Annotated in this window: 202 protein-coding genes, 1 tRNA gene, 1 pseudogene, 1 riboswitch and 1 other annotated feature (1 of these 206 running past the window's edge); of the genes and pseudogenes, 26 read left to right on the top strand and 178 right to left on the bottom strand. The window is 53.6% G+C overall.

Annotation, left to right across the window (positions count from 1 at the left end; all coding sequences use genetic code 11):
- Window positions 1-678 precede the first annotated feature (678 nt).
- The gene (locus PRECH8_RS01240; RefSeq protein ID WP_200965266.1) at window positions 679-918 is read left to right on the top strand and encodes a DUF2249 domain-containing protein; all 240 of its coding nucleotides are present in this window, start codon (window positions 679-681) and stop codon (window positions 916-918) included.
- Window positions 919-1,065: 147 nt separating this feature from the next.
- On the opposite strand, the gene PRECH8_RS01235 is transcribed toward PRECH8_RS01240, so the two are convergent.
- From PRECH8_RS01235 to PRECH8_RS01225, 3 genes are all read right to left on the bottom strand, one after another.
- On the bottom strand, window positions 1,066-1,707 hold the full coding sequence (locus PRECH8_RS01235) for a YqaA family protein (protein ID WP_200965236.1): 642 nt from the start codon (window positions 1,705-1,707) through the stop codon (window positions 1,066-1,068).
- A gap of 36 nt (window positions 1,708-1,743) precedes the next feature.
- Complete coding sequence (locus PRECH8_RS01230) at window positions 1,744-2,346, bottom strand: hypothetical protein (protein ID WP_200965235.1); 603 nt, start codon at window positions 2,344-2,346, stop codon at window positions 1,744-1,746.
- Window positions 2,347-2,671: 325 nt separating this feature from the next.
- Window positions 2,672-2,881, bottom strand: coding sequence for an LSm family protein (locus PRECH8_RS01225; RefSeq protein ID WP_242457358.1), 210 nt, complete (start codon window positions 2,879-2,881; stop codon window positions 2,672-2,674).
- Window positions 2,882-3,195: 314 nt separating this feature from the next.
- On the opposite strand from PRECH8_RS01225, the gene PRECH8_RS14410 reads away from it, so the two are divergent.
- The 4 genes from PRECH8_RS14410 to PRECH8_RS01205 all read left to right on the top strand — a co-directional run bounded on the left by PRECH8_RS14410 (window position 3,196) and on the right by PRECH8_RS01205 (window position 6,604).
- Window positions 3,196-3,570 (top strand): WGxxGxxG family protein, encoded by a 375-nt coding sequence (locus PRECH8_RS14410; RefSeq protein ID WP_242457357.1) that lies wholly within the window; start codon window positions 3,196-3,198, stop codon window positions 3,568-3,570.
- Window positions 3,571-3,713: 143 nt separating this feature from the next.
- Entirely contained in the window at window positions 3,714-4,580 is an 867-nt protein-coding gene (locus PRECH8_RS01215; protein ID WP_200965233.1) for a class I SAM-dependent methyltransferase, read from the top strand.
- Window positions 4,568-5,266 (top strand): RluA family pseudouridine synthase, encoded by a 699-nt coding sequence (locus PRECH8_RS01210; protein WP_200965232.1) that lies wholly within the window; start codon window positions 4,568-4,570, stop codon window positions 5,264-5,266. The genes PRECH8_RS01215 and PRECH8_RS01210 overlap by 13 nt, the downstream gene beginning before the upstream one ends.
- Window positions 5,267-5,413: 147 nt before the next feature.
- Window positions 5,414-6,604, top strand: coding sequence for a CapA family protein (locus PRECH8_RS01205; protein ID WP_242457356.1), 1,191 nt, complete (start codon window positions 5,414-5,416; stop codon window positions 6,602-6,604).
- A 71-nt stretch (window positions 6,605-6,675) separates the two neighbouring features.
- Here PRECH8_RS01205 and PRECH8_RS01200 read toward each other — a convergent pair whose 3' ends face one another.
- The 11 genes from PRECH8_RS01200 to leuC all read right to left on the bottom strand — a co-directional run bounded on the left by PRECH8_RS01200 (window position 6,676) and on the right by leuC (window position 23,325).
- Window positions 6,676-7,116, bottom strand: coding sequence for a MarR family winged helix-turn-helix transcriptional regulator (locus PRECH8_RS01200; RefSeq protein WP_200965230.1), 441 nt, complete (start codon window positions 7,114-7,116; stop codon window positions 6,676-6,678).
- 195 nt (window positions 7,117-7,311) lie between these two features.
- Window positions 7,312-9,747: a DNA gyrase subunit A gene (gyrA, locus tag PRECH8_RS01195; RefSeq protein ID WP_200965229.1), complete on the bottom strand. Its 2,436-nt coding sequence runs from the start codon at window positions 9,745-9,747 to the stop codon at window positions 7,312-7,314.
- 13 nt (window positions 9,748-9,760) lie between these two features.
- On the bottom strand, window positions 9,761-11,746 hold the full coding sequence (gene parE / locus PRECH8_RS01190) for a DNA topoisomerase IV subunit B (RefSeq protein WP_200965228.1): 1,986 nt from the start codon (window positions 11,744-11,746) through the stop codon (window positions 9,761-9,763).
- Window positions 11,747-11,971: 225 nt separating this feature from the next.
- Window positions 11,972-13,804 carry an ABC transporter ATP-binding protein gene (locus PRECH8_RS01185; RefSeq protein WP_200965227.1) on the bottom strand — a complete coding sequence of 611 codons (1,833 nt, stop codon included), beginning with the start codon at window positions 13,802-13,804 and terminating at the stop codon, window positions 11,972-11,974.
- A complete protein-coding gene (locus tag PRECH8_RS01180; protein ID WP_200965226.1) occupies window positions 13,797-15,518 on the bottom strand; it encodes an ABC transporter ATP-binding protein in 1,722 nt (573 codons plus the stop codon). The genes PRECH8_RS01185 and PRECH8_RS01180 overlap by 8 nt, the downstream gene beginning before the upstream one ends.
- A gap of 341 nt (window positions 15,519-15,859) precedes the next feature.
- Window positions 15,860-16,144 carry an NAD/NADP transhydrogenase alpha subunit gene (locus PRECH8_RS01175; RefSeq protein WP_200965225.1) on the bottom strand — a complete coding sequence of 95 codons (285 nt, stop codon included), beginning with the start codon at window positions 16,142-16,144 and terminating at the stop codon, window positions 15,860-15,862.
- Window positions 16,145-16,172: 28 nt separating this feature from the next.
- Window positions 16,173-16,856 (bottom strand): endonuclease III, encoded by a 684-nt coding sequence (gene nth, locus PRECH8_RS01170; RefSeq protein ID WP_200965224.1) that lies wholly within the window; start codon window positions 16,854-16,856, stop codon window positions 16,173-16,175.
- A gap of 19 nt (window positions 16,857-16,875) precedes the next feature.
- Window positions 16,876-19,545, bottom strand: coding sequence for an S-layer homology domain-containing protein (locus PRECH8_RS01165; RefSeq protein WP_200965223.1), 2,670 nt, complete (start codon window positions 19,543-19,545; stop codon window positions 16,876-16,878).
- 47 nt (window positions 19,546-19,592) lie between these two features.
- A complete protein-coding gene (locus PRECH8_RS01160; RefSeq protein WP_200965222.1) occupies window positions 19,593-21,068 on the bottom strand; it encodes an N-acetylmuramoyl-L-alanine amidase family protein in 1,476 nt (491 codons plus the stop codon).
- Window positions 21,069-21,271: 203 nt separating this feature from the next.
- Complete coding sequence (gene leuD / locus PRECH8_RS01155) at window positions 21,272-21,880, bottom strand: 3-isopropylmalate dehydratase small subunit (RefSeq protein ID WP_200965221.1); 609 nt, start codon at window positions 21,878-21,880, stop codon at window positions 21,272-21,274.
- A gap of 20 nt (window positions 21,881-21,900) precedes the next feature.
- Window positions 21,901-23,325, bottom strand: coding sequence for a 3-isopropylmalate dehydratase large subunit (gene leuC, locus PRECH8_RS01150; RefSeq protein ID WP_200965220.1), 1,425 nt, complete (start codon window positions 23,323-23,325; stop codon window positions 21,901-21,903).
- A 226-nt stretch (window positions 23,326-23,551) separates the two neighbouring features.
- On the opposite strand from leuC, the gene PRECH8_RS01145 reads away from it, so the two are divergent.
- The 4 genes from PRECH8_RS01145 (at window position 23,552) to proC (ending at window position 28,444) form a co-directional block, all read left to right on the top strand.
- Window positions 23,552-24,475, top strand: a complete 924-nt coding sequence (locus tag PRECH8_RS01145) for a LysR family transcriptional regulator (RefSeq protein WP_200965219.1) — start codon at window positions 23,552-23,554, stop codon at window positions 24,473-24,475.
- A gap of 439 nt (window positions 24,476-24,914) precedes the next feature.
- Complete coding sequence (gene proB / locus PRECH8_RS01140; protein ID WP_200965218.1) at window positions 24,915-26,030, top strand: glutamate 5-kinase; 1,116 nt, start codon at window positions 24,915-24,917, stop codon at window positions 26,028-26,030.
- Between the two features lie 300 nt (window positions 26,031-26,330).
- The gene (locus PRECH8_RS01135) at window positions 26,331-27,578 is read left to right on the top strand and encodes a glutamate-5-semialdehyde dehydrogenase (RefSeq protein WP_200965217.1); all 1,248 of its coding nucleotides are present in this window, start codon (window positions 26,331-26,333) and stop codon (window positions 27,576-27,578) included.
- A gap of 11 nt (window positions 27,579-27,589) precedes the next feature.
- Window positions 27,590-28,444 carry a pyrroline-5-carboxylate reductase gene (gene proC / locus PRECH8_RS01130; protein WP_200965216.1) on the top strand — a complete coding sequence of 285 codons (855 nt, stop codon included), beginning with the start codon at window positions 27,590-27,592 and terminating at the stop codon, window positions 28,442-28,444.
- A 774-nt stretch (window positions 28,445-29,218) separates the two neighbouring features.
- Here the strand turns inward: proC and PRECH8_RS01125 are convergent.
- From PRECH8_RS01125 to PRECH8_RS01030, 20 genes are all read right to left on the bottom strand, one after another.
- A complete protein-coding gene (locus PRECH8_RS01125) occupies window positions 29,219-29,959 on the bottom strand; it encodes a DnaD domain-containing protein (protein WP_242457355.1) in 741 nt (246 codons plus the stop codon).
- A gap of 344 nt (window positions 29,960-30,303) precedes the next feature.
- A complete protein-coding gene (locus tag PRECH8_RS01120) occupies window positions 30,304-31,521 on the bottom strand; it encodes an acetate/propionate family kinase (RefSeq protein WP_200965215.1) in 1,218 nt (405 codons plus the stop codon).
- The gene (locus PRECH8_RS01115) at window positions 31,518-32,393 is read right to left on the bottom strand and encodes a 3-hydroxyacyl-CoA dehydrogenase family protein (RefSeq protein ID WP_200965214.1); all 876 of its coding nucleotides are present in this window, start codon (window positions 32,391-32,393) and stop codon (window positions 31,518-31,520) included. The genes PRECH8_RS01120 and PRECH8_RS01115 overlap by 4 nt, the downstream gene beginning before the upstream one ends.
- A gap of 416 nt (window positions 32,394-32,809) precedes the next feature.
- Window positions 32,810-34,324 carry an AAA family ATPase gene (locus PRECH8_RS01110; protein ID WP_200965213.1) on the bottom strand — a complete coding sequence of 505 codons (1,515 nt, stop codon included), beginning with the start codon at window positions 34,322-34,324 and terminating at the stop codon, window positions 32,810-32,812.
- Window positions 34,317-34,754 carry a hypothetical protein gene (locus PRECH8_RS01105; RefSeq protein WP_200965212.1) on the bottom strand — a complete coding sequence of 146 codons (438 nt, stop codon included), beginning with the start codon at window positions 34,752-34,754 and terminating at the stop codon, window positions 34,317-34,319. Before PRECH8_RS01105 ends, PRECH8_RS01110 begins: the two co-directional genes overlap by 8 nt.
- Before the next feature lie 211 nt (window positions 34,755-34,965).
- Window positions 34,966-35,496, bottom strand: coding sequence for a cell wall elongation regulator TseB-like domain-containing protein (locus PRECH8_RS01100; RefSeq protein WP_200965211.1), 531 nt, complete (start codon window positions 35,494-35,496; stop codon window positions 34,966-34,968).
- A complete protein-coding gene (locus PRECH8_RS01095) occupies window positions 35,489-36,742 on the bottom strand; it encodes an amidohydrolase (RefSeq protein ID WP_200965263.1) in 1,254 nt (417 codons plus the stop codon). Before PRECH8_RS01095 ends, PRECH8_RS01100 begins: the two co-directional genes overlap by 8 nt.
- Window positions 36,743-36,826: 84 nt before the next feature.
- Window positions 36,827-37,450, bottom strand: coding sequence for a redox-sensing transcriptional repressor Rex (locus PRECH8_RS01090; RefSeq protein ID WP_200965210.1), 624 nt, complete (start codon window positions 37,448-37,450; stop codon window positions 36,827-36,829).
- A 20-nt stretch (window positions 37,451-37,470) separates the two neighbouring features.
- Window positions 37,471-40,329: an ATP-dependent DNA helicase DinG gene (dinG, locus tag PRECH8_RS01085; RefSeq protein WP_200965209.1), complete on the bottom strand. Its 2,859-nt coding sequence runs from the start codon at window positions 40,327-40,329 to the stop codon at window positions 37,471-37,473.
- Window positions 40,330-40,445: 116 nt separating this feature from the next.
- The gene (locus PRECH8_RS01080) at window positions 40,446-41,063 is read right to left on the bottom strand and encodes a tetratricopeptide repeat protein (RefSeq protein WP_200965208.1); all 618 of its coding nucleotides are present in this window, start codon (window positions 41,061-41,063) and stop codon (window positions 40,446-40,448) included.
- Window positions 41,064-41,137: 74 nt separating this feature from the next.
- Window positions 41,138-41,521: an aspartate 1-decarboxylase gene (gene panD, locus PRECH8_RS01075; protein ID WP_200965207.1), complete on the bottom strand. Its 384-nt coding sequence runs from the start codon at window positions 41,519-41,521 to the stop codon at window positions 41,138-41,140.
- 1 nt (window position 41,522) lies between these two features.
- Complete coding sequence (gene panC / locus PRECH8_RS01070) at window positions 41,523-42,416, bottom strand: pantoate--beta-alanine ligase (RefSeq protein WP_200965206.1); 894 nt, start codon at window positions 42,414-42,416, stop codon at window positions 41,523-41,525.
- Entirely contained in the window at window positions 42,413-43,288 is an 876-nt protein-coding gene (panB, locus tag PRECH8_RS01065) for a 3-methyl-2-oxobutanoate hydroxymethyltransferase (RefSeq protein ID WP_200965205.1), read from the bottom strand. The genes panC and panB overlap by 4 nt, the downstream gene beginning before the upstream one ends.
- A gap of 263 nt (window positions 43,289-43,551) precedes the next feature.
- Entirely contained in the window at window positions 43,552-44,346 is a 795-nt protein-coding gene (locus PRECH8_RS01060; protein ID WP_200965204.1) for a biotin--[acetyl-CoA-carboxylase] ligase, read from the bottom strand.
- On the bottom strand, window positions 44,343-45,620 hold the full coding sequence (locus PRECH8_RS01055) for a CCA tRNA nucleotidyltransferase (RefSeq protein WP_200965203.1): 1,278 nt from the start codon (window positions 45,618-45,620) through the stop codon (window positions 44,343-44,345). Before PRECH8_RS01055 ends, PRECH8_RS01060 begins: the two co-directional genes overlap by 4 nt.
- The gene (bshA, locus tag PRECH8_RS01050) at window positions 45,617-46,846 is read right to left on the bottom strand and encodes an N-acetyl-alpha-D-glucosaminyl L-malate synthase BshA (RefSeq protein WP_200965202.1); all 1,230 of its coding nucleotides are present in this window, start codon (window positions 46,844-46,846) and stop codon (window positions 45,617-45,619) included. Before bshA ends, PRECH8_RS01055 begins: the two co-directional genes overlap by 4 nt.
- A 59-nt stretch (window positions 46,847-46,905) precedes the next feature.
- Window positions 46,906-47,328, bottom strand: a complete 423-nt coding sequence (mgsA, locus tag PRECH8_RS01045) for a methylglyoxal synthase (protein ID WP_200965201.1) — start codon at window positions 47,326-47,328, stop codon at window positions 46,906-46,908.
- 22 nt (window positions 47,329-47,350) lie between these two features.
- Window positions 47,351-48,145 (bottom strand): 4-hydroxy-tetrahydrodipicolinate reductase, encoded by a 795-nt coding sequence (dapB, locus tag PRECH8_RS01040; RefSeq protein WP_200965200.1) that lies wholly within the window; start codon window positions 48,143-48,145, stop codon window positions 47,351-47,353.
- A 17-nt stretch (window positions 48,146-48,162) separates the two neighbouring features.
- Window positions 48,163-48,684, bottom strand: coding sequence for a tetratricopeptide repeat protein (locus PRECH8_RS01035; protein WP_200965199.1), 522 nt, complete (start codon window positions 48,682-48,684; stop codon window positions 48,163-48,165).
- 51 nt (window positions 48,685-48,735) lie between these two features.
- The gene (locus tag PRECH8_RS01030) at window positions 48,736-49,071 is read right to left on the bottom strand and encodes a nucleotide pyrophosphohydrolase (RefSeq protein ID WP_200965198.1); all 336 of its coding nucleotides are present in this window, start codon (window positions 49,069-49,071) and stop codon (window positions 48,736-48,738) included.
- A gap of 121 nt (window positions 49,072-49,192) precedes the next feature.
- Here PRECH8_RS01030 and PRECH8_RS01025 point away from each other — a divergent pair, with 121 nt between their 5' ends.
- Window positions 49,193-50,065 carry a YitT family protein gene (locus PRECH8_RS01025; RefSeq protein ID WP_371871157.1) on the top strand — a complete coding sequence of 291 codons (873 nt, stop codon included), beginning with the start codon at window positions 49,193-49,195 and terminating at the stop codon, window positions 50,063-50,065.
- A 4-nt stretch (window positions 50,066-50,069) separates the two neighbouring features.
- On the opposite strand, the gene PRECH8_RS01020 is transcribed toward PRECH8_RS01025, so the two are convergent.
- The 50 genes from PRECH8_RS01020 to PRECH8_RS00775 all read right to left on the bottom strand — a co-directional run bounded on the left by PRECH8_RS01020 (window position 50,070) and on the right by PRECH8_RS00775 (window position 92,963).
- Entirely contained in the window at window positions 50,070-50,939 is an 870-nt protein-coding gene (locus PRECH8_RS01020; RefSeq protein WP_200965196.1) for a sporulation protein YpjB, read from the bottom strand.
- 50 nt (window positions 50,940-50,989) lie between these two features.
- Window positions 50,990-51,667, bottom strand: coding sequence for a DUF1405 domain-containing protein (locus tag PRECH8_RS01015; RefSeq protein ID WP_200965195.1), 678 nt, complete (start codon window positions 51,665-51,667; stop codon window positions 50,990-50,992).
- 118 nt (window positions 51,668-51,785) lie between these two features.
- The gene (locus PRECH8_RS01010) at window positions 51,786-52,661 is read right to left on the bottom strand and encodes a menaquinol-cytochrome c reductase cytochrome b/c subunit (RefSeq protein WP_200965194.1); all 876 of its coding nucleotides are present in this window, start codon (window positions 52,659-52,661) and stop codon (window positions 51,786-51,788) included.
- A gap of 19 nt (window positions 52,662-52,680) precedes the next feature.
- Window positions 52,681-53,352 (bottom strand): menaquinol-cytochrome c reductase cytochrome b subunit, encoded by a 672-nt coding sequence (gene qcrB / locus PRECH8_RS01005; RefSeq protein WP_200965193.1) that lies wholly within the window; start codon window positions 53,350-53,352, stop codon window positions 52,681-52,683.
- An 18-nt stretch (window positions 53,353-53,370) separates the two neighbouring features.
- Window positions 53,371-53,916, bottom strand: a complete 546-nt coding sequence (locus PRECH8_RS01000) for a Rieske (2Fe-2S) protein (protein WP_200965192.1) — start codon at window positions 53,914-53,916, stop codon at window positions 53,371-53,373.
- A 214-nt stretch (window positions 53,917-54,130) separates the two neighbouring features.
- Window positions 54,131-54,520, bottom strand: coding sequence for a DUF2487 family protein (locus PRECH8_RS00995; RefSeq protein ID WP_200965191.1), 390 nt, complete (start codon window positions 54,518-54,520; stop codon window positions 54,131-54,133).
- Window positions 54,517-55,041 (bottom strand): gamma carbonic anhydrase family protein, encoded by a 525-nt coding sequence (locus tag PRECH8_RS00990; RefSeq protein WP_200965190.1) that lies wholly within the window; start codon window positions 55,039-55,041, stop codon window positions 54,517-54,519. Before PRECH8_RS00990 ends, PRECH8_RS00995 begins: the two co-directional genes overlap by 4 nt.
- 50 nt (window positions 55,042-55,091) lie before the next feature.
- Entirely contained in the window at window positions 55,092-56,255 is a 1,164-nt protein-coding gene (locus PRECH8_RS00985; protein ID WP_200965189.1) for a hypothetical protein, read from the bottom strand.
- A 79-nt stretch (window positions 56,256-56,334) separates the two neighbouring features.
- The gene (locus tag PRECH8_RS00980; RefSeq protein WP_242457354.1) at window positions 56,335-56,931 is read right to left on the bottom strand and encodes a histidine phosphatase family protein; all 597 of its coding nucleotides are present in this window, start codon (window positions 56,929-56,931) and stop codon (window positions 56,335-56,337) included.
- 253 nt (window positions 56,932-57,184) lie between these two features.
- Complete coding sequence (locus tag PRECH8_RS00975) at window positions 57,185-57,793, bottom strand: anti-sigma factor (protein WP_200965188.1); 609 nt, start codon at window positions 57,791-57,793, stop codon at window positions 57,185-57,187.
- Window positions 57,790-58,383: an RNA polymerase sigma factor gene (locus PRECH8_RS00970; RefSeq protein ID WP_200965187.1), complete on the bottom strand. Its 594-nt coding sequence runs from the start codon at window positions 58,381-58,383 to the stop codon at window positions 57,790-57,792. Before PRECH8_RS00970 ends, PRECH8_RS00975 begins: the two co-directional genes overlap by 4 nt.
- 539 nt (window positions 58,384-58,922) lie before the next feature.
- A complete protein-coding gene (locus tag PRECH8_RS00965; RefSeq protein ID WP_200965186.1) occupies window positions 58,923-60,014 on the bottom strand; it encodes a prephenate dehydrogenase in 1,092 nt (363 codons plus the stop codon).
- Complete coding sequence (gene hisC, locus PRECH8_RS00960) at window positions 60,011-61,099, bottom strand: histidinol-phosphate transaminase (protein ID WP_200965185.1); 1,089 nt, start codon at window positions 61,097-61,099, stop codon at window positions 60,011-60,013. Before hisC ends, PRECH8_RS00965 begins: the two co-directional genes overlap by 4 nt.
- 3 nt (window positions 61,100-61,102) lie before the next feature.
- Complete coding sequence (trpA, locus tag PRECH8_RS00955) at window positions 61,103-61,933, bottom strand: tryptophan synthase subunit alpha (protein ID WP_200965184.1); 831 nt, start codon at window positions 61,931-61,933, stop codon at window positions 61,103-61,105.
- Entirely contained in the window at window positions 61,933-63,129 is a 1,197-nt protein-coding gene (gene trpB, locus PRECH8_RS00950; protein WP_200965183.1) for a tryptophan synthase subunit beta, read from the bottom strand. Before trpB ends, trpA begins: the two co-directional genes overlap by 1 nt.
- The gene (locus PRECH8_RS00945; RefSeq protein WP_200965182.1) at window positions 63,110-63,805 is read right to left on the bottom strand and encodes a phosphoribosylanthranilate isomerase; all 696 of its coding nucleotides are present in this window, start codon (window positions 63,803-63,805) and stop codon (window positions 63,110-63,112) included. The genes trpB and PRECH8_RS00945 overlap by 20 nt, the downstream gene beginning before the upstream one ends.
- A 231-nt stretch (window positions 63,806-64,036) precedes the next feature.
- Window positions 64,037-64,834 (bottom strand): indole-3-glycerol phosphate synthase TrpC, encoded by a 798-nt coding sequence (gene trpC / locus PRECH8_RS00940; protein ID WP_200965181.1) that lies wholly within the window; start codon window positions 64,832-64,834, stop codon window positions 64,037-64,039.
- Window positions 64,824-65,861, bottom strand: coding sequence for an anthranilate phosphoribosyltransferase (gene trpD, locus PRECH8_RS00935; RefSeq protein ID WP_200965180.1), 1,038 nt, complete (start codon window positions 65,859-65,861; stop codon window positions 64,824-64,826). The genes trpC and trpD overlap by 11 nt, the downstream gene beginning before the upstream one ends.
- 39 nt (window positions 65,862-65,900) lie before the next feature.
- Window positions 65,901-67,412, bottom strand: a complete 1,512-nt coding sequence (gene trpE / locus PRECH8_RS00930; RefSeq protein WP_200965179.1) for an anthranilate synthase component I — start codon at window positions 67,410-67,412, stop codon at window positions 65,901-65,903.
- 829 nt (window positions 67,413-68,241) lie between these two features.
- On the bottom strand, window positions 68,242-68,616 hold the full coding sequence (aroH, locus tag PRECH8_RS00925) for a chorismate mutase (protein ID WP_200965178.1): 375 nt from the start codon (window positions 68,614-68,616) through the stop codon (window positions 68,242-68,244).
- Window positions 68,617-68,622: 6 nt separating this feature from the next.
- On the bottom strand, window positions 68,623-69,717 hold the full coding sequence (gene aroB, locus PRECH8_RS00920; protein ID WP_200965177.1) for a 3-dehydroquinate synthase: 1,095 nt from the start codon (window positions 69,715-69,717) through the stop codon (window positions 68,623-68,625).
- A gap of 1 nt (window position 69,718) precedes the next feature.
- Window positions 69,719-70,882 carry a chorismate synthase gene (aroC, locus tag PRECH8_RS00915; protein WP_200965176.1) on the bottom strand — a complete coding sequence of 388 codons (1,164 nt, stop codon included), beginning with the start codon at window positions 70,880-70,882 and terminating at the stop codon, window positions 69,719-69,721.
- 866 nt (window positions 70,883-71,748) lie between these two features.
- The gene (locus tag PRECH8_RS00910; protein ID WP_200965175.1) at window positions 71,749-71,910 is read right to left on the bottom strand and encodes a hypothetical protein; all 162 of its coding nucleotides are present in this window, start codon (window positions 71,908-71,910) and stop codon (window positions 71,749-71,751) included.
- 78 nt (window positions 71,911-71,988) lie between these two features.
- On the bottom strand, window positions 71,989-72,765 hold the full coding sequence (locus tag PRECH8_RS00905) for a CheR family methyltransferase (protein ID WP_200965174.1): 777 nt from the start codon (window positions 72,763-72,765) through the stop codon (window positions 71,989-71,991).
- 58 nt (window positions 72,766-72,823) lie between these two features.
- Window positions 72,824-73,267: a nucleoside-diphosphate kinase gene (gene ndk / locus PRECH8_RS00900; protein ID WP_200965173.1), complete on the bottom strand. Its 444-nt coding sequence runs from the start codon at window positions 73,265-73,267 to the stop codon at window positions 72,824-72,826.
- A 204-nt stretch (window positions 73,268-73,471) separates the two neighbouring features.
- On the bottom strand, window positions 73,472-74,446 hold the full coding sequence (locus tag PRECH8_RS00895) for a polyprenyl synthetase family protein (protein WP_200965172.1): 975 nt from the start codon (window positions 74,444-74,446) through the stop codon (window positions 73,472-73,474).
- Between the two features lie 281 nt (window positions 74,447-74,727).
- Window positions 74,728-75,477 carry a demethylmenaquinone methyltransferase gene (locus tag PRECH8_RS00890; protein ID WP_276569079.1) on the bottom strand — a complete coding sequence of 250 codons (750 nt, stop codon included), beginning with the start codon at window positions 75,475-75,477 and terminating at the stop codon, window positions 74,728-74,730.
- A 142-nt stretch (window positions 75,478-75,619) separates the two neighbouring features.
- A complete protein-coding gene (locus tag PRECH8_RS00885; protein ID WP_200965171.1) occupies window positions 75,620-76,474 on the bottom strand; it encodes a heptaprenyl diphosphate synthase component 1 in 855 nt (284 codons plus the stop codon).
- Window positions 76,475-76,634: 160 nt separating this feature from the next.
- Window positions 76,635-77,174, bottom strand: coding sequence for a hypothetical protein (locus PRECH8_RS00880; protein ID WP_200965170.1), 540 nt, complete (start codon window positions 77,172-77,174; stop codon window positions 76,635-76,637).
- A gap of 99 nt (window positions 77,175-77,273) precedes the next feature.
- Complete coding sequence (mtrB, locus tag PRECH8_RS00875) at window positions 77,274-77,501, bottom strand: trp RNA-binding attenuation protein MtrB (protein WP_242457353.1); 228 nt, start codon at window positions 77,499-77,501, stop codon at window positions 77,274-77,276.
- A gap of 104 nt (window positions 77,502-77,605) precedes the next feature.
- Window positions 77,606-77,682 (bottom strand) — tRNA-Pro (locus PRECH8_RS00870).
- 143 nt (window positions 77,683-77,825) lie between these two features.
- Window positions 77,826-78,098, bottom strand: coding sequence for a non-specific DNA-binding protein Hbs (gene hbs, locus PRECH8_RS00865; protein ID WP_200965169.1), 273 nt, complete (start codon window positions 78,096-78,098; stop codon window positions 77,826-77,828).
- Between the two features lie 244 nt (window positions 78,099-78,342).
- Complete coding sequence (gene spoIVA, locus PRECH8_RS00860) at window positions 78,343-79,821, bottom strand: stage IV sporulation protein A (RefSeq protein ID WP_200965168.1); 1,479 nt, start codon at window positions 79,819-79,821, stop codon at window positions 78,343-78,345.
- A gap of 327 nt (window positions 79,822-80,148) precedes the next feature.
- Window positions 80,149-80,862: a YphF family lipoprotein gene (locus PRECH8_RS00855; RefSeq protein ID WP_200965167.1), complete on the bottom strand. Its 714-nt coding sequence runs from the start codon at window positions 80,860-80,862 to the stop codon at window positions 80,149-80,151.
- Between the two features lie 108 nt (window positions 80,863-80,970).
- Window positions 80,971-81,156 (bottom strand): DUF2768 family protein, encoded by a 186-nt coding sequence (locus tag PRECH8_RS00850; protein WP_308808398.1) that lies wholly within the window; start codon window positions 81,154-81,156, stop codon window positions 80,971-80,973.
- A gap of 180 nt (window positions 81,157-81,336) precedes the next feature.
- Entirely contained in the window at window positions 81,337-81,615 is a 279-nt protein-coding gene (locus PRECH8_RS00845; protein WP_200965166.1) for a stage VI sporulation protein F, read from the bottom strand.
- Window positions 81,616-81,687: 72 nt separating this feature from the next.
- Entirely contained in the window at window positions 81,688-82,731 is a 1,044-nt protein-coding gene (locus PRECH8_RS00840; protein ID WP_200965165.1) for an NAD(P)H-dependent glycerol-3-phosphate dehydrogenase, read from the bottom strand.
- Between the two features lie 12 nt (window positions 82,732-82,743).
- Window positions 82,744-83,322 (bottom strand): glycerol-3-phosphate 1-O-acyltransferase PlsY, encoded by a 579-nt coding sequence (gene plsY, locus PRECH8_RS00835; protein WP_200965258.1) that lies wholly within the window; start codon window positions 83,320-83,322, stop codon window positions 82,744-82,746.
- Window positions 83,323-83,357: 35 nt separating this feature from the next.
- Window positions 83,358-84,683, bottom strand: coding sequence for a ribosome biogenesis GTPase Der (gene der, locus PRECH8_RS00830; protein WP_200965164.1), 1,326 nt, complete (start codon window positions 84,681-84,683; stop codon window positions 83,358-83,360).
- A 105-nt stretch (window positions 84,684-84,788) separates the two neighbouring features.
- Window positions 84,789-85,415: a hypothetical protein gene (locus PRECH8_RS00825; protein WP_200965163.1), complete on the bottom strand. Its 627-nt coding sequence runs from the start codon at window positions 85,413-85,415 to the stop codon at window positions 84,789-84,791.
- A 125-nt stretch (window positions 85,416-85,540) separates the two neighbouring features.
- A complete protein-coding gene (gene rpsA / locus PRECH8_RS00820; RefSeq protein WP_371871156.1) occupies window positions 85,541-86,800 on the bottom strand; it encodes a 30S ribosomal protein S1 in 1,260 nt (419 codons plus the stop codon).
- 148 nt (window positions 86,801-86,948) lie between these two features.
- On the bottom strand, window positions 86,949-87,533 hold the full coding sequence (locus PRECH8_RS00815; RefSeq protein ID WP_200965162.1) for a lysophospholipid acyltransferase family protein: 585 nt from the start codon (window positions 87,531-87,533) through the stop codon (window positions 86,949-86,951).
- Entirely contained in the window at window positions 87,526-88,224 is a 699-nt protein-coding gene (cmk, locus tag PRECH8_RS00810; protein ID WP_200965161.1) for a (d)CMP kinase, read from the bottom strand. The genes PRECH8_RS00815 and cmk overlap by 8 nt, the downstream gene beginning before the upstream one ends.
- Window positions 88,225-88,378: 154 nt before the next feature.
- Window positions 88,379-88,627, bottom strand: coding sequence for a hypothetical protein (locus tag PRECH8_RS00805; protein ID WP_200965160.1), 249 nt, complete (start codon window positions 88,625-88,627; stop codon window positions 88,379-88,381).
- Between the two features lie 64 nt (window positions 88,628-88,691).
- Entirely contained in the window at window positions 88,692-89,339 is a 648-nt protein-coding gene (locus PRECH8_RS00800) for a flagellar brake protein (RefSeq protein WP_200965159.1), read from the bottom strand.
- Between the two features lie 92 nt (window positions 89,340-89,431).
- Window positions 89,432-90,793 carry a germination protein YpeB gene (gene ypeB, locus PRECH8_RS00795; protein ID WP_200965158.1) on the bottom strand — a complete coding sequence of 454 codons (1,362 nt, stop codon included), beginning with the start codon at window positions 90,791-90,793 and terminating at the stop codon, window positions 89,432-89,434.
- Between the two features lie 68 nt (window positions 90,794-90,861).
- Complete coding sequence (locus tag PRECH8_RS00790) at window positions 90,862-91,020, bottom strand: hypothetical protein (RefSeq protein ID WP_200965267.1); 159 nt, start codon at window positions 91,018-91,020, stop codon at window positions 90,862-90,864.
- 34 nt (window positions 91,021-91,054) lie between these two features.
- Complete coding sequence (gene prsW / locus PRECH8_RS00785) at window positions 91,055-91,753, bottom strand: glutamic-type intramembrane protease PrsW (RefSeq protein WP_200965157.1); 699 nt, start codon at window positions 91,751-91,753, stop codon at window positions 91,055-91,057.
- Window positions 91,754-91,838: 85 nt separating this feature from the next.
- Window positions 91,839-92,417, bottom strand: a complete 579-nt coding sequence (locus PRECH8_RS00780; RefSeq protein WP_200965156.1) for a genetic competence negative regulator — start codon at window positions 92,415-92,417, stop codon at window positions 91,839-91,841.
- Between the two features lie 237 nt (window positions 92,418-92,654).
- Window positions 92,655-92,963: a hypothetical protein gene (locus tag PRECH8_RS00775; protein WP_207161757.1), complete on the bottom strand. Its 309-nt coding sequence runs from the start codon at window positions 92,961-92,963 to the stop codon at window positions 92,655-92,657.
- A 192-nt stretch (window positions 92,964-93,155) separates the two neighbouring features.
- On the opposite strand from PRECH8_RS00775, the gene PRECH8_RS00770 reads away from it, so the two are divergent.
- The gene (locus PRECH8_RS00770; RefSeq protein WP_200965154.1) at window positions 93,156-94,058 is read left to right on the top strand and encodes a polysaccharide deacetylase family protein; all 903 of its coding nucleotides are present in this window, start codon (window positions 93,156-93,158) and stop codon (window positions 94,056-94,058) included.
- A gap of 26 nt (window positions 94,059-94,084) precedes the next feature.
- Here the strand turns inward: PRECH8_RS00770 and PRECH8_RS00765 are convergent, their stop codons facing one another.
- Window positions 94,085-94,285, bottom strand: coding sequence for a hypothetical protein (locus PRECH8_RS00765; RefSeq protein WP_200965153.1), 201 nt, complete (start codon window positions 94,283-94,285; stop codon window positions 94,085-94,087).
- A 265-nt stretch (window positions 94,286-94,550) separates the two neighbouring features.
- Between PRECH8_RS00765 and PRECH8_RS00760 the strand changes: the two genes are divergently transcribed.
- The 3 genes from PRECH8_RS00760 to serA all read left to right on the top strand — a co-directional run bounded on the left by PRECH8_RS00760 (window position 94,551) and on the right by serA (window position 98,449).
- Window positions 94,551-95,480: a hypothetical protein gene (locus PRECH8_RS00760; RefSeq protein ID WP_200965152.1), complete on the top strand. Its 930-nt coding sequence runs from the start codon at window positions 94,551-94,553 to the stop codon at window positions 95,478-95,480.
- A gap of 315 nt (window positions 95,481-95,795) precedes the next feature.
- Window positions 95,796-96,287, top strand: coding sequence for an inorganic diphosphatase (locus tag PRECH8_RS00755; RefSeq protein ID WP_200965151.1), 492 nt, complete (start codon window positions 95,796-95,798; stop codon window positions 96,285-96,287).
- Between the two features lie 255 nt (window positions 96,288-96,542).
- Window positions 96,543-96,781 (top strand) — a binding site (T-box leader).
- An 81-nt stretch (window positions 96,782-96,862) separates the two neighbouring features.
- Window positions 96,863-98,449: a phosphoglycerate dehydrogenase gene (serA, locus tag PRECH8_RS00750; protein ID WP_200965150.1), complete on the top strand. Its 1,587-nt coding sequence runs from the start codon at window positions 96,863-96,865 to the stop codon at window positions 98,447-98,449.
- 580 nt (window positions 98,450-99,029) lie between these two features.
- Here serA and PRECH8_RS00740 read toward each other — a convergent pair.
- On the bottom strand, window positions 99,030-99,731 hold the full coding sequence (locus tag PRECH8_RS00740; RefSeq protein ID WP_200965148.1) for a transcriptional regulator: 702 nt from the start codon (window positions 99,729-99,731) through the stop codon (window positions 99,030-99,032).
- Between the two features lie 433 nt (window positions 99,732-100,164).
- On the opposite strand from PRECH8_RS00740, the gene PRECH8_RS00735 reads away from it, so the two are divergent.
- The gene (locus tag PRECH8_RS00735) at window positions 100,165-102,087 is read left to right on the top strand and encodes a heavy metal translocating P-type ATPase (RefSeq protein WP_371871155.1); all 1,923 of its coding nucleotides are present in this window, start codon (window positions 100,165-100,167) and stop codon (window positions 102,085-102,087) included.
- Between the two features lie 97 nt (window positions 102,088-102,184).
- Here the strand turns inward: PRECH8_RS00735 and PRECH8_RS00730 are convergent, their stop codons facing one another.
- The 36 genes and pseudogenes from PRECH8_RS00730 to PRECH8_RS00550 all read right to left on the bottom strand — a co-directional run bounded on the left by PRECH8_RS00730 (window position 102,185) and on the right by PRECH8_RS00550 (window position 136,120).
- Window positions 102,185-103,612: an ATP-binding protein gene (locus PRECH8_RS00730; protein ID WP_200965147.1), complete on the bottom strand. Its 1,428-nt coding sequence runs from the start codon at window positions 103,610-103,612 to the stop codon at window positions 102,185-102,187.
- Window positions 103,609-104,328 (bottom strand): response regulator transcription factor, encoded by a 720-nt coding sequence (locus tag PRECH8_RS00725; protein WP_200965146.1) that lies wholly within the window; start codon window positions 104,326-104,328, stop codon window positions 103,609-103,611. The genes PRECH8_RS00730 and PRECH8_RS00725 overlap by 4 nt, the downstream gene beginning before the upstream one ends.
- Before the next feature lie 20 nt (window positions 104,329-104,348).
- Window positions 104,349-105,575 carry a cytochrome c biogenesis protein CcsA gene (gene ccsA / locus PRECH8_RS00720; protein WP_200965255.1) on the bottom strand — a complete coding sequence of 409 codons (1,227 nt, stop codon included), beginning with the start codon at window positions 105,573-105,575 and terminating at the stop codon, window positions 104,349-104,351.
- Between the two features lie 47 nt (window positions 105,576-105,622).
- Entirely contained in the window at window positions 105,623-107,230 is a 1,608-nt protein-coding gene (resB, locus tag PRECH8_RS00715) for a cytochrome c biogenesis protein ResB (protein WP_200965145.1), read from the bottom strand.
- Window positions 107,231-107,277: 47 nt separating this feature from the next.
- The gene (locus tag PRECH8_RS00710) at window positions 107,278-107,808 is read right to left on the bottom strand and encodes a peroxiredoxin family protein (protein ID WP_200965144.1); all 531 of its coding nucleotides are present in this window, start codon (window positions 107,806-107,808) and stop codon (window positions 107,278-107,280) included.
- 51 nt (window positions 107,809-107,859) lie between these two features.
- Window positions 107,860-108,600 (bottom strand): pseudouridine synthase, encoded by a 741-nt coding sequence (locus tag PRECH8_RS00705; protein ID WP_200965143.1) that lies wholly within the window; start codon window positions 108,598-108,600, stop codon window positions 107,860-107,862.
- 82 nt (window positions 108,601-108,682) lie between these two features.
- Window positions 108,683-109,177, bottom strand: coding sequence for a spore maturation protein (locus tag PRECH8_RS00700; protein ID WP_200965254.1), 495 nt, complete (start codon window positions 109,175-109,177; stop codon window positions 108,683-108,685).
- Between the two features lie 52 nt (window positions 109,178-109,229).
- Window positions 109,230-109,826 carry a nucleoside recognition domain-containing protein gene (locus PRECH8_RS00695; RefSeq protein WP_200965142.1) on the bottom strand — a complete coding sequence of 199 codons (597 nt, stop codon included), beginning with the start codon at window positions 109,824-109,826 and terminating at the stop codon, window positions 109,230-109,232.
- A 58-nt stretch (window positions 109,827-109,884) separates the two neighbouring features.
- Entirely contained in the window at window positions 109,885-111,126 is a 1,242-nt protein-coding gene (locus PRECH8_RS00690) for a D-alanyl-D-alanine carboxypeptidase family protein (RefSeq protein WP_200965141.1), read from the bottom strand.
- Between the two features lie 719 nt (window positions 111,127-111,845).
- Window positions 111,846-112,310: a GerW family sporulation protein gene (ytfJ, locus tag PRECH8_RS00685; RefSeq protein WP_200965140.1), complete on the bottom strand. Its 465-nt coding sequence runs from the start codon at window positions 112,308-112,310 to the stop codon at window positions 111,846-111,848.
- Window positions 112,280-112,954, bottom strand: coding sequence for a DUF2953 domain-containing protein (locus PRECH8_RS00680; RefSeq protein ID WP_200965139.1), 675 nt, complete (start codon window positions 112,952-112,954; stop codon window positions 112,280-112,282). Before PRECH8_RS00680 ends, ytfJ begins: the two co-directional genes overlap by 31 nt.
- Window positions 112,955-113,089: 135 nt before the next feature.
- Complete coding sequence (gene scpB, locus PRECH8_RS00675; protein ID WP_200965138.1) at window positions 113,090-113,743, bottom strand: SMC-Scp complex subunit ScpB; 654 nt, start codon at window positions 113,741-113,743, stop codon at window positions 113,090-113,092.
- Window positions 113,712-114,488, bottom strand: a complete 777-nt coding sequence (locus PRECH8_RS00670; protein ID WP_200965137.1) for a segregation and condensation protein A — start codon at window positions 114,486-114,488, stop codon at window positions 113,712-113,714. Before PRECH8_RS00670 ends, scpB begins: the two co-directional genes overlap by 32 nt.
- 67 nt (window positions 114,489-114,555) lie before the next feature.
- A complete protein-coding gene (gene ribH / locus PRECH8_RS00665; RefSeq protein WP_200965135.1) occupies window positions 114,556-115,023 on the bottom strand; it encodes a 6,7-dimethyl-8-ribityllumazine synthase in 468 nt (155 codons plus the stop codon).
- Window positions 115,024-115,139: 116 nt separating this feature from the next.
- Entirely contained in the window at window positions 115,140-116,363 is a 1,224-nt protein-coding gene (locus tag PRECH8_RS00660) for a bifunctional 3,4-dihydroxy-2-butanone-4-phosphate synthase/GTP cyclohydrolase II (RefSeq protein ID WP_200965134.1), read from the bottom strand.
- Window positions 116,364-116,396: 33 nt separating this feature from the next.
- The gene (ribE, locus tag PRECH8_RS00655) at window positions 116,397-117,056 is read right to left on the bottom strand and encodes a riboflavin synthase (RefSeq protein ID WP_200965132.1); all 660 of its coding nucleotides are present in this window, start codon (window positions 117,054-117,056) and stop codon (window positions 116,397-116,399) included.
- Window positions 117,057-118,193, bottom strand: a complete 1,137-nt coding sequence (ribD, locus tag PRECH8_RS00650; RefSeq protein WP_200965131.1) for a bifunctional diaminohydroxyphosphoribosylaminopyrimidine deaminase/5-amino-6-(5-phosphoribosylamino)uracil reductase RibD — start codon at window positions 118,191-118,193, stop codon at window positions 117,057-117,059.
- Between the two features lie 268 nt (window positions 118,194-118,461).
- A riboswitch (FMN riboswitch) is annotated at window positions 118,462-118,627 on the bottom strand.
- A gap of 95 nt (window positions 118,628-118,722) precedes the next feature.
- Window positions 118,723-119,160, bottom strand: a complete 438-nt coding sequence (locus PRECH8_RS00645; RefSeq protein ID WP_200965130.1) for a peptidylprolyl isomerase — start codon at window positions 119,158-119,160, stop codon at window positions 118,723-118,725.
- Between the two features lie 141 nt (window positions 119,161-119,301).
- Window positions 119,302-119,901, bottom strand: a complete 600-nt coding sequence (locus tag PRECH8_RS00640) for an HD domain-containing protein (protein ID WP_200965129.1) — start codon at window positions 119,899-119,901, stop codon at window positions 119,302-119,304.
- A 90-nt stretch (window positions 119,902-119,991) separates the two neighbouring features.
- Window positions 119,992-121,320, bottom strand: coding sequence for a diaminopimelate decarboxylase (lysA, locus tag PRECH8_RS00635; protein ID WP_200965128.1), 1,329 nt, complete (start codon window positions 121,318-121,320; stop codon window positions 119,992-119,994).
- A gap of 222 nt (window positions 121,321-121,542) precedes the next feature.
- Window positions 121,543-123,126, bottom strand: a complete 1,584-nt coding sequence (locus PRECH8_RS00630; RefSeq protein ID WP_200965127.1) for a spore germination protein — start codon at window positions 123,124-123,126, stop codon at window positions 121,543-121,545.
- 76 nt (window positions 123,127-123,202) lie between these two features.
- Window positions 123,203-123,637, bottom strand: a complete 435-nt coding sequence (locus PRECH8_RS00625) for a stage V sporulation protein AB (RefSeq protein ID WP_200965126.1) — start codon at window positions 123,635-123,637, stop codon at window positions 123,203-123,205.
- A gap of 6 nt (window positions 123,638-123,643) precedes the next feature.
- On the bottom strand, window positions 123,644-124,282 hold the full coding sequence (locus tag PRECH8_RS00620; RefSeq protein ID WP_200965125.1) for a stage V sporulation protein AA: 639 nt from the start codon (window positions 124,280-124,282) through the stop codon (window positions 123,644-123,646).
- 56 nt (window positions 124,283-124,338) lie between these two features.
- Window positions 124,339-125,094 carry an RNA polymerase sporulation sigma factor SigF gene (sigF, locus tag PRECH8_RS00615; RefSeq protein WP_200965123.1) on the bottom strand — a complete coding sequence of 252 codons (756 nt, stop codon included), beginning with the start codon at window positions 125,092-125,094 and terminating at the stop codon, window positions 124,339-124,341.
- Between the two features lie 10 nt (window positions 125,095-125,104).
- Window positions 125,105-125,548 (bottom strand): anti-sigma F factor, encoded by a 444-nt coding sequence (gene spoIIAB / locus PRECH8_RS00610; protein ID WP_200965121.1) that lies wholly within the window; start codon window positions 125,546-125,548, stop codon window positions 125,105-125,107.
- Entirely contained in the window at window positions 125,548-125,901 is a 354-nt protein-coding gene (gene spoIIAA / locus PRECH8_RS00605; RefSeq protein WP_200965119.1) for an anti-sigma F factor antagonist, read from the bottom strand. The genes spoIIAB and spoIIAA overlap by 1 nt, the downstream gene beginning before the upstream one ends.
- Window positions 125,902-126,196: 295 nt before the next feature.
- The gene (locus PRECH8_RS00600; protein ID WP_242457352.1) at window positions 126,197-127,567 is read right to left on the bottom strand and encodes a D-alanyl-D-alanine carboxypeptidase family protein; all 1,371 of its coding nucleotides are present in this window, start codon (window positions 127,565-127,567) and stop codon (window positions 126,197-126,199) included.
- A gap of 191 nt (window positions 127,568-127,758) precedes the next feature.
- Window positions 127,759-129,126 carry a pyrimidine-nucleoside phosphorylase gene (locus PRECH8_RS00595; protein WP_200965118.1) on the bottom strand — a complete coding sequence of 456 codons (1,368 nt, stop codon included), beginning with the start codon at window positions 129,124-129,126 and terminating at the stop codon, window positions 127,759-127,761.
- Window positions 129,127-129,177: 51 nt separating this feature from the next.
- Complete coding sequence (locus PRECH8_RS00590; protein WP_200965116.1) at window positions 129,178-130,032, bottom strand: purine-nucleoside phosphorylase; 855 nt, start codon at window positions 130,030-130,032, stop codon at window positions 129,178-129,180.
- 50 nt (window positions 130,033-130,082) lie between these two features.
- Window positions 130,083-131,273 carry a phosphopentomutase gene (gene deoB, locus PRECH8_RS00585; protein WP_200965115.1) on the bottom strand — a complete coding sequence of 397 codons (1,191 nt, stop codon included), beginning with the start codon at window positions 131,271-131,273 and terminating at the stop codon, window positions 130,083-130,085.
- A 105-nt stretch (window positions 131,274-131,378) separates the two neighbouring features.
- A pseudogene (xerD, locus tag PRECH8_RS14585) lies at window positions 131,379-132,279 on the bottom strand (site-specific tyrosine recombinase XerD).
- 208 nt (window positions 132,280-132,487) lie between these two features.
- Entirely contained in the window at window positions 132,488-132,721 is a 234-nt protein-coding gene (locus tag PRECH8_RS00570; RefSeq protein ID WP_200965111.1) for a DUF4227 family protein, read from the bottom strand.
- A gap of 228 nt (window positions 132,722-132,949) precedes the next feature.
- Complete coding sequence (gene fur / locus PRECH8_RS00565) at window positions 132,950-133,414, bottom strand: ferric iron uptake transcriptional regulator (protein WP_200965110.1); 465 nt, start codon at window positions 133,412-133,414, stop codon at window positions 132,950-132,952.
- Window positions 133,415-133,516: 102 nt separating this feature from the next.
- Window positions 133,517-134,158 carry a stage II sporulation protein M gene (gene spoIIM / locus PRECH8_RS00560; RefSeq protein WP_200965109.1) on the bottom strand — a complete coding sequence of 214 codons (642 nt, stop codon included), beginning with the start codon at window positions 134,156-134,158 and terminating at the stop codon, window positions 133,517-133,519.
- 187 nt (window positions 134,159-134,345) lie between these two features.
- Window positions 134,346-135,527, bottom strand: coding sequence for an endonuclease Q family protein (locus PRECH8_RS00555; protein ID WP_200965108.1), 1,182 nt, complete (start codon window positions 135,525-135,527; stop codon window positions 134,346-134,348).
- A complete protein-coding gene (locus PRECH8_RS00550) occupies window positions 135,527-136,120 on the bottom strand; it encodes an NUDIX hydrolase (protein ID WP_276569076.1) in 594 nt (197 codons plus the stop codon). The genes PRECH8_RS00555 and PRECH8_RS00550 overlap by 1 nt, the downstream gene beginning before the upstream one ends.
- 100 nt (window positions 136,121-136,220) lie before the next feature.
- Here PRECH8_RS00550 and mciZ point away from each other — a divergent pair, with 100 nt between their 5' ends.
- Window positions 136,221-136,397, top strand: a complete 177-nt coding sequence (gene mciZ / locus PRECH8_RS14815) for a Z-ring formation inhibitor MciZ (RefSeq protein ID WP_200965107.1) — start codon at window positions 136,221-136,223, stop codon at window positions 136,395-136,397.
- Here the strand turns inward: mciZ and PRECH8_RS00540 are convergent.
- Window positions 136,318-137,559 (bottom strand): DUF3866 family protein, encoded by a 1,242-nt coding sequence (locus PRECH8_RS00540; protein ID WP_200965105.1) that lies wholly within the window; start codon window positions 137,557-137,559, stop codon window positions 136,318-136,320. The two genes, mciZ and PRECH8_RS00540, sit on opposite strands and share 80 nt — an antisense overlap.
- Complete coding sequence (locus PRECH8_RS00535; protein ID WP_200965103.1) at window positions 137,556-138,701, bottom strand: M20/M25/M40 family metallo-hydrolase; 1,146 nt, start codon at window positions 138,699-138,701, stop codon at window positions 137,556-137,558. The genes PRECH8_RS00540 and PRECH8_RS00535 overlap by 4 nt, the downstream gene beginning before the upstream one ends.
- Window positions 138,702-138,885: 184 nt before the next feature.
- On the opposite strand from PRECH8_RS00535, the gene prli42 reads away from it, so the two are divergent.
- On the top strand, window positions 138,886-138,981 hold the full coding sequence (prli42, locus tag PRECH8_RS00530) for a stressosome-associated protein Prli42 (RefSeq protein ID WP_200965097.1): 96 nt from the start codon (window positions 138,886-138,888) through the stop codon (window positions 138,979-138,981).
- A gap of 649 nt (window positions 138,982-139,630) precedes the next feature.
- On the opposite strand, the gene PRECH8_RS00525 is transcribed toward prli42, so the two are convergent.
- The 4 genes from PRECH8_RS00525 to lpdA all read right to left on the bottom strand — a co-directional run bounded on the left by PRECH8_RS00525 (window position 139,631) and on the right by lpdA (window position 144,772).
- Window positions 139,631-140,875, bottom strand: coding sequence for a dihydrolipoamide acetyltransferase family protein (locus PRECH8_RS00525; protein WP_200965251.1), 1,245 nt, complete (start codon window positions 140,873-140,875; stop codon window positions 139,631-139,633).
- Window positions 140,876-141,186: 311 nt separating this feature from the next.
- Window positions 141,187-142,173, bottom strand: coding sequence for an alpha-ketoacid dehydrogenase subunit beta (locus PRECH8_RS00520; protein ID WP_200965095.1), 987 nt, complete (start codon window positions 142,171-142,173; stop codon window positions 141,187-141,189).
- Window positions 142,173-143,195 carry a thiamine pyrophosphate-dependent dehydrogenase E1 component subunit alpha gene (locus PRECH8_RS00515; RefSeq protein ID WP_200965094.1) on the bottom strand — a complete coding sequence of 341 codons (1,023 nt, stop codon included), beginning with the start codon at window positions 143,193-143,195 and terminating at the stop codon, window positions 142,173-142,175. Before PRECH8_RS00515 ends, PRECH8_RS00520 begins: the two co-directional genes overlap by 1 nt.
- A gap of 152 nt (window positions 143,196-143,347) precedes the next feature.
- On the bottom strand, window positions 143,348-144,772 hold the full coding sequence (lpdA, locus tag PRECH8_RS00510; RefSeq protein WP_200965093.1) for a dihydrolipoyl dehydrogenase: 1,425 nt from the start codon (window positions 144,770-144,772) through the stop codon (window positions 143,348-143,350).
- A 279-nt stretch (window positions 144,773-145,051) separates the two neighbouring features.
- On the opposite strand from lpdA, the gene PRECH8_RS00505 reads away from it, so the two are divergent.
- On the top strand, window positions 145,052-145,333 hold the full coding sequence (locus PRECH8_RS00505; protein WP_200965092.1) for a DUF2627 domain-containing protein: 282 nt from the start codon (window positions 145,052-145,054) through the stop codon (window positions 145,331-145,333).
- Between the two features lie 41 nt (window positions 145,334-145,374).
- Here PRECH8_RS00505 and PRECH8_RS00500 read toward each other — a convergent pair whose 3' ends face one another.
- The 33 genes from PRECH8_RS00500 to PRECH8_RS00340 all read right to left on the bottom strand — a co-directional run bounded on the left by PRECH8_RS00500 (window position 145,375) and on the right by PRECH8_RS00340 (window position 172,851).
- Window positions 145,375-146,232: a hypothetical protein gene (locus PRECH8_RS00500; RefSeq protein WP_200965091.1), complete on the bottom strand. Its 858-nt coding sequence runs from the start codon at window positions 146,230-146,232 to the stop codon at window positions 145,375-145,377.
- Complete coding sequence (locus PRECH8_RS00495) at window positions 146,229-146,930, bottom strand: glycosyltransferase family 2 protein (RefSeq protein ID WP_200965090.1); 702 nt, start codon at window positions 146,928-146,930, stop codon at window positions 146,229-146,231. The genes PRECH8_RS00500 and PRECH8_RS00495 overlap by 4 nt, the downstream gene beginning before the upstream one ends.
- Window positions 146,881-147,495 (bottom strand): copper transporter, encoded by a 615-nt coding sequence (locus PRECH8_RS00490; RefSeq protein WP_200965089.1) that lies wholly within the window; start codon window positions 147,493-147,495, stop codon window positions 146,881-146,883. Before PRECH8_RS00490 ends, PRECH8_RS00495 begins: the two co-directional genes overlap by 50 nt.
- 110 nt (window positions 147,496-147,605) lie before the next feature.
- Window positions 147,606-148,745: a putative cytokinetic ring protein SteA gene (gene steA / locus PRECH8_RS00485; RefSeq protein ID WP_200965088.1), complete on the bottom strand. Its 1,140-nt coding sequence runs from the start codon at window positions 148,743-148,745 to the stop codon at window positions 147,606-147,608.
- A 241-nt stretch (window positions 148,746-148,986) separates the two neighbouring features.
- Window positions 148,987-149,409 (bottom strand): cupredoxin domain-containing protein, encoded by a 423-nt coding sequence (locus PRECH8_RS00480; protein WP_200965087.1) that lies wholly within the window; start codon window positions 149,407-149,409, stop codon window positions 148,987-148,989.
- Between the two features lie 129 nt (window positions 149,410-149,538).
- On the bottom strand, window positions 149,539-149,760 hold the full coding sequence (locus PRECH8_RS00475; protein WP_200965086.1) for a DUF2905 domain-containing protein: 222 nt from the start codon (window positions 149,758-149,760) through the stop codon (window positions 149,539-149,541).
- A gap of 246 nt (window positions 149,761-150,006) precedes the next feature.
- The gene (gene spo0A / locus PRECH8_RS00470) at window positions 150,007-150,801 is read right to left on the bottom strand and encodes a sporulation transcription factor Spo0A (RefSeq protein WP_200965085.1); all 795 of its coding nucleotides are present in this window, start codon (window positions 150,799-150,801) and stop codon (window positions 150,007-150,009) included.
- Window positions 150,802-151,076: 275 nt separating this feature from the next.
- A complete protein-coding gene (gene spoIVB, locus PRECH8_RS00465; RefSeq protein ID WP_200965084.1) occupies window positions 151,077-152,393 on the bottom strand; it encodes a SpoIVB peptidase in 1,317 nt (438 codons plus the stop codon).
- A gap of 187 nt (window positions 152,394-152,580) precedes the next feature.
- Complete coding sequence (gene recN / locus PRECH8_RS00460; protein WP_200965083.1) at window positions 152,581-154,299, bottom strand: DNA repair protein RecN; 1,719 nt, start codon at window positions 154,297-154,299, stop codon at window positions 152,581-152,583.
- A gap of 12 nt (window positions 154,300-154,311) precedes the next feature.
- Window positions 154,312-154,761 (bottom strand): transcriptional regulator AhrC/ArgR, encoded by a 450-nt coding sequence (gene ahrC / locus PRECH8_RS00455; protein ID WP_200965082.1) that lies wholly within the window; start codon window positions 154,759-154,761, stop codon window positions 154,312-154,314.
- A gap of 10 nt (window positions 154,762-154,771) precedes the next feature.
- A complete protein-coding gene (locus PRECH8_RS00450; protein WP_200965081.1) occupies window positions 154,772-155,224 on the bottom strand; it encodes a hypothetical protein in 453 nt (150 codons plus the stop codon).
- Window positions 155,225-155,324: 100 nt separating this feature from the next.
- Entirely contained in the window at window positions 155,325-156,149 is an 825-nt protein-coding gene (locus PRECH8_RS00445; RefSeq protein ID WP_200965080.1) for a TlyA family RNA methyltransferase, read from the bottom strand.
- A gap of 36 nt (window positions 156,150-156,185) precedes the next feature.
- Window positions 156,186-158,096, bottom strand: a complete 1,911-nt coding sequence (dxs, locus tag PRECH8_RS00440; protein WP_200965079.1) for a 1-deoxy-D-xylulose-5-phosphate synthase — start codon at window positions 158,094-158,096, stop codon at window positions 156,186-156,188.
- Window positions 158,068-158,481 (bottom strand): hypothetical protein, encoded by a 414-nt coding sequence (locus tag PRECH8_RS00435; RefSeq protein ID WP_308808394.1) that lies wholly within the window; start codon window positions 158,479-158,481, stop codon window positions 158,068-158,070. Before PRECH8_RS00435 ends, dxs begins: the two co-directional genes overlap by 29 nt.
- A gap of 999 nt (window positions 158,482-159,480) precedes the next feature.
- Window positions 159,481-160,377 carry a polyprenyl synthetase family protein gene (locus tag PRECH8_RS00430; protein ID WP_200965078.1) on the bottom strand — a complete coding sequence of 299 codons (897 nt, stop codon included), beginning with the start codon at window positions 160,375-160,377 and terminating at the stop codon, window positions 159,481-159,483.
- Window positions 160,378-160,386: 9 nt separating this feature from the next.
- Window positions 160,387-160,653: an exodeoxyribonuclease VII small subunit gene (gene xseB / locus PRECH8_RS00425; RefSeq protein ID WP_200965077.1), complete on the bottom strand. Its 267-nt coding sequence runs from the start codon at window positions 160,651-160,653 to the stop codon at window positions 160,387-160,389.
- A complete protein-coding gene (xseA, locus tag PRECH8_RS00420) occupies window positions 160,650-161,996 on the bottom strand; it encodes an exodeoxyribonuclease VII large subunit (protein ID WP_200965250.1) in 1,347 nt (448 codons plus the stop codon). The genes xseB and xseA overlap by 4 nt, the downstream gene beginning before the upstream one ends.
- Before the next feature lie 113 nt (window positions 161,997-162,109).
- Complete coding sequence (gene folD, locus PRECH8_RS00415) at window positions 162,110-162,958, bottom strand: bifunctional methylenetetrahydrofolate dehydrogenase/methenyltetrahydrofolate cyclohydrolase FolD (RefSeq protein WP_200965076.1); 849 nt, start codon at window positions 162,956-162,958, stop codon at window positions 162,110-162,112.
- An 18-nt stretch (window positions 162,959-162,976) separates the two neighbouring features.
- Entirely contained in the window at window positions 162,977-163,432 is a 456-nt protein-coding gene (nusB, locus tag PRECH8_RS00410; protein WP_200965075.1) for a transcription antitermination factor NusB, read from the bottom strand.
- Between the two features lie 117 nt (window positions 163,433-163,549).
- Window positions 163,550-163,777 (bottom strand): DUF2273 domain-containing protein, encoded by a 228-nt coding sequence (locus PRECH8_RS00405; RefSeq protein WP_200965074.1) that lies wholly within the window; start codon window positions 163,775-163,777, stop codon window positions 163,550-163,552.
- Window positions 163,778-163,791: 14 nt separating this feature from the next.
- The gene (amaP, locus tag PRECH8_RS00400; protein ID WP_200965073.1) at window positions 163,792-164,349 is read right to left on the bottom strand and encodes an alkaline shock response membrane anchor protein AmaP; all 558 of its coding nucleotides are present in this window, start codon (window positions 164,347-164,349) and stop codon (window positions 163,792-163,794) included.
- Between the two features lie 61 nt (window positions 164,350-164,410).
- Window positions 164,411-164,821 carry an Asp23/Gls24 family envelope stress response protein gene (locus PRECH8_RS00395; protein WP_200965072.1) on the bottom strand — a complete coding sequence of 137 codons (411 nt, stop codon included), beginning with the start codon at window positions 164,819-164,821 and terminating at the stop codon, window positions 164,411-164,413.
- 107 nt (window positions 164,822-164,928) lie between these two features.
- Complete coding sequence (gene accC, locus PRECH8_RS00390) at window positions 164,929-166,281, bottom strand: acetyl-CoA carboxylase biotin carboxylase subunit (RefSeq protein WP_200965071.1); 1,353 nt, start codon at window positions 166,279-166,281, stop codon at window positions 164,929-164,931.
- A 27-nt stretch (window positions 166,282-166,308) separates the two neighbouring features.
- Window positions 166,309-166,818: an acetyl-CoA carboxylase biotin carboxyl carrier protein gene (accB, locus tag PRECH8_RS00385; RefSeq protein ID WP_200965249.1), complete on the bottom strand. Its 510-nt coding sequence runs from the start codon at window positions 166,816-166,818 to the stop codon at window positions 166,309-166,311.
- A gap of 306 nt (window positions 166,819-167,124) precedes the next feature.
- Window positions 167,125-167,721, bottom strand: coding sequence for a SpoIIIAH-like family protein (locus PRECH8_RS00380; protein ID WP_200965070.1), 597 nt, complete (start codon window positions 167,719-167,721; stop codon window positions 167,125-167,127).
- Between the two features lie 40 nt (window positions 167,722-167,761).
- Complete coding sequence (gene spoIIIAG, locus PRECH8_RS00375; protein WP_200965069.1) at window positions 167,762-168,397, bottom strand: stage III sporulation protein AG; 636 nt, start codon at window positions 168,395-168,397, stop codon at window positions 167,762-167,764.
- 15 nt (window positions 168,398-168,412) lie between these two features.
- Window positions 168,413-169,102 carry a stage III sporulation protein AF gene (gene spoIIIAF, locus PRECH8_RS00370; RefSeq protein WP_200965068.1) on the bottom strand — a complete coding sequence of 230 codons (690 nt, stop codon included), beginning with the start codon at window positions 169,100-169,102 and terminating at the stop codon, window positions 168,413-168,415.
- Window positions 169,103-169,139: 37 nt separating this feature from the next.
- Window positions 169,140-170,321 carry a stage III sporulation protein AE gene (gene spoIIIAE / locus PRECH8_RS00365; protein ID WP_200965067.1) on the bottom strand — a complete coding sequence of 394 codons (1,182 nt, stop codon included), beginning with the start codon at window positions 170,319-170,321 and terminating at the stop codon, window positions 169,140-169,142.
- Window positions 170,322-170,346: 25 nt separating this feature from the next.
- On the bottom strand, window positions 170,347-170,742 hold the full coding sequence (spoIIIAD, locus tag PRECH8_RS00360) for a stage III sporulation protein AD (protein WP_200965066.1): 396 nt from the start codon (window positions 170,740-170,742) through the stop codon (window positions 170,347-170,349).
- A gap of 10 nt (window positions 170,743-170,752) precedes the next feature.
- Window positions 170,753-170,956 (bottom strand): stage III sporulation protein AC, encoded by a 204-nt coding sequence (gene spoIIIAC / locus PRECH8_RS00355; RefSeq protein ID WP_200965065.1) that lies wholly within the window; start codon window positions 170,954-170,956, stop codon window positions 170,753-170,755.
- Window positions 170,957-170,974: 18 nt separating this feature from the next.
- Window positions 170,975-171,493, bottom strand: coding sequence for a stage III sporulation protein SpoIIIAB (spoIIIAB, locus tag PRECH8_RS00350; RefSeq protein WP_200965064.1), 519 nt, complete (start codon window positions 171,491-171,493; stop codon window positions 170,975-170,977).
- Window positions 171,490-172,497 (bottom strand): stage III sporulation protein AA, encoded by a 1,008-nt coding sequence (gene spoIIIAA / locus PRECH8_RS00345; protein WP_200965248.1) that lies wholly within the window; start codon window positions 172,495-172,497, stop codon window positions 171,490-171,492. Before spoIIIAA ends, spoIIIAB begins: the two co-directional genes overlap by 4 nt.
- Window positions 172,498-172,587: 90 nt before the next feature.
- Window positions 172,588-172,851 carry a YqhV family protein gene (locus PRECH8_RS00340; protein WP_200965063.1) on the bottom strand — a complete coding sequence of 88 codons (264 nt, stop codon included), beginning with the start codon at window positions 172,849-172,851 and terminating at the stop codon, window positions 172,588-172,590.
- 147 nt (window positions 172,852-172,998) lie between these two features.
- On the opposite strand from PRECH8_RS00340, the gene comA reads away from it, so the two are divergent.
- The 3 genes from comA to PRECH8_RS00325 are packed head-to-tail and all read left to right on the top strand — an operon-like array spanning window position 172,999 to window position 175,059.
- Window positions 172,999-173,811: a phosphosulfolactate synthase gene (gene comA, locus PRECH8_RS00335; protein ID WP_200965062.1), complete on the top strand. Its 813-nt coding sequence runs from the start codon at window positions 172,999-173,001 to the stop codon at window positions 173,809-173,811.
- Window positions 173,812-173,825: 14 nt separating this feature from the next.
- Window positions 173,826-174,542, top strand: coding sequence for a 2-phosphosulfolactate phosphatase (locus PRECH8_RS00330; RefSeq protein ID WP_200965061.1), 717 nt, complete (start codon window positions 173,826-173,828; stop codon window positions 174,540-174,542).
- 58 nt (window positions 174,543-174,600) lie between these two features.
- Window positions 174,601-175,059, top strand: a complete 459-nt coding sequence (locus PRECH8_RS00325; protein ID WP_200965060.1) for a DUF441 domain-containing protein — start codon at window positions 174,601-174,603, stop codon at window positions 175,057-175,059.
- A 69-nt stretch (window positions 175,060-175,128) separates the two neighbouring features.
- Here PRECH8_RS00325 and PRECH8_RS00320 read toward each other — a convergent pair whose 3' ends face one another.
- The 5 genes from PRECH8_RS00320 to PRECH8_RS00300 all read right to left on the bottom strand — a co-directional run bounded on the left by PRECH8_RS00320 (window position 175,129) and on the right by PRECH8_RS00300 (window position 179,285).
- Window positions 175,129-176,382, bottom strand: coding sequence for an aspartate kinase (locus PRECH8_RS00320; RefSeq protein ID WP_200965059.1), 1,254 nt, complete (start codon window positions 176,380-176,382; stop codon window positions 175,129-175,131).
- Window positions 176,383-176,419: 37 nt separating this feature from the next.
- Complete coding sequence (gene efp, locus PRECH8_RS00315) at window positions 176,420-176,977, bottom strand: elongation factor P (protein WP_200965058.1); 558 nt, start codon at window positions 176,975-176,977, stop codon at window positions 176,420-176,422.
- Between the two features lie 98 nt (window positions 176,978-177,075).
- On the bottom strand, window positions 177,076-178,146 hold the full coding sequence (locus PRECH8_RS00310; protein WP_200965057.1) for a M24 family metallopeptidase: 1,071 nt from the start codon (window positions 178,144-178,146) through the stop codon (window positions 177,076-177,078).
- A gap of 67 nt (window positions 178,147-178,213) precedes the next feature.
- Window positions 178,214-178,654: a type II 3-dehydroquinate dehydratase gene (aroQ, locus tag PRECH8_RS00305; protein ID WP_200965056.1), complete on the bottom strand. Its 441-nt coding sequence runs from the start codon at window positions 178,652-178,654 to the stop codon at window positions 178,214-178,216.
- Window positions 178,655-178,742: 88 nt separating this feature from the next.
- Window positions 178,743-179,285 carry a YqhR family membrane protein gene (locus tag PRECH8_RS00300; RefSeq protein ID WP_242457349.1) on the bottom strand — a complete coding sequence of 181 codons (543 nt, stop codon included), beginning with the start codon at window positions 179,283-179,285 and terminating at the stop codon, window positions 178,743-178,745.
- A gap of 132 nt (window positions 179,286-179,417) precedes the next feature.
- Between PRECH8_RS00300 and PRECH8_RS00295 the strand changes: the two genes are divergently transcribed.
- The gene (locus tag PRECH8_RS00295) at window positions 179,418-179,804 is read left to right on the top strand and encodes a hypothetical protein (RefSeq protein ID WP_242457348.1); all 387 of its coding nucleotides are present in this window, start codon (window positions 179,418-179,420) and stop codon (window positions 179,802-179,804) included.
- A gap of 22 nt (window positions 179,805-179,826) precedes the next feature.
- On the opposite strand, the gene PRECH8_RS00290 is transcribed toward PRECH8_RS00295, so the two are convergent.
- From PRECH8_RS00290 to yidD, 8 genes are all read right to left on the bottom strand, one after another.
- Window positions 179,827-180,804 (bottom strand): patatin-like phospholipase family protein, encoded by a 978-nt coding sequence (locus PRECH8_RS00290; RefSeq protein WP_308808393.1) that lies wholly within the window; start codon window positions 180,802-180,804, stop codon window positions 179,827-179,829.
- Window positions 180,805-180,928: 124 nt separating this feature from the next.
- Window positions 180,929-181,360, bottom strand: coding sequence for a transcriptional regulator MntR (gene mntR / locus PRECH8_RS00285; protein WP_200965054.1), 432 nt, complete (start codon window positions 181,358-181,360; stop codon window positions 180,929-180,931).
- Between the two features lie 84 nt (window positions 181,361-181,444).
- The gene (locus tag PRECH8_RS00280; RefSeq protein ID WP_200965053.1) at window positions 181,445-182,152 is read right to left on the bottom strand and encodes a cytochrome c biogenesis CcdA family protein; all 708 of its coding nucleotides are present in this window, start codon (window positions 182,150-182,152) and stop codon (window positions 181,445-181,447) included.
- A gap of 1 nt (window position 182,153) precedes the next feature.
- Entirely contained in the window at window positions 182,154-182,954 is an 801-nt protein-coding gene (locus PRECH8_RS00275; protein ID WP_371871158.1) for a metal ABC transporter permease, read from the bottom strand.
- A gap of 14 nt (window positions 182,955-182,968) precedes the next feature.
- A complete protein-coding gene (locus PRECH8_RS00270) occupies window positions 182,969-183,826 on the bottom strand; it encodes a metal ABC transporter ATP-binding protein (protein WP_200965052.1) in 858 nt (285 codons plus the stop codon).
- 65 nt (window positions 183,827-183,891) lie between these two features.
- Window positions 183,892-184,875 (bottom strand): metal ABC transporter substrate-binding protein, encoded by a 984-nt coding sequence (locus PRECH8_RS00265; RefSeq protein WP_200965051.1) that lies wholly within the window; start codon window positions 184,873-184,875, stop codon window positions 183,892-183,894.
- Window positions 184,876-185,408: 533 nt separating this feature from the next.
- The gene (metG, locus tag PRECH8_RS00260) at window positions 185,409-187,427 is read right to left on the bottom strand and encodes a methionine--tRNA ligase (protein ID WP_200965050.1); all 2,019 of its coding nucleotides are present in this window, start codon (window positions 187,425-187,427) and stop codon (window positions 185,409-185,411) included.
- Between the two features lie 381 nt (window positions 187,428-187,808).
- Window positions 187,809-188,108: a membrane protein insertion efficiency factor YidD gene (yidD, locus tag PRECH8_RS00255; RefSeq protein ID WP_200965049.1), complete on the bottom strand. Its 300-nt coding sequence runs from the start codon at window positions 188,106-188,108 to the stop codon at window positions 187,809-187,811.
- A 213-nt stretch (window positions 188,109-188,321) separates the two neighbouring features.
- On the opposite strand from yidD, the gene namA reads away from it, so the two are divergent.
- Entirely contained in the window at window positions 188,322-189,332 is a 1,011-nt protein-coding gene (namA, locus tag PRECH8_RS00250) for an NADPH dehydrogenase NamA (RefSeq protein WP_200965048.1), read from the top strand.
- Window positions 189,333-189,361: 29 nt separating this feature from the next.
- Here namA and PRECH8_RS00245 read toward each other — a convergent pair whose 3' ends face one another.
- On the bottom strand, window positions 189,362-189,751 hold the full coding sequence (locus tag PRECH8_RS00245) for a hypothetical protein (RefSeq protein ID WP_200965047.1): 390 nt from the start codon (window positions 189,749-189,751) through the stop codon (window positions 189,362-189,364).
- Between the two features lie 272 nt (window positions 189,752-190,023).
- On the opposite strand from PRECH8_RS00245, the gene fabV reads away from it, so the two are divergent.
- Window positions 190,024-191,211 (top strand): enoyl-ACP reductase FabV, encoded by a 1,188-nt coding sequence (fabV, locus tag PRECH8_RS00240; protein WP_200965046.1) that lies wholly within the window; start codon window positions 190,024-190,026, stop codon window positions 191,209-191,211.
- Between the two features lie 232 nt (window positions 191,212-191,443).
- Here fabV and PRECH8_RS00235 read toward each other — a convergent pair whose 3' ends face one another.
- Window positions 191,444-192,400 carry a glycosyltransferase gene (locus PRECH8_RS00235; RefSeq protein ID WP_200965045.1) on the bottom strand — a complete coding sequence of 319 codons (957 nt, stop codon included), beginning with the start codon at window positions 192,398-192,400 and terminating at the stop codon, window positions 191,444-191,446.
- Window positions 192,401-192,699: 299 nt separating this feature from the next.
- Here PRECH8_RS00235 and PRECH8_RS00230 point away from each other — a divergent pair, with 299 nt between their 5' ends.
- Entirely contained in the window at window positions 192,700-192,945 is a 246-nt protein-coding gene (locus PRECH8_RS00230; protein ID WP_200965044.1) for a GIY-YIG nuclease family protein, read from the top strand.
- 56 nt (window positions 192,946-193,001) lie between these two features.
- Here PRECH8_RS00230 and PRECH8_RS00225 read toward each other — a convergent pair whose 3' ends face one another.
- Window positions 193,002-193,985 carry an electron transfer flavoprotein subunit alpha/FixB family protein gene (locus PRECH8_RS00225; protein WP_200965043.1) on the bottom strand — a complete coding sequence of 328 codons (984 nt, stop codon included), beginning with the start codon at window positions 193,983-193,985 and terminating at the stop codon, window positions 193,002-193,004.
- Between the two features lie 14 nt (window positions 193,986-193,999).
- Entirely contained in the window at window positions 194,000-194,764 is a 765-nt protein-coding gene (locus tag PRECH8_RS00220; RefSeq protein ID WP_200965244.1) for an electron transfer flavoprotein subunit beta/FixA family protein, read from the bottom strand.
- A 201-nt stretch (window positions 194,765-194,965) separates the two neighbouring features.
- Between PRECH8_RS00220 and PRECH8_RS00215 the strand changes: the two genes are divergently transcribed.
- A protein-coding gene (locus tag PRECH8_RS00215; RefSeq protein ID WP_200965042.1) for a heterodisulfide reductase-related iron-sulfur binding cluster crosses the window boundary here: on the top strand, window positions 194,966-196,801 show its 5' portion. The gene runs 309 nt beyond the window's last position; only the first 1,836 of its 2,145 coding nucleotides appear in the window; its start codon is at window positions 194,966-194,968; its stop codon lies off the right edge, out of view.

Below are 196,801 nucleotides of genomic sequence, written 5' to 3'. Positions count from 1 at the left end.
TACTGACAGGACATTACATGTTCGTTCTGCAGTTTTCAAAGAACAAGCGTGTTGATCTTGTCTCTCGAGATCACTCGGCTGTTTCCGGCGTCTCAAGGCGACCATATTAGTATAACACAGTTTCAAACTTCAATGCAAGTGGTTGTTTTTGGCTCGCCATCATCTTCACGGTGATCAGCTATTCCGCCATCCAGCGTCATGACCAGCCGTCTCCACGTAAGTTCTGCGGAGAAGAATGCCGCGTTCCTTGGACAACCTCGCCTTGCATCCGTCGCCGTGTTCAGCGGCGGATATTTAATATATCATGTCTCAAACAAAACAGCAACAGGTCAATTATTGGTAATCACATTTTGGAGAAGCCCCAGTGAAACGTATATTCTGTCCAAGTACGGTGAAACTGATGAGCATAACCATCACATGTGCTGGATCTGTACCAAGATCCGAGCTAAGATGAATCGTGTTGATCATGAACCGCGCACGGTACTTGCTCACCAGACCATCTTCCTGAACTTTCGCTTCTTATACATACTGCTTGCCTGCTTTTGCCCGGTGTCACTAAGTATTACTAAGCGGCTGTCGGGGTGTGACATTCCTCACTTAAACGCTTACTCCCTGCTTATATAATCAAAGTATAGAAACCATTACTTATCAATTATCATGCCTAGGAGGATGATCGGCTTGACCGAGTACACCGCCACCATCGATGCCACGGAATATCCGCAAGAACAACGGCAGCAAGTCATCTTTGAAACCTTTCGTAAGCTGCAGCCCAGAGAGACGATGCTGCTTATCCATGATCAAAATCCTAATCGGCTCCATTTCCATTTTAACGTGATGCACGCGGGGGAATTTACTTGGGATTACCTGGAGCAAGGTCCTGAGAAATATCGTGTGATGATTTCCAAGATCGAGAGATAAAGACAAGATCAAGAGAGATAACAAGATGCCTAAGATCAACAATTGCCTAGGATGATCAGGTATACACCAACATATCATATGAACAACAAAACACCCCTTTGCTCTGCAAGTTCAGAGCCAAAGGGGTGTTTTTATGCTTTCATGCTTTCAATCCATCGTCTGATTGGCAGCGGCATGCGCCTGTTCAACGGTCTCTTGCTGCTGCACGCCTTCTGCTGCTTGACGGGAGTTTCTCTTATCATATCTGCGCTTCAGGAACACTCCCAACACTAAGAGCGGTGCAACGATCACTGATAGGTAGAGCGAAACCTCCTGCACCATTCCTTCCGCCGCTTGCCCGAACAGATGGAACAGCACACCTACGACATAGAATTTAACAGCCCTGCCGAGCGCGGCATAAGCGAGTAACTTCCATAGCGGGAAATTAAGAAATCCCGACAGGATGGTAAATACTTTAAAAGGAATGGGCGTAAAAGCGCCGATCAAAATCGCTGCTTCCCCGTTTTTCTGAAACAGCTTCGTCGCTGCATCCATCCATTGTTGTTTAAGAATACGATACAGTATCGCCTTTCCCAAAATTCTGCCGATCAAGTACCCAAACGGCGTGCCCAGCAAACATGCGATATAGCCGACGGTAGCCAGCCACAAGGCATCTTCGGGATTGACAAGACTCAAGGATACTTGCGTGAAAAAGGCTGGAATCGGGAAGATGATCGCATCGATAAACGAATGGATGATCAGCCCCCAAGCACCATATTCCTTTAAGAATTCGGCGATACTCTGTAACATTATCCAACTCCTGGTATATGACTTAAAATGGAAAGTTTACATATAATAACGAGCGCTGCTCATCATCGCCGGGGCCGCAGCATCGATCAGCTCCAGTGTCGAGTAATTGCGCTGCTGGATGATAAAATCTCGGAGTTTCCCGGAATAGATGAGCTTCAGATTCTCTGCATGGGCGAAGTCCGAGGGCTTCGTCAGCGCCGAGCACTTCGGCACGAGCGGCATTCCTGCTTGTTCAAACAAGAAGGCAACAAACTGGGAACAGAAAAACGCATAGTCCCGCTTAACCTGAATGTTGAACATCACTCCGAACAAGCCGAGCAAATTGTATTTGTAAAGGTGGGCTTCTCTTTCGAATTTGCGCACGCTGCTCTGGATTCTCCTATATTGATCCTCATCTATGTCGCATCGATAAATCGCACAGGTCGCATCACGGAATAACTCGCCGCAGAAATCTTCTTTCACGAATCCTCCGACGAAGGGATTGCCCGGCCGCTTGCGTCCGAAGCTGTACACTTCCGTCAGTTCAGGATCGAAGGCGATCGACGTATGATTGAGAGGCGCCCTTGTATACAAACGAATCATCCGTGTGAACCATGTACCCGTATCGGTCAGCACGATAAATACAGGTTTTTTAGACACGAATACTCACATCCATTGGTCACCAAATATGATCTTAATCCTATTGGAGTATACCAAACTCTATTATAACTGATATTACATCTTCTGCTAGTCCCTTTTTTCTATCTATAGTTTTAACGAATCCGATTTATGAAAAGTTGCAGTTCACCACGGGATGGAGATCTCGCCATTTGTACGCCCTTTTATCCTATCCTATGAGACGGTTGAGGAGATATGTTTAAATCCTGGCAAAAGCAAAAAAACCGGGTTCATGCAACCCGGCCGCATGCGCACACACGATTAAGCATCTAATTCACAGACTGCATCTGTCTTCTTCTCGCTCCGCTTAATAGAGCAAGGAGATCACAAGCAATTCATATAGAACGAGCGGCAAGATCACGCTGGAAGCTGGAGGATAGAAAACTCCTCCAGGGAAGAACTGTCTTTGGTCCACCCCTTGTGCAATGCTCAGATACAGGTGCTTATGATCCATGCCCATCAACATACCTTCATATACTTCACCGTCCATGGTCTGTACCCGAACGATGCGATTCATGCATGATTGGCAGCACTTGTGCACGCTTTCCCTGATCTGATGCAAAGTCTGCACTGCTTCTGGACTCGCCTGATAGACCATCTCTTTCATCATCATCCATCCCTCACTTGGTATCGGTACAGTACACCATATGCATGGGCGAATGTAAGGTGCCTGACCCCGGGCAAATTAGGCATATGACCCGTTCGGGCATCCTCCCGCTCCATCCTGTTCATGACACGCATCGACAACAAATATTGTAACGGATAAGCATGAAGCGCATGGTTATCCTAAATCACGGAAGACCACAATATCATGCAGAAAGGAAGTTGACGATGAGAAAGTGGATGCTGTCTCTAGCCGCAACTCTGATGCTTCTAGTTCTGCCCAGTACGGCGCATGCTGCCGGAGGTCGGGATGACAATGGCAAAGCCGGCAATGCTGTGCGGGGCAATCAAGTTGTAAACCAGATCAACGATATGACACGCCCGGACGGGGCCGTTATCCGTCACATGAACAACGGCGATTGGGGCATAAATGGACGCAGGGACAATTGGGACAACAATATGGCGACGCGCAGCGTCAACAATCGCACCTATCGCACAAATGCAACCGACAACGATACGGATTGGGGCTGGCTTGGTCTTCTGGGTCTGATCGGTCTTGCCGGCATGATGGGACGCGGACGCGATCGCGGTGATGCAAGATAATGTTTTTATAAGGAAATCATGACCTGAGTGCGGGGCCGTCGTGCCTTGCACTTTTTCTTAAGCTGAGGAAATGAATTGCGAATCGGACAGAGAATTATGTATGATGTATAGGAAAATCGAATTAAACGAAAGAAGGTACTCACGTGTTCATAGCACAAGACTGGAAGGACTACGAAGTGATTGACACCGGCAATGGCGAGAAACTGGAACGATGGGGCGGCATTATGCTGCGGCGGCCGGATCCCCTCGCCATCTGGCCGATTCAAGATCAACATGGGCTGTGGAAACAAGCTGCCGCCTGGTACCACCGCAGTTCATCGGGGGGCGGATATTGGGAATACACAAGAAAACTGCCGGAGCGTTGGACGATTCAATACGAGGAACTGGCGTTCCATGTCAAGCCGACGAACTTCAAACATACGGGATTATTTCCAGAACAGGCCGTGAACTGGCGCTGGATCATGGATAAGATCCGGCAGGCGGACCGACCGATCCGCGTCCTGAATCTGTTCGCCTATACCGGAGGCGCGACTCTGGCAGCAGCCGCTGGAGGCGCTGCAGAAGTCGTTCATGTCGATGCAGCAAAAAACATCGTCCAATGGGCCAAGGAGAACGCCGCACTGTCGGGATTAAGCGATCGGACCATTCGCTTCATCACCGACGACGTGTTGAAGTTCATCCAGCGTGAACAGCGGCGCGGCCGCCAATACGATGCGATCATCATGGATCCTCCTTCTTACGGAAGAGGACCCAAGGGGGAAATTTGGAAACTGGAACAACATCTCTATTCCCTCATTGAACAATGCATGAAGGTACTGTCTCCGCATCCCCTGTTCGTGCTGATCAATTCCTACACGACGATAATCTCTCCGTCGCTGCTGCATAATCTGATGACACTCACGCTGCACAAGCAGTTAGGCGGCAAGATCATCACCGATGAGATCGGCTTGCCCGTCACATCAAGCGGTCTGGTGTTGCCGGCCGGAATCTTAGGTCGATGGGAGGAGTGAGCTTGGTACAGATCTTATACGAGGACAATCACATCTTAGTCGCTGTTAAGCCGCCGAACATGCTCAGTCAGGAAGATGCCAGCGGCGACCCGGACATCTTGTCCATTCTTAAGCAAGATATCAAAGTGAGGTACAACAAACCGGGCAATGTCTATCTCGGTTTGGTGCATCGTTTGGATCGCCCCGTCGGTGGCGTCATGGTGTTCGCAAGAACGTCCAAAGCCGCCTCGCGGCTGTCAGATCAAGTGCGCAGACGGGATGTACATAAGCGATATTGGGCGATCGTCTATGGTCGTCCGCCCCGCCGTACAGAACGGCTGGAACATTATCTGGTTAAGAACCACCGTACGAATATGGTATCCGTTACCTCGAATCCCTTACAAGGTAAATCAGCGATTCTAACCTATCATTGCCTGGATACCATCGATCCGTTCAGCTTGCTGGACATCGAGCTGGAGACGGGCCGGCCGCATCAGATTCGCGTCCAGCTGTCCCAGATCGGCTGTCCCATCTTCGGCGATCAGCGCTACGGCCGCGATGTGAATCAGGCCGGGCAGCAGATAGCCCTTTGGTCGTACCGTCTCCAGTTCACGCATCCTGTGAAGAAGGAACCGATGCAATTTACTTCCATGCCGCCGGATGCTTATCCTTGGAACCTATTTGATCTTCATAACGTTTTGATATAGGGGGAATCAACAGAAGAGTTTAGGCAATTGGTGGACATGCCTGGAAAACAAATACTAGATTGGGAGATTAATATGATGAAAGATTCCGTTATTAGACATCTTAGAAGACTTATCATCGTGTTATGCATCTTATCTTTCACATGGATCATGGGGTGCGAAGCATCGCCGTCAACGGACCCGGCACCTGTGAACCATGATGCCGCCGATGCTTCTTCGGATTCGAAGAATGAACCGGAAGACGAAGCCGCAGGGCTGCCGCCGGAACCCTATACGGTGGAAGGGACCTTGATCGCTGTTGGGGATATCATGGTCCACTATCCGCAGCTGACAGCGGCTTATTCCGTTACGACGGCTACGTACTCCTTCGACGAAACCTTCACGGAAGTCGCTCCGATCTTGAAGCGCGGAGACTGGGTGATCGGCAATCTCGAGACCACACTGGCCGGACCGCGTTATCCTTATACCGGTTATCCGCAGTTCAACAGTCCGGATGAATTAGCGGATGCCCTGGTCAACGCCGGCTTCAATATCTTAGGGACGGCCAACAACCATGCCTTCGACCGCCGGGAAGACGGTGTGCTCCGCACCTTAGAGCAGCTGCGTGCCAGAAACATCGTCGCTGTAGGAACCCATGCTTCTCCGGAAGAGAGGGACCAGATTCAGATCGTCAGCAAAAACGGCATCGACATGGCACTGCTTGCTTACACTTATGGAACCAACGGCATCCCCCTGCCGGAGGACAAGCCGTATCTTGTCAATCTGATCGATGAAGAGCAGATGAAACGGGATATCGAACGAGCCAGAGAACTTCATGCCGATGTCGTCACCGTGCTGCTCCATTACGGCAATGAATATGACCGTAAACCAAGCGCTTATCAGAAGGAGTTGGCAGAGAAACTGATCCGCTGTGGAGCCGATATCATCTTAGGCAGCCATACCCATGTCGTCCAGCCGTATGAATGGATGGAGACGACGGATGCCTCCGGACAAACCCGCAAGGGACTTGTCATCTATTCGATGGGCAATTTTATCTCCAATCAAGGTCCCGAACACAATCTTCCGCTGTATACGGATGTCGGGGTGATCTTTGAGATCCAGATCCTCAAACACTATCCGGAGGAGCGGATCGAGATTGCTGCCGTAGAAAGCATCCCTACTTGGGTGCATAAGTACCGCGGCGCTTCCAAACGCCATTATCGCATCCTGCCGCTCGAAGAAGTTCTAACAGAGCAAGATGATAAGTGGTTGACTGAGCAAGATTACGCTTTGATGGCCTCATATCTGAATGAAATGAACCATCATCTGCAATCCATGATTGTGCCCGTACAAGGGGATTAACCATAAAGTTCTCCCGCTTCTGCAGGAGGACTTTAATTATCCAGAAAACCAAGTGTATGTTGTAAGTCAGGTTAATTCACCCTGCGCGGAGGATCGGCCAGCTGCGAATCCGGTGCGATCTTCCCCATCAAGTAACAAAGCAGCTTCTGATTATGCTCGGACAAGGCATCTAATCGGGATGCGAAATATCTCCTCCGTATCTCGATGCCTAGTTCATAGGCGTTCCTGCCTTTCTCCGTCACTTGCAGCCATACGATACGCCTGTCATGTTCGTCCCGCTCTCGAATCAGCAGTTCGTTCTTCTCCATGCGATCAACCAGCGTGGAGATAGCAGCGGGCGAAATCTCCAGATGCGCAATTAAGTCGGATGGTTTCGCCTTCACCATAGAGAGGATCAGTTCCAGGGTATACAGCTGCACCTCTGTCAGGTCCGGCGCCAGCTCCCTCTCCATATAGGCTTGATAATCACTCTGCATGGATAACCACAGCTTGGCAAATTGATCAGAAAACATCACAACCCCCCGACTTCGACACGTATTCGCTTCCATTATATCATATAGAAACATGTGGAAGTTAGAGGATTTCCCAAACTTATACAAACTTCGTTCAACAACGGCATACACAAAGCGGGTCCGATCCTGCTGAAAGCAGTTAGACCCGCTGTTGTCCACTGTTCCGCGCTGCGCCGTTATACCGCTAGATAAGCGTCACAAGCGGAAGATATTCTGAATCCGCTGATCCTTCGTGATCTTAACGACAGGTTTGCCCGGGGATTTGCGTTCTTCAATCGGCACCTGTTCCGTATGCACCGTTTGGATCTCCCCGTTTTCCAGAGCAACTGTCAGTTCATAGGCCTCCTTCACATAGAAGGCTTGAATCAGTTCGGTGCCGTTTGAACGCACCCGCTTCCCTTCCTTGAACTCGAAGGTGGCCACGCCCTTGCCGCCCCGTCTTTGCACAGGATAGTCCGCAACAAGCGAGCGCTTGGCAAAACCGCGATCCGAGAAGACGAGCACCTCGCCTTCGTCCTCATCCAGCCACAGCCCGGCGATCACCTCATCGCCCTCTGCCAGCTGAATGCCTCTTACCCCGCCGGATACTCTGCCCATCGCATTGACTTCATTTTCTTTGAATCGGATGCTCTGCCCGAACTTCGTGACAAGCAGCAGTTCCCGATCATTCGTGCTTACTTGTACGTCGATCACCTCATCGCCTTCTGCCAATCTGCACGCGGCTACTGCCGTCAAGCGGTTGGTCGCATATTCACTGAGCAGCGTTCGCTTCACCTGTCCTTGTTTCGTCAGGAATACCAAAGTCTTGTCCGGATCTTCATCGGCATGTTTGACTGGAATCACGCCGACGATCCTGTCATCCTTGCTGATCGGGATGACATTAACGATGGCTGTTCCCGTATCCCGCCAGCGATATTCAGGGATGAGGTGAACGGGAAGATGGAAATACTGGCCGTTGTTCGTGAAGATCAAGATGTTGTCAAGGGTGTTCACCTCGAAGATGCCGCGTACATAGTCGCCTTCCTTCATTCCCGTCGATTCGATCTCACCGCCGGAACGAGTGAAGGAGAGCATGCTGGTGCGTTTGATATACCCTTCATTGGTCAAGGCGACAATCACATCTTCCGGTGTGATCATGACCTCGAGGTTCACCTTGATCTCCTCGACTTCACCGCGAATCTCACAGCGGCGGTCGATGCCGTACGTGTCGCGAATCTCAAGCAGTTCGTCCTTGATGACCTTGATCAGCTTCTTATGATCGTCCAGGATGCTCCGCAATTCTTTGATTTTCTTCTGCAGGTCCTTCCGTTCTTTCTCCAAGGCGTGAATCTCCAGATTCGTCAGGCGATACAACTGCAAGGTGAGGATCGCATCCGCTTGCCGCTCGGTGAATTCATACTGATCAACAAGATTCCGTTGGGCATCCTGCCGGTTCTTCGAGGCTTTGATCGTCTCGATAACCTCGTCCAGGATATTCAGCGCCTTGACCAGTCCATCGACGACATGGGCTTTGTCCTCAGCGCGCTCCAGATCATACTTCGTGCGATAGGTCACCACTTCCTGCTGATGGGCGATGTACGCTTCGAGAATCGCTTTCAGCCCCAGCTGGCGGGGCGCCTTGTTCACGATCGCCACCATATTGAAGTTATAGGTGACCTGCAGATCGGTCTTCTTGAACAGGTAATTCAAGATGCCTTCAGCATCGGCGTCCTTGCGCAGCTCGATGACGATGCGCAGGCCCTCACGCCCGCTTTCATCCCGCACTTCGGCAATCCCCTCGACTTTGCGGTCAAGGCGGAGGTTCTCGATGGCGGTCACAATCTTCGTCTTGTTCACCTGATATGGAATCTCCGTGATGACGATCTGCTGCTTGCCGCCGCGCAGTTTCTCTATCTCCGTCTTCGAACGGATATAGATGCGGCCTCTGCCCGTCCGATATGCCTCACGGATCCCTTCTTCGCTCATGATAATCCCGCCCGTTGGAAAATCCGGCCCCTTGACAATCGTCATCAGTTCTTCCAAGGTGATCTCGGGGTTCTCCATCACCGCGATGCAGGCATCGATCACTTCCCGCAGATTATGGGGCGGGATCTCCGTAGCAAACCCCGCAGAGATGCCGCTCACTCCGTTGACCAAGAGGTTCGGAAAACGCGCCGGCAGGACAACGGGTTCCTTCGTCGTGTTATCAAAATTATCTTTAAAGGGAACGGTTGCTTTCTCGATATCCCGCAATAACTCCATCGCAATCGGACTCAGCCGCGCTTCGGTATAACGCATCGCGGCCGCCGGATCATCATCAATCGACCCCCAGTTTCCATGACCATCGATCAGCACATGACCCATCTTCCATGGCTGAGCCATGCGCACCATGCCGTCATAGATCGAAGCATCGCCGTGCGGATGATAGTTCCCCATGACATCCCCGACGGTCTTCGCCGACTTGCGGTAAGGCTTGTCCGGTGTGTTGCCCGCTTCATACATCGCATATAAGATCCTGCGCTGTACCGGCTTGAGGCCGTCTCGAACATCGGGAATCGCACGGTCTTGGATGATGTATTTAGAATATCGGCCAAAACGATCACCGACGATTTCCTCCAGAAAAGCAGGCAGGAATTGTTCTTGTATGCTCAAGTGTCTTCACCTTCTATTCTTCATACTCGGTAAAATCAACGTTCTCGATAATCCAGCGTTTGCGCGGATCCACCTTGTCGCCCATCAGCGTTGATACGCGGCGTTCCGCCTTAGCTGCATCGCTGATCTTAACCTGCAGCAAGGTGCGCGTCTCCGGGTTCATCGTCGTCTCCCAGAGCTGCTCCGGATTCATCTCACCCAGCCCTTTGTATCGCTGCAGTTCTACGCCTTTGCCCATCTCCTGCAGCAATTTCTGCAATTGCTCATCCGTCCATGCATAGCGCACGATCTGGGATTTGCCCGAACGTCTCGCTACCTTATAGAGCGGCGGCTGGGCGATGTAAACCTTGCCCGCATCGATCAGCGGCCGCATGTACCGATAGAAGAAGGTAAGCAGCAGCACTTGGATATGGGCACCGTCCGTATCGGCGTCGGTCATGATGATGATCTTGTCATAATTGCTGTCTGAGAGTTCGAATTCCGAACCGATGCCGGCTCCGATCGCTGCCGTGATCGCTTGATATTCGTCATTCTTAAGCACATCTGCAAGCTTGGCTTTCTCCGGGTTCATCGGCTTGCCCTTAAGAGGCAGGATCGCTTGGTAACGCGAATCCCGTCCCTGCTTCGCAGAGCCTCCCGCCGAATCCCCCTCGACGATGAACAGTTCATTGCGCGTAAAATCCTTCGACTGGGCAGGCGTTAATTTGCCGTTTAGGTTCGAGCTCTGGCTCTTACCCTTCTTGCCACTGCGCACTTCTTCCCGCGCTTTGCGCGCCGCATCCCGCGCCTTAGCCGCTTGAATCGCCTTCTTCACCAGATTCTGTGCGATCTGCGGATTCTCTTCGAGGAATATCGCCATATGGTCCGCAACGACGGACTCCACGGCACTGCGGGCCTCAGCGCTGCCCAGCTGATCCTTCGTCTGACCGACGAATTCCACATCCGACATTTTAAGATTGACGACGGCCATCATCCCTTCGCGCAGTTCTACGCCGTCGAGATTCTTGTCCTTCTCCTTCAGCAGTCCGGTCTTACGGGCATATTCATTCATCACCCGTGTGAAGGCGGACTTGAATCCCGTTTCATGGGTACCGCCGCCGCGGGTTGGGATGGAGTTCACGAAGGAGATGATCGTCTCCGTGTACCCATCATTGAACTGGATGGCGATCTCCACTTCGACATCGTCTTTCTCTCCGATGAAGTGGATCGGTTCGTGAAGCGTCGTCTTATCCTCATTCAGATAGGCGACGAACTCCTTCGCCCCGCCGGTATAGTGGAACAGTTCTTCCTTGCCGCTCCGCTCATCGCGGATGCGGATGCTTAATCCAGAATTCAAGAAAGCGATTTCTTGCAATCTTTCGGCGATTTGATCATATTGGACGCTGATGCCGCCGGTGAATACTCGGATATCCGGCTTAAAGGAGACCTTGGTGCCCGTCTTCCTGGTCTTGCCGATCACTTCGAGTCCGGTCACAGGCTCTCCGACATGTTCTACGCCATTATCGTCTACCCAGTATTCAAAACGCTGCTTATGTATCAGTCCATCCCGATAGATCTCCACCTCAAGCCATTCGGACAGGGCATTGGTCACCGAAGCTCCTACGCCGTGCAGTCCCCCTGACTTTTTGTAACCTGAACCGCCGAATTTGCCCCCTGCGTGGAGCACCGTGAACACCACCTGAGGTGTCGGGACACCGGTCTTATGCATCGCAGTGGGAATGCCGCGGCCGTTGTCGACGACGGTGATGGAATGATCTGCATGAATCGTTACCTCGATCTCGGTGCAATAGCCGGCGAGATGTTCATCCACCGCATTGTCCACTATCTCCCACAGAAGATGATGCAGCCCGGAGGACGACGTGCTTCCGATATACATCCCCGGACGCTTGCGGACAGCTGTGAGCCCTTCTAAGACTTGAATGTCATCCGCACCGTATCCGTCTCCGCCGCCGTTTGCGTCCGACGACTGAAGCGGAAATAACTCCAGCTGTTCTGACATGTATGTTCCTCCCATCAACCTTATATTCAGTAAGTATAAAAGTTCAATCCACATGAATGCAAGCCGCGCATCTCTAAGCAGTGCACGCGCGAGCATTTGTCTGTTCGTCTGTCAACGGCCTGATGTTATTCACTTGTCCTGCCCGATCGGCCATGCAACGTACACAAAAAAACCGATGGCTTCGATCATGGAGATCGAGTCACCGGTTTCTAGTGTAGCATATTTTTAGACGGCATTTACATCCAAGAATTCATATTGCGCTTCAATAAGCGATCGATAGGTGCCGTTCTTCTCCATCAATTCATCATGCCTTCCCTGTTCGATAATCTCTCCGTGATCAAGGACGATGATGTTGTCCGCATGGCGAATCGTCGACAGGCGGTGGGCGATGATGATCGATGTACGACCGCTCAACAAGGTCCGCATCGCCTCTTGAATCTTCAACTCTGTCTCCGTATCGATGCTCGCTGTCGCTTCATCGAGTATGAGGATCTTCGGATCGGCAAGCAGTGCACGCGCGAAGGACAGAAGCTGCCGCTGCCCCATCGATAACACACTGCCGCGCTCCTCTACCTGGGTATCATACCCCTGCGGCAGCCGGACGATGAAATCATGGGCATGCACGGCCCTCGCCGCCATCTCTACTTCCGCATCCGTCGCATCTGGACGGCCGAAGCGGATATTATCCCGGATCGTGCCGGAGAAGATGAAGGTATCCTGGAGCACGATGCTGATCTGCGAGCGCAGGCTCTGCAGCGTAACATCACGAATGTCATAGCCGTCGATCAGGATGCGTCCGCTCTTCACATCGTAGAAACGGCTGAGGGCATTGATGATGCTGGTCTTCCCCGAACCGGTGTGACCGACCAGAGCCACCGACTGCCCAGGTTTGATCTCCAGATTGATGTAATTCAAGGCGTTGCGCTTATTGTCATAAGAGAACACCACATCCTCGAAGACGACGTGCCCCTCGATCGGCGGCAGTTCGATCGCATCTGGCTTCTGCTTCACATCGGGCTGTTCATCGATGAACTCGAAGACCCGCTCCGAAGAAGCCATCGCGATCAGCAGCTGCGAGTACATCTGACCCAGTCTGACGATCGGCTCCCAGAAGTTCCCGATATAGGTAGCGAACATCACCAACGTACCTACGGTGATCGCTTCCGTCTGCGCCAGATAAGAACCATATAAGAACAGGATTAAGATGCCGACCGCCGAGGTGATCTCGATGATCGGACCGAAGGATTGGTTCAATGCAGAAGCGCGGTTCCAGGAACGGAAGTTGCGGTTGTTCATTCGTTCGAAGAATGCGATGTTTTCCTGCTCCTGGGTATAAGCCTGTGTAACCTTGATGCCTTGGATGCTCTCATTCAGGTGAGAGTTAATCCGCGACTGGTTCATCCGTACGGCCTGCCATGCCCGGCGAATCTTCTTGCGCAAGTTCGTCGAGACATAGAACATGATCGGTACCGTGATCATCACAGCAAAACCAAGTTTGAAATTGATCGTCAGGAGGATGATCACGATGCCCGCCAATTGCAGCATATCGACGATCAAGTTGACGATCCCGCTCGTGAACAATTCCTGCAGTGAGTTGATATCGTTCGTCACTCTCACCAGGATGGAACCTGCCGGCCGCTTATCGAAGAAGCGGAAGGAGAGACTTTGAATATGCTTAAACAAGGCAGCGCGCAAGTCATAGATCACTTGTTGACCGATGATGTTCATATGTTTGATCCGATACCGGTTCATCATCATCTGCAGGATATAGAGAGCCAAGATCACCGCTGTAACCGTGATGAGGAGCGGCGCATTCTTCCCCGCGATCGCTAAGTCAATCGCCGCATAACCGATCAAGAAGGGGATCGTTACCCTGGTCAAGGTGCCGATGATCGTCGCGATGATCACTGGAATAAGCTGCTTCTTATATGGAAGGATATATTGGAGAAGCCTTCTCATCTGCTCCCAGTTAAAGGGTTTCTCGATCATTTGGTCATCCTGATAGATGAACCTCTCCCTTTTGTTCATGTCTTGCATGGGCTGCTTCTCTTTACTCATTCACGGCACCTCCCCTCGCCTGCACCTTGTAACGGATCTCTTCCGGTAGATCGCCGAATTGGATATCATAGGTATCCCGGTAATAGCCGGGCACCTGGATCAATTCTTCATGGGTGCCGCGCTGCACGATCTCACCCCGGTCGAGGATCAGGATCTCATCCGCATGCTTCAGCGATGAGATGCGATGGGCGATGATGAAGGTCGTCCGGCCCTTCATCGCATTCTGCAGCGCGCGCTGAATCTCGTGTTCCGTCTTCATGTCGACGGCGCTTGTCGAATCGTCGAAGACGATGATCTTCGGATCGAAGACCAATGCCCGAGCGATGGCCAAGCGCTGCTTCTGTCCTCCGGACAGCCCCAGGCCTCGCTCACCGACGATCGTGTCGTAGCCTTCCGGCAGTTCCATGATAAAATCATGGGCGCAGGCGAGTTTCGCCGCTTCGATGACATCCTCCATCGTCGCCTCATCGCGGCCGTATGCGATGTTATTGCGGATCGTCGATGAGAACAGGAAGGTCTCTTGGAAGACGAAACCGATCTGCTTCCGCACGCTCTCCGGAGTCAGCGTGCGGATATCATGGCCGTCGAATAAGATCTGACCGGATTGGATATCATAGGCACGCATCAAAAGCTGTACAAGGGTGGACTTTCCAGCACCGGTTCCGCCCAAGATGCCGATGATCTTCCCAGGATAGGCATGGAAAGATATATCCTTCAAAGCCGGCGGATTGTCCGGATAATGGAAGGTCACGTTCTTGAATTCGACTTCACCCTTGAATTCATCGCGGTCCAGATGCTTTGCGCCTTCGATGCCCTTGATGTGGACTGGATGATCGGTGATCTCCTTGATTCGCTCCACCGAAGCCTTCGCTTGGGTATACATATTGATATGGAAGCCCAATCCCCACATCGGACCGATGATGTACCAGATCAGGGACGAGAAGGATACCAGTTCACCGATCGAGATCACGTCGTAGATGACGAACAGACCGCCGGCTGCGATCAGGATGACAATCGATGTATTAGCAAGGAACTCCATGACAGGAAAGAATTTGGCCCAGATTTTGGACGCATGCACGTTTTTGTCCTGATAATCTTCGTTAACGGACACGAATTTGTCCACTTCAAAGGGCTCGTTCGCAAAGGACTTCACCGCCCTCATGCCGGTGATGTTTTCCTGCGCCGCAGTGTTAAGCTTCCCCATCGACACGCGGATGGCACGGAATGCCGGGTGAACGTGACGCTCGAACTGCAGAGCACGAAGAGCCAGCAAAGGCATGGGAATCAAGCTGATCAGCATCAATTTCCAGTTGATAATCCCCATCGTGATCATACCGACGGCAACCATGACGAACACATTCAGAAATTGTGCAAAACCAAACGCCATAAAGCCGCGGATCCCGTCCAGATCTGCCGTCAGGCGGGACATCAGATCCCCCGTTTTCGCGCGGTCATAATACTGGAACGAGAGCTGCTGCAGTTTCTTATACAGCGTGTTACGCATGTTATAAGCGATCGTATTACCGAATCGGGTTCCCGTGAAACCGTGTCCATATTGGAATGCGGCCTTCAAAGTGATGAAGCTTACGACTAACAATGACAACTCGATGACCCGATCGAAGCGGCCCATGTTGATATCATCGATCAGATTGCCAAGCAGGATCGGGTATGCCACGCCGAGTCCTGTGGCGATGATCAAGAAGACGATCGACATGTACAGCCACCATCGGTGTTTCCAATAATAGTCTCTAAGATCCTTAAACAAGTCTCTCCTCTTCCCTTCCCGTTCAAATGTTAACCTTCATTGAAATGAACAGTTATTCAGCAAGTTTAACATCGTAAACTATTGGCGGCAATCACGATATTCCCCCATAAACAGCGATTAACAAAGGAATCATCGCAAAAACCATCGCCCGCATCGCTGCAAAAATACGAATCCTGCCAATCCCTCAAGTTTTTGAATCTGCTGCTCAAAACAAATACTGCCTCACATCTGGCTTAAATGCCGGAGTGAGACAGTCTATGACGAAGTTTTGTCGATTAGGGGCATACAACCTATTGTAAGACATTCGCCTGATGATCAGGCGTCTCATGATCGGGGAAGAGTATCTCGAAGACATCCCGCCGCTGCAAGATCGTGATATCGTCGTCCTTCATCACAACAACATCACGCCGGGAGCGCATCCGGTTCAGATAATGCTCGGGCACGCTGCCCGATTCGGTGACGACGATCCCGTCGATCACCGTCTCCTCATCTTCCTGTAAGTTCGCCCTCCGAACCTTCTCATAAATATCGGAGAATAGGTCGAAGCGATCCGTATAGACGGATATGCATCTCACATGAAATCCCACCTTTAATCGGTATGAGTTATGTCGCTTTGCTCTTATGAGTAGCTTTCCTAGTCTCTTGGGATTTCATGCGCTTCTTCCCATATCGGCATACATCTATAAGCGGACAGATCTCGCACTGAGGCGCCCTTGCCTTGCAGTGATATCTGCCGAAGAAGATCAGCCGGTGATGGGTGATCGTCCATTCATCCCGCGGCACTTTCCGCATAAGCTTCTTCTCAACTTCCAGCACCGTATCCTTCTCCGCTGCCAGTCCCAGCCGCTTCGATACCCGCTCAACATGGGTATCGACAGCAATGGCTGGGACGCCGAAGGCGTTGGAGATAACAACATTCGCTGTCTTGCGCCCCACACCGGGCAGCTCGACGAGTTCTTCATACGTATTCGGTAACTGGCCGTCATACTTCTCGATCAGGATCTGACACAGCTTTTGGATATTCTTCGCCTTGTTGCGGTAAAGGCCGATGCTGCGGATATCCTGTTCAAGTTCTTCCAACGGGACAGCGAGATAGTCTTCCGGCGTTTTATATTTTTGGAAGAGATCGGCGGTGACCTTGTTCACGGTCTCGTCCGTGCACTGTGCGGACAGCAGCACAGCGATCGTCAGTTCGAAAGGATTCGAATGATTCAGTTCGCATTGCGCATCCGGGAACATCTCGCCGATCGTATCCAAGATATAACGCACTTTCTGTTGGTGATTCATCGATGATTACATCCTTGAATTATAATTTGTCAATCTCGTAGATCACACCATTTACGACGTACACATAGACGCGGTCGTTCTTCTTCAGATCGTTCAGGGAGATCTTCGAGTTGCCGGCGCGAACGATGACATCCGGCGCGAGCTGCATCTTCTCTACCTCGCCCATCTGATTCACGAAGGAGATCTCGCCGATGGATTCCACTTGGTTGATGATCTTCATCTGTCTAAGCACAACTTGCGCGAGCGTATAACCCTCATGATCTTGGGCGATGCTGATGCGGTCTCCCGGGTTCAGCGCACTGATCTCGATCTTCTGCGCACCTCTGGTCAGTTCGAAGTTCTTCGATGTATCGATGATGAGGATCTGCCCATCATGCGTCTGTACCGTTAAGTTCTGATAGAGACGGTCGGCATGCTCAACAGTGCCGAACTTGTAATCCAGGATGTTGATCGATTCAGCGGAAGAACCGTAGTAGGTGACGGTTACGATCTGACCTGCGGATAGATCATGAATCGTTGCATACGGCTTCGATGGATGATGGATCGCCAGGCTGCTGTTCAGCGATAAGTAGCGCTTATTGTTGTTCTCATCCAGGGCTGTGATCATGCGGTTCGTCGCATTGATCGTCTCGATCGTATGTTTCAGCGTCCGCTTCACTTGAATCTGTGTAACAAGCAGGTCTTCCGGCGAGAGGACAACCCTGACTTCATCGCCGATCTTCACATCGGACAGCGTGGTCGACGATTGATTGATGATCTGCACGAACGCATAAGGGCTTAAGTTCAGCGAGAGATCACCGATGGCAGGATTGCTGATCACAATCTTGCGCGCCGCCGGGTTGTAGTCCTTAACCTTGCCCGTGTAGCCCTCGGAGCGCTTGATACGCTGTACATATTCCCCGGATAACACCACATCGATGCGCTGCTTCTCGGTGATGTACTTCGAGAGCTCGCTGACCGGATACTCCAGCCCGTAGGCTTCAAGGATCGTATCCTCTGTCAAGTATAATAACCGCGGAGCTTTGTCCACTTTCACGACGATGAATTCCAGATTCTCATCCACGCTCACAAGCTCCAGCATCTGCAGATGTTCGACATTGCGGTTCTCAACCTTAATCGACCTTACAAGGCCGTTTCCGTCAAAGGTTAACATCAAGATATCGCCGGAGAAAATATCATTGGTCGTCGCATAGACCATCCCCTCGATATGAACAGCGACGTCCTCAGCAAGATCGTATCCGCGCGCCCCTTCTTCGTTCCTTACGAAGATGGTGGTTTTCTTCTCATTGAACCCTTCGAAGGTTCCTTTCACAGGTTCTACATACTTCGCCGTGACCGTGATCTCAGTGACGAAGCCGTTCAGCACGCGATAGGCAATCTCATCGGAGATGACGAGATCGTCCAGCGTTAAGGATTTGCCTTCGTGGGTAACGATCACTTGCTCGACGAGCGGATAGGTCTCCAGACGATTCGTTTCCTCGTCGAGGATCGTGATCTCTTCAGGATTGATATTCGAGATCGTTCCGGAAGAACGCTTGCTGATCGGCTTGTCCTTCACGACAATCTCGATGATGCGGCTGGACAAGGTGCTCTTCTTCAGCTCGATCTCGCTTAACGGAATCAGCTGCGACAGGCTGGAGCCCCTGCCATCAACATCGATGACAGCGACGTTTTCATCCAACTCAAATTCTACTTCTTGACCATCTATTTTGATCTTAATAATGCGCGCAGCCGTATCCACCCTCTCGAACTGACCGAAGATGGATTCCGTCGGTTCGCGGTCGCTGATTACTTCAACATAGACCGCCAAATGATCGCGCAATACGACATAGACTTGCTGCCCGACAGCGAGATCGGACTTCAGGATCTGCTTATCAGCATCGAAGCGGTAATAAGCCGTGCTGTTCCCTAAGGAGATCATATGCACCTGCCCGCTTTCATCGCGTACGCGCAGCGTATCCGCGGTAATCGCTGTGAGGGCGCCTTTGATCACAGCCTCGCTTTGCGGCAGGTATTGCTCAGCGCGCGCAAAGATCGCTGCCGTCTGTGCACGGTCGATAGACTGCAGCGGGAGGAACTCATTGGAGCTCGTTCCCGTGATGATGCCTAGATCTACAGCCACATTCACATAGCCGAGTGCATCGGCGGAGATATCATGGTTGTCCTTGAAGCTGGCAGCCCGATCCGCTGACTCCTTGGCTTCCTGATCCTTGCCCAAGGCGCGGATGATCACCTTGGCCACCCATTCCCGCTTCGCGGTTCTCTCGCCCCAATTGATATGGCCGTTGTTCTTCAGCTCTTCGCTCGGATCTAAGATGCCTTCCTGCAGGGCATAGAGGACATATTTCCTCGCCCAGTCGCTCACTTGCAGGGAAGTGCCCATATTGCTTAACTTGTCCGCCTCTTCTTCTGCTCCCATGAGACGTACAGCCATCGCAATGATCTCTTGCTGCTTAACATTAATCTGTGCTCCGTATGTACCGTCGCCCAAACCATTGACAATTCCCAGTGCAGCCAGTTTGGCGACATATCTTTGCGACCAGTGATTCACCGTATCCGGGAAGATGATCTTCACCGCGGAGTCAGCATTGCCACTGGAAGCTCCCGTTGCCGCGAAAGCATATGTTCCGCCGAAAGCCATGAGCAGCACCAGGGTCCAGGCGATAATTCGATGAATGCGTTGTTTCATGTCCGAGTTCCCCTCTCCGTTATAAGTTCGATATTCTCGGTTAAGTCTCAACTCTGTTCGAGATCCAGATATTCTTTGATCGCATCGACGATCGCTTGTGCGATCTTATCTTGGAAGGCCTCGTCATACATCACGGCTTCTTGGTCCTTGTTCGATAGATAACCGATCTCCACCAGCACGGCCGGCATCTGCGCCAATCGCAATACCTTGTATTCCTGCTTTCGCACATCGCGGTCGCGGAAGCCGCTGGCATCGACGACATGGCGATGGATGATGTCGGCAAACCGCTTGCTGGAGGGATCATAGTAATAGGTCTCCGTTCCGTGAACGGAAGGGATGTAGGTGTTGCCGTGGATCGATATGAAGAGATCTGCCTCCAGGTCATTGGCCAACTGTGCGCGTTGATCCAGTTCCACGAAGGTATCATCGGAACGGGTCAAGACGGGTTGGATGAACGGCTCCGCAAGCAAGAGGTCATAGATCTTCAGCGTAAGCGGCAGGGTGAAGTCCTTCTCATAACGCCCACTGTAGGCAATTGCGCCGGGGTCTTTGCCCCCGTGGCCGGCATCGAGGACCACTTGATATGACTGACTGCGGATGTTGAGAACAACCTTCCGTGCATCCCCCTGCTTAACCGCCGCATACTGCACCGGCTGTGCCAGATCGATGACGATGCGGACCGCGACGGGCTCATCGTTGAACACAGAGTAACGAATCCGCTGAATATGCGGATGCGTCGCCGCGATCTGACCGCTTAACTGAGAGGGTTCACCATTTAACAGAGATCCGATCTTGCTCTCCGGCAAGTCGATGACGATGCGATAAGGATCCGTTAAGGTGAAGATATTCGCCTCTAGTTCCTTGTCCGCAGTGATTATGATCTGATCGCCGGACATCTCGATCGAATGGATTACAGCAGCCCCGCTGGAACTTCCGCCGGCTTTGGACACATCACGGCCGGAGTCGCTGGGCGCCGGAATCTCTTCCTCCTCTGTTGCCGGAAGATCTGCCGGCTCGGAATCTTCTTCCCAACCGCTGCCGCTTCCCTGCGGCAAGTAGAATTGCAGCCCATAATTCACAATATCCCAAGTGACTTTGATGCCAAGGGACTTGCCAACGGCTTCTGCCGGCAGATAGATGCGGTTGGAGAGTACGATCGGTGCGGCATCCAAGCGCACCGCTTCACCGTCCCATACAGCATAGCTCTCATAGAGAACAAATCTAGCTTTGTATGTATCTCTTTCGATGGCCAGCGTCCGGTTCTCGCTGTCCCAGACGGTCAGCGCACCCAGATGCTGCTGGATCACATGTTCAGATATGTATGGATGATCATCGATCAGCACCGCCCCGTCTTCGGCCTCGATCAACTCGCCGTCGACATAGATTCGCACCTGCGCGTCCATCGCATGCACGGCCGCAGGCAAAAGCAACAACACCAGTACGACTGCTGCCAAGATATTCAACCGCAAGGGAAACCGTTTCATAATCCACCCCGTCTTCTCTTCCACATGGTCTATTTCCAATCTAGCATAAATCTCGCCATGAATCTACAAAAGCTGCATAATAATAGACGCTATAAACGGCGATAAGTTGCAATAATCTTGGAAATTCATCGGAAAATTCTGCTGCGGCAGATGCTAGATTCTGATGCTAGATTCTAGTTAATTAAGAAAACACCGCTCTAACCCATGGGGGTTGAGCGGTGTTGATCCGTGAGGTGCGGTCATCAATTATAAGCCAATCGTTCAGCGTGTTTCGCTTCATAAGCAGCGATCTTATCTTCATGCTGCAAAGTTAAGCCGATATCATCGAGACCCAGCAGCAGATATTGACGGCGATGCTCTTCCAGATCGAAGGTGATCTCCAGACCGTGATCATCGCGAATCACCTTGTTCTCCAGATCGACATGAAGCTGATACCCCTCATACTTGGCTGTGCGCTGGAACAGCTCTTCGACCTGTTCCTCCGGCAGCCTGATCGGCAGGATGCCGTTCTTGAAGCAGTTGTTGTAGAAGATATCTGCAAAAGAAGGCGCGATGATGACTCGGAACCCATAGTCCTTAATCGCCCACGGCGCGTGTTCACGGGAGGAACCGCAGCCGAAGTTTGCCCGCGTGATGAGGATCGAAGCGCCTTGGTAGCGCGGTTTGTTCATCTCAAAATCCTCATTCGGCGTCACGCCGTCCTCTTGGAAACGCCATTCGAAGAATAGGAATTGTCCGAAACCGGTGCGTTCGATTCTCTTAAGGAATTGTTTGGGAATAATCGCGTCCGTATCCACATTCACACGGTCGACAGGAGCGACGATCCCGCTGTGTTGTGTAAATTTCTCCATCGTCTCTCAGCTCCCTTCCGTTAGTTAGCCAGCACGGCTTCTTCTTTGAATTCCCAGAAACGGACATCGACGAAATGTCCCTTGATCGCAGCCGCTGCTGCCATCTCCGGCGATACGAGATGCGTGCGTCCGCCGCGTCCTTGACGACCCTCGAAGTTCCGGTTCGAGGTCGATGCGCAGCGATCGCCCGGGTTCAGCACGTCCGGGTTCATCGCCAGGCACATGCTGCAGCCCGCATCGCGCCACTCAAAGCCGGCTTCGATGAAGATTTTGTCAAGGCCTTCCTTCTCTGCTTGCAGCTTGACCCGTCCAGATCCTGGTACGACGATGGCATTGACATTAGGATGTACCTTGTATCCTTTAACGACTGCTGCAGCCTTGCGCAGGTCTTCGATCCGGCCGTTCGTGCAGGAGCCGATGAAGACTCGGTTGATCGTGATATCCGTCATCTTCATGCCCGGCGTAAGACCCATGTACTCCAGCGCCCGCTCCGCAGCCTTGCGCTCATCCTCCGTTTCGAAGTCTTCCGGGCTGGGTACGACACCTGTGACATCGCAGCCCATTCCCGGCGATGTTCCCCAGGTTACTTGCGGCACGAGTTCACTCACGTCGAATTCAACGCGTGCATCGAACTTCGCGCCTTCATCGGTTCTTAACTTCTTCCACTCTTCCACCGCGCGGTCGAAGGCTTCGCCCTTCGGTGCATACGGACGGCCGCGCAGGTATTCGAAGGTCTTCTCATCGGGTGCGATCATGCCGGCGCGCGCCCCTGCCTCGATGGACATGTTGCAGATCGTCATGCGCTCTTCCATCGACAGTTCGCGGATCGCTTCTCCTGTATATTCGATCACGTAGCCGGTAGCGAAGGCGGTGCCGAACTTCTTGATGATGCCCAGGATGATATCCTTCGCCGCTACACCCGGCATGCGCTTGCCTTTGACGTGCACTTCCATCGTCTTCGGCTTGGCTTGCTGCAGACATTGGGTTGCCAACACGTGCTCCACTTCACTCGTCCCGATCCCGAAGGCCAGCGCTCCGAAGGCTCCGTGCGTAGAAGTATGGCTGTCGCCGCAGACGATCGTCTTGCCCGGCTGCGTTAAGCCGAGTTCCGGACCCATGACGTGCACGACGCCTTGATCGATCGAATGCAGGTCAAACAACTTGATGCCAAATTCCTGACAGTTCTTCGTCAGCGTGTCGACTTGCTGTTTGGAGATCGGGTCCTTGATGTTAAACCGATCCTTCGTAGGTACGTTATGGTCCATCGTTGCGAAGGTCAAGTCCGGACGGCGCACCTTGCGGCCTGCCAGACGAAGTCCCTCAAAGGCCTGCGGACTCGTCACCTCATGCACCAGATGAAGATCGATGTATAGAATGCTCGGTTTACCTTCTTCTTGGTGGATGACGTGATTGTCCCAGATTTTTTCGAACATGGTTTTCGCCATTTCATCCTCACCTCTGCCCATTCATTCAATCTTGTACAAACATCGAATTCAACGAATCCTAATCTTCTTGGATTCATCGTACCATGGCGCTCGCAATTGTTCCAAGATATAATATCTATAGATCCTATAGGGCGCACTTATATACTGTCCAAGAATCATGCTGTCCCTGTATCGTGCTAACAGTCTATGAAACATATATGCATTACAACTGAAAGGAAGATCAACTTTGGAGCTTAGACAACTGCAGTATGCTGTACAATTGGCGATTGACAAAAATTTTTCTCGTGCAGCCGAGAAACTCCATATCGCCCAACCCTCGCTCAGCCAGCAGATCGCTAAGCTGGAGAAGGAGCTCGGCCTCCTGCTCTTCCAGCGCAATACGAATTCCGTCGATCTCACCTATGCCGGCAGCATCTTCACCGAACGGGCACAGCAGATCCTGGATATGGTGGCGCAGCTGCGCAGCGAGATGGATGACATCTCGCAGATGCGCAAAGGGCGGCTGATGATCGGCAGTCTGCCGATTACCGGTGCCCATATCTGGCCCCATGTGCTGCCTGTCTTCCAGCAGAAATACCCGGAGATCGAGATCGTGCTCGTCGAGGAGCACTCCTCTGTATTGGAGCAGCTTACCGCCAATGGACAGACAGACATCAGCTTGTTGACGCTTCCCCTGCAGGAGAGATCTCTCGATCATATCCCGCTGATCGATGAAGAGATCTATCTGGCCGTGCCGCCGAAGCATCCGCTGGTGGACAAGAAAGACGGCGTATCCCTGCCGCAGCTGGCCGATGAACCCTTCATCTTATTAAAAAAAGGCCAAGGGTTCCGTCATACATCTATTCAATTATGCGAAGATGCAGGATTCGCGCCGCGCATCGTCTTCGAGAGCAGCAATATCGAGACGGTGCAGTCCCTCGTCGCTGCCGGTATGGGCATCGCCTTCGTGCCGCAGATGGTGGCCCGCGCCGGATGGAGCCAGCATACCCCCGTTTACCTGAGGATTCGGGAACCCTATACGCCGTTCCGCACGATCGTCATCGCTCACAAACGGGACCGCTATATGACTAAAGCAGCGGATGCTTTTATTCAGACGATGCTGGAGGCGATGAGCAATGTTCCAGATATCAAGCAAGCCGGCGAGCACTGAAAGGCATAGCAGCCGTATTACATGAATATTCAGAACCGCCTTTACAAGGCTTAATTCCCATGATATCCTTACTTACAAAGATTGCTCATATCGAAACGTGATGAGGGGACTAGTAGGAAGTTGATCGCGTGACAGAGAGTGGATTCATTCGCTGAGAGAATCCGCCGTGGAGGCTTCTCGAACCCATCCCTGAACGGTCAGTGATGAACTGAACAGCCCCCGCTGTTATCGGGACCCTTGAGCAGGATGATCCAGCATCATCAACAAAGGTGGTACCGCGGAAGTTACAGACTTTCGTCCTTTGCGGACGGGAGTCTTTTGTTATATTAGGCTGTATTCGGCTGCTCTTACTGCCTATCCGCTCAAGTCTGTGTGATCTCATATTACTATATATTCAGACGACTGCAATGGATTATAGAATCAGGAAGTGAGGGCGATTATGTCTAATGAGAACCGACGCATCGTGTTAAAATTCGGAAGCAGCTCGCTGACTTCGCCGGAAGGAGGATTGGACCGCTCCAAGATCGAATATTTCGCTGGGGAGATCGCCCGGCTCCATGCCCGCGGAGAAGAACAGATCATCGTCTCCTCCGGTGCCGTCGCCGCCGGTTTCCGTCATATCGGATACAAGTCCCGCCCCAAACTGCTGCATGAGAAACAAGCCTCCGCAGCCGTCGGGCAGGCGCTGCTGATGCAAGCCTACAACGAGGCGCTGTCCAGATACGGCATCGGAGTCGCACAGATCCTGCTTACCAGGTCTGACTTCTCCAATCGCAAGCGAATCCAGAACGCTTGGATGACGATGCAGGAGTTGATCCGCAATCGCATCATACCGATCATCAACGAGAACGATACCGTTTCCATCGACGAGCTCAAATTCGGTGACAACGATACGCTTTCGGCTCTTGTGGCTAATCTGGTCAAAGCTCGGCTCCTGGTCATCATCACCGATACTGACGGCATCTATACCGACGATCCGCGGCGCAACCCGCAGGCGGAGCGGCTGACCCGCATCGATGAGATCAATGACTACATATGGAGCATCGCCGGGGGAGCGGGTTCCAGTGTCGGCACGGGCGGGATGCGGACGAAAATCGGAGCTGCAAGCATTGCGACGCGCGGCGGAATTCCCGTGTTCATCGGCAGTGCCAGCGAAGAAGGCGACATAGCGATGGCTGTGAACGGCACCGGTAAGGGGACTTACTTCAGCACTGATGCGGATTCCCTCTCTATGAAACACCAATGGATCGGCTTCCACTCCGACGTAAAAGGCTCGATCATGGTCGATGACGGCGCGGCGGACGCCCTTCTCCATCTGGGCCGGAGTTTGCTAGCCGCCGGCGTGATCGATGTGACGGGTGATTTCCAACCCGGGGATGTCGTGGAAGTCGTGACCAAAGACGGCGTTACGATCGGCCGCGGCGTGGTCAACTACGCATCCCAGCAGCTGCAAGCTGTACGCGGCCTAAACAGCGATGAAGTCATGCGCCGCGTGAACGTAACGCGTCCGGAGGTGATCCACCGCGACGAATGGATCGCCTTTGCCGCACATTAGCGGTGCTGTTTTGCTGCTGCATCTTATATTACATGCGCTGTTCACATGTGCTGTTCGTGCCGTGTGCTGTGACTGCCATGGACAGGCTATCGTCAGGAACACCGCATATTACCGCCATCCTTCTGTTAAGCAATAAGCTTCATATACATGACAGAACATTAAGCAGTAAGCAGTGACATCGAGTAGATGACATCAAGCAGTGATATCAAGCAGTAACATCAAGCGAAGATGAGATCTATCGAAGACAACATCTCATGCTTAATCATCGAATAAGTAAGAGGATTAAGGAGGAATAAACCTATGAGTGAAGTAAGAGAAAAGGCCCTTGCCGCCAAGCAAGTCACTTCGCAGCTGGCTGCCCTGTCCACGGAGCAGAAAAACCAAGCCTTGCTCGCCATGGCCGATGCCCTCATCGCCCAGCAGAGCGCGATCATCGAGGCGAACAACGTTGACCTGAAGCGCGGCCGTGAGAATGGTCTCACCTCTGCCCTGCTCGACCGCCTCGCCCTGAATGAGCAGCGCATCCTTGCCATGGCAGAAGGTCTCCGTCAGGTCGCCGAACTTCCTGATCCGATCGGCGAGGTGCTAGAGACGAGCGTGCGGCCGAACGGCATGGAGATCCGCAAGGTTCGCGTCCCAATTGGCTTGATCGGCATGATCTACGAAGCAAGGCCGAATGTCACCGTAGATGCGGCAGGATTGGCTTTGAAGACGGGCAATGCTGTCCTTCTGCGCGGCGGTTCCTCGGCACTAGAGTCCAATCTGGCGATCGTGCGTGTACTGCATGAGGCCCTTGCGAAGACAGAGCTGCCTCCGCAAGCTCTGCAGATCATCGAAAATCCCGATCGCGCCTCCGTCGACGAACTGCTGAAATTAAACGGCATCGTGGACATCGTCATCCCGCGCGGCGGACAGTCACTGATCCAGACCGTAGTGAAGAACGCAACCGTGCCGGTGATCGAAACCGGAGCAGGAATCTGCCATACCTATATCGATGCTTCAGCAGATCCTGAGATGGCGATGGAGATCGCATTTAATGCCAAAGTGCAGCGCCCATCCGTATGCAACGCGATGGAAACCCTGCTCGTGCACGAGAGCTTCGCTAAAGAACATCTGCCCGCACTGGCAGCTAAGTTTAAGGAAGCGAATGTCGAGATGCGCGGCTGCGAACGTTCCAGAGAATTGGTCAGCGACATGCTCGCTGCAACGGAAGAGGATTATGCTACGGAATACAATGATTACATCATGAATGTCAAAGTCGTTGGCAATATCGACGAGGCGATCGCCCATATCGCTCGTTTCGGAACGATGCACTCCGAATGCATCGTAACCAGCGATGAACAGAACGCCGCCAAATTCCTGCAACAGGTAGATGCCGCGGCCGTCTATCACAATGTATCCACGCGCTTCACCGATGGTTTCGAATTTGGCTTCGGCGCGGAGATCGGCATCAGCACGCAGAAGCTGCATGCCAGAGGGCCGATGGGACTCCCCGCCCTTACATCGACGAAGTACATCATCACCGGAAACGGTCAAATTCGTTCATAAGGAGCATCACGATGAAGCAGCCATTAACCCAGAAGATCTGTTTCCTGGGCGCCGGTTCGATGGCCGAGGCGATCATCCGCGGCTTGATCGACACGAAGCTGCTGGAACCAATCCGGATCTCGGCCGTCAACCGCTCCAATGCGAAGCGCCTGCAGGAACTATCTCGCCGATACGGGATTACCATACCGCAAGCTGAAGCGGACAAAGACCGATTGATTCGCGATGCGGATATTGTCGTCCTAGCGATGAAGCCGAAGGATGCCGGCGCGGCGCTTGCTTCCCTGGCATCCTTGCTGCATAACGAGCAGCTGATCATCTCCGTGATTGCAGGAATCAGCACGGATGCATTGATGAAGATGTTTGGCAAAGAACTCCCCATTGTGCGCACGATGCCTAATACATCGAGTACGATTGGGTTAGGAGCGACTGCCCTATGCTTCTCGAAGCAAGTCAGCGAAGAACAGAGACGATGGGCGGAAGCGATCTTCGCATCTGTCGGCATCGTGAAGATCGTCGATGAATCGCTGATCGATGCCGTCACCGGCGTATCAGGCAGCGGGCCCGCCTACATCTATTATGTGATGGAAGCGATGATCGAAGGCGGCATACAGCTTGGGCTGACACCTGAAACTGCTAAAGAATTGACGGTGCAAACCGTGCTCGGCGCAGCCCGCATGGTGCAGATCACGGGAGAAGACCCCGCCGAACTGCGGCGAAAAGTCACCTCTCCCGGCGGAACGACGCAAGCCGCCCTGGAAGTCATGGCTTCCTACCGACTGCAGGAAGCGATTATCCAAGGCGTTCGCCGTTCCGCTGAACGTGCCGTAGAACTCGGTCAGCAGCTCGACCCATCACGCGATCAATAAAGCAGCAAAGAAGCCTGAATCGACAGTTTATGTCGGCTCAGGCTTTATTTCTTTGACGCAGTCTGGGTTGATCTTGAGACGACAGTTTGTATCGGTTCAGGTGCTTTTCCGCTTTTCTTGCAGCCTGAGTCGACAGTTTGTGCCGGCTCAGCTGCTTTTCAGCCTCCGCACAGCATGAATCGACACTTCGTGTCGACTCAGCAGCATCTCTGCCTTCACGCAAACCCGAGTCAACAATTTATTTCGTCTCAGTTGCACTTCCGACTTCGCGCAAGTCTCACTCGAACCTGAGACGACAATTTGTGTCGGTTCAGGTGCTTTTCCGCTTTTCTTGCAGCCTGAGTCAACATTTTGTGTCGTCTCAGCTGCATTTCAGCCTCCGCACAGCCTGAATCGACACTTCGTGTCGACTCAGCAGCATCTCTTCCTTCACGCAAACCCGAGTCAACAATTTATATCGTCTCAGTTGCACTTCCGACTTCGCGCAAGTCTCACTCGAACCTGAGACGACAGTTTGTGACGGATCAGTTACATACTCGTCTTCACCCAGGCTGAGTCTAACCTGAGTCGACAGTTTGTGACGGCTCAGCCGCATTTCCTCCCGCGCGCATGCCGCCGCATCACTACGCATCATCAAGCACTACGATAAAGCGAGCATTAAGAAAGGCCAACCAGCGAAGACTAGTTGACCCAATAAATACAAAGACTGCCGACTTAATGCGTCGACAGTCTGTATAAGCAGTTTGAGTGTCCTGCATCCCGAATCTTCGATGACTATCTTGCACTGCGGAACTTCTGGGTATATTCCCGCGCCTGCTCCACCGTATGAATGTTGTTCCGATTCCAATCAAGCAGGATGCGATCGATATAGCGGAAGGATACTTTACCTGCGAATACGGACTCCTTGAGCGCTGCCAAGATCAGAGGCTCGGGGTATCGATCTTGATCAATCCAGCCGTTGATCATATCCACCTCCATCGGCGACAAGGGGCGCCCAAACTCCTGCTCGAAGATGTAGAAAATATTCTCCTCTGGCTGCTTCGCCTGCTCACCAGCACCTTCCGCCTGCAAGCTTGCGCCATAAGCTGCGGTACCAGTGCCGGCAGGTTGCCCGCTGGCATCGGCAGTCAGCCGCGTTTCTTCACGGGCGATAATCGCAGCCAAACGCATCCAAAGCGGGATCAGCGAATATCTCTCCACATGCATCCCGCTCGCTGAATCATAAGACTCTACGATATCGATCAACCTCTGTTTCATCAAGCGCTGCAGCATGCGAACGACCGCATCTCCATCCGATGACATGCGGCTTTGGATTTCTTCAATCGTCGGAAAGGACTTCTCATCTTTCTCACGGAATGCCATTAATTGGATCATCAGCATGGCCTCGGCATCAGTGATGCCCAGCTTATGATAATGCTTAAGAAACACATAAGGCAGAGATACACCGCCGTCGGCCATTGCTGTCACGAGTCCAGCGGCAAAACCGCGTTCTTCCTCAGCAAGAAATTCCGCCATCTACAGACGCCCCTCCCAATCTTGAATCGATCCTCGACCCATACTGGATTATCCTAGACAAAGTCATCCTCTAACAGAGGATCGCACATGCAAGGTGATCCTCTGCAGGATGATCTTCTATACAGACGGCCACTTACAGGTAATCTGCTAGGTGTGATTTACTTTAAAGGATCAACTCTGCGTGAACTGCTGTGTGGGATCTTCCTCATTGCGATCTATCCAGTGTGATCCACTGAGCGTGATCCTCTCTATGTGATCAGCTGTACAAGCGATTCGCTCATGATGATCCGCTGCAGGAGTAATCCTGCCTGGACCACTCTCTTACCGTAAGTACGCCTGTGACCTTATACAGTTTCAGGCTGCAATTCTTGCACCAAACGGTAGGTGTCTCTTGCAATCATCAATTCTTCGTTCGTTGGGATGACAAGGACTTCGACTTTGGAATCATCCGCCGAGATTCTGCGGTCCTCGCCGCTGCGTACGGCGTTGCGCTCAGGGTCTAACTTGACGCCGAGATAGGTCAGGTTCTCGCAGACCCGCTCACGCAGGATGACGGAGTTCTCGCCGATGCCGGCTGTGAAGACGATGACATCTACTCCGTTCAATGCAGCAGCATACGATCCGATATACTTGCGAAGGCGATACTCGAACATATCAAACGCCAGTTTCGCGTTCGGATCGGTGTCCATATTGTCCGTGATCTCACGCATATCGCTGCTGAGTCCGGAGATCGCCATCAAACCGCTGTGCTTATTCAGCATGGAGTTCACTTCGTTCACTGTCAGCTCTTCCTTCACCATCGTATACGGAACGATCGCCGGGTCGAGATCGCCGCTGCGAGTCCCCATCATGAGGCCTTCAAGCGGAGTCATTCCCATGCTCGTATCGAAGGACTTGCCGTCCTTAATCGCCGTTACGCTCGCACCGTTGCCGATATGGCAGGTGATGATCTTCAAGGACTCAAGCGGTTTGTTCAAGAACTTCGCCGCTTGCTCGCTGACATATTGATGTGAAGTGCCGTGGAAACCATACCGTCTAACCATGTGCTTCTTGTACAGAACCTTAGGGATCGGATACATGTAGCACATCGGCGGCATCGTGCTGTGGAAGGCTGTGTCAAAAACAACCGATTGCGGAACATTAGGCAGGTTAGCCTCCATCGCTTCGATTCCCATCAAGTGAGCGGGGTTATGAAGCGGAGCAAGGTCGAACAACCGTTTGATCTCTTGCTTCACCTCATCGTTAATGAGCATCGATTTGGTCAGTTTCTCTCCACCATGGACGATGCGGTGGCCTACAGCATCGATATCTTCGATGGACTCGATAACGCCGTACTTCGGATCCGTCAGCTTCTGCAGAACGACGCGCACTGCCGCTGTATGGTCAAGGATCTCTTCGACGTATCTTAGATCTTCACGGCCTGTCGGCTCGTGTACGATAATCGATGCGTCCATGCCGATGCGTTCTACACGGCCTTTAGCCAGTACGGATTCATCCGTCATGTCATATAGTTGATATTTCAGGGAAGAACTCCCTGCATTGATAACGAGGATCTTAGTCATTGGATACGGTCACCATCCCTGTCATATTTGAAGAAACCTTCGCCTGTTTTCACACCAAGACGTCCTGCGCGCACCATCTTCTTAAGCAGGACGGAAGGACGATATTTCAGTTCTCCATATTCTCTGAACATGCGTTCCATCGCAGCCAATACGGAATCCAAACCGAAGCGGTCGCACATTTCCAGCGGACCGTAACGGAAGTCGTAGCCGATGCGCATCGCAGCATCGATGTCCTCTGCACTTGCAACTCCCTCTTGTAATGTATGCAGGGCTTCGTTGATCAGTATGCAGATGAGTCTAGTAGTGACAAATCCCGGGGATTCGAAGACCATGATGCCCTTCTTCTGAATCACAGAATCGACAAAGTACTTCGCCTTCTCGAAGGTTTCATCCGATGTCCGCAGACCGCGTACGATCTCCACCAGATCGATGCGCGCTACCGGATGCAAGAAATGCAGCCCGATGACTCGTTCCGGTTTCTCTACCACGCTGGCAATCTCCGTCAAGCTGAGCGACGACGTGTTGCTGGCGAGTATCGCATCCGGATTCGTCACGCGATCCAACGTTCTGAAAACATCTTTTTTCATATCTAGATCTTCGGTGATCGTCTCAATGACCATGTCCGCTTCTTGAAGCACGGACAGATCCGTCACTTTATGTATGCGGGACAGGATCAATTTCTTCTCCGTGTTCGTCAGCGCCCATTTCTCAATCTGTTTATCTAAGCTTACTTCGATCAATTCAACTGCTTGATCGAGCAGAGCTTCTGTTTTTTCGGTCAGATACACATCCAGACCTTTATGTGCAAGCATCTCAGCGATGCCTTGCCCCATGGTACCTCCACCTATAACGCCAATTTTTTTGAACCTCATATACTCCCATCCTTCTGTCGAAAAATAATGTCTCTTTCACTAATCATACCACTTTTCTTATCGTTTGCAGTAGTCCCCCATAACTTTCATCGCTTGTTCATAAATAATTCGACATCAACCGTTCGCAATTTCGACACAATTCACCGCTTCCCATAGAAATCAAGAGTCTTATAAATATTTCCATATTTTTCTGCATAGAGGTGGAACATTAAATAAGTGAGCTGTGTTATTGACAACGTTGGCATTTGTGTATTTTCTATAGAGAATGCCTTCGACGTGAATCTCGAAGCGGGAAAGGCAAGCAGTAAAGGCGGATTTTATCCTATGATTAGAACAACACTTATGGAAACACCACAAGGCGGGACAGGGCGGTACGGCTCGAAGGTATACGCCCGTCCCTCTCTCATGGCGGTTCCTTAGGCATGCGCAGGCTGCTGCGCTGGTTGCTTCATACTGTGCAACATCTCCCGGAATCTCTCCCCCGACATCACTTCTTCGTGCATCAGGATCTCTAAGGAGTCGAGAAATACCGAACGATAAGGTTCCAACGATTTTCTCGTACGCTCCGTTAGCTCGTCTAAGATCTCGTTGTTCACCTTCGCCCATTCATCCTTGCTGATCATCTCCCGCTGAACGATCCCCAGGGAGGTCAAGCCGCTCTCGATCATCATCTTGACGACTTCCATCGCTTGCTCAAAATCATTGCGCGAGCCGGTACTGCGCCCGCCATAGAACATCTCTTCAGCGACGGCCCCCGCAAGAGAGATCATGATCTGCTCTTCCAGGTAAGTCCGCGTATACAGATATTGCTCCTTCTGCGGATTGTGACGGACGTAGCCAAGGGCTCCTCCGCGCGGACGCAGGGAGACTTGGGATACGGAGTTCGGACGCAGGAGTTCAGCCATCAGAGCATGACCCAATTCGTGCAGGGCGACGCGTTTTTTCTCTTCTCTGGTCGTCTCCCGGTCCGTCTGCTCTCCCAACATGACTTTGTCGATCGCCAGCGCCAGATGCTTCTGTTCGATCAGCTCAGAACCATCGCGCATCGCATAGATCGCCCCTTCGTTCATGACGCTCTCCAGCATCGCGCCGGAGAACCGGTAGGTCTCCTCGGCGATCTTGTCCAGATCGACATCATCCGCCAGCGGCTTATTCGCCGCGTGGATGGAGAGAATATGACGGCGGCCCTTCTTATCGGGCAGATCGACCTGAATATGCCGGTCGAAGCGTCCGGGGCGAAGCAAGGCGGGATCCAAGATCTCCTTGCGGTTGGTGGCAGCGATCACCATGATCCGCGGGGATTCCCCCGTATGGATGCCGTCCATCTCCGTCAGCAGTTGGTTCAGGGTCTGATCATATTCCTTGTGCTGACCGCCGTCCCGTTTGCCGCCGATCACATCGATCTCATCGATGAAGACGATTGCGCTTTCCTTGCCTTCCTTGTGGGCGCGGCTGCGCGCATCCTTGAACAGATCGCGGATCCGGCTCGCTCCGACACCGACATACATCTCGACGAATTCACTGCCGGAGGCCGCGATGAACACCGAGTCGGTATAATGGGCTGCCGCCTTGGCCAGCAAGGTCTTCCCTGTTCCGGGAGGGCCGGTCAGCAGGATCCCCTTGAGCGGCCGGATGCCCATCTTCTTGATCTCTTCATGCTTAATCAGAAAATCCATTGCTTCGATGATCTCCTGCTTGGCTCGATCCTGTCCGCCGATCTCATCGAAGCTGATCTTACTCGTGACTACGGCCCGTTTCGTCTTTTTCTCTGCGGCTGCGCCGATGCCGCCGCGTTGACGGAGCATCAACAACATCATCGTACCTATGAAGCCGACAAACAATAGCGGAACGATATTCACACCGATATAAGCTAAGAAAATCACCAATACTGGAATCGTACCGATCAGAATCTCCTTGCCGTATTTACTCACTGGTCCACACCCCCATCAGCGCGGGCATGCGTTCCAGCAAGACAAACTTCACATGATCTCCATCCACCAGCCGGATATAGACATAGGTGTCATCGATGGCCGTATCGATGCTCATCCCTGCAAGCTTGTTCGCTTCTAGGATCTTCGGCAGGTCGCTGTAACTTCTCTTCTCCATCACCTCAGCGACCTCGAAGAGCACCTGGGACCACCATTCATCCAAGCGCTCACTGGCATGATCGATGATATCGATTTTTAGATTCCTGCCGCCTATGGCATTAGCAGCCTCACGATGCAAGGCATCGATAACCCCGTGAAGATCCGCTTCTTTGTTGACGACAAGGCGCAGGTTCACGGCTCCTTGCGCGAACTCAACGGAAGCTTCTTCCACGCCGGGGAATTTCTTTGCGGTTTCTACGATTGGATTCTTCATTGCTACGCTATGATAAACAGACCATCCGCCAAACAAGACAAGCGAACTTACGGCGATACTTATGATGATAGGCGTGAGACGTAAATTCATCATCACGGCTCCTTTCTATATCACCTTCGATAAACTAGGATATATACGAATTATATTGATAGTAGTATATATCACAGTATATCACAGTCGCTTGCTGTCTGACGGATGTAAAGTGTGGAAGTCACCGGCCGAGGCGGAGTGTCTCGATCAACTTGCCGTCTTCGAAGCGTATGTAAGCATAGTAATAGATTTCGCCGTCAGGGTGCGGAACCTTGTAGTAGACTTCATAGCACAACTCGTCTTGCCAAACGCCCGGCGTCACACGAATGATCGACGCTAACGGGCTGCTGTTCAGAACGATCCGCCGCGTTTCATCCTCTGTGATTCCTTCCTCCAACGGTTTGACGATGGTTTGCTCTTCGGATACCCATACGATCTTCGCTTGTCCTTCCTCATCCATCCCTTGGATGATGAACCAGGGCTGCTCGCCGTTATAGGTTTCGGAGGACCATACTTCGATTAGCTGGCCGGCATAGACCGCCTCGCTGACGCTCATATCCCGCTGTTCCCAATACGATGCATGGATCGATACATACCAGCGATGTAAGAGGAAGAGAGCCAGAAGCACAAGGGTGACACTGCTGATGATGGCCGCCCGAATGGTACGGCGCCTGCTCTCTTCCCGCCATTCTTCCAATCTGCTTCTAGCCATTTAACCGTTCAAAGCATCTTGCCGCTTCCCAGCGGATCTGCTCTTCGTCCAGAGTCGTTAGTGCTCGATTCTTTAACAGCTGTCTGCCATCAACCCATACATCGGTAACATCATGTTGGGAAGCGGAATACACGATATGCGAAACCAGATCCGTATGCGGGATCATATGCGGTTGATCGATGTCAATGGCGATGATATCCGCTTTGCAACCGGGTTTTAAGAGTCCCACCTCATCAAGCCAGATCGACTCAGCGCCTGCGATCGTACCCATGCGAAGCGCCGTTAACGCCGGCACTACGGTCGGATCATACGTAACCCCTTTGTGCAGCAGTGCGGCCAACCGAATCTCCTCAAACATGTCCAAATTGTTGTTGCTGGCCGAGCTGTCAGTGCCCAAGGAGACTTTCACCCCGGCACGCAGCAGTTCCGGGACACGGGCGATGCCGCTTGCCAGCTTTAAATTGCTGCCAGGATTGTGGGAGACTCGCACATCATATTCAGCCAAGATGCTGATCTCCTCATCCGTCAGGTGGACGGCGTGAGCCAGCAGACAAGGCCTGTCGAACACACCGAGCTTCAGCAGATGCTCGACGGGTCTTGCGCCGTAATCCTTCACATTCTGTTCCACTTCCTTGATCGTCTCTGACATATGCGTATGGATGGGCAGATTCAGATCGCGGGAAGCCTCGACGAATTGTTCAATATAATCCGGCGGGCATGTATAAGGGGCATGCGGCGACAGCATCGTCGTGATCCGGCCATCGGCTTTGCCGTGCCATTCCTTTGCGAAGTTAACGGCATGCTGCAGCTTCGCCTGCTGCTCCTCCTTCGAGCACAGACCGATAACGCCCCGCGTCAAGACGGCGCGCATGCCCGACTCTTCCACAGCAGCGGCGATCACCTCCGTATGATCGTACATATCAACGAAGGTCGTCGTTCCGCCCTTGATCATCTCGACGATGGAGAGCAGCGAACCATAACGCACATCCTGTTCCGTGTACTTCGCTTCCATCGGCCACATATGATCTTCAAGCCATACTTGCAATGCCAGATCATCAGCATAGCCTCTTAGGAGAGACATCGGCGTGTGACCGTGGGTATTGACCAGGCCGGGCATGAACAGTTTCCCTTTGCCGCTGATCGTCTCATCCGCCTGCCAATCTTCCGGCGCCTGCCCGCCGACTTGAATGATCCGGTCATCCTCGATCAGCAGATCACCGGAGGCATACAAGTTCTGTTCATCCATCGTTAGATACAGCCCATCTTTGATCCTTATACGCAAAGCTCCCTACCTCCTGACTATTCTTCCTCTTACAAGTAATCCCAGAACTCACTCCAGATAATATGCCAAGCTTAACAGATCTGCTGTAAAATCTGCATAATGCACCCGGATGTGCTCGGGCACTTTAATGATCGTCGGCGCAAAGTTCAGGATCCCCTCAATGCCTGCCTCAACCAATTGATCAGCGACGTTCTGCGCCTCCGATGCAGGCACGGTGATGATCCCTACCCGGATGTTCTCGGCTCTAATCTTCTCATGCATCTGACTGAGCGGCAGTACAGTCAGATGATTAATCGTCTGGCCGATTTTGTCTGGATGATTATCGAAGACCGCTTGGATCTTCATATTGTCCTTCTGATACATATTGTAGTTGCAGAGGGCAACCCCCAGATTACCCGCCCCGATCAGCGCCACATTGATCGTCTGATCAAGCTTTAAGATCTGCCGGATCTTCTCGATCAAATAACTGACATCATAACCTATCCCCTTCTTGCCGAACTCTCCGAAGTACGCTAGATCCTTGCGGATCTGAGCCGGATTGAGATCAAGCCGATTGCCCAGTTCCTGAGATGACACCGTTTGAACATTTCTCATGCTCAGCTCATTCAGATAGCGAAGGTAGATCGGCAAACGACGCACGACGGTTTCGGATATTTTGAGCGAAGACTTCATACTACCCCTTCCCTTCATCGTCAAGTATATGAAGACTGCAGCCACTCTCGAATACGTGCGGCCATGTCAGCAGCAGCGGATTGCTCCATACGCGGTTTAGGCAGCGATCGCAAGAAATATTTGCCATACTGCGTATCGATCACTCGAGTATCATACACGACAACGATTCCTCTGTCATTAACCGTGCGCACAAGCCTGCCGAAGCCTTGCTTGAACTGGATAACCGCCTGCGGTACGGAATATTTCATGAATGGATTCATGTTGCGGCTCTTCATATATTCGCTCTTCGCTTCCACATAAGGGTGATTCGGCGGCTGGAAAGGCAGTCTGACGATCGCCAGAACGCTTAACGCATCACCCGGGATATCCACCCCTTCCCAGAAGCTGGAGGTGCCAAGCAGCACGCATTTGGGCGTTTCTTGGAACATGCGAATCAGCTTGCTGCGGTTTGTGCTCTCGATTCCCTGTCCAAGCACCTGCATATGGTGCTGGGTCAGGCGGTTCTTGAGCTCACCGTGCACTTGCCGCAGCATCTTGTACGAGGTGAAGAGCACCATCATCCTGCCTTCGCTGACCAGCGAGATCTCAGCCAGCGAACGAACCAGCATCTCGAGGAAGCGATTGTCGGCGTGTGAACCGCGTATGCTTGGAAAATCCCGCGGGATCAAGACAAGTGCCTGTTCATCATAACGGAACGGCGAAGGGAGCTGGACCGTCTTCACCTGTCCTTCGTCATGGGCTTCCTTAAGTCCTAGCTGTTCAACCACATAATCAAAGGTTTGATTAACGGACAAGGTGGCAGAGGTCAGCACGACGCTCTCCTTCTGATCGAATAACTGGTCCTTGAGCAGCTCACTCACATCGATCGGCACGCTCATGAACGACAGCGAGCGATGCTTGTAGAAGGCATTCGCCTCAATCCAGTAAACATAATTAGGATCATCAAGCTGGATCAAGAAGCGCAGGTGGTCTCGGATTTTCACAAGGTTCACGATATTGCCGCTGAGGTCCGTGACCGCACTCTGCAGATTGTAACTGCTCTCAGCTTCCTTCATCCCCGCTGCTACCTTCTCCAGCTTGCGGCAGATGTCCGTTAATTTCATATAGATATTGTCCTCTATATTTACGCAATCATCCCAGTTTCCAGGAAGCTGCTCTTTCTTCAAGCGCAAGACCATGCTGTTGTCCCCTTGGGAAGTGCCGGCGGTTCTCTCCGCAGCTTCGTAGAGAATTCCGGACAAGTGCTCCCAGTCCTGCTTGACCTCATGAATCACCGGGATCAATGTCTCAAGCTGCTCGGCCCATGCCTGACCTTGTTCATGGCCGCTCGCCGCCAGTTGCTCGATCAGCGGATAGATCGCCCCTGATCTCGCATCCTTCACAAGCCAGTTCAAGGGGTTCAAGAAGGAATAGTAGCTGATCTCGATCCCCATATGTTTACTGGCCGTCTGTTCGAAATGATGAGCTTCATCGATGACAAGCAGATCATAATGGGGGATAATCCGGTTCTCCGCCCGGACATCGGTCAGCAGCATCGAATGGTTGGTGATGAGGATATCCGCCTGCGCCGCTTCATTGCGCGACCGATGATAATAGCATCTCCTAAACCATGGGCAGGCGCGGTTCAAACAAGAATTGGTGTCACTTTCCACCGTTCGCCAGAATTCCTTGCCGCGGGGGTTCAGGTGCAGTTCTTCATCATCCCCGGCTTCCGTCTCCCCAAGCCATACGAGGATCTGAGCAGCGGCGATATAATGATCTCGGCTGTCATAATCACGTTGGGTTAGGCGCTGCTCAAACTTGCGCAAGCACAGATAATGGTTCCTGCCTTTGAGGAGTGCAGCTTTGAACGGGTAAGGCGAGATTTCCATGAGCAGCGGAAGATCACGCTGCCGGAGCTGCTCCTGCAGATTGATCGTATGCGTGCTGACAACGACGCGCCGCTCCTGGGACAAGCTCGTATATAGAGCAGGCAGCAGATAGGCCAGGGATTTGCCCGTGCCCGTTCCCGCTTCGATGAGCAGATGTTTGCTGTCCTGGAAGGCATCGTATACCTCGCGAATCATCGTCTCCTGCTCTTCCCTCTCCTCATAAAGCGCGAAGGAACGCTTGAGTCTCTGCTTAACGAGTTCGTAAAATTCTTCGAAGCTCAGGTCAAGAAGGACCTGCTCTGCTTCCTCTTCCCCGTCTCCCTCTCCGGCCTCCGTCCAATCGCCCGCCTTCAGATGCAGCTGGCGGAAATAGGTTCCCTCATCCATCTCCAAGTCTTGACTCATCTCACGCACGAACCTGTACTGATCGATCAAGAAGTGCAGATCGGCAAGGTCGCTGCGTCCCGCAAGCAACGAAGATAACCGCTGCAGTGTAAGCAGCGGCAGGCGGTTCAACCTGTCCAGGCATAGAAGCCATACCTTCGCCGTAGCAACGGCGTCTTGATCGGCTCGATGCGGCTTGTCCAAAGGAACGCCGAGTTCATTGCACACCATGTGAAGCCGCAAACTTCCAAGCTGAGGGTAGCAGATGCGCAGCAAATCCATCGTATCGAGCACGCGCCCAACAAAGGGAGCATACCCCGCTTCGATCAGCATGCGCTGTAAGAAATCCAAGTCAAAATTAACATTGTGCCCAACCAACATCCGGTCTTCCAGAAGCGGCAGAATCTCTGCTGCCACTTGTTCAACCCTCGGAGCTTGGTCGACCATCTGCCGGCTGATCCCCGTCAGCTGTTCGATGAATTCCGGTATCTCCTTATCCGTATATACATAAGAGGCATAAGTGCCCGTGATTTCCCCATCATCGACGAGGGCAATGCCGATCTGAATCACCGCGTCGTCGGAGCGATTGCCCGTCGTCTCTACATCGATTACTGCAAATTTCATCCCATGTTCTCCAATCTTATGGCTTACCTAACGTGGTTGCATGATCAGCATGCAGCTGCCAACAGCAGCCAATATGCGTCTGCCGACATGCAGCTATATCTAATCGTCTCACGGCATTAGATGACCGTCATGCCGAACTGAAGTCCTTCATGATCTTTGCCGCATAACTCGAGATTCGTGCTGGGATCCTCGTATGTCGGATCCAGATCGATAGCTTTCTGAAAATATTCTGCGGCTTGTTCGATATTGCCCTTCTTCGCTTGGATGCAGCCAAGGGCATTGTAGGATACAGCCAGAAACTTCTTGTTCTCCGTCAAAGGAACGATCAGATTTAAATGCCTGCTCGCCTCGTCAAGATCTCCCTTCTGCAGATAACCCATGGCCAGATATAACCGGGCAACAAGGAAATCACCGTATTGTTCAACCAGTTGTTCAAACTCCTTGATCGCCTGTTCAAACATAAACAACTTATAATATCCTTGACCGCGGCGGAACGTTTCAGATGCCAATCCGTGATGCAGCCATTCGGCTGAGGATTCACCCTCGATGCTCTTCACAACGGATGCCATCTTCTCTTCGAACAGGATCCATTGTTCAAGATACTGGTCGCTCATCTCCTTTAAGGCGAGCAGCTGTTCCTCCAATTCCTCCCTGCGGGCTCCGATTGCCGCCGGGTATTCCACGATGATCTGATCCAATATTTCATGCATGCAGTCGAATAAAGATTTAAACATCATGCCGCATCCCCGCCTTTTTTCCTCATTGTGTGTTGTCAGCGGGGATTTCATTCTCATGCGGCATGCCACTTTTATCGAATCGTACCGTGGATTTCAGCGTTGACTACTTCCAATACCTTATTGTCTGCACCCATGATCGCCACCTTCGGCTGATGGGTGCGCACTTGTTCTTCAGGCACCTGAGCATAGGCCATGATGATGACGATATCCCCCGGCTGCACGAGGCGCGCTGCTGCGCCGTTGAGGCAGATCACGCCGGAACCCCGCGGGCCCGGAATAGCATAGGTGATCAGCCGCGCTCCGTTGTTGTTATTGACGACCTGCACCTGTTCATTGGTTGCAATGTCGACCAAATCCATCAGATCCTCATCGATGGTAATACTGCCCACATAATTCAGATTCGCTTCCGTTACAGTCGCTCTGTGAATCTTGCTCTTAAGCATCGTGCGAAACATCTCAGACCAACCCCCCTTTAGCCGTCCACAAGCGGTTATCAATGAGTCTGGTGCTGCCAAATCTAACGGCAAGAGCGGCGAGTACCGGCTGCTGCTGCAAGGTGCCGGCGATCTTCACCCGATCCGGGAGAGGCTCCAACCCAGGAAAGGTAACAATTTCAATATAATCAATGTCCGCAAGCGGCGCCATTTGGATCTTCTGCCTAATCATTTCGCGAAGTTCCTCGCAAGTTCCTCCCTGCTGCGTGTGAATATATTCATCTGCAGCTTCCAATGCTTGATAGAGCACAACAGCCTGCCTCCGCTCCTCTTCATTCAGATAGACATTGCGCGAGCTGAGAGCCAGTCCGTCGGCTTCCCGCATCGTCGGGCAAGGAACGATCTCCACCGGTATATTCAGATCTTGTACCATCTGCATGATCACCGCAACCTGCTGGGCGTCTTTCATGCCAAAATAAGCGCGGTCAGGGCCTACGATATGGAACAGTTTAGACACGACGGTGCAAACCCCGTCAAAATGCCCCGGCCGCGAAGCCCCGCACAGCCTCTCCGTAATCTTCCGCACTTGAACAGTAGTGAGTACTTCCCGTGGATACATCTCTTGAACTTTCGGTATGAAGACAAGATCTGCCCCGGCTTCTGCGGCAATCCTAAGATCCCGTTCTTCATCCCGGGGATATCGTTCAAAATCCTCGTTCGGTCCGAACTGCAAGGGGTTCACGAAGATGCTCAGGACGACCAGATCAGCTTCCTGTCTTGCGCGGTGTATCAGACTCTCGTGTCCTCCGTGCAGATATCCCATGGTCGGCACGAAGCCGATGACTCCCGCGGGGTGTTCAATTCGATATTGCTTGATCTCTTGCCGCATCCCTGCAATGGTGCGAATGACTTTCATCGCGGATTCTCATCTCCTGCTGAAGAGTTATGCTTGAGCTGGTCGATAACTCCTTCATCGTTGTGGTAGACGTTCTCTTCCCCTGGGAACTTCCGGTTCTTAACCTCGCTCACATACTGGGCAATCGCCGTCTGAACCGTGCTTCCGATGTCCGCATACTGCTTCACAAAGCGCGGTTTAATCGGCGTCGCATAGTTCAGCACATCGTGATAGACGAGCACCTGGCCGTCACAATATCTGCCGGAACCGATGCCGATGGTCGGGATGGTCAGCTGTTCCGTGATGTGGGCAGCGAGTTCCTCCGGCACCATCTCCAGGACGATGGAAAAAGCGCCTGCTTGTTCCAATGCCTTGGCATCTTGCACAAGCTTCTCCGCTTGCTCCAAGCTCTTGCCCTGGATCTTCCAGCCGCCGAGCTGCAACACGGACTGCGGCGTAAGACCGATATGGCCCATCACCGGGATGCCGGCTCTGACGCAGGCCTCTACATGTTCTGCGATTTCCGCGCCGCCCTCCAATTTCAGCGCATGAACCCGCCCCTCCTGCATCAGCCTGGCGGCGTTAGCGATCGTCCGATCGATGCTGCCATGATAGGTGGCGAAGGGGAGATCAGCAACCACGAAGCAGTGATCCGCGCCGCGCGTCACCGCTTTGCTGTGGTGGATCATATCCTCCAAGGTGACCGGGATCGTCGAATCATACCCCAGCACGACCATGCCCAGGGAATCGCCGACCAGGAGGATGTCTGCCCCGGCTTCTTGCGCAAGCTTCGCTGAGGGATAGTCATAGGCGGTAATCATCGCGATCGGCTCGCGGTTTACCTTCATTCGCCTGATCGTGGAAGTGTTGAGCTTTTTGACTTTGTCACTCATGATTCATTCCTCCATGTTCTTAGGAAGGACCGAAACGGTGAGTATATAAAAAACCTTAAGCCTGCCAGCTTAAGGTCCTATGCACACAAGAAAGAATCCATCAGTCAAGATCCCTTCTGTCTCAGTCCTTAAGGTTCTAAGCAGAATCCGACCTTACCATAGTACAGTTTGACGTTGTTCAATTGCATACTGTCACGGCACGAGTGCAGTTCCAGTCCGGATACCGCCTCATAGTTCCAGTATAATACAATCCGTCCGTTGTGTCAGCTGGTCGAAGCGATGATTTCTCCTGAATAAATATACGTTTCATTGCCGCCTTCCAACTTTATCACTAATGCGCCGTTTTCGTCAATGGCGATCGGCTCGCCGCGAATCGCCCCCTGCGGGGTGGTCAGTTCAATGGGTTCATCAGGCTGCCAGGCATAGAGATCCCAGATCGTGCGAAATACCGAAAACCCCTCTTGTAAGTATAAGTCAATCAGCAATTCTAATTCGTGGAGAAAGCTGGCGATGATCTCCTCCCTATCCCATGTCCGCCCGCTGGCTGCCGCCAGGGAGGTCGCCCGGTGCTGGAGCCAGTCAGGGAACTCATCCTGCCGCACGTTCACCGTGATCCCAACGCCCAAGATCATCCAAGTCTCACCTTCGTGACTAAAGGATTCCACTAGGATGCCGCTGATCTTGCGGCCGTTCACCAGGAGATCGTTGGGCCATTTAAGGTGGATATCGAGGCCCGTCAGCCTGCGCAGTACGCGGCACAGAGCCGCAGCAGCGACGATGGTCAGCTGGGGCATGTGCCGCTGCGGCAGATGAGGCTTGAGGATCAGGCTCATGTAGATCCCGGAGCCCGGCGGCGAGTACCAAGTTCTCGCCAGCCGTCCCCTGCCTGCCGTCTGCGTCTCTGCAAGGACGAGCAATCCCTCATCCGCCCCTTCGCGAATGAACTTCGCAGCGATATCCTGCGTTGACGTCGAGGTCTCTGTGTAATGGATCGTGTGCCCGTAGCGGCGGCCGCCTAACAGGCTGCGCAGCTTCTCCACTTGGATGCAAGCTGTCAAGATGGATCCCACTTCCTCATATAATCTTCTGCAAGCCGAAGCAGTTCCTGCTTCTCATTCACCGCTTCTCCCATGGCCGCATCGACGGTCAGCTCATGTAATAAGCGGCTGATCCACGGCCCCTTGCGCGCCCTCAGATGCATCACATCGCGCCCGCTCACCGCCAGATCAGCCGGAGTCCACACGCTCATCTCCGCCAGCCAATCCGGCATTCGCCGGACCGTGAGTTCATGCCATGATTCCGTGCGATAAAGATCTCTCACTTCATACAAGATTTCGGCAGCTTCCCGTCCATAAGTAACTGCGCCGTCGCACCAGATGCGCCTGAGATCCCGTTCCGCAAGCGGCGCATCGGCAGCCGTCTCCCGCCGCATATGCTCATACATCCTAAGGGACTTCACGATGCGGCTGCGCAGCTCGTTGGTGAAGGTCAGCTTCCGGGCGATCACGTCTGCCTCATCACTCGTATGTTCTCCAGCCAGGAATAAGCTTACCCAGCGGGCGAGGGGGGACATGCGCACGAGCTTAAGCTCGGCCAGCAGCCGCTCCTTCGCGTCTGATGCTGCGAACGGCCGCCAAGCCAGCTCTTCCTTCGTATAGGCGAGCAGTCGAGAGCTGAGGAGGAGCAGCACGCCGCGGTCCGGATCTTCGCCCTCGATCGTCTTGCTCAGTTCGATGCGCACGCGTTCCATCGCGATATGCTTCATAAGCGGGCGCAGGGCGAGAATCGCTGACCAGGCTTCTTCGTCGATCGCAAGGCGGTAATTCGCCGCGAAACGAATGCAGCGCAGCATGCGCAGAGCATCCTCTTCGAACCGATGCGCCGCTTCGCCGACACAGCGCAGCACCCCCTCTTTCAGATCCTGCTGCCCGCCGAAGGGGTCGATGACCTGACCGTTGATATCCATAGCCATCGCGTTAATCGTAAAATCTCGCCGCGCCAGATCCTCATGCAGCGAATCAACATACTCCACCGTCTCCGGCCGGCGGTGATCTTTGTACTCCCCGTCCTTCCGGAAGGTCGTCACTTCGAAGCTGTGCACGGGCATGACGACGGTGACCGTACCATGCCGCAGCCCCGTAGGAACGGACCGCGGGAACAAATGCATCACGTCCGCCGGGGCGGCGGACGTAGCGATATCGATATCATGTACAGGCCTGCCTAAGAGATGATCCCGCACAAAACCACCGACCAGATAAGCCTTGAAACCAGCTTGCTGCAAGCGAGCCAAGATCTGCCTCGCCTCTTCCAGCAATAGATTCGCATTCATCATCGGTTACAACCCACCTCGTGCACATCTTCCGCTCCGGGCGGATCCGGTTGCTCACTGCCGCCGGCGGGAATGCCGAGCACGCGATGATAGATCTGCTCGTAGAGATCGGTGATCTTCGTGCTGTTGAATTCGTTGCGAGCGCGCGCGATGCACTGCTCGGACAACCTGCGATAGAGATCCGGATCGCTCAGCAGCTTCACGGTATGTTCAGCCATCTGAGCAGTATCCCCTATCGGCGCCAGATAACCGGTCTCACCGTGAGCGACCAGCTCCGGGATGCCGCCGACGCGGGATGCAACCACGGGAACGCCGCAGGCCATCGCTTCAAGCGCGACCAAACCGAAGCTCTCCTTCTCCGAAGGGAGCAGCAGCACGTCAGCAAGGGAGATCACATGGGCGATATCATTCTGCTTGCCGAGGAAGAATACCCGATCCTGCAGCCCTTCCTCCTGGATCTTGGCATGCACCTTGTGCAGTTCCGGTCCTTCACCGACGAAGAGCAGCTTGCAGGGCAGCTGCTGCGCCACCCGGCGGAAGATCTCGACGACATCCATGGCCCGTTTGACCGGACGGAAATTGGAGATGTGCATCAGGATCTTCTCATGGGGCTCGGCATATTCCCGGCGATGTTCCGTCACATCCTTCGGATGGATGATGCGGCTGTCGATGAAATTGTACGTCAGATCGATATGGCGGTCGATCTGCAAGAGACGCCGCGTCTCTTGCAGCAGATCCTTCGACACCGCAGTTACCGCATCGCTGCGGTTAATGCCGAGGCGAATGATCTCCTTCAGCGCCTGGTCGTGCCCGAGGACTGTGATATCCGTTCCATGGAGAGTGGTCACGACCTTGAGATGGTCGCCGACCATCTGCTTGGCCAAGATCGCACACACGGCATGAGGCACTGCATAATGCACATGCAGCAGATCGAGACCGTGGATATTCGCCACCTGAGCCATTTTGCTGGCCAGGGACAGATCATAAGGCGGGTACCGGAACACGTAGTAATCGCTCACCTGAACCTCATGATAGTAGATATTCTGATGGTATTTGCCGAGTCGGAAGGGCATGCTTTGGGTGATGAAATGCACCTCATGACCTCGTTCTGCAAGGCTGATGCCTAATTCCGTTGCGACAACGCCTGATCCGCCCAAGGTAGGATAGCAGGTGATGCCGATCTTCAATGAAGGATGACTTTGCTGCGATGATTTCTGCGTTGGGTCCATAGAATCCGTCCTCCTTATAGATGGCTCGGCACTACAGCTTGTCCTGGGATGAGCAGGTTTTAGCCGTTATCATCCTTGGATCGATACCGCTCGACATGCTCGCGCCATGCAAAGTCGCCGCGGTCCAGAGCTCTGACAAGCAGTTCGCCCGTTGCGATATTCGTAGCCAGCGGGATGCCGTAGACATCACACAGCCGAAGCAAGGCGTTGATATCCGGTTCGTGAGGCTGCGCCATAAGCGGATCGCGCAGGAAGATGACCAGATCCATATCATTCTCCGCCACCATCGCACCGATCTGTTGATCCCCGCCGAGGGGGCCGGACATGAAGCGGTGAACTTTCAGCGACGTATGTTCCATGATTTTTTTGCCTGTGGTTCCTGTAGCATAGAGCTGGTGTTTGGCAAAGACATGCTCATATGCAATAACGAAATCCACCATTTCGTCCTTTTTGCGGTCGTGAGCGATTAGCGCGATTTTCATCGTACACTCTCCCTAATGATGTCTAGTCGATAAACTGTTCAAAACCATAGACGATGCCTTTGAGTTCCATGACTTTCTTGACGGCGGTCTTCACCCCGGGCATATATCCCGCTCGGTCATAGGAATCATGCCGGATCTTCAGCGTCTGTCCGAAAGCGCCGAAGATGACCTCCTGCTGTGCAAAAATCCCCGGCAAACGCACGCTGTGAATGCGGAAGCCGTCATACAGTCCGCCGCGAGCGCCCTCTATCTTCTCTTCTTCATTAGGATTCCCTTGCCGGAATTCTTCACGCACCGCGGAGATCCATTCGGCTGTCTTCACCGCCGTCCCCGAAGGGGCATCCAGCTTCTGATCACCGTGATATTCGATGATCTCCACATGCGGGAAATACTTTGCCGCTTGGGCCGCGAATTTCATCATCAGGATCGCCCCGATGGAGAAGTTCGGCGCGATGATCCCGCCGATCCCGCGTTCCTTGGCAAGCTTGTCCAACATATCGATCTCATCACGGGTAAAACCGGTCGTGCCCACGACCGGTCTAACGCCGGATTCGATCGCGATCTTCGTATTCTGAACGGCCGCTTGGGGCACGGTGAAGTCCACCATCACATCGGCACCGGATTCGAGCAAGGCAGAGGAGAGATCATCGGCGATGATCACACCGCAGGGTTCTGCGCCAACCAATCGTCCGGCATCCATTCCCTGAGCTCCCGGGTCAATCGCTGCAACAAGCTGCAGTTCTTCATCTCCCAATACCATCTTTACCACTTCGCGGCCCATGCGTCCGCCGGCACCGCTGACAGCTACTTTTATCATATTGCTTACTCCTTTGCTTACGGTATATTCATATAAGGTTGAAATTGCACCTTATATTGTTCAATATGTTGTAATGCGGCTTCATGCTGCGGGCTCAGCTTCAGCACTTCTTGCACGGCCTCAGCAGCCTGCGGGTATCGGCCTTGTTCCGCATAGATCGCGCTTAACAACAGATAGGTTTCCAAACACAGCGGATCCTTACGAACGGCTGCTTGGAGCAGCTTCTCAGCCAGCCTTAGTCTGCGGGAGCCGCCGGTCTCGGCTAGTTTCTCAGCTTGCTGCACCATCTCGACGGCCTGCAGATGCAGATGGTGGAACCGATAGGTGTCGTGCGCCGGTTCCAGATCGCAGGCTTTGCGTGCATGAGTCAATGCTGAAGGCAGTCTGCCGCTGCGCGCATACGTGATCGACAGCTTATAATGATATTCTGCATTATCCGGCTCCATCTCGATCGCTTGCTCGAAGGAGCGGATCGCCTGTTCGAAATCATTGTCCAGAATGGATTCATAGGCTTTCTTGATCTCTCGTTTGCCGTCCATGGGCGCACCACCCTCCTTATATACGGCTGATGGTACAGCATATGACGGCCTTTAAGGTTCGGTGTTAATTTTGGTCCAGCGGTTCGAATCCCGGGTGTTGAACTTCTCCATCACCTTGCGATGGGCTTCTGTCAAGTCGATCTGCAGGGAATTGGCAAAACATACAAGGATAAAAAGCAGATCACCCAGCTCAAGTTCGATGGAGTTCTCCGGTTCATCCGGCTTCTTCGGCTTCTCTCCATAGAGGTGATTCACCTCGCGGGCCAGCTCTCCCGCTTCTTCCATGAGGCGGGCGAGCAGCGCCAAGGGACTGAAATAGCCTTCTTTAAACTGCGATATGTATGCATCGACTTCCCGCTGAATCTCTGTCAAGGTTTTCTGCTCCATGCTTACCCCTTCCTCGGTGTTGACTTTTACTCTCATGTTAACGCAAAGTGGATTTGATGACAAATATTTTTGTATGGGAAGTTTAATATAATGAAAACTCACTCGAATGGAGGAACAACCGGTGAAAATCAGCTTCTGGAAACATCTATTCCGAACAGTCATTCCCATCCTGCTTGGAACGGCGATCTATGCCTTCGGTTTACATATGTTCCTGATCCCCAATCAATTCATGGAAGGCGGAGTTACGGGAATCGCCATCTTGTTAAATTATATGTTTGATTGGCCGCCCTCGTTGCTCACCCTGCTGATCAATATCCCTCTCTTCCTGCTCGGTCTGCGGTTCATCGGCAAGGTGGAAATGATCTATACGATCCTCGGCACCCTGTCCCTCTCCTTCTTCCTCTGGGTTATGGAGAGATTCATCGACAGCGGTATGCTGCTTACCTTCCAGACAGAACAGGACTTCTTCCTGGCTACCTTGTATGCAGGAGTAACCACGGGGCTCGGTCTCGGCATCGTTTTCCGCGCCGGCGGAACGACGGGCGGCTCCGATATCATTGCTAGAATCGCTTATAAACTCAAACATTGGCCGATGGGCAGAACGATGCTCTGGATCGACGCCGCCGTCATCGGCGCATCGTTCTTCTATATTCCGCGTGAGAAAATCCTATATACCTTTGTCATCGTCTTCATCGCAACCCGGATCATCGACTTCATCCAGGAAGGCGCTTATGCAGCCAGAGCTTATACGATCATCACGGAAAAAGGCGCGGAAATGGCCGATCTCATCACGCGAGAGATCGACCGCGGGGTTACGATTATACCGGCCAAAGGCGCTTATTCCAAGCAAGCGAAGGATATCATCTACTGCATCGTCTCGCGGTCGCAGATGCACCGGCTGAAGCTCCTCGTGCGTTCCGTTGACCCGCGGGCGTTTATCGTCATCAGCGAAGTCCAGGATGTGCTTGGCGAAGGTTTTCGAGAGGAACATTGATTCCTCAGCGCTCGTTCTTCTTCCTCCCCGTTACCGGCACAACGTCCATTTCGCTTTGATATTTGCGATAAGCGACGAAACAGAGCACGGTGATGATGATCGAACCGATCACCAAGGTCCAGTAGGTCGGATTCTGGCCTTCGGCATACGGCAAGTATGCGGATACATCCTTGCCGAACAGCTCATCCCATGTACGGGACAATTCCGCAACCTGCTCCAGCAAACGGTCATCTATGACGTTCGCTTGCTGCATGAAGAAGGCGAGCAGGGATTCGATCTTCACATTCAGTTCAATCGGTCTCGAGATCAGAACTGCGGGACGAATGACTTGATAATCTCTGTAGATCTGCTGTGCCGCCTGGATGACATTCCGTCCTTCTTCCACGGCCTCGCGCAGCTTCTCCGTATCGGTGCGCAGCGTTTTCTCATATTCCAGCCACAGCGGCTGATGCCTGTGCAGCAAGGCATCCGTCGTCAGGCGCACCTGCGCAGCCGCGATCTGCAAGCGGGCCGGTTCAGCCTGCACCGCATTCATGAGTTCCTTAGCCTGGACGATGGCGGTCATCAGTGCTTCCATGCCTTCCACGCTGGTGATGCCCGCCCATTCGATGCGGCCGGCAAGTTCCCCAAGTTCTCGCATGCGCTCTCGAGCCGCCAAGAGCTCCCCCTTCATCAGCTCCGCATACATACGGTCCGCCGTCTCATCTAACAGCTGCAGCCGCTGCTGTTGCTGCGGAGGGACCCTCCTCTCTTCATCGAGATCATCCCTATGCGTTTCATCGGGCAATCCGCCCGCATCCCCATTACAGCCTGCAAGGATCGCACAGACGATCACCAAGAAGCCGGCGATCCAACGGTATCGCTTAGATAACACTGGACATCCCTCCCTTATTCATAACATATGGGGGGATGTCCACAATTAGACTATGTACCCGGCAACTTTCTCTGCCGTAGGCAGATATAAAGTGCAGCCAAGGCAATCGAGGCGATGCTCATCACAAAAGTAAATCGTTCCACATCTGCCAAGTACGGAAGAAGATGTCTGGATAACCACGGATACACGGCGAGCCGGTAATCGATGATATCATTCATGATCGTCCACAGGGCCACCCAGGCCAGATGAAGCAGACGATAACGGAAAAACCTGCCGTAGACACAGGCGGCAAAGACCATTGCTAAGTGGGATGCCGTTAACATCCCGTGCTGCCAGTGGTAAGGTTCACCTAGTGCATAAGCCCAGTAGATGATCACCACGGCCCAGATGCCGTACTTCACCATCGTCACCATGGCGAAGGCTTCGACGAAGCCCCGCACGAAGCCGATGCGTGCGCCCTGTTCAATCCCGCCTAGACGTCCGCGATGACGATCATAAGCGAGATATAACACGGCGAATGTGAAGAATAAGCTGGCCGTCGGGCTGTCCGGTACGATCGGCAGCAACCAGGGTGAGATATGATAGAAGGTATCCACCAGCTGATTCCAATACCAGTAATAGCCGTATACCGTACCCAGACCCACGACGACGATCAGCGTGTGCAGCATCCAGCGGCTGAGCAAGTTCTCTTGGCTCCAGAACCATCTCCACAAACCACGGATTGACAAAAGTATGACTCCCCTCTGTGCGAAATTGCTGTCAATCTGCAAACAGTGAAAAGAGGGCTGACCCGCTGCCGGCAATCTTTCTTGCCTGCAAGCGAATCCTCCCTCCATTGCGGTTATGTTATTCTTCTTGTGTTTGTTGCTTCGCAAGCCAATCGGCAAGCACTTGCAGATCATCTTCGGTCAGACCCTTGTTCAAGTTGTCCTGCAGCTGACCGGCCATGATCCCTTTCCCATTAATAATGATATCATGAATCTCATCGGCTGTATACTTATCACCGATTCCCCGCAGGCTTGGCGCGAAGCTTGAGCCCATCAAGTCTGTGCCGTGGCAGTTCAGACAGGTCGAATTCTGATAGATCTCATACCCGGCTTCATCCACAGCCACGAGGGGAGTCGGTTCTTCTGCCGCCCTCGGCGCACCGCCTTCGATCTCGCCGTCGGCAATGAGTCTTGCCCGCTCGATATGCTCCGGCGTGATCCCCTGCTCTTCCAATGTACGCTCATAATCCGTCCATGCGACATAGGTCAGATAGATCATCGAAGCCAAGGTTAAGAGCATGACCCCTGACGCGACGGGCCGCTTGTACCAGCGCCGCTCCTTGCCGCGGTCAAGCCATGGGGCGAGCAGCAAGGCGCCGAAGGCAATGCCCGGCACGAGTACAGCACCGAACATGACGAAGCTCTGGGATACATAATCATACTTCAAGAACTGATACAAGAACAGGAAGTACCAGTCCGGAATCGGAATGAAGGCGGTGTTGGTCGGATCCGCAGGATAACCCAGCGGCGGCGGTTCTGTCATCACCAAGATCATAAAGCCGACCAATACGACGGCGCCGACCATCCATTCCTTCAGCAAGAAGTTCGGGACAAAGGCCTCGGTCTTGCCCGGATATGCCGAATAATCTTTCGGAATATTCGTCCTCTGTACGCGGCGCACCCTAGAATCGCCGACATATACTACTTTCTCCGTATCCTTGCGGTCTTGAGCCATATCTAGTAACCCCCTTCCATCACAGCGGTCCCGAGATACCCTGCCTGCGGATCATGATGAAATGTGCCGCTAAGAGACCAAGCAGGATAGCCGGCAAGATAAATACATGAAGGGCGAAGAAACGGGTCAAGGTCTGGGCACCCACGATCTCGCCGCCTTGCAGGAACTCCTTGATGATATCGCCGACGAAGGGGACGGAAGCTGCGATCTCAATCCCGACCTGTGTGGCGAAATACGCCTTGTTATCCCATGGCAAGAGATAACCTGTAAAACCAAGGCCGAGAATGACTGCGAAGATCAGTACGCCGACGACCCAGTTCATCTCACGCGGCGCCTTATAAGCACCAGTAAAGAAAACACGAAGCGTATGTAAGAACATCATCACAATCGTCAGCGAAGCACCCCAATGGTGCATACCGCGTACGATCTCACCGAATTCTACCTTATACTGAAGATAGTCTACGGATGCATGCGCATTCACAATATCCGGCACATAATACATCGTCAAGAATACACCGGATAAGATCTGAATCATGACGAGGAAGAAGGTCAATCCCCCAAAGCAGTATACGAACGCCGAGAAGTGATGCGCCGGGTTCACATGCTCCGGTACCTCATGATCGGCCACATCACGCCACAGCGGTGTGATGTCCAGGCGCTCGTCGATCCAGTTATAGAGTTTGTTCATCATCGATTATGTACGCCCCTTTCACACACGCGTATTCGCCTTAATCGGACCTAGATAAACGAAGCCATCTTGAAGCTTGACCTCGTATTCATCGAGGGGAGCCGAAGCAACGGCCAGTTCTTTGCCGTCAATGGTATATCTAGCACCGTGACAAGGGCAGTAAAACTCATTTGGTGCATGTCCTTCCGGCGCCCAGCTTACGACGCAGCCAAGATGCTTACACTTCGGCGAAAGCGCATAGATGGTGCCGTCCGGAGCCTTTGCAATCCATGCTTCCATCTCAGGTTTGCTGTAATACCAGCCATCCACCTGTTCAACCTGGAACTTGAAGCGGGTAGGCGTAGAAGTTATCTCCGATACTTCCGCGACTTTCACAAAGTTCGATTGGGACTTAGCCTGCAGCAGCGGATCAATCGCAAACCTTAGGTTCCACACGAGCGGAATACCAATTAGAAAACCGCCCGTTCCGCCAAGCGTATAGTTCAAAAATTGACGGCGGGACATCTCACGCATCTTGGTCTTAGGTTGTTGTCCTTCCGTTGGGTGCTGAATAGTATGTTCGCTCATCAGTCGTTCCCCCCCCTTTGTCAATCGCAAGTTCAGCACTAGATAATATTACCTTCACCGCATTAAGACATAATAATAATAGCCTAAGGTCTATAGAGCGTCAAGAATGGCGCAAGGGCAAAAGTCACTTCAATCGGCGGTGTTCAACGATTTGTTATGAATTTGTCACATCTCTGTGAAAAATATACTGCGGGGAATCGCATGAAAAGTCTTGCTATTGCCAGAGTTTCATGATCAATTCGGGGACGGCGGAGGCATTGGCAGGCGTAATCACCAGATCCGCCTCTCGAATCTCCGCTAAAGATTCCATCAATGTAACGACGATGACATAGCGGAAGCCGCTCTCCCGCAGGCCTTCGACCACTTTGTCCAGCTGAGCCCGCAGATCTTCGGCGTCCGCCGCATAATGCCAGGCAGGATAAGTAACCGTTCTGCCGTGATACGGGATTTCCAGCAGATCGAGGAGATCGCGCAGCTGTTCCAAGCGTTCTCCAGCTTCTACTGGGGATTCCTTGCCCGTCAGACCTGTGACGGGCAACAGGCACGTGTCCAGATACAATCGCAGTGCCAGCCAATCTTCCTGTCGGAGTTCGCTGAACTTCACGATGGCTCACCCGCTTGCTCCGCACGGTATTGCTTGCCTTTCCTCACATAGTTGGCAGCGTTGTTCTTCATATGTTTAAGATCCTCCTCATTCAACTGACGGACCACTTTGGCCGGCACGCCCAGCGCCAAGGAACGCGGCGGAATCACCGTGCCTTCCGTGACCACGGCACCCGCGCCGATCATCGCGTATTCCCCAATCTCCGCACCATTTAATATGACGGCACCCATTCCGATCAGCGCGCCGCGGCGAATCGTGCAGCCGTGTACGATCGCTGCGTGACCAATGGTTACACCATCTTCAATGATCAACGGTTGATTCTCATCTGTATGTCCCACTGCCAAATCCTGCACATTGCTGCGCCTGCCGATGATGATCGGTGCCACATCTCCGCGCAGCACTGCATTGAACCAGACCGAACTGTCCTCACCGATGCTCACATCCCCGATCACCTGCGCTCCCGGCGCCAGATAGACCGAAGGATGGAGCTTGGGCTCAACCCCTTGATATTTGTGCGTCATATCGTCACTCTCCCATGTATGGTGATATGCCAACGGCAGCAGGATCTCGGCTAATCCTGCTCCCATAGCAGCGGTACGGTTTCTTCCAATTCTATCTTCTCTTCCTCCGGGATATAAGCTCCTGACAAGATGCGATCGCCGAGCTCACTGATCCGGACGACCATGCCCAGTTCCCGATCCTCTCCGATCTGCAGGAGACCCAGATGCATCATCATATGAAGGATTCGTTCCCTTAGAATCTGTTCAGGCTGGTCATAATAGAAGGGCTGGATCATCTTCACAAGGCTGGATTGCAGGGAATCCGCGGTTGTCCACGTTCGGCACAGCCGATACAGCCACTGAACAAGGGCCTGCAGATTCGGAATCGGGCCTTTGTACAACTTCAGCCAGAAGCGATAGATTTCAGCCGGATCTTCCTTAAGCTCGCGCAGGACCTTCTTCGTACCTTTCTCTGTCAGTTGAAGGCCCTTCTCAGTCTCTGCGATCAGCCCGGTGAAGTAACAATAATCGTAGATCAATGAGAGACGGCTGGGATAATCTTTGAACCTGCGCCCATAGCCGAACCGCCATCCCCGCGACTTGATCAATTCTTCTTTGACATGAAAAGCAGCCATCAACTGCTCTTGCGTGCGCTTGTACATCGTCCCTTCCACCGTGAGCGCCACCTCGTGGTGATGAACAAAGCGCAGGAATTGCCATACATCCCGGCCGATGATCATCTGTTCATCCCTGTAGGCTTCAGGCTGATCAATATAGACCAGCTGCCGGCTGAGATGGGAAGCGAAACTGTCGCAGAAACGCTTCTTGATATCCTCCGGCATGCGAAACAGGTGCCTCGTCTGCTGGGAATGACCGTTGAACAACCAGCCGCGCCGTCTGAACTTCGCGATCATCTCCCGCGGACTGATCTCTTGCTCCTGCTGCTCTCCGCCGACTCTGCCCGGACGCTCCTTCACCGCCTGGCTGACAAAGGCCGTTAATTCTTCTAAACTGTAATAAGACCTTCTGTCGAAGAGCAGACGGTTTAACAATCCAATCTCCCCATCGTTCAGTTCGCTGATGAAGGGATCGAAGGAATCCTTGCGATGAAGCGCAGAAAGGATCGCTTGAATCAGCTCATTCTTCGAGTGGCTGCTGCATTCGCAGGCATATTGCTTGGCGATGGTATCCAGCAAGCCGATATCCGCGTAGCACAGCATCTCTGACAAGTTCATGATCATCCCTCCGTACTGATGCGCGTGTTCGCTTATAGTACATTATGGGATGATCGGGAATTTTTATGCGGCAGAACGCTTAATCCCGGATGCGGTGCGCGACGAAATTATGAAGCTTAAGCGCCCATCCGTTCCCTTCTTGCTTAACGATGGTTAGCGAAGCATTATCGATATACGCATCGGGAAGATCCGGGATCAGGAGTTTGTTGAAACGCTTTAGAAATCCGCCGTGGCTGACGATCAGGATTCGCTTGCCGCTCTTTGCAGACAGCAGATCATCCAGGAACTGTTTGCCGCGTGCTATGATCCGCTCCTCTGCCTCCATCCCCGCTCCTTCCAATGATTCACCATAGCGAGCGACTCGTTCCTCCGCCGTCAAGCCTTCCGCATGACCAAAACTCCTCTCTCTGATCCGAGGATCGATCTGTACCTGCGGCAGTTGCAGCGTATCGGCGATGATGCTCGCCGTCTTGTATGCGCGCTGCAGATCGCTGCTGTAGATGGCATCCCATGGGATCCCGTCTTGCTGCAACCAATCTGCCAGCACTTCTGCTTGCCTTCTTCCTTCTGAATTAAGCGGGATATCCGTCTGTCCTTGAATCTTGCCGGCTGCATTCCAATCCGTCACCCCGTGACGGATCAAACCTAATATCGTCATCTGTCTCTGTCTCTCCATTCCATTGCTGTAATTTCATAAGATGCTATGTGGTTGGATATTTCTATTTTCTCTAGAGTATATCGGTTATCGCCGATTCCAGCAATGGACCTTTATCGACATCCTTCGGCTGACAGACATGTTGAAACCAATCTTCACAAAATAATTAAGATCCCTTCCGCTGGAAAGGATCTTACGCGCTGTTACAGCTGTTATATAACAAAACCATTTGGATCCGTTAGCTCTTGTCTTACATGCCTTCAGTTGGGCTGGGCTAGGAGCGCAGTCTCGAGAGCCAATTCATGGTCAGCAAGGAGAACACGATTCCGATAATCGACATTACGATCAGATAATCCGGGTAGGAATCCACCTGACCCATATCGAGCACGAAGGGAGCCGTGATCGAAGCCGTCGGAATCTCCTGGCTGAACAACGCCAGCTGCACGGCGCTGTCGCCGCTCTGCGCGCTCATCACCGGCACAACTCCTGGACGGAAGGCATATGCTTGAACCTCTTCCTGATCTGAGACGATGGAATAGATGAAACTGGTGAGGAACAAGGCAAGGCAGAAACCGATCACCGCGCTGATGCGCAATTTCATGCTCCTCGTCAACGAATAAGCGCGCTTAGCTACGGGAAGCCGCCAGGACTCGTCCGCATAGATTCGCTCCATGACGGAGGCTGAGATCGAACTTCTCGTCGCAGGCACTACCGTTTCAATGCCGGCATCCCAGATGAGTTCTCCACTTTCTTCCCACAGTTTGAACTCCTCCGCGCAGCATGCGCATCTTCCGATATGCTCGTCTACCGCCATCTTCCTCAGATCATGATCAGGCAAGTCCCAATATTGACCTAGTAATTCTTGCACATCCTTACATCTCATCGTGATTTCATCCCTTCGTACTCCTCAAGAATCGGCTCTTGGATATAGGGCTCCAGCTGCATCTTAACACTGGCTCGCGCGCGGAAGAGCAAAGACTTGACAGAGCTGACCGTTTGCCCCAGGATGTTCGCAATCTCTTGGTAATCGAGCTGGTCATATTCTCTAAGGATCAGTGCGGAGCGCTGCTTCTCAGGCAGATTGTTGATCGCCTTGCGCACCATGGAGACTTTCTCATAACGGAGAACCGTCTGTTCCGGCTGCGCTTCCGGCGCAATCTGGGGCTGTACGGTAATCTCCTCCAAGGAAACCTGCTGTGCTTTGTGCTTGCGCAGTTCGCTGAGCACCGTGTTGCGCGCAATCGTATACAGCCACGTGGAGAAGGACGCTTCGACTTCGCGAAACGTCGACAGGCTCCTGTAAGCCTTATAGAACGTCTCTTGACATAGATCTTCGGCCATCGATTCCAATCTGGAGCTCTTTAACATATGAAAAATAAACGCAAGGATCTTACGCTCATATCGCTCTATCAACTTCGAATACAGTTCGACGTTGCCGTCTTTAATCTCGCGGATCAATTGGGAGTCGTTCATACGCCGTACCTCCTTGCAAGAGCAAGGCGCCGACCTCCGCCGTTAGTCTCACTGCTTAGATATACTTGACTTGCGGCGAAAAGTTGCGCTTGCACATTCCCATAATCACCAAATATCTATTCAAATAAGACGTTCCTTTTGCCGAAAAGGTTACGCATTCATTATTAAAACATAATCAAATCAAAATAATCAAACCAAAAATCATCATCTCAAACATTCTGCGTAAGTTGTATAAATTCGTGCTAGATGTTGAAAATCCTGCTCCGTGAATATTGGAACAATTTATGAACAATACGCAAAAAAAAGACCACCTTCATGATGAAGGTGGCTGCACAAAATCGTGCCTAGTTATTCGGATAGGAGTGGAGAGAAACCATACTGTAGTTATATTATATTGTATACGCTTTCAGTTTGTCAACACTTTTTTGTTAGCGTTTTCTATATTTCTCACTTTCCCCATAATGAGCCGTATTTCTTCAAGGAGGATGAAATCAGTGCTTAAGGCCTTCCCTTTGCTGCCTTAAGCACTGCTGACCTTGCTAATAACGCACGGTGTAGCCGGCATCCTTCAGCAGCTGTTCCGCCTTGGCAAGATCCTGGTCGTTGCGGAAGGACAGCCGCATCACCCCCGGCACATCGGCGCGGCTCTCATGGATCTGGATATTGCCCAGATTGATCTGATGATCGCTGAGGAGCGTCGTGATCTTCGCGATGATCCCCGGATGATCGGGTACATCGACATAGAGATCGTATAGCATCGCATGGAGCACACCGCGGCGCCGCTCCGGCAGGCGGCTGCGGAATTCCGAAGCTAGGCTGAATTGCCGCTCGATGCCTTCGCCGTCTTCCTCTAGAAGCAGGCGCCGGAACAACTCCATCTCCCTGCCCCAATCGGCAAGGAGATCGAGCAGAACCTCTTTGTTATGAAGCAGGATATCCCGCCAGATGACGGGATCGCTGGAAGCGATCCGCGTCAGATCGCGGAAACCTCCGGCCGCCAAAGCTTCATAGAGCGGGTTCGCATCGTTGTAACGGGCAACCTGATTCACGAGTGCAACGGCGATGATATGGGGCAGGTGGCTGACCGCACCGACGATCTCATCGTGCAGCTGTGCATCGACGCGAATGATCCGGGCGCGTGTCAGCGACAGCAGCTGTTCCAGACGGTCGTATACTTCCTGCGGCACCTGCTCGTTCGGAGTGAGAACATAATAGGCATTCTCGAACAGATAGGAGGATGCCGCTTCGACTCCCGAGCGCTCTGAGCCGGCCATCGGATGACCACCGATAAAATACACGTCCTTCAGCGCCAAGCGCTTCGCACAGCGGTCGATAGCCCCCTTCGTGCTGCCAACATCGGTGATGATGCAGCCCTTCTTAAGCGGAAGCTCGCTGAGCTTCTCGAGGTACGTCTCCAGCATCCCTACCGGCACGCATAAGAAGATGACATCGGCATCTGCCACAGCTTCTTCCATCGAAGTCGTCGCATCATCAACGACACCGCGTTTTATATATTTTTCCACCGAGGCGGGATTCGGGGAATAACCGATGACATACAAGTTCGGTTTCCCTTTGAAACACAGTGCCAATGACCCGCCGATCAACCCGACGCCTAAGATCGCAATCTTCATCGCTCAGCCAATACCTCTTCCAGCGCTCGGATGAACTTCTCATTGTCCTCCATGCTGCCAACGGTCACGCGTAAGGACGTCGGGAAACCAAGCGCATGACCGCCGCGCACGATGATGCCTTTGCGCAGCAGCGACTCGAACAACTGCTTCGCATCACGCCGGCAATCCACGAGGATGAAATTGCCGTATGCGGGATAATAGGAGAGCCCCAAGTGTTCAAACTCTCGGCTTAAGTACTCGATTCCCGCCCGATTTCTCTCCCGGCAGGAAGCGATAAAATCCTGATCCTGCAAGGCTGCCCGGGCCGCTGCTTGACTGGCGCGCGTCGTATTGAAGGGACCGCGCACCTGGTTGATCGCACGGATCACCTGCGGATCGCCGACGGCGTAGCCAATGCGCAGAGCAGCTAGGCCGTAAGCCTTGGAGAAAGTGCGAAGCACGATGACATTCGGACGATCGATATAATCCAATCCATCGGGATAGGCTTCATCTTCCACGTATTCGAAGTACGCTTCGTCCAGGGCGACCAAGACATGATCCGGCACCTTCGCCAGGAAGTCTTCCAGCTGCTGTCTCGTCACGATCGTGCTGCTGGGATTGTTCGGGTTGCACACCCAGATGATCTTCGTCTTCTCGGTGATGCGCGCTGCCATAGCTTCCAGATCATGGGTGCCATTCACCAGCGGTACCTCGATGCAAACCGCTCCTTCGATCTGAGCATTGTGCTTATATTGGGGAAACGACGGCGTCGCCATGATCGTCTCGTCTCCCGGAACCAGATAGGCCCTTGTCATCAGCGCGATGATCTCATCGGAACCCGCGCCGATGAGGATCTGTTCGGGACGGACTTGATAGAACTCCGCCAGTGCTTGCACCAGTTCATGGCTGGCGCCGTCAGGATACAGGAAACTGTTGGCCTCCAGTTCCTCCATCGCTGCTTGTTTCGCCAAATCAGAACAGCCGTAGGGATTCTCATTTGATGCGAGCTTGATCACTTCTTCAAGACCCAATTCTCGCTTCACTTCTTCTATCGGTTTGCCGGGTTGGTATACCGGCAGATCCATGATCGTTGATTTTGGTTGCACCCGCTATTCCCCCAATGTTTCGAGATGTTGTCCTTTTAATTGTGCCACAAATTGCCCAATTTGCAACAGTCCTTGCTTGCGAGTCTGAGCATCTTGCAGAAGGGGGAGAGCTTCTTCGATCTTCCGAACGATCGCGCTGCCGACGATGACTCCGTCGCTCACCTTCGAGAAGCGCTCCACTTGCTCACGGCTTGAGATGCCGAAACCGACGCATACGGGCACGCGGCTGGCCGCGCGAACCGTCTCGATGAAGCGGTCAACTTCCTCGGAGAATTGGGAGCGTTCGCCGGTGACGCCGAGGGATGAGACACAGTAGATAAATCCGCTGGCACGGCCCGCAATCTTCGCGATCCGCTGCTCGGAAGTCGGAGCTGCGAGCGGGATGAGATGCAGTTCATGGGCGGCAGCCAGAGCCTTCATCTCCTCATCCTCTTCAATCGGCAGATCGGGAATGATCATGCCGCTGATGTCATGCTCAACCAGCAGCTTCACGAATGTCTCCGGTCCTAACTGAAGAACGGGATTATAGTAGCTGAACAGGATAAAAGGAATCTCCACGCCCCGATCCCTGGCCTGCTTGGCAAGCTGGATCACATCGGTGATCCGCACCTGATTGCGAAGCGCCCGCTCGGAGGCGCGTTGAATCACTGGTCCGTCCGCCAGGGGATCGGAGTAAGGAACCCCCAGCTCGATCATGTCCGCACCGGCCTTTGCCAAGCATTCGATGATCTCTAGCGAGGTCTCAAGATCGGGATCACCGATCGTCACGAAGGGCATCAGAGCCGTCTCTCCCCGCTCACGGAGTCTTGCAAAAGCGGCATCGATTCGATTCATCAGGCTTCCCCTCCCAGTAAATCCATGATCTGCGAGACATCCTTGTCCCCGCGGCCGGACAGGTTCACGACGATGATCTGATCAGCCGAGAGTTCAGGTGCCAGCTTCGCCGCATAGGCAACCGCATGGGCGCTCTCCAGCGCCGGGATGATGCCCTCCGTACGGCTCAGCAACTGCAGGGCATCCAGTGCCTCCTGATCCGTTGCCGGTACATATTCCGCACGACCTGTATATTTCAAGTACGCATGCTCCGGTCCAACCCCCGGATAATCCAGACCCGCTGAGATCGAATAGGCCGGCAGCACCTGACCGTATTCATCTTGCAGCAGATAGCTGTAGGATCCCTGGAATACGCCTTCTTTGCCCTTCGCCATCGTCGCCGCATGTTCCCCTGTATCGATCCCCTTGCCCGCCGCTTCCACGCCGATCAGGCGGACGGAAGTTTCTTCGATGAAGGGATAGAACATCCCCGCGGCGTTGCTGCCGCCGCCCACGCAGGCGATGATCACATCGGGCAGGCGCCCCTCCTGCTCCATGATCTGCTTCTTCGTCTCATCGCCGATGATCCGCTGGAAATCCCGCACCATCATCGGATAAGGGTGGGGACCCGTCGCTGAACCGAGGATATAGTAAGTATCATGAACATTGCTTACCCAGTAGCGCAGGGTTTCATTGCAGGCATCCTTCAGCGTGCGCGTTCCCGAAGTTACGGGAATCACTTCAGCGCCCAGGAGCTTCATCCGGAAGACGTTCAGCGCCTGCCGCTTCGTATCTTCTTCTCCCATGAAGACCTTGCACTCCAAGCCCAGAAGAGCAGCAACGGTCGCCGTAGCAACGCCGTGTTGTCCCGCTCCGGTCTCGGCGATCACCTTGCGCTTGCCCATGCGTTTTGCCAGCACGGCTTGTCCGATGGCATTGTTAATCTTATGAGCACCGGTATGGTTCAGATCTTCCCGCTTCAGATAGATCTTCGCACCGCCGAGATGCTGCGTCAGCCGCTCAGCATAATATAATGAGGTCGGACGACCGGAATATTGCTGCAAGAGATAGCGCAACTCATCCTGGAAGTCCGGCTGCTGCGAATAATGCAGATAAGCCTCTTCTAATTCGTGCAATGCATTCATCAATGTCTCCGGCACATATCTTCCGCCGAATTTTCCGAAACGCCCGTATTGGTCAGGCATCGTGGTTGCCATGTTGCTTCACCCTTTCTACGAATGCTTGAATCTTCGCTATATCTTTGACACCGCTTGTTTCCACGCCGCTGGACACATCGACGCCGTGCGGCTGGTACTTTGCGATCAAATCGCTGACATTATTCACATCAAGCCCCCCGGCCACGATCAGTGGAATACCCGCTTCCACCGCCCAGCGCCGGTATTCGGGAATCACCGACCAGCGGAAGGTGCGGCCGGTTCCGCCGCCGACTTGGGGATCATAGGTGTCAAGCATGACGGCATCGACGCCTGCAGCTGCATATTCATCGAGGCGGCGCTTCATGGCCGTCTGCAGTTCTGGATCGCCCGCTTCTCCTCCCTCCGCCACCGGGATTATCTTGAAGATCTCGACACCTAGTTCTTCCTTCACCATTCGGCAGAACTCCGGCGTCTCACGCCCATGCAGCTGCACGACGTCCAAGGCGGCTATATGCTGCACCTGCTTTAATTCCTCAAGGCTCGGTTGAACGAATACGCCGACCGTACGCGGCCGGCGGGCAGGAGTCAACGCTCCGATCAGCTCTGCGGCTTGCTCCGCATCTACCTGTCTTCGGCTTGGTGCGAAGACGAAGCCCAGATAATCGATCGGCAGATGCTGGATAGCGGTGATCGTCTCCCGTTTCGTGATTCCGCATATTTTAACCAGTGGGTTCATGGAATCTCTCCTTGCTCTCAGCCTGTATGGTATGCACGATGTTGATTAGCAACATGCTGACAACCGTTATACAGCAAGGCCGTATACCAGTGCGGATGCTGCTGTGAACCATCTGGCATGTGGTATACTGCTGTGAACTGTCAGACATGCAGGTTGCTGCTGAACTGTCCAGCATGCGGTATGCTGCTGCGAAGTGTGCCGCATGCTTATCCTGCTATTTGGCTATTTGGACTATGCCGGCATGCGGCCCATCAGCTGATGGACAGCTTCCGCCACATCATCCTGACGCATAAAATACTCCCCAATCAGCACCGCATCCGCACCGATGGATGCCAACCACTGAATATCCTGCGGACTTGCGATGCCGCTTTCGCTGACGATGGTCACATCCTTCGGCATCAGATCGATCAGCTGTCTCGTATGTTCTAGATCCACCTCAAAGGTATGCAGGTTGCGGTTGTTCACGCCGATCAGCGAGACGCCGTCCAGTTCCAGAACCATCTCCAGCTCTTCCCTGCTGTGCACCTCAATCAGGGCATCCATGCCCAAATCTCTTGCCATCTGCAGATATTCCCGTATCTGCTGCTTGCTCAGGATCGCAGCGATCAACAGCACCGCGTCAGCGCCGATCAAGCGCGCTTCATAGATCTGCAGCGGATCGATGATAAAATCCTTCCTCAAGAGCGGCCGGTCCACCGCCCGACAAATCTCTGTCAGATATTCATTCGCCCCTTGAAAATACACCTCATCCGTAAGCACCGAGATGCAGTCTGCACCGGCCGCCTCATAGGTGCGGGCCAGCTGTACAGGATTGAAGTCCGGACGGATCAACCCTTTGGACGGCGATGCCTTCTTGACTTCCGCGATCAGCCCCATGCTGCGGTGCCGCTTGCCTGCCGAAAGAGCTTCTGCAAAGCCCCGGCAGGGTGCCAGCTCCGCAATGCGGCGTTCCGCTTCGGCTGGATGGAGCGTTGTCCGCAGACGTTCGACTTCTTCTCGTTTCGTAATCACGATCTTATCAAGATACATGGCTGACAACTCCTGTGTAATCGATTAATTCGTTCAGTTTGGCAAGTGCGGCGCCAGAGTCGATGGCATGTGCCGCTAATTGTACGCCTTCCGCCATGCTTGCGCAGCGCTGTGCAGCATACAGGGAAGCGCCGGCATTGGCCAATACGATATCGCGGTAAGCATTCCTTGCGCCGCCCAGCACCTCCCGCACGATCTTCGCATTATGCGCCGGTTCGCCGCCGAGGATCTGCTCCAATGGGCTTTCGGACAAACCTAACTCTTGAGGAGTGATATCGTAGGTAGTGATCTGACCATCCTTGAGCTCTGACACCCGAGTAGGCGCCGCGATGCTGATCTCATCCAAGCCGTCGTAACTGCCCACGACTAAGGCTGCCTTAAGGCCAAGCTCCTTCAAGACACCCGCGATTAATTCCGTCTTCGAGCGGTCATAGACACCCATCACCTGGTATTCCGCATTGGCCGGATTCGTGAGAGGGCCAAGCAGATTGAAGATGTTGCGAATCCCCAGCTCCTTGCGCGGTCCGGCAGCGTGTTTCATCGAAGGATGATAATTCTGAGCGAACATGAAGCAGATCTTAATCTCATCCAGGCATCTGCCCGCTTGTTCGTGGTTGATCGAGATGTTCACGCCGAGCGCCTCTAAGACATCGGCACTGCCGCTCTTGCCGGACATCGCCCGATTACCGTGCTTCGCCACGGGGACGCCGAGGGCTGCGCAGATGATTGCCGAAGTCGTCGATATGTTGAATTTGCGGATACCCGAGCCGCCGGTGCCGCAGGTATCCAGCACGCCCGTCTGGTTGTGCGGAAGCTGGACAGCCTTCTCGCGCATGATCTCCGCGAAACCGGCGATCTCCTGCACGGTCTCGCCTTTCATCCGCAGGGCCGCGATCAGGGCGCCGATTTGTGCCGCCGTTGCTTCACCGTCCATAATCGTTCGCATCACGTCCCGTGCCTCTGACTTGGTCAAGGATTCGCCTTCGACAACCTTGTTAATGGCTTGTTTTATATCGATCGTGCTCATCTACGATTCCTCCTCTTATGCATTGAATATCTCTCACGCTCACTGGGGTACTTGCTGAAACACCGTTTCCGCCATGCGGATCGCTTTGAGCAATGCGGCGGCCTTATTGACCGTCTCCTCATATTCCCGCTTTGGATTGGAATCCTCAACGATTCCCGCTCCCGCTTGTACATAGGCTTTGCCGTTCTTGAAGATGATCGTGCGGATCGTAATACAGGAATCCAGATTGCCGGAGAAACCTAAGTAACCGATGGAGCCCGCATAGGCTCCGCGCGCCTCCTGCTCCAGCTCAGCGATGATCTCCATCGCGCGAATCCGCGGCGCACCGGATACAGTTCCCGCAGGCAGGCAGGCGATAAAGGCATCGAAGAAATCCTTGCCCTCCCGCAGCTTGCCCGATAGATGAGAGACGATATGCATCACATGGGAGTAGCGTTCGATCTCCATGAAGCTGTCGCACTTGACGGACCCTTCTTCCGACACTCGCTCGAGGTCTTCTCGTCCCAGATCGACCAGCATCTGATGCTCTGCCCGTTCCTTCTCATCGGCGAGCAGTTCCTGTTCCAGCCTAAGGTCCTCTTCTTCCTCAGCGCCTCTGGGTCTCGTGCCGGCAATCGGCCTCGTCGCCACCCGATCCCCTTCCACGCGAACGAGAAGTTCCGGCGAGGCGCCGACGATCACTTCATCGCACAGCTTCAATACATACATGTATGGAGAAGGATTGATCATGCGCAGCACGCGGTAGACCTGCAGCGGCGAGATCTCCGTCTGCATCTCGAAACGCTGCGACAAAACGACCTGCTGAACTTCACCAGAGCGTATATAGCCTTTGGCTTTCTCCACATTGGTCATGAATTGCTCTTCGCTGACATTCGATGTGATCTCTCCGAGTTCAATATCTGCAGGCAGTTCATGAACGGGCAGACCCTCTTGGTGTCTTGTTGATTGCAGACGCTTGACCGTCCGTTCGATGCTGCTCACGGTTTGCTCATATGAACGGCGGATTGCGTCCTCATCGGCCCCTTCCGGGATATGCACATTCGCGATCACCTTGATCTGATGCTTCACATGATCGAAGGCGATGACTTGATCGCAGAACATGAACTCGATGTCCTGCATATTCAGATCATCCCGGCGATGTGAAGGGATCTGTTCATAATAGCGGAGCAGATCATAGCCGAAGAAACCAACAGCACCGCCTGTAAAACGGGGAAGATCGGGCAGCGCCGGACTGCGGTAAGCGGCGAATAAGCGGCGCAGCACCTCGATTGGATTGCCTTCAGCGATCTCCTTCGTACCGTCCTTGTACTCCACGGTAAAGCGGCCGTTTTTTCCTCTGATGATGAGGAAGGGATCCGTTCCAATAAAGGAATACCGCGCCAGATTCACGCCTCCCTCAGCACTTTCCAGCAGAAAAGCATAGGGTTCCTCATAGAACTGTTGGAACACGCGGATCGGTGTCTCCGTGTCCGCCATCAGTGTTCTTGCAATCGGTACAAGATTGAACTGCCCGGCCAACCGGATCACTTCTTGCAATTCAGCATTCGCCATGTGAGAACCTCCTCCATCTCCATACGCTCGGAATCACGAACAACAAATAAAAAAACCTCTACGCGAAGTAGAGGTTTGCATACAGATAAGATGATATAAGGGTACAACTGTCCTGCCAGCTGCTGCATCCCGGACAGGTCGCTTCTGTACTCCTGTGCTTCCGTGTTTCCATACTTTCGTGCTCTTAAGCTTCTGCACTTCGGTACTTATGCACTTATGCACGTCCGTACATACCCGAGGAATCGATCCGCATACAGCCGCAAGATCCCCCAACTCTTCTCAGCTCATCTCATCTGTACTCAGCTCTACTCAGCTCAATACTCGATTAAGATCCTTGTTATATTTCCATGAATATCTCAGATGTGCTCTTCACTTCCGTGCAGTGTCTCGCCTGACTCCATCACGCAATGCTGCTCAATACTACTCAACTTTTCTCAATGCTCAGCTCTAAACTGTTACTACAAACTATACACGAATAATCAGCCGCTGACAATACTGAATATGATCAAGTTTTCTAAACAACAACTTATCTCAAACTGCGCATAAGCTTGACTAGATCACATCCCTGCTCTTCGACTTGCAGAATTGCAATGGACGCGCTGTTTTATCCTAATTTTAGGACAAAACCTTTTCGCTCACGCTTGTTTTTCGTTTTTAGTCCTACTTTTAGGATAAAATCAATCGTTTCGCCTCGCGCCGCCCTCGTTTTATACTAATTTTCTGACAAAATGAACCAATAGAGCCTATTTCGCTCCTCTTATATCCTATTTTTAGGACAAAATCCATCTTGCCTGCTCAAACGCGTCTCCTGCTTCCACCGTCTCCAATGTCAAACATCGGCTCCCGTTAGATCGGGACGGAGTTTCTTCGCATCATTCAGATAGACGTGGACCATCTCGCTTTGGGTCTTATCGGTGTTGACCTGCAGCAAGAAACGGATGCACAAAGGCAAGCTGCCGGGCACAGGAATCTCCTGGGAACACATCAACGGCACCATCTCCCACCCGGGAACTTGACGCACGGCGCGTGCAGGGAAAGCTGCGTCCAAATCATGAGTCACCGTAATCAAAAAGCTGCACACTTCTTCCGGTTGAATCTGATTCGCTGCGATGATCTCGTGCAAGAGTTCGCTCGTCCCCTGCAAGATCTCCTCTTCGCCGTTACGCGGCACGGTGATCGCCCCGCGTATACCTCGTACTGCCATAATCACTTACGCCTCCTGTTTTAATTCATCGATGATCTCCTTGATCCAAGAAGCTTCGATATCATCGCGGATCTCTGTCTTGCCGATCGCGACAGGCACGACGAATACCATCTTGCCGTCCCTAAACTTCTTATCGTGCATCATCGCTTGCAGAATCTGCTCCGTACTATAATCATGCGGAATCCGAACGGGCAGACCGAACTTCTGCAGGATGCGCTTCGTCGTCGTATAGATCTCAGGATCGTACCCCAGACGTACCGCAAGCTTCGCAGAACCAACCATGCCGATCGAGATCGCTTCGCCATGCAGCAGTTGTTGATATTGCGCTACAGCTTCAAGGGCATGGCCGATCGTATGTCCGAGATTGAGGATCGCACGCAGGCTTTGCTCCCGTTCATCCTGTGAGACGACCTGGGCTTTGACATGACAGCCGTTATACAGCGCATACGCCGTTTCCTCGGGGGACAACGCCAGCAGAGCATCAGCATGCTCCTCACACCAGGCGACAAAATCAGCGTCCCAGATCAGCCCTTCCTTGATCACTTCCGCCAGCCCGGCGCGGATCTCCCGCTGCGGCAGCGTCTTCAGCAGCGCTGTATCGAAGAGCACGAGCTCCGGCTGGTGGAACGCGCCGATGATATTCTTGGCAAAGCGATGATTAACTGCCACCTTGCCGCCCACGCTGCTGTCATGGGCAAGGATCGTCGTCGGTACTTGGACGAAACGAATCCCCCGCATAAAGCTGGCCGCGGCAAACCCGGCCAGATCGCCGACCACGCCGCCGCCGAGGGCGATGATCACGGAATGGCGGTCGAGCCCTGCCTTCAGCGCACTCGTGATCACTTCTTCAAACTGCTCCAGCGTCTTGGATTGTTCACCGGCCGGCACGGTATGAACGGCAGCGGAGTAACCGGCCTGTGTCAGGATCTCCTGAAGCGGTGCAAGGTGGTATCCTGCGACCGTGTCATCGGTGACGATGAGCAGCTTGTTCACCGTCTTGATCCCGCGTTCCGCAAGGAATTCAGGCATCCGGGAGAGGATGCCCTCGCCGATCAGAATCGGGTAGGAGCGATCCCCCAGATCAACATTCAGACGCTTCATCTCAATACATCTCCAACAGCTTGCGATAGTTGTTGTAATTCGCGCGAATCTCTTCCATCGAATCTCCGCCGAATTTCTCCATGAACGCCTTGGCCACTTCCCAAGCGACGACATGTTCCATCACCACGCTTGCAGCGGGTACGGCGCAGCTGTCCGTGCGTTCCACCTGTGCTTTGAACGGCTCCTTCGTGTCGATATCAACGCTTGCTAAGGGTTTTAACAGCGTCGGAATCGGCTTCATCACGCCGCGAACAATGATCGGTTCACCGTTCGTCATACCGCCCTCGAAGCCGCCAAGGCGGTTTGTCTTACGGTGGAACCCTTTTTCTTCCGAATAGAGGATCTCATCATGCACCTGCGAACCAGGCAGCTTGCCTGCCTCGAAGCCGATGCCAAATTCAACACCCTTGAATGCGTTGATAGAGACGACCGCCATCGCGATTCGGGCATCCAGCTTGCGGTCATATTGCACGTGACTGCCCAGACCGACGGGCACGCCTTCGACGATCACCTCAACAACGCCGCCGATCGAATCGCCCTCTGCTTTGACTTTATCGATGTACTCGATCATCTTCGCTTCGGCTTCCTTATCGACCACGCGCACAGGGGATTCTTCAGTGATGCGGATGATCTCATCGATCGGCAAATCATGGCGTTTCGCTTCTATTTCGCCGATCCGCAGCACCTGGCCGGCGATCTTGATGCCGAACTCCGCCAGAAATTGCCGGGCGATCGCACCGACTGCCACCCTTACAGCCGTCTCGCGGGCGCTGGAACGCTCCAGCACATTGCGCAGATCCTTCAGCTGATACTTCAGCCCGCCGTTCAGATCCGCATGGCCTGGACGGGGACGATGGACGCGGCGCAGTTCTTCCTCTGACCCTTCCACCGGCTCCACATTCATCACATGGCTCCAGTTCTCCCAATCCTTATTCTCTACCACGATCGCTACGGGAGCCCCCGTCGTCCGGCCGTGCCTCACACCGCCGACGATCTTCGCTGTATCCTTCTCAATCTGCATGCGTCTGCCCCGGCCATAGCCAAGTTGGCGACGATGCAGCTGATAGTTTAATTCATCGAAATCAATCTTCATATTGCTTGGCAATCCTTCGATAATCGCTGTTAATTGCGGACCATGGGTCTCTCCTGCAGTCAAATATCTCACGTTGCTTCCTCCTTCTAAACATAGAAGCGCTGCATTTTCTCGCTTTAGCGCTTTTATGCACTACATAGTTTCATATGCTCATTATAGTATAACAAGCACCCGAAGGTAAAGAAATACTTGGACATCCCGCGATCGCGCAGACTGTGCAGAATGAGCGCTGGCTGGACACAGGTTGGATACAGGTTGGATACAGATTGGACATAGATTGCATACAGATTGGATACAGGTTGAATACAGGTTGAATCGATAGATTTTATCGTCTCAGGTTTGGGTTCTACTATTGTGCAGCTCTTGCCCTGAGAGCTGCCTCTGCCTACGTTGGTCAACAGTTTTTGTCGTCACACGTGTGGAGACTGGAGACTGTTTCGGCGCACGCTAAGTCAACAGTTTCTGTCGACTCACGCACCAGTTCCGCTCCTGCATATGTTAAACGCCGCTTTTTACCTATACACACACCAGTCATGCTCCAAACGTACCTTCTACCTGTGCACAACCTGCATACAGTCCAAACAAAATAAGAGCTATCCGATTTCATCTCGGACAGCTCTATGTGTACTGTTGACTGACTGCTATGCGCTGACTGGGCATCAACCCGCATACTCTTGCTTGTATCCGCGACCTGCCGCTGGTAGTTCCTCGAAAAGCTCAATTCGCTGGAAGTTCCGCAGACATTTCAGTTCGCTGACGGTCTTACGGGCATTGCGAACGCCGTCAGTCCTGCAGACATTGCTGTTCACCGACAGTCTCGCAGACATTGCTGTTCACCGACAGTCTCGCAGACATTGCTGTTCACCGACAGTCTCGCAGACATTTCAATTCCCGACAGTTCACTTACAAGCAATCGACTGCCTGCAGCGACCCAAATATCAGCCGACGGGCTGCTTGCCGCGAACAACATGAACGGCATCCTTCGTATTTTCCTTCATGATGCCCATCACCCGCATCGAATCGATCCCAAGGATCTGTGCACATTCTTTAAGATTGATGATTCCCCTTCGATAGGCTTGAATCACTTTCCATTTGTCCATCTTAGGCAACCTCCATAATATAACCATACGGTACAACCAACCATTAGGTACTATTAGTATGGGAGGTGCTGGTAAGTTCTATACACGCCTGTAGAAAAAAGTGTCCGCCGTCTCAAATCCATACTGTCCAGGTGAGAAAATCTGTTCCGTACTGCCGACGAAGAGGATGCCCCCCGGCTTAAGCGCTTCAGCAAAACGGTGGTATAACATCGCCTTCGCCTCATCGGTAAAATAGATCGTCACATTGCGGCAGATGATCAAATCATACCCGCTCTCGAAGCGGTCTGCCAGCAAGTTATGCTTCTTAAACTTGACCGCGCGGCGCAGCTCATCTGCAATCTCCCATTCGTTGGTCTCCAGACGCTTGAGATAACGCTGTAGATAATACTCGGGCACTTCGCGCACAGATCGTTCATGATACACGCCGCGCTTCGCCGCATCCAACACCTTCTCATCCAGGTCCGTAGCTAAGATGCTGGAAGTACGAAGCGCTCCCAGGTCATGCAGGATCATCGCTAATGTATAGGGCTCTTCGCCGGTGGAGCATGCTGCGCTCCAGCATTTGAGGTGCGGGCTGCGCGCGATCATCTCCTTAAGGAACTGATCTCGCAGCGATTCCCAGCGCTTGCAATTGCGCCAGAATTCCGAAACATTGATCGTCATGCGATCGATAAACTCTTCCAACAACTTCTGATCCTTGGTCATCGCACGATACAATCCGATAAAGGTTGAGTAGCCTTTCTTGTTGCGAAATGCTGTCAATCGCCGTTTCATCTGCGCTTCTTTGTACATGGACAAGTCGACCGCAGCAAGAGACTTAACCTTCTCAATAAAAACAACGAAATCTTGATCCATATCGACTTCTCTCCCATGCTGGATCCATGAATGCTATTATGAATGCGATCATGAGCAGTTAGATCCAATGATGCTGTGCCAACTCGTAATCCACCAACTCACCCGGTGCAAAATAGATCGCAATCTCGCGCTCCGCACTTTCCTTCGAGTCCGCGCCGTGGATCAGATTGCGATTCGTATGTATGCCGTAATCGCCGCGGATCGTTCCCGCAGCTGCTTCGAGCGGATTGGTCTTGCCGATCAGCGCCCGCCCGTGCTGAATCGCATCGACCCCTTGCCATACCATGGCGAGAACTGGGCCGGAGGTGATGAATTCAATTAATGATGGATAGAACGGCTTGCCGGCATGCTCCGCATAGTGGGCACGGGCTTGTTCTTCACTTACCTTCAGCAGCTTGGCTGCGATCAGCTTGAGGCCCTTTCTCTCAAAACGAGAGATGATCTCCCCGATCAATCTTCGCTGTACACCATCGGGTTTGATCATGATAAACGTGCGTTCCACATGATACCCTCCCATCAGAATCACGGACCCGTATACGCGTATTCGCATGCGATCTTGCATACTTATTCATCCATGCGTATAGAACATCAAGCGAGTTTCCGCTTTGATCATCAGACTTGTTCTGCTTGACGAACGAACTGCTCTTCTTACGATCGAGCTGATCTCTCTGATAATCGAATTTCTCCGCTTGATGGTCGATTCCGCTTAGAAATTGCGATTCACTATAAAAGATGCGATCGCCATCAGGTCTTGGCTGGCCTGGGTCTTCTGGAGTGAGCGGATCGCCTGCAGCGCCTTATCGATATACTGCTTGGCCATGGACTCCGCCTTCTGCAATCCCTTGGAAGCGCGGATCATATCGATAAAACGCGATGTGTCCTGTCTGCCTTCGCTGTGCTGAATTTTCTTCAGCTCTTGTAACAATTCATGGCGCAGGGAGTCCTCCTGCAGCGCCAGGATAACCGGCAAAGTGATATTGCCCTGGCGCACGTCGCTGCCGGGCGGTTTGCCCAACTGCTTCTCGGTTCCGTTGATATCCAGCAGATCATCGGTGATCTGAAACGCCATGCCGACATTGTACCCGTATCGATACAGGGTATTGCTCGCGCGTTGATCGGCCCCTGCGGCCATCGCGCCGAGCTGACAGCTCACAGCGATGAGCAGCGCAGTCTTGCGCCTGATGCGAAGCAGGTAATCACGGATCGTCTGGCTCGGTTCGAAGAACAGGCGGATCTGCTCGATCTCACCGATGCTCATCTGAACAAGGGCACGGCTTAAGATCTGGTGGATGCGCGGGTTAGGTACCTCAGCGGCCAAGTTGAGCGCTTTCGCAAATATGTAATCCCCTGTATACATGGCCACGCGGTTGTCCCATTTGGCCTTGACGGTAGGCTGACCGCGCCGCGTCGCTGCGTCGTCGATCACATCATCATGCACTAATGAAGCCATATGTATGAGTTCCAGGGAAGCAGCGATTTGAATCAGATGATCGCGCTCTCCGCTGCCAAAAGAGCCGGACAAGAGGACGAAGATGGGGCGAATTCGTTTGCCCCCGGCCTTTAGAAGGTGCAAAGACGCTTCTGTCAACAAGGTATGCTCGGAACGAACCGCTTCTTCCATCACTGCCTCAATGTCTGCAATTTCCGACCGCAATTTCTTATAAATATCCAGTAACCTCATCATGTCACCTACGTATCAATTCGGAAAAAGTACTCTTACACAATGAATTCCGTTATTCTCAGGCATTTTTCTCATTTCTGTTCCTTATACCCGTACTATCATCTCTGCTCTTAGTTTTCTTTCCCGTATTCTCATCTCTTTTTATTTCTGGTCCTGTTTTCCATTGCTGTCATCATATTACGGCACGATTGCCGATCACCTGCTGATCGCTGACCTGATCGTGTACACATTCGTCGGGGCGCAGCGTTGCTGTTCGCATATACATTGAGAAGACAATACGGTTACTTAACTCCGATGTGCAGAGCGGCAATTCCGCCGGTCAACGGGTATGCTTCAACATGTGTAAACCCGACCTCTAGGAAGATCGCTTTCAATTCAAGATGGTCGGGGAACATGGCGAGGGATTCAGGCAGCCACTTATATTGTCGGTAGCTCTTAGCGAACAATTTACCCAAGAGGGGGAGGATCCCTTTCAAATAAATATAATACATCCCTTTGAAGGGCTGCCAGATCGGCTTGGACAGCTCTAAGCATATAACTCGCCCGCCGGGCTTGACAACTCTGTACATCTCCTGAAGGGCTTTGTGGTAATCCGGCAGGTTGCGCAGACCGAAGCCGATCGTCACAAAATCATAGGTATCATCTGCAAAGGGCAGTTCCATCGCATTGCCTTGAATCAGTTCGATCTTATGCTGCAGTCCTTTTCGTTCGATTTTGTGCCGGCCCACTTTCAACATCTGTTCGCTGAAGTCAAGACCAGTCACAGATGCGTCGCCGTTCCGTTCAGCAATGGCGATCGTCCAATCACAGGTGCCGCAGCACAGATCCAAGGCAGTCTGCCCAGGCTGAACGTTCATCTTCTTCATCGCAAATGCGCGCCATGCCTTATGGCGCCGGAAGCTCAACAAATCGTTCATGAAATCATATTTCGGTGCGATGCGTTCAAACACTTCATGAACATGTTGTTCCTTCGCTTTGGCTTCCATCAGCTCACCCCAGCTCCCTGTCATGTAACGTCTCAGTTCCATCATCTTGTCCATCAAGTCGTGCTTTCAATACTATCAAGTTGTGCAGTCATCAGCATCTCGTACTGTCTACATCATCAATTCATGCTGTCATCATCAGTACGGTTAACATCAAATCATCAAGCAGAACGTTCCGCGTTCGTTGCTCTCAATTATACAGCCTCGATGTGATCCGACGCAGATCGTCGATCACGGGCAGGATCGCTTCTTCATAAAGCGGCTCTGAGCGCATATTCATCGTCAACTGCTGCAGTTCCTCTTCTGTCCGTTCACATTCTGCCTCCAAGCGCTCAACGATCCGATGGGTTTCGAACCAGGCGCGAAGGGCTTCGGGCTCGTCCAGAACAGCCAGGACTTTCGATCGGTCCTCTTCGGTCGCCAGGCTAAGCAGCTCCCATACCGCCCAGCCTTCGTAATCGCCGCTCAGCTCCGTTAAGTGCTGCCACTCTTGTTTTAGGATCAATGCCTTAGTTCCTGCTGCCAACAGATCACGCCATATCTTCCGCTGCCCCTCCGGGACATCGCCTTCGAAGGCCAAAAACAAGCGCGTTCGAATGGCCAGCAGCTGCTGAAGATACTGCTCGCCAGACAGATCACGCTGTTGCTTGCGCAGATATAAGCTGATCTTCATCTGATTGACATCGCTGATCGCTTCAGCGATCCTGCGAACCGCATCGATCTCACCTGCAGCAGCTAACAACTCGTAATACCGCCCGCTCAAATAATCGCCGGCCAGGATCTTGATCTGTTTGGATCGCATCTCTGCGATCTCAGTTTCATCGTTGCGCACGCTGACCTCGTCATGTGCATCCAGGCCGATCTGCACAAGCGAGAGTACCAGCGAATACAGTTCATCGCGCCGACCCCGCTGCAAGTCAGGTTGGAGGAACGCCAATAATAACTGCACCTGAAAGTCAGGGAATGACGGAAGTTCCGTATGTTGTTGGATCATGTCAAAGCTTAAGTATTGAGCGGCCTGTTTCTTCACCCGGTTAACATTCATTCTTGCAAATTCCTCCAATTATTATGTAGCCAATCTTCGTACCGTCAATTATTTATGTCATTATAACACATCATACACACGCAAGCACGGCTTTCGACGCATCGATATCGACAAATTTTCATCAAACCTTCATAATGTCGCGCATTCCTTCGGACTTCGGTCATTCCGCTCCGTACCATTCCTGCCATCGCCGCGTGCTCTGCACTTTGAAGACCTCGCGAACGAGCTGCTCAGCTGATTCCAGCGCTGCGTCTTCCTCCTCTGCATACGACAATCGTCTAAGCGCCTGCGTGCGGTCCGCGGTGACGGCCAACAACAGAGAAGCATGCTTTCCGCGCTCATCATACACCCGCATCATTACGCGGCTGACATTTTTCATATTGGCTAAACCGAACCGGCCTACCTCGAGAAGATCATGGAAGACCTCTTCGCGCGGCAGCCCCTGATCCGTCATATAGAGATCCACATACAGGATCGGTTCCCGCCAGTCGAGCCGGAGTATGTCCAAAGTAAGCGGCAGACGCGCCATATAATGGACCAGATTCTCATCGTTTAATATATTGCCGTAAACAACAGAAACCACTTCCTGTGTATCCTCATCACCGCCCGGAACCCTTGGAAAACCGCTCGCAATCACCGACAGCAGCAGCGCGATCATGCAGGCAAACCCCAAGGCCAACAGGGGAAACGGCCGCCTCATCCTATCACCTTCCTGCGAACTTCTCTTAACACCATTGTACAAACAAAAAAAGCAGGCTATGCCTGCATCTTGCGCAAATACCATTATTCACGAAATCCGTTACTCATCCGTATGTACGATACCCAGCTTCGTATAGATCGCCGCTTTGCCGCGGATCTTCACTGCCGAAGTATGGTCGGTAAACTGTGCGATCATGACCTCGCCTTTGTCCAATTTCTCCGTATGGTGAAACCTCGTATCCTGACCGCGCGTTAATCCGATGACCTGCACCCCGTTATCCTTCGCCTTAATTACAAAATATTCACCCTGCGTCAGGTTGTCTGCCACTCACGGCGCCTCCTTCCAGGCGGAACACTTGAGAAAACTCAATGTTCTCAATCAAAAATGTCGTAATAAGAGAACAAGACATCGTCATGACGATGTCTTGTTCATGGTCGGAGTAACACGATTTGAACGTGTGACCTCACCCACCCCAAGGGTGCGCGCTACCAGACTGCGCCATACCCCGACGTCTAGTTCATAGTTTATATCATTCCCGGTGAAATGTCAAGAGTTCAGCTGCCCCGCCTATAGCTGATGCGAACGGCCGCAACAACCCTTCCATTGCGGCCATTCGCTGCCATGTTCTAATGAAGCAAGCAGCTATGTATCTTATTTGATTCCTTCTTTAAGCGCTTTTCCAGGTTTGAATGCTGGAACCTTGCTTGCAGGGATTTCGATTTCCTCGCCGGTTTGAGGATTTCTGCCCTTACGTGCAGAGCGCTCGCGAACTTCGAAATTGCCGAACCCAACCAGTTGGACTTTTTCACCATTCTGCAGTGCTTCTGCGATCGATTCAAAAACCGCATCTACGGCTTTAGTGGCATCCTTCTTCGACAGATCCGTCTTCTCAGCAACTTTAGCGATGAGATCTGTTTTGTTCATTCCACTCACCTCCCCCCAAGCCGTAATACGCCTATTAGTAGATGTGTAACCAGTATGACCGCAAATTATACATGCTCTCTTCTAAAAGCGTATAAACTCGCAAGCAAACCAAAACTATCGTAATATAAGCGTTCCGCATTTTCAAGCATTATTTCTTATCGATTCGACAAAAAAAGTGCTCTCCCGAGCACTTTTTGCATGATTTTTGCTGCTGTGAGCTGCTGATGATCGCATCATAAGGTTATTAGAGGATAATCGCGATCAATCCGCCGGAACCTTCATTGATAATGCGGCCCAGGGTTTCTTGCAGTTTGTATCGAGCATTGTCCGGCATCATCGCGATCTTGCCCGCAATTCCTTCGCGGACGATGGAATACAGCGATCTGCCGAAGATATCCGCCTCCCAAATCTTCGTCGGATTCTCTTCAAAGTCCGACATAAGATAGCGAACCAACTCCTCGCTCTGTTTCTCTGTGCCGATAATCGGAGCAAATTCGGAATCGACATCTACGCGGATCATGTGGATCGACGGCGCAGTTGCTTTCAGCCGAACCCCGAAACGAGATCCCTGTCGGATGAGTTCCGGTTCGGACAGGGACATCTCCGACAGCTTTGGTGCGGCGATGCCGTATCCGGTTTTTTTGACCATCTCCAATGCTTCAGCGATCTGATCATACTCACGTTTGGCATGGCTGAAGTCTTGCATCAATTGCAGCAGATGATCCTTGCCGCGGATCTCCACGCCGACGACTTCCATCAAGATGCGGTCATACAGTTCATCCGGCGCATACAGATCGATCTCCGCCACACCTTGCCCCATATCCATGCCTGCCAGTCCGGCGCTTTCGATAAAATCATATTCGGTGAATTGGCTGACGACGCGGTCGACATCTCTGAGCCTTCGGATATCCTTCACCGTATCGCGTACCGACTCCTCAAAGCTCTTGCGAAGCCAGTGGTTCTCATCCAGGACCATCACCCAGCTGGGCAGGTTCACGTTCACTTCATGCACCGGGAATTCAAACAGCACTTCCCGCATGACATTCAGCATCTCCGCTTCACCCATAGCGGCAACGCTCATCGCCATCACCGGGATATCATACTTCTCAGCCAGTTCTTCCTGCAGGGAGCGGCACTCGGCACTCATCGGATTCGTGGAGTTGATGATCATGATAAAGGGCTTGCCGACTTCCTTCAGTTCGGCAACGACTTTTTCCTCTGCTTCAACATAATCCGAACGGGGAATCTCAGCGATCGAACCATCCGTTGTGACAACCACTCCTAAGGTGGAGTGCTCCTGAATGACCTTGCGGGTTCCAATCTCAGCAGCTTCTTGGAACGGGATCGGATCTTCGAACCAAGGCGTGTTGATCATGCGCGGTCCGTTCTCGTCTTCATACCCTTTGGCACCGCTCACGGCATAACCGACACAATCGACAAGCCGGACATTGACCTCCAAACCTTCCGCCACGGTGATCTTCACCGCTTGATTCGGCACGAACTTCGGCTCAGTCGTCATGATCGTCTTCCCTGCGGCGCTTTGCGGCAGCTCATCCGTCGCCCGCTGACGATCCGCTTCATTGGTGATATTAGGCAGGACAACAGTTTCCATGAAGCGCTTGATAAAGGTGGATTTGCCCGTTCTAACCGCCCCGACCACGCCAAGATAGATATCGCCGCCGGTACGTTCTGCAATGTCTTTAAAAATATCCACTTTCTCCAATGAGATCTCCTCCCTGTAACAGAACTCGTACTATCAATTGGACTAGTAACAATATATGTACTCCATAACCGATTATGCCTTCTTTTTGTGGACACAAGCCGCACCCTTAGGCGTCTTACGCCCTTTAAGAAGGCGTCAACTTCACTAATCTTGGACCAATATATGACGGCAAGCTGCGATTTATTCTCCTTATTACCAACAAAAACAAAAAAACGCCCTTTGTCAGGCGTTTTCAATGATATTAACAAGCGTTGCTATGACACTCTCCCTTTCGACAGACGGCGCCGCAAACCTTCCTCTGCAGACCTTCCTTCCATCGTTCGGTCATCACGGCAAGGAAATCACCGGTTGTTCGTCCTGCCAAACATAGGGCAGGGAATACACCGGCAATACATAGGATTGCTGAATGAGGACCTCCCGCAGATCCAGCACCGGCTCAAAGGCATCGCCGAGGGCCTGAATGTGAACCATAATCTCTGGCGCATAATCCACATACACCCTGCCCTCTTCCGTGATGATAAGCGGCAGCGTCTGCGGGGAATACACGCTGGGCACCTGATTTGACTTCAGTCCGAGCACTTCGCCGTCTAATCGATAGATCCCCTCCTGTACAGGCTCTTCCGCCGGCAGCCGTCCAGTTCGATTCCTGTAGGCATCGGCCTTCACTTGAATATCCGTCACTTCCTGCCATAGGTTCATCTCGATTAAGCGGACCAGCCAGTCTTCCCCCGACGGCACGAGCACATAATAGAAAGAGCCTCCTTGTTCGTAGGCATTGGACGGAACCTGCACCAGCTGTCTGGCGTGGATCAGCTCGCGAAAATCAACGGGATACCGCTCATATCCCAAAGCCTCATCACGGCGCTGTTTCACCGGGAGCTGATGGTTGTAATGTCTATAGGCATTCACAGCCGTCTGTACGACCGGCACGGTTTCCTCAGGCGGCGCTATAGCGCGCAGATGCGATCCGCCGCAGCCCGTCAGCACGATCGCCGCAATCAGGATGACGATTAGGATGAAGCCGGATCTTATTCGCAGCATGGTTCCTCCTCGAATCGTGCATTGTCTTTGATTGATAGGTATGGATTGATAGGAATGCTATGGGATGTCCCTAGGCCAACAACAGATCATCTATCATATGACATCTCGTCAGAAGATCGAGATATATCCCAGGATTACGCCGTATATAAGCGCGATCACGGCAACGATCGTCAAGATCACTCGCAGGATTCCCCGGGTCTTCGCTCTGGCGAAAGAGACGATTCCCGAAGCTAATAACAGCAAACCAATGGCACCAAAGGAGATCCACATCTTCGTCATCGGATCGATCGGCATAGCTGTAATCTTCCTCTCCCATGTAATATGATGTTATGTAACTGCCAGTCTAAGTTTAACCCATTATGGAACAGAAATCCATAGTGTGATCAGGGAGGAGCCATTTAGAAAAGGGGCCGCCCAGCAGTCAGTCAGTGCTGACTTCCTGGACAGCCCCTCCGCTCATCCTGTTCAGTCTAGTTATTTGCGCGACATCATCTTGATCATCTGCTCAAGATTGTTCGGATTCATTCCGCTCTTCTTGACGGCTTGCACGATCTCATTCGTCAATTGTTCGGAAACTTTCACGTTCACAAGCGCGCCCACTTGCTTAATCAACTTGCGAAGCTGGGCTTCATCTTTCATCGTCGATTGATTGACTTTGCCGGCGAGTTTCTTCACATCCGTGGGCGAAATTTTCTTGCCCGTTTTCTGATTCACTAGTTTCAGCACATCGCTTGACACATTCCGCTTGACCATACGGTAACCTCCCCACGAGCGTTTACTCTATCGTATGTCGTGCAGGAAGGTTTCGTATAGGCATCATCCACATTATTTCATCCATTTAATAGTGCTGGCGCGGGCGATTTCCTCAATCTCATGGGTCTTGCCGCGGCCCATCAGGTCCTCAACGGCGGTCTTCGGCGATTTGCCTAAGAACAATACGGCGTGAAGTTCGCTAGTAATCGGCATGCTCACACCGTACTCCTGGGACAGCTGATATGCCGCCTTCGTCGTCTGGATGCCCTCTACGACCATGCCCATCTCCTGCAGGACCGCCTCCGCGCTTTTGCCGCGGGCGATCTCATATCCGGCACGCCAGTTCCGGCTGTGCTTGCTCGTACAGGTAACGACGAGATCGCCGATGCCGGACAGACCGGCAAAGGTCAGGGGATTCGCCTCCATGGCGATGCCCAGCCGGGTGATTTCCGCTAAGCCGCGAGTGAGCAGTGCGGCTTTGGCATTGTCGCCAAAGCCGAGGCCGTCGCTCATACCCGCTCCGAGGGCGATGATGTTCTTCAGCGCACCGCCGATCTCCACGCCGAGCAGGTCAGGATTCGTGTACACGCGGAAATACGAGTTGATGAACAGATCCTGTGCCCGCTCCGCCGCTTGCACATCCTGCGAGGCCACGACAACTGTGGTTGGGCAGCGATTGCTGACTTCTTCGGCGTGGCTCGGTCCGGACAGAACACAGATCTTCTCCGCGTTATAATGCGGCAGCTCATCGGCGATGACTTGCGACATGCGCATTAAGGTATCCTTCTCAAACCCCTTCGTCGCATGGACGACCAGGGTCTCTGTGCTTATGTATGGTGCTGCCTTTCGGACGATCTCCCGCATATGGGCGGAAGGAGAGACGATCACCACCGCCGATGCATCCTGCAGGGCTTCTTGCATATCGGAGGTCGCCTTCAGATGATCGGGCAGCCTGACGCCGGGCAGATATTTATGATTCGTGTGCTGTTCATTGATCTCCGCAGCCTGCTGCTCACTGCGTGTCCACAGAACCGTCCTGTGTCCGTTCTCAGCCAGCACGAAGGCCAGCGCCGTGCCCCAGCTTCCCGCCACTAACACGGTTACTTTCTCAGACAACGCATTTCCCTCCTATCGCTTACTTCCTATCTTATGCTCTTCACCGCGAATCAGTCGGCGAATATTCGATCGGTGCCGATATACAGCAAAGGCACAGATCAAGAGCATAGCGATGATGATCTCGATCTCCGCTCCCATGATCACAGCGATAATCGGCATGAGGGTGGTGAAGATCAGAGAACCCAAGGATACGTAACGCGTGATGAAGATCGAGATGATCGCAACCGCGCCGGCGATTGCCGCCGGGTAGAAGCTGAGGACCGCTGTGACGCCGATCGTCGTAGCGATGCCTTTGCCGCCGCGGAATGAGAAAAACACCGGCCAATTATGGCCGATGATCGCAGCCAGACCGCAGGCTGCGGTAACCCACAGGGTTCCTTGCGATAACCAGGATCCGATCAGGACCGAAGCGATGCCTTTGCCCATATCCAGCACGAACACGATGATCGCGGGCACGATGCCGAGCACCCGCAGCGTGTTGGTCGCACCGGCGTTGCCGCTGCCGTGCTTGCGGATATCGATTCCTTTAATCTTGCCTACGATGAGGCTGAACGAAAGTGAACCTATAAGATAACAGATTGCTATGGCCATTCCATTTATCAAGTGATACCATCTCCCAAGCGAATTCAATGCTCAGAACTGGATTTTCTGCGGGTGATGATCCTGATGGGTGTCCCCTCAAACTGGAAAGCCGCACGAAGTTTGTTCTCAATATAGCGTTCATATGAGAAGTGCATCAATTCCGGATCATTCACAAAAAGCACGAACGTCGGCGGTTTGACGCTGACCTGCGTCGCATAATAGATACGCAGCCTGCGCCCTTTGTCAGAAGGCGGCGCATTCATCGCAACGGCGTCATTAATAAGATCGTTCAACACATGCGTGACGACACGCATCGCATGCTGGTCCGCCACATGATCTACCAGCGGCAAGATGCGGTGCAAGCGCTGCTTCGTTTTTGCAGAGACGTAGATCGTCGGAGCGTATTCCATGAATAAGAACTCCTCACGGATCTTGCGCTCAAATCGTTGCATGGTTTTATCGTCTTTCTCCAGCGCATCCCATTTGTTCACCACAAAGATCGCCGCCTTGCCCGCTTCATGAGCATAACCCGCGATATGTTTGTCCTGTTCAACGATGCCTTCTTCGGCATTGATCACGACGAGTGCAACATCCGCCCGCTCGATCGCTTTCATCGCCCGCATCACCGAATATCGTTCCGTGTTTTCATAGATTTTGCCGCGTTTGCGGATACCCGCCGTATCGATGAGCACATAACGCTTGCCGTCCCGCTCGAAGGGCGTATCAATCGCATCCCTCGTCGTACCGGCGATATCGCTGACGATCACGCGCTCCTCACCGAGGATGGCGTTGACGAGAGAGGACTTGCCCACGTTCGGGCGGCCGATCACCGCGATGCGGATCACATCCTCGTCGTACTCCTCATCAGCACCTTGCGGCAGCATGGCTACTGCGGCATCCAAGAGATCGCCGATACCCGTGCCATGGGCTCCCGACACGCCGATGACTTCGGAGAAGCCCAGCGAATAGAACTCGTAAACAGCTTCCTCCCGCTGCGGATTGTCCACCTTATTCACCGCCAGCACGATCGGTTTGTTCGATCGATACAAAAGCTCAGCCACTTCTTGATCCGAAGGAGTGAGGCCCGTCTTCCCATCGACGACGAAGATGATGCCGTCTGCCTCATCGATGGCAAGCTGTGCCTGTGCTTTGATCGATTGCAGCATCTCATCATTATCTGCAAGCTCGATCCCTCCGGTATCTATGACACTGAACGGAACACCATTCCACTCTGCCGTTCCATAGATGCGGTCCCGTGTAACACCCGGTTTATCTTCAACTATTGCAAGCCGTTCACCGATAATGCGATTGAAGAGCGTCGACTTGCCCACGTTCGGGCGGCCGACGATTGCGACAACCGGTCTTGCCATGATGTATACACCTCCAATGCTCCGTTACTCATCATAGCAAAAATAACCGTCATTGGCTATTGCACGATGATAAATTCTTAAGACTTCTATCTTCGTTTTAGTTGGTCATTTTCGAATCCCTTTGAGCCGCCGCGGCAGCCTTCGCTGAACGAACTGCAGCATCCAGACGATGGATTCACCGGTCAACGTCAAGACTCTTGCACATACATAAGAAATCCACCATCCATCCTGCAGCACTGCATCTCCTAGATACAGCATCTGATCCGAAGGCTTGCTGAGAAGCGGCAACACATCCTGGATGATATAAGCCAAGCTCAGCACAGCGGCCTGCGGCAAGGCTTGGCGTGTGACCAGCCACGCTAAGACGCCGATGATCAGTGCAGCATCGATTTCCTTCTGGAAGACGATGAGTATGGGATCCAGTCTATACATTTCCTGAACGAAAAAAACGATCAAACCCAAAAGGCAGCCTGTGATGATAAAATAGCTGACAGTAGCAATCGGCTCCTTAAGCATAAAACGAACAAGGGTAAGCAAAAGCGCAAGATAGATTCCCTGTACGCTGACCGTGCTGCCTAAGGGAATTGCTGAAAACAAGCCGATGTACCAGACAGCGATGAAGGATAATACCTCCAGGGAAGTGATCCCCTTGACCACACTGCTGCGCCAGCCGCTGCTAAGCAAGACGGTCATAACGACCAACAAGATATAAGACCAATATCCGTCATTCATTGCCTTTTCACCTGTTGTTTATACATGATCTAACATAGTATGAGAGGACGGTAATGTTCGTATGCAAGCCGGCGCAGTCAACAAAAGAAGAGATGGCAAGACACCATCTCTTCGATATGTGAGGATTATTTCAGCTTCTTCAGTTGGTCTCCGAAACGCTCGCCTAGCGTCAGAGTCAGTCCTTGATTGTTCAGCGATACGTGCTCGTTGTTGAGCTCCTTCGCATAGCGGGAACCGCGATCCTGTTTGGCAGAAGCAGGCGCTTCTTCGGTTTCCTTGATGCTCAGGCTGATGCGCTTCTCCGCGATGTTCATATCCAGGATCTTCACTTTCACCTCTTGCCCTTCCTCCAGCACTTCATGCGGCGTGCCGATATGGCGATGGGCAATCTGCGAGATATGCACGAGACCTTCTACAGCCGGCGCAACTTCAACAAATGCACCAAAGCTGACAAGTCTGCGCACCGTACCAGTGACGATATCACCGATCTTGAATTGCTCGCCTGCCAATTCCCAAGGGCCCGGCTTCGTTGCCTTGATGCTCAAGCTGATCTTCTGCGTCTCCGGATCTACCTTCAGCACTTTGACTTTGACTTGGTCTCCTTCGCTGACAACCTCAGAAGGATGCTCAACGTGCTTATGGTCCATCTCAGAGATATGAACAAGTCCGTCTATGCCGCCAACATCGACGAAAGCGCCGAAGTTCGTGAGGCGTTGTACGGTACCCTCGATGATCTCGCCTTCCTTTAAGGAAGCCAGTACCTGCTTCTTATGCTGCTCGTATTCCTCTTCGAGCACGTCTCTTTGCGACAGGATGACCTTGCCCGCCTCGCGGTCAAACTCCTTGATGCGAACGCGGAGCGTCTTGCCCTTATAATCGGAGAAGTCCTCTACATAGTGGCGCTCCACCATCGAAGCCGGCACGAAAGCTCGCACGCCGAGGTCTACAACCAGACCGCCTTTGACGACATCAGCAACGGTGACTTCGAAGATCTCTTGGCTGTCGAACTTCGCCTGCAGATCTTCCCAAGCACGCTCGCTGTCCACTGCCCGCTTGGACAGGATCATCTGCTCCTTATCGTCGTTGATGCTGATCACCTTAACTTGAACTGTTTGCTCCAATTCAACGGCGTCAGCGGCATTGTCGATATGAAGGGCGGATAATTCACGGATCGGGATAATGCCGTCATATTTATAGCCAATATCAACGAAGACTTGGGTGTCTTCGATTTTGACTACTTTCCCTTCGACGATATCGCCGGTTTTAACTGTAATGCCCGGATCCAGCTGAGCTTGATCCACTTCTTGCTGAACATCAGCAGCTGGTTGCTCCTGTACCTCTTCCACTTGCTGTTGCATGATCTGATCTTTGATTTCGTTTGACATGACGTAGCCTCCTCACTTACTATCCAAACAATCTATATTGTATGAAAACAATTCGTGTGTGTTACGAATCGTTTACCAGCATAATGATGAACATCGTGCGTTTCGTTAGTATGATTCGAATAATAGCAATCCATACGGAACTCCCAGATTACTGATGTTCAGTAATTAACTGTCTGATGCGGGACATGATCTCCTCGGTCAGCTCCGCTTCCCGCTCGATTCCGTACTCCGAGGCACGGATCGGCTCGCCGTAGACTACTTTCATCTTCCGAAACCAGCGGTAGTCACCGATGATCGCTGCGGGTATGACCACGGCATCGGCGCGGATCGCCATCATCGCCGCTCCTCGCTTCGCCAAGCCCAGCTCATCCTTGTTCCTCGTCCCCTCCGGGAAGATGCCGATCAATTTCCCGCTCTGCATCGTACGGATCGACTGCCGCACCGCATCTTTGCTCACACGGCCGCGTTTTACCGGGAAAGCGCCCAAAGCGCGAATGATCCAATTGAGCACAGGAACCTTAAAAAGCTCGGACTTCGCCATGAAGCGGATCGGTCTCTCGATCCCCACCCCTAATGTCGTCGGATCCCAATAACTCTTATGATTCGAACAGATCATCACTCCGCCGGACTTCGGTATATGTTCGGCACCGATCACTTCGATTCGGAACAATATCCAGTATATGAAACGGACGATCATTCTGCTGATCCGATAGAACAAATTAGGCTTATCCATATGATTCCCCTTCATCCAATACCCGTCGACAGATCTGTACGATTCGCTCTACAACCTGAGCGATGGTCAGTCCCGTACTATCCAGAAGCACGGCATCCGGTGCTTGTACCAGGGGCGCAGTTAAGCGTTCGCGATCCTGACGGTCGCGTTCCGCGATGTCGTGCAACAGCTGTTCATAGGTCAGATGTGCGTTGGTACGCTTCAATTCTTCATAGCGTCTCCTGGCTCGTTCTTCCACACTTGCTGTGAGGAAGATCTTCACCTCGGCATTCGGGATGACATGGGTGCCGATGTCCCGGCCGTCCATCACAACGCCCTTGCCGGCAGCCATCTTCTGCTGCAGGTTTACAAGCACGCGGCGAACCGCTTCGATGGCCGCCACTTGCGGCACCCGCTTCGTAACCTCCGGGGTACGAATCGCGCGGCTCACATCTTCGCCGTCCAGCAGCACCTGCTGGCCTTCACTGCCTGGCCGCAGTTCGATCTGCAGCCCTTCCGCCAAGCGAGCGACAGCTTCCTCATCGCTGAGCGGCAGCTTGCGCCGCATCACCGCCAAAGCCACGGCTCGGTACATAGCCCCCGTATCGATATAGAGATATCCAAGCTGTGCAGCGACTTGCCGAGCAACGGTGCTCTTGCCGGCCCCTGCTGGTCCATCGATTGCTACGTTGATCTTCGCCGTATAACCCAACTAGAGTGCCTCCCACATGCCGGTAATTCTGCTATGTACTTTAGCACTTTAATGTTGCAGCGCCATCTTATGTACAAAAAATGCAGGGCTTGCCTGCTTGCATGATGAATTATAACACACCTGTTACCGTCATGCAAAGGATCGGCGCTTTCGTTCACGTTTCCGGCGGGGCGTTCAAGCTGTTATGTAAGCGGGTGGGGGCGTATCCCTCAAGCCTGTCAGTCTCTGATAACCAATAGCGGATCGGCTCCATTCGCAGCAAGAACTGCAGGATGAGCAGCAGAATGGCCAGCAGGCAGATCAGCTTCATGAGCCAGCGCTCCGTCCGATCCAACAGCCGGATCACAGCCGTTCGGTACTCGGAACGCGATACAGATCTAACGGTTCGATCTTGAGCTTCCATCCTTCGGCCCCCCACCGCTTCATCCGTATATTCTTTCAGTCGGTCATTGAGTTAAGATCAGCCATCAAGTTTTCCGCAGTTCAAGCTGGCGGTCAAAGCAATACTGGACGATCTTCTGGCGGTCTGCCTCGGAGATCTGAGTATACTTAATGGTGATAAACGGCCCCTGATCCCTGTTCTCTGAACGCACGACCGTTCCTTTAAGCGGGATATGTTCAATCTTACCATTGCGGAAAGGAAGCAATACCCAGCATTCCAAGGGGTCCCCCGCACGCAGCCCGATGTCGCGGTCCGCGATCATTGACAGGCCGCCTCCGCTGATATCCTCCGTTACCGCAAGCAATCTTCGGTTGCCCGCCAGGGTGGCAGCGACTTCAAGCTGAGCTTTGACGCGGAGGAAAGCACGCCGCTGCACCTTGGTGATGTCATCCTGTGCGGGCTTCTCAATGGCGAATAAGATGATTCCATTCTCCTTGCGCTCGGCGGTTACATGCGTGCTGAAGTAAAACTTCACACCGGATGTAACATATGAAATGGAAAGGGCGTTGCCTTTATAAAGTTGTTTGAGCTGTCCTTGATTATCAAAGGGAGCCTCAATCCATAACGACTGTTCATCTTCATCAGCCAGACGCGATTTGAAGGTCAGGCTGGCTTCGCGTTCATCCGCCGAGATCACTTGCAGTGTAATCATCTGTCCGATAGCAGGCAACAAACTCCCGATCACTCCTTATGCATACACTCCTGTTGTTTAAGTGTATACCAAAACGAATTCACAGGTAAAGAGGGTGATCGGGAGCCCGGACATTAAACCCCTTGCGCCGCTTGGTCCGCTGCCTGGATATGTTCGATTTTTTCTTCCATCCCCGTCATCCCATTGATATAGATCCGGTAGATGCCGCCGTTGATCTTGCCTGTAAACTCATGGCAGATCACTTCTTCATTCAGATCGTTCTCGATCAGCGCCAGGTTGTGAGCGAGAACCTCGAAATTGCGGTTCAAGATCGTGCGCGCTTCTTCCATCGACATTGCCGGCGGAGTGATGTTCCTGTCTTCACCGGTCAATACATAATCTGTAGCCGAAAGCCCCGTGATCTCGCCGTTATCCAGAGCGACTTGTACGACTAATTTCCTCGGATAGATGATCACATCTTGAATCACTTCGGCAAAGGTAATCGCCGCGGTGTTATTATACGTATCGTAGCTGACCGCCTGCAGATTCCCATAATCATGTTCTTCAAGGAACCGCTGCGCTTGTCTCGTCGCTTCTTCCACGGACAGCTGGCTTTCCTGCACATCGCGGTGATTCATAAAATACAACACTTTCCCGCCGCGCTTCGCAATATCGATATTCAGCCGCGCGCCGTCTTCCTGTTCATCGACGACGGTGACGCTGTAGGATTCAAACTCTGTCCCCTTGCCGTTCTCAACCACCTGAACCTTGAGATCCTCCGGCAATTGCAGGAAGGCAAAGGCGATCTCACGCGCCTTATTCTGATCAATCGGCGGGCCGTCCATCTTGCGGGCGCCTCGCGCTTGGAAAATGTTCATTCCCGAAGGGCCGAAGTCGACATCAGAATATTCCGTCACCTTCTTGTCGACGGTGCGGAAGCCGTCGATGATCGAATGATCCCCCGGCATATTCTGCGAGGCCAACTCCACTTCCACGTCCATCCAGCGGATGTTCTGAGCGAGGGCTTGCGATTGCATCCTGCGAAGTTCTGAGGAGAGCTCTTTGGATTGCTCGTATAGGGTTTGCAAAACTTGCACCTCTTGCTCGCTGAGCGGTTCCTTGGTAAGATCGCGCACTGCCGTGTGATAGGAGAATCTGCTGATCTTCGCCAGGAACTCCTCCGTCTTGCTGAAAGGCAGCAAGCTCAGCGGCAGTTGATTGATCTCGCTTTGCGCTTCGCTTGTGATTCGCCAGACATTCACCAAGCATTTGCGGTGGAACAAGGATGAATTGGCGCCGACGGCAAGAGCGTTGCCCAACTGTTTATTTAATTCCTCCATCTGAAAGGCAAGATTATTAAAAGCACGCTGGTATTGGTTTTCCGCTTTGATCAGAATCGCATTCTTCTGCTGATTTTCCCGGTAACCCCACACACCGACGCCGACAAGTGCGATCAGTAGAATCGGAAACAACACCATACTAAGCCGTCTGTACATACATAAGCCCCTTTCCTCAAACGAACATTGTCTTCCCTATTGTTCGTAGAGGAAAGGGGCATTATGCATTATATATCTACGGTTATCATTTCGAAATCCTGATCATTGCTGCAGATGCATTGCTTAAAGCCTGTTTCGATCTTGTCTTGTACTCTGCGGCCGCGAAGCGTGAATTTCTCTCCGCACCGCTTGCAATGGATGATGACCTTTACTCTCTCGCTTTTCACCATCCACCCTCCTTCTTGCTGATGATGCCTAACATTATTGACCATTCCCCGTGATGTTAATCATATCATCACGGAAGACATAGCGAAACGGCGACTTTTCGAGTGACTTGCGAACGAGGATCATACTGCAGATCCACAGAAGAGCGACGAAGGGTACGATTGTCCATGTCCAAGAGGATGGAAAAGCCATTTGGATAAAATCGAAGATGCCGTGTGCAACGATCGGCCAAAGAAGGGATTTGCGAAGATATCCGGGCTTGTCCGAAAACTTGGCTTTGCCAAAGCAGAAACCCATGATCACTCCGAAAAGCGCATGTCCGGATACTGGGAGCAGCGCACGCACGAGCAAGCTCATCGGATCAGTCTGAAGCACGATGGCATACAGCACATTCTCCAAAGTGGCGAATCCCAAGGACACGGCCACAGTGTACACCACGCCGTCGTATGGTTCATTGAAAAATGTCTGATTGAAGGCTATGAAGAAGATAATGAACCATTTGACAAACTCCTCGACGCCGCCTGAGATCACAAAGGAAAAAACAAAGGGAGACTCTCCAAGCCACAGAACCAATCCGCGCTGGATAAACATCGTAGGGAAAACCAACAATAACCCGATCACAAAGAAACGCGCCACATTGCGAACGGGTTCAGCATCGTATCGATCCTTGAGATAAAAATAAGTCAACAACGAAAATCCCGGGGTTACGGCAGCTACGATCAATGAGACCCACACAGCCGCTCCTCCTAACAAAGGACGCACAGCATGGACATCCCCTTGCAGCCGGGATCATGCGGGGATGTCCACACACACAGGTCGATTAGAAATGACGGCATAAAACCTCCACGGCCTGATCTTCTATAACGATCTTCCCGTATTCGCCGAGCACCGCTTCGGTCACGGAGGTTGCCTCACCATACTCCGACAAGAGCGCGATAATCAGCTGCAGATCGCCGTCATCGATAGATTCGGGATCGATCACGAGCACATATCGAGACTGGTAATGATAGAGTACTCCTCCATCGACGAATCGGCGAACGGCTTTGGCTGCTTGAATTACGTGTTCAAAGTCCGAGAACGCATAGGAGATCAGGTCGCTTTGTTCTAAGGTTACCTCGAGTTCGTATATGTCATCCTCTTCATCGTCGAACATCGAAGAGGTTCCTTTCGTCACGATCACGACCATACCCTGTGCAGGCAAGGCGAACACCTCTACCGCCAGAGGGCCCGTTACATCGAAGCCTAGTTCGTTATATGCTTGTTCCATCATTTCTTTGAAGAGTTCGTGAACTTTCGGGATCTCTTGCCACATGTCTTCCTTCTGAATACCGCGTTCGCTCAGGTCGTCGAAAGTAAGGAAAATCCGTATCTTATCGTGACTCAATCGTTCCATTTTCATGACAGGATCCTCCTTCATGCCCTCTGAATAATAATAAAATATGATACCGATGAGCCGCAGGTGAACAAATCGTGATATTATGCACGGCTTGTATCATAATCTTTATCATATGTTATCATTTTACGTCAACAAATGCACGTTTTATTAGCTCCAAAATAAATAAGGTTATCCGCTGCAAGCAAACGCTGACGCGGATAACCTTATTCGTATGAAGAAAACCTGATTCTAGTGCTGATTCTAGTGCGTATTCTTCGATAAGATCTTGTCCACTTCTTTCTTTACTTCTGCATCGCTTGCGATCATCTGCTCCAGCTGCGCCATCGATGCTTGCTTGTCCTTGGCTTTGGATTGGCCGGATGGGTTCTGCTTGTTCGCCGATCCGTTCGCTGAAGCCGATGTTGCCGGCTGCGACTGGCTGGTGCTGGTGATTAATTTAAAGCCATCACCAATGGCACTTGTCACCATCGTACCCATGCGCGCCATGTTCACGTTATCTTTGCGCGATATGAGAAAGGTTGCCGCCGCAGCCCCAACCAGAGCTCCCATAAGAAAACTGCCACGCATGATCATCATCCCTTCATATGGTTGTACATCGTATATTTTTCTCTGGCGTGAAAGTTCACATGCATGATAAATACAGGAAACCAAAACCATAACTTAGCGGCAGGAGCCAAGGCAGTACAAACTGTGTTACAATAGACGAAAATGAACGAAAAATGACGAAAAGGAGTCTGCAGCATGCGCAAAGTCATATTAGCCATTTTCTTAATCGCATTAATCGCAGCATTGTCAGCAGGTTGCGTTCGGGGAACGGAGAATGTTCATGATGTACTTCATGAAGAGTCCAGCGCGGGCAATCAAGAAACCACAGTAGAAACACCTGCAGATCAGCCTGCCGATGAGGACGCTGACATGGAAGGTGCTGAAGAATCGGAAACGGGGGAACAGCCGGTTGAAAAATCCGCTCAGGAGGAACCTGTCAAGCGGTACTATATGAATAAGATCTATGATATCAAACCGCTCGATGAAGAAACCGATGACCGCGTGGTCCTGCTTACCTTCGATGATGGGCCGAAGGATCTCGAGATGATCCAGTCGATGCTGGAAACCCTTGAGAAACACGAGGCTAAGGCCATCTTCTTCGTGAACGGCTTCCGGGTGCAGAGTAACCCGGAATTGCTGCAGATGATCCATGATGCGGGCCATGCAATAGGGAATCACTCTTGGGATCACATAGCCCTTAGGAAACAAACCGATGAAGTCATCCGCCAGCAAGTGGATGATGTACAGAAGATCGTAGAGGAGACGATCGGCGTTAAGCCCCTCTTCTTCCGTCCGCCCCACGGCAGTTCCAACGAATTCCTGCGGGCGTATGTGAAGGAACAGGGCATGTTGTTCATGACATGGTCGAATGGTTCGCTGGATTGGGACCGCAATCACCAAACGCCTGAATCCGTCGTGCAGAACGTGCTGGATCAGCTTCGCCCGGGCAGCAACATCCTCATGCATGAACTGCCTTGGACGGTGGAGGCTTTGGATGAATTGTTGACAAGGTTAACCGAGGAAGGCTATGGATTCGTCGATCCGTTCGAGATTCAGATCGAAACGGAAGAAGCAGCAGTAGAAGAAACGGGTGTGTGATAGAGGAAGGGCATGATGTGGGGTTATTAATGCATGCGATAACCCCACATGATAAGTGCTGCTGTCAGCAGGATGAACAACCACAGCAGGGCGATCGAGTAATAACGCGCCATCTTCGATCGCTTGCTGGCATGTTTGATGATGCGCGGCGGCAGCGCGTTCACATCCACCGCTGTCTCCTCCTGCAACTGCTGGACAAGTTCGATATCATTGTGTTCCTTTCTCATCATATTGGCGTTCCCCCGATTATCGATCAATTCGGATCTGTTATGGTAGATAAAAACCGTCTACTATCAGATGTTAAAGACACATGTAGATAAACGCTGTCCATTATCTGATATTACATAGATATGAATATTTGACAAGTTACGACATAAGACTGTTGAAATCCGCTCCCCCTGCCGATAAACATATTATAGAGAGAATGCGGCATTTCCTTTCATTCTCCTCGGCAATCCCTAATACTGAACATGAATATTAAGGAGGAAACACATGGGGAAACGGTTGACGATTACGGACTATTTAATCGCATTATTAGTTGTGTTCCTGGTCTTCTGCATGATCGTCGCCTTCTTCTATGGAGTGCATGTCGGCAAGACCCAAGCAGAGCAGAAATATGAGCCGCTGCTTAAATATCAATTGCACACGTCGGCATTTGATGATGAGCAAACGGCGTATCACCAGCAGCATCTCGTTTCTTTCTATTATAACGTATATTATCCATTCCGCACATTTCAAACCTCATGGACGAAGACGATGATGGATATACATACGGGTCAGGAAACCGATGCACGAGCAGCCATTAAGAAGATGAGCAGCACCGCAGCAGAGGTCTATCACTCGATCGAAACGATGACAATTCCGGAGAAGTCGCCGCTTCTCCAGCATGCACAGACCAATTATCTGCGCAGCCTGCGGCTGTTCCAGGAGGCGGACGCGCGGCTAAGCAACTACAGCGGACCGGTGCGCCATGCCGTCCAAGAGTTCCTGGATGATCCGTTCATCGCTGATGCCGTCGGCTATGCATTAACTGCGCAAGCTCAGTTCTATGAGGCCATCGTCAAATGGCATCAATCCATTACTGAAGAGGAACTTCAAGGCGCAGACAGGCTGCATGATATCGAGATGGAACTCGCCGCTTGGTCCGAGCTGCCCTTTAACATTCAGAACAGCATCGTCGCACAAGCGATGTTGGAACATCGGATCTTCGCCAACTATACACCGCAGGATCTGACCGCCGTGCTGGAAGCGATGATCGATTCGGGCAATGCCGAGACCCTTGGCTGGCATAACGTGACGGAAGCCGTCAAGCTTCTCAATGATACCAATGCGGTTCGCTCCGATGATTATTTTACGTACAAGGATGCCTATTTTCGAGATGAGATTATGCCGCAGCTTCCCTTCTACAATGAACCGCAATGATATGTGATGATACGCGATGACACAATGATACACAAGAACATGGAATGATACGCGAATGTGTCGTGTTTGTATCACCATGAATGTGCGTGATGGAACCGTCAGAAATGAACAGCGGCAACATCATCTGGAATTGACCGTTATGCGATCAGAAAGTCGTGCATTGGCAGAAAGGCGTGCGTACGCATGCCTTTTTATTCCCTATATTTGTTACTAAATTATTGCAATTCATAAGTGATTTCATTACAATAAGATTGGTTATTAGCATATAGCATGCAAACCGATTGGTTTACTATGAATATTAGGAGGATGCAAGGTATGTCTAATCTAGTCGTAGATGCATTTATCGAGATTCCCCAAGGCAGTCAGAACAAATACGAGTTTGACCCGGAGAAAGGTCAATTCGTCCTTGACCGCGTCCTGTACGGATCGATGAGATATCCTGCAGAATACGGGTATATCAGAGAAACCCTGGCACTCGACGGCGACCCGCTGGATGTGCTGGTGCTTGTGACGAATCCTACCTTCCCCGGCTGCGTGATCAACACTCGCATCATCGGTGTCATGCTCATGGTCGATAACGGCGAACACGATGAGAAACTGATCGGTGTACCGACGACAGACCCACGTTGGGACCATGTGAAGAGCCTGGAGGATGTTGCTCCGCATACCCTGAAGGAGATCGAGAACTTCTTCCTCCGCTATAAGGACTTGGAGAACAAGAAGGTTGAAGTTACAGGCTTCAAAGACGCTGAATTCGCTAAGAATCTCTATGAAGAGTGCAAGAAACGTTACGCAGAATCCCAATAACACTGTATGCAATCCCGTTATTGCGAGAGTGGTGAGCCTAACCGATATCGGCAGGGATATCCAGTGATCCATCCGTTGATTCCATGCGATATCAGCAGTGATACCAAGTGAGCTGTGCAGCGTATCCCCGTGTTCTCTGCTGCGATATCCGAGAGGATTCTGCGGCTTTTCTCACCTTGCTTCAGTGCGATGGAATAGGCTATTGACACAGGCATAACCTCGTGATAAATTAATTGAAAATCGCAAAACTTCTGTCGAACGACTATGAAGGAAACGACGATCATGGGCAACCCTCAGAGAACCGATGGTTGGTGCGAATCGGCGGTGTTCATGATAGGTTCTAAGCATTCCGGAGTCGCTGCATTGAACGGATCGCCCAGTAGGTGCAGCCGGTGACAACCGTTATCTGTTTGGTCGCTTAGACCAATTGAGGTCAGCCGCGCGAGCGGTTGATGAACAAGGGTGGTACCACGAAGCAAACTCTCGTCCCTTGCGACGGACTCCGTCCGTCCAAGGCATGAGGGTTTTTTCATTATTAAATAGATATAGAACACAATGTATAGGAGGAGTAAACCATGTTCAAAGTACTTGTGTCCGATCCGATCAGCGATCAAGGTCTTCAGAAACTGATGGATGCCGAAGACGTTATCTTGGACAAGAAGACCGGGCTGTCGGAAGATGAACTGGCCGAGATCATCGGTGACTATGACGCATTGCTCGTCCGCAGCCAGACTAAAGTGACGCCGCGCATCATCGAAGCCGCTCATAAACTGAAGGTGATCGGTCGTGCCGGCGTAGGTGTCGATAATATCGACCTTGAAGCTGCTACGCAGAAAGGCATTATCGTCATCAATGCTCCAGACGGCAATACCATCGCCACTTGCGAGCTGACCATGGGGATGATGATGGCGCTGGCGCGTCATATCCCGCAGGCATACAAGAAGACCATCACCGGTGAGTGGGATCGCAAATCCTTCGTCGGAGTGGAACTTCGTTCGAAAGTGCTGGGGATCATCGGCATGGGACGGATCGGCAGCGAGGTAGCCAAGCGCGCGAAAGCTTTCGGCATGGAGATCCTCGGCTATGATCCTTTCCTGACGGAAGATCGTGCGGAGAAATTAGGCGTCACCCTTGCAACCATCGATAAGATCTGTGAACAAGCGGATTTTATCACCGTACACACGCCGCTGACCAATGAGACGCGCAATCTCATCTCAAAACCGCAATTTGCGAAGATGAAGAAAGGCGTACGGATCATCAACTGCGCACGCGGCGGGATCATCGATGAGGAAGCTCTGCTGGAAGCCATCGATGCGGGAATCGTGGCCGGTGCAGCCTTTGATGTGTTCGTGGAAGAACCGCCGCGGCCGGATCATCCTTTCCTGAACCATCCGAAGATCATCGTAACGCCCCATCTGGGTGCTTCAACGATTGAAGCTCAGGAGAACGTTGCGACCGACGTCGCCGAGGAAGTGCTTCATATCCTGCGCGATGAGCCGTTTAAGAATGCGGTGAACATGCCGCCGGTTCCGGCCAACGTCATGGCCAAACTGCAGCCTTACTTCCTGCTCGGCGAGAGGATGGGGCATTTCCTTGCACAGATGGCAGACAGCGCAGCTCAGGAGATCGTCGTAAGCTTCTCCGGCGAATTGACGGAAGTGGACACATCTCCGCTCACCCGCTACATCGTCAAAGGTGTGCTCAGTCACCATCTGGGAAGCGATGTGAATATCATCAATGCGATGCATATGGCGAAGATCCGCGATGTGAATATCATTCGGGAGAAGTCGACGGCATCCAAGGGCTTCACCAATCTGATCACCGTTACCCTGCGTTCCAACGGCCAAGAGCGTTCCATCGCCGGCACTTTGCTCAACGGCTACGGCCCGCGGATCGTAAAGATCGACCAGTACCCTGTCGACGTAGCACCGGAAGGTAACATCATCCTCGTATCGCATAACGACAAACCGGGGATTGTCGGCCGCCTTGGCTCCGTGCTCGGCGACAGCGGTACGAACATCGCAACGATGCAGGTCGGCCGTAAAGTTGTCGGCGGCCCGGCGATCATGGTGCTCACAGTGGACAAGCCCGTACCGCCGGAAACCATGCAACAGCTGAATCAGCTGCCGGATATCGCTCAAGTCAAAGAGATCACGTTGTAAGATTGTAAAAGCCGTGGTGTAAGAGGATTGTAGGAAGAAGATTCTTGCTGCAAAACCCTTGCAAAATCCTTGTAAAACCCTTGCAAAATCCTTGTAAAACCCTTGTAAAAGACCGTTGTAAGAAGATTGTTCGGTATTGTTCTGCAAATAACGCATCTCTGTTCCGTTTATGGGCAGCTTCCGTTCAACTGCATTGCAACGAACGGTTCAGCGCGCATTGATGCATGCGGTGATGCTCGAATTGTTGCACGCATTACGCATGCACAATGCAGCAACGAGGCATGCACTGATGATCACGTTGATGCATGCGGTGATGCACTCATTGATGCATGCACTGACGCTCATTCTAACGCTAACGGAACTGGGATGCGTTATTTCCTTTTTTTACGCCTTTTCCCGAAGCTAACGGAACTGGAGTTCCTTATTGCTGCTGTCCAACACGACTTCGACCGAATTTCTGCCCAATAACGGATCACAGTTCCGTTAACATCCACTTCCCCCATCTTTTCGAACAAATAGCGCATCATGGTTCCGTTAGCAGATGTTCTAGCTCATCCGTTTGCAGGCATTGTTCCTCACGTTAGCGGGCATTGATTCTCATACGAGTATTTTCCCGCATCACATCAAATCTCAAGGCATTCCCAACATTCAACTGATAAGTCCGAAATCGAATGTTTCCTCCGACGACTACTAGATGTTGTTTATCCACCAGACGGTGCAGGATCTGTCGTGCATAACGATCCGATACACGCAGGTGTTTGGCAAGTTCTGCCGGTGTGAAGGGTTGCAGCAATCTGCGTGCAAAGCGAACAGTTTCTGCTTCCAGCCAGTCCAAACCGGCATCTACATCAGTGGATATGAACTTCCCAAGAATAGATAGGATCAGCTGCTTACAGAATTCCGGTTCCTCTTGTATGGATAGATAAGCAATCGGCAGATAGATCCAGTCATCCAGAGTCAGTAAGCTCTGCCTGCGACAGAGATCTTTGAACCTGCGAGTATCCAAATCCCGAGCGTGGCTGCGATAATCTTGAATCTCTATATCCACCTTAACATCAGCCAGCAACAGCGCCAAATCATGATACCGAACACCAAGTTGCAAATCCCTTACTTCCCATTTTGGATACAGATGATCAAAATTGCCCACCGTGGGATACCAGATCTTCCGCAGCAACTCCATCGTTCCATGACTCAATCCCTTCTCCAGAAGTTCACGTCTTCGATGATTGGTCTCCTCATTGATCTGCTTCTGCATCCATTCCTCAAATGCTTGGTTGAACATGCTGTTCTCCTTCCTTTCATAAAAAAATAAGCCGCCTCAATACTGCAAATGCAGTATCAAAGCGGCATGTGCTTCATAACCGACAAAATATAATCTAATCAAAATGTGATCTAATATATGATTTGCTTATCACTTCACGTCCACAGCAAACATGACGGAATTCCATTCGTATGCTTCTCTCTAAACTATACATAAAAGATTTTCCAAATTCAAGCTGTTTGATTATTTGTCCCGTCACCAAGCTGCTCCGGATACACGGAAAAACAATAAAACCCCGTTATAAAATCAACCTCCGCCTCCGGCCCTGTCACAAATGATATTCATCCTCATTCCGCTGATAATGAATCTCATTATCTATAATAATTATTATATTATATTAATTATTGATTATCACAAATATTTGTGCTAGAATGTCCACAAGGAGGCGAGCAAAGTGAATGCACAAACCAGATCCTTTCAACGTTTATTCGACTTCAACAAGCCGTCTTGGCTTAAGAGAATAATGCAGCACCTCGAACTGATCGCGGCCTTAACCAGCGGTCTCTTGATCGCTGTTGCTTGGTATTTGGATCATCAACAATTGGAATTGGCATCAATCATCTTGTATCTATCCGCGTATATCATCGGCGGTTATGCCAAAGCAAAGGAAGGCATACAAGACACCATTGAGAACAGAAAATTGAATGTGGAGATGCTGATGCTGCTGGCAGCCATCGGATCAGCGATTATCGGATATTGGTCGGAAGGCGCGATCCTGATCTTCATCTTCGCGTTGAGCGGTGCCTTGGAGACCTACACGATGAACAAAACCCACAAGGAAATCTCTGCGCTGATCGAGCTGCAGCCGGAGACAGCCACTCGCGTCCAGAACGGTGTCGAAGAGGTCGTGCCGGTCACCTGGCTGTCCCCGGGCGATCAGATTCTTGTCAAACCAGGCGAACGTGTCCCTGCCGACGGGGTGATCATCGAAGGAACGACAACACTGGATGAATCAGCACTGACGGGAGAGTCCATACCGGCGGCTAAGTCCGTCAATGATGAGGTCTTGGCGGGCACCGTTAACCTCAGAGGAGCTGTCACCGTTACGGTGAGCAAGCCAAGCCGCGAATCGATGTTCCAGAAGATCATCGAGCTGGTGCAATCCGCACAAAGCGAGAAATCCCCGTCTCAACAGTGGATAGAGCGCTTCGAGGGGATCTATGTCAAAGCCGTGCTGATCTTCGTCGCCATCATGATGGTACTGCCCCATTACCTGCTCGGCTGGAGCTGGCAGGAGACCTTCTATCGCGCGATGGTTCTGCTTGTTGTAGCTTCACCCTGCGCACTCGTCGCATCGATCATGCCTGCTGTATTATCGGCAATCTCGAATGGCGCTCGCAACGGAATCTTGTTCAAAGGCGGGGTACACCTGGAGAATCTGAGCAAACTGCGGGCTGTCGCATTCGATAAGACGGGAACACTGACGAAGGGCAAACCGGAAGTAACGGATATTGTCACTAGAGAGGATGTAACGGAGACGGATCTCCTCCGTTACACAGCGGCCATCGAACGGCACTCGAATCATCCGCTGGCAGCGGCAATCGTTCAAGCCGCAGAAGCCAAGCAAACAGAGATTCCGAAAGCAGCGATGATGGAGGATATCGCCGGCCATGGCGTTCAAGGGCTGATCGATGACAAGCTGTGGAAGGTTGGTAAAGCGGAGTTTGTCGGACGGGAAGATGCGGAACGATTCTTAAACGGAATCGGACTGCAGCTGGCCGAACAAGGCAAGACGATCGTCTATGTTCGGGATGAGCAAGGAATCGCCGGCGTGATCGCCCTGAAAGATGTGATCCGCGAGCAGACCGTGAAGGCAATCCGCTCATTGAAGAAAGCCGGTATTCACACGATGATGATCACCGGCGACGGGCAAGCGACCGCTGCAGCAATCGCTGCAGAAAGCGGAGTCGATGCCTACGTTGCGGAGTGCTTGCCAGAAGAGAAGGTTCAACATATCAACAAACTGAAGGAATGCTACCAAAGTGCAGCGATGATCGGCGATGGGATCAATGATGCCCCGGCTCTTGCCGCAGCCACAGTGGGCATCGCCATGGGCGAAGGAACGGATGTCGCTCTGCAGACGGCAGATGTGGTGCTCGTTAAAAATGATCTCGAGAAGCTAGCCTATGCGATCCGTCTGTCGCGCAAGATGAATCGGATCGTGAAGCAGAATATCGTCTTCTCGATCGCCGTGATTCTCATATTGATCATATCGAATTTCATGCAGTCCTTAGCCCTGCCCATGGGCGTTATCGGTCATGAGGGCAGCACGATCCTGGTCATTCTGAATGGACTGAGATTGCTTCGATCCACATAAGCTGGATCACTGCACTATTTTATGAAGGAGCGGATATCAATAAGGCGTAATCCGGCTGGGATTACGCTCTTTGTGTTCTTTGTGTGTATAAGATGGCTCACATCGGCAGATAGATCGTAAAAGTCGTTCCCTCGCCAACTTTGCTTGTTAGGTCCACTTGTCCGCCGTGTGCATCGATGAAGTACTTGACGATCGCCAGGCCCAGCCCGGTGCCGCCGTTGATGTCTCGCGTGCGGGCTTTGTCCGCCTTGTAGAAACGCTCGAAGACATAGGGCAGGTCCTGCTCCGAGATGCCATGCCCTTCGTCGGCGACAACTAGCTTAATCCAGTGCTGATCATCAAGGATGGTTTCTTCCGCCGACAGCATGATCCGCTTGCCCTCAGGCGTATGGCGGATCGCATTGTCCAGGAGGTTCGTCAACACTTGTTCCAGACGATCATCATCGCCGCGGCTCATGATCAGCGGCTCTTCTGGAAGCGTTAAACTCAGCTCGATCCCCCGATTCTTCGTGATCGGAAGATATTTCCGCTCGACGCGCTGCAACAGATCGTTGATATTCACCGTCGTATAGAAGAGTTCAAAATGCCCCGACTGCATCTTGGCCAGATCTAACAGATCCTGCACCAGCCGCCCCATCCGCAGGGATTCCTCATGGATCACCTGCACATGCGCTCTCTGTTCTTCCGGCGTTGCTGCGATGCCGTCGAGCAGCGCCTCGCTGTATCCTTGCACCATCGAAAGCGGGGTCCTTAATTCATGGGAGACATTCGCCACGAAATCATTGCGAAGCTTATCCAGTTTGTTCTCTTCTGTCACATCGCGGAGCACGGCCACCGCACCTCGAAGTTTATTATCCGAATACAGCGGCGTCATCACGACGGACCAGACGGTGTTCAGCACGTTCAACTTGGAGATATGCTCCGGCGTTCCGGAGACAACGGATTCGAACAGCGCCAGCATCGGCTTCGGAACGGTGCCGCCCGAGACTAAGTCGGCGGCTTCTTTGCCCAGCTCGTCGTCCCATTCGATCGCCTTCCATTCCTCCACCAGTCGTTGGCCCTGCGGATTGGCTGTGATCAGATTGCCGTCGGCATCGAAGGATACCACGGCATCGCTCATGCTGCTGAGTATACTCGACAACAGTTCTTTCTCATGCTTGAGCGCATCGATCAATCTCTGCAGCTCATCGGCCATATGGTTAAAAGACCGCGCCAAATCGCCCAGCTCATCACTGGACGTGTAGGCGATCCGCTTCGTATATTCCCCCTGCGCGATCATCTCTGCCCCTTCCTTAAGCTGGATCAAAGGACGCGTGATGCGGGTGGACAGAAACAAAGCGAACAGCGTCGTCATCGAGAATCCTATGGCACCGGTTATATAGAAAAGATTCTTCACCGCGCTGGAATTGGAGAAATTCTGATCAATATAATCCAGCAAAAACATACCCAGAATCGACAGAACAATGACCACCAGCGCGATGATCGTAAGCCACAGTTTGCCAACGATGCTGGTGAAGAACTTCATTCCTTAGGCACCTCGAGCTTATAACCAACTCCCCATACGGTGGTGATCATAGCAGCAGCTTCCGGTGAGGATTTCGTTAATTTTTCGCGGAGCCGTTTGATATGTGTGTCCACGGTGCGCAGATCGCCGAAGAACTCATAATTCCAAACATCCTTCAGCAACTGCTCGCGGGAGAATACTTTGTCCGGTGAGGATGCAAGGTAATGCAGCAGTTCATACTCCTTCGGTGTAAGATTGACTTCCACGCCGCCCGCAGTAACCCGGTGGGCATCGTGTTCGATGACCAGATGCGGGAATACGATGTTGTTGCTGCGGTTATCGTTGGCGACAGCCGCTCCCGCTGCAGTGCGTCTGAGAACCGCCTTCACGCGATAGATCACTTCACGCGGGCTGAAGGGCTTCACCACATAGTCGTCCGCACCGACTTCGAAACCTTGAACGCGGTTCGATTCTTCGCCGCGCGCCGTTAACATGATCACCGGCGTATTTTTGGTTTGCCGAAGTTTGGAGCATACATCAATTCCATCCATGTTCGGCAGCATCAGATCCAGCAAGATGCAGTCATAATCCTGATCGAGCGCCATCTGCAACGCTGTCTCCCCATCCTTAGCCTCCGAGATCAAGAACCCTTCCTTCTCCAAATACATGCGAAGTAAACGGCGAATACGCTCCTCATCATCGACGACTAGGATATGCAATTGCTTCTCATTATTCATCATCCATACACCTCCAATAATTACACGCCAGCATAAGAATGAAGACCAGCGATGACGAGATTGACACCGATCAGTGTGAACATAATGATCAAAAATCCGATGACGGACATCCAGGCGGACTTCTCACCCTGCCAGCCTCTGGACAGACGAAGATGGAGATAAGCAGTATAGAATAACCAAGTGATCAATGCCCAGGTCTCCTTCGGATCGAAGGCCCAGAACCTTCCCCATGCTTGGTGAGCCCATATACTGGCGAAGATGAGAGCGCCCAAAGTGAAGATCGGATACCCGATAGCGATTGCCCGATAGCTGATCTCGTCGAGATCATGTTCATCGATGCCGTTCATGATTGGGCTCACAGCAACTCCGAGCGGCCTGCGGATGATCAGACGGATAAGTGCATACAGGATCGTTCCGGCAAGAAGCGACCAGACGATCGTGTTTAATTTGCGCCCGGCGTTCACCCCTTGCATCCAGCCCGGGGCTTCAAACCAAGGCTGCTGGATCCCAAGAAACGGCTGCATCTCTATGATTTCACTATGATGCGGTTTGATAAGCGGGGGCAATGTATATTCTACCACGTTTTCAACTTCGAATTCTTGTCCGAGGGAATCCGTCTCTACCGTCGTCTGCAGGAATTCCGCATGATAGCCTGCCCCCCGGAAGGCGAATACCAAGACGATAAAGGAGATCAGCGTGAGCAAGGTGAACAGCGTCAGCTCAACACCCAGTATTTTGCGTCTCCCTGATTTGCTTGGATCTTGGAAATTCACCGTACGCAGCAGGTACATGAGTCCGGCTGCAAAACCTACAGCGAGGAAGGCCTCACCAAGGGCAGCCAATGTGACATGGACATAGAGCCATATGCTCTGGAGCTGCGGGATCAGCGGCTTCACCTCGCTCGGGAAAACCGCGCCATAGGCGATGATCACTACGGCCAAGGGCATGGCAAAGAGTCCGGTCAACGGTTTGCGATAGATAAGATAGATCAATATAAAGGCGAGTACGATCATCATGCCGAAGAAAGTCAGAAACTCATATAAATTCGCTACCGGAATATGCCCGGATGCGGCCCAGCGCAGCCCCGTAAAGGCCGCCTGCGTCAAGAAGCCCAGCAGGGCGATGCCGAGGCCGATATTTCCCCAGTGCCGCTCATGCTCCTTGGGTTCGCGGTTGCTCCATCGCTTGCCCAAGACGGATATACCGAATACGATGAAGGCTAGATTATAAAGGATGAATGCCGCCATCAGGAACCTGCTGCTTAATCCGATAAGCGCTTCCGTCTGTTCGATGTTCACGTTCTGATCCCCCCACTGTTATCAAGCGATTGGTTATCCGTTTCAATGCCGGTCTTATGCAGGATCTTGGCCAGTTCATCACGCAAACCGTACCAATTCTTGTTCGTATGCGCGCCGATCAAGAGACGACGATCGTCGATGCGCACCCAGATTCGGCGATGCTGCCAGTAGATGCCGATCACCACGCCGAACAAGAAGATAAAGGCGCCTGCCAGAATATAAGGCAGAGCTTTCTCCACACGGACCAACAGATATGAACTATATAAAGAGGCTTCCATATCCGTCACTTCGAAATGAAGCGGTTCCCCCGCTGATCCGGCTATGCGCGTCTGATAGCGCTCGAAGGGTACGAGGAAATAGGTTTCCTTCTCGCCGTCCCCGCGGCTGATCTCGAAGATGAACGCCGGATTGTGCGGCAGACGCGACTTCGTCGCCGGCGCCCCGTCGATATTGGTCAGCTCCGGATAGTAGCCGGTAAGCTCAATCTCAAGCCCCCCAAGCTGGTAAGAAGGTGCCGGATCCATGAGATCCAAGACAAGCTCTCCATGGATCTCATCTCCCGCGGATACCTTAAGCGTCATGACCGTCACTTGCGGAAGAAACTCATAGTCGATCTGGTAGATGGAATAGTCCCCATAGACCAGCGGATCATTGGGCTTGATCGTATGCCGCATGATCTCCTCCAGCTTCGGTTCAACCAAGGGATTATGGCAATCCGCAACGCAGCGGTAGAGCACCGCTTCGGTTTCGAAGGCGAACTGAATCTCTTGCCCGCTGACGTGCGGTCCGATTTCCTTCAATTCCGTGAACTTCAGATTCTGGAGGTAGTATTCCGTACCGGGGATCGGACCCGTCTCCCCTTCCCTGAGTGCGATGCCCTGCTCCATAAACCATCCCGGGATTCCCCGTGTTAACAGAGCAGCCAACAAGATGATGAGTCCGACGTGATTGATATACGGCCCCCAGCGGCTGAAGCGATTCTTCTCCGCCAGCATCGCTGTTCCCTCACGTGTGACGCGATAGCGGCGGGCTCGCAGCGCTTCCTGCATCCGTTCGAGCCACGTTTCCGGATCATCTACCTCCCCCATATAGACAACCTTCTGCCGCTTGAGGAAGGTTTCATGCTTCAGGGGGTGTTGTTTGTTAAGCGCTCGATATAAGGGAATGATCCGATCGAGGCTGCATATAATGAGAGAAGCCGCGATCATTAGGATTAAGGTCTTGTACCACCAGCTGCCGAAGGTGTCGGCAAGGCCCAGCGCATAATAGATTTCTCCCCAGCGACCGTATTCCTCCGCATAGTATGCGGCGGGATCATGGCTTGGAACCACGTTCACCTGCGGCAACAGCGTGCCCAAGATGGACGCCAGCAGCGTGATGATGATCAAGTATACCGCAACTTTTACCGAAGAGAAGAAATTCCATATGCGATCTAATAGATTAGGATTGGCTTTTTGCGATCGTCTGGCGGCCCCCTCATATCTCATCTCAAGCGGCTGGCTGGACTCTGCTTCTTCCCGATTGACGGGCAATCCGCAGGCCTCACAGAGCACAGTACCGACGGGATTTTGATGGCCGCATTCGCATTTTGTGTTAATCAGCAAAGTCAGGTTCCTCCCCATATATACACAAACAAGACCTGCACACGGCTTCAGCCGTGGAGCAGGCGTTGAATGGCTCGTTCGATATCATGGGATGGCAGCTTTCCTTCGTTCATCTCACCGACAATCTTCTCGCGAATCATACCTTGGTGATCGATGAAGAAGGTCGTTGGATATTGATATACGCCATATTGTTTGCGTACGATATTCTTGTCTAACAGGATCGGAAAGGTCAGGTTCATGCCCCTCGTGAAGTTATGGATGGTGACGGTGCTCTCATCCAGATTTACGCCCAGCACGACAAGCCCCGTGTCTTGATATTGCTCGTATTTTCGCTGAAGCAGGGGCATTTCTCTAACACAAGGTTCACAGAAACTTCCCCAAAAATTCACAATTATTGGACGGCCTATGTAATCACTAAGCGAGTATTGATCACCATCCAAGCCGTACAGGCTGAAATCGGGTGCTTTTTCGCCAACCTTAGGTACGGGCGACTGAGACAGATTCGCGCCAATCGTGATGGCCGCTGCTGCGATCATCACGGCGAGTATGCTCAGTTGCACCCATTTATTGCGTGCCATGGCCGTTCACCCCTTACCTATTATAGCGGAAAATTCCGGTCTCCCTACGAGTTAATTGTGAATTTTGTATGTCTTGTGAGCTGCGTCACGGAGTTCTTTGACTTCTTGTGCAGAGAGCAAACGGTATTTGCCCCGCGGGAGTCCATGCAGGAACAGCGTTCCAAACTGAATCCGTTTCAAGCGATAAACGGGATACCCCACTTTCTCGAACATGCGGCGAACCTGTCGGTTGCGGCCTTCATAGATCGTGATGCTGATGATGGACGAGCTTCCATCCGGCTCCACGTCGTAATATTCCACCTCAGCGGGCATGGTTATGCCGTCTTCCAGCATGATGCCCTCGCGCAGCTTGTCCAGCACATCCCCGTGGGGAACCCCCTTCACGTAGGCATGATATGTCCGCGGCACATGATGGCTGGGGTGCATCAGCAGATTGGCAAATTCGCCGTCATTGGTCAGCAGCAGCAGCCCTTCTGTATCATAATCCAACCTGCCCACGGGATAGACCCGTTCCTTGATGCCCTTCAGATAATCGGTCACGACGCGCCGCCCTTTGGGATCCTTGACGCTCGTGATCACACCCTTTGGTTTATGAAGCACAATGTAGACTTTTTGCTCTTTCCTGATCGGCCGGCCATTCACTTTGATGACATCTACATCGGGATCCACCTTAACACCCAGGGTTGTCACAACCTGATCATTGACCTCCACCTTGCCTTGCAGGATGAGTTCTTCGCATTTTCTTCGGGAGGCCACACCTGCATGAGCCAATACTTTCTGTAATCTTTCCATCTTCTCTTCCACCTCAGTCTAATCATAACGATCCTGCATGCAAATCACAAGTTCGCCCGCGGACCGCATGATGCCAAGGTCCTTAAGCAGAACCGAAGACAAGCATACAGATGGAAATCGCGGCGATAAACCCGACGAGATCCGCGAATAATCCGACTTTCACCGCATAGCGGGAATTGCGGATGCCGACGGCGCCGAAATAGACGGTGATCACATACAAGGTCGTATCCGTACTGCCTTGGATCGTCGATGCGATCCGTCCGATCAAGGAGTCGGGGCCGTGCTGCTGGATGAGATCCGTCGCATACGCGAGCGAGCCGGCACCGGTAATCGTGCGCAGGATGCCAAGGGGGAGCACTTCGCCGGGCACGCCGAACCATGCAAGCACGGGCTCAACCGCGCCAACGAGGAAATCCATCGCGCCGGAAGCGCGAAAGATACTGATGGCCGTCATCATTCCGACCAGATGGGGAATGATCTTGACGGCCGTGTCAAATCCGTCCTTCGCACCATCGACGAAGGTTTCATAGACGGGAATTTTCTTAAAAGAGGCATATAGAGGTATAAAGGCGATCATCACCGGGACCGCCCATATCGAGATCGCAGAGACCAGCCCGTACAAGATGGAATCACTCCTTCAACAGCGTCGGCCCGCTGCGGCTTCTGTACCATCGGTCCGCAAGAATCGCCGCCGCCGTAGCGATCATCGTAGCGATCAGCGTCGTACCGACGATCTCTGTCGGATTCGCCGAATCAAAATTCATGCGGATGGCGATGAGCGTCGTTGGGATGATCGTCACACTGGACGTGTTCAGAGCCAGCAGTGTACACATGTCGGCACTGGCGGTGTGTTTGTCCCGATTGAGCTTCTGCAGTTCCTGCATCGCCTTGATGCCCATCGGCGTCGCAGCGTTGCCGAGACCGAGGATATTGGCGCTCATATTCGAGATGATATAACCAAGGGCGGGATGGTCCTTCGGGATAGAAGGAAAGAGAAGCTGGATCACCGGCCTGAGAAGCGCACCCAGCCGCTGGAGAAGACCCGCTTGTTCGGCGATCTTCATCAGTCCCAGCCAGAAGACCAGGACGCTGATCAGACCGATGCAGACGGACACCCCCGTCTTCGCCCCTTCAAAGGCTGCCTCCGTTACTTGTTCCATGCGGCCGTTCAGCGCCCCAACGATGAAACCGCACAGGATAAAAAACAACCAGATAAAATTAACCAAATCTCCTCACCCCAAGAAGTGAAACTCTCCGTGATCTGAAATCCAGTTGTAAAAACCGCTATAAGGTAAACAGCCTCGTCAACAGCATCTGCAGGGTCCGCAAGAAAGTGCGCTCGGAAGAATCGACGGAATGCCAAGCGACGTTCGTCTCCTCTGCATTTGGATCCTCGATCAAAAGGACGGTGCCGATCAAGGTGTCGTCAAGATAGAAGTTCATCCTGCCGCGTTCACCCAGCCGATAGTCCACGCTGTTCTCCGGTTCCAGGATGATCTCATGTGAGATATGATCGATCTCTCCTTCGTACAGCGGATAATCGAAGGATCTAGCCGCAGCATAGGGGGTGTCCTCTACTCGCTGTCCTTTCTCTACTAAGCGGATGTTCTTATAGTATTGGAACCCCCAATCGAGGAGCCGTGCATGATCCAGCCAGTCGTTGCCATCGTTGATCGTAACAGCGGCGAGCTGTCTGCCGTCCCGCGTCGCCGAGCTGACCAGCCCGCGGCCAGCGGCTTTTGTGTAACCTGTCTTCACCCCGTTCGCCCCTTCATACAGAGTCAGCATCTTATTCTTGTTGTACCAGATATGATCCCAGCGGGCTTCCGGATCGGAATTGGGCACACGCTTCACCTTCGTCGATACAATCTCGCGAAAGTCGGGATTCTTAAGGGCATAAGCCGTTAGTTTCGCCAGATCAACAGCACTTGAATAATGGTCTTCCATATCCAGTCCATGGGGGTTTCGAAAGGAGGTATTGGCAAGCCCCAGTTCAGCCGCCTTTTCGTTCATCATGTAGACGAACCCTTCCTCTGTTCCCCCGATATGCTCTGCGATTGCCGTGGCAGCATCGTTGCCCGAACGCAGCATAAGCCCGTACAGCAGGTTGTGCAAAGTCATCTGCTGTCCTTCCCGCAAATAGATAGAAGAGCCTTCTTTGCCCACTGCGCTGGGGCTGACGGTGACGATATCCGTCAGATTCCCGTTCTCCAAAGCAACGACCGCTGTCATGATCTTGGTCAAGCTGGCGATGAGCAGCCGCTCATCCCCGTTGTGACTGTACAGGATCCTTCCTGATCCCACATCGATCAGTGCTGCCGCACGGGCATCCGTACGGATCTCCGGAGGCAACGCCGTATGATTGGCAACAGCTGCTGCAGGAAGGATCGCTCCGGCGAACAGGATGATGCATGTGATTAGAATGATGTTTCTTATCCTTGTACAGCTCCCCGTTGAATTCCCCGCCGCCGAGCTTTTCCTTTGGGTGCTGCTTATTCGCTTGCTTCCGATTCTCGTGCTTCCCATATTTGTGCATTTGTTTTTCGTGCTTTCCATTCTTGAATTTTCCATCCTTGTGCTGCCTATTTTCGTGCTTCCGATACTCGTGCTATCCATTTCCGTGCGTCCCATTCTCGTGCTTCTCATCGTCCCCTCCCCCATCTTCCAGACACCTTGTGCTCTGTGCTGAAACTTACTGCCTGCACCTAGGCGACAACCTCTATAGTCTTGTACATGTATATGCTCATCCATTTCTCATATGCGTAGGAGATGTGCAGAAAATGAACAAGCCGAACAAGACAAAAAATAACCGGGCTGTATGCCCGGCCGTAGGTGCTCAATCATGTTTGCAGCTCGATCAGTTGCGATCGGTTTTAACAGATTCTTAGGACAAAACCAACTAGAGCTCGGAGGCAGTTGGAACTATTTATACGAAAATTCGTACAAAATCCGCCGCAGCAAGACGAATCGAGCCGATATTGTCCAAATATTAGGATAAAAACCTCAAATCATAGGCACTACGCGGAGCTTATATCCTAAATTTCGTACTAAATCCCACCGCACACCTCCGCTCCAGCCGTTCGCTCCATTCCTCCGCTGCATCCCATCGGCTTCACCCATCGGCTTCACCCATCTGCTTCACCCATCTGCTTCATCCCACCGCCTTCGTCCTGCTTCTTCTGCCAGTCATTCCGTCCTGCTCCCTCAGCCAGTCCGCTTCACTAAAAAATCTGCTTCCTTACCACCTAGATATATGGAGCGGGATCGGCCGAATTCGTCGAGTTCGCGGCAGATGAGGAGAGCGTATTGTTTTTCTTCATCATACTCTGCAGCTTCTCCACCAACTGAGGAGCGTTGTCGATCACACGATCGAGCAGGTGAGTCTGGCTGTCCAGCGGTACGACATTCACGCCGGAAGCGGATACGACGAGGAACGCGATCGGCGTAATTGATACACCGCCGCCGGATCCGCCGCCGAATGGATGATAGATATTCGCATGATGGCCTTCTGGAACGGTCTGCGGCCGGTCTCCATCGATGACGAACTCACTTCCCCCTGCGGCAAATCCAAAATTCACCTTTGAGATCGGCAGGATCACGCTGCCATCCTTGGTCTCTACAGGATCGCCGACGATTGTGTTGACATCGACCATTTCCTTAATATTCTCCATAGCCGTCTTCATGAGGCCTTGGATAGGATGCTCTGCCATGTCTTTATGCCTCCCTTAATTCGTAAAATGCGCACCAGCAACAATAATCCAGCAATCATAGCATATCCTGTTCTTAACTTGAATATGCAGTTGAGCTCAGTGCGCCACTTGGTCTGGTTATACATGGGAAGGATGTACAGGCGCGGTTGTGTTTTGAGCTTGATATGATTGGAGAGATAGCCGATGAGGGAGCCCTTCAAGGTCCAGGCAAGGCCGGTGAGCGTAGCCGTCTCCATGGCATCGCCGGCACCGATCTGTGTATGCCAATGAAGGTTCACACAGCGGACATGACTGAAGGTCTCCTGCAGCCAGCGGGATATGCCGAAAGTGTTCTTGATCAATGCCATCAGTTTGCGGTATTCCTTCTTCACAAACGCCTCATCGATCTTTATCTTATTTTCCTGCGTTTTCTCGCCGGCCTGTTCGTTGACTGTTTTGCTCCGCAGGATCAGCCCTTCTTTGCCCCTGAAATTCATCTTGGGAGCAAGCCACTCATAGCGAATCAACCCATAAAGCCAGCGGAACTTCAACACCCAGCGATCCTTCTCTTCTGCACGCTTGACGGCAATCTCCACCTCCAGATCACTCAGTAAGATTAGGATGACTAGAAGTCCGATGATCCCTGCGATGATCCAACCTATCATCGACGAACACCTGCCGTTCTGCTAGTTTCCAGCCAACAGAGGAAAACAAAAAATCCCTCGAATGGCAACATTCAAGGGATAGTATGCGCGAATCCATATATTTCATTCTGACTCATCGAGAATGTTACATCTATATCATTCCGGCTCGTCGGCAAGCGTCTGCTCATCAACGAGTTCACGCAGGTCGTCAAACGTCAGTTGGCCGTCCAGTTCACTCTGCCGTTCGCCCATCTTATCGAAAAGATCCCTCGTCTGCTGCGCCAGCGTCGCTGCATCGAAGTCAGGCGGCACAGGCAGATCATCCAGGCTCTTCAAACCGAAGTAGTCGAGGAAATGCTTCGTCGTCCCATATAGTATCGGTCTGCCGATCACTTCCGCTCTCGCTACTTCATGGATGAGCTGTTTGGCGACGAGCGTCTGAATCGCCCGGTCCGATCTCACGCCGCGGATCTCCTCGATCTCAATCCTGGTTATCGGCTGCTTGTAGGCAACGATCGCCAGGGTCTCCAGCGCAGCCTGTGAAAGCGTCGCATGGGAAGGAGAATAGGCCAGTCGTTCAAAAAAAGGGGCATGTTCCGGCAGCGTCGTCATCTGATAAGTGCCTGCGATCTCAACAATCTGAATGCCTCGGCCGTCACGGCGCAAGTCATTCTTCAAACTCTGGATGAGCTCCGTTACGAGTTCCGGGCTCTGTTCCAGCACCTCAGCAATCTGACGCGCATCCAGCCCCTCATCCCCGGCTGCGAACAGCAGGCCTTCAATAACTGATTTCATCTGCTGGTAGTTCATCGTTTCCCCCTGATTCGCGAAGTTGAATGACGATATCGTCGAACAAACGATGCTGGTAACAAGACACGAACTTCCGCCTGATCAGTTCCAGCAGCGCTAAGAACGTCACAACGATATCCGTGCGATCGGCATCCTCGCCGATCAGCTTCGAGAACATCGTCCTGCCCCCCGCCTTGCTGATCGTGTCCGTCACTTGCACCATGCGGTCTTTGACAGAGATCTCATCGCGGGTGATCTTCGCAATCGCCATACGCGATCGCGATCGCCGAAGTGCCCGCTGAAAGGCGATCAAGAGATCGGACAAGTTGAAGTCTTGCACCGGATTCTCCTCGATATGCGGCATATATTCGGACAGATCCAGCGGCGCCCGCGTATAGATCAAGCTGCGCGCGACTTCCATCTCGCGCAACTGATCGGCAGCAGCTTTGTATTTGCGGTATTCAATCAAGCGCTGTACGAGTTCTTCCCGCGGGTCCACTTCCTCTATGCTGCCGTCTTCTTGCTCGATCACGGGAGGTCTCGGGAGAAGCATGCGGCTTTTGATATACAGCAGTTCGGCAGCCATGACAAGAAATTCGCTTGCCAGCTCCAACTCGAGCTCTTGCATCGTCTCGATATAAGCCATGTATTGATCGGTGATCTGGCTGATTGGGATATCATAGATATCGATCTCTTGGCTGTCGATCAGATGAAGCAGAAGGTCCAGCGGACCTTCGAAGGTGTCCAGTTTAAAATTCATCTCCATGCCTGTCCCTCTTCAAAGCAAAGTTCGGATCTTGCAAGTCTTGACAACGGCAGCAACAGGCGTTCTATTAAGGCAATTGTTTCATCAGATTCGCCATCTCAATCGCGCTGACCGCCGCCTCCCAGCCCTTGTTGCCGGCCTTCGTGCCTGCACGTTCGACGGCTTGTTCGATCGTATCCGTCGTCAAGACTCCGAAGATGACCGGTACGCCCGTCTTCTGGGAAGCCTGCGCGACGCCCTTGGCCACTTCATTGCACACATAATCATAATGAGATGTAGCACCGCGGATCACGGCACCCAATGTAATTATAGCATCATACTTGCCGCTTGCGGCCATCTTTTGTGCAACGAGCGGGATTTCAAATGCACCCGGGGTCCAAGCGATATCGATCTCATCATCCTGCACGCCATGGCGGCGCAAGGCATCCTCTGCGCCGCTGAGCAGTCTTGTCGTGATGAACTCATTAAATCTGCCTGCCACTATCCCGTATTTTAGTCCTTTTGACACCAGATGTCCTTCATAAATGTTCGCCATTTCTCTGATTCCTCTCTTTCGTCTTTGTGATTCGTTATATGTGATCCTGTTGAGAAATACAGCAACAGGAGATTACATTCATGGTTCGTATGGTCATCGTGAGCATATTCTTTTTATTATTTTGGATTCTTTGTAATAGTAAGCATGTGTCCAAGTTTCTCTTTCTTCGTATAAAGATAAAGCGCGTTGTCCTCGTTCGCCTCCATTTGAATCGGGATGCGGTCGACGACCTCCAGACCGTAGCCCTGTAATCCCTTGATCTTGCGCGGATTGTTCGTGAGCAGCTTCATCTTGCGCACGCCGAGATCCTTCAAGATCTGCGCGCCAATCCCGTAATCCCGAAGATCCGGCTTGAATCCGAGCTTGATATTCGCATCGACGGTATCCAGGCCTTGTTCCTGCAGCTTATAAGCCTTGAGCTTATTGATCAGGCCGATGCCCCGCCCCTCTTGTCTCATATACAGCAGGACACCGGAGCCGTGCTCTTGAATCTGCTTCAATGCAGCTGCCAGCTGGGGGCCGCAATCGCAGCGATGCGAGTGGAAGACATCGCCGGTCAAACATTCGGAATGCACTCTGACAAGAGTTGGAATATTGGGGTCAATCTTGCCCTTCACGAGGGCGACATGCTCCTTGTCATCGACGGAATTGGTGTAGGCCACCGCCTGGAAGACACCGTATTCCGTGGGCAGTCTCACCTCTACTTCGCGTTTGACGAGGTTCTCCTTCTCGTTGCGGTAGCGGATGAGATCTTGGATCGAGATGATCTTCAAGTCATGTTTCTTCGCGATCTCCATCAGGTCGGGAACACGGGCCATGGTGCCGTCTTCCTTCATGATCTCACAGATCACCCCGGCGGGATAAGCGCCGCACATCTTCGCCAGATCGACCGCCGCTTCGGTATGTCCGGCTCTGCGCAGCACGCCTCCCTTGCGGGCGACCAAAGGGAAGATATGTCCCGGCCTGCGGAAATCCTGCGGTTTCGCCTCCGGATCGATCAGCGCCTGCACCGTACGCGAACGTTCATAAGCTGAGATGCCGGTTGTTGTCTCGATATGATCCACCGACACCGTGAATGCCGTGCCGTGGTAATCGGTATTCTTATCGACCATCGGCGGCAGATTCAGCTCCTGCGCCCGCTCTTCTGTGATCGGAGCGCAGATCAGACCGCGCCCTTCCTTCGCCATGAAGTTGATGATCTCCGGCGTTGCCTTCTCCGCTAAGGCGACAAAATCCCCTTCATTCTCTCTATCCTCATCATCAACGACGATCACGACCTTGCCGAGAATCAGATCGTAGATCGCATCTTCGATCGGGTCAAACTTGATCTCTACTCCCATCCTTATCCCTCCATATCTAAAATATGAACAGCCTTAGACGAAGCCGTTCTCCACCAGCATCTCCATCGTCAGCCCCCGGGCGGGATGGACCGCGTTCGCACTGCGCCGCTGGAGGAGATGTGCGACGTATTTGCCGATGATGTCCGTTTCGATGTTGACCGTTGCTCCCTCATGTTTATACTGCAGGATGGTCTGAGCCAGCGTATGGGGAATGATCGATACCGTTACCTCATCGCCCTCCGCCCGCACCACCGTCAGGCTGATGCCGTCGATCGTGATGGAGCCGCGGGGCAGGATCGTATCCATCAGGCTCGGGTCCTTAAGCCGCAGCGTGAACACGACGGCATTCTCCTCCTGTCTGCGCGCTGTGATCACAGCTGTGCCGTCTACATGGCCCTGTACGATATGTCCGCCGAATCGGCCGTCCGCCGGCATCGCCCGCTCCAGATTCAGCGGACTGCCCGAACGCAGTTCATGGAGATTCGTCTTGCGGTAGGTCTCGGGCATCACATCGGCGGTAAACGACGTGCGATCGAAGCGGGTGACCGTCAGACAGACGCCGTTCACCGCGATGCTGTCGCCGATCTTGACATCCTCCAGCACACGTTCTGCTTGGATGGTCAGCACCATGGCCTGACCGGCTCGCTCCACAGAGCGAAGCGTTCCGATCTCTTCTATGATACCTGTGAACATCTATGCTTCCCTCCTCGGATATACGGGATAACCGATGATCCCGACATTGTCGCCGAAGGTCTCGATTTGAACGCGTTCAAGCCGGTACGCATCGGCCATCTTCTCTATTCCCGTCATCTGAAAATTCGCCGGCGCCTCCGCACCGCCGATGATCTTCGGGGCATAGAACAACACCATCTTATCGATCAAGCCGTGGGCCAGCATCGCACCGTTCAGCGTACCGCCGCCTTCGAGCAGGATTGAGGCGATCTCACGTTCAGCAAGCTTCTGCATGGCGAGCGGCAGATCGACCCGCTTGCCGTCGCCGCAGGCGATCACCGTCACACCGGCTTGCTCCAAGCGTGCGGCAGCCTGCTTATCGGCGCGCTCCGTCGTCAAGATGATCGTCTCCGCCAACCCGTCTTGCACCACTTTCGCGTGGAGCGGCGTGCGCAGCTGGGAGTCAACGATGATGCGAATCGGATGAACACCGGGTACTGGTGCGCGAACGGTGAGACTTGGGTCATCCGCCAGCACCGTTCCGATGCCGACCATGATCGCTTGGTGCTGATGGCGGAGCGTGTGTACATAAGCTCTGGCTTCTTCATTGGTAATCCAGCGGCTGTCCCCGGTATAAGAAGCGACCTTGCCGTCCAGAGTCGATGCCGTCTTCAAGGTGATGAAAGGGCGTCCCTTCGCCACATAGGTAAAGAAATGTTCATTCAACTGCAGCGCCTGCTCTTCAAGGACGCCGACTTCTGTCTCTATGCCGTGTTCCTGCAGCATCTTCAGCCCGCGGCCTGAGACAAGGGGATTCGGATCGCGGCAGGCGGCGACGATGCGCTTCACGCCGGCCTCGATCAACTGCTTGGCACAGGGCGGCGTACGTCCCCGATGGCTGCAAGGTTCAAGGGTCACATAGACGGTGCTGCCGCGGGCTTCTCCGCCCGCCATCTTGAGCGCATGGACCTCCGCATGCGCCTCGCCGCGCCGCAGATGCGAACCGAGTCCCACGATTCGCCCGTCCTTGACGATGACGCAGCCGACGATGGGATTGCTGTCCGTCTGTCCTCGGGCTGCGGCAGCAAGTTCCAGAGCGAGTTGCATATACGCCTCATCATGCAGCACATGGCGATGGTTTAAGCTGCGGTTCGTCATGGTTGTTCACCACCTCGCAAAGTATTAATAAAGCCCCTCTAAACCTAGAGGGGCCTGGGTAAGTATGCCGAGCTTTAAGCCAAGTCATCGTGCATCAGACTGATCTTAACCGATGCAAGTACCGCCGCTTCAGTCGCAGCTCAGCCTGCATCGTTCCCGACTTACTTTCAAACAAAGCGGGAATATAGGCTGCTGGTACCCACCATGTGAAAAAAGGTACATAGAGCCTCGATAAATAAGATCTGCACCAATGGACTTGCAGATGCACGGTTTCCTTCTCCCATCCAGACTATACTGTCGGTCCCGGAATCACACCGGGTCCACCGTCATGCTGCTTAGCAACATGGCGGGTCACGGACTGATCGCGGCTTGCGAATGAACGCGCTCCGCGAATCACCGCCGGTCGGGAATTTCACCCTGCCCTGAAGGAATACATGATCAGTATGCGGTTGTTAAGATTACTAAAAGCATAGCACCGAAAAATACAAAAAGCAAGGTATTCGCTCACCTTGCTTTCGAATCCGACAGCTTATTCCTCGTCCCAGACTTTGACTTCTGCCATCTTATCCCCGGGACGAAGGGCATCCACATGCTCCATCCCCTTAACCACTCTGCCAAAAACCGTATGATGACCGTCCAGATGCGGCTGCGGCTGATAGCAGATATAGAACTGGCTGCTTCCCGTGTCTCTCCCGGCATGCGCCATCGCCAACGTCCCCCGCTCGTGCTTGCTCACGTTGGTGTCGACTTCACACTTGATCGTATACCCCGCTCCGCCTGTGCCGTTACCGATCGGGCAGCCGCCCTGGGCGACGAAGCCGGGGATAACACGGTGAAAAGTCAGCCCGTTATAGAAGCCGGAGTTTGCTAATTTCTCGAAGTTTGCTACGGTATTCGGCGCCTCATCCGGGAAAAATTCAAGAAGGATCTCCCCGCCCTTTTCCAATGTTATTTTGCCCTTTTTCATACTAGGTCAATCTCCTCCCATCATAGCTTCATGATCGACATCCGTCACACACAGCGTCACAGCCGCTGCGGCTATTCCCATTACTCTGCCGATCATAACTCCATCCCATCTTACACAAAGCTTGCCGTCAATGCAAAAATCTCAACCCTGCGCCTTCAAATAGCCCTTAGCAACTGCATCTTGGATCAGACCGCGGCTGTAATCCCCCAGCTTCTGAGAAACCTCCGCGATCGCTTCTTGTCGCGCCAACACCTGCCGGCTATGGATCCCATGTTCCCGCCAAGATCTGCCCTGTGCCGCGTAATTCAGCAGCATCGGCTGCAGACGGTCCAACGCTGCGGCGTACTTCGCCTCCGGCGAAATACCTTCCTCGAATTCCTGCCACAAGGCCATCAACTCATCCCGCTGCTCCTCCGGCAAGAGACGGAAGAGCCGGTTGGCGCAGGCGAGTTCGCGATCGTACTTATCCTCTTGGCCTTGCGGATCATAAGCATAGGTATCCCCCGCATCGATCTCTACCAGGTCATGGATCAGCAGCATCTTCATCACTCTCAGAAGATCAATCCCGGGATCATCGAGATGTTCACATAGGAGCACCGCCATCATCGCCAGATGCCAGGAATGTTCCGCGCTGTTCTCACGGCGGCTGCCATCAGCCAGATAGGATCTGCGCTCGACTTGTTTGAGCTGATCGATCTCCAGGAGGAAGCGGATCTGCTGCTCGAGTCTTGCATCCTTCATCGCCTGCTGTCCCCCTATCCATCAGGATGTATATCTACAGCAAGACTCCGCCCGCCCTGCGGCTGACGGAGTCCTGCTTGGTCTCAGTTGTTAAGCATGAATGGTCCCGCGCATCCGCTCTGGAATGAGGTCGAGGCTGACGAGATGTTCATAGGTCTCGCGCTGGACGACAAGGTCAGCCTTACCGTCCTTGACGAAGACAACGGCAGGACGGCGGATGCGGTTGTAATTGCTCGCCATGGAATAGTTGTAAGCACCTGTGCAGGACACGGCCAGGATATCGCCGTGCCGCGCCTTCGGCAGGTGAAGATCCCAGATCAGCATATCCCCGCTCTCACAGGCTTTGCCCGCGATGGAGACGATCTCCTCAGCCGGTTCATTGGCTCGATTCGCCAGCATCGCTTCATATTCCGATTGATAGAGTGCTGGACGCGGGTTGTCCGTCATCCCGCCGTCCACAGCGATATACTTGCGCACGCCGGGAATCTCCTTGAATGTGCCGACGGTATATAGGGTCGTGCCCGCTTCCCCGACGATGCTGCGGCCGGGTTCGATCCAGACCTCCGGCAGCGGATAATCACGCATGGAGAAGGTCTCCTTCACCGCGCCGGCAATCGCTTCAACATAGCGTTCGACCGGCAGCGGCGTATCCCCTTCCTTATAACGGATGCCGAAGCCGCCGCCGACATTGACGACGGACAGCAGGATCCCCAGCTGATCGCGAAGGTCCGCTGCGAAGTTCGCTGCTTTCTCCACGGCCATGCGGAACCCCTCGACTTCGAAGATCTGCGATCCGATATGCGAATGCAGCCCCAGCAGTTCTAGATGTTCACACTCGATTGCTTGTTTCGCCGCGTCATAAGCAGCGCCGCTTTCCAGATCAAAGCCGAATTTGGAATCCGTCTGTCCTGTAGAGATATAGTCATGCGTATGCGCTGCAACACCGGGCGTGATCCGAAGCAGGATCTTCGCTTTCTTGCCCTTCTCGCCGGCCATGGCGTTCAACATCTTGAGTTCGGTGAAATTATCGACGACGAAGCAGCCGATCCCCGCGTCCAGTGCCATCTCCAGCTCCACCGGTGTCTTGTTGTTGCCGTGGAAATGGATGCGTTCCGGCGGGTATCCCGCTTTGAGCGCGGTATACAATTCTCCGTCGGACACAACATCCAGCGACAGCCCTTCTTCAGCAACCAGCCGGCACATCGCCATCGTGCAGAATGCCTTCGAAGCATAAGCGACTTGGAACTTCAATCCGGTGCTGCGGAAGGCATCCATATAAGCCCGGCAGCGCTCGCGAATCAACGCCTCATCCATCACATAGAGCGGCGTGCCGTAAGTTCGTGCCAACTCAACGGTGTCGCAGCCGCCGATCTCCAGATGCCCTCGTTCATTAATACGACTCGTACCATGCAGATACATGTGCTATCCCCTTACCCTGTCAGATTCCGTCCATCGTTCATCCGTCACCGGATGAAGATCACATATAGTCTAACTTAACATATTCGGTAAAGGGTCACAACCGTTACTTCACCTCAATCATTCAAACCAAATATTTGTTGATTCCCGTTCTATGCCTCAGCTTATAAATGTTATATATGCTTGTCCTTCGCTGCCATGAATCCTGCGCTGTTAACCCATGCGCTATTGACGCGGCATCTTCTGATATTGCAGCGGTTTCGTAATGCTCGGCCTTGTCTTATTGGAAAGGAACGGCCTGCGGAACAGCGTCGTCATCAGCCCCGGTCCGTTGAAAGGGATGAACGGCCAGAAATACGGCACGCCGTATGTCCTTTGGGTGATGAGGAGCAGCATGATCAGCGCGGTGCCCACGACGAAGCCCGGCACCTCAAAAAGAGCGACGGCGATAAGCAGTACCAGGCGCACCATACGGTTGGCCAAGCCCAACTCATAGCTTGGGGTGGCGAACATCCCCAAAGCAGCAATCGCCATATATAAGATGACCTCATTGATAAACAGCCCCGTATGCACAGCGATATCGCCGATCAGCACAGCTGCTACCAAGCCCATCGCCGTGGCGATCGGAGTCGGTGTGTGTACGGCGGCCATGCGCATCAGATCGACGCCGACTTCTGCGAAGATGAATTGCAGCAAGAGCGGAAGCTGCCCCTTCTCATCGGGTCCGATATAACCGAGCCCCTCAGGCAGAAGCTCCGGCCGCAGGGTGAATAGGAACCATAGCGGCAGGATAAAAAGCGAGACGAAGATGCCAAGGAATCGCACCCAGCGCAGATAAGTGCCGACGAAGGGAGTCTGACGGTGCTCTTCTGCATGCTGAACATGATCGAAGAATGTCGTTGGGATGATCATCACACTGGGACTCGTATCGACGAGAACAACGACATGCCCTTCCAAGAGGTGGGAAGCCGCCACATCGGGCCGCTCCGTATAACGCACGAGGGGAAAGGGATTCCATCCCTTGCCGACGATGCCTTCTTCCAGCTGCTTGTCCGCCAGGGGGACGCCGTCCACCTGCAAGTCTTGGATCCGGTCGCGGATCATCTCGACCAGCACAGGATTTGCGATGTCTTTGATATAGCCCATGCATACATCGGTCTTCGTCCGCTCGCTGACGGACATGATCTCCATTCGCAGCTTGGGATCGCGGATCCGCCTGCGGATCAGCGCGACGTTGGTGACCAGCGTCTCGATGAAGCCGTCCTTGCTGCCCCGCACCACCTTCTCCGTCGACGGCTCATCGGGACTGCGCTGTGGAAAAACCTTCACATCGAGGAGCAGCGCCGTATCCTCCCCGTCCATCAAGAAGGCCGTATTGCCGGCAAGGACGGCATCGACCACTTTCAGCATATTGGTCTCCGGCGTAACCGACACGAGGGGAATATAGCGCTCCAAGAAAACCTGCATACTCTCGGGTTTCAGCGCTCCCTCAGCCCCGTAACCATCATTCCCAAGATAGGTGAGGCGCGTGATGATCTCCGTCAGGATCTCATCATTCGTAAAGGCGTTCAGATGCAGAAAAGCCGCACGATTCTCTCCGTAGGTCATCTCACGGAACAGCACGTCGAAGCTTTCCTCATACCCCATGAGCTCTACTAATCGCTCGCGGTTCTCGTCAAGATTGCGGGAGATTCGCTCCTTGCCGTCCTTGGCATCGCAGGATTCGCTTCCTTCGTCAGATGGTGTATATTCCGTCTCCCGCGGTTTCAGGGCAATCCGCTCATCGGGATAATCCAGATATTCAGACAAGATGAATCCCTCCATTCCTTCCTTAATCTGCCCCGCACTGCCGCTGTTCTATACAACATCCCCATCAACCTGCCATTCATATATAAGGATAAACTAGCCAATCGAAGAGCGAACCGCATACTTTGCCCAGCACCATCGCCAGCAGCAGCCATCTTAGATCATCAAATAATTGCAATCGCTTCGCCAGGATGGGCAGCACGTTCAGCACCTCCGTAAGCGCAGCTGCCAGCATGCCGACGAAGATGCCCGCGAACAGGCCGATCACTGCCGTGCCGAGTAGATGCCCTGACCAGCTCCAGTCATTAAAATCCGCCGTCGTCCAGAAGATCACCCCGCTGACAACAGCCGCTTCCAGCCAGGCGATGCGGTCCCTGGAGCAGGTGATCTGCGCCAGCCTGGGGATGATATCGAGGACGACGATGAAAGCGACGAACCCGCCGCCGACGGCCAGCCCCCCGGCAAAGCCGAGCAGGATGACGAGGATGATGCTGGTTACGGAAGCCGCCGTCATCGCTCTTTACTTCCTTTCATCCGCGTCCGGATCCTTAAGGCGGTTATATTCATCGCGGACCATGTATTGACGTACATTCTCCTCATATAAGAACATCTCCACTTCCAGCGGGTCCGGCTCTTCGTTGATCTTCTTCTTGAACACCCGGTTGAAGAATAGCAGCATCCCTGCGCCAAGGCCGAGGGAATAGGGAATCTGCAGCAACAGCGGATGCGGATGGTCCACGCCGGTGATCATCTTATACAGCTTGCGGTGCACCTCCAGCATGCTCACATCCGCGTGGAAATTCATGATCGTCAGCCCTGAGCCCACGAACAACAGGAACAGAACAACGGGGAACAACATATGCCGGCCACGAATCTTGGATTCCTTCTGCCACTGTACAAGCACATGGGGTTCCCCGTAATATTCGATCTGCAGGTCCGGATAACGCTCCTGCACGGCGGCAACGATCATCAGCATATCGATCAGGATATATTGTTCTCCTGCCGGTGCTTCAGCTAGGACGAGCCGCCGAAGTTCTGCTTCGAGCTGCGGTTCGGCGAGCATCTGCGCCGCATCGCCGAGGGTCACGGGCTCGCCGGGTCTTAGGCTCAGATGTTTGCGCAATCGCAAGTAGAGGGTCGAAGTGTGTCTGCTTGTCACCTTGAGCCGCTCCTTCTTCTTTTCAACTTAGTATGGAATATGAAAAGACCAGATACTCATTGAGCAATCTGGTCTTTAATGGTTTTTAATATTTTTTTCTCAAGGCGTGAGACCTGCACCTGTGAGATGCCCAGCCGGCTGGCGACTTCCGACTGCGTCTGATCGCGGAAATAGCGCAGATAGACGATCAGCCTCTCCCGCTCGCTCAAGGTGTTAATCGCTTCATTCAAGGCCAGCTTGTCAAACCAACGCTCATCCGAATCATCCGAGATCTGATCCATCAGCGTGATGGGATCGCCGTCGTTCTCGAAGACCGTCTCATGAATCGATGCGGGAGGTTTGTTCGCCTCCTGAGCGAGGACGACATCTTCAGGGGTAATCTCCAGCTCATCGGCGATCTCCTTGATCGTCGGCAGCCTGCCCAGCGTCTTGGACAATTCATCCTTCGTCTTCCGCACTTTGTTCGCTTGTTCCTTCAGCGATCGGCTCACCTTCAGCGTCCCGTCATCCCTGAGGAAACGCTGAATCTCGCCGATGATCATCGGCACAGCATAAGTTGAAAACTTGACGTCATAGGAGAGATCGAATTTGTCCACCGACTTCAGAAGCCCGATGCAGCCGATCTGGAACAGATCCTCCGGTTCATATCCGCGATTTAGAAAACGCTGGACGACGGACCATACCAGTCGAATGTTGCAGTTTACAAGCGTATCCCTCGCCAGCGTATCACCGGCTTGGCTCAGCGCGATCAGACGCTTCACTTCCGTGTCATCGAGGTACGTATGGTTCGACCCCTTCATATCGACATCCATGACCCATCCCCTAATTTAGAATAGCGTTCGCAGACTCTATTCTTTTTCTCATGCGTACGATCGTACCCTTGCCAACCGCGGACTCCACTTCCACTTCATCCATAAAATTCTCCATGATCGTAAATCCCATCCCCGATCGCTCCAACTCCGGTTTCGAAGTGTAGAGCGGCTGCCTGGCTGTCTCCAAATCCTCGATCCCCTTGCCGTCATCACGGATCGTCAGGTATACCGTATCCTCTTCGATCCTCGCTTCGATGTGCACCAATCCCGTATCCTCGTTGTCATATCCGTGAATGATGGCATTGGTCACGGCTTCAGAGACAACGGTCTTGATATCCGTCAGCTCCTCTACAGTCGGGTCGAGCTGCGAGACGAAGGCGGCGACGGCCACGCGGGCGAAGGCTTCATTCTCGGATTTGCTGGCGAACGACAACGTCATATGGTTGCGGAACATCAGGACACAACCCCCAGACTCGTCAAGGCGCTTCGTTCGTCGTCCTCGATCTGCAGAATCTTGAACAGGCCGGACAGCTCAAACAAACGGTAGACGGCTTGATTGACATCGCAGACGACCATCTTGCCGCCTCTGTTCGTAATCTGCTTGTACCTGCCCAGGATCACGCCCAAGCCCGAGCTGTCCATGAAGGACAGGTCCCTCAAGCTTAAGATGATATGGTCGATATTGCCCTGCTCGATCGCTTCCTCCAGCGTCGCTTTCACCGTATGTGCTGAATGATGGTCCAGCTCGCCCGTCAAACGGACAATCAGCGCACTGTTCGCATGCTCAACATCGATCTGCAAGCTCACATCTGTTCACTCCTTCTCCCGTCTTGCCCATACCTTTCTACTTCGCCCAAGACAATTCCTGCCATGCGACAAAAGTAGAAGAAACCTTCTCATTTCCGACAGCCGCGGATTAACAGCATCCTGCTTCCGACATCTTCCCCAACGTTCAGCGGCGAATTAACGATTACATGCGTATTGCGACATCTGTTTCCGCCCTTTGCCGTCGAAGCAGCGAGCATAATCTCGCTCCACATGGAACAATGAACCTTTCATTACATTGCGCATGCGTTCTTGAACCGTCCCAGCATTAACCGTCTCATCTTTCCTCATTCACGAAGAACATCTTGCCCGCAGCCCGTTTAAACAGCGTCCACCAACCGGCTTTGTTCACATCTTGCGGGGACTCGAGCGGGAACTCCGTCAACTTCTCTTCCCCTTTGTAGACAACGATTTTGCCGATGGGCTGCCCCTTCTGAATCGGCGCTTCAAGCTTCGGTTCAAGGACTAACTCATGGCGGATTTTCTCCGTGTCTTCCCCTTTGCGAATCAAGACGCTGTACGGCCGTTCCGCCGTTATGGCGATGCGTTTGACCTCTCCTTTGGCTACCTCGAAGGTGCCGATTTCATCACCGGCTTTAAAGATCGGCAAGTTCCCATATTGCGAGAAGGCATAATCAAACAGCGCCGCGACTTCAGCATTGCGCGTCTTCGTATTCGGCTCACCCAACACCACAGCGATCACGCGCATATTATCCCGTTTGGCCGTTGCAGCAAGGCAGAACTTCGCTTCGCTGGTATACCCGGTCTTCAGTCCATCCACTCCGGCATAGAATCGTACCAGTTTATTGGTGTTAACCAGCCAGAACGGATTCTCCGTATCGGTGCGCAGATAATCCTGATATTTGCCCGTATATTCCGTAATCAGCTCATGCCTCAACAGTTCTCTTGACATGATCGCGATATCATGGGCAGTGGAATAGTGGTTCTCCGCTGGAAGACCATTGCTGTTCATGAAGCGGGTGTTCGTCATGCCGAGCTCCTGTGCCCGTTTATTCATCATCTGCACGAACATCTCTTCGCTGCCGGCGATCTTCTCGGCCAGCGCCACTGAGGCGTCGTTGCCCGAAGCCATCGCCACGCCCTTCAGCAGATCGGCCACGGACATCTGTTCCCCGGCTTCCAGGAAGATCTGGGAACCGCCCATCGAAGCCGCGCGTTCACTGGCCGTCACCATCTCATCCAAGGTGATCTTCTTCTGCTCCAACGCCTCCATCACAAGCAGCATCGTCATGATCTTCGTGATGCTGGCAGGGGGAACTTTCTCATGAATATTTTTCTCGAAGAGAATCGTGCCCGTATCGACATCCATCAGGATCGCCGATTTGGCATTCGGCGCCAGATCGACCTTCGGTTCTTCACTGGCCTCGATGCTGTCCTGCGGTTTGTCCTGCGGTTCACTCGCTGCTGGCTCCTCCGCCTCTTGAATCTCAAAGGCTTCGGCTTCTTGTCGCTCCTCATCGCTCTGCTCATCCGACTGGGAATCATCCCACAGCGAAGAAGACGGGTTTTCTTCCTCGCTTGCTTCTGCCGTTTCCAACGGCCCGGCGAATACAGCCAAACCGCCTTGAACGACACCCATGATCAGGATCCACATCAGAACGATTAGCCCCATTCTTCTCAACTTCATGCTCGTTCTACCCTCCAACTAGGTTTGTAAGTGCTGATAACCAGTGTTTCCTGATCCTATGTAAAATATTCCACCATCCAGCCCAAAGATGTTCGCCATACGCCATGCAGCAAAAAAGAGCCATCATACGATGGCTCGCTAACATTCATAGGATTGCTAAGTCAATCAATATCTTTATTAGAATTTAATGGTCACTTCTGCTCGGATAACCGTTTTACGCCGTCCTTGGATACAACAGCATAGATCAGCGGCTGCGAATCGGGTACGGCATCGGTGAAGGCGATGCTCGCTTGAACCTCTCTAGCGACTGCATCGACCGCTTCTTGCGACAAGTTGCTGTGCAGTTCAGCCAGCACGTCCCCGGACTGGACGCGATCTCCGGTCTTAACGCGAAGCACAATTCCGGCGGACAGGTCGATCTTGGACTCCTTCGTCTCGCGCCCCGCTCCCAGCTTCATCGCCGCTCGTCCCAAAGCCTCCGCATCAATGGCAGCGACACAGCCGGCCTGCGGCGCCTGCACAACTGCTTTCAACTCAGCTGTCGGAAGGCTGCCGGAGCCGTCACCGTCTTCCTCCTTCAAGACTTCATCGATAATCGAAGCATCGCCGCCCTGCGCGGCAACGAATTGCTTGAACTTCTCCAAAGCATGTCCGTTATGGAGAAGTTTCTCCAGCAGACGGCGTGCTTCTTCCTCATGATCCGCCCGACCGCCGGCAACGAGCATATAGGAGCCCAGCGTCAGGCTGAGTTCGGTCAGATCCTGAGGTCCCCGGCCGGCAAGCGTCAGGATCGCTTCCTTCACTTCCAGAGCATTGCCTATCGCGTATCCCAATGGCTGTTCCATGCTGCTGATGATCGCAATGGTCTCTCGCCCGACCCGGGTACCGATCTCCACCATCGCCTGCGCCAGCTTGATCGAATCCTCCGGCGTCTTCATAAATGCGCCGCTTCCCGTCTTCACATCAAGGACGATGGCATCGGCGCCGGAAGCGATCTTCTTGCTCATGATCGAACTGGCGATCAGCGGGATCGACTCCACGGTGGCCGTGACGTCGCGCAGGCTGTACAGCATCTTATCCGCAGGGGTGATATTATCCGATTGGCTGATCACCGCCGCACCGATCTCATTCACCTGTTGTACGAACTGGTCGCGCGTCATCTCCACATGGAAGCCTCGGATCGCCTCGAGCTTATCAATCGTGCCGCCGGTATGCCCAAGGCCGCGCCCCGACATCTTCGCCACCGGCACCCCCGCCGCCGCCACGAGGGGGGCCAGCACCAGCGTCGTCGTATCGCCGACGCCGCCGGTGCTGTGCTTGTCCACTTTAATCCCGTGAATCGCACTCAGATCGATCTGATCCCCCGACTCTGCCATCGCCATCGTCAGATCCGCCGTCTCACGGCTGCTCATCCCTTGGAAATAAACCGCCATCAGCCACGCAGCGATCTGGTAGTCGGGAATGTCCCCGGATACATAACCTTGGATCAGATGCCTGATCCCTTCTGTACTGAGCTCATGCCCGTCCCTTTTCTGCTGGATAAGGTCTACTGTGCGCATCCTTTCCCTGCCCTCCTTATCGGCTTATCGGCAATGACAGGAAGTCTGCCGTTATAACTTAGGAATGACATTCAAGACCAGCTTTAGGAACTGTTCCTTCACCCGCTCCGCCGTCTCCACGACTTCATCATGCCGCAGCGGCTGATCGAGGAGGCCGGCAGCCATATTCGTGATGCAGGAGATGCCCAGCACCTCGATGCCGGCATGGCGGGCAACGATGACCTCCGGCACGGTGGACATGCCCACCGCATCTGCGCCGATCGTTTGCAGCATACGGATCTCTGCCGGCGTCTCATAGGCCGGTCCGAGCATCGCCGCATAGACGCCCTCCTGCAGCTGGATGCCGAGCTCGTCGGCAGTATCCTTAAGCACCTTGCGCAGCGCTCGGCTGTAGGCCTCCGTCATATCAGGGAATCTCGGCCCAAATTCATCGAGATTCGGACCGATAAGCGGATTTCTCCCCATGAGATTGATATGATCTGTTATCATCATCAGATCCCCCGGCTGGAAGGAGCGATTGACGCCGCCGGCGGCGTTGGTGACGATGAGTTTCTCGATGCCGAGAAGCTTCATCACGCGTACCGGAAAGGTCACCTGCGCTTCCCCGTAACCTTCATAGAGATGGAATCTGCCCTTCATCATGATGACCTGTCTGCCGGCGATCGCACCGATCACCAGCTCACCGGAATGGCCGGCTACTGTCGATACAGGAAAATGTGGAATCTCCCCATATGGAATCGTCAGCGGCTGTTCAATCAGATCCGCCAGCACGCCCAGACCCGATCCGAGGATCAAGCCGATCTCCGGCTTACCGGACAGCCGGCCGCGGATGAACTCAGCCGCTTCCTTCAATTGTTGTTGCAATTGATTAGCATCTAATCCCTGGTTCGCATCCAATCTCGCCATTGTCACAACGTCCTTTCATATTAACAAATCATATGTCCATGGAACGCATGTTACAGCAACTCTTGCAAGAAACTCTGACCGTTCTCTGGCAGCTGCACGCGGAAATTGTCCGCCGCCGTTGCCCCGACATCGGAGAACGTGGAGCGCACGCCCAATGAACGCGGGGACATAAGTCCCGGGCTCCATACGAGCAGCGGCACATATTCACGCGTGTGATCGGTGCCGCTGTGCACGGGATCATTGCCGTGGTCTGCGGTGATGATCAAGAGATCCCGCTCCCCGATGCCTTCCATGATCTCAGGCAGCCGGCGGTCGAAGTGCATCAGCGCTTCCCCATAACCCTGCGGATCCCGCCGGTGCCCGTACAGCGAATCAAAATCCACCAGATTGGTAAACAGCAGCCCCTCGAAGGATTCCTTCAACAGGCTGATCGTCTTGTTGATGCCGTCATCATTGTTCTTTGTCGGTTCCGCCCGGGTGACCCCTTCGCCGACGAAGATATCATTGATCTTGCCAACGGCGATACAGTCATATCCGCCGTCCTTGAGCGCATTCATCACCGTCGGTGCCGGCGGCTTCACCGCATAGTCGCGGCGGTTGGCCGTACGCGCGAAGGCGCCCGGCTGTCCAACATAGGGCCGCGCGATCACCCGGCCGACGGCATAGCGTTCGTCGAGGGTCAGCTCCCTTGCGATCTCACAGGCTCGATACAATTCCTCGAGAGGAATGATATCCTCGTGGGCAGCGATCTGAAACACACTGTCGGCAGAAGTGTATACGATCCAAGCGCCGGTGTGCATCTGCTCTTCGCCCAGCTCTTCGATGATCGCCGTGCCGGATGCCGGTTTGTTGCCGATCACCCGGCGGCCGGTTCGTTCTTCGAAGGCTGCGATTAACTCTGACGGAAACCCTTCCGGGAACGTATTGAACGGCACCGTCACCTTGAGACCCATGATCTCCCAATGCCCGGTCATCGTATCCTTGCCTGCCGATACCTCCGCCATCTTGCCGTAATAGGCAAGGGGCTGTGCCGCAGGGGGCACGCCTTGCAGGGCTTCGATATTGCCTAACCCCAAGCGCTGCATGTTGGGCAGGGCGAAGCCCGGCACCCGCTCCGCGATATGTCCTAAGGTATGTGCACCCGTATCGCCGAAGCTTGCGGCATCGGGCAATTCGCCGATCCCCACGCTGTCCAGCACGATCAAAGCGATGCGGTCAAATTTACGCTGCAGTTGGTTCATATGGCTCCTCCAATTTATAGATGTTTGTTGGCAGTGTTGTTTTATTGTATCATCCATCATGTTCTTCTTCATCATCTGCAGGCAGCAGTTCACATCTTCATAACTTCACATCTTCGCCCGCGGGTGCGTGCGGTTATACACATCCTTCATCCGCAGTTTCGTAACATGGGTGTAGATCTGCGTCGTGGATATGTCCGAATGCCCCAGCATCTCCTGCACAGCACGCAGATCAGCTCCGTTCTCCAGCAGATGCGTGGCAAAGGAATGCCGCAGCATATGCGGCGTAATATCCTTGTCGATGTTCGCTTCCTTGCCGTACTGCTTGATGATCTTCCAGAATCCCTGCCGTGTCATGCGGCCGCCGTTGCGGTTCACGAACAGCGCCTGCTCGCGCAAACGGCCTTTGAGGAGTTTGGGCCGCGCCGTCTGGATATAGCGGTCCAGCCAATCCAAAGCGATGCGTCCGAGGGGGATGATGCGCTCTTTAGACCCCTTGCCGATGCAGCGGACGAATCCCATGCCGAGATTCAGATCGCCGACGTTGAGCGAGACGAGCTCCGAAACGCGGATACCGGATGCATAGAGCAGCTCCAGCATCGCTTTGTCTCGAATGCCCGTCGGTTCCTTGATCTGCGGGGCATCCAACAGACGTTCAACCTCTTCAAGATTCATCACTTTGGGCAGTTTCTTGTCCGTCTTCGGAGTATCCATATAGATTGAAGGATCGGCTGCAAGGATCTGCTCGCGCACTAGAAATTTAAAAAAAACTTCGAATCGACGTCATCGTCCTGGCAACGGTTGATGACGCCCGGCCTGACTCTCTAAGAAACATCAGATAGCTGACGATATGCACACGATCCACCTGACCTAAGGATGTGATTCCCTGCTTGTCCGACATATATTCCAAGAACGAAGTCAGATCCCGCTCATACGCCTCCAGTGTGTTGCGGGCGAGGCCTCGTTCGACGGCCAGATAATGGAGAAAATGCTTAAGATATAGTTTCATGTCTCATCCCTTCATTCCATGAAAGCCATGTTACCGCTATGCCATGATGCTTCCTTAGATGTTCGCTGCATACCTTCTTCCACAGCATGCGGGGCGTTTCCTGCCATCAGATGCCAATTTCCCGCGCCGCTTCATGCCGGGTTCGTGCCAGATTCATACGGAGCCGCAAATGCCCTGCTTTGTCCATCCGCCTCGGTCGCTCTGCCCGCTATTCGCCGTACCAGAAGAAAAACAATAAACGATCCTTGAAGATGACTCTCCCGTCTCCTTCATGCAATTGTTCGAACACCTTCACCGCATGGCCGCTGGGCTTGTCTTCGGAGTCAAAGGGATCCAGCCACTCATAGATGAGCTGTGTGACATGAAAGATGAAATATACGAGCACGATGAACAAAATCATATATCTGATACGCCTGCGCCAAGCCTTAAGCGAGATGATCATCCGCTCCACCTGCCCCTCTAGTGCATCAAATGTTACCTCAACATATATGAATGAAGGGGACAGATTATGCTAATCCACGTATAATATGGCCTGCTTGGAATTGGTTTATGTGAGGCGGAACTTTCGCACAAAAAAACCGAAGAAGGCTCACAAGCCCTTTCGGTGTGGTTTGCAGCGCATACAAATTTAAGCTTGATCCTTGTTAACTTCTATAAATTCCTTCGAATCTTATTTCTTGTTCATATCCTCGGGTTCTTTGTCCTTACATCGCCAACAGACACCTTGGAAATCCAAGCGATGGTCCAGAACCTTAAAATGGTATTCCTTCGCCAACCGCTCCTCCAACGGAAGCAGCCAATCATCCATAATCTCATCGACGGAACCGCAGACGACACAGATCAGATGATGGTGATGATGTTTGCTGCTTTCGTGCCGCAGGTCGTACCGCGCAACTCCGTCGCCGAAATTCATCTTCTCTACGATATGTAGATCGCTCAGTAACTCGAGGGTTCTGTACACGGTCGCAAGGCCGATCTCAGGTGCTTTGTCTTTAACAAGCATAAAAACATCTTCCGCACTTAGGTGATCTTCTTCATTTTCCAACAACACGCGTACTGTTGCCTCACGCTGCGGAGTCAACTTGTACCCCTGCGATTGTAACTGCTGTTTGATATGCTCGATCCTTGCCTCCATACTCCCCCTCCTTTTGTTTCAATTATAGGGGCAGTATTTCAGCAAAGTCAATCTTATTCGTCATAGAAGACCCCGATGCTTATGCTCTGGATGCCGGTTCGATCAACCTGTCTGCAGCATGAGCGGTGCCGCCCATTCCAGCAGACGGGGGATGAAGAGATATTGGATCACAGCCGCGCAGACCAATAGACCGCTCAGTGTAAGGTGCGTAAGAAGATAGCGAAGGAACGACTGCGCATCTGCAGCTCGATTGCGGAGGATAAAACAGCGTATCAAATACATGGAAAACGAGATCGCAGCCACACTGGAGATAAGCAAAACCGGGATCACAATGAGATTGTGCGGCGCGACGGAGATCAGGGCGAAGAGCAGTCCCTTCCAGGAATACTCAGCAACCAAATAGCCGACGGCAAAACCGATCAAGGCCCCTTTGATAAAATCGATGAGCAGGATCAGGGGCAGACCGACAATCGATAATCCAAAGACGAGGATGAGCAGAACCCAGCGAAGGTGAAGGCTGAACAGATCCGCAAAGGACTGCGGTGAAGTGCCTTCGAAACCATGCATCGCTGTTTGGAAGAAGTTGTCAATAAGCTGTGCCATGTTCTGCTGCTGGTCCAAGGTGAGGGCATTCACCAGCAGGGCGCCGAAGATCACGCCCATCATGAACAATACGGTGACGAAGATATACAGCGGCAGATGTTGTTGCAAGTAACGTTGGAACGACAGCGTTGGGTTTGGCATCGACGTTATCTCCCCTGTCTGCTGTGATTGCGCCGGGTTCCCGCAAGGCTGGAAAGCTTCACCGGCTTATACTAATAGCTATGTGGACAGAGGGGAGAATATGCTAGATTCATAACTTCGTAACTTTTTTCGATGCTCACTTCATACTTCATACTTCACAACTTGATATCTTAATCACTTCATATCTTCATAGCTTTACCCTGCCGTACCTGCCCCCGCCGCCGGAAGCCAGCTCGAGCCGCCCATCCCGCGCGAGGATGATCGCCTGCGCCAGCTTCTCCGGCACCGCTTCCGCCAGCTGCTCGAAAGTAGCATGGTGCAGGATCTGCATCTCCGTACCGAAGCGGTCAAGCAGCTTCTGCAGCGTCTTCGCGCCCAGTCCCGGGATGAACTCCAAGGGGACCTGTTCGATATAGGGCGGGCGATGCGGCGGGAACAGCGGTTCGTCAAGGTCCCTGATCTCGAAGATCCGGTCATGCACCCCGCGGGTGAGGGACTTGCTGCCGCAGACGGGGCATTCGTCGACGTGCTGCTCCTCTGTGTCCAGGAGATGCCGGCACTTCAGACAATAGGAGCGGTGATATTTGCCCAGCTGCGGCGACAGCCCGTAATTCGCTGTCACCGCTCGTCCCTCCTGACGAAGCAGCGCCCGCCTCACCTCTTCAAAGGACGGCTCCTTAAGGAGCATCCGGTTATATTCCCGGCCGATCTTGCTGAGGGAGTGGGCATCCGAATTCGTCACGAAGGTGAAGGGAGCAAGCTCGCTGATCAGCCCTGCCATCGATGAATCAGCGCTTAATCCCAGCTCGACGGCGGCCACGTGCTGCGGGTCCAGCAGCTCATCCATCGTATCGCAAGCGATGCCGTACATCCCCTTATGCGGTGTGAAGACATGGGCCGGGATCACGAATCCGCCGCGGTCGATGACCTCCCCTTGCAGCCCACGCGCCGGCAGATAGACGCGCTGTGAGCTGAGGGAGACGTTCTTCATATAGGCCGCGAGGAAACGCGAAAACTCCCGCATCGTCTTAAAGTCGGGCATATACACCAGAAGATGGCACGGCCCGAGTCCCGGGTCCCGCACTTCCAATTCCGAACCGAGCAGGATCGTCGTCCGTCCGTAGCGCAGCCCGCCGCCCGGCGCTTCCTCCATCACACCCGCCTCCAGGAGTTCCTCCATCTCCTGCAGCACGGGCGGGGATTGGCAGTCGATGATGCCGATGCAGTCGATGCCTTTGCGCTCAGCGGCTTCCTTCGCGATATTGAAGAAGGTCAAATCGCGGGCGGCGCTGATCTTCACCGGCTGTCCGCCTGCCGTTCGCCCGATATGAATATGCAGATCGACGAAGCATTCGCGCAAATCACACATTAGATCAGCCTGCCCGTCGCTTGATAGAGCTGCCAGATATACACGGCCATCACCGTCTTCGCATCGGAGATCCGGCCTTCACGGATATAGGCAAGGGCCTGCTCCAACGTAATCGCATCGCACACGAGGAACTCATCCTCGTCGAGATTCATCTCGCTCTTCTCCAGACGGTCGGTGAAGTACATGTGCATGATCTCATCAGCGAAGCCCGGCGACGTATAATACGAGCAGATGTATTCTAGATGATCCGTCTTATATCCCGTCTCCTCTTCGAGCTCCCGCATCGCCGCCGCCATCGGATCTTCGGTGCCGCGGTCCAGCTTGCCCGCTGGAATCTCGATCTGGCTCTTGCCAAGGGGCTTGCGGTATTGCTCAACGACGAGCATCTTGCCGTCGAGCAGCGCCAGCACGGACACGCCGCCGGGATGACGGACGATCTCACGGGTCGCTTCCTCACCATTGGGCAGTCTCACCGTATCGACTTGAAGGGAGATCACCTTGCCCTGGAAGATCGGCTGCGAATAAAGCGTCGGCTCCGCGAACCGTTGATCATCCCGCATCGGATCAGCATCAGGATGTTTCTTGTCGGTCATGGTATTGAAATTTCATTCCTTTCCCCAAGGGTATCGCATATTATCCCCCTCTCTTACATAGCTTGTACTATCATATCAAGCGATGAAGAGAGGGGTATAGATGAAAACCTATCAAGATGAACGCAGCATGCGCATCGTGGGACAGGCCTGGGAGATCCGCCGGAAACTGCAGATTGCGCTAAAGGAAGCGCCGCAGGCTAAGCTCCGTGATTGGCTGAACCGGTACAGCAAGCCGCAGCATACGCAGCGGCGGAAGCAGCCCCGAGGTAGAAGCTAGGATCATCGCGGAGCGTGCGCCCCATCGTCGTGATGGTCAACGGGTATGCGCAGAGAGCGGCTTCCAAGTCCGTCAGGCTTGGCTCATCCTGCCAGGTGATTCGGTGCCGGCCCTCCTCCAAGATCGGTTTCAGCTGACGCCGGACGACGGCCGTGAGCTCATCCGGCAAGCCGGCGGGAAGAGGAAGCACAGCGCGGCAGGCCGCCGTATACTTAAGGTTCGCCGTCAGATGATGGCTTAGGCCGTAATGCCGCGGCCTCTGCTCTGCACCGCTCAGCCGCGGTATAAGGATCGGTCTCCCGCCCAGCATGGCGGCAGCGTTGACAAGCTCGCCCGCCTCCGTGCCGGTATGGCCGAGGGGCGTACCCGTTCCTGCGATCCCCGGTCCCATGCAGGCGATGATGATATCCGCGCGCAGGATATGCCGGGCAGCGATCAACGCGGTGAATTTGTTCATCGTCTCCAGATCGCCTCCGTATGCCTGTCCGTAAGTCACCGTCCCGCACAGCCAAGACAGCTGCTTCAAAGCGGATACGTGGCGGCTTAAGGAGATCGGCAGCGCGCCGCCGTCGCTCATCACATAAGCGATTCTCAGCTGGGGCTTTGCATAATGCAGCCAAGCTGCTGCGATCGGCAGCATGCTGTGCAATTCTCCAACCAGAACGGGTATGCCGTCGATCCGCTGATGGTTGATGAACACCTCATGATACGGGCTGGCCGGCTCTTCGGCCGCCAGCACGGCGCGCTGCAGCGAGGTGTATTTGAGCTTCATCATATGCCCGTTATGTGCGGCCTTCCCAGATTCACGGCAGCGGCTGTTACTGCGGTCCGTATAACACTCAGCAAAGAGGTCAGTATGACCGCGTTCGCCGGCACTGCCGGACTCTGTGGCGGGCTCTGCTAAGCTGTGCGAACAGCCTGAGGCTCCGAAGCTGCTCTCAGGCAGCCTGGCATGGACGAAATGATACCCCCCTGTGCCTAGATTTAGGCGAACCGCCGTCGTATTGAGCAGCACTTGGTCCCCCGCAATCAGCGGTTCATGGATGGAAAGGTCATGTAAGGCCCGCCCGCTGGTACCGTCGGAGAGCTTCACACGTACCTCCTGCATACCGTCCCGCTGCGCGATCAGTTCGGTAACGATGCCGATCTGCCACGCGATCATGACCAGTCTTGCTGTTTGTTCGCCGCTTCCTCAACCAGGGCGATGACGAGTTCCGTAGTCTTCACCAATTCCTCCACCGGCATCTGCTCCTTGGTCGTATGGATCAGCTCATAACCGATAGCAAGATTCACCATCGGAACGCCGTGCCCGTTGAAGATATTGGCGTCGCTCCCGCCACCGGAGCGCAGCAGCTTCACTTCCCGGCCGATCTTCTGCAGCGCTTGAGACGCGAGTTTCACAACAGGGGCGGTTTCATCGAATTTGTACCCCGGATAGATCACTTCGCTGTGGAATTCCACTTTCGCTCCGAACTCCTCTGCCGTCTGCTCGAAGGCTTGCTTCATCGCTTCAACCTGTGCGTGTAATTTCTCCTCCACCAGGCTGCGCGCTTCTGCTTCGATCTCCACATAATCGCAGACGATATTCGTCGGGCCGCCGCCGGCGAACCTTCCGATATTGGCCGAGGTCTCCTCGTCGATCCGTCCCAGCGGCATGCGGGAGATCGCCTTGCTGGCCACTTGGATCGCACTGATTCCGTCTTCCGGATTTACGCCGGCATGGGCGGACTTGCCATGGACTTTCACGCGGATCTGCGCCTGGCTCGGCCCCGCCACCGAGATCTCGCCGACCTTGCCGTTCGAGTCCAAGGCGTAGCCGTATCTGCCCTTCAGCTTCTCCGGAGAGATGGCTTTCGCCCCGACAAGGCCGCTCTCTTCCCCGACGGTGATGACGAACTGAAGCGGCCCATGGGGAATCTTGTTCTCTTGGATCACCTGGATCGCTTCTAGCATCGCTGCGATTCCCGCCTTATCGTCGCTTCCCAGGATCGTCGTACCGTCGCTGCGGATATAGCCGTCATCATCCAAGCGCGGCTTGATGCCAACGCCCGGCGTCACCGTATCCATATGGGAGTTGAAGAGAATCGGCAGCGCGGACTCCAAGCCCTCATCCGCCTCCCATTCGGCAAATAGATTCCCCGCGCCGTGCCCTGTCTGCTCCATCGTATCGTCCACATACACCTTGAGGCCTAATTCGCTGAACTTCTGCTCAAGCAGCTTGCAGATCTCGCCCTCATGGCCGGACTCCGAGTCGACTTGCACCAGTTCTATGAAAGTTTCGATTAAGCGTTGTTCATTCACCATATTCATGCACTCCTAATGATTAATTTTTAAGGAACCGTAACATGCTTACTTTCTCTGGCTGCTGATCTGAGATACAATTATGTATGATTCGGACCTGCTATACACAGCGCGCCATCCTATGTTACATATTAACTGTTCATAACTCCATTATAAATGTTGTTTCTGCAAAGAGGTGATTCACCAAATGAAGAAAAAGTGGATCTATAAAACAGTCATCTATATCATGATCCTGTCCATGTTGTTGTCCACCTTGATCTTCACCATCGACGCACTCATATAGCTCCAGCCCCCAGCATGATCTCCCTCAGCTCACGCGATCAGTATCAGGTGATCAGCAGCATGATGCGATCCGCACAAGCTAATCAGCATACTGTGATCAGCAGCATGATGCGACTATGCACATCTTATTACAGTATATACATATCCGATTCATGATAACAAACGCTGCGTCGTAAACAACTGCAGGGGTGTCGCAAAGTTCAGTATTCACTAGCTTTGGACGCCCCTTTGTTTGATCGCCCCTTTATGTATGCATATGAACATGCAGACGTGCAGATCCAGTGCTTGAGACGGCAGGTGAATGATTCGACAGGCGAGTGGTACGGTAGATAAGTGGGTGGGGCAGGTAAGTTTTGTGGTAGGCAGGCGAGTATGGCAGGGTGTGGTAGGGGATGCTAGGCGCGTGAGACAACAGAAATAATCGTTTCGCTTGCGTATGATGTGAATCGATGTGTGAGACAACATATATTGTCGATTCAGGGTGCAAGGAGGCGGAATTGGCGTGCGAATCAACAGTTCATGTTGACTCAGCGCTCAGAGTACGGATCACGTGCACATCGCGTGCGAATCAGATCAGCAGAATTCGTACGAAAAGGGGCCGTCCAGCAGTCATCGCCGACTAACTGGACAGCCCCGTCCTGTTTCTATCGCTAATACAACTGCGTATCCGGCCCGAAGGACTCCAGATTCTCCTTCACCCGCTGCAGGAAGCGCCCGCAGACGACCCCGTCCAGGATGCGGTGATCCAGTGACAAGCATAGATTCACCATCGAGCGGACGGCGATCATATCATTGATCACCACCGGCCGCTTCACGATCGACTCGAAGGTGAAGTTCGCTGCTTGCGGATAATTGATGATCGGATAAGACAGGATCGATCCGAAGGACCCCGTATTGTTCACCGTGAATGTCCCGCCCGTCGCTTCCTCGGGAGACAACCTGCCTTCCCTCGCCTTCCGCGTAAGCTCATCGATCTCGATGGCCAAACCGGCGATCGTCTTCTGATCCGCATTGCGAATGACTGGTACATAGACCGCGTCTTCCGTACCGACAGCAAGGGAGATGTTGATGTCCTTCTTAATGATGATCTTATCGACCGCCCACACCGAGTTCATGATCGGGTATTCCTTGATCGCATTGACAACGGCTTTGAGCACGAAGGCCAGATAAGTGAGGTTTACACCCTCCTTGCGTTTGAACTCATCCTTCAGCTTATTGCGGAGCATGACCAGATTCGTCACATCAGCTTCGATCATCGTCCATGCATGCGGAATCTCCGACACACTCTGCCGCATCTTCGCAGCGATCGCAGAGCGGACATGATTCACATCGAGAATATATTCGCGGTCGCTCGCGATCTTCGCCTCAGCGACAACCTGGGGCTGCGGTTCTGCCGGCTGCTTCAGATGCAGGCCCGTCGAACGAACAGACACCTGCGGCGGCGATTCGATCGCCCGCATAACATCGCGGCGGGTGATGCGCCCGCCGATCCCCGTTCCTTCGATGAGATCCAGATCGATGCCGTGTTCATCTGCCAGTCGGCGGACAACCGGGGAGATGCGGCTGCGCATCAGCGCATCATTGCGGGAAGCTGCAGCAGCCGGCTGCTGACCGGCGCTCGACAAGCCGGCGGGACGATCCCCGCCGCTTCCTGTGCTGTCTCCAGCGCCCGTATCCTCCACTTCAATCGTGCAGATGACAGTGCCGACTGGAACCGTTTTGCCCTCTTCAACATAGATCTCATGGACTTTACCCGTCGTTGTGCTTGGCAGTTCTGCCGTGACTTTCTCAGAGATGATCTCACAGATGGGTTCATACTCCTGAATGGGATCACCAGGCTTCTTCAGCCATTTGCCGATCGTCGCTTCGACGATGCTCTCTGCAAACTGCGGCATCGCGATCTCAAGCAGTTTGGTGATTCTATCGGACAACTGCACCGACTCCTTTACACTTACGGTAATTCATGTGCGATAACCCATGTTCGGATGTTCATGTTTCCGGTGCATGACTTTGGGCTATCACACAATACTCGTTATTCGTTCATATGCATTCATGATATACGTACAAGTGCCTCATCATCACTCTTCATATGCTTGCCATGTCATTCGTAATGTGCTTATCATCGCTCGTCATATGCTCACCAACGATCCATTCATATCATCACTCGTCATTTACTTTTCATCACTTGTCTTATCAACGCTTATCATCAATACAGCGCTAGTTCTTTCATCGCTGTTTTCAGTTTGTCCTTATTCAGCATATAGAACTTCTCCAGCGGCGGGCTGAAAGGCATCGCCGGCACATCATAGCCGCAGAGACGTCGGATCGGCGCGTCAAGATCATATAATAGTTCCTCTGCGATGATCGCCGCTATCTCGCCGCCGACTCCCCCCGTCTTGTTCGCTTCGTGGGCGATCAGTACCTTGCCCGTCTTAGCAGCAGCGGCTAAGATCGCTTCTCGATCGAGGGGTTGAATCGTCCTGAGATCCAGGATATGGGCTTCGATGCCGTCCTCCTCCGCCAACTCCTCCGCAGCTTGCAGCGCAAAATGCAGCGTTAATCCGTAAGTGATCACCGTAAGATCAGAACCTTCCCGCTTGATATCGGCCTTGCCGATCGGCACGATATAATCCTCCTCCGGCACCTCGCCCTCGATCAGCTGGTAACATTTCTTGTGCTCAAAATAAATGACGGGATCCTCATCGCGAATGGCTGCTTTCAACAAACCCTTGGCATCATAAGGCGTAGCCGGCGCAACGATCTTCAGTCCCGGCGTGCCGAAGAAGATGGATTCCGGGCACTGGGAATGGTACAATCCGCCGAAGATGCCTCCGCCGAAGGGCGCGCGGATGACCACCGGGCAGTTCCAATCATTGTTGGAACGATAGCGGATCCTCGCCGCCTCGCTGATGATCTGGTTCGTTGCCGGCAGCATGAAATCCGCATACTGCATCTCGGCAATCGGCCGCATCCCGTACATCGCCGCACCGATCGCAACGCCGGCGATCGCCGACTCCGCCAGCGGTGTATCCATCACCCGCAGTTCACCGAACTTCTCTTGCAGGCCGCGGGTTGCACCGAACACACCGCCTTTCACTCCCACATCCTCCCCCATGATGAAAACCTGATCATCGCGTTCCATCTCTTCGCGGATCGCTTCCGTAATCGCTTGTAGATAGGTTAGAACGACCATCAATGCTCCTCCTCCGCATACACATGCTTAAGCGTATCTTCCGGTGCCGGATAGGGGGCGCGATCGGCGTACTCAATCGCATCTTTGAGCGTTGCATCGATCTCATCCAGCAGCTTCTTATCCTCTTCTTCCGACCAGATGCCGCAATCGATCAGATACTGTTTGAACTTCGGCAAGCCATCGAGTTCTCTGTGGTGCTCTACTTCTTCCTTCGATCGGTATACCAGATCGTTGTCCGAGGTGGAGTGCGGAGTCAAGCGATACATCACCGCTTCGATCAGGGTAGGACCTTCACCGCGAAGCGCGCGTTCTCTGGCCTCCTTCACTACGCGATATACCTCAAGCGGATCCCGGCCGTCAACACGGATGCCCGGCATGCCATAACCAATGGCACGATCGGCGATCCGTGCCGTTCCCACTTGTTTGTGATAGGGAACAGAGATAGCGTATTGGTTATTCTGGCACATGAAGATGACCGGCAGCTTCTGAACCGCGGCAAAATTCAACCCTTCATGGAAATCACCTTGATTGCTGGATCCTTCACCGAAGGTGACGAAGGATACGAACTCCTGCCGATTCATCTTCGCTGCAAGGGCGAAACCGACGGCATGCGGCACCTGGGTAGTAACAGGACTGGAGCCCGTTACGATCTTCAGCCGTTTATGGCCGAAGTGTGCCGGCATTTGCCGCCCGCCGCTGTTCGGATCTTCGGCTTTGGCGAAGGATTGGAGCATCAGCTCCCGCACCGTCATGCCGAAGGCGAGTACGAGCGTATAATCTCGATAATACGGCAGAAGATAGTCCACGCCCGGCTTCAGGGCGAAAGCTGCCCCGGCCTGCGCTGTCTCCTGGCCTATCCCCGAGATATGGAAGTTGGTCTTCCCTGCCCTTTGCAGCAAGATTCCTCGTTCATCAAATTTGCGAGCTGTCAACATCGTCCGATACATCTCAATCGCCTGTTCATCCGACAAACCCAACAGCTGGTGTCTGGGCCGCTGGTCGACCGATGGTTGTCCCGTCATAGCTCAACCTCCTGACAAGTAATCATCAGCGTGCTAACACAGCTGATCTATCATCTAACTAACGATAAGAGCAATCTATATAAACTAAAACGATATTCACAACAAAAACATATCAACTGCTCGTTCAGCCGCTTGTTCGTTCAGCCGCTCGCTTACAGATTCAAGGACAAGCCGTCAACAGCAAGCATCGCTTCGCCGATGGCTTCGGACAACGATGGATGGGGATGCACCGCTTGCCCCACCTCCCAAGGCGTCGCATCCAGAAGCTGGGCCAAGGCCGCTTCCGAGATCAGATCCGTCACATGGGTGCCAAACAGATGAACGCCCAGGATATCGTTGGTCTGCTGATCGGCGACCACTTTAACGAAGCCGTCGCGGTCTCCAAGGATCAAGGCTTTGCCCAAGGCGGAGAAGGGGAACTTGCCAACCTTCACCTCATAACCCTGCTCGCGCGCCCTCTGCTCAGTCAAGCCGACGGAAGCCGCTTCAGCGCGGGTATAGATGCATCTGGGCACAAGCTGCGGCCGGAAGGGCTCCGGCGATCGGCCCGCCAGATGCTCTGCCGCGATAACGCCCTGCTTCGCTGCAGCATGAGCCAACAGAAGCTGCCCGTTCACATCGCCTACGGCATAGATATGGCTCTCCGTTGTCTGCATGAATTCATTGACGCGAATCCCGCCGTCCATAAGCCGCACATCCGTGTTGTCGATACCGATGTCCTCAACATTCGCTTGCCGGCCGACGGCGACGAGCAGCTTGTCCGCCGTTAGCTCGAGCTTCTGCCCATCCTGTACCGCTGCGATCCGCACGCCGTTCTCCATCACTTCCGACTGTATGGGATCCACACGGCACTTTGTCAAGATCTTGATGCCGCGGCCGCTCAGATGGCGGGCCAGCGCCTGCGAGATCTCTGCATCCTCCGCCGGCACGAGGCGATCCTCTGCCTCGATGATCGTCACCTCGACGCCAAAATCTTGCAGCAGTGAAGCCCATTCAACGCCGATCACGCCGCCGCCCAAGATGATCATCGATCGCGGCAGTTCAGTCATATCGAACGCCTCATCGCTCGTAAGCACCCGTCGGCCGTCCGGCTCCAATCCAGGAAGCGTGCGCGGCCGGGAGCCCGTGGCGATGATCAGATGTTTCGGCAGCAGGGTCTCCACTTCCCCATTGGGATGTTCCAGGGCCACAGCGCCGCTCCGCGGGCTGAAGATCGAAGGGCCGTTGATCCGGCCATGTCCCTGGACCACTTCGATGCGATGCTTGCGCATCAAATATTGCAGCCCTTGGTACAGCTGATCAACGACCTGATCCTTGCGTTCCATCACCCGGCGCAAGTCCAGCGTGATCCCCTGCGCATGGATGCCGAAGTCCTCGCTCCTGCGCACCGTATCCAGCACTTCTGCGCTTCTTAGCAGCGATTTGCTGGGGATGCAGCCGCGGTGCAGGCAAGTTCCGCCAAGCTTGTCCCGCTCGATCAGCACAACCTTCAACCCGAGCTGCGATGCCCGGATCGCAGCGGTATACCCGCCGATCCCGCCGCCGAGCACCGCAACGTCGATTTCCCGTGTTTCCATAGCTTTTCCTCCGTCCCGCCTACTCTATGTTACATTCTATTAAGATTGCCTCTTCCTTATGTATTAGATATAATTCTTTCAAGCTGCAGGGTATGCATGGCTGCAACTGCATGTATGCAGCTCCAGCCAGCGGCAGGGTGCAAACACAAGCAGGTCATCCATCTTCCGTTCTATTTTCTGGTTCGTCACCCTGACTCTATTCATTTTAACCCTATTGATGAGCAGAATATAGTATAATTACGTTTTTTATAAAAATTAGTACGAAAGAAGGGCATCGATATGAACAAACTCGTATGGCAGCGCCTGATCGCCGTGCTCATCCTCGTCATTCCGGGGTTCATCGCCACTTGGGGATTTAAAACGATCCGTGATGTTTTGTTCAATTATACCGCAGATGCGGGCAATGAGGAAATCATCGCCAGACTCGATTGGCCGATGCTGCTTCTGGGGATCGCTGCCTTCTTCGGCGGCGTCGCCTTTGTCGCCGGCTGGGTGTTCTATCGCGACCGCAAACGCAACTATGTTGCGCCAAGGTTTAAAGCAAAACCGAAAAAAAAATAACCGCGCAGAACGCGCGCGAAGAATCGCGAAGAGCTGCAGAGCTATTCCCTGCCCAATCGATCCAGCCAGTTTAGAAGCGGTGTGCGTTCGATCAGCTGCGTCAGCGAATACCGCTCTGCAAGCAAGGCCAAACCCGTCAGCCAGATCACAGCCATGAGCTGATAGAACCACGGCCAATGGAAGGCGATCACACTGCCAAGCGTGAACCCCAGCATATTCGCCCCCGTATCCCCGAGCATCCCTTCCCCTCTTAGATCTACCGGCAGCAGCACCAACGCACCGGCAACAACGGGGGCAAGCAGTGCAAAGGAATCCAGCGGTGCGATTGAGAGCAAAGTGACGCTCAGCGTACCGAGCAAGAACACCTTGATCGCGCGTCCAGGCCTAAGGTCGAAGAGATTCAGCGCATGGGTATACAAGATCATGACAAGGAAGGGCAGAAGCCCCAAGCCGCCCCCCTGCCACAAACCCGTTTCCACAACCAGCCAGGCGGAGATGAGGGACGTGCCCAGGGCTTTGAGCAATCCGGTGGTTGCTCGGCCTTGTCTCAGCCACAGCCGCAGATGTCCCCTCAGCCCCTTGATCCGACGGTCGCCGATCAGATCATCGGTCCACCCGAGGATGAACACGATGGTCAACGCTAAGAAGAAACACTTATAATATTCGCTCAGCACCACTTGTGCGAAAGAACGCGTCTCAATCGTCCATAGGCTGGACAACAGCAGAGCGATCAAACTTGTCAGCCAGATCAGCACGCCGACGGAAGAGGGGATGCGCTGGTTCCGATAATTGTTCTCCGTTACTCCATGATCAGTCAGGAAACTTAGAATCACTCCCCGAATGAAAGCTGCTGTGATCATCAGAAGGACAGTATAGCTGATCAGCACCCACTCATTCATATCGGCTGCCTCCATTTCTGCAGCAGCGTTCTGCCGACGGCCAGGAATTGCCGCCCGCGATGGACAAAGCCGGACCAATCCCGCCCCGTCTCGCGATGGCGGAACGGAACCTCCACTTCCAAAAGCCGATACCCCTTTCGCAGCGCATCGATCGTAAGTCCCACCTCGATGCCGAACCCCCGCGGCAAACCGCCGATATCCTCAAGCACTTCCCGCCGCATCGCCCGCTGGCCTGAGAGCGGCGCTTCGCAACGGAAACCGCTCAGGCAATAGATGCCGCGAACCGCCAGCCCCTTAACCAGGCCGAACCCGCCCTTGCGGCGGGCCGGCGGGAGCTTGGCAATCGTCATATCCGCAGCATCTCGCAGGACGGGACTCACAAGATGCAGCGCATAGGACGCTGTCTCTCCCAGATCCGCGTCGAGGAACAGGAGGATCTCCCCCTTCGCTTCCCGCCAGCCCGTCTCAAGAGCGGCTCCCTTGCCCCGTCTGCGGGCATGACGGAGGACCCGATCGGCATAGGGCTCTGCTCTGCGCCAAGTATCATCCTCGCTGCCGTCATCGACGACGATGATCTCTGCCAGCCGCTTGCCGCTGGTCTCATCGGCGCGGCGAAGATGATACAGCGTGGTGCCGATGCGTTCTGCTTCATTCCATGCCGGGATGATCGCTGAGATAACGGGATTGTGCCGCTGCATAGGCCTCCTCCTCAACCAGTTGTTTCATATAGAGCATGAATTCCACGATCTTGTTGGGATCTGTTAGCTGCGCTGCATGTTCCGTCGCGTCGATCAACTGCGGGCTCCCCTCCGCCGAACCTGCAAATGCTTGCAGCAGCTGCTCCTCAATCAGCTGTTTGACTGCAGGGTCCGTCACCAGGACATAATCCGGCTGCCTTTCCCCGAGCTTCAGAGCGGGGCGGATCTCTTCCGTGATCTGCTTCTCCACCCATTCGACGCCGGCAGCATTCAGCACCATCACCAGCAAGTCCTCATGCGGATGGGGCGTGCGATACCACCACACGAGTTTGCTCTGGCTGGCCGGGGATACCGTCTTAAGAAACAACTCCAGGGAACCGAGCTGCTTTTTCATCGCTTGGTTCTCCGCCAGCATCATCTCATAGCGGTTTGTCAGCATCTCGACGATGCTGTTCTCGGCCTGTACAGCCCACTTCTGCCCCAGGGTGCCGCCGATGACGATGCCGACACCGAGGGATAAGAAGATGGCGATGATCGTCGCGATATGATAACGTGCCGATAACACCGGCGTCACTCCTTTCCACTCACATCCCAATCGGCGAATCACATCGATATCCCTGCCTGCGGCAGCTCAGTCCTTATCAGGCGATCGCTCTCACATGCGTATACGGCCGATCAGATCGAGCCCAGGGAGAGTTTGACATACAGCCAGATCACATCGATCATATGCCTTACTCCCGGATGGACGAAGCTCAACATCAACACGGGGAACAAGGCCGCCGCCGGGATGTACCAGAGACGGCGAAGCTTATAGGGCCGGCTGTACAGCTTGCTGACCCCCTTCGCATCGATTAATTTGCCGCCGATCTTCATCCTGACCAGCATCGTGCTGGCCATCCCCTTGCGTCCCTTCTCCAGAAAATCAATCATATGCGTATGCGTGCCAAGGGTGACGATGAGCTCCGCTTGCTGCTCATAGGCAAGCAGCATCGCGATATCCTCACTCGTCCCGGGAGCTCTGATCACGCTTGCCTCCAGTTCGAGCTCTTGGATGCGTGCCATCCCCGGAGCCGTGCCGTCGGGGAAGGCGTGAACGATGAGCTCCGCACCGGAGCGGAGCGCCCGATCGGTGATGCTGTCCATATCGCCGAAGATGAGATCGGGCCTCAGGCCGCAATCGAGCAGGGCATCCGCTCCGCCGTCTACGCCGATCAGCACCGGCTTGTAATCCTCGATATAATCTCGGATCGCATATAGATCATCGCGATATCCCTTGCCCCTTACGACTACGACAGCATGACGACCGCTGATCGGCGTGCGGATCGGCGGCAATTGCAGCGGCCGGATGAAGAACTCCTTCTCGCGGTCCGCATAGCGCAATGTGTTTTCGATGAAGGCGCCCAGCTGACGGCTGACATTCTGCATCGCCAGCTTCGTACCCGCTTCCCAGGCTTCCTCGGTAAACGGCTTGCAGGGGATCTTGCGACCATCCTCCAGCATCACATGCTCATCCGTGATCATCACAGCCATGCCGTCCCGGAACTTAGTGAAGTCCTCTGCGGCGATCTCGACGATCGGGATGCCGCTTAAGAGCAGCCGTTTCGGACCCTCCAAGGGATAAGTGCCGTTCATCGTTCTTGCCGCATTGATCACGGCTTTGACCTTAGCAGCGATCAGTCCGTCCGCCGCCACCTCATCCAGATTCTCATGCGAAAGGACGACGATCGATCGCGGAGCGAGTTTGGGGATCAGCTGCTTCGTCTTGCGCCCGACACGGACCCTGCCCTTGACTGTCCTTTTCCCTTTTCGCTGCATAGCAGCAGTGCCTCCGATGTTTTGCATAATCCTGGTAACCATATGTATTAGTATGGGATGCTTTGGCTGAATCTATACGATATGCCTATTCGAGGGGCACTTCTGCCTAAAACAAAAAAGACCACTCCCCGAACGTTCCCGGCGGTCAGCTGACAAGCAGCTGCCCTGGGCACTCGTTCTTCGAGGAATGGTCTTCCTTCAGTCTTCCTTCATCACTTATGTCATGTCAGAAGTGGTCTCATTAAGCGGCTTGCTCATTGGTCTCGGCAGCATCGCCGTCCTCCAGAGGCTCTTCCACGATTAACTTGGCCACCATGTCAGCGTGACCCGTGCCGCACATCACGCTGCATAGGAGCATATATTCACCCGGCTCTTCGAAGACAACTTCCTGCGAAGGATTATCCTTCAGCAGATTGATATCCGTCCCCTGCACCATCACTCCGTGCGTCCCTTGTCGATTGATCATCGTTAAGATCACAGGCTCGCCTGCTCTTACTCTGTATTCGTCTTTGTCAAATTTGAAGTTCGTCAGGATGAATTGAATCTCGTTGTCCTTCGCTTCTGGAATCACCTCTTCGCCGCTGGAAGGCGGAGCGAAGATGAGCACGGATAATCCTAGAATCGATGCAGCGATGAATAGAATGAACATTGCCCATTTATGCATATTGCATCCAATCCCCCTCAAAACTCAAGACTGGAACCAGTCTCTGTAGTCAACCTTTTATAATGATACAAAAAATCAACCCATTATGCGACATAAACATAGGCGAAATGGTGAATGTTTTATGACATTTTATTTGCCGAAGAAGCGAAACAGCCACATCACCAGCGATAGAAGAATACTGATGACGATACAAGATACGATGGGGAAGTAAAATTTCACATTTTCCTTCTCCACAACGATATCGCCCGGCAATCGGCCAAAGGGGATGAAACGCGCACCAAAATGCCAGAGCAAACCAACGGCGATCAAGATGATCCCCGCGATGACGAGCAGTTTAGGGAGCGGCTGCAACGCATCCACCTCCTGTATACATGTTGTTGGAGCAAGCGCGACCCCTGCCTAAATAATCATAATTGGTGAAGCAGCAGAAGTCCAATGACCTGATACGCTTAGGGACGAGGAAAAAAACACCACTTCTTATTGTCATCATAACCAATAAGAAGTGGTGCTTATGTCTATGAAGTTGTTAGCGATGATGAAGTGGCGTGACAAGTTCATCTAGCTCCTATGGTCGTAGCGTTGTTCTTCCTGTTCCTTTCACGAAACCTTATGCTCCAGACGCAGCTTATCTGCCACCATCGCGATGAACTCGCTGTTGGTCGGCTTAGACTTCGAGATGTTCACCGTATACCCGAAGAGATGGCTGATGCTGTCGATATTGCCGCGCGTCCATGCGACCTCGATTGCGTGCCGGATCGCCCGTTCTACACGGCTTGGTGTGGTTTTGTATTTCTGAGCGATCGCCGGATACAAGGTCTTCGTAATCGCGCCGAGAATCTCAATGTTGTTGTAGACCATCGTGATCGCTTCACGCAGATATTGGTATCCTTTGATATGGGCAGGAACGCCGATCTCATGGATGATCGAAGTGATGTTGGAATCCAGATTCTTCGACTTGTTCAGCGGCACGACGGACGACGGCTTAACGGACGAAGCTGCCGAAGAGGTGGAGCCCCCTGCGACCAACTGACGGATGCGGTTCGTCAACACATCCATATCAAAGGGCTTCAGTATGTAGTAAGATGCGCCTAGTTGGACCGCTTTTTGCGTGATATTCTCCTGCCCGAATGCAGTCAGCATGATGATCTTCGGGCATGGCTGGATGTTTCGCTCCTTCAGCTGCTCAAGCACCCCCAGACCATCCAGATGAGGCATGATGATGTCGAGGATCAGCACGTCCGGCTGTACACCGTCTTCGAGCAGGCGAAGCACTTCATCACCATTGAAGGCGATGCCCACGACTTCCATATCCTCCTGCTCGGATATAAATTCGGATAACAAGCTGGTGAATTCTCGGTTGTCATCGGCTAACAAAACTTTAATCGTCTGCAACTTCATTTTCCTCCCCACACTTTTGTGTTCGTCCTCATAATTTTTCGACATCCGCTGTAAAAATCCTCCTGTCGAAAAAAAATTTCCTTTATTTTTTTCTGAATTACGTTTATAATAATAATTTATTTTAATTTCGATATTTTATGATAAAAATGGTTTTTTTTCGACAAGGACACGCAGGTCCCAGCGCAGCATTTCGACGCCGCACAGCATGAGCAGCAGACGGTTAAACCATAAAGGTGCTCCAATACGGGAAAACCGGCGACCTGTTCAGGTCATCCGGCGCGCTGATGTTCTTGTTTGTTCAAGCGGATGCCCGCATCCTGCAGCATCCACTCGATGAAGCACCCATACCCTGAGGTCGGATCGTTGACGAAGACATGGGTGATCGCCCCGACAAGTTTGCCGTCTTGGATAATAGGACTGCCGCTCATCCCCTGCACGATGCCGCCCGTAGCTTCGATCAAGCGCGGATCCTTAACTTTGATCACCATGCCTTTGGTCTGCGGAACGGACTGCTTCGTCACATGGACGATCTCAATATCGAATTGCTCCACTTTCTGACCGTTCAGCACCGTTAAGATCTTCGCCGGACCTTCCTTCACTTCTTCTGCGAAGGCAACGGGAATGGCCTTAGTATATATGCCGAACTCAGGATTTTCGTTCATCTTGCCGAATATGCCGAATTCCGTATTCTTCTGAATCGTGCCGAGCACTTTGCCATTCTCAAAAAAATTCGCCCGTTTCTCTCCCGGTTCGCCGTTTTGGCTTTTGCTGATGCTGGTGACATGGGTGTGCACGATCTCTCCGCTGCCGACGGCAATCGGTGTCTGCGTGTCCATATCGGTGATCACGTGACCCAAGGCACCGTATACGCCGTAATCGGGCGCATAGAAGGTCAGTGTGCCGACTCCGGCGGCGGAATCACGGATATACAAGCCGAGTCGATAGGACTTCTCCACGCTGTCGAGGACCGGCATCAGTTCTCGCTCGATCGTTTCATTGCCCCTCTTGATCGTCAGGCGCAAGGATTCACCGCGCTTGCCTGCCTCTGCGGTCAGCTTCGCAACCATCGCGATATCCGTAAGCTGCTTGCCGTTGATGCTGATGATCCGGTCGCCGACGCGGACATCCGCCTCTTCCCCCGGGGATACCCGCTGGGAATCCTTCATCGTTAACTTATGATGACCGACCACGAGCACACCCTCCGACTTCATCTTCACACCGATCGTCTGCCCCCCCGGGATCACCTTCAGCTCTGGAACCACATGCACTTGGAAAGTCTTCAGCGGGATCTTGCCGAATAACTTCACCTGTACCTGTGTATCCCCGGCTGCAGCTGATTGCAGGGAGAAGGGATGGTTGAGATCAAGTTCAAAGGACTGACGAGCCTGACCATTCACCTGGACGATCTCTGGATGTTCGACGATTACCTGTGCGGATACCGGAAGGGAGAAGTTCACCTGTTTGTCCTGACCGGAGAAAATTCGGAACTCATTAGGAAGCGATGCAAAGGTTTGAAAAGGGGTGGATAAACTAAAGGCACAGATCATCATGACGAGTATTAATCCTATCCATTGGCGCAATCTCATGGACTTCAGGACCCCCACGCTCCTTTCTGAATTGGATGCCGAGTTGAAGGCGTGAGCCGTTTGGGCGTACCTATAAGTTATCCCTGCCCCTTTGCTTTTATAACTGAAAATGATGCCACAGTTCCTAATGAATCCAGCGCTGACCGACCGGCTTAAGAGGTTTGTGCCCCGCTTCCAATGGCTTGATTTAGCCGCGTTCGCGGCGTTTTTGTTCGGCTAAGGCCAGCATCTCACCTGCGTGCTGTTTCGTCGCCTCGGTGATCTCCACGCCTCCCATCAGCCGGGCGGTTTCAAGGATCCGCCCTTCCTTGGCCAGCCGCTCGACCAGCGTATAGGTGCGGCCGTCCTGCATCTCCTTCGAGATCGCATAGTGCACATCCGCCATGCTGGCCACCTGCGGCAGGTGGGTAACGGCGAAGACTTGACAGGAACGGGCAAGCTCCGCCAGCTTCTCCGCAATGGCTTGCGCCGCCCGTCCGCTGACGCCCGTGTCAACTTCGTCAAAGACGAGAACGGGAACCTGGTCGATACGCGCGAAGATCGTCTTCAAGGCGAGCATGATGCGCGACAGTTCTCCCCCTGAAGCGATCTTGGCAAGGGATCTCAGCGGTTCACCGGGATTGGGCGAGATGAGAAACTCCGCCGTATCCCAGCCTTGGCGCGTAAATCCGAGATCCTCCCCGTCCTTCCCCCGCTCCGCGCGGCGAAGTGCAACATGGAACCGCGTATGGGCCATGTGGAGGTCCTTCAGCTGCCCTTCGATCTCGGCTGCCAGACGGTCCCCTGCCGCTCTTCTCGCTTCGCTCAAGCGCTGCGCCGCTTCCATCAATTGCGGACGCACCCTCTCGATCGTCTGCCGCAGCTCCTCGATCCGTTCATCCTTGTTCTCCATCTGTTCGATCTGCACCCGGATCGATGCCGCATAATCCAAAATCTCCTCGATCGCAGAGCCGTACTTGCGCTTCAGTTGATGTATAAGATCCAGCCTGGCTTCGATCTCATCGAGCCGCGCGGGGTTGAACTCGATGGCATCGCGGTAATTCCTCGTCTGATACGCCGCATCTTCCAATTGATAATACGCATTTTGGATCTGCTCCAGCAGTGGGCCCAGCTTCTCCGGATCCAGCTTGGCGATCTCCTCCAGTTTGCTCATCGCTGCGGATAAGCTGTCCAGGGCCTTGCCGCTGCCGTACAGAGCTTCATAGGCATCCGCTGCGGATTGCATGAACTTCTCGGCATTGGCTAGTTTTCGCCTTTCGCTCTCCAATGATTCGTCTTCACCGGCTTTAAGATTGGCTGCCTCGATCTCCTCCAGCTGGAAGCGGTACAGATCCAGCATCTGCAGGGATTGACGATTCGTCTGCTCGAGCTCCTTCAGTTCCTTCACCGCCGCTTGGTACGTCTCATACAGCTGAACGTAGGCGCTGCGGAGAGGGGCGATCGCCGCTTCATCATACATGTCCAGCCATTCCAGATGGCGCTCGGTCTTCAGCAAGGACTGGTGCTCATGCTGCCCGTGGATATTCACCAGCCATTCGCCGACTTCCCTCAGCATCGAAAGATTCACCATCTGTCCGTTGATGCGGCTGCTGCTCTTCCCCTGGGCAGTGATCTCCCTGCGGATGATCAGCGGTTCATGCCGCTCAGCTTCGATCCCTAGGCGTTCTAAGGTTTCCCACACGGGATGCGCTTCATCCAGTTCGAACATACCCTCGATCTCTGCCTTCGCTGCCCCATGGCGGATCCAATCCGCCGAACCACGTCCGCCGACCAGCAGGGTTAAGGCATCGATGATCATCGATTTGCCGGCACCGGTCTCTCCAGTCAGCACATGGAAGCCGCGTTCGAAACTCACCCGCACCTCTTCGATCACCGCCAGATTGCGTATCGAAAGCTCCGTGATCATACCCTCACCCCATTATGCGATCATGTTCGTGATTCGCTGCACAACCTGTTCTCCTAGTTCATCCGAGCGGCAGATCATCAAGATCGTATCGTCTCCGCAGATCGTACCGATGAGCTCCGGCCAATCCATCTGATCGAGCAGCACGCCTACGGCGTTGGCCGTGCCGGGCAGGCATTTCATCACCACGAGATTGTTTGCCCGCTCAATATGGACGTAATGATCCATCAGGGCCCGACGCAGTCGCTGCGAAGCCGAGAATTTCTGCTCCGGAGGCAGCGCGTACCGGTACTCTCCGTTCTCATCCGGTACTTTGATGAGCTGCAATTCTTTGATATCGCGGGATACCGTCGCCTGGGTTACTTGAAAACCGGCTTCACGCAGCCGTTCCACCAGCTCTTCCTGAGTCTGAATATTATGCTCCGCGATCATCTCTTTGATCTTAAAATGCCTCTGTAGTTTCATAAATCCTCCTTTAATCAATATGAAATATGATCCGATGGATTCGGTTCAGCTCGGGTTCCAGATAAAGGACCCCGTCGATGCCGTCGTAGATCAAGGCATAGGGCAGGAAATAATCCCGCACGCCGCTGCCTGTCCAATCCACCGGCCTGCGCCGTCGTGCTGTCTTCACCGCATAGAGTTCGTCATCCTTACGCACAAAATAATCCACCCATAAGCTGCTGGCCAGCGTCTCATCATCGACCTCGATCTTGAGCTTGATCTTCCGCTTGCCGCTGATGATCTCATATCCGGCGGCTTCAAGCATGGCCGTCTCTTCGCCGGCTTCCGGCAGCGGGATCTCCTCATGCTCGAAGGGCAAAGTAATCCGGTCAGGCATATACAGCCATCTGTACAAATGATAAAGCGCCCAGCCTGCGATCACCAGGATAATCAATATACTGACATACAGGTCCACGGACTCCATGCGATCACCTCACCGATATGTATTCGCGGTGAGGTGGTAGATTCCTTTGACCCCAAAAGGAAAAAAATCGGGGCCCCCGCCACCGCGTCTCCCCGATTGATTATGTGAATGTATATGCGGCTTCTTCTACAACTTGTTCGATGACGGCAAGCCGATCCAAGATGCGATCCGGCACCGGCTCTTGCGCTAACCGCCAATAGGCGAGAAATTCGATATTCCCCTCTCCCCCCGTAATGGGAGAGAAGGACAGTCCGCTGAGCTGCAGACCAAGCTCATCGGCAGCTGCCAGCACCGTCTCCAGCACTTCACGATGTACGGCAGGATCCCGAACGATGCCGTTCTTGCCGACTTTCTCACGGCCCGCTTCAAATTGCGGTTTGATCAGCGCCACGATCTGTGCGGGCTGCGTGAGCAGCGGGATGAGTGGAGGAAGGATTAATCTTAACGAGATGAAAGATACATCGATCGAGGCCAGATTCGGCTTCGGCCCCGTCAGATCCTCCGGCTTGATATAACGGAAGTTCGTTCGCTCCATGACGGTTACCCGCTGATCCCGGCGCAGGGACCAATCGAGCTGGTTATATCCGACATCGATCGCATAGACATGACTTGCGCCGTGTTGCAGAGCGCAATCGGTAAAACCGCCCGTGGATGCACCGATATCCAGCATCACGGCTCCTGTGACATCGATGTTGAAGGTCCGCAGGGCTTTCTCGAGTTTCAGGCCGCCCCTTGATACATAGGGGTGAACCTCCCCTTTGACCGTGATCTTGGCATCGCGCTTGATCTTCATCCCAGGTTTATCAACGGGCTGATCATCGGCCAGCACCAATCCGGCCATGATCGCCGCCTTCGCCTTCTCACGCGAGGGGAAATAGCCCTGTTCTACCAGTAGTACATCGGCTCGTTCCTTAGCTGTTGTCATAATGATCTCCTAATTGTATATATCGCATATCTGCAATTAATCCGCGGCAGCACGGATCGAAACATCCTTGAGCTTGCGCGGCTTCATAAGCGAGCGCACCTCATCGATCAAGCGCTCTACGGTCAGTCCGACCTCTTGCCGCTGCTCGCCGATGCTTCCGTGTTCCACGAACACATCCGGCACGCCCATAAGACGAACCATCGGCATGTCGGCGCCGGCCAGCGCGTAGTGTTCCAAGACGGCACTGCCCAGTCCGCCCATGACGGCGCCCTCTTCAATCACGACCAGCGGCAGCCCCTCTGCCGCCAGTTCATCCAGCATCTTCGCATCGAGGGGTTTAATGAACCGCGCATTGATCACCCGTACATCCACACGTTCCGCTTGCAGCCTGCTTGCTGCCTCTTCTGCGAGGCTCACCATCGGGCCGATCGCCAGGATCGCCGCATCCTTGCCCGGACGAACCTCTTCCCATGTACCGATCGGGATCGGCACGAGCTCTGCATCCAGTTTAACGCCCATGGCACTCATCCGCGGATAGCGGAAGGCGATCGGTCCGTCCTCATATTCAACCGCAGTCTTCACCATATGACGGAGTTCATTCTCATCCTTCGGCATCATCAAGACCATGTTCGGGATATGCCGGATATAAGCGATATCGTATACCCCCTGGTGCGTCTCTCCATCGGCACCGACGAATCCCGCGCGATCGATGGCGAAGATAACGTTGAGATTCTGCCGGGCGATATCATGCAGCAGTTGATCATATCCGCGCTGCAGGAAGGTCGAATACACTCCGAACACCGGTTTCATGCCGCCGTCAGCCAGCGCGCCGCACATCGTCGTCGCATGCTGTTCTGCGATGCCGACATCGATCAGGCGGTCCGGGAATCGTTTGCCGAACTTATCAAGAGCGGTGCCCGGTGCCATCGCTGCTGTCACTGCCACGATCCGCGGATCCTTCTCTGCCAGCTGTGTCAAGGTCTCTGCGAAGATCTCAGAGTAAGAAGGTTTGTCCGAGCCCGGGAGGCGCTCTCCCGATTCAATCTTATAAGGGGTGATCCCATGCCATGTCATCGCATCGGCTTCTGCCGGCTTATAGCCTTTCCCCTTAATCGTGATCACGTGGATGAGGGCCGGCCCATCCACGTGATCGGCTTGCTGCAGCGTTTCCAGAAGCAAGGGGATGTTATGCCCGTCGATCGGGCCAAAATACGTATATCCCAGCTCTTCAAAAAGCACGCCCGATACGAGCAGATATTTGATGCTGTCCTTTAACTTCTCCAGCGTCTTGGCAAGGGTCCCGCCGATGGCCGGGATTTTCTTCAGCAGCTGCTCGACCTCTTCCTTCGCCTTGCGGTAGTGCTTGCCCGAGCGGATCTTCGCCAGATAATTGTGCAGCGCTCCGACGTTCTCCGAGATCGACATCTCGTTGTCGTTTAAGATGACCATCAGCTTCTTCTGCTCATGACCGATATGATTGAGCGCTTCTAAGGCCATCCCGCCGGTCAACGCTCCGTCGCCGATGACGGCTGCGATGCGGTGGTCCTGCCCCAGATAATCGCGGGCCAGCGCCATGCCCATGGCGGCGGATAAGGAAGTGCTGCTGTGCCCCGCTTCCCAAACATCGTGTTCGCTCTCCGAACGCTTGATATATCCGCACAGCCCTTTGTACTTCTTCAGCGTATCGAAGCGATCCTTCCTCCCGGTTAAGATCTTATGTACATAAGATTGGTGACCGACATCGAAGATGATCTTGTCGCGGGGGCTGTTCAGATAATAATGCAGGGCAATCGTCAGCTCAACCACTCCCAGGTTGGGGGCGAGGTGACCGCCCGTGACGGAAAGTTTCTCGATCAGAAAGGTGCGGATCTCTGCAGCCAGCTCATCCAGCTGTTCGACCGCCAAGGCCTTCAGATCCTCAGGTTGGTTGATTCGTTCGAGCAGCATGCTTCTTACCCCGCTTTCCTGACTTCTTTGCTCTCTTGCCCGTGAAGACGCGTATCTTTAATCTGCGCTCCATGAAATAAAAAAATCTCCCCATGAGCAGGATGATCTTCGTCGACTGCGTGATCGCGAAGTTCTTGCCCAGCGCTTTGCCGCCAACCGTCAGTGCAGACACAAGAGCGGCGAAGGCAACGTTTACAATCGTACTAGTCATATTGCTCTGGACTTGCAGGGTTTGGAGCAATTCCAACACCACAAAGGTGACTGCGGTACCGCTGACGATCCCGGAGATATCACCGATAACGTCATTGCAGAAATTGGATACGCGGTCGGCATTGCGCAGGATGTAGATCGCTTGCCGCGCTCCGGGCACGCGCTCCGCAGCCATCGCATGGAAGGGTTTCTCTTCGCCGGCAGTGGCAGCAATTCCGATGATATCAAAAAAAAATGCCGATCATGACAAGAAGAAGCACGACCAGCATTCCGAGTGCCCAGTTCAACCCATTGAGCAGCGTATTAGAAGCCACAGAGAACATAACCGCTAGAACAAAGGTTAACGTCGTTATAAAAACCGTCCAGCGTATAATCACTTTAAATGAAGACTTCATCCTAAACTCCTTATCAAATCATCAATCAGCGATGATCAAATTCAATGGAGTGGCAGTTCCCTGAGTAAATACTGTGGCTTAGGTCCAGTAGGTTTTCCCAGGTGAAAACCTCCGCGTCGCCGCGAAGGGGGTTTCCCTATTACTGTCACCTTGATGGCGTCTCCGCTCATCAGACTGGATTACCACTTAGTCCACACTATAATCCTCAGAGAACCTCGTCGCCGAACAGTCTAGGAGTTTTCCTCGACAGCCTTTAACCATTCTTAGCCTCTTTTGCAAAGCAGATTTCATATAGCATCCGGATGCACGTCCTTTGGCCGGAGGCCGCACATCCTACCATCTATAATCCCTTCTGCTTCACTCAAGGCAGGCTACACTGCATACAAGCCGCATCCACAGCACGAATAATCGATGCATGATGGCACTTGGCTCGCAACGCAGGTTCATACCCCAAACCGTAATCAAGGATGATCCTAACAGAGTCAAGATGACCCTTCGACCACGAATTTGGGCCTCCGCGGAAGCAGGGTCAACGCCCACATGCCCTTGTGGATCGCCCTGCAACCTTAACTCCCAGCATCAGCCCCCGACTGGGCGTCGAAAGCCAACACCAGGAACTTCATCGATGTGCCCTTTGGCGGATTTTTAGGCCCGCCCTCAGAAATGGTAGGCTGACTAGAATACTGCGCCACTCCATTCTTCTAATAGTCATTGTAACATAATCAGCGCCAGGTCTCAACGGAATCCTTACATCCTGACAGCTGCAGCCGGCCGCTCGTCTAATGCTCGCGATCCAATAGATAATCCGCCAGCTCGAGCAGGGTGGACGGATCAAGGAGACCGCCTTCTTCGAGCGCTTTCTTGCCCTCTTCCGTCAGCTCCTTCACCTTCTCCCGCGAAGCCTCAAGGCCGATATAGAACGGATAGGTTACCTTGGCCTGCGCATGATCGCTGTTCGGACGCTTGCCGAGCTTCGCTTCGTCGCCGATCACATCGAGGATATCATCTTGGATCTGAAAGGCCAGTCCGATCGAACGACCATAGCGTTCCAACGCTTCGAGCTGCTGCTTGCCGGCACCAGCAGCCCGCGCTCCGGCCTTCAGGGAGAAGACAAGCAGATCACTGGTCTTGTGAAGGTGGATATAAGTCAGTTCTTCGAGGTTAGTAGCCCCTTGTTCCGCCATCATGTCGGCAGCTTGTCCGCCGACCATGCCCGCTGCGCCGGCATAGGAGCTGAGGTCCTCGATGATGTCAAGGGCGATCTCAGCCGGCAGTCCATGCTGCCTTGCCGCTTGTACAAGGGTATAGAAGGCGTGGGTTAACAACCCGTCGCCGGCCAGGATGGCGATGTCTTCCCCGAACACCTTGTGATTCGTCAATTTGCCGCGCCGGTAATCATCATTGTCCATGGCGGGAAGATCATCATGGATGAGGGAGTACGTATGCACCAGCTCCACGGCGCAGGCGATGGGCAGTACCCGCTGGGGGTCGCCGCCCACCGCCTGCGCCGCTGCCAGCACCATGAGCGGACGGAGCCGCTTGCCGCCTGAAAGCAGGGAGTAGCGCATTGACTCCATCAGCTTGTCCGGCACGTGCCAATGCTCCGGGAAAACCCGGGACAGTTCCAGCTCAATCAGCGGTGTATAGGTTTTCATGAAATCTTGCAAGCGCGTCATGCCGTCAGCTTATTCTCCCTTCTCATCCGTCAGCGGAGGAAAGGGCCGGCGTGAGATGCCTTCCTCATCCTCCATCAACAACTCGATCTTCCGTTCAACTTGTTCCAGCTTCTGTGAGCAGTACTTGGACAAGCGCATCCCTTCCTGAAACAGATCGATGGCTTCTTCCAAGGGAACATCCCCGTTTTCCAACCGCGTGACGATTCTCTCCAGTTTCTCAATCGCCGCCTCGAAGCTCTCCGGGGCAGCCTCTGTTTGCTGCACTTGATCGCTCATTCATGCTCCTCCCCTTTCATCGCCCATACATGGCAATCCAGTCTTCCGTCTATCATGCGAATCTTAACGATATCTCCCGGCTGTACTTGAGTGATGGAATTCAAAACGGTTTGCTCCTGTTCATCATATACGACGCTGTACCCCCGTTCCATTACCTTGAGCGGGCTGAGTGCATCCAACTGTTTGATCAACGCCGCAAAGCGCTGCTGGGACAAGCGGCTGCGGTTCTGTACCGCACGCACAAGCTGCTGCTCGATACCCTGCAGATCCTTGCGCATATAACCGATTCGTTCCAGCGGATTGTGCCGCGCAAGCCGGTGATCGAGCTGCAATCTGCGCTCGCGAATCCGGCCGGTATACGTGGTGAGCGTATACTGCAGCTGCTGTGTTAAGCGGTCCAGCCGTTCGGCGGATTCGAGCATGTAACGGCGCGGATGCAGGAAGTAAGGTGACCTGCGCAGGCGCTCCAAGGTCTCCTGCTTGCTTTGGAGCAGCGTGCGCAGCGAGCGGTACAGCCGCTGTTCCTGATAGGCGAGCTGCTGCTTCAATTCCAGATGATGGGGTACGCTGAGCTCCGCTGCCGCCGTCGGTGTCGCGGCGCGCAGATCGGAGACGAAATCCGCGATCGTAAAGTCCGTCTCGTGACCTACGGCGCTGATCACCGGAATGCGCGACGCGGCGATCGCCCGCGCCACCGGCTCTTCGTTGAAGGCCCAAAGCTCCTCCAAAGAACCGCCGCCGCGGCCGACGATGAGCACATCGACCTCTTGCAGCCGGTTCATCGTCTCGATCGCCTTCACGATCGTCGGCACTGCATGCACGCCTTGGACAGCTACGGGATAGACGATCACCGGCGTGGCCGGACTGCGCCGCTGCAGTGTGGTCAAGATATCGCGCACAGCAGCTCCCGTCGGTGATGTGATGACACCGACGGCCCGCGGGAACCTGGGGATCGGCCGCTTCCTCTCCTCGGCGAACAACCCCTCCTTGGCAAGCTTCTGCTTCAACTGTTCGAAAGCCAGATAGAGGTTGCCGATTCCATCGGGCTGCATCTCCGCCACATAGTACTGGTAAGCGCCGTCGCGTTCGTAGACAGTGATCGAACCGCGGGCGATCACCCGCGTTCCTTCACGCGGCATAAAGGCGAGCCGCTGGTTCGCCGAGGCGAACATCACGCAGCGCAGGCGGCTTTCCTCGTCCTTCAGCGTAAAGTACATATGGCCGCTGGAATGGTGTTTGAAGTTGGAAATCTCACCGCGGATCCAGACATTCTGCAGGATGTCGTCCGCATCCATCCGCATCTTGATATAGCGGTTGATCTGCTTGATCGTGAAGATCTTCATGTCGGGAGACCCTGGCACTTGCGTTCTCTCCACAGCGATTCCCCCTTTCCCCATAAACCGGCAACATCCGGCAGCATCTCAGAAGCACGAGGCCGACCGAGATCGCTTCTCACCTAGATGCGCAATGCCGCTTGCAGGGTGTTCTTCAGCAGCATCGTGATCGTCATCGGACCGACGCCGCCGGGCACCGGCGTAATCGCTTCGGCGATCGCTGCTACCTCATCGTAGTCCACATCGCCGACCAACCTTCCGTCGGGCAGGCGATTCACGCCGACATCGATCACCACGGCGCCTGGTTTCACATGTTCTGCCTTGATCATCTCCGGCCGGCCGACGGCGACCACAAGAACATCGGCTTGCCGGGTCATCGCTGCAAGATCCGGCGTACGCGAATGGCACATCGTTACCGTTGCATGCTCATGCAGGAGCAGCATGGATACCGGCTTGCCGACGATATTGCTCCGGCCCACAACAACGGCATGTTTGCCGGCCAGTTCGATCCCCGTGCGCTTAATCAGCTCGATGATGCCTGCCGGAGTGCACGGCAGAAAGGCCTCATCGCCGATGACCATATTGCCCACGCTGACGGGATGGAAGCCGTCGACATCCTTCGCCGGCGGGATCGCTGCGATGACGGCTTTCTCATCGATATGTGCGGGCAGCGGAAGCTGCACGAGGATACCGTGGATGCGCTCATCCCGGCCCAAACGCTCGATCAGCTGTATGAGTTCGGACTGCGAGGTGTGTTCCGGTAAGCGATGAACTTCCGAATACATGCCGACCTTCTGACAAGCTCTCTCCTTGTTGCGAACATAGACCTGCGATGCCGGATCCTCGCCGACCAGCACGACGGCCAAGCCCGGCTGAATCCCCCGCTCCTCAATCAGCTTCTCGGTTTCCTGTTTGATCGATTCACGGATGATGGATGCGATATGTTTCCCATCAATGATACGTCCTGACATAACCGAATCCTCCCACGCTTATGTATGGAGATGAGCTTTGATCTCATCGAGTTCATTAAACATCTTGCCAAGTACACCGTTCACGAATCTGCCCGATTCCTCCGTCCCGTACCACTTCGCCAGTTCGATCGCTTCATTGATGGCTACCTTCGGCGGCACTTCCCCATGGAAGATCATCTCATAGACAGCTAGCCGCAGGATCTGCAGATCAACCCTGGACAGGCGGTCCATCTTCCATCCCTTGAGATAGCGCTGCAAGAGCGAATCGATCTCATCCAGCCGGCCGATCGTACCTTCGACCAGGGTGCCTAGATACGGCGTGATCTCTTCCAGCTCTTCCTTGGGAACAGGCTGCTCACGCTCTGTCGAAGCCTCCTCCAACACCATGCTGATGGATTCAGCCGGAGCAACTTGATTCATCGCTATGTGGTACAAACTCTGTATCGCCAATTCTCGGGCCAGCCTTCGCTTCATGTTGCTTCCTCCTATATTTGTGCATCTGCATATATGTACAGTTATCCCTATTATACGTCAATGCGTCACAATCCCAAACGAAAAAATTCCTCTGTCAGCATAATCGGCTGCAGAGGATTATTTGAACATCCGCCAGCGGTCTGTCATCCACTTGTATAGCTCTTCCAAGTTCACGATTTCCTCGCCTGCATCGATCTTCCGGCCGATATAATAACCCACCAGAATCAAGAAGCCGAATACCAGCATGTCCCAAAATCCGAAGAACAAGTAGATCACGCCAAGAAACAGGCCGCAGAGCACGCCCAAGCAGGTCGCTCTGTGCTTCTCCCACAATTCATTCCACATCGGGTGATCCACCCCTATTCAACTCGGCTCTTGAATACTTGCGTCTGTACGATATTGGCGATGAACACGTTCACACTCATCACCGGCACCCCGGAGATCTCTTCGACATGGGCTTTCACCGTGCGCTGCACTTCCTCCGTGAGCACCGGGATCGCGGCGTCACCATCAACCACTGAGCGCAGCTTGATGATCAATCCGGCTTGTCCCACCTGCACTCTGGCTTTGAGATCCTTGATGCCCGCGATGCGGGAAGCAGCTCTGAGCGCCAAGTTCTCGATCGTCTCCAACGAGATGCTGATATCGCCGAAGTCCGTTCGCTGTTCAATGGAAGGCGGTTTGCCCGAACCGGCAGCGATGCTGATATAGAAGAAACGGACACTGACGGCAAACAGCAAAATCGCCGCGATAGCCGCCGTCCAGCTGACCGGCCCCCGCTCTGTCAGGAGATCAAGGACATCCCTTGCCACCCAAGGCTCAACTAAGCCGGTGCTGACGATGATCAGGAAGATCAAGCTGATCCCGATGAGCAAACTATACAAGAATAGAAATAGGCGATCGAACATTCTTACCATATGGGCTTGTCCCTCCAAAGATCAAAGGAAATCCCCCTGCCTGCCAGGGGGTTGTGCGTGCTTATTTGACGCGCTGCTGGATCGAAGCTTCTTCGTCTTGTTTCTCCTGCGCTGGGAAATGCACACCATGAATATGTACATTTACTTCCACGACATCAAGACCGGTCATAGACTGAATAGCATGTTTGACATTCTGTTGAATGGCTGAAGCCACCTCAGGGATGCGATATCCGTACTTAATCAGAATCGATACATCAACAGCTGCTTCGCGCTGGCCCGCTTCCACCTTAACGCCTTTGCCCAGATTCTTGCGGCCGAGCAGTTCCGCAATATCCCCGGCGAATCCTCCGCTCATCCCTGCTACGCCATCCACTTCAACCGTAGCCAAGCCTGCGATAATCTCGATGACCTCGGGAGCGATCTGTATACTTCCTAATTCCGTCTTCTCGTAATCAGGCGCGATTGTATTCACCGCTTTCACCTCCCCGCCTATGTATGTTAGAACCTGCGACACAAGCTTGTTCTATATTATATAAATATATCATCCGCCTTAGAATATGACAAACATTCGTCCCGGGCTCACATTTCATGAATCGGGTTCTCATCCAGGAACTTGATATCGAAGTCTCCCTGGACGAAACGCGGGTGGTTTAGAAGCTTCAGATGGAACGGAATGGTCGTATGAACGCCCTCGATGGCGAACTCGCTCAGTGCCCGCTTCATCCGTTCGATCGCTTCCTGGCGGTCCCTGCCCCAGACGATGAGCTTGGCGATCATCGAATCATAGTGCGGGGAGATCGCATACCCCGGATACACCGCGCTGTCCACTCTAACCCCGGTGCCTCCAGGCGGCAAATAGAAGTCAACCACGCCCGGCGATGGCATGAAGTTCCGCTCCGGATTCTCCGCATTGATACGGCATTCGATCGACCAGCCGTTGAAGGTGATGTCATCCTGGGTGAAGGACAGCGGTTGTCCCTCGGCGATGCGGATCATCTCTTTGATAATATCGACGTTCGTGATCATCTCCGTCACGGGATGCTCGACTTGGATGCGCGTATTCATCTCCATGAAATAGAAGTTCCCATCGGCATCGAGCAGAAATTCGATCGTTCCAGCACCGGAATATTCCACGGCTTTTGCTGCCCGCACCGCCGCTTCTCCCATGCGGGCGCGGATCTCCGGCGTAATCGCCGGGCTCGGCGCTTCCTCGATCAGCTTCTGTCTGCGGCGCTGGATGGAACAGTCACGCTCGCCGAGATGCACAACATTGCCGTGCTTGTCAGCAAGGATCTGCACCTCCACGTGCCTCATGCCGGTGAGATATTTCTCCAGGTACACGCCGGCGTTGCCAAAGGCCTTCTCCGCTTCCTGCTGCGCATTGGTGATCTGACGGATCAGGGACTCCTCGTCCTCGGCGATGCGGATTCCCTTGCCGCCGCCGCCGGCCGTCGCCTTGATGAGCACCGGATAACCGATCTCGCGGGCTACGCGCACCGCTTCCTCCATATCCTCCACCAAACCGTCCGAGCCGGGGATCACGGGCACGCCCGCTTCTTGCATCGTCTGCTTCGCAATCGACTTATCCCCCATCTTGCTGATCGCCGCCGGCGACGGGCCGATGAAGGTGATATTGCAGGATTCGCAGATCTCGGCGAAATCCGCATTTTCCGCTAGGAAACCGTAGCCGGGATGGATCGCATCGACTTCGGTCAGCGTCGCGACGCTCATGATGTTCGCGTAGTTCAGATAGCTGTCCTTCGACGAAGTCGGGCCGATGCAGTAAGCCTCATCCGCTAAACGAACGTGCAAGGCGTCACGGTCTGCTTCCGAGAACACGGCAACGGTGAAGATGCCCATCTCCTTGCAAGCGCGTATGATGCGGACAGCGATCTCGCCGCGGTTCGCGATAAGAATCTTCTGAAATGACATGATCGTACCTCCTGTTAGGACTAAGCGCTATTCCTTCTTAACGAGAAACAAAGGCTGACCATATTCGACCAACTGTCCGTTCTCTACCAGGATCTCTACGATCTCGCCCTTCACTTCAGCTTCGATCTCGTTCATGAGTTTCATCGCTTCCACGATGCAGACAACGGTCTTCTCCGTAACCTTGCTGCCAACGGTAACGTAAGGCGGTGCATCCGGTGCAGGCGCTGCGTAGAACGTACCAACCATCGGTGAAGTGATCTGATGCAGCTGATCCGCCGGCACCGAAGCGGTCTCCTCTGCGGGAGCCTGCGGTGCGGCTTGCGGCAGCTGCTGCGCCGCTGCATCCGGAACCTGCGGTACGATCTGCGGCTGATTAAATACCGCGCCGGATGCCGGTACAGAGTTGACGATCAGCGACTCCGTCCGGTTCGGCTTGCGAATCGTGATACGTGTATGTTCATTCTCGATCTCCAATTCGTGGATAGAAGTTTCATCGATCAGTTTGATCAATTCTTTGATCTCATCTAACTTCAAAATCACTCACTCCTTGTAGAGGCTTGTCCCTCGCTTGCGCTACCACAAAATTCACGCAATTGGTTGTATTATATCACAACTATGTCAACGGCACGAATTTTATTATAGCGCACTATGACTTTGATATCATCCATTTTTTTGTCGCCGCTGTCAATCTTCCCGCGAAGTCAACGAATATCGGTCTACACGCTCTGTATAACAGACCTGTGCAGCAAGATGCGGTGGCTGTTAAGGCCACCGCATCATCATGGAACGGCTTGATTTATGCTTTTGCTGCTATATTCATGGATCAACCCTATTGGATAACCGCTAATTGATCACCGTCACGAAGACATCGCGGTTGCTGATGCCCAGCTGTTCGGCAACCGTCTCGATGATGCTCACCGCTTGGCTCTTCTCCAGGTGCTCCGCCATGATGCGCACATGATATTCCCCGTTATCCTGCGGCGTGATGATCGCATTGGCGAACTCTTCCATCAACTGTTCCTCTATACTTTGGATGATGTGATGCTGCTCCTCAAGCTGATGCAGCTGCTCATAGGCCTGAGCCATCGTCTCAGAGGACTGCGCCGGATCGGTGACGATCCCGTGGATCTCATCGAACTTTTCCTTCAACTGTTGATCCCGCGCATACTGCCACGAATCAAATTGATCCATGAGATGTGCGCTCGCCTGCAGGCTCTCCACTTCGGCCAGGATCTCTTCATCGCTCAGCAGGAACTCCCCGCCACCGGTGAACTGCGAATCATAGGCCGCTCCCAGATCTTCCGCTGTAGTGCCTTCCCCTTGCGCCAGTTTCGCATCATCCAGTTGGTTCAGGTCATCGGTGAAGAGGTAGTATGCTGACAGAATCACCATCAGGCTGAGCATCGAGATGAGCCAGATTTTCTGTTTTCTCGTATTCATGTTCATTCCTCCTAAGTAAGATAAGTGATGAGAATCTATGTCATTGCGTCTTCCGCGGCAGGATGGAGATGCGCGCAGGCGGCACATTCAATCCGCGCTGCACCGCTTCCGACAACATCTGCTTCACGACGGAATTCTCTGCCCCATTGGCGACGACGATCACACCGCGGATCTGCGGCTTGATCAATTTGAGGATGATCGGCCGGCTTTCGCCCGAGACCGTATACAACACGATCGTTCCATCCCTCGTCACGCTGGTGATATGACGCTGTGCTCCCTGATCATCCCGCTCGTTTGTCTCCTGCTCTGATTCATGATAATCCCGGTAGACGACGCTTTCCTCCGTCGATTCGATCGTCACCATCACATCCACGCTGCCGACACCGACGATCTTCTCGAGGATCTCCTTGAGGCGGTTCTCATACTTCCGCTCATACTCGGTGAATGGATTGTCCTTCTCCTGCGACTGATTGAGAAATACGGTCTGCTCTGCATCGCCCGCCGGCAGGCGGGAAGGTTCATCGCTGATCTCCTCGACGCGAATGAAGGAATTCAGGATCATCAGTGCAGCGCCGGCCAGCCCCATGATGATCAACCATTGAAAGGTTCGCACCCGCTTGGCGCCGTCCTTGCCCCCGCCTAATCGTTCTTCTAACCAACTGAGCAGCTTGATCAACCCTGCTTCACCTCCTTAGCGGGCAGCCTCATGAAAGACGATTTGCTCGGGTGCGACTTGCCAGCCGGCAGCGATCACCTGGCGAATCTGCCGTGTCAGCGGCGAGGCATAAGGTGCATCTCCATCCCCGCTTCGCTTCTCTTCCTGTACTTGATCGTCAAGCCGAATCTCAATCATCACCGGTTCGATGGGGCGAATCTGTGCGATCGGCTCAGACGCTTCGCTTCCTTGCGGCTGTATGCTGTCCTCCTCGGTTTCCGCCCGCAGATATACCTCAACCTTGCGGATCTTCGCGTGCCCCGAGGGCGAAAGTTCGATCTCTGCCTGCACTTCCTGGACCTCTGTATATCCCTGCTCGATCAGATCCGCCGTCATCATCTCCGCCAGCCGCTCTTCCACCCAGCGCGCCGTCTGCTGTTCATTCGCCCGCCGCAGCCGCTCCGCATCCCGCGTGATCTTCTCGTCTGAACTTCCTTGCAGATTCGATTCCTGCCAGCGGTTCAGCTGCGCATCGACCTCCGTAAAGTTGAAGTCCGATCTAAGCAGCGTCAAGACCGGGGAAAGGATCGTCAGCAGGATGAACAAGCTGATGACGACCTTGATATAGCGCTGCAAGCCATTCGTCGGCAGCAGCATATCGGCGACGGCAGCGAACAAGACGACGAGGACGATCTCACGCAGCCAGCCGGCCAGCCAATCGATCATGGACTTCGCCCCCTTCCAGCGGGCATCGCCATCGGCTTCATCGGATCATCACCGACACATTCCCCAGGGTGATGATGATCGTCACCGCCAGGAAGAACATCAAGCCAACGGAGGCGAGGGCGGCGAACACATAGATCATGCTCTTGCCGATCGTCTGCAGGCAGCTTACGATCGGGCTCTCGCCGAGGGGCTGCATCACCGCTGCCGAGATGTTGTAGATCAGCGCTAAGGTCAGGATCTTCACCGCGGGGAAAGCGCACAGCAGCACGATGATGACAACGCCGACGATGCCAACGGCATTCTTGACAAGCACAGATGCGCTGAGTACCGTATCCGCCGCATCGGAGAACAAGCGGCCGACGACGGGCACGAAGTTGCCGGTGATGTACTTCGCCGTGCGCAGGGTCACGCCGTCGGCTACGGCGGTGGTTGCCCCCTGTACCGAGATCACGCCGAGGAAGACCGTCAGAACGATGCCGAGCAGGGCGATGCTGATATTGCGCAGGAAATTCGCCAGATAGGTCACCCTATATTTGTCTGACAAGGAACTTACGATATAGAGCACGGCAGAGAAGAACAGCAGCGGGAACACCACGGTATGGATCAACGTGCCCACCGCATGGATCATGAAGACGATGAGCGGATGCAGGATCGATACCGAGGCAATGCCGCCCATCGCAGCCAGCAGAGTAAGCAGGAGCGGCACCATGGCCAGCATGAATTCGATCATATCGCCGATCGCTTGGCGGGCATATTCGATGGCCGTATGGAAACTGTTCACGGCTAAGACGATGAGTACGATATAAGAGATCGAATAGGCGATCTTGCTGACGGTGTTGTGTTCAAAAGTCGATTGCATCGTCTCTAGGATCATGCTGAACACCGTCAGGATGATGATCGAAACGAGCAGGCTTCCGTTGTACAGCACTTCATGGAACAGAAGCCGGAGGAGAGCGCCCAGGATCTGTCCGATGGAGAAACCCTCGCCGCGGATCATTTCCATCAAGCTCGGCGGATGTCTCCCGGGAATATAGCCTCCGTATTCATGCAGCAGCTGCTCCCAATATCGCTCCACTTGATCGGTATCCAAGAGATCCATCTGCACTTCGGGGACCTGCTGCGGGATATCGGCGTAAACCCGAGCGGCAAGCCAGATCATGGCCGATGCCGTCACCGCGAGGATCAGCCGCCAATCGAGTGAACTTGTATGCTTCGTCATATGTATCTCTCCTACAGACACCTTCTCAGGCGGATGACGGCAGCATGCTGAGCACCGTCTTGATCAGAACCTCGATGATCGGGATCGCCATGACGAGGATGAGCACTTTGCCGGCTAATTCGATCTTGGAAGCAATAGAAGCATGACCGGAATCCCGCACGATCTGTGCTCCCAATTCGGCGATATAGGCGATCCCGATGATCTTCAGGATCGTCTTCAGATAGACCATATTGACATTCGTCTCGAGCGCCAGGTCCTCGATCACGCGGATCACCGCGGCGATCTTATCGACGAGGAAGATGAAGATGAACAAGGCCGCCGATGTCGTGATGAGAAAGGCGAACATCGGTTTCTGTTCTTTTAAGACGAGGGACAAGATCGTCACGAGCAATCCGAGACCGACGATTTGGATGATCTCCATAGCCGCCCACCTATTGGAACAGGAAGATCGTCTTGATTCTCTGGAACAGTTCATCCAGCAGGCGGATTACCATGAACATCACAACGACGAAGCCGATCACGGTAGCCCAGTGCGCCATGTCCTCTTTCCCCATCTGTTTCAGAACCGTATGAATCATAGCCGTGATGATCCCGATCCCGGCGATTTGGAATATGGCGTTTATGTCGAAATTCATGAACGCACCTACTTACTCTCAATAGATTAGGATCACGATGAGCGCGCCTCCCAACAACCCCAAACTCCTGCTCAGTTTCTCATATCTCACCTGTTCATCCTTGGCAGCGGTCTCTTCATGCTCAAGATGTGTCTGCGCGAGTTTAAGATGCTGCAGCTGGTCCTCGCGGTCGGAGATGCCCAGAACAGCTCCCAATTCGAGCAGCGCTTCCTTCTCGGGCTGTTTCATCGCCGTCTGCCCCCACATCTCCTCGATGGTTTCCGACCACACTGTATGGACGGTAGCCGTGCGTTCCGCCTGCAGCCGTTCGGAGATGACCAGGAACATGCGATCTAGGGGCTTTGCGCAGAGCTGCGATAATTTGCTGAGGGCGGCGGGCAGCGGCGTGCTGCCGTACCAGATCTCCGTTCTCAGTCTGCTCACCGCATGGATGAGCTGCCGGATCTGCCGCGGCCGTTCCGCATACAGATAAGCCCGATAGAAGCCGTATAAGGTCGAAGCGCCGATGATCAGAACAGCTCCCAGGACCTTGATCACCGCACTTCTGCCGTCCTCTCAAGCGGCGGGCCGAGGCAGCGCATCTGCTCGTCGAATACCGTCTGCCTGCGCTGCCGGCCCGTTCCGGCAAGCACGACATACCGCTGGAAGAGCGGCGCGGTAAATAAGGGGGCCAGCCCAGGCCGCTTCTTCACTTCCTCGGGGTTCCGGCCGTGCGCCGTGGCGACAACTTTAATCCCGGCATGCATCGCTTCCAGAATCGCCTCCGCATCTTCGCTGCGTCCGATCTCATCAACGACCAACACATGGGGCGAGAGAGAACGGATCATCATCATCATGCCTTCCGCCTTGGGGCAGGCATCTAGCACATCGGTGCGGGGACCGAGATCGAAGGACGGCACGCCGCCGACACTGGCCGCGATCTCTGAACGTTCATCAACGATCCCCACTTTGAGGCCCCTCAATCTGCGGCCTTCATCAAACGCCTGTGCCTGGTTCCAACTGCCCTCACTTAAGATGCGGGCCAAATCGCGGATCAAAGTCGTCTTCCCGCACTGCGGCGGCGAGATGACCAGAGTGTGATGGACCGTGCCGGCCAGGGGATCGATGAGCCAGCGAATGATGCCTTCAGCTGCTCCCTTCACCTCTCTTGCGATGCGGATGTTAAACGCCGATATATCGCGAAGCAGTTTGACTTTGCCCCCGTCCAGAACCGCCCGGCCGGCGATGCCGACGCGGTGCCCGCCGCGGACCGTAATATAGCCTCGGCGCAGCTCTTCCTCGAAGGAATAGAGGGAATGGTTTGTCACGATATCAAGCAGTTTCATGCATTCCTGCCTGTCCGGCCGGTAGCAGGCTGCGCTTGGAGAAACAGTCAGCTCACCGCTTGCTGTGATGAAAGCATAACGCCCGTCGAAACCCACTTCCAGCGGCCTGCCCTCGCGCACCCGCAGTTCTTCCATGCTGTCGAGCACGGACGGGGCCAGTCGGCTTACCGCCCCGGCCAGAACATCTGGCAGGATGTCGAAGAGAGTGGTCAACATCTTCTCGCTCGCCTCCCTCACTTGTCCTTCGATACCACATATGTATGCTTGACCGGCGGTTTTATTCATGCTTGTCTGTTAATAGAGCCCTTATCGCTTGAAGATGCCGATGAACAGGCAGGTCAGTCCCGCGATGATCCACAGCAGCTTGCTGTAGGACAACTTATCCGCCACGCCGACTAACCCAAGAGCCGTCGTCGTGATCAACACGAACGGTCCGACGAGGGCCAGCGTCGAGTTCACCAACAGCGCCTTCTCCAAGGAATTCAGCCGATACATGATCAGCGCGGCGGTGATCTCGAGGGTGCCTGAGAGGATCCGGATCAGCACCATGCCTAAGAGATATTTGCTCATAGCCGTCTCTCCTTGTCCTATACACTTGTATATCCACTCTATGCGGGCTTGTTCGATTTTAGGATCATGGGCACACCCCCAGGCGGGACCGCATATATTGCCATCATGAGTCATACAATTTATCTACAGTTAGGGGACGTAAGGGATATGGAGAGTTTACGAGAAGGTGTATGGAATGCCGAGCTGATCGATCCTTCCGGCAGCCGCAGGGCCAAACCCCGGCGCATCGGGCTGACGATGGTGATCGACAAAGGGTTGGGCAGGACCGCCTTTCGCGACATGATCGAGACAGCCGGTGATTATATCGATATCATCAAACTGGGTTTCGGCACATCCGCGCTCTACTCTCATGAACTCCTTCGCGAGAAGATCACTCTCTGCAAACAGCACCGCATCACGGTCATGCCCGGCGGAACCTTCTTGGAAATCGCTGTTCTGAAGGGATTGGTGCCGGAGTACCTGGATACCGTCACCCGTCTCGGTTTCGACGGGATCGAGGTGTCCGACGGCACGATCGACATGCCGAAGGAGGTCAGACACGAGCTCATCGAGCACGGCGCCGCGCTGGGATTAAAGGTGTTCACGGAATACGGCAAGAAAGCATGGGGATCGAAGCTGGAAACCGAGGCGCTCATCCAGACGATCCAAGATGACCTTAAGTATGGATCGGAGTTCGTTACCATCGAAGGGCGGGAATCCGGGAAGGGAGTCGGCATCTATGATGAGCAGGGCAAATGTATGGGCGGGATAATCGAAGACGTCCTGGCTCAGCTTCCCGACCCGCATGTCGTCCTTTGGGAGGCACCGCTGAAGACACAGCAGGCAGAACTGATCAACCGCCTCGGACCAGAGACGAATCTCGGCAACATCGCTCCCGATGATGTGCTGTCTTTGGAAGCGCTGCGCCGCGGATTAAGGGCGGATACGATTAACGGTCTTATCAGGAAAGCCGGAAAATGAAGGAGAGGTAGCAGATGTGTCGTATAGCCGTCATCCCATCCGTCAATGAAACCTGCACGGACGATCTCGTCGGCAAAACCGCCGTCGTCATCGATGTGCTGCGAGCGACGAGCACGATCATCACCGCACTGCAATACGGATGTGAAGGCGTCATCCCGGTAGAAACGGTCTATCAAGCAAAGGAACGTCAGCAGGAAGGAACCTATCTCGGGGGTGAGCGAAACGGCAAGAAGATTCCAGGTTTCGAGCTGGGCAACAGCCCTTTCGAGTACATGTCCCCTGAACTTCGGGGAAAGAAAGTCATCCTCACTACAACCAACGGCACACGGGCGATCCAAAAATCGTCAAAGGCCAGCTGCGTGGTCGCTGCTGCCCTGCTCAATGTTCGGGCTGCGGCGCGCTATTGCTTGTCTCTAAAGCGGGATATCGCCGTGATCTGCGCTGGAACGAAGGATCGTTTTTCTTTGGAAGATGGTCTCTGTGCAGGATTGTTCATCACTGAAGTGGAGAAGCAAAGCACGGAGAGAGTGGATGTGGACGACTTTGGAGCGGCGATGCGCAGCAGCTACTTCCATGTTAAGGACCGGCTGGAAGAGGAAATCCTCTCCTGCCGCAACGGCCGGCGGCTGTCGAACATCGGCTTGGAAGAAGAGGTGTCTTACTGCAGTCAGACGAACATCACCGATGTTGTGCCGATTCTCGTGCATGATACGCTGATTGCAAAGTTCTAAAATCGCAGGCTGTCCCATACAATGGAATGTATGAATTCTGGGACAGGGGTATCGGTCTATGAATGGAGAAATCTTGCTCGTCATCCTGATCATCACGGGACTGATCGGCCGTTCGCCGATTATCACGACGGCCGCTTGCATCCTGCTCATCATCAAGCTGATTCACCTGGAGCGATACTTGCCTGTGATCGAGCGGCGCGGCCTCGAACTCGGTCTCCTGTTTCTGACCATGGCCGTTCTCGTGCCCTTCGCCAGCGAGAAGATCGGCTGGCGCGATATCATTCATGTGTTCACCTCATGGCCGGGGATCATCGCTCTGGCCGGCGGCGCAGCGGCGACCTATATGAACGCCAAGGGGTTGGAGGTATTAAAAATAGACCCACAACTCATCGTGGGTCTAGTCATCGGTTCGATATTGGGCATTATCTTCCTGCGCGGCATCCCCGTGGGTCCGCTTATGGCGGCGGGGATTACCGCGCTGTTTCTAAAGATCTTCAGTTTCTTAATCGGCAGATGATGCCTATGAGATCAGTGCCTTTCGCATATTGCCGTATAGCGCGGCGTATGGTTCGGTTGATTCCCTTGCTTATCTTCTCTCTTTCGGTCCGCCTACGAAGGCCGTCTGATTCGTATCCAGATCGAAAGCGGAATGCAAGGCCAGGATGACTTCCGTCAGATGGGTCACATCAATAACACAGGAGATCTTGATCTCCGATGTGCTGACCATCTTGATGTTGACGCCTTGCTTGGAGATGACGTCGAACATCTTCGCCGCAACTCCCGGGTTGCTCACCATGCCCGCGCCGACGATCGATACTTTGACCAGATCGGTCTCTGAGGTGACTTTCTCGAATTCCACGCGGTCGCGGATCCCTTCGATTACAGACTTCGCGCGCTCCGCATCCTCGAGATGGACCGTAAAGGAGAAGTCCGCTGTACCATTGGAAATCCCGCTCTGTACGATGATATCGACATCAATCCCGGCTTCGGCCAGCGCGGTGAATACCGCAGCCAGGATCCCGGGCTCGTCCTTGACTCCCTGAATGCTGATTCTGGCTACATTCTTGTCATAGGCGATGCCGCGGACGACGATTCCCTGCTCCATCGCTGCTTCCTCCTTCACTAACGTTCCTTCCGCATTCGTAAAGCTGGAACGTACCACTAGTTTCACATTGTATTGCTTCGCATATTCCACTGCCCGCGGATGGAGGATTGCAGCCCCCAGATTCGCCAGCTCCAGCATCTCATCATAGGAGATCGCGTCCAGCTTGCGGGCGTGCTTCACAATGCGCGGATCCGTCGAATAGACGCCGTCCACATCGGTATAGATCTCACACAGATCTGCTTGAATTGCGGCAGCTATGGCTACCGCCGTCGTATCCGATCCGCCGCGGCCAAGGGTCGTGATCTCCCCGTCATCGGAGATGCCTTGGAAGCCGGCGACGATCACGATCTTGCCCTGCTCCAGCGATTCCATGATCCGCTTCGGCTTGATGTCGTTGATCTTGGCGCGGCCGTGCGCCTCATCCGTGATCATCCCTGCCTGCCAGCCGGTATAGGAGATCGCCGGCGTACCGAGTTCCTGAATCGCCATAGCGAGCAATGCTACGGAGACCTGTTCCCCCGTGGTAAGCAGCATATCCATCTCGCGTGCGGCAGGCCGATCGGTGATGCTCTTCGCCAGATCGATCAGATCATCCGTTGTATCTCCCATCGCCGAGACGACAACGACGACTTTATGCCCTTCTTCTTTCTTCGCTACGATCCGTTTGGCGACACGCTTCATACGCTCCGTATCGCCGACGGAGCTGCCGCCGAATTTCATCACTACTAATGACAAGTTTCTTCACTCCCCGGCACCAAGATGAGAGACTCGATCAAGCACGGGACAGATATTTGCCGTCTCTTGTATCGATGGACAAGATATCGCCTTCGTTGATGAAGAGCGGCACCTGTACGACGAAACCTGTCTCCAGCTTAGCGCTCTTCGTCGCGTTGGTAGCGGTGTTGCCCTTCACGCCCGGCTCCGTCTCCACCACTTGCAGTTCCACGCTGTTCGGCAGCTGGATGCCGAGAACTTCACCTTGATAGCTGGTGATCTGTACATTCATATTCTCCTTCAGGAAATTCAATTCCCACTCGATCTGGCTGCGATTCAGCGTAATCTGATCGTAGGTCTCATTGTCCATGAAGGTGTATTCGTCACCGGCATTGTAGAGATACTGCATCGTGCGGTTCTCCACATGGGCGCGTCCTACTTGTTCTCCTGCGCGGAAGGTCTTCTCCACGATGTTGCCGTTGCGCAGGTTCTTCAGCTTCGAGCGGACGAAGGCCGCACCTTTCCCCGGCTTCACGTGTTGGAAGTCGAGCACCGAAAAGATCTCACCCTCATATTCAATTGTCAATCCTGTACGAAAATCGTTAACTGATATCACAGAATTCCCTCCTGATCTAATTCGATAAATATATAAAATTATGGATCAAACGTGGATCAAAAAGCAACTGCTGTCGAAGGAATCTAGATCCTGTCGAATTACTGCAGGACCTTCAGCTCCTTAGTAGACTTCGTCAACCGCTTGAGTCCCGTCTCCGTCACCACCGCATCATCCTCGATGCGCACGCCGCCGAATCCCGGGATATAGATCCCCGGTTCGATGGTGACGACCATCCCCGGCTCCAGCACGATGGAACCGGTACGTGCCAACCGCGGCTGCTCATGGACTTCCATGCCAAGTCCATGGCCGAGCCCGTGGCCGAATTGTTCTCCGTAACCGCGGGAAGCGATGTAATCGCGGGCGATGCGGTCTGCCTCCGCGCCTGTCATCCCCGGCTTGATTCTCTCCAGGGCGAGAAGCTGGGCCTCCAACACGATCTCGTAGATCTCGCGGTGGCGATCCGACAGCGGACCCAGTACCACCGTTCGCGTAATATCCGAACAGTACCCGTTCATATATGCGCCGAAATCCAAGGTCACAAAGTCACCCGGTTCGAGCACCTTCTCCGATGCGGCGCCGTGGGGCAGCGAAGAGCGCACGCCGGAAGCGACGATCGTATCGAAGGACGGGCTGTCGGCGCCGTGGGCACGCATGAAGAATTCCAGCTCGAGCGCCACATCCCGCTCCGTCATACCCGGACGAATAAAGCCAAGCATATGTTCGTATGTACGATCGACAAGGTCACAGGCCTCTTGGATCAGCTTCAACTCTTCATCATCTTTGGTCATGCGCAGCTGCTCGACCAGTTGATCCACCGGCACCATCTCGATCCCGAATTCCTTGACATAGTTCTGATAATCAGCATAGCTTACATCATGCTGCTCGAAGCCGATGCGGCGGATGCCGAGCTCACGCAAGGTCTCAGCAATGGTGACGGCCGGATTGCCCGTATGTTCGATCACCCGGTAGCCGGCTGCCTGCTGCGGAGCTTGTTCACGATAGCGAAAATCCGTGATCAAAAGCGCTTCCTGCATCGTGATCACGAGATAACCCGCAGACCCCGTAAAGCCGGACAGATAGCGGCGGTTCACCGCATTGGTTACGAACAAGGTTTCCAGATCTAATTCCTGGAGCCGCTGTCTGAGACGTTCCACCCGTTGATTGCTCATAGTGTATCACCTGCTAGTCTATATTGGGTTAGGATGCGTAGGATGCACGAGGTTGACCGGCGGTGAACTATGCCTGCTCGAGAAGATCGAGGATGGCGCTTAAGCCCAGTTCATAGCTGCGTGCTCCGAAACCTGCGATCTGGCCGACGGCAACCGGTGCGATGACCGACTGATGGCGGAAGGATTCGCGGGCGTGGATGTTCGACATATGCACCTCCACGACGGGCACCTTCACCGCAGCGATGGCATCGCGCAGGGCATAGCTGTAATGGGTATAAGCGCCTGGATTAAAGACGATGCCGTCATACTTCCCCGCCGCGCCGTGGATCAGATCGATAAGCACGCCTTCATGATTGGACTGATGGAAGTCGATGTCAGCCCGCCGCGCTTCCGCCAGTTCCCTAAGCCGCCGTTCGATATCCGCCAAGGTCTCCGTGCCGTACACACCGGGCTCACGCATCCCGAGCAGATTGAGATTGGGACCATTCAACACCAAGATACGCTTCATGATCACTACCATCCTTACATCGTTCAAAATGCCTCGGCAAATTCATTATGACATTGTACCACAGCAGCGGGCACTTTGAAAGAAAAAACTACTTGAGCACCTGACGGGAGCTGTCCCTGCTCTGCTCATCGGTGAACTCAAAGGAGATGCTGTAGCCGATAAACACCCCCCACAACACGAAGATGCTGAGATCCGTCCAGAAGGAGTTGTGGTCCAAGGTATACAGGCTCTCGAAGCTAGCCGTCCACGGTCCAACCCACGTATACAGCACCGCCCACCACGCCAAACCGTAGAGCACCCCCGGCCAAGGACCTGGGAACTTGCGGAACAATGCGGTATACACAAGCGCTGCGGCAATGGAACCGACGACAATCCAGAACAGGCCGACCACATGCCCCGTCCATGTATTCAAATAACGGTCCACATACCAAGTTCTCATGAAAAAAGCCGGCTCCACTTTCGTAAACTCAAAATAGTAGAAGAAGATCTTCACCAACCCCCAGATCAGTCCGGCAAAAAAACCGATATACACAGCAAAGGTCCAGGGATTCGTGCGATGCTGCGGCGCGGTATGCCCCTCATCCCCACGATTCCGAGCTTGTTGCATAGTCCGATCTTCGACGGTGTTCATCGTGCGGCTCCTTCCTCTTAAATATAAAATAAATACAGGTCGCGGAATATGCATAGTATGCAACAAAGCCTTCCCTGCTAAACATCGAAGCATGCGGCGGCCTGTTGCTTTGCAGGCTGCACACCGTGTATGATGGGATTGAAGCAGCCGCTTGCTCAGGCTGCCAGATTCCAAGACACTAGGAAGATTCCTAAGGGTGTGATTATCATGCGACGCAATTGGCGGCGACAAACGCGGCGCGACCAGATCTGGCTGGCCGCTTTGTTTGTGCTGATCGTCATCGGCATCATATCGAATCCACGGCCGCTGATCATCCCGCTGCTCTTAATCGGGATCATCGCTTTGCTTTACTTCTACCCGCCGCACCGCTGGCGGTACTGGTTCGCGCGGCTGAGAAGCGGCAGCATCCCGCCGGCAAGACCCCGGAAGCCGGGGAAGAAGCCGCAGCGAAAGGTGAAGCTGCGCGTGATCGAGGGAGCCAAAAAGGACGACCGAAACGAACCTCCCCGCTATCACTGAATGTCATAGGGGGAGGTTCATTTCATCGACCGAGGAATTTTTTGTTGAAATCATGGAATTTGGATAAGTACTCCGCATAGGACCACTTGTTGAAGAACTCCTCCGCCGCTCGAACACCGGACTCATACAGTCCCAAGCTCTGCTCCCGGGTGATATCGAAGTGCAGCGTGCCGACGCTGGAAGCATCGATCTTCACCGTGCGGTAGCGATACTTCTTGTCGATATAGCGTTCATCGTGGGCGCCCATCATCGTGGCGAAGAGCGCTTGCAGCATCGACAACGGGCCGTTGATTTCGTTCTTGGCATGGGGATTCTTCCCGACCAGCTGATAACCGATCGTCGGGATCAGCTTCTCCCCGCCGTTCTTGATCATCTCGTTGTCGAAGATCCACATCGGGAAGTTGCTCAGGATCCCGCCGTCGACGACATAATTGCGCTTCATGATCACCGGGTCGAAGAAATACGGTATGCTGATGCTCATCCGCACGGCCCGCGCCACTTCAAAATAATCAGGATGAATGCCGTAGTCCTTCAGATCATCGGGCAAGACGATCATCTTGCCGTTGGAGATATCCGACGCGATGATATACAGGGAATTCGGCGGCAGATCACTGAAGGTTCGCACGCCCTTGGCCAGCAGCTTCTGCCGAATCCACGCCTCCAGGGGATCACCTGAATACATGCCCTTCTTGAACAACAAACGGATGATGGGACCGATATAGGGGATGTGGTGGAGCAGGCTTTTTTGCAGAAATTGATGAAACGGCGTCTCCAGGATGAGCTCCTTCATCTCCTCATGGCCGTAACCGGCGGCGAGGAAAGAAGCCACGATCGACCCCGAGGAAGTTCCTGCCACCCGATGAAACACGAACCCTCTCTGCTGGGTCACGGCGATGGCACCGACAAACGCGATGCCCTTCACGCCGCCCCCCTCAAATACCGCATTGATGCGCATTAGCCATCCCGCCTTCCGATCGAACAGTTCCTCATGATGAAACATTCGATTGTATGCGGGCGGCTGTTGTCCATATGACTGCAAAACCCCGAATAACAAAAACGAAGGGCCTAAGCCCTTCCAATTGCCGTGTCTAACCCTGCTTATATCCATAAGCACCAAGTGTTGCTCAAGCTTCCTGATCCAGTTCCATCTCCTGACGGATCGCCTGCAGGTCTTTGACCCGCTGCGGATCACGGTTAAAGTATTCCACCAGCGACTCGATGCAGGTGATCGAATCCCAGCTGAGATGGTGTTCGATCCCCTCCACATCCTCATAGATATTCTCCTCACGCACTCCGATGATCTTCAGAAAGTCCTCCAACAACTGATGCCGATCGACGAGCCGCTTGCCGATTTTCTTGCCTTTCGGTGTCAGGACAAGGCCGCGGTACTTCTCATAGATCAGATAATCATCCCTGTCCAGTTTCTGGATCATCTTCGTAACACTTGAAGGGTGGACTTCCAGGCCCTCAGCAATATCGGATACACGGGCGTATCCTTTCTCGTCTATCAGCAGATAGATACGCTCCAGATAATCTTCCATACTGGGCGTCGCCACTTGCATGCCCTCCCTTCGCAAACTTGCTTACCCCGATGATACAACGCTTCGACGAGTCGGGGCAAGTCTTAACTTACCATATAATCAGAACTTTAGCCAGTCCGGTGTAATCGAGTTCAAAAATGCCGTGATCTTCGACATCTCTCCCAAATACAGCAGAACGCCGATCACAACCATCACCCCGCCGCCGATCTTCATGAAGAGATTCGAATAGCGCAGCAACCAGCGGGTGGAGCCGAGGAAGAAGGCCATGATGAAGAAGGGAACGGCGAAGCCCAGCGTATAAGCCGTGGTCATCGTCAGCCAGATCCCCGTTTCCGAGGCGGCCAGGGACATGATCGCACCGAGGATCGGACCGATGCACGGCGACCAGCCGGCAGCAAAACCAACGCCGACCAGGAAAGAGCCGAGATAGCCGGCAGGTTTGGCAAACTGGAATTTCCGTTCTCTAAGCAGGAACTGCGGCTGGAAGATGCCGAGCATGAAAAGGCCGAAGACGACGACCAGGATGCCGGCGATCTGCTGGATGAGTACACGCTGATTAGTGAACAGTTCAGCGATCAGTCCAGCTGTGGCTCCCAGTGCATAGAAGATCACGGAGAAACCGATGATGAAGAACAGGGTATGCGTCATAACGCGCCGCCGCACATCGCGGCGGCCGGCCCCTTCCTTCAGCTGACCGACGGATACACCGGTGACGTAGGACAAGTATGAAGGATAGAGGGGCAGACAACACGGGGAGATAAAGGACAGGAAACCTGCCGCCAAAGAGATCCAGACATTCAGTTCCAATTCAGCGTTTCACTCCTTTCCGCGAGGCGATCGTCGCGATGAGCATGAAGATCAGGAGCAGGACGATCGTACCGCTGGGCGCGAAGTTGCCGATGCCGGCAGCCGTAACGCCGATGATCACCGCTGCTTCAGAATAGATCACGGACAGGATCAGGGAGCGGCGGAAATCCTTGGCCGCGATCATGCTGGCTGCCACGGGCACGGTGATCAGCGCGGATACAAGCAGGGCGCCGACGATCTTGATCGCCGCGCTGATCGTCAGCGCCGTCAGGATCGTGATCAGCAGATTGTAGGCGGCGGCAGGAAGACCGCTGACTCGGGCGGCATCCTCGTCGAAGGTGATCAAAAATAGTTCTTTATAGTTTACAAGTACGAAAAGCAGGACGGCCAGCGTGACGCCGGCAGCAATCCATAGATCCGCCGCATCCAGGGTGTAGATGCTGCCGAAGAGATATCCCGTGACATTCATCGTCCCCTTGCCCATCGAGATAAACAGCGAGGCAAGGGCCACGCCGCCGGACATCAGGATGGCGATGGACAACTCCGCATACGCCCGGTAGGTCGTGCGCAATTTCTCGATGGCCAGTGCGGCGATCACGGCGAAGACGATGCCAAGCGACTGAGGGGACATGCCGACGAGGAAACCGAGGGCGACGCCGGCGATGGAGACGTGGGATAAGGTATCCCCGATCATCGACAATCTGCGGAAGACAAGGAAGGCTCCGATGAGCGGCGCCATCAGTCCGATCAAGATCCCGCCGAGCAGCGCCTTCTGGAAGAAGGGATAGGTGAAGATGTCCAGCATCTCAGTGACACTCACATCTCTCCCTCCCCTTCTCCGGCATGGATGACCGCTTGTACCTCTCCGCTGTCATGGAACCTTCTTTGATCCCCGCGTTCATGGGACGCAGTTTGCTCCTCTTCACGGTCCGCACGAAGGCTCTTAAGCGAATGCATAATATCCGTTCCGCGGCAATCCTGACCGTGGGAATGCCGGACATACAGGCTCAGCCGCGGATTGATCCGAAGCGGCTCATCGCCGAGGTATTCGCGCATCATCTGCAAATCATGGGAAACCATGAGGAAAGTCATATTATGATGCTGATGCATATGCCGCAGGATCTGAAAGAAGCTCTGCTGCGTCGCTTCATCCACACCGGTGAACGGCTCATCGAGGATGAGAAGTTCCGGCTGATTGATGATTGCACGCGCCAGGAAGACCCGCTGCTGCTGACCGCCGGACAATTCGCCGACGCGCTTGTCAGCGAGTTGTTCGATGCCCAGGGCTTGCATCGCTTCCTCTGCTTTGCTGTGATCGTCCGGCTTCAGCCGTTTCAGCCATCGCTTGCGCGTGTAGAGTCCCGACAGCACGATCTCGCGCACGGAGGCCGGAAACTGCGGATTCAGCGCATGTTTCTGCGGAACATAGCCGATGCGGTCCCATTGATCGAAGGAACGGAGCGGCTGGCCGAACAGCCTCACTTCTCCTGCGCTCGGCTTCAAGAGCCCGACGATGAGGCGCAGCATGGTCGTCTTCCCCGCGCCGTTCGTACCGATCAGGCCGGCGAAATCCCGCTGTTGAATCGTGATGTTCAGATCTTGTAATACCGGTTCGCCGTCATAGGCGAAGGTGACATGGTCCAGTTCGATCACCGGCTCATGGCAAACTTGCATTGCACAATCGCTCTCCTTATCATGCCGGCGTCACTCGCAGACATGTTACGTTCATAGTAGTAAATCTACTCTTGCAGAGCAAGCTCTAGACTCCGCAAATTGTGACGCATCAGTGACACATAATTCTCGCCGGCCGCTTCCTGTTCAGGAGTGAGTCCTTCGATCGGATTGAGCGGCAGCATCTCGATCCCCAGATCCTCCGCCAGCGTCTTGGCAATCTTCGGCGACGACAGCTCTTCGTACAAGATATAACGCACCCCATGTTCGCGAATGAACGCCATGATCTTCATCATATCCTGTGAAGTCGGCTCTGCTTCCGTAGATAAGCCCATGATGGACAGCTGAGTAAGACCGTAATCCCGGGCCAGGTAGGCGAAGGCCTGATGGGAGGTGACAAACTCCAGCCGCCCGGCCTGCTCAACAACAGCCATGTATTCTTCATGCAGGGCCTTAAGCTCTTCGCTGAACTGTTCAAAATTAGCACGGTAGTCGGCTTCATGCTCCGGATCAACGGCGATCAACCCGCCTAGGATGTTCTCCGCCATGCGCATCGCGTTCAGCGGGCTCAGCCAGACATGGGGGTCATAGTCTCCGTGATCATGCTCATTTAACTCGTTGCCGTGAAGATGTTCATCTTCCTCGCTGCCGTGATCATGTCCAGCCCCTTCGCCGTCCGCAGGTATGAGTTCAATTCCCTCGCTTGCTGTTACCACTTTTGGCTTGCTTTCACCCAGGCTGGTCAGGAGGTCCTCCACCCACCAGTCATCGAAACCAGCCCCGTTATGGATGAACAACTGGGCCTTGGACAATTGGATGATGTCCTGGCTTTTGGGCGACCAGTCATGGGGATCCACCCCCGCCGGGACGAGACTCGTCACCTGAACATGTTCGCCGCCGATCCGAGAAGCGAAGTCATATAAAGGATAGAAACTGGTATAGACATTAATCTTATCTTCAGATATTGCATTGGACTGCGCGCTGCAGCCAGTGATGATAAGCTGTGCGATAAGCATCAAACCTAAGAGCACCGCCGCGATCCGCCTGTTCATCAGTTGGTTCCCCCTAATCCATTCCTGTGATGTCAATAACATGTAAATAGTAATTTTTATGATTTACAGGCAAGATTATATGTCAAGTATTTGCGATCTGTCAATTAAAATATTTAGGACATGTCACTAAGAGACCGTTGGAGTGTCCTAGGAGGGATTATAGGAAGGATATAGGAGAGCTCATCGAAAATACAGCGGGAGCTGCGGGCGTAGGAAACGAAACGCCGACCGCAGATTTAACCTAAATTTAGGATAAAAGTGGAGCGGAAATAGCGTAATTGCCAAGTTTTATACGAATTCTCGAATAAAACAAGTACGAAATGAGGCGCACTTTACGGTTTTTTCATAAAAATAGTACAAAATCCAGAAAACAGGCGTCGGCGAAAACTTTTTGTCCAAAATTTAGGACAAAAAGCCACAGGACGGAAACAGCTCCAATCGTCTGCCGAGCGATCTGCAAGCGTCCGCACAGTTAACCGATCGATCGTCATAGAAATACACCCCGCTGGAAAGCGGGGTGTCATCACATTGCATTACTTCACCACAGCGCCGTTCGGCATCGAATCCGGCACGGTGGCCAGGGTCAGCTGCCCGTCCTTCGATGCCGCGAGGATCATGCCCTGAGACAACTCGCCGCGCAGTTTGACGGGTTTGAGGTTCGTCACACAGATCACCTTGCGGCCGATCAGCTCCTCCGGCTTGTAGTGCTGGGCGATTCCCGAGACGACCTGACGCTGCTCATAGCCGAGATCGAGCTGCAGTTTGAGCAGGCGATCCGCCTTCTTCACCGGCTCTGCAGCGATCACCTGCGCGACGCGCAATTCGATCTTCGCGAAGTCATCGATCGTGATCTCATCCTTATGTTCTTCTTCTGCATCGCCGGTCTTATTGCCGCTGGCCTCAGAAGATGCTGCACCAGCCTTCTTGCCACCTCCGTCTGCAGCGGATGCTTCGGCGGGCGGCTGAGCGAGGTTCGTCATCGATTTCAGGATGAACTCCCTCTCCTGCTCCACGTCAAGGCGCGGGAAGATCGGGCTTCCCTTGGCGACTTTCTGACCGCCTGCCAGGCCGAAGGTGCGCAGGGAATCCCAGGCGGTTAACTCGCCTTCCGCAATGCCGAGCTGCTCCCACACCTGCTTCGGCGCTCTCGTCATGAACGGCTGCAGCATGATCGAGATCATGCGCAGGGCTTCAGCGAGGTGCGTCATAACGGAGGCCAGTTCGCTGCGCTTCGCTTCGTCCTTGGCCAGATTCCATGGCTGCGTCTGGTCGATGTATTTGTTCGACAGGCTGATGAATTTCCACAGGGAAGACAGAGCAACGGAGAAGGCCATCTCATCCATCGCTTGTTCCACTTGAGCGACGGCTTCTGCTGCCGCTTTTTTCAGTTCTTCATCGTGCGGCGTAACCGATCCGGCATATTCCGGAATGACGCCGTCAAAGTATCGGTCGATCATCGCTACGGTACGGTTCAGCAGGTTGCCGAAGTCGTTGGCAAGATCGAAGTTAATCCGCTCGATGAAGCCTTCCGGCGTGAAGGTGCCGTCTGAACCGAAAGGAACTTCACGAAGCAAGAAGTAACGAAAGGCATCCAAACCGTAGCGGTCGATGAGATGGACAGGGTTGATCACATTGCCCTTGGACTTCGACATCTTGCCTTCCAGCGTAAGCCACCAGCCGTGTCCGAAGACCTTCTTCGGCAGCGGCAGATCAAGGGCCATCAGCATGATCGGCCAATAGATCGTATGGAAGCGGACGATCTCCTTGCCCACAAGGTGGACATCTGCCGGCCAGTAACGGCGGAATTTGCTGTCATCATCGGAAGCATAGCCGAGGGCGGTGATATAGTTGGTCAGCGCATCGATCCACACATAGATGACGTGCTTGGGATCGTTCGGCACCTTGATCCCCCAATCGAAGGTTGTGCGCGAGACTGCGAGATCTTCCAATCCCGGTTTGATGAAGTTGTTGATCATCTCGTTCTTGCGGGACTCCGGCTGAATGAAGTCCGGATTCTCCTCATAATATTGCAGCAGGCGGTCCACATATTTGCTCATGCGGAAGAAATAACACTCTTCCTTCACCTTCTCGACGGGGCGTCCGCAATCCGGACAGTTGCCGTTGACGAGCTGGCGCTCCAGGAAGAAGGATTCACACGGCGTACAATACCATCCTTCATATGTACCCAAGTAGATATCCCCTTGATCGAGCAGGCGTTGGAAGATCTTCTCCACCGCCTTCTTATGCCGCTCTTCCGTCGTGCGGATAAAATCATCATGGGAGATCTCCAGCTTGTCCCACAGCTCCTTGATCCCGGCAACGATGTCATCGACGAACTGCTGCGGGGATGTGCCTTTCTCCGCTGCTTTGCGCTCGATCTTCTGCCCGTGCTCATCGGTGCCCGTCAAGTAGAACACATCATAGCCGCGCAGCCGTTTATAGCGCGCCATGGCATCTCCGGCCACCGTCGTATAAGCATGTCCGATATGCAGATTATCGCTGGGATAATAGATCGGCGTTGTAATATAGAATGTTTTGGCCTCTTGACTCATATACTCCTTACCTCCATCCCTATTCAAAAAAAATAAGCACTCATCCAACTTGGGACGAGAGCTTTACTCACGCGGTACCACCCAATTTCCCCGTCGCTCTCACAAGCGATGGGCTCATCCGGCCTGCATCAAGCCTGCCCCTTAACGCGGGGACGCACGTCGCCGCCTCATCGTTCCGCCGCATCCGCGAAGCGACTCGACTGCGATTCCTCCAGGACCATCTTCCGCCCGCCGGTAAGTACCGGTTCCCAGCTCCCCCGGCTCTCTGCAACTTCTGCACGAGCGTACTCATCCCTTCGTCAGAACGATATGCTCTATCGATATGCTCTATTATGCACAATATACCGAAATCATCCTGCCAACGTCAAGTCTGCGGGTGCTTCATGGATGTTCACAGCGATCCTCTCCAGCGCGGCCGTCCTGTTCTTCGCCGCTCAGTTCCTTAGATCCCTTGCGCGGGCTCGGCGGCACCGGATCGTATCCGCCCGGATGGAAGGGATGGCAGCGAGCGATGCGCCTTACCGCCAGCCAGCCGCCCCGCACTACGCCGTGCTCCTCGATGGCCTCCAAGGCATACAGTGAACACGATGGATAGAATCGGCAGGTCGGCGGTTTAAGCGGTGAGATGAATCTGCGGTAGAGGAAAATGGGCGCTTGCACGATCTTGCGCACGACGGACATCCTGCTGCCCCCTAAATTAATTTTTGTACATTATAAAATATTATATCAATCAAGCACGTGCTTCGCATCTTCCCTGCGTACGGAGCTGTCGGCAATGATGCAGGTCAGAGCAAATGTCAACTCAACTGATCATGTCTGCACAACTGATGGTATAATAGTGGCATCGATTCACCAACAATCATCGCAAGTTCTGTGAAAGGAGCTCGAACAGCGATGCAACTGTTCTCACCTATTACGATTAAGAACATGACCTTGAAGAATCGCATCGTCATGTCACCGATGTGCATGTATTCCTGTCTCGATGAGAGCGGGAAAGTAAACAGCTGGCATAAGACCCACTATGCATCCCGCGCCGTCGGCCAAGTCGGCTTGATCATCATCGAAGCAACGGCGGTAACACCCCAAGGACGCATCTCCGTCCATGATCTTGGCATCTGGTCGGATGAGCATGTGGAGGGGCTGCGGGAGCTTGTGCAGCTCGTCCATGAACAGGATGCTAAGATCGGTATTCAACTTGCCCACGCCGGCCGCAAATCGGCGGATCACGGCGAGATCATCGCTCCGTCGGCTCTGCGCTTCAACGATTCCTATAAGATGCCCCGCGCGATGACCGCTGAGCAAATCCGCGAGACCATCGAAGCCTTTCGCCAAGGGGCAAGACGCGCTGCGGAAGCCGGCTTCGATGTCATCGAGATCCATGCGGCACATGGTTATCTCATCAACCAATTCCTCTCCCCGCTTACGAATCATCGGGAGGATGAGTACGGCGGCAGTCTCGAAGGACGGTTCCGTTTCCTTCGCGAAGTGATCGAAGCCGTGCAGGAAGTATGGCAGGGGCCGCTCTTCGTCCGCGTATCCGCCAATGAATACGCTGACGGCGGGCTGACCATCGAAGACCATGTCACCATCGCCCGCATGCTGCAAGAACTCGGCGTGGACCTGATCGACGTAAGCTCCGGCGGCCTCGTGCCGGCACCGATCGATGCTTATCCTGGGTATCAGGTTCCTTTGGCAGAACGCATCAAGCAGGAGACAGGCATGCTGACGGGCGCCGTCGGCCTGATCACCGCCCCTGAACAAGCGGAAGAGATCCTCTCCAATGGGCGTGCCGACCTCGTCTTCCTGGGACGCGAATTGCTGCGCGATCCATACTGGCCGCGCAGAGCAGCTGCGCAGCTGGGCATCAAAATAGCCCCGCCCGTACCTTACGAGCGAGGCTGGTAATGGATAAGGCGAAGCTTAGGCCCGATCCTCTAGGGGATCGGGCTGAGTTCGCTGTATCGCTGGATCGGCGCTAACAGATCCGGGTGCAGCGGCACGATGAATTCCATCCGCTCCATCGGAAAGATGCCGCTCCGTGTATGCATCACGGCGCTCTTAACATAGATTCTGTAAGTATGCGCACTGAAGCCGAGGCGGGTGATCTCCTCCCGGCCTTCCTCACGATTGACATAGCTGTAATCACTGACGACATTCTCATACGGAATGATTGAAATAATCTGGTCAAGCGGTATATGATAATTGATATGAGGTTTCTGAATAACAAGTTCTTCCGTGGAAACCGTTAACCCGAGATGGCGCTGTTTATGGGATATTTTTAACTCGCCTTGCAGCGATTTGATCCGAATAAAGTCCGTATACATCATACTCTCTCCTCTCTGCAGCGGCACTTTATCGCAATGCCGTTCTGAAGCGCACTCACCTTCGACAAGCAGCCGCTTGTTTCGAGCCGCTGTGGCAACAGCTTCTTCCGATTGTATCATACCTTGTCGCAGACTGTCGATTCATGCGCTTTCCCGGGTAATGGTGCCGCGGGATGAACCTTGCCAAGCCAACCATTATTTGATAATGTACTACTGAAATTTATTAAGGAATCAAGGAATCTAATATTGGGAATCGGAAAGGATTTGGGCGTATGATCATTAAACCTAAAGTGCGCGGATTCATCTGCACAACTGCTCATCCGATCGGTTGTGCCCGGAATGTGCAAGAGCAGATCGATTACGTCAAGCAGCAGCCGGCCATTGACGGACCGAAGAAGGTGCTCATCATCGGCTCATCGACGGGCTACGGTCTGGCATCCCGCATCGCGGCGGCTTACGGCAGCCAAGCGGCTACGCTGGGCGTATGCTTCGAGCGGCCGGCATCCGGCAGCCGCACGGCAACGGCCGGCTGGTACAACACCGCAGCCTTCGAACGAGCAGCGCGGGCTGACGGCCTCTATGCGGCCAGCATCGTCGGCGATGCCTTCTCCGATGAGATCAAGCAGCAAACCATCGAGAAGATTCGCAAGGACCTGGGCCAAGTGGACCTCGTCGTCTACAGCTTGGCAGCACCGCGCCGCACCCACCCGACCAGCGGCGAAACCTTTAACTCCGTGCTGAAGCCGATCGGCAGCACATACACGAACAAGACCGTGGATATCCATACGGGCGAGGTCACCGAGATCACCCTGGAGCCGGCTTCGGATGAGGAGATCCGCGCGACCATCGCCGTCATGGGCGGCGAAGACTGGGCGATGTGGATCGATGCCCTGCTGGAAGCAGGTGTGCTGGCTGAAGGCGCGAAGACCGTCGCCTATTCCTACATCGGTCCGGAGATCACCTACCCGGTCTATCGCGAAGGAACGATCGGACGAGCCAAAGACGATCTGGAAAGCACGAGCCACCAGCTCCATGAGAAACTGCAATCCCGCATCGGCGGTGAAGCCTATGTCTCTGTGAACAAGGCGCTTGTCACCCAATCCAGCGCGGCCATTCCCGTCGTTCCGCTGTACATCTCCCTGCTCTTTAAGGTGATGAAGGATAAGGGCCTGCACGAAAACACCATCGAACAGATGCATCGCCTGTTCCGCGATCGACTGTACAAGGGCGGAGAAGTGCCTGTGGATGAGCAGCGGCTCATCCGCGTCGATGATCTGGAGATGCGTCAAGATGTCCAAGAGGAAGTGGCCAAGCTCTGGCAGCAAGTCACTTCGGAGAATCTGCAGGAGATCAGCGACATCGCGGGATATCGCACGGACTTCTTCAAGCTGTTCGGCTTCGAGGTCGACGGCGTCGATTACGATGCTGAGGTCGATCCGAACGTGGAACTGGAGGCCTGACTTGGGGTTATACTTCATGTCCCTTAAGCTTAAGACAAGATAAGATAAGGCCATGGTCCCAAGACCAGCATACCAGTATACGAAAACGGGGCTGCCCCATCGTCCTCTGGCGAAGGGCAGCCCTTATTCATGCTATTCGCGCCGCAAGTTCCCTATAAGTCCTAATAAGTCCTAATAAGTCCTAATAAGTCCTAATAAGTCCTAATAAGTCCTAATAAGTCCTAATAAGTTTCTATATGATCTGCCTTTCCTTATCCCGGACATATCGCAGCAAAGCTTGTTCGATCTGATCCATCACGCGCTCCTGATCGAAGCGGGCGATCGAACGGCGGCAGGTTTCGGCATCCGGCAAGGTGAGCGAGCCGGACATGATACGGCTGATCGTGCCGGCCAGACCCAGAACATCGCCGGGCTTGAATAACCATCCATTGACGTTCGGCTGAACGATATCCCGCGGCCCCGTCGGACAATCGCTTGAGATCACGGGAATGCCCCGCACCAATGCTTCGATCAGAACATAGCAGTAAGCTTCCCAATCGGAAGACAGGATGAGCAGAGTCGCTTCGTCCACCTCATCCCAAGGGGATTCCGAATAACCGATCCAATCGATACGATCGGCAATCCCCAGCTTAATCGCCAGATCCTTCATGCGGATCTCATCGCTGGAAACCGGCTCCGGGGGCGCGTCCTCGATCAGCTTCAAACGCCAGCGCTTATTCGGCAGGGCGGCCAGCGCGCGGAACATCACGTCGATCCGTTTCTGTATATTGTGCATACGGCCGATGTAGACAAAGGTAGGAATCTCTGCCCGCGGTACCGGCCGGATCGGTTCATCCAATAGGGGGTGGTATACCGTCTCAACGAGTGCATCGGGCGCAAGCTCCACGATCTTCTCCGCAATGCCGGAACTAACCGCCAAGTGTGCATCGGCATAGGTCAGGGATGCAAAGTGATCGTACTTACTCAGCGGACCGCTGATTCTGCTGACGATCGCCGCTGGAACATCCATCGACTCGATGACCGCTCTGGCAATCCCCGTGCACATCGGGGTCAGGGTCAGGATCACATCAGGTGCGGGAAGCAAGCGCATCGTGTGCTGCAGGTCCAGGATCGCATGGATCACCGGATCAGCGGTCCGTGCCTTGTGCACTCTGCCTTGGCCGCACAGGATGACGTTTGGATCATCCATGTCTTCCACATCTGAATGCTTGTCCGAAGAACGCAACATGAGAAGTTTGCACTCATGGCCGCGGGAAATGAGTCCTTGCATAAGTTGGCGAATAGACCGCTCTAACCCGGTATGGGCGACGGAGGGTGAAGTATACACATATATCCTCAAGAACTAATTCCCACCTTTTGCGTGTATTTTTGTTAGACTTGTATAGCTATTATACCATTATTGCCATGTTCTGGCACGCTAAAGTTTGATTTTTTTCGTAAAATCATGGACTTTTTTCGAAGGAGAGATGGCTTATCTTCTATGTCTACATGCTGCAATGCGCCGATCAGTCGATCTATACGGGCTATACCGTCGATCTGAAGAAGCGGCTGGCCGCCCACAACGCGGGCAAGGCATCGCGATATACCCGCTCCAGGCTGCCCGTTGCCCTCGTCTACCAAGAAGTCTGCAAGAGCAAATCTGAAGCCATGCAGCGGGAAGCTGCCATCAAAAAATTAACTCGAGCCGAGAAGCTCAAGTTAATTCACAGTCAAGATGATTCGGATAAGACCTGATGATAAAATCTGATTCTATATCGGTTGCTTACTCTGAACCTCAGCGGACGGAAGCGTCATTCCGACTGATCTTTCCACTCCCGTAACGCCTGTGCGAGAAGCGGCACGACTTCAAACAGATCGCCGACGATTCCATAATCCGCGATGCTGAAGATCGGTGCTTCCGGATCGGTATTCACGGCGACAATCACTTTGGACTGGCTCATCCCCGCCAGGTGTTGGATCGCACCGCTGATGCCGCAGGCGATATAGAGATCCGGCGTGACAACTTTGCCCGTCTGTCCGATCTGTAAAGCATAGTCGCAATAACCGGCATCGCATGCGCCGCGCGATGCTCCCACAGCGCCGCCCAGGACATCCGCTAACTGCTCCAGAACCTTAAAGCCCTCGCTGCTCTTAACGCCCCGCCCGCCGGCAACGATGATCCGCGCTTCCGATAGATCCGCTCTCCCTGCAGACTTTCGGATCACGTCATGAACAATGGTTCTCAGCGATTCCGGCGCCTCATACGGCAGCTCTGTCACTTGCCCGGCTGCCTCCTGCAGAGCAGCCTGCGGCAGGTTGTTCGCCCGCACGGTGATCACCCAAGGCGTGCTCGTGAGCACCGTGTGCTCAAAGGCCTTGCCCGCATAGATCGGGCGGATCAGCCTTATCTCATCACCGTCCCGCTCAACCGCGGTGATGTCGGAGGCCATGCCTGCATCTAACTTGGCAGCGAGACGCGGTGCCAGATCCCTGCCGATGGCCGTGTGACCCATAAGGATCACATCGGGCGAATACTGCTTGATGATGCGCATGAGATTCGCCGCATAGATCTCCGGATTGTAGTGTTCCAGCTCCGCGTGATCCATCACCAGCACCTCACTGGCACCATATGCCGCTAATTGCCGGGCCGCCTCCGTTACCCCAAGGCCGGGCACAACGGCGAGGAAGCGGTCCTGCGGGGTACCGATGATCCGTGCCGTCTGCAAGGCTTCCCCCGAAACCTGACGCAGAGCTCCTTCCCTTGCTTCGGCAACAACCAGATATGTCTTTCCCATCCCATGGACCTCCTCTAGATGACCTTCTCGACTTGCCGCAGATGAGCAATCAGCGACTGTACCTGTTCTTCTAGCGTGCCCGTTAAGATGCGCCCTTCACTGCGCGCCGGAGGCAGTGTGACGATCAGCCGTTTGCGGCGCGGCATCAGCTCCTCCGGCTTAAGGCCCAGCTGCTCCAAGCCGATGCGGTGATACGGCTTACGCTTCGCCTTCATAATCCCCGGCAAGGAAGGATACCGCGGTTCATTGAGTCCCTGCTGCGCCGTGATGACCGCCGGCAGCTCAACCTCCAGGCGCTGGATATCCCCTTCAGCATCGCGTTCACATCTTGCAGTTCCGGATTCAACCGTAAGCTTCGTCACGGCGGATACATGGGGCATGCCGAGCAATTCAGCCACGCGAATCGCCGTCTGGCCGGCTCCTTGATCGATGGAGAAGAATCCGCCGAGGATGAGATCAGGCTTCTGTTGTTTCAGATAAGCGGCAAGCAAGCGGGAGGTTACCGCCTCATCCGCATCCGGCACTTCCTCGATATGCACCGCTTCGTCGGCCCCCATCGCCAGCGCCGTACGCAGCGCCTCTGCCGCCCTTTCGGGGCCTGCAGTGACCACATAGACAGTACCGCCGCAGGCTTCCCGGATTCTGATCGCTTCCTCCACCGCGTACTCATCATAGGGATTGATGATATACCGTACTCCCTCCTCGCTGACCGCTCCGTCCTGCAGCACGATTCTCTCTTCCGTATCGAAGGTTTGCTTCAGCAATACATAGATCTTCATCGCATCTTCCCCTTCTCCTGTGCAGCTTCTGCCGCCTTCGTCCGCAGGGCAGCGAATGCCGACAGTTATAATCCCAAGCTTTGCTGAATAGTCATTCATTACAAGTATAATCCTCGATTCCTTGATTATGACGGCTCTCTGATTCCGCTTGGCGCTTGTCATGGCTCACCAATAGATCGGACACAGAAAGGACGGATGCCTATGATGGGGCTGTGGGTCCAGTTCCTGCTCTTCCTCTTGATCACCGGAGCAGCCCTCTTCCAGTTCGGCTCGATCGTATACAACCGGTACAGAACCATCAAACTTGGAACACCGCCGGACGACGGCAGCAGATGGACACTTAGGCTCCGTGATTTTGCCTCCGAGGTCTTCGGACAGCGCAAATTGCTTGAGGACAAGCGAAGCGGCCTGATGCATGTCGTGATCTTCTACGGTTTCCTCATCCTGCAGCTGGGCGCGCTGGACATCCTGATCAAGGGGCTGGGCGGACGCGGTCTGCCGCTGCCGGGTTATGCGGTCTTCGGTTTGATTCAGGAAATCACCGTCTCACTCGTCCTCTTATCCGTCGGATATGCGGGGTACAGACGCTACATGGAACGCGTCCCCCGACTCAAGCGGGGCTGGCAGCCGAGCATGGTGCTGTATTTTATTGGAACGCTGATGTTCTCCATCTTGATGACGCTGACCTTTGAACGTGCGCTTCACGAACCGTCCTTCTCCTGGTATTCGCCCCTCAGCTCTTGGCTCGCCGCCTTGCTCGCTTCCCTCCCCCGCACTGCGCTTCTCGTCGGCTTCTATGCGAGCTGGTGGTTCCATCTGTTGATCTTGTTAGCTTTTCTCATCTATATCCCCCAATCGAAGCACTTTCACCTGATCACTGCACCTATCAACATTCTACTCAGAAGAACGTCCCCGCCAGGCAGACTCCGTCCGCTCGATCTAAGCGATGAAGAGGCGGAGAGCTTCGGGGTGGAGAAGATCGAACAGTTCTCGCGAAAACAGCTGCTCGATCTGTATGCCTGCGTGGAATGCGGCCGCTGCACGGAGGTGTGCCCTGCCTCCAATACCGGCAAAGCGCTGTCTCCCATGCATCTCATCACGAAGCTGCGCGATCATCTCATAGACCAAGGAGCGGTGTCCAGCGGCAGACGGCGCACAGCCCTGGACTTCTTGACTGCAAGTCCGGGTGCCCATGTTGTGGACGCAGGAGTGTTAACCGCAGCCGTCGACTGGTCTAATAAGGCCGGCACCGATATCGAACCGACGATGACAGCCCAGCTGCAATCCTGGAGCAAGCGGGCAGATCGAGATGCGTCGGAGGTCCGGCTGCACGGCGATGTGATGACGGAGGCGGAGCTGTGGGCGTGCACCACTTGCCGCAACTGCGAGGAAGTGTGTCCCGTCGGCAATGAACACGTCGATAAGATCATCGACATGCGCCGCTATTTGGTGCTGATGGAAGGCAGCTTGCCGGCGGAGGGGCAGCGGGCGCTGACCAACATCGAACGCCAAGGCAATCCCTGGGGCATCAGCAGGCGCGAGCGCACCGCCTGGACACAGCCCTTGATCGAAGCGGGATATGCGGTGCCAACGGTTCGCGAGAACCCGGATTTCGAGTACCTGCTCTTCGCAGGATCGATGGGCTCCTATGACAACCGCAGCCGCAAGATCACCCAGTCCCTGGTGAAACTGCTTCACACGGCGGGGATCAATTTCGCCGTCCTCGGCGATGAGGAATACAGCTCAGGGGACACCGCGCGCCGTATGGGCAATGAACTGCTCTTCCAAGAGCTGGCCGCTGCCAACATCGTGCTGTTCCATCGCTGGGGCGTGCGCAAGATCGTTACCCCCTGCCCCCATACGTACAACACCTTCAAGCATGAATATCCGGATTTCGGCCTTGATCCCAGCATCACCATCTTGCATCATACGGAGCTGCTCGCCATGCTGCTGGAATCAGGACGCCTCATCCCCCGCAAACCTCTCGAGGAGCGGATCACCTACCATGATTCCTGCTATCTGGGGCGCTATAACGGC

Source organism: Insulibacter thermoxylanivorax (assembly GCF_015472005.1).
GTDB lineage: Bacteria > Bacillota > Bacilli > Paenibacillales > DA-C8 > Insulibacter > Insulibacter thermoxylanivorax.
This window is presented reverse-complemented; position numbering and strand designations above follow the sequence as displayed.

Coding starts and splice junctions, on each gene's coding strand:
- PRECH8_RS00295 (WP_242457348.1), top strand. CDS start 179,418: ATGGGATTGAAGCAGCCGCTTGCTCAGGCTGCCAGATTCCAAGACACT.
- mciZ (WP_200965107.1), top strand. CDS start 136,221: ATGAAAACCTATCAAGATGAACGCAGCATGCGCATCGTGGGACAGGCC.
- PRECH8_RS00765 (WP_200965153.1), bottom strand. CDS start 94,285: ATGAGAAAGGAACACAATGATATCGAACTTGTCCAGCAGTTGCAGGAG.
- PRECH8_RS00700 (WP_200965254.1), bottom strand. CDS start 109,177: ATGATCGCCTTTATACCTCTATATGCCTCTTTTAAGAAAATTCCCGTC.
- parE (WP_200965228.1), bottom strand. CDS start 11,746: ATGTCAGAACAGCTGGAGTTATTTCCGCTTCAGTCGTCGGACGCAAAC.
- PRECH8_RS00970 (WP_200965187.1), bottom strand. CDS start 58,383: ATGAACGACTCCCAATTGATCCGCGAGATTAAAGACGGCAACGTCGAA.
- PRECH8_RS00980 (WP_242457354.1), bottom strand. CDS start 56,931: ATGGAGAGACAGAGACAGATGACGATATTAGGTTTGATCCGTCACGGG.
- dinG (WP_200965209.1), bottom strand. CDS start 40,329: ATGAAATTTGCAGTAATCGATGTAGAGACGACGGGCAATCGCTCCGAC.
- PRECH8_RS00520 (WP_200965095.1), bottom strand. CDS start 142,173: ATGGTCGTTCTAACCTATCTACAAGCGATTACGGAAGCGATCCGCGAA.
- PRECH8_RS00730 (WP_200965147.1), bottom strand. CDS start 103,612: ATGAAGTTCTTCACCAGCATCGTTGGCAAACTGTGGCTTACGATCATC.
- sigF (WP_200965123.1), bottom strand. CDS start 125,094: ATGGATGTCGATATGAAGGGGTCGAACCATACGTACCTCGATGACACG.
- xseA (WP_200965250.1), bottom strand. CDS start 161,996: ATGAAGATCTTCACGATCAAGCAGATCAACCGCTATATCAAGATGCGG.
- bshA (WP_200965202.1), bottom strand. CDS start 46,846: ATGGACCCAACGCAGAAATCATCGCAGCAAAGTCATCCTTCATTGAAG.
- aroH (WP_200965178.1), bottom strand. CDS start 68,616: ATGGCAGTACGAGGTATACGCGGGGCGATCACCGTGCCGCGTAACGGC.
- PRECH8_RS00910 (WP_200965175.1), bottom strand. CDS start 71,910: ATGGACAAATGGAAAGTGATTCAAGCCTATCGAAGGGGAATCATCAAT.
- PRECH8_RS00225 (WP_200965043.1), bottom strand. CDS start 193,985: ATGGGAAAGACATATCTGGTTGTTGCCGAAGCAAGGGAAGGAGCTCTG.
- lpdA (WP_200965093.1), bottom strand. CDS start 144,772: ATGGAAACACGGGAAATCGACGTTGCGGTGCTCGGCGGCGGGATCGGC.
- PRECH8_RS00265 (WP_200965051.1), bottom strand. CDS start 184,875: ATGAACAGGCGGATCGCGGCGGTGCTCTTAGGTTTGATGCTTATCGCA.
- PRECH8_RS00825 (WP_200965163.1), bottom strand. CDS start 85,415: ATGAATGACGGATATTGGTCTTATATCTTGTTGGTCGTTATGACCGTC.
- mgsA (WP_200965201.1), bottom strand. CDS start 47,328: ATGAAAATCGCGCTAATCGCTCACGACCGCAAAAAGGACGAAATGGTG.
- PRECH8_RS01095 (WP_200965263.1), bottom strand. CDS start 36,742: ATGGATGAACAGAACTTGTATGCCTCCGGTGATCTGCTGATCGAGGAT.
- PRECH8_RS00660 (WP_200965134.1), bottom strand. CDS start 116,363: ATGGGAGTAGAGATCAAGTTTGACCCGATCGAAGATGCGATCTACGAT.
- PRECH8_RS00445 (WP_200965080.1), bottom strand. CDS start 156,149: ATGACAACAGCTAAGGAACGAGCCGATGTACTACTGGTAGAACAGGGC.
- PRECH8_RS00590 (WP_200965116.1), bottom strand. CDS start 130,032: ATGGCGAGATTGGATGCGAACCAGGGATTAGATGCTAATCAATTGCAA.
- nth (WP_200965224.1), bottom strand. CDS start 16,856: ATGAATCACCAACAGAAAGTGCGTTATATCTTGGATACGATCGGCGAG.
- PRECH8_RS01135 (WP_200965217.1), top strand. CDS start 26,331: ATGAGTGAAGTAAGAGAAAAGGCCCTTGCCGCCAAGCAAGTCACTTCG.
- PRECH8_RS00500 (WP_200965091.1), bottom strand. CDS start 146,232: ATGAATGAGTGGGTGCTGATCAGCTATACTGTCCTTCTGATGATCACA.
- PRECH8_RS00600 (WP_242457352.1), bottom strand. CDS start 127,567: ATGAAGTTGAGAAGAATGGGGCTAATCGTTCTGATGTGGATCCTGATC.
- aroB (WP_200965177.1), bottom strand. CDS start 69,717: ATGAAGCGTCTGAATGTTGATCTGGGGGATCGCTCCTACCCGATTCTG.
- ytfJ (WP_200965140.1), bottom strand. CDS start 112,310: ATGGCAGAGCATCCTATCCAAGGCCTCATGAAGACGGCTATGGAGAAT.
- PRECH8_RS00380 (WP_200965070.1), bottom strand. CDS start 167,721: ATGAATACGAGAAAACAGAAAATCTGGCTCATCTCGATGCTCAGCCTG.
- PRECH8_RS01200 (WP_200965230.1), bottom strand. CDS start 7,116: ATGTTTTCTGATCAATTTGCCAAGCTGTGGTTATCCATGCAGAGTGAT.
- ypeB (WP_200965158.1), bottom strand. CDS start 90,793: ATGTACAGACGGCTTAGTATGGTGTTGTTTCCGATTCTACTGATCGCA.
- PRECH8_RS00805 (WP_200965160.1), bottom strand. CDS start 88,627: ATGGAAGCTCAAGATCGAACCGTTAGATCTGTATCGCGTTCCGAGTAC.
- nusB (WP_200965075.1), bottom strand. CDS start 163,432: ATGAAGCGAAGGCTGGCCCGAGAATTGGCGATACAGAGTTTGTACCAC.
- PRECH8_RS00740 (WP_200965148.1), bottom strand. CDS start 99,731: ATGTTCAACCAAGCATTTGAGGAATGGATGCAGAAGCAGATCAATGAG.
- PRECH8_RS01010 (WP_200965194.1), bottom strand. CDS start 52,661: ATGGCTCAAGACCGCAAGGATACGGAGAAAGTAGTATATGTCGGCGAT.
- PRECH8_RS00990 (WP_200965190.1), bottom strand. CDS start 55,041: ATGACGCACAAATATCAAGGGGTTGAGCCCAAGCTCCATCCTTCGGTC.
- PRECH8_RS01055 (WP_200965203.1), bottom strand. CDS start 45,620: ATGATGAATGCGAATCTATTGCTGGAAGAGGCGAGGCAGATCTTGGCT.
- PRECH8_RS00270 (WP_200965052.1), bottom strand. CDS start 183,826: ATGCAAGTTTGCCATGAGCCGGTGATCGAACTGGACCATGTCACCTTC.
- spoIIAB (WP_200965121.1), bottom strand. CDS start 125,548: ATGTTCCGCAACCATATGACGTTGTCGTTCGCCAGCAAATCCGAGAAT.
- PRECH8_RS00480 (WP_200965087.1), bottom strand. CDS start 149,409: ATGCATAAATGGGCAATGTTCATTCTATTCATCGCTGCATCGATTCTA.
- PRECH8_RS00705 (WP_200965143.1), bottom strand. CDS start 108,600: ATGGAAAGATTACAGAAAGTATTGGCTCATGCAGGTGTGGCCTCCCGA.
- PRECH8_RS00505 (WP_200965092.1), top strand. CDS start 145,052: ATGAACAAACTCGTATGGCAGCGCCTGATCGCCGTGCTCATCCTCGTC.
- PRECH8_RS01205 (WP_242457356.1), top strand. CDS start 5,414: ATGGGGTGCGAAGCATCGCCGTCAACGGACCCGGCACCTGTGAACCAT.
- serA (WP_200965150.1), top strand. CDS start 96,863: ATGTTCAAAGTACTTGTGTCCGATCCGATCAGCGATCAAGGTCTTCAG.
- PRECH8_RS00625 (WP_200965126.1), bottom strand. CDS start 123,637: ATGACGGCGGCTTCCGTAACCAGCATCATCCTCGTCATCCTGCTCGGC.
- fur (WP_200965110.1), bottom strand. CDS start 133,414: ATGGAGGCAAGGATCGAGCATATCAAACAGCAGTTACAATCGCAGGGG.
- spoIIIAF (WP_200965068.1), bottom strand. CDS start 169,102: ATGATCGATTGGCTGGCCGGCTGGCTGCGTGAGATCGTCCTCGTCGTC.
- plsY (WP_200965258.1), bottom strand. CDS start 83,322: ATGGCCATAGCAATCTGTTATCTTATAGGTTCACTTTCGTTCAGCCTC.
- PRECH8_RS00885 (WP_200965171.1), bottom strand. CDS start 76,474: ATGAATGTTAACCGGGTGAAGAAACAGGCCGCTCAATACTTAAGCTTT.
- PRECH8_RS00945 (WP_200965182.1), bottom strand. CDS start 63,805: ATGAACCCACTGGTTAAAATATGCGGAATCACGAAACGGGAGACGATC.
- panB (WP_200965205.1), bottom strand. CDS start 43,288: ATGAGTGACAAAGTCAAAAAGCTCAACACTTCCACGATCAGGCGAATG.
- proB (WP_200965218.1), top strand. CDS start 24,915: ATGTCTAATGAGAACCGACGCATCGTGTTAAAATTCGGAAGCAGCTCG.
- PRECH8_RS00340 (WP_200965063.1), bottom strand. CDS start 172,851: ATGAGCAAATATCTCTTAGGCATGGTGCTGATCCGGATCCTCTCAGGC.
- PRECH8_RS01090 (WP_200965210.1), bottom strand. CDS start 37,450: ATGAAGTCTTCGCTCAAAATATCCGAAACCGTCGTGCGTCGTTTGCCG.
- PRECH8_RS00325 (WP_200965060.1), top strand. CDS start 174,601: ATGAATGGAGAAATCTTGCTCGTCATCCTGATCATCACGGGACTGATC.
- PRECH8_RS00540 (WP_200965105.1), bottom strand. CDS start 137,559: ATGATCGCGTGGCAGATCGGCATCGTTACCGAACTGATCGCGCAGCGG.
- PRECH8_RS01000 (WP_200965192.1), bottom strand. CDS start 53,916: ATGAGCGAACATACTATTCAGCACCCAACGGAAGGACAACAACCTAAG.
- PRECH8_RS00975 (WP_200965188.1), bottom strand. CDS start 57,793: ATGAGATGTAAGGATGTGCAAGAATTACTAGGTCAATATTGGGACTTG.
- panC (WP_200965206.1), bottom strand. CDS start 42,416: ATGAAAGTCATTCGCACCATTGCAGGGATGCGGCAAGAGATCAAGCAA.
- PRECH8_RS00880 (WP_200965170.1), bottom strand. CDS start 77,174: ATGAGGCGGCCGTTTCCCCTGTTGGCCTTGGGGTTTGCCTGCATGATC.
- PRECH8_RS00555 (WP_200965108.1), bottom strand. CDS start 135,527: ATGTGTGATTTGCGCGAATGCTTCGTCGATCTGCATATTCATATCGGG.
- ccsA (WP_200965255.1), bottom strand. CDS start 105,575: ATGGCGGCATTCATCCTTTATAATCTAGCCTTCATCGTATTCGGTATA.
- PRECH8_RS01180 (WP_200965226.1), bottom strand. CDS start 15,518: ATGTCGATCGTCTTCTTGATCATCGCCACAGGACTCGGCGTGGCATAC.
- xseB (WP_200965077.1), bottom strand. CDS start 160,653: ATGAGCGATCAAGTGCAGCAAACAGAGGCTGCCCCGGAGAGCTTCGAG.
- PRECH8_RS00525 (WP_200965251.1), bottom strand. CDS start 140,875: ATGCCGCAGTTTGCAGAGAGCATCGTCGAAGCGACGATCGGCAAATGG.
- PRECH8_RS01125 (WP_242457355.1), bottom strand. CDS start 29,959: ATGGCGGAATTTCTTGCTGAGGAAGAACGCGGTTTTGCCGCTGGACTC.
- proC (WP_200965216.1), top strand. CDS start 27,590: ATGAAGCAGCCATTAACCCAGAAGATCTGTTTCCTGGGCGCCGGTTCG.
- PRECH8_RS00775 (WP_207161757.1), bottom strand. CDS start 92,963: ATGGGAGCTCTGGTTGGGGCTGCGGCGGCAACCTTTCTCATATCGCGC.
- spoIIIAA (WP_200965248.1), bottom strand. CDS start 172,497: ATGTTGACCACTCTCTTCGACATCCTGCCAGATGTTCTGGCCGGGGCG.
- PRECH8_RS00330 (WP_200965061.1), top strand. CDS start 173,826: ATGTGTCGTATAGCCGTCATCCCATCCGTCAATGAAACCTGCACGGAC.
- spoIIIAD (WP_200965066.1), bottom strand. CDS start 170,742: ATGGAGATCATCCAAATCGTCGGTCTCGGATTGCTCGTGACGATCTTG.
- PRECH8_RS00450 (WP_200965081.1), bottom strand. CDS start 155,224: ATGGAGTCCGTGGACCTGTATGTCAGTATATTGATTATCCTGGTGATC.
- prli42 (WP_200965097.1), top strand. CDS start 138,886: ATGAAGAAAAAGTGGATCTATAAAACAGTCATCTATATCATGATCCTG.
- PRECH8_RS01210 (WP_200965232.1), top strand. CDS start 4,568: ATGGGAGGAGTGAGCTTGGTACAGATCTTATACGAGGACAATCACATC.
- spoIIM (WP_200965109.1), bottom strand. CDS start 134,158: ATGCCAAACCCAACGCTGTCGTTCCAACGTTACTTGCAACAACATCTG.
- PRECH8_RS00640 (WP_200965129.1), bottom strand. CDS start 119,901: ATGAAGGATGCAAGACTCGAGCAGCAGATCCGCTTCCTCCTGGAGATC.
- lysA (WP_200965128.1), bottom strand. CDS start 121,320: ATGTATCTGCATGGTACGAGTCGTATTAATGAACGAGGGCATCTGGAG.
- PRECH8_RS14410 (WP_242457357.1), top strand. CDS start 3,196: ATGAGAAAGTGGATGCTGTCTCTAGCCGCAACTCTGATGCTTCTAGTT.
- PRECH8_RS00755 (WP_200965151.1), top strand. CDS start 95,796: ATGTCTAATCTAGTCGTAGATGCATTTATCGAGATTCCCCAAGGCAGT.
- PRECH8_RS01105 (WP_200965212.1), bottom strand. CDS start 34,754: ATGAAGAATCCAATCGTAGAAACCGCAAAGAAATTCCCCGGCGTGGAA.
- namA (WP_200965048.1), top strand. CDS start 188,322: ATGCAACTGTTCTCACCTATTACGATTAAGAACATGACCTTGAAGAAT.
- panD (WP_200965207.1), bottom strand. CDS start 41,521: ATGTTTCGCACGATGCTTAAGAGCAAGATTCACAGAGCGACTGTAACG.
- PRECH8_RS01185 (WP_200965227.1), bottom strand. CDS start 13,804: ATGAGTAAAGAGAAGCAGCCCATGCAAGACATGAACAAAAGGGAGAGG.
- hbs (WP_200965169.1), bottom strand. CDS start 78,098: ATGAACAAAACAGATCTCATCGCTAAAGTTGCTGAGAAGACGGATCTG.
- PRECH8_RS00770 (WP_200965154.1), top strand. CDS start 93,156: ATGCGCAAAGTCATATTAGCCATTTTCTTAATCGCATTAATCGCAGCA.
- deoB (WP_200965115.1), bottom strand. CDS start 131,273: ATGAACCAACTGCAGCGTAAATTTGACCGCATCGCTTTGATCGTGCTG.
- trpC (WP_200965181.1), bottom strand. CDS start 64,834: ATGTATCTTGATAAGATCGTGATTACGAAACGAGAAGAAGTCGAACGT.
- PRECH8_RS01165 (WP_200965223.1), bottom strand. CDS start 19,545: ATGAAACAACGCATTCATCGAATTATCGCCTGGACCCTGGTGCTGCTC.
- PRECH8_RS00550 (WP_276569076.1), bottom strand. CDS start 136,120: ATGACCGACAAGAAACATCCTGATGCTGATCCGATGCGGGATGATCAA.
- trpA (WP_200965184.1), bottom strand. CDS start 61,933: ATGAATCGAATCGATGCCGCTTTTGCAAGACTCCGTGAGCGGGGAGAG.
- PRECH8_RS00670 (WP_200965137.1), bottom strand. CDS start 114,488: ATGGAGATGAATTTTAAACTGGACACCTTCGAAGGTCCGCTGGACCTT.
- PRECH8_RS01030 (WP_200965198.1), bottom strand. CDS start 49,071: ATGGAGCAGAAAACCTTGACAGAGATTCAGCGGGAAGTCGATGCATAC.
- PRECH8_RS00645 (WP_200965130.1), bottom strand. CDS start 119,160: ATGAAAAAGGGCAAAATAACATTGGAAAAGGGCGGGGAGATCCTTCTT.
- PRECH8_RS00535 (WP_200965103.1), bottom strand. CDS start 138,701: ATGGTGAATGAACAACGCTTAATCGAAACTTTCATAGAACTGGTGCAA.
- PRECH8_RS01080 (WP_200965208.1), bottom strand. CDS start 41,063: ATGTTTAAATCTTTATTCGACTGCATGCATGAAATATTGGATCAGATC.
- aroQ (WP_200965056.1), bottom strand. CDS start 178,654: ATGAAGCGTATCTTGGTGTTGAATGGTCCCAATCTCAATCTGCTCGGG.
- PRECH8_RS00430 (WP_200965078.1), bottom strand. CDS start 160,377: ATGACGCGCTTGCAAGATTTCATGAAAACCTATACACCGCTGATTGAG.
- PRECH8_RS00495 (WP_200965090.1), bottom strand. CDS start 146,930: ATGCAGCGGCACAATCCCGTTATCTCAGCGATCATCCCGGCATGGAAT.
- PRECH8_RS01235 (WP_200965236.1), bottom strand. CDS start 1,707: ATGTTACAGAGTATCGCCGAATTCTTAAAGGAATATGGTGCTTGGGGG.
- der (WP_200965164.1), bottom strand. CDS start 84,683: ATGGCAAGACCGGTTGTCGCAATCGTCGGCCGCCCGAACGTGGGCAAG.
- trpE (WP_200965179.1), bottom strand. CDS start 67,412: ATGGCGAATGCTGAATTGCAAGAAGTGATCCGGTTGGCCGGGCAGTTC.
- PRECH8_RS00905 (WP_200965174.1), bottom strand. CDS start 72,765: ATGGATCAAGATTTCGTTGTTTTTATTGAGAAGGTTAAGTCTCTTGCT.
- leuD (WP_200965221.1), bottom strand. CDS start 21,880: ATGGAGAAATTTACACAACACAGCGGGATCGTCGCTCCTGTCGACCGT.
- spoIIIAC (WP_200965065.1), bottom strand. CDS start 170,956: ATGAATTTCGACATAAACGCCATATTCCAAATCGCCGGGATCGGGATC.
- steA (WP_200965088.1), bottom strand. CDS start 148,745: ATGCAGCGAAAAGGGAAAAGGACAGTCAAGGGCAGGGTCCGTGTCGGG.
- qcrB (WP_200965193.1), bottom strand. CDS start 53,352: ATGATGAACAAACTCTATAACTGGATCGACGAGCGCCTGGACATCACA.
- trpB (WP_200965183.1), bottom strand. CDS start 63,129: ATGGCAACCACGATGCCTGACCAATACGGGCGTTTCGGAAAATTCGGC.
- PRECH8_RS00725 (WP_200965146.1), bottom strand. CDS start 104,328: ATGAATAATGAGAAGCAATTGCATATCCTAGTCGTCGATGATGAGGAG.
- PRECH8_RS00985 (WP_200965189.1), bottom strand. CDS start 56,255: ATGAACTTGTCAGAGATGCTGTGCTACGCGGATATCGGCTTGCTGGAT.
- spoIIIAE (WP_200965067.1), bottom strand. CDS start 170,321: ATGACGAAGCATACAAGTTCACTCGATTGGCGGCTGATCCTCGCGGTG.
- PRECH8_RS00855 (WP_200965167.1), bottom strand. CDS start 80,862: ATGCTGCGAATAAGATCCGGCTTCATCCTAATCGTCATCCTGATTGCG.
- PRECH8_RS00890 (WP_276569079.1), bottom strand. CDS start 75,477: ATGATGGAACTGAGACGTTACATGACAGGGAGCTGGGGTGAGCTGATG.
- PRECH8_RS01120 (WP_200965215.1), bottom strand. CDS start 31,521: ATGACTAAGATCCTCGTTATCAATGCAGGGAGTTCTTCCCTGAAATAT.
- PRECH8_RS00845 (WP_200965166.1), bottom strand. CDS start 81,615: ATGGTCAAGCGGAATGTGTCAAGCGATGTGCTGAAACTAGTGAATCAG.
- PRECH8_RS00680 (WP_200965139.1), bottom strand. CDS start 112,954: ATGATAGGTTGGATCATCGCAGGGATCATCGGACTTCTAGTCATCCTA.
- PRECH8_RS00710 (WP_200965144.1), bottom strand. CDS start 107,808: ATGGCACGCAATAAATGGGTGCAACTGAGCATACTCGCCGTGATGATC.
- PRECH8_RS00435 (WP_308808394.1), bottom strand. CDS start 158,481: ATGGCTGCGGAGCGCGTGCCCGGAGCGCGGCAAGCGATCTACATCCTG.
- PRECH8_RS00405 (WP_200965074.1), bottom strand. CDS start 163,777: ATGTGGAATGAATTGTGGGAGAAGCACAGAGCGACCTGCTTGGGCGTG.
- folD (WP_200965076.1), bottom strand. CDS start 162,958: ATGTCAGGACGTATCATTGATGGGAAACATATCGCATCCATCATCCGT.
- dxs (WP_200965079.1), bottom strand. CDS start 158,096: ATGCTGCTCGAACGAATCAACCAACCTGAGGATCTGAAGGCCTTGGCG.
- PRECH8_RS00235 (WP_200965045.1), bottom strand. CDS start 192,400: ATGGATGATCCAAACGTCATCCTGTGCGGCCAAGGCAGAGTGCACAAG.
- trpD (WP_200965180.1), bottom strand. CDS start 65,861: ATGAGCACGATCGATATAAAACAAGCCATTAACAAGGTTGTCGAAGGC.
- PRECH8_RS00300 (WP_242457349.1), bottom strand. CDS start 179,285: ATGAACACCGTCGAAGATCGGACTATGCAACAAGCTCGGAATCGTGGG.
- PRECH8_RS01225 (WP_242457358.1), bottom strand. CDS start 2,881: ATGAATCGCATCGTTCGGGTACAGACCATGGACGGTGAAGTATATGAA.
- PRECH8_RS01115 (WP_200965214.1), bottom strand. CDS start 32,393: ATGAGGTTCAAAAAAATTGGCGTTATAGGTGGAGGTACCATGGGGCAA.
- PRECH8_RS00570 (WP_200965111.1), bottom strand. CDS start 132,721: ATGATCATCTCGCTTAAGGCTTGGCGCAGGCGTATCAGATATATGATT.
- PRECH8_RS00245 (WP_200965047.1), bottom strand. CDS start 189,751: ATGTATACGGACTTTATTCGGATCAAATCGCTGCAAGGCGAGTTAAAA.
- PRECH8_RS01035 (WP_200965199.1), bottom strand. CDS start 48,684: ATGGACGGCAAACGAGAGATCAAGAAAGCCTATGAATCCATTCTGGAC.
- PRECH8_RS00310 (WP_200965057.1), bottom strand. CDS start 178,146: ATGAGCAATCAACGGGTGGAACGTCTCAGACAGCGGCTCCAGGAATTA.
- PRECH8_RS00230 (WP_200965044.1), top strand. CDS start 192,700: ATGCTGCAATGCGCCGATCAGTCGATCTATACGGGCTATACCGTCGAT.
- amaP (WP_200965073.1), bottom strand. CDS start 164,349: ATGGTAAGAATGTTCGATCGCCTATTTCTATTCTTGTATAGTTTGCTC.
- metG (WP_200965050.1), bottom strand. CDS start 187,427: ATGAGTCAAGAGGCCAAAACATTCTATATTACAACGCCGATCTATTAT.
- comA (WP_200965062.1), top strand. CDS start 172,999: ATGGAGAGTTTACGAGAAGGTGTATGGAATGCCGAGCTGATCGATCCT.
- spoIVB (WP_200965084.1), bottom strand. CDS start 152,393: ATGAGATTGCGCCAATGGATAGGATTAATACTCGTCATGATGATCTGT.
- yidD (WP_200965049.1), bottom strand. CDS start 188,108: ATGTCCGTCGTGCGCAAGATCGTGCAAGCGCCCATTTTCCTCTACCGC.
- PRECH8_RS00220 (WP_200965244.1), bottom strand. CDS start 194,764: ATGAAGATCTATGTATTGCTGAAGCAAACCTTCGATACGGAAGAGAGA.
- ahrC (WP_200965082.1), bottom strand. CDS start 154,761: ATGAAACTACAGAGGCATTTTAAGATCAAAGAGATGATCGCGGAGCAT.
- leuC (WP_200965220.1), bottom strand. CDS start 23,325: ATGGCGAAAACCATGTTCGAAAAAATCTGGGACAATCACGTCATCCAC.
- ribD (WP_200965131.1), bottom strand. CDS start 118,193: ATGACGAACCGCAGCTTAAACCATCGCCATGTGCTGCATGATGAGGCG.
- scpB (WP_200965138.1), bottom strand. CDS start 113,743: ATGAACTACCAGCAGATGAAATCAGTTATTGAAGGCCTGCTGTTCGCA.
- PRECH8_RS00515 (WP_200965094.1), bottom strand. CDS start 143,195: ATGACGGGACAACCATCGGTCGACCAGCGGCCCAGACACCAGCTGTTG.
- PRECH8_RS00780 (WP_200965156.1), bottom strand. CDS start 92,417: ATGAAAATGGAACGATTGAGTCACGATAAGATACGGATTTTCCTTACT.
- PRECH8_RS00595 (WP_200965118.1), bottom strand. CDS start 129,126: ATGCGCACAGTAGACCTTATCCAGCAGAAAAGGGACGGGCATGAGCTC.
- dapB (WP_200965200.1), bottom strand. CDS start 48,145: ATGATAAAAGTAGCTGTCAGCGGTGCCGGCGGACGCATGGGCCGCGAA.
- ribH (WP_200965135.1), bottom strand. CDS start 115,023: ATGGCGAACATTTATGAAGGACATCTGGTGTCAAAAGGACTAAAATAC.
- ribE (WP_200965132.1), bottom strand. CDS start 117,056: ATGTTCACAGGTATCATAGAAGAGATCGGAACGCTTCGCTCTGTGGAG.
- PRECH8_RS00965 (WP_200965186.1), bottom strand. CDS start 60,014: ATGAAGATTGCGATCTTAGGCGTCGGGTTGATCGGCGGGTCATTGGCA.
- accC (WP_200965071.1), bottom strand. CDS start 166,281: ATGTCATTTCAGAAGATTCTTATCGCGAACCGCGGCGAGATCGCTGTC.
- PRECH8_RS00760 (WP_200965152.1), top strand. CDS start 94,551: ATGGGGAAACGGTTGACGATTACGGACTATTTAATCGCATTATTAGTT.
- PRECH8_RS00850 (WP_308808398.1), bottom strand. CDS start 81,156: ATGCCGATCGATCCGATGACGAAGATGTGGATCTCCTTTGGTGCCATT.
- PRECH8_RS00290 (WP_308808393.1), bottom strand. CDS start 180,804: ATGTTTCATCATGAGGAACTGTTCGATCGGAAGGCGGGATGGCTAATG.
- PRECH8_RS01100 (WP_200965211.1), bottom strand. CDS start 35,496: ATGGCTAGAAGCAGATTGGAAGAATGGCGGGAAGAGAGCAGGCGCCGT.
- fabV (WP_200965046.1), top strand. CDS start 190,024: ATGATCATTAAACCTAAAGTGCGCGGATTCATCTGCACAACTGCTCAT.
- recN (WP_200965083.1), bottom strand. CDS start 154,299: ATGATCACGGAGCTTTCGATACGCAATCTGGCGGTGATCGAAGAGGTG.
- PRECH8_RS00815 (WP_200965162.1), bottom strand. CDS start 87,533: ATGGATAAGCCTAATTTGTTCTATCGGATCAGCAGAATGATCGTCCGT.
- PRECH8_RS00895 (WP_200965172.1), bottom strand. CDS start 74,446: ATGAGGTTACTGGATATTTATAAGAAATTGCGGTCGGAAATTGCAGAC.
- rpsA (WP_371871156.1), bottom strand. CDS start 86,800: ATGTCAAACGAAATCAAAGATCAGATCATGCAACAGCAAGTGGAAGAG.
- PRECH8_RS00690 (WP_200965141.1), bottom strand. CDS start 111,126: ATGGGAAGCACGAGAATCGGAAGCAAGCGAATAAGCAGCACCCAAAGG.